The sequence below is a fragment of the Agrobacterium sp. T29 genome, assembly GCF_006970545.1.
Classification (GTDB): Bacteria; Pseudomonadota; Alphaproteobacteria; order Rhizobiales; family Rhizobiaceae; genus Agrobacterium; species Agrobacterium leguminum.
In genome coordinates this window covers 1,837,103-2,067,788 of record NZ_CP040641.1, presented here as the reverse complement: position 1 = coordinate 2,067,788, position 230,686 = coordinate 1,837,103, and the positions used below count along the sequence as shown (strand labels likewise).

General features: G+C 60.0%; 200 protein-coding genes (2 of these 200 cut by a window edge). 112 read left to right on the top strand and 88 right to left on the bottom strand.

Annotated features, from left to right (window positions below; translation table 11 throughout):
- The 5 genes from FGF54_RS24500 to FGF54_RS24480 form a co-directional block, all read right to left on the bottom strand.
- A protein-coding gene (locus tag FGF54_RS24500; protein WP_142781471.1) for an ABC transporter ATP-binding protein crosses the window boundary here: on the bottom strand, positions 1-141 show its 5' portion. It extends 1,530 nt beyond the left edge of the window; only the first 141 of its 1,671 coding nucleotides appear in the window; its start codon is at positions 139-141; its stop codon lies beyond the left edge, outside the window.
- A gap of 12 nt (positions 142-153) precedes the next feature.
- On the bottom strand, positions 154-1,290 hold the full coding sequence (locus tag FGF54_RS24495; RefSeq protein ID WP_125146205.1) for an ABC transporter permease: 1,137 nt from the start codon (positions 1,288-1,290) through the stop codon (positions 154-156).
- 1 nt (position 1,291) lies between these two features.
- On the bottom strand, positions 1,292-2,299 hold the full coding sequence (locus FGF54_RS24490) for an ABC transporter permease (protein ID WP_142781470.1): 1,008 nt from the start codon (positions 2,297-2,299) through the stop codon (positions 1,292-1,294).
- 229 nt (positions 2,300-2,528) lie between these two features.
- On the bottom strand, positions 2,529-4,616 hold the full coding sequence (locus FGF54_RS24485; RefSeq protein WP_142781469.1) for an ABC transporter substrate-binding protein: 2,088 nt from the start codon (positions 4,614-4,616) through the stop codon (positions 2,529-2,531).
- Between the two features lie 108 nt (positions 4,617-4,724).
- Positions 4,725-6,191, bottom strand: coding sequence for an alpha-glucosidase/alpha-galactosidase (locus FGF54_RS24480; protein WP_142781468.1), 1,467 nt, complete (start codon positions 6,189-6,191; stop codon positions 4,725-4,727).
- Between the two features lie 198 nt (positions 6,192-6,389).
- Between FGF54_RS24480 and FGF54_RS24475 the strand changes: the two genes are divergently transcribed.
- Positions 6,390-7,277, top strand: a complete 888-nt coding sequence (locus FGF54_RS24475; protein ID WP_142781467.1) for an AraC family transcriptional regulator — start codon at positions 6,390-6,392, stop codon at positions 7,275-7,277.
- 77 nt (positions 7,278-7,354) lie between these two features.
- Positions 7,355-7,813, top strand: a complete 459-nt coding sequence (locus FGF54_RS24470; RefSeq protein ID WP_142781466.1) for a hypothetical protein — start codon at positions 7,355-7,357, stop codon at positions 7,811-7,813.
- Positions 7,814-7,831: 18 nt separating this feature from the next.
- Here the strand turns inward: FGF54_RS24470 and FGF54_RS24465 are convergent, their stop codons facing one another.
- From FGF54_RS24465 to FGF54_RS24455, 3 genes are read right to left on the bottom strand one after another with little or no spacing between them, the layout of a single operon-like run.
- On the bottom strand, positions 7,832-8,743 hold the full coding sequence (locus tag FGF54_RS24465) for a DMT family transporter (RefSeq protein ID WP_142781465.1): 912 nt from the start codon (positions 8,741-8,743) through the stop codon (positions 7,832-7,834).
- Positions 8,740-11,142, bottom strand: coding sequence for a PIG-L family deacetylase (locus FGF54_RS24460; RefSeq protein ID WP_142781464.1), 2,403 nt, complete (start codon positions 11,140-11,142; stop codon positions 8,740-8,742). The genes FGF54_RS24465 and FGF54_RS24460 overlap by 4 nt, the downstream gene beginning before the upstream one ends.
- A gap of 19 nt (positions 11,143-11,161) precedes the next feature.
- The gene (locus FGF54_RS24455; protein WP_142781463.1) at positions 11,162-12,388 is read right to left on the bottom strand and encodes an ROK family transcriptional regulator; all 1,227 of its coding nucleotides are present in this window, start codon (positions 12,386-12,388) and stop codon (positions 11,162-11,164) included.
- 242 nt (positions 12,389-12,630) lie between these two features.
- Between FGF54_RS24455 and FGF54_RS24450 the strand changes: the two genes are divergently transcribed.
- The 6 genes from FGF54_RS24450 to FGF54_RS24425 are packed head-to-tail and all read left to right on the top strand — an operon-like array spanning position 12,631 to position 19,139.
- Positions 12,631-13,896 carry an extracellular solute-binding protein gene (locus tag FGF54_RS24450; protein ID WP_142781462.1) on the top strand — a complete coding sequence of 422 codons (1,266 nt, stop codon included), beginning with the start codon at positions 12,631-12,633 and terminating at the stop codon, positions 13,894-13,896.
- 16 nt (positions 13,897-13,912) lie between these two features.
- Entirely contained in the window at positions 13,913-14,854 is a 942-nt protein-coding gene (locus tag FGF54_RS24445) for a carbohydrate ABC transporter permease (RefSeq protein WP_142781461.1), read from the top strand.
- Positions 14,851-15,693: a carbohydrate ABC transporter permease gene (locus FGF54_RS24440; protein ID WP_142781460.1), complete on the top strand. Its 843-nt coding sequence runs from the start codon at positions 14,851-14,853 to the stop codon at positions 15,691-15,693. Before FGF54_RS24445 ends, FGF54_RS24440 begins: the two co-directional genes overlap by 4 nt.
- A gap of 4 nt (positions 15,694-15,697) precedes the next feature.
- Positions 15,698-17,212 carry an argininosuccinate lyase gene (gene argH / locus FGF54_RS24435; protein WP_142781459.1) on the top strand — a complete coding sequence of 505 codons (1,515 nt, stop codon included), beginning with the start codon at positions 15,698-15,700 and terminating at the stop codon, positions 17,210-17,212.
- On the top strand, positions 17,212-18,252 hold the full coding sequence (locus FGF54_RS24430) for an ABC transporter ATP-binding protein (RefSeq protein ID WP_142781458.1): 1,041 nt from the start codon (positions 17,212-17,214) through the stop codon (positions 18,250-18,252). The genes argH and FGF54_RS24430 overlap by 1 nt, the downstream gene beginning before the upstream one ends.
- The gene (locus FGF54_RS24425) at positions 18,249-19,139 is read left to right on the top strand and encodes a carbohydrate kinase family protein (protein ID WP_142781457.1); all 891 of its coding nucleotides are present in this window, start codon (positions 18,249-18,251) and stop codon (positions 19,137-19,139) included. Before FGF54_RS24430 ends, FGF54_RS24425 begins: the two co-directional genes overlap by 4 nt.
- A 15-nt stretch (positions 19,140-19,154) precedes the next feature.
- Here FGF54_RS24425 and betC read toward each other — a convergent pair whose 3' ends face one another.
- Together betC and FGF54_RS24415 are read right to left on the bottom strand one after the other, a co-directional pair.
- A complete protein-coding gene (betC, locus tag FGF54_RS24420; RefSeq protein WP_142781456.1) occupies positions 19,155-20,669 on the bottom strand; it encodes a choline-sulfatase in 1,515 nt (504 codons plus the stop codon).
- A gap of 15 nt (positions 20,670-20,684) precedes the next feature.
- Positions 20,685-21,638 (bottom strand): choline ABC transporter substrate-binding protein, encoded by a 954-nt coding sequence (locus FGF54_RS24415; protein WP_142781455.1) that lies wholly within the window; start codon positions 21,636-21,638, stop codon positions 20,685-20,687.
- A gap of 94 nt (positions 21,639-21,732) precedes the next feature.
- Here FGF54_RS24415 and FGF54_RS24410 point away from each other — a divergent pair, with 94 nt between their 5' ends.
- Complete coding sequence (locus FGF54_RS24410) at positions 21,733-22,629, top strand: LysR family transcriptional regulator (RefSeq protein ID WP_142781454.1); 897 nt, start codon at positions 21,733-21,735, stop codon at positions 22,627-22,629.
- Positions 22,630-22,652: 23 nt separating this feature from the next.
- On the opposite strand, the gene FGF54_RS24405 is transcribed toward FGF54_RS24410, so the two are convergent.
- From FGF54_RS24405 to FGF54_RS24380, 6 genes are all read right to left on the bottom strand, one after another.
- The gene (locus FGF54_RS24405; protein WP_142781453.1) at positions 22,653-24,104 is read right to left on the bottom strand and encodes an aldehyde dehydrogenase; all 1,452 of its coding nucleotides are present in this window, start codon (positions 24,102-24,104) and stop codon (positions 22,653-22,655) included.
- Between the two features lie 16 nt (positions 24,105-24,120).
- Positions 24,121-24,843 (bottom strand): ABC transporter ATP-binding protein, encoded by a 723-nt coding sequence (locus tag FGF54_RS24400; protein WP_080840057.1) that lies wholly within the window; start codon positions 24,841-24,843, stop codon positions 24,121-24,123.
- Complete coding sequence (locus tag FGF54_RS24395; RefSeq protein ID WP_142781452.1) at positions 24,836-25,564, bottom strand: ABC transporter ATP-binding protein; 729 nt, start codon at positions 25,562-25,564, stop codon at positions 24,836-24,838. The genes FGF54_RS24400 and FGF54_RS24395 overlap by 8 nt, the downstream gene beginning before the upstream one ends.
- Complete coding sequence (locus tag FGF54_RS24390; RefSeq protein ID WP_142781451.1) at positions 25,561-26,469, bottom strand: branched-chain amino acid ABC transporter permease; 909 nt, start codon at positions 26,467-26,469, stop codon at positions 25,561-25,563. Before FGF54_RS24390 ends, FGF54_RS24395 begins: the two co-directional genes overlap by 4 nt.
- Positions 26,466-27,338 carry a branched-chain amino acid ABC transporter permease gene (locus tag FGF54_RS24385; protein ID WP_142781450.1) on the bottom strand — a complete coding sequence of 291 codons (873 nt, stop codon included), beginning with the start codon at positions 27,336-27,338 and terminating at the stop codon, positions 26,466-26,468. Before FGF54_RS24385 ends, FGF54_RS24390 begins: the two co-directional genes overlap by 4 nt.
- 70 nt (positions 27,339-27,408) lie before the next feature.
- Positions 27,409-28,623: an amino acid ABC transporter substrate-binding protein gene (locus tag FGF54_RS24380; protein ID WP_142781449.1), complete on the bottom strand. Its 1,215-nt coding sequence runs from the start codon at positions 28,621-28,623 to the stop codon at positions 27,409-27,411.
- Positions 28,624-28,757: 134 nt separating this feature from the next.
- Between FGF54_RS24380 and FGF54_RS24375 the strand changes: the two genes are divergently transcribed.
- A complete protein-coding gene (locus FGF54_RS24375; protein ID WP_142781448.1) occupies positions 28,758-29,630 on the top strand; it encodes a helix-turn-helix transcriptional regulator in 873 nt (290 codons plus the stop codon).
- Positions 29,631-29,779: 149 nt separating this feature from the next.
- The gene (locus tag FGF54_RS24365) at positions 29,780-30,070 is read left to right on the top strand and encodes an addiction module antidote protein (protein ID WP_003521755.1); all 291 of its coding nucleotides are present in this window, start codon (positions 29,780-29,782) and stop codon (positions 30,068-30,070) included.
- Here the strand turns inward: FGF54_RS24365 and FGF54_RS24360 are convergent, their stop codons facing one another.
- The 4 genes from FGF54_RS24360 to FGF54_RS24345 are packed head-to-tail and all read right to left on the bottom strand — an operon-like array spanning position 30,071 to position 33,970.
- A complete protein-coding gene (locus tag FGF54_RS24360; RefSeq protein WP_142781447.1) occupies positions 30,071-30,886 on the bottom strand; it encodes an ABC transporter ATP-binding protein in 816 nt (271 codons plus the stop codon). It abuts the gene before it with no gap.
- On the bottom strand, positions 30,883-31,923 hold the full coding sequence (locus FGF54_RS24355) for an iron chelate uptake ABC transporter family permease subunit (RefSeq protein WP_142781446.1): 1,041 nt from the start codon (positions 31,921-31,923) through the stop codon (positions 30,883-30,885). Before FGF54_RS24355 ends, FGF54_RS24360 begins: the two co-directional genes overlap by 4 nt.
- Positions 31,920-32,957, bottom strand: coding sequence for a FecCD family ABC transporter permease (locus FGF54_RS24350; RefSeq protein WP_371734023.1), 1,038 nt, complete (start codon positions 32,955-32,957; stop codon positions 31,920-31,922). The genes FGF54_RS24355 and FGF54_RS24350 overlap by 4 nt, the downstream gene beginning before the upstream one ends.
- 2 nt (positions 32,958-32,959) lie before the next feature.
- On the bottom strand, positions 32,960-33,970 hold the full coding sequence (locus FGF54_RS24345) for an iron-siderophore ABC transporter substrate-binding protein (protein ID WP_142781444.1): 1,011 nt from the start codon (positions 33,968-33,970) through the stop codon (positions 32,960-32,962).
- A gap of 221 nt (positions 33,971-34,191) precedes the next feature.
- Here FGF54_RS24345 and FGF54_RS24340 point away from each other — a divergent pair, with 221 nt between their 5' ends.
- Positions 34,192-36,312: a TonB-dependent siderophore receptor gene (locus FGF54_RS24340; RefSeq protein WP_142781443.1), complete on the top strand. Its 2,121-nt coding sequence runs from the start codon at positions 34,192-34,194 to the stop codon at positions 36,310-36,312.
- A 195-nt stretch (positions 36,313-36,507) separates the two neighbouring features.
- Here the strand turns inward: FGF54_RS24340 and FGF54_RS24335 are convergent, their stop codons facing one another.
- Positions 36,508-37,401, bottom strand: a complete 894-nt coding sequence (locus tag FGF54_RS24335) for an AraC family transcriptional regulator (protein ID WP_210247448.1) — start codon at positions 37,399-37,401, stop codon at positions 36,508-36,510.
- A gap of 217 nt (positions 37,402-37,618) precedes the next feature.
- On the opposite strand from FGF54_RS24335, the gene FGF54_RS27380 reads away from it, so the two are divergent.
- A complete protein-coding gene (locus tag FGF54_RS27380; protein ID WP_003521762.1) occupies positions 37,619-37,795 on the top strand; it encodes a hypothetical protein in 177 nt (58 codons plus the stop codon).
- 106 nt (positions 37,796-37,901) lie between these two features.
- Here the strand turns inward: FGF54_RS27380 and katG are convergent, their stop codons facing one another.
- Positions 37,902-40,073 (bottom strand): catalase/peroxidase HPI, encoded by a 2,172-nt coding sequence (gene katG, locus FGF54_RS24330; RefSeq protein WP_142781441.1) that lies wholly within the window; start codon positions 40,071-40,073, stop codon positions 37,902-37,904.
- Positions 40,074-40,284: 211 nt separating this feature from the next.
- On the opposite strand from katG, the gene FGF54_RS24325 reads away from it, so the two are divergent.
- Positions 40,285-41,193, top strand: a complete 909-nt coding sequence (locus FGF54_RS24325; protein WP_142781440.1) for a hydrogen peroxide-inducible genes activator — start codon at positions 40,285-40,287, stop codon at positions 41,191-41,193.
- 62 nt (positions 41,194-41,255) lie between these two features.
- On the opposite strand, the gene FGF54_RS24320 is transcribed toward FGF54_RS24325, so the two are convergent.
- From FGF54_RS24320 to FGF54_RS24310, 3 genes are all read right to left on the bottom strand, one after another.
- Positions 41,256-42,134 carry a DUF3313 domain-containing protein gene (locus FGF54_RS24320; RefSeq protein WP_142781439.1) on the bottom strand — a complete coding sequence of 293 codons (879 nt, stop codon included), beginning with the start codon at positions 42,132-42,134 and terminating at the stop codon, positions 41,256-41,258.
- A 108-nt stretch (positions 42,135-42,242) separates the two neighbouring features.
- Complete coding sequence (locus FGF54_RS24315; RefSeq protein ID WP_142781438.1) at positions 42,243-43,577, bottom strand: HAMP domain-containing sensor histidine kinase; 1,335 nt, start codon at positions 43,575-43,577, stop codon at positions 42,243-42,245.
- Complete coding sequence (locus tag FGF54_RS24310) at positions 43,574-44,248, bottom strand: response regulator transcription factor (RefSeq protein WP_059756216.1); 675 nt, start codon at positions 44,246-44,248, stop codon at positions 43,574-43,576. Before FGF54_RS24310 ends, FGF54_RS24315 begins: the two co-directional genes overlap by 4 nt.
- Before the next feature lie 277 nt (positions 44,249-44,525).
- On the opposite strand from FGF54_RS24310, the gene FGF54_RS24305 reads away from it, so the two are divergent.
- Positions 44,526-45,686, top strand: coding sequence for an efflux RND transporter periplasmic adaptor subunit (locus FGF54_RS24305; RefSeq protein WP_142781437.1), 1,161 nt, complete (start codon positions 44,526-44,528; stop codon positions 45,684-45,686).
- Between the two features lies 1 nt (position 45,687).
- Positions 45,688-48,834 carry an efflux RND transporter permease subunit gene (locus FGF54_RS24300; protein ID WP_142781436.1) on the top strand — a complete coding sequence of 1,049 codons (3,147 nt, stop codon included), beginning with the start codon at positions 45,688-45,690 and terminating at the stop codon, positions 48,832-48,834.
- A gap of 283 nt (positions 48,835-49,117) precedes the next feature.
- On the opposite strand, the gene FGF54_RS24295 is transcribed toward FGF54_RS24300, so the two are convergent.
- On the bottom strand, positions 49,118-49,660 hold the full coding sequence (locus FGF54_RS24295; protein ID WP_059758602.1) for an NUDIX hydrolase: 543 nt from the start codon (positions 49,658-49,660) through the stop codon (positions 49,118-49,120).
- Positions 49,661-49,773: 113 nt separating this feature from the next.
- Between FGF54_RS24295 and FGF54_RS24290 the strand changes: the two genes are divergently transcribed.
- Positions 49,774-50,418 (top strand): DUF47 domain-containing protein, encoded by a 645-nt coding sequence (locus FGF54_RS24290; protein WP_044458958.1) that lies wholly within the window; start codon positions 49,774-49,776, stop codon positions 50,416-50,418.
- Positions 50,418-51,422 carry an inorganic phosphate transporter gene (locus FGF54_RS24285; RefSeq protein ID WP_003521775.1) on the top strand — a complete coding sequence of 335 codons (1,005 nt, stop codon included), beginning with the start codon at positions 50,418-50,420 and terminating at the stop codon, positions 51,420-51,422. The genes FGF54_RS24290 and FGF54_RS24285 overlap by 1 nt, the downstream gene beginning before the upstream one ends.
- 159 nt (positions 51,423-51,581) lie before the next feature.
- Here the strand turns inward: FGF54_RS24285 and FGF54_RS24280 are convergent, their stop codons facing one another.
- The 5 genes from FGF54_RS24280 to FGF54_RS24260 form a co-directional block, all read right to left on the bottom strand.
- The gene (locus FGF54_RS24280) at positions 51,582-53,921 is read right to left on the bottom strand and encodes an EAL domain-containing protein (RefSeq protein WP_142781435.1); all 2,340 of its coding nucleotides are present in this window, start codon (positions 53,919-53,921) and stop codon (positions 51,582-51,584) included.
- Positions 53,922-54,110: 189 nt separating this feature from the next.
- Complete coding sequence (locus FGF54_RS24275; protein WP_142781631.1) at positions 54,111-55,214, bottom strand: hypothetical protein; 1,104 nt, start codon at positions 55,212-55,214, stop codon at positions 54,111-54,113.
- Positions 55,215-55,493: 279 nt separating this feature from the next.
- On the bottom strand, positions 55,494-57,032 hold the full coding sequence (locus tag FGF54_RS24270) for an ABC transporter substrate-binding protein (RefSeq protein WP_236781237.1): 1,539 nt from the start codon (positions 57,030-57,032) through the stop codon (positions 55,494-55,496).
- A 126-nt stretch (positions 57,033-57,158) separates the two neighbouring features.
- The gene (locus FGF54_RS24265) at positions 57,159-58,139 is read right to left on the bottom strand and encodes a mannonate dehydratase (protein WP_003521785.1); all 981 of its coding nucleotides are present in this window, start codon (positions 58,137-58,139) and stop codon (positions 57,159-57,161) included.
- A 67-nt stretch (positions 58,140-58,206) separates the two neighbouring features.
- Entirely contained in the window at positions 58,207-58,920 is a 714-nt protein-coding gene (locus FGF54_RS24260; RefSeq protein WP_137454045.1) for a FadR/GntR family transcriptional regulator, read from the bottom strand.
- 206 nt (positions 58,921-59,126) lie between these two features.
- On the opposite strand from FGF54_RS24260, the gene FGF54_RS24255 reads away from it, so the two are divergent.
- From FGF54_RS24255 to FGF54_RS24235, 5 genes are all read left to right on the top strand, one after another.
- A complete protein-coding gene (locus tag FGF54_RS24255; RefSeq protein WP_142781433.1) occupies positions 59,127-60,155 on the top strand; it encodes an ABC transporter permease in 1,029 nt (342 codons plus the stop codon).
- Complete coding sequence (locus tag FGF54_RS24250) at positions 60,152-61,051, top strand: ABC transporter permease (RefSeq protein WP_080818987.1); 900 nt, start codon at positions 60,152-60,154, stop codon at positions 61,049-61,051. Before FGF54_RS24255 ends, FGF54_RS24250 begins: the two co-directional genes overlap by 4 nt.
- The gene (locus FGF54_RS24245) at positions 61,038-61,883 is read left to right on the top strand and encodes an ABC transporter ATP-binding protein (RefSeq protein WP_142781432.1); all 846 of its coding nucleotides are present in this window, start codon (positions 61,038-61,040) and stop codon (positions 61,881-61,883) included. Before FGF54_RS24250 ends, FGF54_RS24245 begins: the two co-directional genes overlap by 14 nt.
- Positions 61,880-62,617, top strand: coding sequence for an ABC transporter ATP-binding protein (locus tag FGF54_RS24240; protein ID WP_142781431.1), 738 nt, complete (start codon positions 61,880-61,882; stop codon positions 62,615-62,617). Before FGF54_RS24245 ends, FGF54_RS24240 begins: the two co-directional genes overlap by 4 nt.
- A gap of 322 nt (positions 62,618-62,939) precedes the next feature.
- Positions 62,940-65,006, top strand: a complete 2,067-nt coding sequence (locus tag FGF54_RS24235; RefSeq protein WP_142781430.1) for an ATP-dependent helicase — start codon at positions 62,940-62,942, stop codon at positions 65,004-65,006.
- A 59-nt stretch (positions 65,007-65,065) separates the two neighbouring features.
- Here FGF54_RS24235 and FGF54_RS24230 read toward each other — a convergent pair whose 3' ends face one another.
- The gene (locus tag FGF54_RS24230; RefSeq protein ID WP_142781429.1) at positions 65,066-67,237 is read right to left on the bottom strand and encodes a TonB-dependent siderophore receptor; all 2,172 of its coding nucleotides are present in this window, start codon (positions 67,235-67,237) and stop codon (positions 65,066-65,068) included.
- A 282-nt stretch (positions 67,238-67,519) separates the two neighbouring features.
- Here FGF54_RS24230 and FGF54_RS24225 point away from each other — a divergent pair, with 282 nt between their 5' ends.
- From FGF54_RS24225 to FGF54_RS24175, 11 genes are all read left to right on the top strand, one after another.
- Positions 67,520-68,332 (top strand): ABC transporter ATP-binding protein, encoded by an 813-nt coding sequence (locus FGF54_RS24225; protein WP_142781428.1) that lies wholly within the window; start codon positions 67,520-67,522, stop codon positions 68,330-68,332.
- Entirely contained in the window at positions 68,329-69,375 is a 1,047-nt protein-coding gene (locus tag FGF54_RS24220; protein WP_142781427.1) for an iron ABC transporter permease, read from the top strand. The genes FGF54_RS24225 and FGF54_RS24220 overlap by 4 nt, the downstream gene beginning before the upstream one ends.
- The gene (locus FGF54_RS24215; RefSeq protein ID WP_142781426.1) at positions 69,372-70,412 is read left to right on the top strand and encodes an iron ABC transporter permease; all 1,041 of its coding nucleotides are present in this window, start codon (positions 69,372-69,374) and stop codon (positions 70,410-70,412) included. Before FGF54_RS24220 ends, FGF54_RS24215 begins: the two co-directional genes overlap by 4 nt.
- Before the next feature lie 7 nt (positions 70,413-70,419).
- Complete coding sequence (locus tag FGF54_RS24210) at positions 70,420-71,382, top strand: ABC transporter substrate-binding protein (RefSeq protein ID WP_142781425.1); 963 nt, start codon at positions 70,420-70,422, stop codon at positions 71,380-71,382.
- A gap of 97 nt (positions 71,383-71,479) precedes the next feature.
- Positions 71,480-72,376, top strand: coding sequence for a MurR/RpiR family transcriptional regulator (locus tag FGF54_RS24205; RefSeq protein WP_080857999.1), 897 nt, complete (start codon positions 71,480-71,482; stop codon positions 72,374-72,376).
- Between the two features lie 183 nt (positions 72,377-72,559).
- A complete protein-coding gene (gene rfbC, locus FGF54_RS24200) occupies positions 72,560-73,129 on the top strand; it encodes a dTDP-4-dehydrorhamnose 3,5-epimerase (protein WP_142781424.1) in 570 nt (189 codons plus the stop codon).
- A 2-nt stretch (positions 73,130-73,131) separates the two neighbouring features.
- A complete protein-coding gene (gene rfbB, locus FGF54_RS24195; protein ID WP_142781630.1) occupies positions 73,132-74,187 on the top strand; it encodes a dTDP-glucose 4,6-dehydratase in 1,056 nt (351 codons plus the stop codon).
- Between the two features lie 4 nt (positions 74,188-74,191).
- Positions 74,192-75,085, top strand: coding sequence for a dTDP-4-dehydrorhamnose reductase (rfbD, locus tag FGF54_RS24190; protein WP_142781423.1), 894 nt, complete (start codon positions 74,192-74,194; stop codon positions 75,083-75,085).
- Positions 75,082-75,948 (top strand): glucose-1-phosphate thymidylyltransferase RfbA, encoded by an 867-nt coding sequence (rfbA, locus tag FGF54_RS24185; protein ID WP_142781422.1) that lies wholly within the window; start codon positions 75,082-75,084, stop codon positions 75,946-75,948. Before rfbD ends, rfbA begins: the two co-directional genes overlap by 4 nt.
- 71 nt (positions 75,949-76,019) lie before the next feature.
- Complete coding sequence (locus FGF54_RS24180; protein WP_142781421.1) at positions 76,020-77,285, top strand: rhamnan synthesis F family protein; 1,266 nt, start codon at positions 76,020-76,022, stop codon at positions 77,283-77,285.
- Entirely contained in the window at positions 77,285-78,157 is an 873-nt protein-coding gene (locus FGF54_RS24175; RefSeq protein WP_142781420.1) for a glycosyltransferase family 2 protein, read from the top strand. The genes FGF54_RS24180 and FGF54_RS24175 overlap by 1 nt, the downstream gene beginning before the upstream one ends.
- Before the next feature lie 42 nt (positions 78,158-78,199).
- Here the strand turns inward: FGF54_RS24175 and FGF54_RS24170 are convergent, their stop codons facing one another.
- The 7 genes from FGF54_RS24170 to FGF54_RS24140 form a co-directional block, all read right to left on the bottom strand.
- Positions 78,200-80,008: a rhamnan synthesis F family protein gene (locus FGF54_RS24170; protein WP_246667039.1), complete on the bottom strand. Its 1,809-nt coding sequence runs from the start codon at positions 80,006-80,008 to the stop codon at positions 78,200-78,202.
- A gap of 138 nt (positions 80,009-80,146) precedes the next feature.
- Entirely contained in the window at positions 80,147-82,678 is a 2,532-nt protein-coding gene (locus FGF54_RS24165; protein ID WP_142781418.1) for a glycosyltransferase, read from the bottom strand.
- A 146-nt stretch (positions 82,679-82,824) separates the two neighbouring features.
- A complete protein-coding gene (locus FGF54_RS24160; RefSeq protein ID WP_168208232.1) occupies positions 82,825-83,940 on the bottom strand; it encodes a class I SAM-dependent methyltransferase in 1,116 nt (371 codons plus the stop codon).
- Between the two features lie 73 nt (positions 83,941-84,013).
- Entirely contained in the window at positions 84,014-84,934 is a 921-nt protein-coding gene (locus FGF54_RS24155) for a GHMP kinase (protein WP_210247447.1), read from the bottom strand.
- Positions 84,935-84,984: 50 nt separating this feature from the next.
- Positions 84,985-86,286 (bottom strand): HAD-IIIA family hydrolase, encoded by a 1,302-nt coding sequence (locus FGF54_RS24150; RefSeq protein ID WP_142781415.1) that lies wholly within the window; start codon positions 86,284-86,286, stop codon positions 84,985-84,987.
- Positions 86,283-87,224: an NAD-dependent epimerase/dehydratase family protein gene (locus FGF54_RS24145; RefSeq protein ID WP_142781414.1), complete on the bottom strand. Its 942-nt coding sequence runs from the start codon at positions 87,222-87,224 to the stop codon at positions 86,283-86,285. The genes FGF54_RS24150 and FGF54_RS24145 overlap by 4 nt, the downstream gene beginning before the upstream one ends.
- A gap of 50 nt (positions 87,225-87,274) precedes the next feature.
- On the bottom strand, positions 87,275-87,898 hold the full coding sequence (locus FGF54_RS24140) for an SIS domain-containing protein (RefSeq protein ID WP_142781413.1): 624 nt from the start codon (positions 87,896-87,898) through the stop codon (positions 87,275-87,277).
- 389 nt (positions 87,899-88,287) lie between these two features.
- Between FGF54_RS24140 and FGF54_RS24135 the strand changes: the two genes are divergently transcribed.
- The 5 genes from FGF54_RS24135 to FGF54_RS24115 all read left to right on the top strand — a co-directional run bounded on the left by FGF54_RS24135 (position 88,288) and on the right by FGF54_RS24115 (position 97,091).
- Complete coding sequence (locus FGF54_RS24135; protein ID WP_142781412.1) at positions 88,288-91,269, top strand: FkbM family methyltransferase; 2,982 nt, start codon at positions 88,288-88,290, stop codon at positions 91,267-91,269.
- Positions 91,270-91,279: 10 nt separating this feature from the next.
- Positions 91,280-92,509, top strand: coding sequence for a glycosyltransferase family 4 protein (locus FGF54_RS24130; RefSeq protein ID WP_142781411.1), 1,230 nt, complete (start codon positions 91,280-91,282; stop codon positions 92,507-92,509).
- Positions 92,510-92,569: 60 nt separating this feature from the next.
- Positions 92,570-93,709, top strand: coding sequence for a UDP-galactopyranose mutase (locus FGF54_RS24125; RefSeq protein WP_142781410.1), 1,140 nt, complete (start codon positions 92,570-92,572; stop codon positions 93,707-93,709).
- A gap of 535 nt (positions 93,710-94,244) precedes the next feature.
- The gene (locus FGF54_RS24120; RefSeq protein WP_142781409.1) at positions 94,245-96,008 is read left to right on the top strand and encodes an ABC transporter ATP-binding protein; all 1,764 of its coding nucleotides are present in this window, start codon (positions 94,245-94,247) and stop codon (positions 96,006-96,008) included.
- Positions 96,009-96,305: 297 nt separating this feature from the next.
- Positions 96,306-97,091 carry a 2-keto-4-pentenoate hydratase gene (locus tag FGF54_RS24115; protein ID WP_168208231.1) on the top strand — a complete coding sequence of 262 codons (786 nt, stop codon included), beginning with the start codon at positions 96,306-96,308 and terminating at the stop codon, positions 97,089-97,091.
- An 81-nt stretch (positions 97,092-97,172) separates the two neighbouring features.
- Here the strand turns inward: FGF54_RS24115 and FGF54_RS24110 are convergent, their stop codons facing one another.
- The gene (locus FGF54_RS24110; protein ID WP_142781407.1) at positions 97,173-98,078 is read right to left on the bottom strand and encodes a LysR family transcriptional regulator; all 906 of its coding nucleotides are present in this window, start codon (positions 98,076-98,078) and stop codon (positions 97,173-97,175) included.
- Between the two features lie 185 nt (positions 98,079-98,263).
- On the opposite strand from FGF54_RS24110, the gene FGF54_RS24105 reads away from it, so the two are divergent.
- On the top strand, positions 98,264-99,319 hold the full coding sequence (locus tag FGF54_RS24105; RefSeq protein ID WP_142781406.1) for an aldo/keto reductase: 1,056 nt from the start codon (positions 98,264-98,266) through the stop codon (positions 99,317-99,319).
- A 49-nt stretch (positions 99,320-99,368) separates the two neighbouring features.
- Here the strand turns inward: FGF54_RS24105 and FGF54_RS24100 are convergent, their stop codons facing one another.
- Positions 99,369-100,319, bottom strand: coding sequence for a bile acid:sodium symporter family protein (locus FGF54_RS24100; protein WP_142781405.1), 951 nt, complete (start codon positions 100,317-100,319; stop codon positions 99,369-99,371).
- 332 nt (positions 100,320-100,651) lie between these two features.
- Here FGF54_RS24100 and FGF54_RS24095 point away from each other — a divergent pair, with 332 nt between their 5' ends.
- The 3 genes from FGF54_RS24095 (at position 100,652) to FGF54_RS24085 (ending at position 102,272) form a co-directional block, all read left to right on the top strand.
- Positions 100,652-101,251, top strand: coding sequence for a superoxide dismutase (locus tag FGF54_RS24095; protein ID WP_142781404.1), 600 nt, complete (start codon positions 100,652-100,654; stop codon positions 101,249-101,251).
- Positions 101,252-101,355: 104 nt separating this feature from the next.
- Positions 101,356-101,691 carry a ferredoxin FdxA gene (fdxA, locus tag FGF54_RS24090; protein ID WP_142781403.1) on the top strand — a complete coding sequence of 112 codons (336 nt, stop codon included), beginning with the start codon at positions 101,356-101,358 and terminating at the stop codon, positions 101,689-101,691.
- Positions 101,692-101,702: 11 nt separating this feature from the next.
- Entirely contained in the window at positions 101,703-102,272 is a 570-nt protein-coding gene (locus FGF54_RS24085) for a flavin reductase family protein (protein WP_168208230.1), read from the top strand.
- A 60-nt stretch (positions 102,273-102,332) separates the two neighbouring features.
- Here FGF54_RS24085 and FGF54_RS24080 read toward each other — a convergent pair whose 3' ends face one another.
- The gene (locus FGF54_RS24080) at positions 102,333-103,241 is read right to left on the bottom strand and encodes an AraC family transcriptional regulator (protein WP_142781402.1); all 909 of its coding nucleotides are present in this window, start codon (positions 103,239-103,241) and stop codon (positions 102,333-102,335) included.
- A 95-nt stretch (positions 103,242-103,336) separates the two neighbouring features.
- Here FGF54_RS24080 and FGF54_RS24075 point away from each other — a divergent pair, with 95 nt between their 5' ends.
- The gene (locus tag FGF54_RS24075; RefSeq protein ID WP_142781628.1) at positions 103,337-104,086 is read left to right on the top strand and encodes an SDR family oxidoreductase; all 750 of its coding nucleotides are present in this window, start codon (positions 103,337-103,339) and stop codon (positions 104,084-104,086) included.
- Positions 104,087-104,219: 133 nt separating this feature from the next.
- On the opposite strand, the gene FGF54_RS24070 is transcribed toward FGF54_RS24075, so the two are convergent.
- Positions 104,220-105,116 (bottom strand): glycerophosphodiester phosphodiesterase family protein, encoded by an 897-nt coding sequence (locus FGF54_RS24070; protein ID WP_142781401.1) that lies wholly within the window; start codon positions 105,114-105,116, stop codon positions 104,220-104,222.
- 212 nt (positions 105,117-105,328) lie between these two features.
- Here FGF54_RS24070 and FGF54_RS24065 point away from each other — a divergent pair, with 212 nt between their 5' ends.
- The 5 genes from FGF54_RS24065 (at position 105,329) to FGF54_RS24045 (ending at position 111,996) form a co-directional block, all read left to right on the top strand.
- Positions 105,329-106,477 carry an ROK family protein gene (locus FGF54_RS24065; protein ID WP_142781627.1) on the top strand — a complete coding sequence of 383 codons (1,149 nt, stop codon included), beginning with the start codon at positions 105,329-105,331 and terminating at the stop codon, positions 106,475-106,477.
- 197 nt (positions 106,478-106,674) lie between these two features.
- On the top strand, positions 106,675-107,181 hold the full coding sequence (locus FGF54_RS24060; protein ID WP_020808834.1) for a sigma-70 family RNA polymerase sigma factor: 507 nt from the start codon (positions 106,675-106,677) through the stop codon (positions 107,179-107,181).
- Between the two features lie 84 nt (positions 107,182-107,265).
- Positions 107,266-108,234: a FecR family protein gene (locus tag FGF54_RS24055; RefSeq protein ID WP_142781400.1), complete on the top strand. Its 969-nt coding sequence runs from the start codon at positions 107,266-107,268 to the stop codon at positions 108,232-108,234.
- A 109-nt stretch (positions 108,235-108,343) separates the two neighbouring features.
- On the top strand, positions 108,344-110,773 hold the full coding sequence (locus tag FGF54_RS24050; RefSeq protein ID WP_142781399.1) for a TonB-dependent siderophore receptor: 2,430 nt from the start codon (positions 108,344-108,346) through the stop codon (positions 110,771-110,773).
- Complete coding sequence (locus FGF54_RS24045) at positions 110,773-111,996, top strand: MFS transporter (protein ID WP_142781398.1); 1,224 nt, start codon at positions 110,773-110,775, stop codon at positions 111,994-111,996. The genes FGF54_RS24050 and FGF54_RS24045 overlap by 1 nt, the downstream gene beginning before the upstream one ends.
- 57 nt (positions 111,997-112,053) lie before the next feature.
- On the opposite strand, the gene FGF54_RS27780 is transcribed toward FGF54_RS24045, so the two are convergent.
- Entirely contained in the window at positions 112,054-114,036 is a 1,983-nt protein-coding gene (locus FGF54_RS27780) for a phosphatase PAP2 family protein (protein ID WP_142781397.1), read from the bottom strand.
- 252 nt (positions 114,037-114,288) lie between these two features.
- Positions 114,289-115,569 carry an ABC transporter substrate-binding protein gene (locus tag FGF54_RS24035; RefSeq protein WP_031233411.1) on the bottom strand — a complete coding sequence of 427 codons (1,281 nt, stop codon included), beginning with the start codon at positions 115,567-115,569 and terminating at the stop codon, positions 114,289-114,291.
- A gap of 194 nt (positions 115,570-115,763) precedes the next feature.
- Here FGF54_RS24035 and FGF54_RS24030 point away from each other — a divergent pair, with 194 nt between their 5' ends.
- From FGF54_RS24030 to FGF54_RS24005, 6 genes are read left to right on the top strand one after another with little or no spacing between them, the layout of a single operon-like run.
- Entirely contained in the window at positions 115,764-118,286 is a 2,523-nt protein-coding gene (locus tag FGF54_RS24030) for a hypothetical protein (RefSeq protein WP_142781396.1), read from the top strand.
- Between the two features lie 13 nt (positions 118,287-118,299).
- Positions 118,300-119,394 (top strand): glycoside hydrolase family 88 protein, encoded by a 1,095-nt coding sequence (locus tag FGF54_RS24025; protein ID WP_142781395.1) that lies wholly within the window; start codon positions 118,300-118,302, stop codon positions 119,392-119,394.
- Between the two features lie 5 nt (positions 119,395-119,399).
- Positions 119,400-120,752 (top strand): glycoside hydrolase family 28 protein, encoded by a 1,353-nt coding sequence (locus FGF54_RS24020; RefSeq protein WP_168208229.1) that lies wholly within the window; start codon positions 119,400-119,402, stop codon positions 120,750-120,752.
- Positions 120,752-121,858, top strand: coding sequence for an ABC transporter ATP-binding protein (locus FGF54_RS24015; protein ID WP_142781393.1), 1,107 nt, complete (start codon positions 120,752-120,754; stop codon positions 121,856-121,858). The genes FGF54_RS24020 and FGF54_RS24015 overlap by 1 nt, the downstream gene beginning before the upstream one ends.
- A gap of 1 nt (position 121,859) precedes the next feature.
- The gene (locus tag FGF54_RS24010) at positions 121,860-122,855 is read left to right on the top strand and encodes a carbohydrate ABC transporter permease (protein ID WP_034498130.1); all 996 of its coding nucleotides are present in this window, start codon (positions 121,860-121,862) and stop codon (positions 122,853-122,855) included.
- Positions 122,856-122,857: 2 nt separating this feature from the next.
- Positions 122,858-123,907, top strand: a complete 1,050-nt coding sequence (locus tag FGF54_RS24005) for a carbohydrate ABC transporter permease (protein ID WP_142781392.1) — start codon at positions 122,858-122,860, stop codon at positions 123,905-123,907.
- Positions 123,908-124,142: 235 nt separating this feature from the next.
- Here FGF54_RS24005 and FGF54_RS24000 read toward each other — a convergent pair whose 3' ends face one another.
- The 10 genes from FGF54_RS24000 to FGF54_RS23955 all read right to left on the bottom strand — a co-directional run bounded on the left by FGF54_RS24000 (position 124,143) and on the right by FGF54_RS23955 (position 134,494).
- Entirely contained in the window at positions 124,143-125,189 is a 1,047-nt protein-coding gene (locus FGF54_RS24000) for a LacI family DNA-binding transcriptional regulator (RefSeq protein ID WP_210247446.1), read from the bottom strand.
- Between the two features lie 206 nt (positions 125,190-125,395).
- Positions 125,396-126,181, bottom strand: coding sequence for a TIM barrel protein (locus tag FGF54_RS23995; protein ID WP_142781390.1), 786 nt, complete (start codon positions 126,179-126,181; stop codon positions 125,396-125,398).
- An 8-nt stretch (positions 126,182-126,189) separates the two neighbouring features.
- On the bottom strand, positions 126,190-127,200 hold the full coding sequence (locus FGF54_RS23990) for a Gfo/Idh/MocA family protein (RefSeq protein ID WP_142781389.1): 1,011 nt from the start codon (positions 127,198-127,200) through the stop codon (positions 126,190-126,192).
- 10 nt (positions 127,201-127,210) lie between these two features.
- The gene (locus FGF54_RS23985; RefSeq protein ID WP_003519788.1) at positions 127,211-128,107 is read right to left on the bottom strand and encodes a sugar phosphate isomerase/epimerase family protein; all 897 of its coding nucleotides are present in this window, start codon (positions 128,105-128,107) and stop codon (positions 127,211-127,213) included.
- A gap of 47 nt (positions 128,108-128,154) precedes the next feature.
- On the bottom strand, positions 128,155-129,063 hold the full coding sequence (locus tag FGF54_RS23980; RefSeq protein ID WP_168208251.1) for a sugar ABC transporter substrate-binding protein: 909 nt from the start codon (positions 129,061-129,063) through the stop codon (positions 128,155-128,157).
- Between the two features lie 137 nt (positions 129,064-129,200).
- Complete coding sequence (locus FGF54_RS23975) at positions 129,201-130,142, bottom strand: sugar ABC transporter substrate-binding protein (protein ID WP_142781387.1); 942 nt, start codon at positions 130,140-130,142, stop codon at positions 129,201-129,203.
- A gap of 277 nt (positions 130,143-130,419) precedes the next feature.
- Entirely contained in the window at positions 130,420-131,448 is a 1,029-nt protein-coding gene (locus FGF54_RS23970) for a LacI family DNA-binding transcriptional regulator (RefSeq protein ID WP_137453990.1), read from the bottom strand.
- Positions 131,449-131,878: 430 nt separating this feature from the next.
- The gene (pcaF, locus tag FGF54_RS23965) at positions 131,879-133,084 is read right to left on the bottom strand and encodes a 3-oxoadipyl-CoA thiolase (RefSeq protein ID WP_142781386.1); all 1,206 of its coding nucleotides are present in this window, start codon (positions 133,082-133,084) and stop codon (positions 131,879-131,881) included.
- 10 nt (positions 133,085-133,094) lie between these two features.
- Entirely contained in the window at positions 133,095-133,790 is a 696-nt protein-coding gene (locus FGF54_RS23960; protein ID WP_059758412.1) for a CoA transferase subunit B, read from the bottom strand.
- On the bottom strand, positions 133,787-134,494 hold the full coding sequence (locus FGF54_RS23955) for a 3-oxoacid CoA-transferase subunit A (protein ID WP_142781385.1): 708 nt from the start codon (positions 134,492-134,494) through the stop codon (positions 133,787-133,789). Before FGF54_RS23955 ends, FGF54_RS23960 begins: the two co-directional genes overlap by 4 nt.
- 136 nt (positions 134,495-134,630) lie before the next feature.
- Between FGF54_RS23955 and FGF54_RS23950 the strand changes: the two genes are divergently transcribed.
- On the top strand, positions 134,631-135,392 hold the full coding sequence (locus FGF54_RS23950) for an IclR family transcriptional regulator (RefSeq protein WP_142781384.1): 762 nt from the start codon (positions 134,631-134,633) through the stop codon (positions 135,390-135,392).
- On the opposite strand, the gene FGF54_RS23945 is transcribed toward FGF54_RS23950, so the two are convergent.
- On the bottom strand, positions 135,362-136,285 hold the full coding sequence (locus tag FGF54_RS23945) for a helix-turn-helix domain-containing protein (protein ID WP_142781383.1): 924 nt from the start codon (positions 136,283-136,285) through the stop codon (positions 135,362-135,364). The genes FGF54_RS23950 and FGF54_RS23945 overlap by 31 nt on opposite strands.
- A gap of 117 nt (positions 136,286-136,402) precedes the next feature.
- Between FGF54_RS23945 and pobA the strand changes: the two genes are divergently transcribed.
- The gene (gene pobA / locus FGF54_RS23940) at positions 136,403-137,575 is read left to right on the top strand and encodes a 4-hydroxybenzoate 3-monooxygenase (RefSeq protein ID WP_142781382.1); all 1,173 of its coding nucleotides are present in this window, start codon (positions 136,403-136,405) and stop codon (positions 137,573-137,575) included.
- Between the two features lie 198 nt (positions 137,576-137,773).
- Here pobA and pcaQ read toward each other — a convergent pair whose 3' ends face one another.
- Complete coding sequence (gene pcaQ / locus FGF54_RS23935) at positions 137,774-138,715, bottom strand: pca operon transcription factor PcaQ (RefSeq protein WP_078053171.1); 942 nt, start codon at positions 138,713-138,715, stop codon at positions 137,774-137,776.
- Positions 138,716-138,809: 94 nt separating this feature from the next.
- Between pcaQ and pcaD the strand changes: the two genes are divergently transcribed.
- From pcaD to aroQ, 12 genes are all read left to right on the top strand, one after another.
- Positions 138,810-139,607: a 3-oxoadipate enol-lactonase gene (gene pcaD / locus FGF54_RS23930; RefSeq protein ID WP_142781381.1), complete on the top strand. Its 798-nt coding sequence runs from the start codon at positions 138,810-138,812 to the stop codon at positions 139,605-139,607.
- Between the two features lie 3 nt (positions 139,608-139,610).
- Positions 139,611-140,060 carry a 4-carboxymuconolactone decarboxylase gene (gene pcaC / locus FGF54_RS23925; protein ID WP_080853534.1) on the top strand — a complete coding sequence of 150 codons (450 nt, stop codon included), beginning with the start codon at positions 139,611-139,613 and terminating at the stop codon, positions 140,058-140,060.
- Positions 140,057-140,797 (top strand): protocatechuate 3,4-dioxygenase subunit beta, encoded by a 741-nt coding sequence (pcaH, locus tag FGF54_RS23920; RefSeq protein WP_135397453.1) that lies wholly within the window; start codon positions 140,057-140,059, stop codon positions 140,795-140,797. Before pcaC ends, pcaH begins: the two co-directional genes overlap by 4 nt.
- A 2-nt stretch (positions 140,798-140,799) precedes the next feature.
- The gene (gene pcaG, locus FGF54_RS23915) at positions 140,800-141,420 is read left to right on the top strand and encodes a protocatechuate 3,4-dioxygenase subunit alpha (RefSeq protein ID WP_065655341.1); all 621 of its coding nucleotides are present in this window, start codon (positions 140,800-140,802) and stop codon (positions 141,418-141,420) included.
- 32 nt (positions 141,421-141,452) lie between these two features.
- Entirely contained in the window at positions 141,453-142,514 is a 1,062-nt protein-coding gene (locus tag FGF54_RS23910; protein WP_142781380.1) for a 3-carboxy-cis,cis-muconate cycloisomerase, read from the top strand.
- A gap of 370 nt (positions 142,515-142,884) precedes the next feature.
- A complete protein-coding gene (locus FGF54_RS23905; protein ID WP_059758436.1) occupies positions 142,885-143,553 on the top strand; it encodes an amino acid ABC transporter permease in 669 nt (222 codons plus the stop codon).
- A gap of 10 nt (positions 143,554-143,563) precedes the next feature.
- Positions 143,564-144,214: an amino acid ABC transporter permease gene (locus tag FGF54_RS23900; protein WP_080853538.1), complete on the top strand. Its 651-nt coding sequence runs from the start codon at positions 143,564-143,566 to the stop codon at positions 144,212-144,214.
- A gap of 41 nt (positions 144,215-144,255) precedes the next feature.
- Positions 144,256-145,095, top strand: coding sequence for a transporter substrate-binding domain-containing protein (locus FGF54_RS23895; protein ID WP_142781379.1), 840 nt, complete (start codon positions 144,256-144,258; stop codon positions 145,093-145,095).
- A 35-nt stretch (positions 145,096-145,130) separates the two neighbouring features.
- Positions 145,131-145,970, top strand: a complete 840-nt coding sequence (locus FGF54_RS23890) for a transporter substrate-binding domain-containing protein (protein ID WP_142781378.1) — start codon at positions 145,131-145,133, stop codon at positions 145,968-145,970.
- 30 nt (positions 145,971-146,000) lie between these two features.
- Positions 146,001-146,759, top strand: a complete 759-nt coding sequence (locus FGF54_RS23885; RefSeq protein WP_003505500.1) for an amino acid ABC transporter ATP-binding protein — start codon at positions 146,001-146,003, stop codon at positions 146,757-146,759.
- 71 nt (positions 146,760-146,830) lie between these two features.
- On the top strand, positions 146,831-147,700 hold the full coding sequence (locus FGF54_RS23880) for a shikimate dehydrogenase (RefSeq protein ID WP_142781377.1): 870 nt from the start codon (positions 146,831-146,833) through the stop codon (positions 147,698-147,700).
- Entirely contained in the window at positions 147,697-148,140 is a 444-nt protein-coding gene (aroQ, locus tag FGF54_RS23875) for a type II 3-dehydroquinate dehydratase (protein WP_142781376.1), read from the top strand. Before FGF54_RS23880 ends, aroQ begins: the two co-directional genes overlap by 4 nt.
- On the opposite strand, the gene FGF54_RS23870 is transcribed toward aroQ, so the two are convergent.
- Entirely contained in the window at positions 148,115-148,807 is a 693-nt protein-coding gene (locus FGF54_RS23870; RefSeq protein WP_020810447.1) for a TetR/AcrR family transcriptional regulator, read from the bottom strand. The genes aroQ and FGF54_RS23870 overlap by 26 nt on opposite strands.
- A gap of 119 nt (positions 148,808-148,926) precedes the next feature.
- Between FGF54_RS23870 and FGF54_RS23865 the strand changes: the two genes are divergently transcribed.
- On the top strand, positions 148,927-150,828 hold the full coding sequence (locus FGF54_RS23865) for a bifunctional sugar phosphate isomerase/epimerase/4-hydroxyphenylpyruvate dioxygenase family protein (protein WP_142781626.1): 1,902 nt from the start codon (positions 148,927-148,929) through the stop codon (positions 150,826-150,828).
- Positions 150,829-150,905: 77 nt separating this feature from the next.
- On the opposite strand, the gene FGF54_RS23860 is transcribed toward FGF54_RS23865, so the two are convergent.
- Positions 150,906-151,208: a putative quinol monooxygenase gene (locus tag FGF54_RS23860; protein ID WP_142781375.1), complete on the bottom strand. Its 303-nt coding sequence runs from the start codon at positions 151,206-151,208 to the stop codon at positions 150,906-150,908.
- A 319-nt stretch (positions 151,209-151,527) separates the two neighbouring features.
- Between FGF54_RS23860 and FGF54_RS27375 the strand changes: the two genes are divergently transcribed.
- The 6 genes from FGF54_RS27375 to FGF54_RS23835 all read left to right on the top strand — a co-directional run bounded on the left by FGF54_RS27375 (position 151,528) and on the right by FGF54_RS23835 (position 158,700).
- A complete protein-coding gene (locus tag FGF54_RS27375; protein WP_168208227.1) occupies positions 151,528-151,698 on the top strand; it encodes a hypothetical protein in 171 nt (56 codons plus the stop codon).
- The gene (locus FGF54_RS23855) at positions 151,695-153,515 is read left to right on the top strand and encodes an ABC transporter ATP-binding protein (protein ID WP_059758447.1); all 1,821 of its coding nucleotides are present in this window, start codon (positions 151,695-151,697) and stop codon (positions 153,513-153,515) included. The genes FGF54_RS27375 and FGF54_RS23855 overlap by 4 nt, the downstream gene beginning before the upstream one ends.
- Positions 153,516-153,556: 41 nt before the next feature.
- Entirely contained in the window at positions 153,557-155,092 is a 1,536-nt protein-coding gene (locus FGF54_RS23850; protein WP_142781374.1) for an ABC transporter substrate-binding protein, read from the top strand.
- A 90-nt stretch (positions 155,093-155,182) separates the two neighbouring features.
- Entirely contained in the window at positions 155,183-156,106 is a 924-nt protein-coding gene (locus FGF54_RS23845) for an ABC transporter permease (RefSeq protein WP_003519820.1), read from the top strand.
- 6 nt (positions 156,107-156,112) lie between these two features.
- Entirely contained in the window at positions 156,113-156,961 is an 849-nt protein-coding gene (locus FGF54_RS23840; RefSeq protein ID WP_059758452.1) for an ABC transporter permease, read from the top strand.
- A gap of 5 nt (positions 156,962-156,966) precedes the next feature.
- A complete protein-coding gene (locus FGF54_RS23835) occupies positions 156,967-158,700 on the top strand; it encodes a M14 family metallopeptidase (RefSeq protein WP_142781373.1) in 1,734 nt (577 codons plus the stop codon).
- Positions 158,701-158,727: 27 nt separating this feature from the next.
- Here the strand turns inward: FGF54_RS23835 and FGF54_RS23830 are convergent, their stop codons facing one another.
- Positions 158,728-159,099 (bottom strand): hypothetical protein, encoded by a 372-nt coding sequence (locus FGF54_RS23830; RefSeq protein ID WP_059758458.1) that lies wholly within the window; start codon positions 159,097-159,099, stop codon positions 158,728-158,730.
- Positions 159,100-159,475: 376 nt separating this feature from the next.
- Here FGF54_RS23830 and FGF54_RS23825 point away from each other — a divergent pair, with 376 nt between their 5' ends.
- The 11 genes from FGF54_RS23825 (at position 159,476) to FGF54_RS23770 (ending at position 172,380) form a co-directional block, all read left to right on the top strand.
- Positions 159,476-160,648: an ABC transporter substrate-binding protein gene (locus FGF54_RS23825; protein ID WP_065655351.1), complete on the top strand. Its 1,173-nt coding sequence runs from the start codon at positions 159,476-159,478 to the stop codon at positions 160,646-160,648.
- Between the two features lie 87 nt (positions 160,649-160,735).
- Positions 160,736-161,599 (top strand): branched-chain amino acid ABC transporter permease, encoded by an 864-nt coding sequence (locus FGF54_RS23820; RefSeq protein WP_065655352.1) that lies wholly within the window; start codon positions 160,736-160,738, stop codon positions 161,597-161,599.
- Position 161,600: 1 nt separating this feature from the next.
- Complete coding sequence (locus tag FGF54_RS23815) at positions 161,601-162,608, top strand: branched-chain amino acid ABC transporter permease (protein WP_059758460.1); 1,008 nt, start codon at positions 161,601-161,603, stop codon at positions 162,606-162,608.
- On the top strand, positions 162,605-163,369 hold the full coding sequence (locus FGF54_RS23810) for an ABC transporter ATP-binding protein (RefSeq protein WP_142781372.1): 765 nt from the start codon (positions 162,605-162,607) through the stop codon (positions 163,367-163,369). The genes FGF54_RS23815 and FGF54_RS23810 overlap by 4 nt, the downstream gene beginning before the upstream one ends.
- The gene (locus tag FGF54_RS23805; protein ID WP_142781371.1) at positions 163,350-164,066 is read left to right on the top strand and encodes an ABC transporter ATP-binding protein; all 717 of its coding nucleotides are present in this window, start codon (positions 163,350-163,352) and stop codon (positions 164,064-164,066) included. The genes FGF54_RS23810 and FGF54_RS23805 overlap by 20 nt, the downstream gene beginning before the upstream one ends.
- 274 nt (positions 164,067-164,340) lie before the next feature.
- Complete coding sequence (locus FGF54_RS23800; protein ID WP_003519830.1) at positions 164,341-165,156, top strand: MurR/RpiR family transcriptional regulator; 816 nt, start codon at positions 164,341-164,343, stop codon at positions 165,154-165,156.
- A gap of 207 nt (positions 165,157-165,363) precedes the next feature.
- A complete protein-coding gene (iolC, locus tag FGF54_RS23795; protein ID WP_142781370.1) occupies positions 165,364-167,280 on the top strand; it encodes a 5-dehydro-2-deoxygluconokinase in 1,917 nt (638 codons plus the stop codon).
- Positions 167,277-169,103, top strand: a complete 1,827-nt coding sequence (gene iolD, locus FGF54_RS23790) for a 3D-(3,5/4)-trihydroxycyclohexane-1,2-dione acylhydrolase (decyclizing) (protein WP_142781369.1) — start codon at positions 167,277-167,279, stop codon at positions 169,101-169,103. Before iolC ends, iolD begins: the two co-directional genes overlap by 4 nt.
- Before the next feature lies 1 nt (position 169,104).
- Entirely contained in the window at positions 169,105-170,013 is a 909-nt protein-coding gene (gene iolE / locus FGF54_RS23785; protein ID WP_142781368.1) for a myo-inosose-2 dehydratase, read from the top strand.
- Positions 170,014-170,203: 190 nt separating this feature from the next.
- Complete coding sequence (gene iolB, locus FGF54_RS23780) at positions 170,204-171,016, top strand: 5-deoxy-glucuronate isomerase (protein ID WP_142781367.1); 813 nt, start codon at positions 170,204-170,206, stop codon at positions 171,014-171,016.
- A 236-nt stretch (positions 171,017-171,252) separates the two neighbouring features.
- Complete coding sequence (locus tag FGF54_RS23770; RefSeq protein WP_142781366.1) at positions 171,253-172,380, top strand: Gfo/Idh/MocA family protein; 1,128 nt, start codon at positions 171,253-171,255, stop codon at positions 172,378-172,380.
- A 162-nt stretch (positions 172,381-172,542) separates the two neighbouring features.
- Here the strand turns inward: FGF54_RS23770 and FGF54_RS23765 are convergent, their stop codons facing one another.
- The 3 genes from FGF54_RS23765 to FGF54_RS23755 form a co-directional block, all read right to left on the bottom strand.
- Complete coding sequence (locus FGF54_RS23765; protein WP_142781365.1) at positions 172,543-173,505, bottom strand: 2-hydroxyacid dehydrogenase; 963 nt, start codon at positions 173,503-173,505, stop codon at positions 172,543-172,545.
- A gap of 339 nt (positions 173,506-173,844) precedes the next feature.
- A complete protein-coding gene (locus FGF54_RS23760; RefSeq protein WP_142781364.1) occupies positions 173,845-174,867 on the bottom strand; it encodes a LacI family DNA-binding transcriptional regulator in 1,023 nt (340 codons plus the stop codon).
- Between the two features lie 134 nt (positions 174,868-175,001).
- Positions 175,002-175,511 carry a MarR family winged helix-turn-helix transcriptional regulator gene (locus FGF54_RS23755; protein WP_035263256.1) on the bottom strand — a complete coding sequence of 170 codons (510 nt, stop codon included), beginning with the start codon at positions 175,509-175,511 and terminating at the stop codon, positions 175,002-175,004.
- A 79-nt stretch (positions 175,512-175,590) separates the two neighbouring features.
- Between FGF54_RS23755 and FGF54_RS23750 the strand changes: the two genes are divergently transcribed.
- The 3 genes from FGF54_RS23750 to FGF54_RS23735 all read left to right on the top strand — a co-directional run bounded on the left by FGF54_RS23750 (position 175,591) and on the right by FGF54_RS23735 (position 179,094).
- Positions 175,591-176,391: a creatininase family protein gene (locus FGF54_RS23750; protein ID WP_142781363.1), complete on the top strand. Its 801-nt coding sequence runs from the start codon at positions 175,591-175,593 to the stop codon at positions 176,389-176,391.
- Positions 176,392-176,504: 113 nt separating this feature from the next.
- The gene (locus FGF54_RS23745; protein ID WP_142781362.1) at positions 176,505-177,617 is read left to right on the top strand and encodes a GTP-binding protein; all 1,113 of its coding nucleotides are present in this window, start codon (positions 176,505-176,507) and stop codon (positions 177,615-177,617) included.
- 484 nt (positions 177,618-178,101) lie between these two features.
- On the top strand, positions 178,102-179,094 hold the full coding sequence (locus tag FGF54_RS23735) for a WD40 repeat domain-containing protein (protein WP_004433450.1): 993 nt from the start codon (positions 178,102-178,104) through the stop codon (positions 179,092-179,094).
- A gap of 28 nt (positions 179,095-179,122) precedes the next feature.
- Here the strand turns inward: FGF54_RS23735 and FGF54_RS23730 are convergent, their stop codons facing one another.
- The 3 genes from FGF54_RS23730 to FGF54_RS23720 form a co-directional block, all read right to left on the bottom strand.
- Entirely contained in the window at positions 179,123-180,304 is a 1,182-nt protein-coding gene (locus FGF54_RS23730; protein ID WP_142781360.1) for an MFS transporter, read from the bottom strand.
- Between the two features lie 327 nt (positions 180,305-180,631).
- The gene (locus FGF54_RS23725) at positions 180,632-181,222 is read right to left on the bottom strand and encodes an outer membrane protein (protein WP_246667037.1); all 591 of its coding nucleotides are present in this window, start codon (positions 181,220-181,222) and stop codon (positions 180,632-180,634) included.
- 583 nt (positions 181,223-181,805) lie between these two features.
- Positions 181,806-182,093: a hypothetical protein gene (locus FGF54_RS23720; protein WP_004433441.1), complete on the bottom strand. Its 288-nt coding sequence runs from the start codon at positions 182,091-182,093 to the stop codon at positions 181,806-181,808.
- A gap of 270 nt (positions 182,094-182,363) precedes the next feature.
- Here FGF54_RS23720 and FGF54_RS23715 point away from each other — a divergent pair, with 270 nt between their 5' ends.
- The 3 genes from FGF54_RS23715 to FGF54_RS23705 all read left to right on the top strand — a co-directional run bounded on the left by FGF54_RS23715 (position 182,364) and on the right by FGF54_RS23705 (position 185,334).
- Positions 182,364-183,542: a hypothetical protein gene (locus tag FGF54_RS23715; RefSeq protein WP_142781359.1), complete on the top strand. Its 1,179-nt coding sequence runs from the start codon at positions 182,364-182,366 to the stop codon at positions 183,540-183,542.
- A gap of 107 nt (positions 183,543-183,649) precedes the next feature.
- Complete coding sequence (locus FGF54_RS23710; RefSeq protein ID WP_161987894.1) at positions 183,650-184,291, top strand: DUF1007 family protein; 642 nt, start codon at positions 183,650-183,652, stop codon at positions 184,289-184,291.
- Positions 184,285-185,334, top strand: a complete 1,050-nt coding sequence (locus tag FGF54_RS23705) for a nickel/cobalt transporter (RefSeq protein WP_142781358.1) — start codon at positions 184,285-184,287, stop codon at positions 185,332-185,334. Before FGF54_RS23710 ends, FGF54_RS23705 begins: the two co-directional genes overlap by 7 nt.
- On the opposite strand, the gene FGF54_RS23700 is transcribed toward FGF54_RS23705, so the two are convergent.
- From FGF54_RS23700 to FGF54_RS23685, 4 genes are all read right to left on the bottom strand, one after another.
- Entirely contained in the window at positions 185,331-185,591 is a 261-nt protein-coding gene (locus tag FGF54_RS23700) for an intracellular growth attenuator family protein (RefSeq protein ID WP_142781357.1), read from the bottom strand. The two genes, FGF54_RS23705 and FGF54_RS23700, sit on opposite strands and share 4 nt — an antisense overlap.
- A complete protein-coding gene (locus tag FGF54_RS23695) occupies positions 185,578-186,270 on the bottom strand; it encodes a GNAT family N-acetyltransferase (protein ID WP_142781356.1) in 693 nt (230 codons plus the stop codon). Before FGF54_RS23695 ends, FGF54_RS23700 begins: the two co-directional genes overlap by 14 nt.
- Before the next feature lie 265 nt (positions 186,271-186,535).
- On the bottom strand, positions 186,536-187,231 hold the full coding sequence (locus tag FGF54_RS23690; protein WP_142781355.1) for a tellurite resistance TerB family protein: 696 nt from the start codon (positions 187,229-187,231) through the stop codon (positions 186,536-186,538).
- A 108-nt stretch (positions 187,232-187,339) separates the two neighbouring features.
- Positions 187,340-187,978 carry a 2-dehydro-3-deoxy-phosphogluconate aldolase gene (locus FGF54_RS23685; RefSeq protein WP_142781354.1) on the bottom strand — a complete coding sequence of 213 codons (639 nt, stop codon included), beginning with the start codon at positions 187,976-187,978 and terminating at the stop codon, positions 187,340-187,342.
- 171 nt (positions 187,979-188,149) lie between these two features.
- Between FGF54_RS23685 and FGF54_RS23680 the strand changes: the two genes are divergently transcribed.
- The 3 genes from FGF54_RS23680 to FGF54_RS23670 all read left to right on the top strand — a co-directional run bounded on the left by FGF54_RS23680 (position 188,150) and on the right by FGF54_RS23670 (position 190,767).
- The gene (locus FGF54_RS23680) at positions 188,150-188,638 is read left to right on the top strand and encodes a CYTH domain-containing protein (protein WP_065655372.1); all 489 of its coding nucleotides are present in this window, start codon (positions 188,150-188,152) and stop codon (positions 188,636-188,638) included.
- Positions 188,622-189,530, top strand: coding sequence for a CHAD domain-containing protein (locus FGF54_RS23675; protein ID WP_142781353.1), 909 nt, complete (start codon positions 188,622-188,624; stop codon positions 189,528-189,530). Before FGF54_RS23680 ends, FGF54_RS23675 begins: the two co-directional genes overlap by 17 nt.
- 292 nt (positions 189,531-189,822) lie before the next feature.
- Positions 189,823-190,767, top strand: a complete 945-nt coding sequence (locus FGF54_RS23670) for a rhodanese-related sulfurtransferase (protein ID WP_142781352.1) — start codon at positions 189,823-189,825, stop codon at positions 190,765-190,767.
- A gap of 131 nt (positions 190,768-190,898) precedes the next feature.
- Here FGF54_RS23670 and FGF54_RS23665 read toward each other — a convergent pair whose 3' ends face one another.
- The 11 genes from FGF54_RS23665 to FGF54_RS23610 form a co-directional block, all read right to left on the bottom strand.
- Entirely contained in the window at positions 190,899-193,142 is a 2,244-nt protein-coding gene (locus tag FGF54_RS23665) for an EAL domain-containing protein (RefSeq protein ID WP_168208226.1), read from the bottom strand.
- Positions 193,143-193,394: 252 nt separating this feature from the next.
- A complete protein-coding gene (locus FGF54_RS23660; RefSeq protein WP_004433407.1) occupies positions 193,395-194,174 on the bottom strand; it encodes a MetQ/NlpA family ABC transporter substrate-binding protein in 780 nt (259 codons plus the stop codon).
- Between the two features lie 33 nt (positions 194,175-194,207).
- A complete protein-coding gene (locus FGF54_RS23655) occupies positions 194,208-194,876 on the bottom strand; it encodes a methionine ABC transporter permease (protein WP_004433403.1) in 669 nt (222 codons plus the stop codon).
- Positions 194,866-195,906 carry a methionine ABC transporter ATP-binding protein gene (locus FGF54_RS23650; RefSeq protein ID WP_080857906.1) on the bottom strand — a complete coding sequence of 347 codons (1,041 nt, stop codon included), beginning with the start codon at positions 195,904-195,906 and terminating at the stop codon, positions 194,866-194,868. The genes FGF54_RS23655 and FGF54_RS23650 overlap by 11 nt, the downstream gene beginning before the upstream one ends.
- A 368-nt stretch (positions 195,907-196,274) precedes the next feature.
- Positions 196,275-196,904: an NAD(P)H-dependent oxidoreductase gene (locus tag FGF54_RS23645; protein ID WP_142781350.1), complete on the bottom strand. Its 630-nt coding sequence runs from the start codon at positions 196,902-196,904 to the stop codon at positions 196,275-196,277.
- 368 nt (positions 196,905-197,272) lie between these two features.
- Positions 197,273-198,652 carry a GH1 family beta-glucosidase gene (locus FGF54_RS23640; protein WP_142781349.1) on the bottom strand — a complete coding sequence of 460 codons (1,380 nt, stop codon included), beginning with the start codon at positions 198,650-198,652 and terminating at the stop codon, positions 197,273-197,275.
- Between the two features lie 741 nt (positions 198,653-199,393).
- Positions 199,394-200,704, bottom strand: a complete 1,311-nt coding sequence (gene xylA, locus FGF54_RS23635; protein WP_065656360.1) for a xylose isomerase — start codon at positions 200,702-200,704, stop codon at positions 199,394-199,396.
- A 232-nt stretch (positions 200,705-200,936) separates the two neighbouring features.
- On the bottom strand, positions 200,937-202,391 hold the full coding sequence (gene xylB / locus FGF54_RS23625) for a xylulokinase (RefSeq protein ID WP_142781625.1): 1,455 nt from the start codon (positions 202,389-202,391) through the stop codon (positions 200,937-200,939).
- A gap of 110 nt (positions 202,392-202,501) precedes the next feature.
- Entirely contained in the window at positions 202,502-203,524 is a 1,023-nt protein-coding gene (locus FGF54_RS23620; protein ID WP_142781348.1) for a LacI family DNA-binding transcriptional regulator, read from the bottom strand.
- 340 nt (positions 203,525-203,864) lie between these two features.
- On the bottom strand, positions 203,865-205,448 hold the full coding sequence (locus FGF54_RS23615) for a DHA2 family efflux MFS transporter permease subunit (protein WP_065656357.1): 1,584 nt from the start codon (positions 205,446-205,448) through the stop codon (positions 203,865-203,867).
- A gap of 34 nt (positions 205,449-205,482) precedes the next feature.
- A complete protein-coding gene (locus FGF54_RS23610; RefSeq protein ID WP_142781347.1) occupies positions 205,483-206,697 on the bottom strand; it encodes an HlyD family secretion protein in 1,215 nt (404 codons plus the stop codon).
- Between the two features lie 160 nt (positions 206,698-206,857).
- On the opposite strand from FGF54_RS23610, the gene FGF54_RS23605 reads away from it, so the two are divergent.
- From FGF54_RS23605 to FGF54_RS23570, 7 genes are all read left to right on the top strand, one after another.
- On the top strand, positions 206,858-207,544 hold the full coding sequence (locus FGF54_RS23605; protein ID WP_059758536.1) for a TetR/AcrR family transcriptional regulator: 687 nt from the start codon (positions 206,858-206,860) through the stop codon (positions 207,542-207,544).
- Positions 207,545-207,809: 265 nt separating this feature from the next.
- On the top strand, positions 207,810-208,571 hold the full coding sequence (locus FGF54_RS23600; RefSeq protein WP_142781346.1) for a TerC family protein: 762 nt from the start codon (positions 207,810-207,812) through the stop codon (positions 208,569-208,571).
- Positions 208,572-208,738: 167 nt separating this feature from the next.
- On the top strand, positions 208,739-209,026 hold the full coding sequence (locus FGF54_RS23595; protein WP_142781345.1) for a GIY-YIG nuclease family protein: 288 nt from the start codon (positions 208,739-208,741) through the stop codon (positions 209,024-209,026).
- A gap of 241 nt (positions 209,027-209,267) precedes the next feature.
- Positions 209,268-211,040, top strand: coding sequence for an SLC13 family permease (locus FGF54_RS23590; protein WP_142781344.1), 1,773 nt, complete (start codon positions 209,268-209,270; stop codon positions 211,038-211,040).
- 212 nt (positions 211,041-211,252) lie between these two features.
- Positions 211,253-212,710 (top strand): glutamate--tRNA ligase, encoded by a 1,458-nt coding sequence (gltX, locus tag FGF54_RS23585; RefSeq protein ID WP_080840437.1) that lies wholly within the window; start codon positions 211,253-211,255, stop codon positions 212,708-212,710.
- A 250-nt stretch (positions 212,711-212,960) separates the two neighbouring features.
- Positions 212,961-214,460 (top strand): lysine--tRNA ligase, encoded by a 1,500-nt coding sequence (gene lysS, locus FGF54_RS23575; protein WP_059759522.1) that lies wholly within the window; start codon positions 212,961-212,963, stop codon positions 214,458-214,460.
- A 306-nt stretch (positions 214,461-214,766) separates the two neighbouring features.
- Complete coding sequence (locus FGF54_RS23570) at positions 214,767-216,506, top strand: patatin-like phospholipase family protein (RefSeq protein WP_142781343.1); 1,740 nt, start codon at positions 214,767-214,769, stop codon at positions 216,504-216,506.
- Between the two features lie 54 nt (positions 216,507-216,560).
- Here FGF54_RS23570 and FGF54_RS23565 read toward each other — a convergent pair whose 3' ends face one another.
- On the bottom strand, positions 216,561-217,463 hold the full coding sequence (locus FGF54_RS23565; RefSeq protein ID WP_168208250.1) for a hypothetical protein: 903 nt from the start codon (positions 217,461-217,463) through the stop codon (positions 216,561-216,563).
- Positions 217,464-217,777: 314 nt separating this feature from the next.
- Between FGF54_RS23565 and FGF54_RS23560 the strand changes: the two genes are divergently transcribed.
- The 5 genes from FGF54_RS23560 (at position 217,778) to FGF54_RS23540 (ending at position 221,650) form a co-directional block, all read left to right on the top strand.
- Positions 217,778-218,668 carry a metal ABC transporter substrate-binding protein gene (locus FGF54_RS23560; RefSeq protein WP_168208225.1) on the top strand — a complete coding sequence of 297 codons (891 nt, stop codon included), beginning with the start codon at positions 217,778-217,780 and terminating at the stop codon, positions 218,666-218,668.
- Positions 218,665-219,573: a manganese/iron ABC transporter ATP-binding protein gene (locus FGF54_RS23555; protein WP_003523118.1), complete on the top strand. Its 909-nt coding sequence runs from the start codon at positions 218,665-218,667 to the stop codon at positions 219,571-219,573. Before FGF54_RS23560 ends, FGF54_RS23555 begins: the two co-directional genes overlap by 4 nt.
- On the top strand, positions 219,554-220,414 hold the full coding sequence (locus FGF54_RS23550; protein ID WP_142781340.1) for a metal ABC transporter permease: 861 nt from the start codon (positions 219,554-219,556) through the stop codon (positions 220,412-220,414). Before FGF54_RS23555 ends, FGF54_RS23550 begins: the two co-directional genes overlap by 20 nt.
- Positions 220,411-221,265, top strand: a complete 855-nt coding sequence (locus FGF54_RS23545) for a metal ABC transporter permease (RefSeq protein ID WP_142781339.1) — start codon at positions 220,411-220,413, stop codon at positions 221,263-221,265. The genes FGF54_RS23550 and FGF54_RS23545 overlap by 4 nt, the downstream gene beginning before the upstream one ends.
- A 211-nt stretch (positions 221,266-221,476) precedes the next feature.
- Positions 221,477-221,650 (top strand): DUF1328 domain-containing protein, encoded by a 174-nt coding sequence (locus FGF54_RS23540; RefSeq protein ID WP_003499086.1) that lies wholly within the window; start codon positions 221,477-221,479, stop codon positions 221,648-221,650.
- A 57-nt stretch (positions 221,651-221,707) separates the two neighbouring features.
- On the opposite strand, the gene FGF54_RS23535 is transcribed toward FGF54_RS23540, so the two are convergent.
- The gene (locus tag FGF54_RS23535; protein ID WP_059762511.1) at positions 221,708-222,439 is read right to left on the bottom strand and encodes an SDR family oxidoreductase; all 732 of its coding nucleotides are present in this window, start codon (positions 222,437-222,439) and stop codon (positions 221,708-221,710) included.
- A 199-nt stretch (positions 222,440-222,638) separates the two neighbouring features.
- On the opposite strand from FGF54_RS23535, the gene FGF54_RS23530 reads away from it, so the two are divergent.
- Positions 222,639-223,412 (top strand): IclR family transcriptional regulator, encoded by a 774-nt coding sequence (locus tag FGF54_RS23530; protein WP_142781338.1) that lies wholly within the window; start codon positions 222,639-222,641, stop codon positions 223,410-223,412.
- Between the two features lie 106 nt (positions 223,413-223,518).
- On the opposite strand, the gene tal is transcribed toward FGF54_RS23530, so the two are convergent.
- Entirely contained in the window at positions 223,519-224,484 is a 966-nt protein-coding gene (gene tal / locus FGF54_RS23525; protein WP_003523123.1) for a transaldolase, read from the bottom strand.
- A 206-nt stretch (positions 224,485-224,690) separates the two neighbouring features.
- Here tal and FGF54_RS23520 point away from each other — a divergent pair, with 206 nt between their 5' ends.
- Positions 224,691-225,665 carry a sugar-binding transcriptional regulator gene (locus FGF54_RS23520; RefSeq protein WP_168208224.1) on the top strand — a complete coding sequence of 325 codons (975 nt, stop codon included), beginning with the start codon at positions 224,691-224,693 and terminating at the stop codon, positions 225,663-225,665.
- A 152-nt stretch (positions 225,666-225,817) separates the two neighbouring features.
- Here FGF54_RS23520 and FGF54_RS23515 read toward each other — a convergent pair whose 3' ends face one another.
- Together FGF54_RS23515 and FGF54_RS23510 are read right to left on the bottom strand one after the other, a co-directional pair.
- Positions 225,818-226,690, bottom strand: coding sequence for a bifunctional helix-turn-helix domain-containing protein/methylated-DNA--[protein]-cysteine S-methyltransferase (locus tag FGF54_RS23515; protein WP_127758091.1), 873 nt, complete (start codon positions 226,688-226,690; stop codon positions 225,818-225,820).
- Between the two features lie 217 nt (positions 226,691-226,907).
- Positions 226,908-227,390 carry a DUF2244 domain-containing protein gene (locus tag FGF54_RS23510; protein ID WP_003523126.1) on the bottom strand — a complete coding sequence of 161 codons (483 nt, stop codon included), beginning with the start codon at positions 227,388-227,390 and terminating at the stop codon, positions 226,908-226,910.
- Positions 227,391-227,427: 37 nt separating this feature from the next.
- Here FGF54_RS23510 and nth point away from each other — a divergent pair, with 37 nt between their 5' ends.
- A complete protein-coding gene (gene nth / locus FGF54_RS23505) occupies positions 227,428-228,210 on the top strand; it encodes an endonuclease III (RefSeq protein WP_142781336.1) in 783 nt (260 codons plus the stop codon).
- Here nth and FGF54_RS23500 read toward each other — a convergent pair.
- The gene (locus FGF54_RS23500; protein ID WP_142781335.1) at positions 228,172-228,909 is read right to left on the bottom strand and encodes a sulfate transporter family protein; all 738 of its coding nucleotides are present in this window, start codon (positions 228,907-228,909) and stop codon (positions 228,172-228,174) included. The two genes, nth and FGF54_RS23500, sit on opposite strands and share 39 nt — an antisense overlap.
- Positions 228,910-229,207: 298 nt before the next feature.
- Here FGF54_RS23500 and FGF54_RS23495 point away from each other — a divergent pair, with 298 nt between their 5' ends.
- Complete coding sequence (locus tag FGF54_RS23495) at positions 229,208-230,041, top strand: MurR/RpiR family transcriptional regulator (RefSeq protein ID WP_137005567.1); 834 nt, start codon at positions 229,208-229,210, stop codon at positions 230,039-230,041.
- A 217-nt stretch (positions 230,042-230,258) separates the two neighbouring features.
- On the opposite strand, the gene FGF54_RS23490 is transcribed toward FGF54_RS23495, so the two are convergent.
- Positions 230,259-230,686: the final stretch of an FGGY-family carbohydrate kinase gene (locus FGF54_RS23490; RefSeq protein WP_168208249.1), read on the bottom strand. The gene runs 1,147 nt beyond the window's last position; the window shows 428 of its 1,575 coding nt (coding positions 1,148-1,575); the start codon falls outside the window, past its right edge; the stop codon is at positions 230,259-230,261.

Below are 230,686 nucleotides of genomic sequence, written 5' to 3'. Positions count from 1 at the left end.
CTTCACCGCCTCCACCGTGCCGTGCTCCACCTTGAAGGTCACGGCGATGTTGCGCGCATCGATGATGGCGTCGTCGTTTCGGTCATCGGCATCGAAGCGGATGGCGGGCGCGTAAGTGTTGTTCTGTGCAGCAGCAACCATGTTACGCTCCTCTCAATAGGGATCGACGGCATCGCGCAGGCCATCGCCGAGCGCGTTGAAGGCGAAGACTGTGACCAGCACGAAACCGACCGGCGCGAGAATCCAGGGATAGGAACCGATGACGGAATAGGTCGCCGTATCCTGCAGCATCAGCCCCCAGGAGATGAGCGGCGGCTTGACCGCAAAGCCGAGGAAACCGAGAAAGGATTCGAGCAGCACGACGCTCGGAATATGCAGTGTCACGGCGACGATCACATGGCTCATCACATTCGGCAGGATATGCTGGAAAATGATGCGCCGGTCGGTCGCCCCGACGGCAATCGCCGCCCGCACATAATCGATGCGCGCCAGCGCCAGCGTCTTGCCGCGCACCTCGCGCGACATCTGCGCCCAGCCGAGCGCCGACATGACGCCGACGACGAAGACGAGGAATACGGTGGTCGGTGCGGTGACGGGAATGAGCGAGGTCAGCGCGAGGTAAAGCGGCAATTGCGGGAAAGCCAGAACCACTTCCACGAAACGCTGCACCCAGGCATCCAGCGGCCCACCGAAATATCCTGATATCAGACCGACACTGGTGCCGATGACGGTGACGATGGCGACGACGCTCAAGGCGATGGCAAGCGAGATGCGCGAGCCATAGATGGCGCGCGAGAGCACGTCGCGTCCAAACTTGTCGGTGCCGAGAAAATGCACCGGCTGGCCGTCGGTCGAGCCGAAGAAGTGACGGCTCATCGGGATAAGGCCCAGCAGCCTGTACTCCGCACCTTTGACGAAGAAGCCGAGATAGACGGGATTGTCGTAATCCGGCCCGACGATGGGTTGGAAGGTGACAGGATCAAGCTCTTCCGTTTCAGCGATGGCATAGACGCGCGGTGCAAGGCTGAAATTGCCGTCCTTGTCGGTGAAGCGCAACACCTGCGGCGGCGAGAAGCTGCCATGGGTTTCGAGCGGGTTCATCGGCGCGAAGAAATCCGCAAAGATGGCGATCAGGATCAACAGCGCCACCAGCACCAGCCCGACCATGCCGGTGAAGGAGCGTCTGAGACGCCGCCAGACCAGTGCGAGATAGGTCTCGTTACCATGGGCGGAACGGTCGGGTTTTGCGGGGGTGGCGGTTTCGGTCTTCATCTCGTCAAACGCCATCATCTCAGGCCCTCCCGAATTCACGGACGCGTGGGTCGAGCATGGCGAGCAGCATGTCGGCGATGATGTTGCCGACGATCAGCGTGGCGGCCAGCACCATCATGAAGGTCGCGGTGACATAGACATCGCCCACCGCCATGGAGCCGACAATGGCCGGGCCGACGGTCGGCAGCGCGAAGATGATCGCGGTTTCGATCTCGCCGCTCAGCATGTAGGGCAGCACCACGCCCTGATACATGACGAGCGGGTGCACGGCATTCGGCACGGCATGGCGCATGATGACGGCGCCTTCCGAAAGCCCCTTGGCGCGGGCCGTCTCGACATATTGCGCGTTCAGCGTATCGAGCAGATTGCCGCGCATCACCCGCATATTATAGGCGAGCCCACCGAAGACGGCGATGGCGACCACCGGCCAGACATGGCTGACGAGATCGACGAATTTGCCCCATGACCACGGCGCACCGCCATATTGCGGCGAGAAGAAGCTGCCGATCTCGGACACGTCGAAATGAAACACCATGAGATAGACGAGGATCAGCGCCATCAGGAAGCGCGGGATCGTCATGCCAAGGAAGGCGACGGTGGAGAGCAGGTTGTCGACCCAGGAATATTGCCGTGTGGCCGCCCAGATGCCGAAGGCAATGCCGAGGATGGATGCGAAGATGTGGCAGACCAGCGCCAGCGCAATGGTGCGCGGCAGGCGTTCGCCAACCACATCGGCAACCGGCTTGTTGTAATAGAAGCTGTAACCGAAATCGCCGCGGGTGACGATGCCGCCGATCCAGTTGAAATATTGAATGACGAGCGGCTTATCGAGGCCGTGTTCGACACGATAGGCCTGCGCCTGCGCTTCCGCCTGTTCGAAGGACGCGCCGCCCTGGTTCATCAGCTGCGAGCGGATGTAATCGGCATAATCGCCGGGCGGCGCCTGAATGATGGCGAATGTCACCACGCTCAGGATCAACAGCACCGGAATGGCGGAGCCTATGCGTATCGTCAAGAATCTCAGCATCGAACGGTTTTCCTCCGTTTGGGCGGGCCGTGATGGATAACGGTCCGCCGGGTGCCTCCGGCCGCGCTTCACGCGCGACCGGTACCGGGTGTTCTCCGGGAGGAGTTCTTCAAGTCTGGCGCATTTCCGGACGGAAAACCGGGGTCCAGTTTTCCCGGAAATGCGCTAGCTATTTGTTTCTACGCATTTTCCGGACGTAAAACCGCTACGCACTTTTACTGGAAATGCTTTAGTTAATCGGCCCGCCCTCACCCGGCTTGCCGGGAAGCTGCTGCGGGAAGAGTTCGTATTTGCCCTGCTTATCCGCTGCGACCCAAAGGCGTTCGCGAATGATGGAATCTTCGGCCCAGTTGAACATGAAGATCGGCGTGCCCTGCGGTACGTTGGAGAACCGTTTGTTGACGATCAGCGCGCCCGGATATTCCGTGAGGCCAATCGTATAGAGGTTCTGCGTATAGACCTTCTGATATTGCTTCATCAGCTCGGCCCGCTCGGCATTGTCCTGCGAGGAGATGAACTTGCGAACGATGTCGGCCATCTCCTTCTCGAACGGCATCAGATCGAGTTCCTTGCCTTCGGGCGAGCGGTGGTTCCAGCTGGTGCGCGGGCCGACAGGGGCAAGCTGCTCGGTGTTCTGCACCACGGACGAAAGCTCGGTGGAATTGCGCCGCACCAGCCAGTCGAACTGCCCGCCATAATGGGCGGCATCGCGCTGGTTGGAATCGAGGCTGTTGATGACGACGCGCAGGCCAAGTTTCGCCATCTGGCCGACAAGACCTTCCGCGAGGCTCTTGTCCGTCGCGTAGCCGTTATTGACGAGAAGGGTAATTTCGACATTGCGACCGCCAAGTGTTTCCTTCGGGAAATTCAGGAAACCATCGCCATCCGTATCTTTCAGGCCGATCGAGGCGAGTGCGGCCTTGGCGGCCTCGAGGTTGAAAGGGTAATAGACCGTGGAGGCGCGGTCATAGAAGCTGGTGCCAGACGAAATGCCGCCCGGATAGATTGCCGTGAACGGCCCCTTCACCAGGGAGTCGCCGACTGCCTTGCGGTCGATGGCCGATGTGACGGCCTGGCGGAACACCTCGTTGCGGTTCAGCTCGCGAATGGCCTGCCCGCGCTCATCCGGATTGCCCCAGCCATTGGCGGAAAAATTCATCTGCAGATTATAGCCGATGAGCCGCGGCCCGAAGGCGAGACGGGCCGGCGCATTGGGGTCGGCGGCGCGTTTCAGCGAGGCGACGAAATTCTCCGGCTGTTCGAGATTTGAGAAATCGCCCGATCCCGCCACGGCCTGCACATCGCGGTCGGCCCAGGTGGAAAGCTTGTAATGGACCTCGTTGAGATAAGGCAGCTGCTGGCCCTTCTCATCGACCTTCCAGTAATAGGGGTTGCGCCGGAGCACGATGATGTCATCGGGCCGATAAGCGACTGGCACCCATGCCCCCATGACCGGCATGTTCATATATTCCGGCGGGAAAGCGTTCTTGAACTGGTTATAGGTATTCTTGGAATATTTCGGATGCTGCGGCTTCAGGATATGCGACGGCCCTGGGCAGAAGCTCGGATAGGCCATGGTGTAGAGATATTGCTTGGGAAAGGCGCTCTTGAAGGTCCACTCCACCGTATAATCATCAACCTTCGTGAGCGTCGTTCCCTCACCGAAAGCCTCGGGCGATGCGCCGCCGCCAAGCGGTGAAACATTGGGATCGACGACCGCATCTTCCCAGTAGAACATCACATCATCGGCGTTGAAGGGCTCGCCATCCGACCATTTGGCGCCCTTGACGAGATGCATCGTCAGCTTGTGGCCATCCTCGGACCATTCCCAGCTTTTGGCGAGATTGGGCAGCGGTTCAGTATCCTTGGCATCCACCTGGAAGAGCGGTGCGGTGCGCGTCAGGCATTCGGAAAGGGCGATATCGATGCCGCCCCAGCCCTGGCTCTGGCCGGCAATATAGTTCCAGCCCTCGGGCCGGCCGCCCACGACATGGCGCATCGTATCGCCGTAAACGCCCATACCGTCGGGCATATTGCCGGTCTTGTAGACCAGCGGTTCTTCCGGCAGGCGCTCTTTCAGGGGCGGCAGCTTGCCGGTCTTTTCGAATTTCTCGCTGACCCAGTCAGGCTCGCTGTAATCAGGCAGCGCCTTGAATTCGAGGATCGAGTCGCGCGCCACATAATTGATCTTGCCTTCGGCCGGAAATTGCGGCGGCTCCGGCGGCGTGGCGGTCTCGAAGGCATTCGCATTGAGTGCGATCATCGAAACACCGAGACCCAGTGCCGAGATGATACCGATCCTGCGTTGAAGTAACATCGTCATTCCTCCCAAATGGCAGCTCTTCGACCGCCCACCCTCTGTGATCGTTCTGGCCGTGGCGGCGAACTCCCTTCCGCCGCCCGGCCTGTTCCCATGCCTTTTCCTTCAAACAGCCTTTTTCAGCGCCGATTTTTCGGCGCGCAGTTCTTCGATGGAGCGCACATTGCGGCGGGCGGCACCGGCCCAGTCGCGGGTCTTGACGCTGGATTTCGCAAGCCGCTCCTTCGCCGCCGGTACGGCATCGGCATATTGCGGCAGCCAGCGGGCCTGCGCGACGACCATCTCATCCACCATCTGCCAGACCTCCTCGGGTGTGGCGACGGCGCCGACCAGCGGATCATGCAGCACGGCCAGCTTCAGAAGATCGATATCGCCGCTGACCGCCGCATGGACAGACATGCGCTGCACATTGATGGAGGCCATGCAGGTGGCTGCGCAGGCTTCCGGCAGCGTTATGCCCGAGACCATATTGATGCCGAAACGGTCGACAAAACCGGGGGATTCGATGATGGCATCGGCTGGCAGATTGCTGATGACGCCGTTGTTCTTGACGTTGAAATGACCGCGATAGACACGCCCTGTCTCCAGCGCCTCGAGAATATGGCTTGCATGTTCGTTGGAGCGCCTGGCCGGATCGATGGGCTTGGCGGCGGATGCCAGGAACTGCGGAAACTCGGTTTCGAACCAGTTGCGCGTTTCGGTGGAATGGCGGAGATAACCGCCGGTTTCGCCGTGAATCCAGTCGGACATATCGATCCAGCGGGCGATTTCCTCCGGCCGCTTGCGATACCACGGCAGATATTCGGACAGATGGCCGTTGCTCTCGGTTGAATAAACGCCGAACCGCTTCAGCACGTCGATGCGCAGCTTCTCCTGCTGCGAGAAGACCGGATGCGCCTCGAAGGCGGCGACCAGCTCGTCCTTGCCGATCTTGCGACCGTTGAGCCTCAGATCGACGAACCATGTCTGGTGGTTGATGCCGGAGCAGATGTAATCCAGCTCGGACACGCTTTTCGCACCGAGAATTTCGGCGATCTGCTCCGCGCCGTGCTGAACGCCGTGGCAGAGACCGACGGTATCCACCTTGCCATATTCGATGGCCGCCCAGGTGTTCATAGCCATCGGGTTAGCGTAGTTCAGGAATTTCGCACCCGGCGCGGCGACTTCACGGATATCCTTGCAGAAATCCAGAATGACGGGAATGTTGCGTTGACCATAAAGAATGCCGCCGGCGCAGATCGTATCGCCCACGCACTGGTCGATGCCGTATTTCAGCGGAATGCGGATATCGTCCGCATAGGCTTCCAGACCGCCGACCCGCACGCAGCTGATGATGTATTTCGCGCCCTCCAGCGCCCGCCTGCGGTCGGTATCGGCCGTCACCTTGACGGGGAAACCATTGGCCTCGACGATCTTTTCGAGGATCGCCCTGATCATATCCAGATTGTGCTGGCTGATATCCGTCAGCGCGACTTCAATATCGCGAAACTCCGGCACACACAGAAGATCGGTGAACAGTTTTTTCGTGAAACCGACGCTGCCTGCGCCAATAATAGCGATTTTGAAACTCATAACGCCACCTCTGTTGCAAATCGAACGGGTGAAACGGGCCGAAGGATCATGAAATGGCGCTGCAGAAAAATACCCGTGAGAATCCCGGAAAACCGGCCTTCCTCTCCAATTTTTCAGCAACAATATCCTGCTGGCTGTCTCCTCGGATCGGGATTATGCGTATAATATCGGTGAGGACCAGAGAAGGATTATGCTTTCATGGGTAATTTTGTGCTGCGAGATTTGATCGATCAGGGACCCGGCATGCGAACGGTCTCGCTGCCGCGCGGCCGCCAGACGCTGCACACCATGCCGACCAGCAGCGGTTATGAAATCCGCCGTGGCGGCAATTACGACTGGGACGGGCGCAAACGCGGCCAGACGCCGTTCACCGTGCTGCAATATTGCATCGCCGGACAGGGCAACCTGCGTTACGAGAACCGCCATTATGTGGTGAGGCCGGGCGAAACCCTGCTGCTGCTCATACCGCACAATCACCGCTACTGGCTGGAAGAAGGCAGAGAATGGGAGTTCTTCTGGATTTCCATGAATGGCGAGGAAGCCCTGCGCATTCACCGCAATATCCTCTCCGTCACCGGCCCGATCCTCAAACTCCAGCCCGAGACGGTGGATCATCTCGCGGAATGCTGCTCACGCCTCGTCAATGGCGCGGAAACGCCAGGCGCCGCCTCAGCCGTCGCTTATGAGGCGGCGATGACGCTTTATGACGATGTCTTCGGTTCCCATCCTTCTTTCGGCGGCGAATATCGCACCATGCAGCAGGTGCTGAGCTACATAGACAGCCATCTCGGCGAACGGCTTTCGGTCAGCGACCTTGCGGCGGTGGCAGGCCTCAGCCGCGCGCATTTTTCCCGCATCTTCGCAGCAAGCGAAGGCCTTTCGCCAGCGGAATTCGTGCTGCAGCGACGCCTGCGGCGGGCGGCGAAGCTTCTGACCTCGGCGGCCAACCTTCCCATCAAGGAAGTGTCGGTGCTGTGCGGTTTCGAGGATCCGAACTATTTCTCCAAGGTCTTTCGCAGACTCTACGGCACCAATCCGAGCGAATTCCGCACCACCGGCATGTATGCGAGCGTGCGGCAAGGCTGAACGACAAAACGACTTCGTTTTGACATGTTTCAGGCGATTAAGGATGGGCGTTGCGCCCTTTTTGGAGACCCGCCGAGGTGAAGAGCATAATCCGGACGATCCTCGTCTTTCCGCTTCGGGCGATCATCGTTTTCGCCCTGATCCTCGACGGCATTTTCCGCCCGCTCTACCGGCCCGTCATCAGGGCCATATCCGGGCTGACATTCATCAAGCGACTGGAAAGCCGGATCGCGCGATTGCCGCGTCTTGCCATTCTCCTTTGCCTTGCGGTGCCCTTCGCCATCGCGGAACCCATGAAGATCATCGGTCTCGTCCTCATTGCCCATGGCGCCGTCAAGGTGGGGCTGGTTCTGACGGTCTTTGCCCATCTCGCGACATTCCTGATCGTCGAGCGCATTTATCACGCTGGACGGGAAAAGCTCCTCACCTATCCCTGGCTCGCATGGATCATGCGCTATGTGCGTTTCGCGCGGTCGTTTTACGATCGCTTCAAACTTGCGGCACTGAACTGGGTCAGGCTCCGGCTTCTTGCGTAATAGAGGCAGAGCGCTCCGTCACCGTTTGCGGCGCAGCCTTTTCAGGAGATATTCCGCAAGGGCAGTTAACTGCAAGGCAACGAGAATAATGACGATACCGACCACCACACGGGCCTCCGGCACCTCGTCAAACAGGAAATATCCAACAGCGGTCACGAACAGGATCGATAAATAGCCAACGGGTGCAAGGACACTGGCATCGGCAATGCGATAGGCCCGCAGGAAGCAATATTGCCCCAGTTGCGCCAGCAGGCCGATGGCGAGCAACGGCCCCCAGTCGAGCGGCGCGACCGGCTTCCATGTCCAGATCGCCGGAACGGCGGTGATGAGGGCAAGGCCGACCGTATAGAACACCATCATCACCGTGGTGTTTTCCTGCCGCAGCGCCCGGGTCTGGATCACCGCAAGAGCACCAAACACCACCGAGACGAGGACAACCAGCACCCCCGCATTGAATGCCGCGCCGCCCGGCCCGATGACGATCAGAACGCCGACAAAGGCCAGACACGCCCCCGCCCAGCGATATCGGCTCACTTTTTCTCCCAAAATGGCAACGGCCATCGCCATCGTCACCAACGGCCGCGAAAAACCGACAGCGTTGACGGTGGCAAGCGGCAGAAGGGTGATGGCGATAAAATTGCTGGTGAGCGCAATGGCGTTACAGCAGATCCGGAAAATATTGCGCCAGGGATATCGGACACGCACCATTTCCATTCGGTGCCGCCAGATGAGGGGCAGAATGAAGAGCAGACCGATCATCGCCCTTATGAAGACGAGCTGGAAAGCTGGATAGGTAACGCCCTGCGCCTTGACGAGCGCGGTCATTCCACCCGAAACGAGGGCCATATCCATAAGCAGCCAGCCAATGCCCGCGCGGGCATTGGCGTCGCGCGGATTTTCCAGACTTTCGCTCTTTCCGTCGCCATTCACGCCGGCTGCACAAGGTTGGCTATGAGGCGGAAGGCCCCCGGCACAAGCTTGTCCATCTGGTGATGCAGCACGAGGCTTGTATGGGTGTGACGGCCCTTGCCTATGATACCGGAGACCAGCGCGCCCTTGAGCGGCTGCTCATCGACATCATGCATCGCAAGTAACGGCTCGTAGACATCATCCCAGCGTGAGGCGAAATAGAGTCCGCGTTCCTTGTCCCACCCTGCCCAGTCGGCGGCATCGATCCTGTTGGGGCCGACAAGCAACGGATGTTCGGGCGTCAGCACCGTCACCTCCGCCCGCGGGTCGGTCACCCGCCAGCGCAAGGAAGGCTTGCCGACCTCAAGCCGCCTCACAGGCGTCGTCTCCGGGTTCCATCCATCGGTCGGCCGATGATAGAGCGTGACGAGATGGCCGCCATCTTCAACGAAACGATGAAGCTTTTCTGTTGCCGCAGCCAGATCCCTGCGGATGCCGAAAGCAAAGATGCCGATAACGATCGTCGTGAAGGACGACAGGTCGCCGCCAAACGCCTGAGCATCGAGTTCGGTGACATCGAGGCCCATGCGCGAAAGCCAGAGACCCACCCTGTCGGCGCCGCCACCGACATAACCGACGCGCGCGCCCTCGGGCAGTTTGAGGTCCAGTGACAGGATTTTCAAAACGGAAGGCGCCAGAAACCTTGCCCTGCCGATATGCGGATAAGCGATGGGCGTGATCTGGAAAGCCGGTTGCGAACCGACAAGCGCTTCGATCTGGGCAAGGCCCGCCTTCGCATCGCCAGTACGTTCGGCAATCCAGTCGCCACCGCGCTTGCGCAGGTTCCAGCCGCCCGTATTCCTGAACGACAGCGGCGCATCGGCACCCTTTATATGCGCCTGAAAGACATGGGCGTCCTGCCCCTGTCCAAGCGGCACCAGAAGGGCATCGGGCGCTATCGTCAGCGACTGCGCGGGCGTCACGAAAAACGGCTCCTCCAGATCGAAGGCGGCCGAGACCTTTCTGCCTCCAACCGTTGCGGAAAGTAACACAGAGGCATGGCCATTGCCGCCTAAGGCTTTCCAGTCGGGCTGGTAAAGCCCCGAAACAGCAGCATCCTGATCGGCGGCGAGCGAAAAAACCAGCGTCTCACCACGCGACTGAACGGACGACGAGACACCCGATGGAAGGACCGGCGTGACCTCGACATCAAATTCAGCCACCTTGTCTGAAAGCTCCACGGAAAGAAACGATGTCCCGCCCGGAACGATCTCCGCCGGCTCGGCATAGGCCCGCTCGAAAACATCGAGCGCCGTCAGGATAGCGGCGTCGACCTGCGCCCGCTTGCGCGCGATCCGATGCCCGTGCAGCTCCCTGAAATCCGCAGCTGCGGCCTCGTCAACCATCTGCAAAAGAGCCGCCGCCGCAAGAAGTGACGCCGTGATCCGCTGCCTGTCGGGAAATACCGCGATTGCTTCGGTTATTGCCTGTTCGGCCTTGACCAGCGCCTTTGCCAGTCCGGCATCCAGCCCCGGAAAAGTCGCAAGGTCGGTGAGTGAAGACGGCAACCTGTCGAGGATCGAGCTTTCCTCTCCACTGACGGCATCCGAGAGTTCGAGATGCAGCGGCCAGACCTCCTGCGCCCGCTGCGGCCAATGCCCCATTCCCTGCGAGGCGTGATAATAACGCGACCATTCGCCGATGCGGTCATATTGCGCACCGGTGGCCTGCTCCCTGCCCGGAACATTGATCGTCAGCGTCGTTTCCGGCGGCGGCACTTCGTCATCATAGGTATCGCCACCGCCCGACCAGGCGGGAAGATAGAACTTCGCTACTTTCCAAGGTCTCAACCCCTCGGCGAAATGCTCGGGATAGGCGGCGGGATCGGCCGCGAGCGCGATGGCGCTCTTTGCCGCCCGCGTCATGGCGCGGTGGTGCCCGTGCTGTCCCGGCACGTCGAGAAAGGTCGGAATGACGATATCCGGACGTTCCTTGCGGTAGGCGCGCACCAGCCGCTCGACGATGCGTTGCTGCCCCCAGCGGTTAAAGGTCTGGTCGCCATCCTTGGAAAAACCGAAGTCGTGGATGACATCCGCCGGGCCATGGCCGAGCCAGCTGATATCAGCATCGATGACGCGAGCGGCCTCCTCCAGCTCGCGCGACCGGATGACGCCAAGCGCGCCGAGCCGCTCAGGCCCCAGCGCATTCTGCCCGCCCTCGCCACGCGTCGAGCAGGCGATGATGATCCGCATGCCGAGTTCCATGCGGAAATAGGCCAGAAGTCCGTTCTGCTCGTCGTCCGGGTGTGCGCCAGTATGCATAACGGTGACGGTTGATTTCAGCGCGCTCAGCTTGCGGTGCAGGCGGACGAGCCACGGATCGGCCATCTGCCGTTCGATGCGCTCCCGGGGGTTAAGCATGGGCGGTCTCCTCCAATATTCAGCCGGGTGCCTGCGCTGCGGCTCCCATGGATGTCTCGAGTTTTGGCGTGACGATGTCGAACAGCGGCAAGGCGGCGGCACCGAGTGCGGCGGTCAATTGGCCGGACTTGCCGTGGATGACACGCGGCAGTTCCCGCTGCCGTCGGCTCGCGACCGAGGTTGGCAAAGGCCCCATCCGCGCAATGATTTCGCTGATGACGATTTCAGGCAGCGCACCGCCGAGAATGACCGTCTGGGGATCGAGAATATTCTCGAGCATGGCAACCATGGGCGCCAGATGGGCGGCGGCATCCTCGATCCATTCCATCACCACTGGATTGCCCGCTTTGAACAGGGCTTCCAGATCGTCAAGCTCCGTATCCACGACACCGGCGCAGACAAGTTTTTCCTTCAGCACGTAAACCGAGGCATAGGCTTCGAGGCAACCTCTCTGCCCGCAGGAGGGGCAAGGCCTTCCCTTCGGCGAGACGGTCACATGCCCGATTTCGCCGGCATTTCCAAACGCGCCGCGATAGGGCGATCCGTCCTGAATGATGCCGAGGCCGATACCGACGCCGAAATAGATCATGCAGAAATTCGGGATGGCCAGCCCCGCACCGAACAGCCGTTCCCCGACCGCTGCGGCCGTCGCATCGTTCTCCACCACGACCTGCTGACCGCAGGCTTCCCCCAGCATCTGCCGGGCATCGATGCCACCCCAGCCGGAAAGCGTCGTCGGTCCGACGGAAGTCATGCCGTCGATCTCGAAGGGACCGGGCATGACAACCCCGGTGCCGAGCAGCCTGCAGCCGAGATTTTTCGCAACAGCGGCATGTTCGGCGGCAAAGGTCTTGAATATGGCGTCCGGCGTCGTGTCCTTGAGGGGAGTAACACGATGGGTACGCAACACGCCGGCAAGATCGAGACCGACGGTGACCATATGGTCGGCGGCGATTTCCACACCGATAGTCGCCCCGCCATCCGGGTTAACGGCGAACTGGATCGGCGGCTGGCCCCTGCCGGTGCGGCGGCGGCCGAGTTCCTTCAGCAATTCCTCGCCCATCAACTCGTCGACGATATTGGCGACCGCCTGCGGTGTCAGATGTGTGATCTTGGCGATCTGGGCGCGACCGAGCGACCCGTGCCGCCGGACGATGTCGAGCACGACTCGCCTGTTGTGTTCGCGGCTCCGCTCAGGATTTTTTCCGATTGCTACGGGATAAGCGTCCACCGTGTGCACCGTCATCTCTTCAACTTCCCGTCTCTTGGAAAATTCATAGCGTCGAATTGACGATAAGCGCAATATAATAATTCAAGTAAATTATCTTATTGACAAATGCGTGCCTTCAGAGAACCGTAGAGAGCGACCGGGGGTCAGGCTTGCATGGGGCGGAAGAGGAAACTCCGCTGCCGGCAAATCGATGAGCGCGCGCGAAAGCGCGGATAAAGGGAACGATCGCTCCGCATCCGGAAGACCGGACGGAGGAAATGGAGGCTTACATGCGCAGGGCAACTCTGTTCGCCGGCTTGGTCGCCGGTTTCAGCACATTCGCATTCAACGCCGCGCAGGCGGTTGAAATCGAATATTGGCAATATGTCTTCGATACACGCGTGAAGGCCATGGACGAGCTGATCGCGGAATTCCAGAAGGCCAATCCTGATATCACCGTCAAGCAGGTGACCTTCCCCTACGCCGATTACCAGACGCGCGTCATCGCCGCCAATCTTTCCGGCAAAGGCCCGGACGTGATGCAGCTCTTCTACGGCTGGCTGGATAAATTCGCAGCCGGCGGCATCTTGCAACCGTTGCCGACCGATGCTTTCCCGCATGACAAGATTGAAAGTGAATTTTTCCCCATCGTCAGCGCCATGAAGCGCGGCGACGATTATTACGGCCTGCCGACGGCGGTTCGCTCGCTGGCGCTCTTCTACAACAAGAAGCTCTTCACCGAAGCCGGCCTCGATCCCGCCAATCCGCCGAAAACGCTGGATGAGTTTGTTGCCGCTGCGGAAAAGATCGCCAAGCACGATGCCGCCGGAAACCTCACCGTTGCCGGCTCCACGCTCGACATGGGCGGACAGGACCATCAATGGTGGCGTGAGGTTCTCGTCCGCCAGTTCGGCGGCGAGCCCTACACCGACAACGACCAGAAGGTCGCCTATAACAGCGAAGCAGGCGTTCAGGCCCTGAAGTTCTATACGAGCCTGCAGCTTGAGAAGAAGATAGGTCAGGTGGGCTTCATGGATGAAGGCCAGGCCGCCTTCCGCGCCGGCAAGGCGGGCATGACCATCGACGGCACGTTCCGTCTGGGATCCTTCAGGACCATCAAGGATTTCGAGTGGGGCGTGACCGAGCTTCCCACCAATGACAAGAATATCCGCTCCAACTATGCCAGCTATTTCGCAAACGGCATCAGCGCCAAGACGAGCGGCGAGGAACTGGAAGCCTCCAAGAAATTCCTTGCTTACATCTCCTCGCCGGAAGCCATGGCGATCTGGCTGAAGACTGTCGGCGAGCTGCCGGCGCGGCGCGCAGCGGCACTGACCGAAGAGAACCTGAAGGACCCGGTCTACGCGCCCTTCCTGAAGGGCCTCGAATACGCCCATACCACCCTGTTCAAGGACGAAGCCGCCCAGCGGCAGAATGCCATCGACATGACGAACCGGATCTTGCTCGAGGGCCAGTCCGTCGAGGATTCCGTGAAGCAGGCCGCCGAGGCCGAGCAGGAAATCATCGACGCGGCGAAACCTTAAAACCCGCAGGTCCGACATGACAGCGATCGATCAACAGCGGGCGGCATCCGGCCGCCCCGGCGGCTCCTTCGGAGATCGCCTTTCCATGCGCACGAAACGGCTCTTGTGGATCTGGAGCTTTCTGGCGATCCCGATCCTGTTTTACAGCGTCATTCGTTTTTACCCGACGCTGCAGGCCTTCTGGCTGTCCTTCACCAACTGGGATTTGCTGCGACCGGCCAAGTTCATCGGCATCGCCAATTATGTGAAGCTGTTCAAGGACCCGCAATTCTGGAAGGTCTTCAGGAACACCTTCACCTATCTCATCATCGGCACGCCGATCAGCCTCGTTCTGGCTTTCGTCATCGCCTTTTATCTCGACCGGGTACGCATCCTGCACGGCTTCATCCGCGCGCTCTATTTCCTGCCCTATCTGACGACGGCCGCCGCGATGGCCTGGGTCTGGCGCTGGTTTTATCAGCCGCCGCCCATCGGCATCATCAACGACGTGCTCGGGCTTCTCGGCATTCCGCAGCAACCTTTCATCCGCTCCACCGATCAGGCGCTTTATTCGATCATGATAACCGCCATCTGGGCGGGCCTCGGTTTCCAGATCATCATCTTCATGGCCGGCCTGCGCTCCATTCCGACAACGTTTTATGAAGCAGCGCGCATCGACGGCCTCGGCGAATGGGCGATCCTGCGCAAGATCACGCTGCCGCTTTTGAAACCCACCACCGTTTTCCTTGTCGTGTTTTCCTCCATCGGCTTCCTGCGCATTTTCGACCAGGTCTACAACATGACCACCAATGATCCGGGCGGACCGCTCGGCTCTACCAAGCCGCTGGTGCTGATGATCTACCAGACCGCGTTCAATTCCTATGCGATGGGTTATGCCGCCGCGCAGACGGTCGTTCTTTTCACCATTCTTCTCGTCGTATCGCTGATCCAGCTCTGGGTCCTGAGGGAAAAGAAATGAGCGAAGCGCCGCCACTCTCCCACGCCCGCATCCGCCCCGGCCGCGTCGTCGCCTGGACAATATTGTTTATCGGCGGTCTCATCATGGTCTCACCGCTGCTCTTCATGTTCTCGACGTCGTTCAAGACGGCTGACCAGGTCTATGATCTCAGGCTCATTCCGGCTGCACCGACGCTCGCAAACTACATCACCGTCATGGCAGACGGCCGTTTTCTGCGCTGGTTCTTCAACTCGATGCTGGTAGCGGTCATCGTCACCGTGTCCAACTGCTTCTTCGACAGTCTGGTCGGTTATACGCTGGCGAAATTCGAGTTCCGTGGTCGATACTTCATCTTCCTCGCAATCCTCTCGACGCTGATGATCCCGACCGAAATGCTGGTAATTCCGTGGTATCTGATGTCCAGCCAGCTCGGCTGGCTCGACAGCTACTGGGGCATCATGTTCCCCGGCATGATGACGGCTTTCGGCACCTTCCTGATGAAGCAGTTCTTCGAGACGGTTCCGAACGACTTCATCGAGGCCGCACGCGTCGACGGTCTGAACGAGTTCCAGATCTGGTGGAAAGTCGCCCTGCCGCTGGTGACGCCGGCGCTTTCCGCATTGGCGATCTTCACCTTCCTCGGCAACTGGACGGCATTTTTCTGGCCGCTGATCGTCACGACAAGCAAGGAGCTTTACACGCTGCCGGTCGGGCTTTCGAGCTTTGCGGTGGAGCAGCAGATCCAGTGGGAAATGATCATGACGGGCGCTGCCATTGCGACCATTCCCACCCTTATCGTCTTCATCGTCCTGCAACGCTACATCGTTCGCGGTGTGATGCTGGCGGGTCTGAAAGGATAATATCATGGCCGATATGAACCCGCGCCAGTCGGATACCAGCAAGTTTCCCGACCCCGTCTACAAGGAAACCGTGCTGCGCCCGCTGTTCGACGGCGCCAAGAACCACCATGTGGACGGTTTCCGCCGCATCGACCGCGCTCATCTCGTCATGCTTCGGGAAACCGGCATTCTCGATGCGGACACGGCGGCGAAGATCGCCGGCGCGCTCGAAGACATCGACAGGACCATCGAGCCATCGGAGCTGGTCTATACCGGCGAGGTCGAGGATTTTTTCTTCCTGATCGAAAAGGAACTGAAAGCCCGCATCGGCGTCGATGTCGCCGGCCGCCTGCACACGGCCCGTTCGCGCAACGACATCGACCACACGCTGTTCAAGATCGGCCTCAAGGACAAGATCGATACGCTCACTGCCAAGGCGCGCGTGCTGCTGAAAGCCCTGATCGATGCCGCCGAGCGTAATCAATCCACCCTGATCGTGGCCTATACGCATGGGCAGCCCGCCCAACCCACCACCTTCGGCCATTACCTCTCGGCCGCCATCGAGGTGTTGATCAGGGATATTGACCGCTTCGCGGAGGCCCGCCGTATCGTCGATCTTTCGCCGATGGGGGCTGCTGCCATCACCACCTCGGGTTTCCCCATTGATCGCGCGCGTGTCGCCGAATTGCTGGGCTTTGCCGCACCCTTACGCAATTCCTATTCCTGCATCGCCGCCGTCGACTATACGACGGCAACCTATAGCGCGATCGAACTGATGTTCCTGCATCTCGGCCGGCTCATTCAGGACTTCCAGTTCTGGACAAGCTTCGAAGTCGGGCAGATCTACGTGCCGAATTCGCTGGTGCAGATTTCCTCCATCATGCCGCAGAAGCGCAACCCGGTGCCGATCGAACATCTGCGCCACCTCGCCAGCCAGACATTCGGCCGGGCGCGGACCGTACTTGACGTGATGCACAACACGCCCTTCACCGACATGAATGACAGCGAGGGCGAGACCCAGGGCATGGGTTACGAAGCTTTCACTTCTGCCGGCCGGGTGCTCGATCTCCTCGCCAGCCTCGTCGGCAAGATCAGCATCGACCCGGAAAGGGTCGAGCAGAATATTCGCCGTTCCTGCATCACCATCACGGAACTGGCGGATTCGCTCGTCCGTATTGAGGACCTGTCTTTCCGACAGGCCCATGAAATTGCCGCAACCGTCGCCAGAAGCGTCGTCGTGCTGAAGGGCGATCTGCCGAATGACGGTTACCAGCCGTTCCGCAAGGCCTTCCATGAGCTGACAGGGCGCGACACCGGCATTGACGAGGAGAAGTTCAGGCAGATCGTTTCGCCGGAGCACTTCGTCGCCGTTCGCAGCCGCTTTGGCGGCCCTGCCCCCGAACCGATGCGGGAGGCGATTGCGGCCTATCGCGGCAAGCTCGGTGCGTTTGAGGCCGAAGCACAACGATCCGCCGACTACGAAGCGGCGAAAGCCGCCGAGCTGGCAGAGAAATTTACCGCCCTGACGGGAGCGCGATAATGGCGACAATCGAACTCAATCAACTGGTAAAGCGCTACGGCAAGGTGGAGGCGGTCAAGGGCATCGACCTTGCCATTGAAGACGGCGAGTTCGTGGTTTTCGTCGGACCCTCCGGCTGCGGCAAATCCACCACGCTGCGCATGATCGCCGGGTTGGAGGAGATTTCCGACGGCACGCTGAAAATCGCCGGAAATGTCGTCAACGAGAAAGAGCCGAAACAACGCAACATCGCCATGGTCTTCCAGAACTATGCGATCTACCCGCATATGACGGTTCGCCAGAATATCGGCTTCGGGCTCTACACATCGAAGCTCGACAAGGCGGAAAAGAACCGCCGCATCGAAGAGGCCGGGCGGGTGCTGGGGCTGGAGGCACTGCTGGACCGTCGGCCCGCGGCTTTATCCGGTGGTCAGCGGCAGCGTGTCGCCATCGGCCGCGCCATGGTGCGCGATCCCGCAGCCTTTCTTTTCGATGAGCCTCTCTCCAATCTCGACGCGCAACTGAGATCGCAGATGCGCATTGAAATCAAGCGCTTGCACCAGCGTCTTAAGACAACTACCGTATACGTGACCCACGATCAGGTGGAAGCCATGACCATGGCGGACCGTATCGTGGTTATGAAGGACGGTCATATCCTGCAGGTTGGCACGCCTTCGGAACTTTACGAGACGCCTGTGGATGTCTTCACCGCGCGTTTCATCGGCAGCCCCTCGATGAACCTGTTGCGCGGCACCAGAACGACGAACAGCGTCGCGCCGTCGACCACGGGCGAGCTGCTGATCGGCATTCGCCCCCATGATCTGCTTGTTGGAGAAGCCGATGCCACCCGGAACGCCTTCTCGCTTGAGGGAACGGTAACGGCGGTGGAGCCGCTCGGCCCGGAAACGCTGGTCCATCTGGATACGGCAACCACCTCCGTAATCGCAACAGCAAGGGGCAAATCCATTCCCGCCGTCGGCAGCCAGCTGCAATGCCGGGCGGAAACGGGCGCGCTTTACCTTTTCGACGCCAAAACGGAAAAGCTTCTGGGCCGCGCATGATGACAACGGAAAAATCAGCCGTCATCAGCATCGGCCGGATCTATTGCGACCTCATTTTCACCGGGCTTGACGAATTGCCGGTGCTCGGCCGGGAACTGTTTGCCAGCGACATGGAAATCGCCGCCGGCGGCGGAGCTTTCATCGCCGCCGCCCATTTCGCCCATATCGGCCGCCCGGCCGCGCTGCTGGCAAGGCTCGGCACCGACACCTTCTCACGCGCCATCGGCGAAAAAATGCGGCAGAGCGGTGTGGACCTGCAATTTCTGGAACATTCGGCGGATGCGGGGCCGCAGGTCACCGTTGCGACGGTGGTTGGTCATGACCGCGCATTCCTGACGCGCCGCGCCGGCGCCGCCCGGCCATCCACCCTCGATGCCGCTTTTAGCTGGCAAAAGGCCCGCCATCTGCATATCGCCGAATTCGCCACGCTGCACGAAATCCCCGATCTCATCTCCCGCGCCAAGGATAGTGGACTGTCCGTCTCACTCGATCCGAGCTGGGATGCTTCGCTGATCTATGACAAGGGTCTGCTCAGGGCCTGTGCCGGCGTCGACGTGTTTTTGCCCAACCTCGAAGAAGCCGAAGCGATCACGGGCCATGCGAACCCTGAAGCCGCTCTCACCGCTTTGTCCGGGGCGTTTCCGGTCGTGGCCCTGAAGGGCGGCGCGCAGGGCGCCTGGGTCTCCTCGCGAGCGGGTTTCCATCACGCGGCGGCGAAAAAAGTCCCGGTGGTCGATACGACCGGTGCGGGCGATGCCTTCAATGCCGGCTTCATCGATGCATGGCTGCGGCGAGAGGAAGAGACGCTCTGCCTTGAGGCCGGTGTTGCAGCCGGAAGCCTTGCCGTGCAGGCGGCAGGCGGCGCTCCCAAGGTGCGCACGCCCTGATCCGCCCTGCCCCCTTCATTCCCCGCGCGGATAACGCTGGTTTTCCTCCAGCACGTTGAGGTCCATGTGGTTGCGCATATAGCGCTCGGAGGCTTTCTGCAAAGGCTGGTAATCCCACGGATAATAGGCGCCATTACGCAGCGCCTTGTAGACCACCCAGCGCCGCGCCTGACTTTCGCGAACGGCAGCGTCGAACAGCGGCAATTGCCAACGCCGGCCAATCTCGGCGGAAAGCGATGAGAGAACGTCGCTGAAAGCGGGATCGCCAGCAAGGTTCGTGCGTTCCTCGGGGTCCGCCTCGATATCATAGAGCAACGGCGGATCGGCCTCGCAGACCGACAGCTTGTAGCGGCCGTCGCGAAGGGCGACGAGCGGTGCTATCGAGCCTTCGGCGGCATATTCCATCGGCACCGGGCCGCGCTCGCCAGTTCCCGCCGCCAGCGCCGCCAGATCTTCACCATCCGTCCAGCGTTTGAGCGAGGTGATATCGAGCCCCGCCAGACCGCAGAGCGTCGGCGTCACATCGAGCGTTGAGACCGGCGTGTCGATCAGGGCCGGCTGCCAGCCAGGCGCGGCGATCATCAAGGGCACGCGGGCGGAACCCTCGAAGAAGCACATCTTGAACCACAGCCCGCGCTCGCCCAGCATGTCGCCATGGTCGGACAGGAAGAGGATGATCGTATCCTCCTCCATCCGCGTCGCCTTCAGAACCTCGAGGATTTCGCCGATCTTTTCGTCAATATAGGAGATATTGGCGAAGTAACCGCGCCGTGCGCGGCGTATCTGCTCGCTTGTTATCTCGAACGCCTCATGATCGCAGGCTTCCAGCAACCGTTTCGAATGCGGATCCTGTTCATCGAAGGCAATCGCCGGTGTCTGCGGATCAAGCGCCGGGCAGTCCTCGTAAAGATCCCAGAATTTCCGCCGCGCCACATAGGGGTCGTGCGGGTGGGTGAAGCTGACCGTCAGGCACCACGGCCGGTCATCGAGGCGGCGCGACAGATCGTAGAGCTTGCGGGTGGCGTGATAGGCGACCTCGTCGTCATATTCCATCTGGTTGGTGATTTCGGCGACGCCCGCACCGGTGACCGAACCGAGATTGTGATACCACCAGTCGATGCGCTCACCCGGCTTGGTATAATCAGGCGTCCAGCCGAAATCCGCGGGATAGATATCCGTCGTCAGGCGCTCCTCGAAGCCATGCAGCTGGTCGGGCCCGACGAAATGCATCTTGCCTGAAAGGCCGGTGTAATAACCCGCCGCTCGCAGATGATGGGCATAGGTCGGGATATCGGAAGCGAATTCGGCGGCGTTGTCGTAAACCCGCGTGCGGCTCGGCAATTGCCCGGACATGAAGGAGGCGCGGGCGGGCGCGCAGAGCGGGCTTGCCGTATAGGTGTTGGCGAAGCGGACGGACCGCTTCGCCAGTGTTTTAAGATGGGGTGCGTGGAGAAAATCGGCCGGGCCGTCGGGAAAAAACGTCCCGTTGAACTGGTCGGCCATCAGGATCAGAATATTGGGACGCGGCATTTCCACTTTCCGATTTTAGAGGCCAAGCTTGCCTTTGACGGCGTCCGCACCCGGCTTGCCGTCCAGCGTGGTGACACCATGCAGCCAGCCATCCAGCGCTTTCGGATTGGCCTTCAGCCATGCCGTCGCCGCCACTTTTGAATCCTCGCCACCGAGAATGGAGCCCATCAAGGTATTTTCCATGCCGATATCGAATTTCAGGTTTTTGAACAGCGTCGCCGCATTCGGGCATTGCTGCGGCCAGCCGGTGCGGGCGAGCGTATAGACTTCCGCGCCGCCGAAATTCGGGCCGAAATAGGCGTCACCGCCGGAGAGATAAGCAATATCGATCTTCTCATTCATCGGATGCGGCGCCCAGGCGAGGAAGACCACGGCCTTCTTGTCCCTGCCCGCCCGTTCCACCTGCGCCAGCATGGCCTGCTCACCGGATTCGACGAGCTGCCAGCCTTTCAGGCCGAAATCATTGGCGTCGATGATCTTCTGGATATTCTGGTTGGCCGGTGCACCCGGCTCGATGCCATAAATCTTGCTTTCGAACTCATCGGCATGTTTGGCCAGATCGGCGAAATCCTTGACACCCTTTTCCGCCATATAGGCCGGTACTGCCAATGTGAACTTGGCGCCCTCGAGGTTCTTCGTCATCACCTCGGCCGCCTTGGCAGCATTCAGATCGTCCACGAAGGATTTCTGCGCCGGCATCCAGTTGCCAAGGAAAACGTCGATTTCGCCGTTTTTCATGGCCTGATAGCCGATCGGTACCGACAGTGTCTTGACGTCGGCTTCATAACCCAAGGCATCGAGCAAAACGGAAGCGACGCCATTGGTGGCGGTGATATCGGTCCAGCCGGGATCGCTGAGGCGGATCGTCTTGCAGGCCGCGTCATCGGCCGCCTGAAGCGGGGTGGAGAAGGCCACCACGGACAGAAAGAGACCGGCGGCGATGCGATGCAGATGAGAAATGGTTTTCATTGCGGCTCCCCTTTTATCAATCCAATTTATTGAACACCACGTTGCTTTTGCCTGTGAAGCGGGTATTTTTCGATAGTTGATATAAGGAATTTTAATGTCAGACAGGCCGCTCGATCTGGGATGGATGCGTATTTTCACCGAGGTTGCCCGCCGCGGCAGCCTGACGGCGGCGGCTGCATCCCTGCGGCTGACGCAGCCGGCCGTCAGCTATCAGATTCGCCGGCTGGAGGAGGAACTGGGTGTGGCGCTCGTTCAGCGCAGACATCGCGGCATCGAACTGACGACGGAGGGTCAGAGGCTGTTCGAGATCGTCTCGCGCAATGTCGACGCCATTGACCTTCTCGCGCAGCAGCTTCGCCGGACGGAGGAACGGCAGACCATCCGTCTGCACACGGACTATGCCTTCTCGTCCCTGTGGCTCATCCCGCGCATGCACGGCTTTCGCGCGCTCAATCCGGATATCAATATCCAGATCGTCGCCACGCAGGACCCGCTCGGCCAGGGCAAACACGACAGCGACGTGATGATTATTTTCGGCACGCGGCAGGAAGCGGGCGACGGGGCCGTGCTGCTCCTCTCGGAAAAGGTCACACCGGTCTGCTCGCCGGCGCTGCTGGCCGAGACACCGGCGCCCGCAACCGTTGCGGATTTTTCGCGACGGAAGCTCATCCACCTCGAAAACACCTCGCAGGCGCACTGGTTCGACTGGCCTGCCTATTTCAAGCATTTCGGCGTGCAGAGAATGGCCGACCACGATGGCGGCGACATCAGCTTCAACAATTACACTATGGTGGTGCAGGCAACCATTGGCGAGCAGGGTTTCGCGCTCGGCTGGGCCGGGCTGGTCGATCCGTTGCTGGAGGCCGGCGTGCTGGTGACGGCCGGCCCAAGCCTCGACGCACCGGGGCGCGGCTACTGGCTGATGCGACCGAAAAGCAGCGATAGCGCGGTGAGAAAACTCACCGGCTGGCTGATCGACGAGCGGCGATGACGCCGCCCGCCAGCGCTATTGGTTCAGATCGGATAATGCAGCGGCCCGTCCTGCAGCGTGACCCAGCGTAGCTCGGTGAATTCCGCAATGCCCGCCGTGCCGCCAAAACGGCCGTAACCGGAGGCCTTGACGCCGCCGAAAGGCATCTGCGCCTCATCGTGAACGGTCGGGCCGTTGATGTGGCAAATGCCGCTTTCAATGCGCGCCGCAATCGAAAGCGCCCGTGCCTGATCCCTGCCGAAAATCGCGGCGGAGAGGCCGAACTCGGTTTCGTTGGCGATGCTCACCGCCTCATCGATGCTGCCGGCCCGGATGATGGAGACGACGGGACCGAAGCTTTCCTCGGCGTAAAGCCGCATGGCGGGCGTGACGCCATCGACGGCGATCGCATCCACCATCGTGCCATTGCCGCCGCCGCCCGCGACCAGCCGCGCGCCCTTTGAAACGGCGTCATCCACCAGCGCCCGAATGCGCGATGTCGCTTCGGCGCTAACCAGCGAGCCGAGCGGTGTTTTGCCCTCACGCGGATCGCCGGCCGTGAGGCTCGAAGCTTTTCTGGCGAAGGCCTCCACAAATGCATCGGCGACACTGTCGAGCACGATGATGCGCTCCGTCGACATGCAGATCTGGCCCTGGTTCATATAGGCGCCGAAGGCAGCAGCCGCGACAGCCGCATCGATATCGGCATCGTCGAGCACGATGAACGGCGCCTTGCCGCCAAGCTCCAGCAAAGCGGGTTTCAGATAACGGCCGGCCGTTTCGGCAATCACGCGGCCGACGCGGGTCGAGCCGGTGAAATTCACGCGTCTGACGGCGGGATGCGCGATCAGCGTATCGACGATCTTTGCGGCATCTTCCGGCGCGTTGGAGACGGCGTTGAGCACGCCCTTCGGCAGACCCGCCGAAGCGACCGCCTCGATGATCAGTGCATGGGTGCGCGGGCAAAGTTCCGAGGTCTTCATGACAACCGTGTTACCGCAGGCAAGCGGCGTGGCGATGGAGCGCACGCCGAGAATGACCGGCGCATTCCACGGCGCGATGGACAGCACAACGCCCGCCGGCTGACGCAGCGCCATCGCCATGGTTCCGGGACGGTTGGAGGGAATGATCTCGCCCTTGATCTGGGTCGTCAGGCTTGCCGCCTCCACCAGCATGTCGCTCGCCAGTTTGACGTTGAACCCGGCCCAGGCATCGGTCGCGCCGATTTCTTCCTTCATCGCCTGGGTGATATCAGGCCCGGCGGCGAGAAGCGCCTGCGCGGCAGCCAGGAGCAGGCGGCGGCGTTCACCGGGCGGGGTTGCCGACCAGACGGGAAAGGCCGCGGCCGCGGCATCGGCCGCACGGGTAGCGTCCTCCACCGTTGCAGCCGCCGCGCTGGTCGCCACATCGCCGGTGATGGGGTTGCTGCGTTCGAAGCGCTTGCCGCTTGCGGCCGGGCAATGATCGCCGCCGATGAAAAGATTGACTGTCTGCATGGTCTTCCTCCTGAATTCAGACAATGGCGGCGGTGGTACCGCCAAGAAACGCCCGTTGCACGGCGGGATCAGCGGACAGGGCCTCAGCCGTGCCTGCCCCGACAATCCGCCCTGCTTCCAGCAAATATCCGCGATCGGCAAGCGCGAGGCTTTCGCGCACATTCTGCTCCACGAGCAGAATGGAAAGGCCACTCTTCTTGATCTCCGCCAGGGCGGCAAAAAGCTCCTGCGTGACGATGGGCGCAAGGCCAAGGCTCGGCTCGTCCAGCAGCAGATAATCGGGTGCCGACATCAGCGCCCTGCCGATGGCGACCATCTGCTGCTCGCCGCCGGACATGGTGCCGGCAAGCTGCTGCCGCCGCTCCGCAAGGCGCGGAAACAGCGAGAAAATATGCTCTCGTGTCGCTTTTTCCGCTGAACGGGCATGGCGGGGATTGGCCCCGAGACGGAGATTGTCCTCCACCGTCAACGCCGCGAAAATCCCGCGTCCCTCCGGCACCAGCGCCACGCCCCGTTCCACGATCTGATGGGCGGGGACAGCGGCAAGCGACGCGCCGTTGACGCGCACGTCTCCAGAGGCGGGAGCCACCATGCCGCCGACCGCTTTCAGCAGTGATGACTTGCCAGCGCCATTGGCGCCGAGCAGCACCACCGTTTCGCCCTTGGCAACATTGAGCGATATGCCGTCAACCGCGAGATGTTTGCCGTAACGGATTGTCAGTGCATCTATTTCAAGCATGTGCCGCTCCCAGATAGGCGGAAATGACCTGCGGATCGTCAAGCACCGATGCCGTCGGCCCATCGGCGATCTTGCAACCGGCCGCCATGACAACGGAGCGCGGGCAGAGTGCGCGCACGGCAGCCATGATATGTTCCACCAGCAGGATCGTCGTACCCTCCGATGCCAGCCGCCGGATCAGCGCTATTCCTTCCTGCAGTTCCGTGGGGTTGAGGCCAGCGAGCCACTCGTCAAGAAGCAGAAGCTTCGGTTCGCCCGCCAGCGCACGCGCCAGTTCAAGCCGTTTCTGATCGATATAGGTGAGATCGCCAGCCGGCAGGGTCTCCCGCCCGGCAAGACCTATTCTTTCGAGGCAGGCCCGCGCGACCTTCTCCGCCTCGAGGCGGGACAGGCGTTGCGGCCCGAACATGGCCGATACGGCAACGTTTTCAAGCAAGGAAAGCGACGGCAAAAGCCGCACGAGCTGGAAGGTGCGCGCCACGCCGGCGCGCGCAATCACATCCGGCCGTCTGCCGGCAATCTCCTGCCCTTTGAGCCGGATCGACCCTTCAGTGGGCTTCAGTGCTCCGGAGATCAGGTTCATCAGCGTCGTCTTGCCGGAACCGTTCGGGCCGAGCAGCCCGACGACCTCGCCGGCTTCGATGGTGAGGCCAAGACCATCCACCGCCTTCAGCCCGCCGAAGGTCTTGCGGATATCGGTGATTTCGAGAACGGCGCTCATGCGGCTTTCTCCTTTTTGCGCAGCTTCTCCAGCGCCGGCAGCACGCCATCCGGCAGAACAAAGACGATGAGGATGAAGAGAGCGCCGAGAATGATGGAAAAATGGTTGGGGAAATTGGCGCCCAGCCACTCGAACAGCAGGAACAGCGGCACCGCACCGAGAATGGGTCCCCAGCGGCGTGTGGCTCCGCCAAGCAACGCCATGATGACGGTGAGGAACGATACCTGCGGATTAAAGACGATGGCCGGCTCGATATAGACCCAGCGCGGGGCCTGAATGGCGCCGACAAGCGTGATGATCGTGGCGGAAAGTACGAAGAGCGTCAGCTTGGTGCGGGCGAGATTGATGCCCGCATGAGCGGCAACGACCTCGTCGTCACCGATTGCCTTCAACGCCAGTCCGAGCTTGCTGCGGTCGATCAGGATCGCCAGCAGAAGGGTGATGACAGCCAGCGCCAACAATTGCCAGAGCACATGCTGCGGCTCCAGCGGCAGGAAGATATAGCGCCCGAGCGTGCCGGTCACATTCACCTCATACCAGGTGATGAGCTGGCGGATGAGTTCAGCAAGACCGAAGGAAAAGATCACGAAATAAATGCCCGCGACGCGCAGTGTGGAAAGCCCGACGACAAGCGCCAGCGCCGCGCCGACAAGGGCCGCGCACAGGAGCACGAGCGGCCATGGCAAAACCTCGCTCAGCACCGCGACCGTATAGGCCCCGACACCGAAGAAGGCGACGGTGGCGAGCGAAATATAACGGGTCGGACCGGAAAACATCGCCCAGGCGGAGGCGAGCGTCGCATAGCCCAGCAGGCCGATGATGACGCCGACACCATAGGCATCGAAAAAGAAGGGGGAAAGCGCCAGCAGCACGGCTGCGGCAAGGCCGATGAGAAGCGGGATCATTTGCCCCTCCTTGCGAAAATGCCTTCCGGACGCCAGAGCAGCACCACGAGGAAAAGCAGATAGGTGGCGGCAAGCGTGAGGCCGGGATCGACATAAACAAGCACGAAGGTTTCCACGAGGCCGAGCAGCAGCCCAGCCACCAGCGCGCCAAGCAGATTGCCGACACCGCCCATGATGACGACAACAAGCGCCTTCATGGTGAAGACCACGCCATAGGAGGCGGAAAAGGTCTGATACATCGAGATCATCACTCCACCCGCCACGGCGAGTGCGCCGCCAAGGGCAAAGCCGATTGAGGCCACGCGGTTCACATCGATGCCGACCAGCGGCGCAGATTTGGGCGCAAGCGCCACCGCCCGCAGGTTGAGCCCCCAGCGGCTGTGGGTGAGCGCGAGATAAAGCCCGCCGCCGATTGCGACCGACAGGATGAACGACAAAAGCCGGTTCAGCGCCACGGTCGTGCCGAAGATGTCGACGCCATCCGAGAGATAGGAATAGGAATGGTAGTTGCCGCCGAACGCCACGAGCATGATGCCCTGGATAACGAAGAGCAGCCCGAAGGTCGCCAGAATGGAATCGACTTCCAGACGGCCGGAGCCACCCGAACGGCGCACCAGCGGCCGCATCATGACCCGGTAGATCACGAAAGAGAGGGCGTAACCGAGCGGCACGATGATGAACAGCGACCAGAGCGGCGACAGGCCATAGGCGGAAAACAGCACGAAGGTGATGAAGGCAGCCGCAATCAGCACTTCGCCATAGGCAAGGTTCATGATGCGGGCGATGCCATATTGCAGCGAAAGTCCAAGCGCGATCAGCGCATAGGTCCCTCCCAGCATCAAACCGAAGATGAGGGTGGATAAAAACAAGGGAGTATCTCCAGTATGGAACATGGCCGAAGGCCTCCGGCCGGGGTTCATGGCCCCGGCCGGCAAAGGCTCACCATTGCGGCTTCGGAACGACCGGCTTTGCCGCGCCTGAACGGTCTGCCGGTGCAATCGCCACAAAGCGGTCACCCTGCCATTGCCCCGCCCACCAGAGCTGCCGAAGCTGATTGTCCTCAAGCTTGACCGGGCCGATGACGGTGTCGAAGCTTCCCGTCGAAAGTTCATTTGCCACCGCCGCCTTGTCGAGGCCAACGCGTTGAACGGACTGGGCCAGCATTTCAAGGCTCGCATAGGTGATGGCGCTTGCCCAGCTGTCCGGCTTGGTGCCGATGAAGGCTTCGTGGCGTTTGAAATAATCCTCGATCTTGTCGCTGCTGCCATCGACGCCGCCGATGCTGATCACGCCCTCCTGCTTGCCATCGGAGACCTTCGGGAAGATGGGGAAAGCACCGCCGACGCCGACATAAAGGACCTTCGGGTTGAACTTCGCCGTCTGCGCCTGTTTCGTCACCGCAAAACTATCGGGCGGATACGAAAAGGCGATGAAGCTGTCCGCGCCGCTCGCCGCCGCCTCGTTCACCAGTGCGGCGAAATCGGAAGTGCCGACCGGATAGGTCTTGTCATAGGCAAGCGTAAAACCAGCTTCCTTCAGCGCCGGCCGCGCGGCCTTGATGAGATCGATGCCAAAACCGTCAGCCACGGAAATCACCGCGACCTTGTCGTTGATCTGGCCGGCATCGCGCGCAGCTTTCAGGACGTCGGCAAGCGCATTGGCATAATCATGGCCGCCGCCGAGCATCCAGAAGCTCTTTTTCCAGCGCGCCGCGAAATCCGGCGCCTTGTCGGTCACGCCGGTAACCGCAAGCTGCGGATAACCGAAACGGTCGTAAAGCGGCGCAACGGCCAGATTGAAACCCGTGCCCCAGGGCGGCAGAATGAAATCGACCTTGTCCTGGCTGGCCAGACGCTCGGTGAACCGCACCGCATCCTCGGCCAAAGAGCGGTCGTCATATTCCACCACTTCCACCGGCAGGCGCTTGCCATCCGGCAAAGTGAGGCCGCCGGCATCGTTGACCTCCTTCACCCATAATTTGTAGTTCGGAATGGTGGTGATGCCAGCCCCCGTGGCGTTGGCGCCGCTTTTGGAAACGGCATAACCGATCTTCACCGAGGTGCGGTCCTGCGCATTGGCGTGACCGAAAGATACCGCCGACAGGGCAGCACCGGAGAGCAGGCAGAACAGCGTTCTGCGCTTCAGATTATTCATGATGTTCCTCCCAAAGCGCCTTATCGGGGTTGCCGTTCTCCTCAAGGCTTTCCCCTGCGCTGATCAAAGTTTAGCAATGACAGCCGCATATAAAATGCACTAATGTAGCGCATTATTGTACTTTTGGAGGCCGAATGCCGCTGCACAGCCAGATTGCCGGCAATCGCGTGGAGATCACGGCGCGCACCCTCGCCTCGACGCTGCGCATATCCGAATTCCGGCTGGAATCGGATAGCGCCCATCTGCTTCTCCTTTCCGCCGGGGAAGCGGAGATCATACTGGGTGAAAAGACGCTGCCTGTCCCGGCACCGGGGCTTGTCTGGCTGCCCATCGGCCCCGCCGGCCGCCTGCGGCTGGCTGCCGGAAGCCGTGGATCGCTGCTGGGGACGACGGAAATCGGGCTCGCCCATGCGATGCCGACCGGCACGAGCGCAAGCGCCGTGCGCAATATATTGCAGCGTGTTCTGACGCAGGCGCCGGCAGAGAAGGACCGGCAGGAACTGGCGGGTTATCTCGAGACCATCGCCAGCGAAAATGTCCGCGCGACAACCGGTTCGGACACGATTATCGCCAGCCTGCTCTCCGTCACGCTCATTCGCATCTGCCAGCACGCCATCGCCGATATTGCCGCAGCCGTCTCCACGCCCGGCAGCCTTACCGAACGCTTCGTCCTGCTGGTGAGCCAGCACAAGCGCGACCAATGGGGCGTGGACGATTATGCTAGATATATGAGTGTCAGCCGCGAACGGCTGGGATTTGCGGTGCGCAAGGCCACTGGGCTTTCGCCGCAGGCCTATATTCACCGGGAACTGCTCTCCGAAGCGCGTGACCTTCTTCTGAACTCATCGCTGCAAGTCGCTGAAATCGCGTTCCGATTGGGATTTCAGGACCCCGGCTACTTCAATCGCTTCTTCACCCGCAACGAGGGCACGTCTCCCGGCCGTTTCAGGAGAACGGCAACGCGAATGCAGAACGTGCCACCACCATCCTATGCGGCCTGGCCGTGACGTCTTGGCATAAGGATGTAATGTCCATGGCCTATCGCAATCATTGCGGTCCGGCCACCTTCTGTGCGGTCTGACCGGCGGGGACAAGAGTACGCAGGAGAAGGACATCAAAGCCGCGAAGCAGATTGCGGCGCAATGGAGTGATGATGATGATTGAGAAGTTTACGAACTTTGATCCCGCCGAACACCTCAAGAGCGATGAAGCCATTGAGGTGTTTCTGGAGGATGCGTTCGCAACCAATGATGCGGCATACATAGCAAATGCGCTTGGTGTTATCGCGCGCGCAAAGGGTATGACGCAGGTAGCGCGTGAAACCGGACTTGCCAGAGAGCATCTTTACAAATCGCTCAGCGAGGCTGGGAATCCCACGTTAGAAACAACGATAGCCGTCCTCAACTCCCTGGGCTTTCAGCTCACCAGCAAACACAAGGCGGCATGATCAGCGCCTGACGTCATCAGCCACCGTCCGGTGCCGCCCGATCGGCAGCATCATCGGCTTGCCAGAGGTCGGATCCTTGATGACCCGGCTTTCGATGCCGAAGACGTGGCGGACATTCTCCTCCGTCAATACTTCCTCCGGTGTGCCGAAGACTTGCAGCTTCCCGTCCCTCATGGCGACGAGATGATCGGCATAACGGGCTGCGAGATTGAGGTCGTGCAACACCATGACGATGGTGGTCTCCCAGGCGTGGTTGAGATCGGTCAGAAGATCCAGCACCTCGACCTGGTGGCTGATATCGAGGAAGGTGGTCGGTTCATCCAGCAGCAATATGTCTGTCTGCTGGGCGAGCGCCATGGCGATCCAGACGCGTTGCCGCTGGCCGCCGGAAAGCTCGTCCACCGGTCGCTCGGCCAGTTCCACCGTATCGGTGGCGACAAGGGCTGCGGCAACGGCCTCGTCGTCCTGTCTCGACCAGCGGGCGAACAGGCCGTGATGCGGGTGCCGGCCACGGCTGACGAGATCGGCAACCACGATGCCCTCCGGCGCTATCGGCGATTGCGGCAAAAGGCCCATGCGCCGTGCGAGGTCCCGCGAGGGAAGACGATGGATCGATTTTCCATCGAGCAGAACCTGACCGGCGCGCGGCGCAATGAGCCGCGACATGCTGCGCAGCAGGGTGGACTTGCCGCAGGCATTGGCGCCGACGATGACGGTGATCTTCCCGCGCGGAACGGTGAGATCCAGCCCCTCGATGATGAGGTTTTCGCCATAGCCGGCCGACAGGCCGTTCACGGAAAGGGAGTGACCGGTCATAACGAGCCTCCGCTGCGGTTGACCCGCACGATAAGGTAAATCAGATAGGGCGCACCGAGCGCACCCGTAACGACGCCGACCGGGTAACGGCCCGGCAACAGGAACTGACCGCAATAATCGCCAACCAGCACCAGCGCCGCCCCAACCAGCGCCGCAGGAAGGAGCAGCGAGCCGTTGCTGCCGACGATGCGCGCCGCAATCGGCCCGGAGAGGAAAGCGACAAAAGCGATCGGACCCGAGACCGCCGTTGCAAAGGCGATCATGCCCACGGCGGCGATGATGACGATGATGCGCGTTCGCCCCACCCTCACACCAAGCGCTGCTGCGGTGTCGTCACCCAATCTCAACGCTTCCAGATCGCGCGCACGGCTGAGGAGCAGGCCGCCGAAAAGGATGAGAGCGATGAGGAGCGGCAGCAACTGGGCGATTTTCGCGCCGTTGACGCTGCCGGTCAGCCAGCGCATCGCCTCCTGCAACGTCCATGCCGGCGCAACGGAGAGAATATAGGCGATGAAGCTTTCCAGCATGGCTGAAACGCCGATGCCGACGAGGATCAGCCGCGTTCCGGCCACGCCGTTGCGGAAGGACAGGAGATAGACGAGAAGTGCAACGCCAAGACCGGCCACGACGGCGAAGACCGAGACCAGCGGCCCGTTCATCTGCAGGACGACGATGGCGAAAACGGCTGCCGCACTCGCCCCGGAACTGATGCCGATAATATCGGGGCTGGCGAGCGGGTTGCGCAGCATGATCTGGAAGGCGACGCCGCCAAGCCCGAAGCTCAGGCCTGCCAGAATTGAAAGCAGCGCGCGCGGCAGGCGCAACTGCCCGACGGTGAAGGTGACGCCGGCGATGTCCTCCCCCAGCAGAACGCGAATGACATCGCCAAGCGGCGTGAAGGATTGCCCGAGCATCAGCGTTGTTGCGAAAGCGGCAATCAGAAGCGCCGACAGGGCAGCGATGACAAGGCGACGCCGGCGCTGGCGGGCATGGCGATTGAAGACGAGATTTTCGATGACGGGAGCGTATATGGTCACAATTCGCGCACCCTCTGGCGTCTGACAATCCAGATGAAGAAAGGCGCGCCGACAAGGGCGGTGACGATGCCGACATCGAGTTCCGACGGCCGCGCCACGATGCGCCCGACAATATCGGCGGCAAGCAGCAGGCACGCCCCGCCAAGCGCCGAGAACGGCAGAAGCCAGCGATTGTCCACCCCGACGAGCAGACGGCAGAGATGCGGCACCACAAGCCCGACAAAACCGATTGGCCCGCAAATGGCGGTGGCTGCGCCGCAGAGCAGAATGGCGCCGAAGGAGGCTACGGCTCGGGCGACGGCAACATTCTCGCCAAGCCCGGCCGCGAGTTCGTCTCCGAGCGCCAGAGAATTCAGCTTGCGCGCCGAAAGCAGGCTGACGATGAAGCCGGCGGCCAGAAAGGGCAGCACGGTCTCGATGCGCTCGAAAGTCGCCCCGCCGACGCCGCCGATCTGCCAGGAGCGGATTCCGCCGGCAATATCGCTGCGCGGCAGAACGACGGCGATGACGAGCGAGGAAAAGGCGACGGAGGTGGCAGCGCCCGCAAGTGCGAGTTTGAGCGGGGTCGCCCCGCCTCGGCCTAGCGAGCCGACAACATAAACGAAAACCGCTGATACCCCCGCCCCGGCAATTGCGACCATGATGAAGGCCTGAGCCGAGGCGATGCCGAACCAGACAATGCCGATGACGACGGCGAGCGACGCCCCCATGTTCACACCGAGAATGCCGGGATCGGCAAGCGGATTGCGCGTGACACCCTGCATGATGGCCCCGGCCAGCCCGAGTGCGGCCCCGGAAAGCAGGGCAAGCAGCGTGCGCGGCAGGCGTACGGCGACGGCCGCCTCTGCAACCGTCTCGACGCGGCCGCTGAGCCCACCAACAATATCCGCAAAAGAGACGTCACGCGTGCCGATCGCGATGGACAGCGCACAAAGCAGTGCGAGAAGCGCCAGCACCGCGCCGAGCCAAGCCGTTCGCACGCGGTTGGAGCGGCCGGCGAGCAGCACGGCCGTTGCTTTGCCGGGTCCAGACATCGTCACTGCGATTTCCCGGAGGATTTATCCGCAGCCTTTGCCAGAAGATCGGCATAGTCCTTCAACACCCACGAAATCGACAGCGGCGTGGGATTGGAGGCGGTGCCGAGCGGGTCGCGGCCCAGCATGACGATGGCATCGTTCGCAACGGCCGGCATGCGGGCGAGAAGCGGATCGGCGCTCATGGCGTTCAGCAGCGGTTCACTGCCATAGGTCACGACGATATCGACATCGTCGAAGGCATCGACACGTTCAGCGCTGACGCCGGCGGCGAATTGCCCCGGCTTCGTGGCTTCCACGACGCTTTTCGGCGAGGCAAGCCCAAGATCGGCGAAGAACTTCACCCTGGTGTCATTGGCCGTATAGAAATTGACGACACTGAGATTGGTGGCATCGAGATGGGTGACGAACATGGCCGACTTGCCCTTCAGCTGCGGATGGCCGGCAACGACCTGCGCGATCTCGCCCTCGATGCGTGTGATGAGCGCCTCACCTTCCGCAATCATGCCAAGGCCGGCGCTGTTCAATCGGATCATCTCGCGCCAGTCCGTCGCCCAGGGAGAAACGGGATAGGCGACGACAGGGGCGATCTGGCTCAGCGTATCGTAGTCGGACTGGCTGAGGCCTGAATAGGCGGCAAGGATGACATCCGGCTGCGTCGCCGCCACGGCCTCGAAATCGATGCCGTCGCCCTCGTCGAACAGCACCGGCTTTGCCGCATTGAGTTCGGTGAGCCGCTTTGCCACCCATGGCAGCAGGCCATCGCCGTCATCATCGCCGAAATTGGCCGCCGCAAAACCGACAGGCACGATGCCGAGCGCCAGCGGCACCTCATGGTTCGCCCAGGCGACAGTCGCGACCCGCTGCGGTTTCTTCGCAATCGTGGTCGTGCCGAAAGCATGTTTGATGACGACGGGATAGCTGGTCGTCTCCTCCGCCGAGGCCATATTCGGCGCGATCAGCGACAGGAAAAGCACAAATATCGGCATGAGGCAGCGGAACGGGCGAAGCATTGGCGAGCTCTCAAAAGTTCAAAAGTGGACTTGAACTCTCAGCTTCAATTGCCTCCGTCAAGCCCAGGCAAGAAATGCCGTCGCAACAGCGGTGAAATTTCCGGGGTTTTGTACAAAACCGCAAAAAGTTACAATACCGGACAAACTTTCTCAAGTTATTGGGCGCTTCGAGAGTGGGCCGTGGAAGCGGCGATCGGGGCATCAACTTCTGGAACATACCAATGAATATCGAAACCGAAGGCAGACACCGCAAAACCGCGCGACGTCGTTATCAGGATGCGGCGCTGCTTGCCTGCACGGCGCTTGTCGCCACCCTGCCCGGCGCCTTGCTGGCCCAGGAGGCTGCCACCACGAACAGCAGCACGGTTCTGGAACGGATCACCATCGAAAGCGGTGACAATGACCAGAAGTCCATCGTCGCCAACCGCACGACGAGCGGCAGCAAGATGGCGACCGATATTCTCGACACACCGGCCTCGGTCTCCGTCATCACCGCCAAGGAAATGCAGCAGCGCGGCGTGCAGAGCGTGGAAGAAGCGCTGCAATATACCGCCGGTGTGACCACGGATTTTTACGGCTCTGACGACCGGTTCGATTATTTCAAGATTCGCGGTTTCGACGCCTATACCTATCGCGACGGGTTGACGCTTGGCCGTCCCTTCGGCGCACTGCGCGAGGAAACCTATGCCTATGAGCGCGTGGAAGTGCTGAAGGGCGGCAATTCCACCACCTTTGGCGTTTCGGATCCCGGCGGCTCGGTGAATTATTCCACAAAGGTGCCGAAACGCACCCGTTTCGGTGAAGCCTATGTCACCGGCGGCTCCTATGGCCGCGCCGAAACCGGCTTCGATTTCGGGGACAATATCACCAGCGACGATACGCTGTCTTATCGCCTGACCGGCAAGCTCAGAAATGCCGATGCGGAATATGACTATTCCCGCGACGACGAGAAATTCTTCATGGGCGGCCTGACATGGCGTCCCACGGACGTTACCAGCCTTACCGTGGTTTACGATCATCTCAACAAGGATGGCGTTCCGGGCGGCGGCGGCCATCCCGTCGGGTCGCATTTCGACCGGAGCCGTTTCTTCGGCGAACCGGACTACAATTATCGCGGCACAAACCGCAATTCGCTGAGCGTGATGTTCGACCACGATTTCGGCTCCGGCCTGACGCTGAGTTCCAACGCCCGCTACAGCAAGGCGAATACGGACTTCGGTTACGCCTATATCTCGTCCACGCCGACTAACGGTTCGACAATCGCCAACCGGTCCTATTTCGGCAACGACACCGAGACCGAAAACTTCCTGATCGACACGCGCCTGCAATACGATACGCGGTTTGAAAATGTCGAAAGCCGCAGCCTCGTCGGCGTCTTCTACAATGACTACACCTCCGGCAGCAAAAGCTACTTCGGCGCCGCACCGAGCATCAACTGGATGAACCCGGTCTATACCGGCGCACCCGCCTCGGTGCCGCTCTATGCCGACTCCCTGACGGACCAGAAGACCAAGGCGATCTATCTCCAGCAGGACCTCACCTTCTTCGACAGGCTGATCATCAGCGCCGGCCTGCGCAACGACTGGATCGACACCGAGCAGACCAACCGCCTTCGCGGCACTTCGGCCAGCGGCGACATCAGCGAACTGACCAAGCGTATCGGCGTGTCCTACAAGATCACCAACGAGATCGCGCCCTATATCAGCTACGCCGAATCGGTGGTGCCCGCATCAGGGCTCACCGTTGAACCGGAGCGCGGCGAACAGATCGAACTCGGCGTGAAATATCGTCCGGATGCTTTCCCGGCCCTGTTCACCGCGTCGATCTACGATCTGAAGAAGAACAACATCACCGTTACCAGCCCGATCACCAGCCTGCCCACGACCATCGGCGAGGTGCGCGTGCGCGGTCTCGATCTCGAAGCCAAGGCGGAAGTGACCGACAATCTCAGCCTGACGGCCGCCTATTCCTATCTCAACGCGGAAATCACTGAAAACGGCACCGGCGGCAATGTCGGCAACCGGCCGCAATTCGTGCCCGAGCATCAGGCCTCGCTGTGGGTCAACTACACGCTTGCGGGCAACGACCATTTCGGCGACATGACCTTCGGTCTCGGCGGCCGCTATACCGGCGCTTATTATTTCGACAATGCCAACAAGGTCGAAACCGGAAGCAGCGTGACCGTGGATGCGGCGTTCAGCTACAAGATTCAGGAAACCGCCTCGCTGGACGTCAATGTTTCCAACATCTTCAACGAAAAACACGTCTCTTATGGCGGGTTCGGCGCTGACTTTTACAATCCCGGCCGGGCGTTTTCCGTGACTTTGCGAAAGACATGGTGAAAATCGATATTAGCAATATTTTTCAATATATTGCATAATTTCCCTAATGCACAACGTCATCCTCTGGCTCATCCCGAGGATCTAACCACGTCTCATCAAGTCTGAAGGTCGCAGATCCTCGGGACAAGCCCGAGGATGACGAAAGGTGAGGTTTGCGCGCCTCACCAAAACACTGCGCATCGACCTCACCCAGCTTCAAAGCAGCCTGTGCAGCCGTCGCCAGGCGGCGGGTGTGTTTCCCACGGACTGGCGGAAAGCCTTGGTCAGATGGGCCTGATCGGAAAAGCCGAGCTGGGCGGCGATATCGGCCACCGTCAGATCGCCTTCCAGCAGAAGTTTCTGGGCGGCATTGATGCGCCGCTCCAATTGCCATTGCAGCGGCGTCTTGCCGGTGGTCTGGCGAAATACGGTGGCGAACCAGCTTTCCGAAAGCCCGACAATATCGGCCATTTCGGCAACCGTCATACGGTCGTCGCCACGCTTTTCGACCTGAGCAAGAAGCTTGTTCAACTGCGCCTGCGTCAGCCTGCCATTGGCCTGCTCCGGCGAAGGGCCGGGAATATCCAGCAGGCCGGCAACGATGCTGCCGACGAGGCTTTCCGCATAGACCGCATGTTTCGAGGGTTCAGCCAGCTCATCGACCAGCAGGCCGGCAAGGGTTTCCACAGAGCCGATATCCTGTATCTCGACCGGACGGCGCAGCGCCGTCATCGCCGCCGAACTGCCGACCGAGGGCGAGAGAAAACGCAGCAGGCGATCCTTGTGAATATGCAGGTTGAGATGAGAGAACCGATGCGTGGCGCTGCTGCTCGTCCACATCGGTACGCCGGCCGGAACATAAACCGCCCGTGTCATCGGCCGCGAATGGTTGGTGAATTCGCCATTGCGGTTGGACATGCTGATGCGCGAGGAGACATCGTTGAAAAAGATCATGATGCGCGGATCGGCGGCCAGATAATAACCCTTCGCTCCCATCTGGCTTTCCGCTTCCCAGAAAGCACTGACCAGCCCGTCGAACTGCCGCCATTTCACCGGCGCAGTGACGCTGATCCCTTCCGTTTGCCAGGTCATGGAATGCCAGAAACTCAATGCGGGTACCGTCCGGTTGTCGGGTCTGGGGTGAGCGTATGGAAAGACGCGCGCACCGCGCCAGTCATCGCGCTCTGCCCCAATAACATGACTTATCAATTCATGTTAATAGCAAAGATCGTTATAAAGAGAAACATTCGCTGACGCGACGGCTCTGGAACCTCTGAGCGAAACGCCCGTTGAACTCCTGACAGCAACGCAACACGGGAGATTATCAATGGACAGCAAAAAGGAACCGGGCAACTTCGCGGACAAGAAACGCGAAGAGAAGGGCCGCGGCGTCATCGTGGCCGGGCCGGATGCGCACGAAAACGAAAAGAGCGGCAAAGCTCCCTCGGCAAAGGCGGAAAAATCTTCATCGGGCAAACCGGTTGCGGCTTCTGACCGGCGATAGCACGCGGATCGAGCGGTCGCTGATGCGCCCTCGCCAAGCTACAGATAGAAAAACACCTCCCCGATCGCTCAGGGAGGTGCATTATCATTAAACAGTCGGCCTTTGCTTACAGAAGGTCGAAACGGTCGGCGTTCATCACCTTCGTCCAGGCGGCGACGAAATCACGCACGAATTTCTCCCTGCTGTCGTCCTGCGCATAAACTTCCGCATAGGCGCGCAGGATGGAGTTCGAACCGATGACGAGGTCCACGCGGGTCGCCGTGTACTTGGCGGCTCCAGTCTTGCGGTCACAAATCTCATAGAGATTGTTGCCGGTCGGAACCCAGGAATAGGCCATGTCCGTCAGCGTCGTGAAGAAGTCCGTCGTCAGCGCGCCGGGCTTGTCGGTAAACACGCCATGGGCCGTACCGGCATAATTGGCGCCGATGACGCGCAGGCCGCCGATGAGCACTGTCAGTTCCGGCGCGGTCAGGCCGAGGAGCTGGGCGCGATCAAGCAGCAGTTCCTCAGGGCTGACGACATAGTCCTTCTTGACCCAGTTGCGGAAACCATCCGCCAGCGGCTCAAGCGGGGCAAAGCTGTCGGCATCCGTCTGCTCGGCGGAAGCATCGCCACGGCCGGCCGCGAAAGGCACGGCAATGTCGAAGCCGGCCGCTTTCGCCGCCTGTTCCACACCGTAATTGCCGGCCAGAACGATCACATCCGCGATGCTCGCGCCGGTTTCACGGGCAATCGGTTCCATAACCGAGAGCACGCGGGAAAGGCGGGCGGGCTCGTTGCCTTCCCAGTCCTTCTGCGGTGCGAGGCGGATGCGTGCACCATTGGCGCCGCCGCGCTTGTCCGAACCGCGGAAGGTGCGGGCGCTGTCCCAGGCGGTCGAAACCAGATCGGCAACGGAAAGGCCAGAAGCCGCGATCTTAGCCTTGACGGCGGCGACGTCGTAGCTGGTGGAGCCTGCGGGGATGGGATCCTGCCAGATCAGGTCTTCCGCCGGAACGTCCGGGCCGATGTAACGGGACTTCGGACCCATGTCGCGGTGCGTCAGCTTGAACCATGCACGGGCGAAGACCTCGGAGAAATGGTCCTGATCGTCCTTGAATTTCAGCGAAATCTCGCGGTAGATCGGGTCGACCTTCAGGGCCATGTCGGCATCGGTCATCATCGGGATGGTGCGGATCGAGGCATCCTCGACGTCGACAGGCTTGTCTTCCTCGGCGATGGTGATCGGCGCCCATTGCGATGCACCGGCGGGGCTGTGGGTCAAAGTCCACTCATGCTTGAACAGCATTTTGAAGAAGCCGTTGTCCCACTTGGTCGGCTCGCTCGTCCACGCGCCTTCGATGCCGGATACCACGGTGTCGCGACCGATACCGCGGCCCTTGGTGTTGATCCAGCCAAGACCCTGATATTCCGGGCCTGCGGCTTCCGGATCGGGGCTGAGGTTTGCGGCGCTGCCATTGCCGTGCGACTTGCCGATAGTGTGGCCGCCGGCGGTCAGCGCCACGGTTTCTTCGTCATCCATGCCCATGCGGGCAAAGGTTTCGCGCATCTGCGCCGCTGTCGCCAGCGGATCGGACTTGCCGTTCACGCCTTCCGGGTTGACGTAGATGAGGCCCATCTGCACGGCAGCGAGCGGGTTTTCCAGCGTCGCGGGCTTGGTCACGTCGCCATAACGGCCGTCGCTCGGCGCCAGCCATTCCTTTTCGTCACCCCAATAGGTGTCCTTTTCCGGAGCCCAGATGTCTTCGCGGCCAAAGGCGAAGCCGAAAGTCTTCAGACCGGCGACGTCATAGGCAATGGTGCCGGCGAGCGCGATCAGGTCTGCCCAGGAAATCTTGTTGCCGTATTTCTTTTTGATCGGCCACAGGAGACGGCGGCCCTTGTCGGTGTTCACGTTGTCCGGCCAGGAATTGAGCGGCGCAAAACGCTGATTGCCGGTGTTTGCGCCACCGCGACCGTCAGTCACACGGTAGGAACCCGCGGCATGCCAGGTAACGCGGGCCATCATGCCCACATAGCTGCCCCAGTCCGCCGGCCACCATTCCTGGCTGTCGGTCATCAGCGCACGCAGATCGGCCTTCAACGCTTCGACGTCGAGCGTCTTCAGTGCTTCGCGATAGTTGAAGGAGGTGCCGAGCGGATTGGTCTTGGTGTCGTGCTGGTGCAGGATGTCGAGGTTCAGCGCATTCGGCCACCATTCGGTCACCGATTTACCCGAGGCCGTGTTGCCTCCATGCATGACAGGACACTTGCCAGCCGGTTTTGAAGTTGCGTCCATTTCGCCCTCCGATGGGTTTAGCAATTAAACGAAATAATCAATTCGACATGTGCAGCGTTGAGAGCCAGAGCCAGCGGCAGGTCATGGGAAAACCGTGCAGCGACGCTGGTAACCTCTCACAGCTACAGCTTCTTTCTGTCATGAAGATGACTAACAGCCGGGTTCCATAATTTCCAATTGTATATTCTAAAGGCTGCGATATGCTGAGCTTATGATTGCGCTCTCCATGAAACATCTCCGTTATTTCGACGCTCTGGCCAAGATCGGCCATTTCGGCCGGGCGGCGGAGGCATGCGCCATTTCCCAGCCGGCGCTGTCGCTGCAGATCCGCGAGCTGGAGGAACTGATCGGCGCGCCGCTCGTCGAACGGAGCAGCCGCCAGATCCGGCTGACCGCGCTTGGCGAGGAATTCGCCGAACGCACCCGCTCGATATTGCGTTCGGTGGATGAGTTGCAGGATCTGGCGCGGGCGCGGCATGGGCCGCTCAGCGGCCGCCTGCGCATCGGCGTCATTCCCACCGTCGCACCCTATCTTTTACCACAGATTATAAAGACACTCACGCGGCATTATCCCGGACTGGAGGCCCGCCCGCGCGAGGCGGTGACGCAGAAACTCATCGAGGACCTTCTGGAAGCCCGGCTGGACATGGCGATCGTCGCCCTGCCCGTCTCGGAGCCGGCGCTGGAGGAGGTTCCGCTGTTTTCGGAGGAATTCATTCTGGTGCGGCCGATGGAGGATGCGGGCATGCCGGTGCCGAGCGCCGACAAGCTGGGCGAAATGCGCCTGCTGCTGCTGGAAGAAGGCCATTGCTTCCGCAACCAGGCGCTTTCTTTCTGCAGCACGACCAATGCGCCGCCGCGCGTGCTGATGGAAGGCTCCTCGCTCTCCACCCTCGTGCAGATGGTCGGCGCCGGCATCGGCGTCACGCTTATTCCGCAGATGGCCGTCGATATGGAGACACGGCAATCCACCGTCTCTGTGTTCCGGCTGGCGGAACCGCGCCCGTCGCGCACCATCGGCATCGTGTGGCGTAAGAGCAATCCGCTCTCGGCGCAGTTCAGCCATATCGCCGAAATCGTCCGCGAATGCGGCCTTCAGAAACTCGGTCATGCGGCATAGGTCCTCGGCTCGGACTGTCGCGCGCGCCATAACGCGCGCGATCTGCAAGGATAGCGGCTGCCCTATCGCGACGCGGCCTTTGCGGATCTGTCGGTCCATTCGGGTGGCGCACCGAACCTGTCGGCCACCATGCCCTGCAGGCCGCGCGACCGGCCATAGGCATCGCATTCGACATATTTCGGTTTTCCACCCAGGGCGGACCGGATTCGATGGCCGGAGGGGATAGAGAGGTTCAGCCCGTCCGAAACCTTGCCTGTCACCAGAATGCGCGAGAAGTAATTGGAGAAATCGGCGGCAAGCTCGTAGGCATCTCCGATTTCCGAGACGCGGGCGTTGCCCGTGATGGAATTCGCGCCCTTGGACCAGACGGCTGCGGCGCGCTGGACGCCGGTGCTGTCCACCGCCTCCGCCTCGACGGCGAGGCCGCCAAGCCCGAATGGAAGACGCGGCACGCTGACCGGCAGGACGAAGCCGCTGCCGAGCGTCACGGCTGTCGATACCCCGGCCATGGTCTTGTCGGTCGGCACCAGATCGGTGATGACCGTGCGCACCGTCATGTCCGCCGGCTGGCCCAGCGCGGCAATCCGGTATTTATCGCTGAGCGCCACGCAGATGGCACGATCCAGCGCATTCGAAACAAGGACACGGTCCTTTTCCGATGTGACCCGTGACGAGGCCGCGAAGGAGAAGGTGGTCGGCACGATGGCCACGGTCTTGACCCCGGCCAGTCCGTTAGCGTCCACGAAGGTGCGCGATTTGGTGAACTTGCCCTTGACCGGGCTGAGTTGCGCATAGGAGGTCAGCGTACCGCCTTCCTTGAGCGGCACGGACGTGCAGCCGGACATGATGATGGCAAAGGGCAAGGTGGCGAAGGCGACGCCGCGACTGCGGGAAGCCCTGTCGCCGGAAGCCCGGGCAAACAGACTGCACTGTTGTTTCACTGCACGTACTCCAGTTGGCATGGTTGATCCTGTGCCCCACACGGTACGACAGCGAAAATTGCGGCAACATTACAATTGCCCGCCCCTGAAAGCGCGCGCAACGCAGGATCAGAAACGTAACCGGAAGGTGCTCCCGAAGGCGCTGCTGTCCAGAAAGATTCGCCCGTTATGGTTGGCGACGATCTGCTTGACGAGGCTGAGGCCAAGGCCGGCCCCGGTGCTGCGCGGTGTAACGCGATAAAAGGGCTCGAAAATCCGCTCCCGCTGGTCTTCGGCTATCCCCTGTCCCTCATCGGAAACCGTGATCTCGCCACTGGCGAGAATCGAGACGTGGATCATCCCCCTGTTCCCGCCATGGTCGATGGCGTTGCGCACGATGTTGCTGATGGCGCGCGGCAGGGTGAACGGGTTGCCCAGTATTTCATATCGCGCGACCTGCGTTTCGAAGGAGATATCGTAGCCCGCCGCAAGCGCGAGCGGCGCGAGATCGGCAACGACGGTGCGCGCCGTCTCGACGAGGTCCAGCGTTTCGCGCCGGTCGTTCACCTGATCGTTTCTTTCGAAGGCGAGAAGCTGTTCGGTGGTCTCCCCAAGCCGCGCGACATCTTCCATCAGGCGTTGCTGCTCCGGCCCCGGCAAGCCCTCTATCCGGGTCTGCATGATCGCAATCGGCGTTCTGAGCTCATGCGCCGCATCGATGAGAAAACGCTGCCGCGCCCGAAACTGCTCTTCGAGCCGTTCGAGGATGCCGTTGAAGGCAAGGATCAGGGGCACCACCTCCCGCGGCACATCCTCGACGGGAAGCTTCGAGCCCGGCTGGCGCGGGTCGATCTCGGGAGCCTTTTTGACGACGGAACTGAGGCCGGCAAGCGCCTCGCGCACAATGCGGGGAACCGAGAAGAACACGGCGGGCAAGATGACAGCCAAGAGGGGAACGTAAATCTTGTAGGTTCCGGCAAGGAGCGTCAAAAACTGCCCCCTCATATGCGTGGTTCCGCCGAACATGACCCTTACGGAACCCCACTTCGTCTCCATGCTTTCAACCAGGGCGACCTCGGAGACGCCCTTTCCTCCGCGAATATCGGCATCCGTTAGCAAATGCAGATACGGCGACAGTTCCTCGTAAACGGCGGGCACGGCGCCATAACTCGCCACCCGCCCGTCCAGCGTGGAAGCCACGAACCAGAGCGTTGAGTTCTCCGCCTTCAGGGCCTGCAATGCCGGGCCATCGGTAACGACCAATCCTTTTTGCGGATCGAGCGAAAGCGACTCATCAAGTGTTGCCGCCAGATCGTCCCAGAGCGCAATATTGGGCGAAAGCATCGTCATGCCGTAAAAGCAGAGGCCGATGATGACCACGGCAATCATGGCGGAGACGACGACGCTGAGCTGCCAGCTCAGTTTCCACCACAAGGACGAGTTGGAGGTGCCCTGCGCTTTCATGCCTCTTCCTTCAACAGATAACCGATGCCGCGAATATTGTGGACGCCAACGCCTGCGGAGGCATCGAGCAGGCGTTTTCGCAGCCGCGATATATGCGCGTCGAGCGCATTGGACTGGATCTCTTCCTCATAATTGTAAACGGCCGCCTCAAGCGTGGAACGCAGCACGGATTTGCCCTTGCGTTTCGCCAGCGCAACGAGAACCGCAAGCTCGCGCCTTGGCAGATCGAAGGGAACGGAATTGATCGTGACGCTGAGATGGAGCGGATCGATGACGATGCGGCCGGCTGTGATCTCGGCAGGCGCAAGGTTCGCCGGCCTTCTCAGAACCGCACGCACCCGCGCCAGCAGCTCACCGACGAGAAACGGCTTGCCGAGATAGTCGTCAGCGCCGCCATCCAGTCCGGCGATGCGGTCTTCCGGTTCGTTCAATGCCGTCAACAGTATGATCGGCGTGTCGATGCCGGCATGGCGCAGCTGCGGAATGAAGGCAAGTCCCTCCCCGTCCGGCAGACGGCGATCAAGCAGGATGGCGTCATAGACGTGCTGGCGCGTCAGCTCCATGGCATCGCCGAGCCACATCGTATGGTCGATGACGATGCCCTGCCTGCCGAGCGTCGCCGTCAGCGCATCCGCCATTGCCTTTTCGTCTTCGATCAACAGAAGTCTCATGCGTCACCGTCCCTTCGCATTCCCTTGTCTGCCAGAAAGGTTGCGGCAGTATTGCGGCAAAGAAGACACCGGAGCATTTCCAACCCGCCGCATAACGGTTTTCCCTCCGAAAAAGGCGTAAAAACAGGGTGATGAAACATCAGACCCTGCTGTTTAAGCAGCTGCGTTCGCAAGGGTAATGCTGCTGCAATTATGGACGCCTATCCAGATGCCATACGCCTCAAGAGAGGCAATGCGACCGCCTGAGCTGCGGTCCCGGTATGGAAAGGATTTCAGCATGTGGGTGAAGAGAACCATCAAAGCGGGGATCGCGCTTGCAGGTTGCGTTCTCGTTGTCATCGCTCTCGATCCGGCGCGCGGCAGCGTCGATGCGAATGAGCGTGTAAAAGGCATCGTGAACGGGCTCGTCGAGACTGCTGCGATGAGCCCGGCAGGCACTCCCTTCGAGCTGACGGCCACCGAAACGGCAAAGATCGGCACGCGCCCGATGGTGGAGCGGCTTGGTATCAGCGGCGAGCTTCAGCCGATCACCCGCGTGGTGATCCGCGCCCGTGAAGCCGGCAAGATCGTCGAGATGAATGTCCGCGACGGAGACACGGTGCAGGCGGGCAAGCTGCTTGTGCGTTTCGAAACCGATGAGCTGCAATCGACGCTTTTGCTGCGGCAGAGCGACCGGGATGCGGCCGAGGCCGAGCTGATGCTGGCAATGCAGGCCCTGACGAGAACCGAACAGCTTGCCCTGAAAAACATCGCTTCGGCAGAACAGCTCGACAAGGCGAAAAGCGATGTCGCGGTGAAGACGGCTAGGCTCCAGAGCCTTTCGGCGCAGACGGATATCGCCCGCCTCGCCCTTCGCAATGCCGAAATCCGCGCGCCGTTCGGCGGCACCGTCACCCGGCGGCTGGCCGAAGCGGGATCGCGTGTCGGCGCGGATGGCGAGCTTCTCACGCTGGTCGATACCAGCGTGCTGGAGGCGAAGGTTCTTGTCGCCACGCGCGATGTTCCGCGCGTCGCCCTCGGCCAGACGGCGGAACTGGAGATTGACGGCCTTGGCGGCCAGATCGTCAAAGGCACGGTCGACCGCATCAGCCCGGTTGCCGAAGACGGCACCCGCTTCGTCGCCGTCTATCTGCGGCTTGCCAATCGTGACGGCCGCCTGTGGGGCGGAATGTTCGCCAGCGGATCGATCCTGCTGCGCGAGAAAAACGATGCGCTCGTCGTTCCCGCCATCGCGCTGCGCAAGGATGAGACCGGTTACCATGTGCTCAAGGTGCAGGACGGCCATCTTCGCCGCCAGACGGTCACGGTGGGAGCGCGCTGGAACGGCGGCAACCTGATCGAGATTGCCGCCGGGTTGAAGGATGGAGAGACCATCCTGACCGCGCCGCTTCCCGAATTGCGGCCCGATATGGCCGTCACCGTCGATAAGGCAGGCTGAAATGTTCTTGACCCGCATATCCGTCACCCACCCCGTTTTCGCCACCATGATGATGGTTGCGCTTCTCGTCATGGGCGCCTTCTCCCTGCAACGGCTTGGGCTGGACCAATATCCCAATGTCGACGTTCCCGTGGTGGTGGTCATCACCTCTTATCCCGGCGCGACGCCGGAGACGGTGGAAACCGAGGTGACACGCCCGGTCGAGGATGCGCTGAACGCCATTGGCGGTCTCGATGAGGTCACCTCCACCTCCTATGAGGGGCGCTCTGTCGTCGTCGCGAAATTCAAGCTCGAGGTGCGCAGTTCGGCCGCCGCGCAGGAGGTGCGCGACAAGATCGCCGCCATCGAGGCGAATTTTCCCGAAGATGCCAAAAAGCCCGTCATATCGAGGTTCGACCCCGCCGCCGAGCCGATCCTGTCGGTGGCGATCAGTTCGACGTCGCTCGATGTGCCCGCCCTCACCAGCCTTGCCGACCAGAAGGTGGTGCGGCAGTTGACGACCGTTGCCGGCGTCGGGCAGGCAACGCTGGTCGGCGCCCGCAAACGGCAGATCGATGTGACAATCGACGAGACGCGCATGCGCGCCCTCGGGATCGGCATCAACGAGGTGGAGAATGCGCTGCGCACCGGCAATAGCAACAGCCCGGCCGGAAGCGTTGTCGATCCCGTCTCCGAACGCACGATTCAGGTGCAGGGGCGTATCGAGAAACCGCAGGCGCTGCTGGATATGGTCGTGGCAAGGCGCGGCGGCGCGGCCATTGCGCTTCGCGATGTCGCCACACTTTCCGAAGGGGCAGCCGATGCCGAAAACCGCGCCCTTTATAATGGCCAGACGGCGCTGGCGATCGACATCGTCAAGGTTCAGGACGCCAATACGGTTCAGGTCGCGACGGATGTGAGGAAGCGCCTCGATGCGCTCAACGCCGAGCTTGCCCCACAGAACGTACAGCTGCGCATCGTCACGGATTCATCGATACCGATCCGCGAATCCGTCAACCAGGTACAGACGACGCTGATCGAAGGTGCGGCGCTCGCCGTCGCCATCGTCTTCCTGTTTCTAAATTCCTGGCGCAGCACGGTTATTACCGGGCTGACATTGCCGATAGCAATCATCGGCACGCTCGCGGTGATCCATTTCCTCGGCTTCACGCTCAATACGCTCAGCCTGCTGGCACTGACGCTTTCCATCGGCATTCTGGTGGATGACGCCATCGTGGTGCGCGAAAACATCACCCGCCATCTCCACATGGGCAAATCCCACCTGCGCGCAGCACTCGACGGCACCAATGAAATCGGGCTTGCGGTAATCGCAACAACGGCGACAATCGTGGCAGTCTTCCTGCCGGTCGCCTTCATGGACGGCATTGTCGGCCGTTTTTTCTACGAATTCGGCGTCACCGTTTCCGCCGCCGTCCTGATCTCGCTCTTCGTCGCCTTCACGCTCGACCCGATGCTATCGAGCGTCTGGTACGATCCGGACGCCCAGCCCGATGCGAAGCGCGGGCCGATGGGCCGCCTGATCGGCCGTTTCGACCTCGGCTTCGAATGGATGGCGGGGCAATATCGCCGGGCCATCGGCTGGACCCTGCGCCACCGGCTCGTCACCCTGCTTGCCACAGTCGGCATCTTTATCGGCAGCCTGTTCATGGTGCCGCTGGTCGGCACGGAATTCGTTCCGAATGCCGATGAGGGCCGCTTTCAGGTCAATATTACCGCGCCGGTCGGCTCCTCGCTGGACTATACGACAACGAAGGTGCGGCAGGTCGAAAAGGCACTGAAGGAATTTCCGGAAGTCGAGACGCTTTATTCCACCGTCAATACCGGCGGCGCCGCCGGCAAGCATCGCGCCGCCACATTGGTGGGGCTGGTGCCGCTCGATATGCGGAGCCGAACTCCGCTCTCCCTTGCCGAACCGGTTCGCAAACGCCTGTCAGCCATACCCGGCATAGAGGCCACGATCCTGCAGAATGGTCTTGGCGGCGGCGAAAGCCCGGTGCAGCTCAGCATCCTCGGCGACGACCGGGCGGTCCTCGAAAAAATCGCCACCGGTCTGGTCGAAGACATGAAGAAAATCCCCGGCCTCGTGGATGTGACCTCCAGCGCCAAGGATGTGACCTCCATTCTTTCGGTCCGCCTGAAGCCTGCGGCGGCGAGCGATCTCGGCATTGCCCGCTCCGATCTTGCCGCAGCGCTTTCCCCCCTCATCGGCGGCGAGGATGTGTCGAAATGGACGGATGCGGACGGCAACAGCTACGATATCGTCATTCGCCTGCCCGTCGAGCGGCGGTCTGACGCGTCAGGTCTCGGTGAATTGATGATCGCAACCGGCCGCACGGCCACGAACGGCGCGCCGCTGATGGTGCGTCTCGATCAGGTTGCCGATATCGGCATCATGCCGGCTCCCGCCGAAATCCGCCGTATCGACAATCGCCGCGAGATACTGGTTTCGGCCAATATCGCCGGCCGCACGCTTGGCGAGGTCACGGAGACGTTGCAGGGCCTGACCGCCGGCCGTGACCTGCCGAACGGCTATCGCATCCGCTTCGGCGGTGACGCCGAAACCATGCAGGAGACCATCGGCCACATGGTCACGGCGCTTACCATGGCCGTCATCTTCATCTACATCGTGCTCGCCGCGCAATTCGGCAGTTTCATGCAACCGCTCGCCATCATGGCGTCCCTGCCGCTTTCGCTTGTCGGCGTCCTCATCGGGCTGATGGTGGCCGGCAGTACGATCAACATGTTCTCGCTGATCGGCTTCATCATGCTTATGGGCCTCGTGACCAAAAACGGCATCCTGCTGGTCGATTTCGCCAATCGCGAACGGCGGCGTGGGCTATCGCTGAACGAGGCGCTGGAAAATGCCGGTGTCATCCGCTTCCGCCCGATCATCATGACGACGCTTGCGATGATCTTCGGCATGATCCCGCTCGGTCTCGCCGTCGGCGGTGGCGGCGCGCAGCGTGCGCCGATGGCCCATGCGGTGGTTGGCGGCCTCATCAGTTCCACGCTGCTGACCCTGATCGTGGTGCCGACCATCCTGTCCTATATAGACAGCATCGTCAGGCGTTTTGCCCGCCTGTTACCGAAGGCGCCGGACGAGGCGGCGGAAACGGCCATGCAGGACCGACCGGCGGCCTCGGCCTAGAGCATTTCCCGTGACGAAGGGTTCACAGTACACGACGCAACGGTTTCCTGTGCCGTTGCACGCCCACCTCCGTCATTCGGGCCTTGAGCCGGAATGACGGAGATGGGAAACATCGCGCGCCACCGCAAACACCGCGATTGCCGTATCAGATTACCTTTCTGTCGTGTACTGTGGCAAAGGTTTACGGGAAATGCTCTAACCCTTTGTTTTCACGCATTGTCCAGGTGTAAAAGCGATTCCGCTTTTACGGGAAATGCTCTAGGTCCATCCGTCGGCCTCGCATTCAGGGTCTCTCGCTGCCCTGACGCTTCTTTTTGCCCTTCGGGCGAAAATCGACAAGAAGCGACTTCAGTTCGATATCGCGAACCCGCCTTGCCGCCTCATCCGGGCGCACCCATTCCAGCAGGCGTTCCCCGCGTTCCTTGAAACTGGTTTCCGCCTCCGTCACCTCTATCTGGAACACATCGACCATGCAGGGAACGACATCGCCATTGTCGAGCATCTTGAGATAGGTATAGCGGCCAACCGCATTCTTTTTCACCCGGCCGCGCACGCCCGCCTCCTCCCACGCCTCGATTGCCGCCGCCTCGTGCGGCTTCTTGCGTTTCATCGGCCAGCCGCGCGGAATGATCCAGCGTCCGCTGGTACGGGACGTGACGAGGAGGATTTCGACATCCTCGCCATTGCCGGCATAACGGAAGCAGAGCGCGGCATATTGCTGCCGGAAAGCGCCGGTGAAGAGCTTTTCCGGAACCGCAGCAAGCTGCTGGAGCAATGTCAGTGCACGAGCCGGGCGGGTTTTCCGGCTTTTCTTGGTGGGTTTCATATCCGTTGATAGTGCTGATTTTCCGGGTTGCATCAATGCCCCGCGTGCATTTATGACAGTTTTATGACAATCACCCCCCACAACTAATAAAGCGCCATTGAGGGCCAATTCGCATGATGAGTATTTTTCGCAAGCTGATGCCGCGCGAGGACCGTTTCTTCGACATGTTCAGCAAACATTCCGAAACCGTCATCAAAGCGGCCGAGGCCCTTGACCAACTTTTGAGCGGCGTCGACGTCGAGAAGAACTGCGACCTCATCGTCGCCCTCGAACATCAGGCGGACGACATCACCCGCGAGGTGCTGCTCGCGGTCAGGCGCAGCTTCATCACCCCCTTCGACCGCGGCGACATCAAGGATCTCATCCAGTCGATGGATGACGCCATCGACATGATGCACAAGACCGTCAAGACCATCCGCCTTTTCGAGCAAACGGAATTCGATCCGCTGATGAAGGAAATGGGTCATGAGATCGTGCGCGCAGCCGGCCTCATCGCGGAAGCCATTCCGCTTCTCAACAAGGTGGGCACGAATGCGCATCGCCTGTCATCCATCGCCGAAGAGGTGACCCGCGTTGAAGGCCGCTCCGACGAACTTCACGATCTGGGTCTCAAGGACCTCTTCCGCCGCCACGGCGCAAGCGGCAATGCCATGGCCTATATGATCGGCAGCGAGATCTACGGCGAACTCGAAAAGGTCGTCGACCGTTTCGAGGATGTGGCCAACGAGATCAGCGGCATCGTTATCGAGAACGTCTGATGGATGTCGCACTTGCCCTGCCGCTGCTAATCGGCCTTATCGCCATCGCGCTGTTCTTCGATTTTCTGAACGGTCTGCACGATGCCGCCAATTCCATCGCCACCATCGTCTCCACCCGTGTGCTGCGCCCGCAATATGCGGTCGCCTGGGCGGCCTTCTTCAACTTCATCGCCTTCCTGTTCTTCGGCCTGCATGTGGCCGAAACGCTCGGCACCGGCATCATCGATCCGGCCATCGTATCGCCGCAGGTGATCTTCGCGGCGCTGATCGGCGCCATCGTCTGGAACATCGTCACCTGGATCTTCGGCATTCCCTCCAGCTCGTCGCACGCGCTGATCGGCGGGCTCGTCGGTGCGGGATTTGCGAAGGTGGGTTTCAATTCCATCGTCTGGTCGGGTCTGCTGAAGACCGTGGGCGCCATCTTCATGTCGCCGGCCATCGGCTTCTTCCTCGCCCTGCTTCTGGTGCTCACCGTCTCCTGGCTGTTCGTGCGGCAGACGCCCTTTGCCGTGGACCGCACCTTCCGCGTCATGCAGTTCATCTCCGCCTCGCTTTATTCGCTGGGACACGGCGGCAACGACGCGCAGAAGACCATGGGCATCATTGCCGTGCTGCTCTTCAGTCAGGGACATCTCGGCGAGAGCTTCTACGTGCCCTTCTGGGTGGTGATTTCCTGCCAGTCGGCCATGGCGCTCGGCACGCTGTTCGGCGGCTGGCGCATCGTCCATACGATGGGGTCGAAGATCACCCGCCTGAACCCGATGCAGGGTTTCTGCGCCGAAACCGGCGGTGCGCTGACGTTGTTCGGTGCGACGTGGCTCGGCATTCCGGTCTCCACCACCCACACGATCACCGGCGCCATCGTCGGCGTCGGCGCGGCCCGCCGCGTCTCGGCGGTGCGCTGGGGCCTTGCCGGCAATATCGTCATCGCCTGGATCGTGACCATGCCGGCGGCTGCACTGATCTCCGCCGCGGTTTACGGGCTGACGTCGCTGTTCGGCTGATAGGTTCAGCCCGCCCGATTGCCATTCCCCGGAACAAAAAGCCACCCCGTGGCTGTTGCTCCGGGGAGCCGATGCGGATCGCAGCCATGGCACGGCGGGTTTTCTGGAAGGGTTACCGGAAAGGAAGGCGACGACACCATTGTGCCGTCGCATCTTTTATCAAACGGAATGTTTCTTCCGTGTGGTGGCGCTGACGACCTGGGCGGGCGCGACATCCGGTTTGCCGAAGAGATAACCCTGCGCCTGCGCGCAGCCCTCGTCGACCACCATGCGGTATTGCGCATCCGTTTCAATTCCCTCCGCCGTCACCGGCAGATCGAGGCTGCGGCCGAGGCCGATCACTGCGCGCACGATGGCGCGGGCATTGTCATCGTCGCTCATGGCGGCGATGAAGCTGCGGTCGATCTTGATCTTGTCGAAGGGGAAGCTTTGCAGGTTGCTGAGCGAGGAATAACCGGTGCCGAAATCGTCCATGACGATGGCGACGCCGAGCGCCTTCAACTGGTTGAGGATGATCAATGTCGCCCTTCGGTCTTTCAGAAGCGCGGCTTCGGTGATTTCCAGTTCCAGCCGGTTGGGCGAAAGCCCGGTCTGCATCAGCACGGTGCAGACGACATGGCCGAGATTGGCCAGCGAAAACTGCAATGGCGAAACGTTCACCGCGATCTTCAGGTGCGGTGCCCAGCCGGCCGCCTGACGGCAGGCCTCGCGCAGCACCCATTCGCCGAGCGAGATGATGATACCGCTCTCTTCGGCAATCGGAATGAAGACATCCGGCGGCACCACGCCCCGTGTCGGGTGCTGCCAGCGCACCAGCGCCTCGTAACCCACGACCTGGCCGCATTCGACTGACAGCACCGGCTGATAATTCAACAGCAACTCGTTGCGATTGATGGCAAGCCGCAGATCCGTTTCGAGCTGGCGGCGTTCGCGCGCCTCCTGGTCCATCACCGGGTCGTAGAAGGCCAATATGCCTCGCCCGCCCATCTTGGCGCGGTAGAGCGCCAGATCGGCGGCGTGCATGATGCTTTCATCGTCCTTCCCGTCCCGCGGGAAGACGGCGATGCCGATGCTGACGCCAACGGAGGTCGGATCGTTGGCAACATTCATCTTCAGTGCAAACATGCCAAGGATCGTCTCGGCGAGCAGGCGCGCCTCTTCCGCCCTGGTGTGCCGGGTAGTCAGGATGACGAATTCATCGCCGCCGAGACGGGCGACAACATCCCCTGCCCTTGCGCATTCATCGAGAATGGCGGCGACCTTTTTCAGGACGCGATCCCCCTCGGCATGGCCGAATATGTCGTTGACCGCCTTGAACCGGTCGAGGTCGAGCGCCAGCAGCGCGAATTCGTCCTCCTCGTCGCAATGCTCGATCTGCTGGTGAAGACGGGTCTGGAACATGGTGCGGTTGGAAAGGCCCGTCAGGACGTCGTGGCGGGCGAGATATTCGATTTCCCGCTGCGCTTCGCGCTTTTCCGTCAGGTCGCGAATGGCCATCACCTCGCAGGGGCGGCCGCGATATTCGATCGTTCGTACGCCGAGTTCGAATATCTGCGCCTGCCCGGCGCGCTCGTGCACCGCCTCCACCGGTGCATGGCGCGGCAGATAGGCGGGTTGTCCGTCGATGGCCTTGAAGAGATCGTCGGGGTTTTGTCCGACCAGCGACGCTTCCTCCCGGCCCAGAAGGCCGGCAAAACGGGTGTTAAGCTCCACGATCCGCCCATCGCGAACGACGGCGAGACCATCGAGCGTCGCATCCACAAGACCCTTGAGATCGACAAGGTAGCGATCCACAAGAGCAGCCGCAGCAGTGGTGGACAGGATCAGGAACGTGACGCCGGAGATGACGCAGATCATGATCAGCCGGGCGACATTGTCGGGATCAGGCCCGGATACGGACGGATCCGGCGAAAGCACCGTGGCCGACATGGCCGTGAAATGCAGCGCGCAGATCGCGAAAATCGCCGATCCAGCCGGCGCGGCGATGCGCTGCCAGGAGCCGAGGCGGCGAAAAAGGAAAAAGGCGAGGAGAAAAAACGCCCAGGCAACCGCAAAACCACCCAGCACCGGCCCCCACCGATAGCTGATCGTGGCGGCGACATCCATTCCCGCCATGCCGACGAAATGCATGACGGCAACCGAGAGCGTGACCAGCGTGCCGACGATCACCGGGCTGTAAGCGGCCTGCGAACGGGTGGTGAGCGCCAGCCAGAAACCGAAGACAGCAAGAACCGCCGAAAAAGCCGTAAAGGCGAAATCATAACCGATCGGCACCGCGCCCTTATAGGCGAGCATGGCGACGAAATGCGTGGCCCAGACGCTGAGCCCTCCGGCAAAGGCGGAAACCAGCACCCAATAGGGCTTGCGGCCAGCCGGACTTTCCTCCGCACGCAATAAAAGATGAAAAAAAGCAAACATGCCAAGCAGGCAGATAACAGCCGCAAGAAGCACGACCGCCCGGTCGTGTTGTACGACAACGCATTCCAGTACCGTGAACATGACGCACTCTCCCAGCCTCTGAAGAACCGCTCACGGTGGCACTATGGGAGTGGTTTATTTATAAATCTCTAATGCAACTACTGATAAATGGAACGATCTGTCCTGCAACGTACAGAAAGGAACGGGCCGCACGCGGCAGCCCGTAAGCTTTTTCGCAAGCGGCCCGGCCGGGACTAGAGGAAAGGCCGTTTATTTCCAGCTTCGATAATCGGCTGCGGTGCATCCGAAAGGCGCCGGGCCATCGGCGAAACGCTCCTGCAGACGGGCGCATCCCCACTCGTTAATTGCGGCGGGCATCATGTTGTTGAGGTCCATGCCGGGCGAGTTGAACTGCGACGGGGCGCTGGTGACATACCACAGCCAGTAACCGATAACCGCGACGACGATGACGGCCACGATGGCAACGAAAGTCCCCAGTCTGCGCAGGAGGCTCGGTCCTTTCGCGCTCGTCGCACCCGGAGCCGAGGCGCCCTCCGGCGTCTGGTTCGCAAGCATCGGGGCAAGCGATGCGAGAGCCTCCGCCCTTTCCTGCTCCGATAGCTCGATCCGCTCCAGCCGGTCGTCGAGCAGAACCGGCAGCGCGGTGTTGCCGTGCCAGACTGCCAGCGCAACATCGTGTTTTCCGTTATGGCCAACGACGACCGGGATTCGCCCCCTCTCCAGATGGGTGAAGGACTGCCGCTTGGTCTTGTCTTCTCTGACCGTATCGGCATAGGTGACAAAGAGACGGCTGCGTTTTTCGGCAACCGCCGTCAGCGCCACCGGAATGACGGTCAACGGTGCGGGCTTGCGCAGCTGCAGGCGAACCCGCAGGACACGGATAAGCGTGAACAGCATCGCCAAACTGCCGAAACCGAGCAGGGCAACGAACACGCCGAGCGTGATGATGCGGTTCCAGAGCATGTCGAGGCCCAGCGAAATCGTAGCGAGTTCCGGGTTCTTCGCGGAGATGACCAGTCCGGTTTCATAATCGCCGGAATGGAAATCGACGAACATGACCTCGACATCCTTCTTGTAGCTCACGCCCGCATGGTCATAGGAAAGATCCGCCTCACAGGTCGTGAAGATCGCCTTGCGCGTCTTGCAGCTACCGCTGATATCGCCGTTTTCAATCTCCAGCGGATCTTTGCTGATCTGATAGTCGCGCAATATGCCCGGACCTTCGGCGACGAGCATGACGGCCGTGATGACCAGAAGCACCGGAATGGAAAAATAATAGGCTACCGGCACTGAAATGACGCCACGTTTGAGGCTCAGCGGCCGAGACGGAAGTTTTATCTGTGCAAGGTTCATGGTCATCAACGCATTCTTCGGGAGGTGGGTGAGCGGAGTTCACGACTCTCGCCCGATGGAAGGAATAGTCAACGGTCGGTCTAAACCGATGAAGTCCTTGAGAAAACCCCCTGAAATTACTGGATGGCGTGCGACAACCACCTGCTGCGACTAGTTTCGTTTCCGCGAAGAGCCGGAGGAGCGTCATGGAGGACGCTTTCAGGGGTACGGACCTAACCGCCAATAAAAAAACGGGCGGTAAAACCGCCCGTCGCAGGTTCCAAAGACTATAGTTTGCCCTTAATCCTTCGTAACCTTTTCCAGCCGGGTCGTCTGGCTGGGGTGGCCCACATAATCCTTCACGCGCGCATTCAGCACGATCGGCTCGAACCTCTCGAACATCGGCAGCACCGCCGGCTTCTGGGCGACGAACATTTCCTGCATCTGGGTGTAGATTTCTCCGCGCTTCTTGGCGTCCGGCTCCAGCGAAGCCTTTGCTGTGAGCGCCGTCAGTTCCGGAATGTCCCAGGCCGAGCGCCAGACGAAATTGCCGGCGTTGTTGGCGGCCACCGAATTGTCGGGGTTGCTGGAGAATTGCTCCATCGAGCCCAGCACATTCGGCATATAGGCGCCCGTCTGCGGAATGAGCAGATCGAAATCCCGCGCGCGGTGGGCGGCAATCACGTCCGAACCGTTACCCTGCTGGATATTGACCTTGATGCCGATCTGGCTTAGCGACGCCTGGATCGCGGTGGCGAGGTCGATGCGCGGCGTCTGCGCGATCGTCTTCAGATTAAGTGTGAAGCCGTTTTCATAACCGGCCTCCTTGAGGAGCGCCTTCGCCTTCTCGACATCGAGCTTCCAGTCCGGGCTCGGAATGGCGTATTCGAAGTTTTCCGGCACCGGCACCGTGCGCGCCCGGCCATAGGGACCCATGATGGTCTTTTCCATTCCCTTGTAGTCGATGCCATAGGCAATCGCTTCGCGGACCTTGGGGTTGGACAAAGGTTCCTTGCCGGCATTCATGGACAGGACGTAGAAGCCGCCCGTCGGCACGCGCTGAATCTGGAAGCCTTCCTTGTTGTTGAAGGTTGCAAGGTCGGCAGCCGTCAGCGCACTGGCGATGTCGATATCGCCACGCTCCAGCATCAGGCGCTCCACCTGGCTTTCCGGCACATGCCGCACGATGACGCGGCGCATTTTCGGGCTGCCGGCCACATAATTCTTGTTGGCCTCGAGAATAATGATCTCATTCGGTGACCAGCGATTGAGCGTAAAGGGACCGGAACCGGCGGAATTGGTTCTCAGCCAGCCATTGCCCCAGTCGCCACTGCTTTCATGCGACTTGAGTTCCTTGCTGTCGACGACGCTGGCGATGACCATGGCCAGACGGTAAAGAAGCAACTCGGACGTCGTTTCGCCGGAAAGATCGATGCGTACCGTTTTTTCATCCGGCGCGCTCACCAGCTTGTCGACATTATCGGCATTATAACCAACGCGCTTGAGGTTGGCTGCGGCCGCCTGGTTCATCTTCAACAGCCGGCTGAGCGAATAGACGACATCTGCCGAGGTTACCGGATTGCCCGACGCGAAATTGGCTTCGCGAAGATGGAAGGTGATGCCCTTGTCATCTATCTCCCAGCGCTCGGCAAGCTGCGGTGAAACCTTGCCCGAACCATCGACCGAAATAAGACGGTCATAGAGGTTGGACATGATTTCGTTGGCTTTTCCTTCGGTGGCCTGATGCGGATCAAGCGACAGCACCTGAGCCAGCGAGGTTCCGATGACAAGCTGGTCATTCGGTGTTTTGGCCACGGCCGGCGCTGCCTGCACCAGCATGGCGCCCAGGGCCGTGGTGAATGCGAGACGGATCAATGATTTTCTCATACCTGCTCCTCCTACAGATCGGTAATTCATGTTTGTGAAAAAGCCCGCGACGCAGCGCGGCGTCGCGGGTCAGAACGGTCAAAGATGTTTGTTATCAAGCGCTTCTATCAGCGCGGCGATGTAGCCGTAGCAGAAGGCGAAAGCGACACCGACGGCATCGCGCCCGGCAATCGTCGGCACATGGTCTGGCATGATCATGTAGCGATAACCGAGTTCGTGATAGAGTTTCAGCGAACGCACCATGTCCATGTCGCCTTCATCGGGGAACGTCTCCATGAAGGAGAGTTTGCCGCCGCTGATATTGCGGAAATGGACGTTGAAGATCTTGTCGCGGCTGCCGAACCACCTGATGATGTCGTCGATTTCCTCGCGCGGATTGTCGAGCATCTCGCCGATCGACCCCTGGCAGAAATTCAGGCCGTGATAGGGGCTCTCGCGCATCTGCACGAATTTCTTCAGCCCCTCGACCGTGCCGAGAACGCGGGTGACGCCCCGGTAACCCGGCGGCGTATAGGGATCATGCGGATGGCATGCCAGGCGCACGCGGTTGCTTTCGGCCACCGGCACCACACGCTCGAGGAAGTAATCGATGCGTTCCCAGTTCTCGTCTTCGGAAAGAACGCCAGCGAGACCCGGCGCTGCATCATGGTCCGCCTTGTCCCAGCGCCAGGCCTCGTTGAGCGAGCCGCCGCGGCCGCGCTCCATTTCGGTGCGCGGAATGCCGATGAGGTTGAGATTGTATTTCGCCGCAGGGATTCCGGCCCTGGCGATATTCTCTATCATCGTGCAGACGGCATCGATCTGCCGGTCACGATCAGGGCCGGCAAGCAGGATATCGGGATACGAAGCCTGTTCGATCGGCCGCGACGGCAGCGGCAACTGCACCATGTCGAGAACGAGGCCAAAGCTTTCGACCTTGTCACGGTGGCGCTCAAAGTCCTCGAAAGTCCAGCTCGCGGGCTTTCCGGGCGGGTCCGCGTTGATATTTTTGACGCCGAGCTGCGCCCAAACCTTAAAATCCTCGTCATCGCGCGCAGCAACCTGGGTGCCGACATACATCGATTCTCTCCTCTCTTCATGCAAGTCATCATATGACATCGCATGAAATAAGATGAGTGTCGAGATGCTATTGCGCTTCTGATAGCAACCTGTATCGGCGCTGGCTCGCAAGCATATGTTCGCGCATGGCTTTTCGCGCCGCTTCCGGATCCTGTTCGACGATGGCGCGCAGGATTGCCTCGTGCTCGGCCTGCACTTTGCGAAGATAATTCGCATCGCCGGTTTCCGGCAGCGTCGGGAACTGCCCGCGCGGTATGGAGCGCGAGCCGAACTGACGCAGAGCCTCCAGATAGAAGCGGTTATTGGTGGCGATCGCGATGGCCGTGTGAAACTCGTAATCGGCATCGACGGTGGTTTCACGCGCATCGATGGCGCGGGCCATTTTCCGGTGCGCCGCAGAGATTGCGGCCTCCTGCTGGGCTGTACGGCGATAGGCGGCGATTGCCGCCGCCTCCCCTTCCGTCGCAAGCCGGAACTCCAGCATTTCCAGCGTTTCCGCAATGGTTCCGACTTCGGTTTGCGTCAGTTTCACGCCGGCCCATTCACTGGCATTGCTGACGAAAACCCCCTTGCCCTGGATGGGAACGACATAGCCGGCGGAACGCAAATCCGCGATCGCCTCGCGAACCACGGTGCGGCTCACGCCGTAGCTGCGTTCAAGCTCCGGTTCGGTGGGAAGTTGATCGCCGTTTTTCAGTTTTCCACTGCGAATTTCTGCGCTGAGATTATCGATGATCTGTTGTGCCCGCCTCTCCCGCGGCCTCGCTTTGTCGCCCATCATGCCACTCTTCCCTCTTGCAGAATACGAATCCCTTCGCTACTCATATTATGACATAGTTGCACATCATATGTTTTCATGTTAGCTCAGGGAGGAGTTGGGATGAAGTACCATCAAGAGTTTTTGCAAAGGAGAATTGCGCGTCTGCGGCGAGCAGCGTGCAAAGGCTCCACTGCCGACAGCGTTCTCACAGGGAAGTGCGGCCAGCAATGACGGAAATCTCACTGCGCGGGCTTGGACATCGTTTTCTGCAACTGATCGTCAGCCTCTTCATCCTGCTCTGCATCACCTTCATCATCGGCCGGGTCATGCCGAGTGATCCGGTCGGGGCAATCGTCGGCGAACTTGCCGATCCCAAGGCCTATGAGGCCATGCGAGCGCGGCTGGGGCTCGACCTGCCGCTTTACCAGCAATTCTTCATCTATCTGCGCGGCTTGCTGCATGGCGATTTCGGCATTGCGATCCTGACCGGCAACCCCGTTACCCGCGATCTGGCGCAGGCTTTCCCCGCCACTTTCGAACTCGCCACGCTGGCGATCATCATCTCGACGGTCGTCGGCGTCCCACTCGGTCTCGCCGCCGCCCTCTTCCGCGACACCTTCATCGACAAGTTCGCGCGCGTGTTTGCGCTGGTAGGACATTCGATACCGGTCTTCTGGTTCGGCATCGTCGGGCTGGTGATTTTCTACGCGAACCTCAACCTTGTCGCGGGGCCTGGCCGGGTCGATGTCTTTTACGAAGGTCTCGTTGAGCCGAAGACGGGATTGATGCTCGTCGACACCCTCCTTGCGGGCGAGACGGAAATCTTCTGGAATGCGCTTGGACACATCATCCTGCCGGCGATCATCCTCGCCTATATGGCCATGGCCTATATTACCCGCATGACGAGGGCCTTCACCCTCGAACAGCTCAGCCAGGATTATGTCATCGCCGCAAGGGCCAAGGGCGTCAGCCCAGCACGCACCATAACCGGCCATGTGCTGCCCAACATCGCCGTGCAGCTCATCACCGTGCTGGCGATCTCCTATGGCAACCTGCTGGAAGGCGCCGTGGTCACGGAGATCGTCTTCTCCTGGCCCGGCATCGGTCAATACATGACGAATGCGCTGCTCATCGGCGACATGAATGCGATTCTGGCCGCCACAATCGTCATCGGCTTCATTTTCATGTTGCTCAACTTCCTCGCCGATCTGGCCTACACCACGCTCGATCCCCGTACACGGGAGGCCGCACGATGACCGATATCGCGCACAACAATACCGTTGATCGTCCCAGCGCCCTGTCGCGCATCTCAACCACTACCGCGCGGACACTTCGAAAGCTCGCGGATGAACCGCTTGGAATGTTCGGCTTCGCCATTCTGGCCATTCTGGTTCTGGTCGCAATCTTTGCTCCGCTCATCGCGCCTTACGATCCTGCCCGTCAGGCTCTGGAAAACGCGCTTCAACCACCCAGCTGGGCGCATCTGGCCGGAACCGACGAATTCGGCCGCGACATTTTCAGCCGGCTTGTTTACGGCACCCGCATCACCATCCAGACGGTACTGTCGGTCTCGGTCATCGTCGGTCCTATCGGCCTTGCCATTGGCGTGATGGCCGGTTTCTTCGGCGGACGAACCGACGCAATCCTGATGCGCGCGACCGATATCGTCCTGTCCTTCCCCTCGCTCGTGCTGGCGCTTGCCTTTGCGGCCGCCATGGGCGCCGGTCTCGGCACGGCGATCATTGCGATCTCGCTGACGGCATGGCCGCCGATTGCGCGTCTTGCCCGCGCGGAAGCGCTTGTCGTGCGCAATACAGACTACGTCGCCGCCGCCCGTCTCTATGGCGCCTCGCCGCTGCGCATCCTGTTTCTGTACATTGCGCCGATGTGCATTCCCTCGGTCATCGTTCGCCTGACGCTGAACATGGCGGGCATCATCCTGACGGCCGCTTCACTCGGCTTCCTCGGTCTGGGAGCCCAGCCGCCGCTACCGGAATGGGGGGCGATGATCTCCAGCGGCCGTAAGTTCATGCTCGATTACTGGTGGGTCGCCGTCATGCCCGGCATTGCCATCCTGCTGACGAGCCTTGCCTTCAACATCGCCGGCGATACGCTGCGCGACCTTCTGGATCCGCGTCATGCCCGCTCCTGATAGCTCCCCCATCCTTTCGGTCCGCGACCTCAATGTCCGTTTCGGCCGCAACACCATTCCCGCCGTGTCCAATGTCAATTTCGATGTCGGGCGCGAAAGGGTCGGCATCGTCGGTGAATCCGGCTCCGGAAAATCCACCACCGGCCGGGCTGCCATGCGGCTCCTGCCGAAAAGCGCCACGGTGACGGCGGAGCGGATGGATTTCCTGTCCGAGCCGCTGCTCGAAAAATCCGAGCGGCAGATGGGCGCAATCCGCGGCAGCGAGATGGCGCTTATCATGCAGGACCCGCGTTATTCGCTGAACCCGGTGCTGCCCATCGGAAAGCAGGTGGCGGAGGCCGCCGAACTGCATCTGGCGCTGACCGGAAAGGCAGCGAGAGGTGCAGCACGGGACATGTTGCTGCGCGTGCGCATCAACGATCCCGACCGCGTGATGGCGCTTTATCCGCACCAGATATCGGGCGGCATGGGACAGCGCGTGATGATCGCCATGATGCTGCTCGCAAAGCCCAAGCTGGTCATTGCCGACGAACCGACCTCGGCCCTCGATGTCAGCGTGCGCAAGGATGTGCTTTTGCTTCTGGACGAGATGGTGCGGGAGAATAAATCCGGCCTGATCCTCATCAGCCATGACATCCGCATGGTCGCGGCCTTCTGTGAGCGCGTGCTGGTCATGTATGGCGGACGCGTCGTGGAAACGCTGACGAAGCTGGAGGATGCGCAACATCCCTATACGCGGGGCCTGATCGCGGCGATGCCCGATCCCCGCAATCCGGTGCGGCGTCTCAAGGTGCTGGACCGTCAGGCCATCGATACGGAGGTCATGCGATGATCACGGTAGACAAGCTCGACGTCGTCTACGGCGCAAAGGAAAACCGCAATCACGTCGTGCGCGGCGTCAGCCTCACGGTCAACAGAGGTGAAACGCTTGGCATCGTCGGTGAGAGCGGCTGCGGCAAGTCGACATTGCTGCGGTCGCTGGCGGGGCTGGAAGCCGGCTGGACCGGCTCGATCAGCTTCGACGGCAAGCCGGTCGGCAAGCTCCGCAGCCGCGAGGAACTGAAGCTGGCGCAGATGGTGTTTCAGGACCCCTATGGTTCCCTGCACCCACGCCACCGCATCGGCCGGGCGCTCGCCGAACCGATCCGCGCCATGGGACTTGGCGATGGCTGGTCGAAAGTGCCTGCCGCCCTGCAACAGGTGGGCTTGCCCCCACATTTCGCCGAGCGCTTCCCGCATGAACTTTCCGGCGGCCAGCGGCAGCGCGTGGCAATCGCCCGCGCGCTGATCCTCGAACCGCCGATCCTGCTGCTCGACGAGCCGACATCCGCGCTCGACGTCTCCATCCAGGCGGAAATCCTGAACCTGCTTGCCGACCAGCGCGAAGAACGCGACCTCACCTTCGTTCTCGTCAGCCACGACCTCGCGGTGATCGCCCATATGTGCGACCGTGTGCTGGTCATGCAGAACGGCGATTTTGTCGATGAGCTGACCAAGGCCGATCTTGAAGCGGGCGTTACCCATTCGGCCTATTCAGGCGAGCTGTTCGAAAGCAGTTTCCTGTAACGATCACCCCCACAACACTCACACCGGGCGACCCATCCACGGCCGCCCGCCTTCTCCCGTGGCGCGATTTCGGGGATTTCGCCTGCCCGGCAGCGGCCAATCGCCGGTAGAGGACGGGCGACCTTTTGGGCCAATAAATCTCACCACCGACTGCGTTTAAACCACCGGAACAATGCGTTCAGCATTTGTTCTGGATTGCTGTTTGAGTCTTTGCTAATCATTGCCACGACAGGGCAGACAATGGCCGGACATTCCGACGACTGCCATCTCTGAACAAGGTTCTCACCCGTGGGGACAGGCAGGTTATCTAAGGATTGCTGGCATGGCGGTTGCCTATCTGGAAAAGCTCAACGAACAGCAACGCAAGGCGGTGGAACATGGCGTTGGGCTGGCAGACGGGCACACGGCCGGGCCGCTGCTGATCATCGCCGGGGCCGGTTCGGGCAAGACCAATACGCTCGCCCACCGTGTTGCGCATCTGATCGTGAATGGCGCCGATCCCCGCCGCATTCTGCTGATGACGTTTTCCAGACGTGCCGCCACGGAAATGTCGCGGCGGGTCGAGCGTATCTGCAAACACGTTATCGGGGCGAATTCGGCAATCATGACAGACGCGCTGGCCTGGTCCGGCACGTTTCACGGCATCGGCGCGCGCCTGTTGCGCATCTATGCCGAGCAGATCGGGCTCAACATCGATTTCACCATCCACGACCGCGAGGATAGCGCCGACCTGATGAACCTCGCCCGGCACGAACTCGGCTTTTCCAAGACCGAAAGCCGCTTTCCGACGAAGGGGACGTGTCTTGCGATCTATTCGCGCGTGGTGAATTCCCAGACGCCGCTCAAAGAGATATTGCGCCAGCATTATCCCTGGGTCGCCAACTGGGAGAGCGAACTCAAGGAACTGTTTGCAGCCTATGTGGAGGCCAAGCAGGTCCAGAACGTTCTCGATTACGACGATCTCCTGCTCTACTGGGCCCAGATGGTCAGCGATCCCGTCCTTGCGGACGATATCGGCAACCGCTTCGACCATGTGATGGTCGACGAATATCAGGATACCAACCGGCTTCAGGCTTCGGTGCTGATGGCACTGAAGCCCGGTGGCCGCGGGTTGACCGTGGTGGGCGACGATGCGCAGTCGATCTATTCCTTCCGGGCAGCGACGGTGCGAAACATCCTCGATTTTCCGGCTTCCTTCAGCCCTGCTGCCGACATCATCACGCTTGACCGCAACTATCGCTCGACGCAGCCGATCCTTGCGGCCGCCAACGGCGTCATCGATCTGGCGCGCGAGCGATTCACCAAGAACCTGTGGACCGAGCGGCAGTCGCTGGAGCGCCCGAAACTCGTGACGGTGAAGGACGAGACCGAACAGGCGAATTTCATCATCGACCAGATTCTCGCCAACCGCGAAACCGGCATGACGCTGAAACAGCAGGCCGTGCTGTTCCGCACCTCCAGCCATAGCGGCCCGCTCGAGGTGGAACTGACCCGCCGCAACATCCCCTTCGTCAAATTCGGCGGCCTGAAATTCCTCGACAGCGCCCATGTGAAGGACATGCTGGCCGTGCTGCGCTTCGCGCAGAACCCGCGCGACCGCGTCGCCGGTTTCCGGCTGCTGCAGATGCTGCCCGGCATCGGACCGAAGAAGGCCGGCAATATTCTCGATGCGATTGCAACAGACCCCGAGCCGCTGCTTGCCCTTGCCGAAATACCGCCGCCGCCGAAGACCGGCGGCGACTGGACAGCCTTCACGCAAATGCTGGTGGGCCTGCGACAGGCGCCGAATGACTGGCCGGGTCAGATCGGGCAGGCGCGACTGTGGTACGAACCGCATCTGGAACGCATCCATGAGGATGCGGACACCCGCAAGGCCGATTTGCTGCAGCTCGAGCAGATCGCCGGCGGCTACCCCTCACGCGAGCGCTTTTTGACCGAGCTGACGCTCGATCCGCCGGACGCCACCAGCGATCAGGCCGGCGTGCCGCTACTTGACGAGGACTATCTCAGCCTCTCCACCATCCATTCGGCAAAAGGCCAGGAATGGCGCTCCGTCTTCATCCTGAATGTGGTCGATGGCTGCATTCCCTCCGATCTCGGGGTCGGCACCACCCAGGAACTGGAGGAAGAACGCCGGCTGCTCTATGTCGCCATGACGCGCGCCAAGGACAGCCTCGCGCTGATCACGCCGCAACGTTTCTTCACCGGCGGGCAGAACCAGCAGGGCGACCGGCATGTTTACGCCGCAAGAACCCGCTTCATCCCGGCGACATTGCTGCAATTCTTCGAAACGGCAACCTGGCCACTGGTGTCGGCTGCCGCTTCCGAACGCAGCGCGCAGCAGATCCGCATCGATGTGGGTGCGCGGATGCGCGCCATGTGGAAATAAAGAGAGGGGCATTCACCCCGCTCTCATGACTGGCGATTGTTTTCCGGTCGACGCCGTTGTCAGAACTTCACGCTGGCCGTCAGGCTGACATTGAAGGGCTCGCCCACGGCATTGGCATAGCTGGTGGAGCCGATGGACGAGGTATAATAGGTCTTGTCGAAGATGTTCTTCAGATTGAGCTGCAGCGTCACCGGCTTTTCGAACTGAAGCGTATAGGTGGCGAAAGCGTCGAAGACCGCATAGCCCGGCAGATTATAGGAATTGTCGTTGATGCCGGCGCGCTCACCCACCGCCCGGACGCCGCCGCCGATGCGGAGCGTATTGCCGTTCGGACCGACCTCGCCGACATCATAGGCAAGGAAGAGCGAGCCGGTGAGGCGCGCCACATTCGGCAAGCGCTTGCCGGCATAGGTGGGATCTTCGAGCACCAGCGCATCCGTATAGGCATAACTCGCGATGAGATCGAGATCGTTGGTCAGGCTGCCGGCAATATCGACCTCCACACCGCGCGAACGGACGAGGCCGGCGGCCTTCACCGTAGAGACGCCGCCGACATCTTCCGAATAGGCGACATTGCGCTTGCGGGCATTGAACAGGGCGATATTGGCGTTCAGCCCGGCGAAAAGATCGAACTTCGCACCCACTTCGTAGGAGATGCCCTCTTCCGGATCGAGCCCGCCATAATAGGCGCCGATGGAGGATTGCGGACGGAAGGTTTTGGCCACATTGGCGTAAAGCGAGGCATTCGGAGTGAGCTTGTAGACCAGACCGGCATTGGGAATGAGCTCGCCGCCATCCTTCTCGGTATTGACGACGAAGGGACGGCCCTTGCCGGCATAGATGTCGTAATACTGGTAACGCAAACCGCCGACCGCGATCCATTGATCGTTAAGGTGCAGGGCATCCTGCATATAGATCGAGGCGGTGGAAAGCTCTTCCGTCTGGTCGCTGTCGACCGCCCTCACCGTTGTGCAGACCGGCAGGCGGCCATAGACGGGATTGTTGACGTTGAAATTCGTGGAATTCGCGCATCGCAGCATGTCGGTGCGCAGGGTATCGCTGTAGTCATAGGACGCGCCGAACAGCAGGTCGTTGCGCAGCCCGCCGATTTCGGCCTCGCCCGTCAGATCCGCCCGCAGCGCGTGATTGTAGATCGTGGAATATTGCGTCGCATCAGCCCGTCGCGTCACCTGTCCCGTGCGGGAATTATAACCCATCACGCGCGCCTGATTGTCCGAATATTCGTTGCGGCTATAGGCGTAATTCAGCGACAGCTTCCAGTCATCGGAGAGTTGGCGGTCTATGGCGATGCTCGCGAGATCGGATTTACCGTCGGTGATGTTATAGGCTTCATCGAGGCGCAGGCGGCGGCTGACATTGATCGCCCTGCCGGTCGCCGGATCGAAGATCGTGCCGCGATCGAACGGCACGCTGTAGTCCTCATGCATGTAGGAAACCGTAATATCGGTGTCCTCGCCGCTCCATTTCAGCGAAGGCGCGATCAGCCAGTTCTTCTTTTCACCGAAATTGCGCCAATAATCGCTGTTTTCCCCCTCGCCGATCAGGCGATAGGAAAAATCCGTGCCCGCAATCGGGCCGGTCACATCGAAACCGCCCGATGTGCCATACTTGCCCGCCCCATAGGCGGAAAAGCGCGAATAGGCCTCCGCCGTGAATGTGTCCTCCGGCTTCTTCGTCACGACATTCACCATGCCGCCGGGATCGAGAATGCCGTAAAGCGTGGAGGCCGGGCCTTTCAGCACTTCCACCCGCTCGACCGTATCGTTGAAGGAATGCGGCAGGGCCGTCTTCAGCCCGTTGACGAGAATGGAGCCGTCGCGATTATCGCCGAAACCACGGCGGATGACGGCATCCTGCGTACCGCCGAGCGTATTTGCCTGGGTGACGCCGCTGACATTGGCCAGCGCTTCATCCAGCGAGCGCGCCTGCTGGTCGTGCAGCACCTCGGCCGTCACCACATTGACCGATTGCGGAATGTCGAGGAGCGGCGTTTCGGTGCGTGTCGCCGTGCCCGTCGTCACCGGCTGATAACCGCGCGCACCTTTTTTGACATCGGCATTGACGGTTATGGTTTCGAGCACGGTCGTCCCGTCGGCATTTTTCTTCGGTGCCGCACTCTCCTGCGCATAAGCAGGCAGGGCGACCCCGGCCAGAAGAAACGCCAGCAGCGCCCGCGAGCGCACCCCAATGATCATCGAACCGTCATGCATCCTGTCTTGTCCCCGGCTGTCCCAAATCGTCATCGCGACGATGCACCGCTCTTTCAATTGATGAATGTAGTAGTCAACTTTATTTCCGCTTCAGCGCGGCAAAACGTCGGCACCGAAGAGTGCATTCGCGCTTCCTGGCGTGTCATTTCAGCCCATGACAGCCGCTTTTTGTTCAAATCGACCGGCAAAAACCGCTTTTTCGAACGCCATATACTTGACTACTACAGTCATCAATAATTCTGGTGGCAACGCATTCAGACGGGGACGAATTTGAACGACGGCATGAGACCCATAAGCACGGATACAGGCCTTGCGGCGCAGGCAATCGAGCTTGCCTATGGCGACACGCCGGTGCTTGCGGATATGTCCATCGATGTCGCACCGAACCGCTTCACCGTTCTGCTTGGCCCGAACGGTTCCGGAAAATCCACGCTTCTCTCCGCGCTTGCCCGCCTGCACCGGCCCGCACGGGGCCATATTCTTCTCAACGGCAGCGATATCTTCCGCCACCCGACCAAGGAGGTGGCGAAAAAGCTCGGCATGCTGGCGCAGCAGAACCATACGCCGGAGGGGCTTTCGGTTTTCGACCTCGTCTCCCGGGGCCGTTACCCGCATCAGGGATTTCTGAAGCAATGGAGCGAGGAAGACGCCCGCGCGGTGGAAGAGGCGCTTTCCGTGACCGGCATGTCCGAACTGGCGGAAAGAGCGGTCGACAGCCTTTCAGGTGGCCAGCGCCAGCGCGCCTGGATCGCCATGGCGCTGGCCCAGCAGACGGATATAATTCTTCTCGACGAGCCGACCACCTTTCTCGATCTGCACCACCAGATAGAGGTGCTGGACATGCTGGCGGGCCTCGTCAGCCGCCACAACCGCACGATCGTGGCGGTGCTGCACGACATCAATCTTGCCCTGCAATATGCCGATCACCTGATTTTCCTGAAGGACGGGCGGCTGCGGCACCGGCTGGAAACGGCGGCGGCCTGCGATGCCGGCATCATTGCCGATGTCTTCGACATGGCAGTTGCCCAGCTCACGCATCCGGTGACGGCGCGGCCGGTATTTCTTCCCCTGCCCGGACGGGCCGGCGCGGCATGAACCTTACCGGCACCAGCAGCGCAAACACCCTTGCCCTTAGAGAGCGAGCCTATGGCCGCACACTTGCGGCAGCACTTCTCCTGCTGCTTGCCCTGTTGCTTCTGGTGCTGGCGCATATGGCCACCGGCCCGCGCCCCATCGCGCCGCACGTTCTGCAAGACCTGATATTTGCTTATGACGCCCGCAATTTCGACCAGCAGGTTTTGATGCGCCTGCGCCTGCCGCGTCTGCTGGCTGCGTTGCAGGCCGGGGCCTGCCTTGGAACAGCGGGTCTTCTGTTGCAGACCCTGCTTCGAAATCCGCTCGGCGAGCCGCATATTCTGGGCTTGAATGCCGGGGCAAGCCTTGCCGTCGTTCTGGCGACGGTACTGCCGCTCGGGCTGATCGCAACGCCGCTCTTCCGCCCATTGCTGGCGGCGACGGGCGCGGGCATCAGCTTTTCGCTCGTGCTTCTCCTTGCTTCCGCCGGTCGGCAGGGGCTGACGCCGGCAAAACTCGTCTTTTGCGGCATTGCGCTTTCCACGCTTGCCGCAACCATCACCTCCGCCATCCTCATCCTCAATGAGGAAACATTGCAGCAGATGCGTTTCTGGCTGGTGGGCGACACCGCCGGCGTTTCCATGGCAACCATCGCCGCCGCCCTACCCGCGGCCGCGATCGCGCTTATCCTCGCTTTCGCCGTCGCCCCCCGGCTCGATCTTCTGGGGCTGGGCGACAGCGCAGCCGCAGCGCTCGGCGTGCCGATCCGTTCGACGCGGATTCTGGCGCTTGTCTCCATATCGCTGTTCTGCGGCGCGGCCATCGCCGTCGTCGGTCCCATCGGCTTCGTCGGTCTTGTGGTGCCGCCACTCGTCGCGCGCCTGAAAACGGGACGGCTTCTGCTTGCCATACCCATCGCTGCACTCGGCGGCGCGGTTCTCTTGATCGCAGCCGATCTTGCCGCCCGCCTCATTCTCCTGCCGAAAGAACTGCCCACCGGTGCGATGACCGGCCTTGTCGGCGCGCCGGTGTTTCTCTGGCTGGTGCGCAGGGTGCTGAAATGAACCGTTACCGGGTTCTCCGACTGGGGCGCTTTTCCGTCCGCGTCATGCCGTCGCGGCTCATCATTCTGCTGTCGCTTTTCCTCTGCCTCATGCTTGTCGCCCTGTGGTCGCTCACCGCCGGCAGCCAGCATATTCCCGCCTCCGCCCTGTGGTCGCTTGTCACCGCAACCAACACCGATGCCGCCATGACCGACGCGGTCGTGGTTCTCGACTTCCGGCTCTCGCGTCTGGCGCTTGCGATGGTGGCCGGCGCCATGCTCGGCATTGCCGGCGCCATCATGCAGGCCACAACCCGCAACGGCCTTGCCGATCCCGGCCTGCTCGGCGTGCGCGAAGGCGCATCCCTTGCCGTGCTGGGCTGCCTGTTCCTGCTGCCTTCCCTGCCGGTCATGTTGCGCCCCGTTGTGGGCATTGCCGGCGGCATGGCAAGTGCCATAATCGTTCTCACGCTCTCCGGCGCAACCTCGCGCCTGCGCTTCGTGCTGACCGGCATCGGCTTTTCATGGTTTTTATCAGCTTTGCTGCTTATCCTCATGGCATCGCTCGATATTCGCAATTTGCAGACAGCGATGATCTGGATGGCTGGCAACCTGCAGGGCGCAAGCTGGACCGCCGTTTCAATCCTCTCCGTCATCCTCGTCATCGCCCTTGGCCTGCTGTTGTTGACGGCGCGCGCCGCAGACTTGCAGGCACTCGGCGATCATGCGGCGACGGCGCTTGGCGTCCATAACCGCCTCCTTTCAGTGCTTCATGTCACGCTTGCCGTCAGCCTCACCGCATCCTGCGTTTCCTTCACCGGCAGCATCGGTTTTGTCGGCCTGATCGGTCCGCATATCGCCCGGCTTCTATTGCCCGGTGGCTCCTATCCGGGGCTTGTCTTGGGTGCCGGCCTTACAGGCGCAACTCTGGTCGCAGCCTCCGACACCATCGCCCGAACCGCCTTTTCACCGCTGGAGCTGCCGACCGGCCTCGTCCTTTCCGCCGTCGGCGCACCCACGCTCCTTGCCCTTCTCTGGTTTCACCGGCATCGCCTATAGGTCCCCCATGCGCAAAACACTTCTCGCCCTTCTCCCGGCCGCCGCTTTTCTCCTCGTTACAGCCACGGCCCAGGCCGAAGAGACCAGCCGAAGCTTTACCGACGACCTCGGCCGCAGCGTTTCCATTCCGGCAAAGCCGAAGCGCATCGTGACGCTGCACGATATCGACCTCACCATTCCGCTGATCGAGCTAGGCGTGACGCCGGTGGGCAGCCATGGCCGCATGGGCGCGGACGGCAAACCCTATCTGCGCTCCAGCGCCATTCTGACCGGTGTTGATTTCGACAATAGCGACATCGCCTATATCGGCTCCATCAATGCCGATCTGGAGGCGATTATCGCCCTCAAGCCCGATCTCATCCTGACCGAGCCTGACCGCCCCACCCCCGTTGAAAAACTGGCGCAGATCGCCCCCACCGTCGCCATCGACAATAACAAAGACGGCGCACCGCATATTTACAAGGTGCTGGCCGAACTCACCGGCACGCAGGAGCGGCTGGCCGTGCTGGACCGTCGTTACCGCGCACAGATCGAGGCGCTGAAGGCATCGGTCGATACCGGCGCCATCACCGTTTCGGTGTTCCAGCCGCTCAACGGCAAGATCAGTGTCTACCACACCTATCGGGCGCTCGGCCGCGTGCTGCGCGATGCGGGTTTCCGTTTCCCCACCATCATCGACGCCATTCCGGATGGCGACCGTATCGAGATCAGCGCCGAACGCCTGCCGGAACTCGATGCCGATATTATCTTCGATCCCTATCGTTCCGATACCGGCGCTTCGCCGCAGGCGGAAATCGACATGATGGAAGCCGTGATGCCGGGCTTCTGCAATTTTCTTCAGGCCTGCCGCAACGGTCGGTACATCCTCCTGCCGCGCGAGGAAGCGATTTCCAATTCCTACGCCGCGCTCAGCCTCATGGTCTCCGCCGTCCAGTCGCATTTGACGGTGCGGCCGGCGCACGAAAAGTGACGGCGACGACCACTACGGACAAAAGCGCTTGCCTCCCGGCTTGGCGCGCTGCTAATTCGTGAAGAAGAGTAGAAAACTCAGCTTCACGGAAGAATTCATGCCGGCTGGCGAGACGCATACATCAAGGCTTCGGCGCACTGACCGTTTCGGCGAGCAGCTGCGCAAGCGCCGCGACCGCCTGTCGCCGGGCCTGCTTGCCGTTGCCGAATATATTGACGGCCACCGCCATGCCGTTCTCGCCAAATCGGCGCTGGAAATCGGCTTCGAGACCAACACATCCGATGCGACCGTCATCCGCGCCATACAGGCGCTCGGCTTCCAGGGGCTGGTCGATCTCAAGGAAACGCTGGAGGCCTATCTGGGCGTGACGGATTCGCCCGTCGAAAAAATGGCGGCGACGACAAAATCCATATCCGGCAACTGCGATGCGGCGATAGATTTCGTGCTCGACAATCAGAAAAACACGCTGGAGATGCTTTCAAGCGCAGAAAACCGCGAAGCCATGGCGGCGGCCGTGCGGCTTCTCTCGCAAGCGCGCGGCATCGGCGTGCTCGGCATCGGCGCCTCCGGCATCATCGCCACCTATGCGGCAAGGCTGTTCCAACGCTCGGGCGTCCATTCCTATGCGCTCAACGCCACCGGCATCGCGCTTGCCGAACAATTACTCGAGCTTGAAAACGGCCACGTCCTCATCATGCTCCTGCACGGCCGCGCCCACCGCGAAGCCCAGACCGCCATAGCCGAGGCCGGCCGCCTCGACATCCCGATCATCATGCTGCTTGGCCAGGAAGACAGCGTGCTCAAAAAACACGCCAACGCCAGCCTCTTCCTGCCCCGCGCCAAAAACGAAGGCGTGGCGCTCCACGCCCCCACCTTCATCGCCATGGAAACCATGGCCCTTGCCCTCTCCGCCGCCTGCCCCGAGCGAAGCCTTGAGACACTGGAGCGGCTGGTGGAACTGAGGACGTCGATCAGGCCGCATAAGCGGGTTTAGCTTTTTGGAACTCTTCCCCATCCCTCTCCAGGCGAAAAAGTAGCGCTGATAAAACAAGCTTTCTGGATACTGTTCGATGGAGTTTCCGTCGCTCTTGTGTGGGCGATCAATAAAGCGTTATTGACTGTCCCTACCGATAAAGCCATATCACCCTGAGTAGGCAGACCAGACAGGATCCGCATAGTGCAACTAGAAGCATTCTCGATATCAGGCTTGAAAAAGATAACTCCGGCGCGTTTCGGCGACAGCAGGGGGTACTTCAGCGAGGTTTTCAAGAGGGATTGGTTTCGCGAAAATGTAGCGGATGTGGAGTTCGTGCAGGACAATGAATCCCTCTCCGCACAGGCCGGAACCGTAAGAGGGCTTCATTTCCAGACAGAGCCTTTTGCACAGGGCAAGCTCGTTCGCTGCATTCGGGGACGGCTGCTGGATGTCGCTGTCGATATCAGAACAGGATCGCCCACCTTCGGACAATGGGCCGCTGTCGAGCTATCACCGGAAAATGGCGAGCAACTGTGGGTTCCGGCGGGATTTGCCCATGGCTTCATGACGCTCGTTGACAACACGGTCATCTCATACAAGGTGACGGCCCCTTACAGTGCAGCCAATGACCGCGGCGTCAAATGGGATGACCCCGCCATCGGTATAAACTGGCCGAAGCTGGAAGGCTGCATCCTTTCCGACAAGGATGCAAGGCAGCCGCTTCTGTCAGAATTGCCTGAATATTTCACCTACCAAAACACTGGGAACTGATGATGCGCGTTCTAGTTACCGGCGGCGCCGGATTTATCGGCTCAGCCCTCGTACGTTATCTCGTTAGCGAGGTTGGCGCGGATGTTCTCACTGTCGACAAGCTGACTTACGCAGGAAATCTGGCGTCCCTCAAGCCGATCGAAAATGCGCCTAACCACCGCTTTCTTCAGGCCGACATATGTGACCGGGCTGCGATGAATGAGGCATTCGCGACATTCCAGCCGGACTACGTGATGCATCTGGCCGCCGAAAGCCACGTCGACCGCTCAATAACCGGCGCTGCGGATTTTATTCAAACCAATATCCACGGCACTTTCACAATGCTGGAAGCGGCGCGGCAATATTGGAGCGGCCTTGCGGAAGACGCCAAGGCGAATTTCCGCATGCTCCACGTGTCAACCGACGAGGTTTACGGCTCACTCGGGGACAACGGCCTGTTTGAAGAAACAACCCCCTACGACCCTTCATCGCCATACTCCGCCTCGAAAGCCGCAAGCGATCATCTTGCCACGGCCTGGCAGCGTACTTATGGCCTTCCGGTCGTCATTTCCAATTGCTCTAACAATTATGGACCATTCCATTTCCCGGAAAAACTCATTCCGCTGATCATTCTCAACGCACTGGAAGGCAAGCCTCTGCCAGTCTATGGAAACGGTGCGAACATCCGCGACTGGCTTTATGTGGAGGATCATGCCCGCGCCCTGTGGCTCATCGTCCAGAAAGGCCTTGCCGGCGAGAAGTACAATGTCGGCGGCAGAAACGAGCAGAAGAACATCGATGTGGTCAACTGCATCTGCTCCATTCTCGATGAGCTACGCCCGCAACCTAAGCCCTATGCCGAGCTTATCAAATATGTGACGGATCGCCCCGGCCACGATGCCCGCTATGCCATCGATGCGACCAAGCTCGAAACCGAACTCGGCTGGAAAGCGCAAGAAAATTTTGCCACTGGCATCCGCAAGACTGTGGAATGGTATCTCGACAATGCGTGGTGGTGGCAGCCGCTACGCGAGGGTGTGTACTCCGGAGAGCGCCTCGGCGTTCTGACGAAAGGCTGACTGGATGCGGCTGGCAGTTACGGGCAAAAATGGTCAGGTCGTCAGCGCCCTCCAGGCATTGGCGAATGACGAGCTGGAGATCGTGGCTCTTGGTCGGCCGGAACTCGACCTTGCGCAGCCTGAAACTGTTTTGAAGGCGCTACGCGAGGTAAAACCCGATGTCGTGGTATCGGCAGCAGCCTATACCGCCGTCGACAAGGCAGAAAGCGAGCAGGACATCGCTTTTGCCGTTAATCGAGATGGAGCAAGGGCTGTCGCACAAGCGGCAAGTGACATCGGCATTCCCGTCGTTCATCTTTCTACGGACTATGTTTTCGACGGCACCAAGGACACCGCTTATGTCGAAAGTGATCCGACAGGCCCCACTTCCGTCTACGGCCGCTCGAAGCTCGAAGGCGAACGAGCCGTTTCAGAGGCCACCGACAATTATGTGGTTCTGCGGACCGCATGGGTCTATTCGGAGTATGGCAACAACTTCGTGAAGACCATGCTCCGGCTGAGCGAGAACCGCGACGAAATCAATGTCGTTGCGGACCAGTTTGGATGCCCTACTTCGGCCAACGATATCGCTGCCGCGGTCGTAACAATCGCAAGAAGGCTCGTGGAAGATCCCTCGGCCCCTCTTCGTGGGGTGTTTCACCTGTCTGGCACCGGTGAAACGAACTGGGCGAATTTCGCGAAACAGATATTCGCCCTTTCCGCGGAAAACGGCGGGAAGTCCATTGTCGTCAACGACATCACGACTGCGCAATACCCTACCCCGGCCCGGCGCCCGGCAAACTCGCGGCTTGATTGCAGCAAGCTGGAAGAGGTTTACGGCATAAAGCTGCCGAGCTGGCAAACATCAACGCGCGCGGTGGTCACCGCTCTTGCGCAGAGCAAAAAGGAAATGCCATGAAGGGTATCATTCTGGCCGGAGGCAGCGGCACGCGCCTGCATCCGATGACATTGGCGGTCTCGAAACAGATCCTGCCAGTCTACGACAAGCCGATGATCTATTATCCGCTGACCACGCTGATGCTGGCCGGCATCCGCGAGATTCTGATTATCTCGACACCCCATGACATGCCGCTTTTCCAGTCCCTCCTCGGTGATGGTTCAAAATGGGGTCTTTCCATTGAATATGCGGTCCAGCCGAGCCCGGATGGGCTGGCGCAGGCATATATGATCGGCGCGGACTTCGTGGCGCGTTCGCCGTCCTGCCTTATCCTGGGTGACAACATATATTACGGCCATGGGTTACCGGAACTTCTGCAGGCTGGTACGAGCGTTAACGACGGTGCTACGGTCTTCGCCTATCATGTGAACGATCCCGAACGTTATGGCGTGGTCGATTTCGATGGTGAAATGCGCGCCCTCTCCATCGAGGAAAAACCGGCAAAGCCCAAATCCAACTGGGCGGTCACCGGTCTATATTTTTACGATGCTGATGTGGTCGATATCGCCGCCAATCTCAAACCGTCCGCGCGCGGCGAATACGAGATTACGGACGTAAATCGAACCTATCTCGAACGCGGCAAGCTGAAAGTATCCATCATGGGACGCGGTTACGCGTGGCTTGATACTGGCACGCCGGAGAGTCTTCTGGAAGCCGGTGAATTCGTGCGAACGCTGGAGAAGCGACAGGGTTTCAAGATTGCATGTCCGGAAGAGATCGCCTTGAGCAAGGGCTTCATTTCCAAGGCGCAATTTGTCGAAATCGCCGAAAAAGCGGGCAAGGGCGATTATGGCGTTTACTTGCGTAAACTTGCGAATGTATGATCCCGCTGATGGAAGTCGATCGATAGGCGGCATCAGGCTGTGCTTAAATCGGGTTTAGGTATCGACAATCGATGTATCAGTTAAAAACGCTGGGTCTTGAACCGGGCTACTATGATATAAGCGTCAACAGCAAATCTGGTTTAGACGCGATTGAAATTGCCGATCTCGATGATGTGGAGCGTTGCTGTCGTTTGGACTTCAGCTCGCGGAATATCCAATACAAAGTACATTTAAAAAAGCCGCTCCACAAAATAGTATTCAGTATAGAGAGCAACAAAGAATCCTCTAAAGGGTTTCCTATTTCATTTTCCAAAATAACGAAGACGTCCTTCGAGTTGTGGAAAATCTTCCTCGCAACACAGAAGCATGCACTCCAAAGCTTCGGGCCTGGAGAAAAGCTACTATGTCTTGGAAGAAATGCTGAGGATCGAGAAAAGGCAGCATTTGCGAACGTCGAATATCGATACCTGCACCTGTATGGCCTCGATGATGCTTCCAGAGATAAAAATGGCTGGTACTGGCTCGACGACGGCTGGCCTCTCGACAAAGCAAATAAACAACCGATTTATATAAGAAAAATTCGGAGCTGTGTTTATGTACATCTACACTATGTCGAGACATGGTCTGAGATAAAAACGATTATACTTGAAGATTGCTCCGGAAGCGACGTTATCGTAGGTCTTACGGCAACCAATATCGAGTTTCAGACAGAAATTTTGAAGACATTTCCAAATGCGACTGTGGTTGTTACGGAAAATCGCGGCAGAGATGTGGGACCGTTCATGGAGCTTCTAAGACAGGGCCGCTTCGATAAATATGATGCTGTATGCAAAATACATGGAAAACTGTCGCTGAAAGATGGAAAGCAGACAAAGTCAGGTGAGAGAATTCGCCGTTATATATTTTCCAGCCTGATAAGAGATGGCGCGCGGGATCGCATACTCGACTTATTTGAAGCCATGCCCGATCTTGGCGTTATTGGGCCAAAAAACCTGAGTTTGCCGAAAGCCGACCGTTCAGTGGCCCCATACCTGAAAGGCGAACTGAAGCAAATAAGAAAAATTTCAAAACGCACCGGGCTGTTGTTGGAACCTGATGAAATACAGTTCTTCGTTGGAACGATGTTCTGGTTTCGCCCAACAGCTTTCCACAAAATTCGTGTGGCCGATATTGGTCTTCAAGACTTCGATATCGAGAATGGTGCGAAACGCGGAACGTTACAGCACAGTCTCGAGCGGATGTTTTCTGCGTTTGTCCGTCAGTCCGGCTATAAGATCGGCACGGCTCAACCAGCGGCAGAATCCGACGGTACACATCACACAGTAGAATTTATCTGATGCACAAAGAGCTTTCAGTTTCCGACATCACCGTGGTCTCCGTCTGTTACAAGAGTGACGCGGTTATCGGACAAATGGTCGCTTCAATCCCTAGAGAAACGCCAATTATTCTGGTCGACAACGGGAAAACAAACCAGTTTCCATCCTTTCCCGCGGAACGCGCCATACATATAGAAACCCTCGAACAGAACGAGGGGTTCGGTGCGGGCTGCAATGCCGGCGCCGCAGTGGCAAAAACTCCTTGGCTGCTTTTTCTCAATCCGGATGCGACAATTCATCCTGGGAGCCTAGATCAACTTTTGTCGGCTGCGCGTCGGTATAAAGACGCATCCGCCTTTAATCCCCGTATAGAGAATAGTGATGGCTCAGAATATTTTAAGAGACGATCTTGGCTATTACCGCGTAATCGATACATGCCAAAAGGTTGGCCGCCTACGGACTGTGCTATTCCCGTTCTGAGTGGAGCCGCAATTTTTGTTTCAAGAGAGCTGTTTCTAAAAGCAAACGGCTTCGACCCCAACATATTCTTATATCACGAGGATGACGATCTCTCTCTCCGACTCGCGGAATTTGGACCGCTCATGTTTATTCGAGATGCAGTCGTTACGCACGCCAATGGCAATTCGACAGCCCGATCGCCCGCAGTCGCTAAGTTTAAAGCATTTCATATGGCGCGATCACGAATTTACACAGGTCGAAAACACAAAAGACCATGGCCTTTTTTATCAACGCTTATTCAAGCGCTTCTTTTGCTTCTCTCCCCACAAGCGCTCGTTTCGGCAAGACGCCGCGGCAAGGCAATCGGATTTCTAATGGGCTGCATTCTATATAAGGATATCGAAGAGCCATTTGAGCAGATGAGAACGAAATAGGACTACGAGGCTACGAGCTTGCCCATTTTTGCGCCCTGGATTTTACTCTACTCGAAGTGAAACGGCGTGCGGCGCTTCCTTTGACAGCTGCGTCACAATTTCATCCAAAGCAAAGCCGTTCTGGGCCAATAATTCTCTCCAACCTGAAATGTTTTCATTTGTGGGATTGTCTCTAAGCAACTGGATCTTCACAAAAGGATAACCTTGCTGCAAAATTTCCCGCCACAGATTGATCGATGTATTGATACGCCTCCCCCCAAGGGTTCGACCGGGATCAAATAAAGCACCGCAACGAAGACCTGCACTTTCATATTTTGCCGTCATGGCGACTTCATAGGCCGAAATAATTCTGAACTTATCCTTCCAGGAGACAACCTGGTCCCAAAATTTTCTTACGGCCGGATTCTCGAGGGCAATTCGATTCAGCCTGATAAAGAAACTTTGCAGATGGAAATTTTCCATTTCACAGCCCGTCAAGCCGGCAACATCAAACGCTGATCTGTTGAGTTCATCGATAATACGGGGCAAGCGGTCTTCCGCTACGAAAACACTGTCATTTGCCATCAGAAGCGAATTCGCATCCCATAAATTAGGGCATCTCCTGAGGGCCGTGGCCCACAAAGCGAAATCGTAGCCGCTATTTTCTCTGGCCGCGAAGGCGTCACATATATCGTTACCCGGATCTATAGCGCTGGCAACATCGCCCGTCGCTACTCCCAACGCAAAAATACGCAAACCCGCAGAACGAAGAGCCTGCATATAACGGAGAGCATGTGGGGAAAATGTTCCAGACTTGTTCAACAAACCGACAAAAAGACAAATGTCCTTGCCGGCAGGTGAATCAAGTGGTCGATGAATGATAAATCTGGCGTCGTCCAAATCCTCATATTGCAGAATATAGGATTTTTCTGTCGGCATTTCCGCAATGAGAGCACCCGTTCTCTTCACCAACGGCAATAGAACGAGTTCCAATAGCCTCTCATTCACGAGGCCATTTGTCAGATCTTCTCCTGAAAAATTGAGCGCCTTCAGAGCAACGAGCGATGATTTTCTTATCAGCATACATCTTGGCGATCGCCCGGCTGATGCTATTTCAACTTCGTCAATGCCAAGCGCATCGAGCATCTTTTCCAGCCTTCTGCCGTTGCTCCATGGCGTAACAATAGTACGGCTATCCGCGATACCGAATACTGCACCAATAGACGGATTGGATCGCAGGAGATCCCATGCTGGACCGCATTCCTGTGCAGGATCACCGATCACTTCCTTCGACCAAATAGAAAGTGCGACTTGGCTTTTCGGTGACAGGCCTTCACCATTCAGTAGGAAGATGAAACCACTATCCGGACAATTATCGAATTTGCGTGCAAACTGTTTTGCCAGACTCGCCAGCATCTCCCCTTGCAAAGCTTTCAAATCTTGCTTCGATAAAGTGGCGGCCGCCTTATCGCGAATTCGCAATGCTGGGACCACGTCATTATCCGGGGCCTTCGGGTCCTGAAAAAACGAAAAACTGGAAATTTCCTGGATTGAAACACCCGGAGATCGCAGGTCAATTTTTCTCAGCTTGCGACGGGGCAAAAAACTGCCGAGGATTTGCTTCTTCCTCATGCCAAATGACCGGACACCACGGCGACGAACGAGCTTACCGGTAAAGGGTGAGTCAGCCGATATGGTCAATTTGAGATTTTTCGCGTTGCAGCGCAGAAAATACAGATTTTTCTCACTGCGTGGCATTACGTAATAACTATTCGTCTCACCGTCAGATTCGATAGTAAAGATCAAAATATTGACATTCCGGCAATTCAAAGAAAGGAAACACTTTCCCGGCTCGGAAATAGCGAACGTCATATCGTTCAAATTACTTTCCGATGAGACATTCATCTTCGACGCCAATTCAAAATCTTTATCCCAAAACTCCGTCGCGCAGGCCTACAACCATCATGAAAAAACATGATGGTTGTACTCGTTACGCTTCCGCCAGAACCATCAAGCGACCTTACGGACACCTTGACGAAGCCTGTTCAATACCAGTTCTTCCACACGTTTGGCCATACCAAGTTCGTCAGGCATTCGAGACGTAAGTTCCAATCCTCTTTGGGCCCGGCTAGATAATTCATCCCTGTTTTTCAATAGTGACGCCATCTGCCTCGCCATGAGCTTCGGCTCAGGATCCGCCAAGAGGGCAATATCGTTTCTACCATCATAGTTAACCTCGTTGCCTGCCCGATCAAGATCGACCACCGGCGTCCCACAGGCCATCATTTCATAGGGAACCAGGCTCGGATTTGTCGTTGAGAACACAACGCCCAAATCAGCATCCGAGTAAGCCTGCGCAAGATCATGAATGGTTGGCATCAGACCTTTCAGTGTAATCGGAAAATCAAGCTGCCTTTCATCTATATTTCGCGCACCATAGAAAATGATCTCAACATCCGGCATCAGGCGGTGAAACTCTGACAGCATCGCCACCCCTAGCTCGTAGCAACGGCGCGGCATATCGGGCTTAGCGAAGAATATGATATTCTTTTCGCTTTTTTGGCGCTTCCGCGGGAAATAAACGCTCCTATCGATCGGAAACTCGAAAAAATCAACCTCAGCATTAAAGTCTTTTCTGAGGACATGCGCGCACCAGGGTCCTGACGATATACCGTAAAGTCCTTTTCGATAGGTATTCTCCGCAAGAATGTATTCCGTTCCCATCGGAGCAAACATCGGCTCGAAATCCTGGATGAAATACATTATTTCCCCGGTCATGCCTCGCGCTTCGAGCGCGGTATATACCGTAGACCAATGCGTCGCGAACAGGACATCCGAGTAACGGAAAATCCCGTCATAGACTTTTATCTGCCCCTGGAAGGGATAGAAATGCTCATGCAGAAGCGCCCGGATTTCCGACGCGCTTTCTTCGACACCGGTGAAGATAAGCCCGACGTCATGACCGAATTGCTCGAGGAAATAAGCCGCGCGAAGGATGTTGCGATGACCTCCACCGCCCAAAATCAGTCCTGGAATGATCCAGTCGATTTTTTTTCTGTCCGTGTTCACCGGGAGGGCCCGCGAAGATGGGGAAACATCCTTCAGCGGCAAAACGTCGAGTAGTTTTGCACAAAGAGCTTCCTGGCCCCAGCTGGATAACGCCGCCTGCCGTGCACCCTCACCGATCCGTTGCCTGAGCGAAGCGTCCTCAATCAGCATCTTCAGCTTTTCATACCATTCGGCCTCGCTGGCAGCGAGCATACCTGTCGTTCCGTCAGCGACCGCAATTTCGTAAGGTTCGGTTTTTGACACAACGCAAGGAACAGCGAGAAGCGCAGCCTCGAACCATTTAAGTTCGCTCTTTGCCTCGTTGAAAGGATTCCCGATGACAAGAGGGGCGATGTTTATGTCGCAATCCGCCAATTCTTCCTGCATTTTTTGATAGGGCATGAAGTCGAGCCGCTCGACGCGTCCAGAGAATGAATCAAAACCCGATGGCAAATCCAATTCGCCAACGACAAGAAGGCGCAGGGACGGAAACTCTTCAAGAAGTCTGAGAATAGCTGGAGCTGCTACCGCGAAATCCTGATTGTGCGTGCGTGAACCTGAAAAATATCCGATCTTCAGAAAATCTCGTGCCGCTTTCTTCTTCTGCAGCAATACCTCTGCTTTTTCCGACTGAATTCGATTATAGGTATTCGGCACAAGATATGCCGGCTTACCGAGGGCGGCAAGCGCAGCGACCAGCGGTTTGGTTGAGCCGATAACGGCATCGGTCTCAAGCAAAAATGCTCTATATCGGCGGACACCCTCAATGTAGGTAGCGCGTTCAGACTCAGGCAGAAGCTGAAAGCCGTCGATTTGATCGACCAGATCAGGTTCAAATACCAAATCGTCAATGTCAAAAAACGTTTTGATCGAATGGCGCTTTGCATAACCGATGCAAGACGCCGTCAGATGGCTTTCCGGCGTTCGGAAAAACACGATAGCAGCAGGACGCCATCCACGCGCTTCAATACGGCCCATATGCTCTTCCCGCAGCACTTCGACCCGATACCCCCGGCTCGTCAAAGCTTCCACGGCGTTGAAGACACGATACCGTTTAGACTCCCCCGGCCAACAGCCAATAACATAAACTATGTCCGGCCCTGGCCCAGTCTCAATCTGGCTCTTGGCTGAAGCCGAAAGCTTGGCATCGGACGAAAGCGACCCAGACAAGGGGGTCTGCAACGCCTTTCGTGCCCGCCTTTCTTTTCGGTATCTGGCAGAAAATGTGCGCAGGAAAAACCTGTTCGCCTCTCGAAACGGCGAGGTGACCTTCCAGCTCAAGGAAGAACGCATGTCCTGAACACGTTCGGAAAGACAGACGATCTCCCGCATCAGAGCGGCCTCAGCTGGCACGGACGAGAACTTCGCCACTATTTCTGCGACAGACTTCTCTCTTTCAGCAACCACAGAACGTAGCTCTGCCACTAATTGCTCTTGCTTGGTAATCTGAGCCCTCATCTCAGCAATCGAACGCTCATCTTGCTCAATTGCCATCAGCCTACTCTCCACCAGCAATTAAATCTATCTTTTCGCTCGTCAAGCACACATTCTCCGCAAATAAAATCCATATTTTGATCTACGTCCCACGCCCCCCCCCTATTCACAAGCCGCCCCGCCAAGTGAAAAGTCAATTACCAAATCTATTCCAAAAATTCGGCATCTATACTGACTACCGTGCCTTCGAAGTCCGCAGATGCCAAAAGACCGATTAACGCATTTTCGCTTCCAGCAACAATTTCTGCCTCGTGCGTACCATCAGACGAGAAGAAAGCGCTCAATTCGCTACCACCTGCACCAGGATGGACCCCGCCTGCAGTGACGTTTCTCAGCTCAACCGTAATTCGGTATTTTTCGCCCTCTTTCACCGGCGAGAAACAGGATATACTAGAGGACGCGCCGGTTTTTTTTGAAGCCGAATTTGGTTCAAAGTTCCACCCCTCGCCCAGTATCCACTGGTCGGCAAACGACAATGATATATCCTTAATGAGCCTCTTACTGTCACGACTCGGCGATTTCGAGAAATCTGCCGGTTCATCGATTTGCAAAATTGCCAAACCACATCGGTCTTTGAAGACTGGCGCTTCGAATGACCCAGATTGCAGTACAATCTTGTCTACAGACGGATATTCGTCACACCATTCATCGAGAGCTCTGCTAACGCCCCCCAAACCGTTATGATCCTGATACTTGGCGAAGGGAGCCGCATCGTGCATACATATTAAACCGCCTGGCGCTATTTCCGCGGCCCAAAGGTTGAGCTCATCGAGGGTATGCCGATACTGGTGTGAACTGTCTATAAAGACTAGCTCGGGTAGTCCACCCAAGAAATCACAGGCCTCTTTCGCAGAGAAACTGTCTGAAGAATCGAGTATCAAAGTACGACAACTTTGAGATAAGCCACATTTTTCAACCCACTTATCAGTAAACCCTGTCACGGATTGATCAATGTCGATTGACGCAATTTTTAGGTCTCTCGCGTAGTTTTTTGCAAGCATACCCAATACAATTAGGGAATATCCAGCATAGTGTCCACATTGAACAACACGAGTAATGTTATTTCCTAATATCAGACCAATCAACGCGCTCATAACTGATACAGAAGTCTCGCCGATGAGATTTCTATCCGCTGTCTCAGTAAACCAATCCAGATAAAGCTGCTTTTGCTCTGAATCCAAAATCTGAAAAAGGAAAGGTGAATTCCCGTTCTCAAACCCCTGTTGCTTCAAACGGTTCTCGGCTGAAAGCTGCTGTACCATCAAACTCACCTCATCCCATCCTATGGTGACATTTTTGCCGGGATTTTCGATTCTACCTAAAACCCTGCGTCCGCTAATCACTATACGCGATCGAAGCTCCGGCATAGTCGATTGACACATTATGGAGTTCGAATTCGCTAAGGCTCTGTATAACCGCTTCACGCGCGAACCCCGGCGCATATACGAGAAGAAAGCCAGAGCCTCCCGCCCCAAGAAGCTTTGCACCCGTGGCGCCCGCTTCGAGAGCTCGCTCGTAGGCGTTGTCAATCAATGGGTTCGATATGCCCTGAGCGAGTTCACGTTTGCGGCGCCACCCCTCTTTAAGATATTCGCCAATCACGTCCACGTCACGGCAGATGTCGCCGCGCAGCTGTCTAGCCTGATCAGCCATGAATTTCAGGTTTTCGATGACATCCGCCTTCGATGCCGAATTCTTGCTCTGCCGCGCGAGGATTTCGCTCGCCGAACGACTCCCTCCGAGATAAAACAGCAGCAGGTTATTTTCGAGTTGCTCGCGCTGTTGTCCAGACAAAGGCACAGCTTCGTGCAGAACCGTTCCGTCACGCGTAAACTCGATAAAATTAATTCCGCCGAGAGCGCAACCATACTGATCTTGTTTGCCGATCGGTTCGCCAAGCTTCTCGATTTCAACGGCACAAGCCTGTTCCGCCAGTGCCGCGCGGGACACATGCCTTCCCTGATAGGCATGACACACATTCAGTAGTCCTACCGTGAAGGCACTCGACGACCCCATACCTGTTCCAGTGGGAACATCCGCACTCGAGCTCAGATCCACTCGATCAACTTGCAGATCCGAAAATACCTGTCGGATGATCCGATGCTGAATCTGGTCGACCGTTTCGGGCGTCTCTACATGAGAGTACTTCAAAATATAGCCTTTCGGCTCGAAATACTCATGCATCGCCAAATATATATATTTCCGAATCGAGAAGCTTAAAACCGCTCCGCCGTGCTGTTCATAGAAGCTTGGCAAATCGCTTCCCCCCCCAACAAGGCTTATTCTAAGGGGGGTTCTGGAGATTATCATGAAAATTCCCATTTTAAGTTGGGCAGGGCCGATGCCAAATCATCTTCGATGCGACTAGGCTCGATATCCGGAAAACGATGACGGTCATTACCGTTGTGGCCGCTGCGGACCAAAATAGAAGACGTCCCCACAGCATTGGCTGCAGCAATATCGCAATACCGATCACCGACCAACCACGATCGACCAAGGTCGATACCGTGGCGTGATGCGGCCTGCTGCAGTAACCCGGGTAAAGGTTTACGGCAGTCACATGCGATCTTTAACTCCACAACTTCACCTTCCCATCCCGCTTCCGGATGATGAGGACAGATGAAATAGTCGTCTATAAAAGCACCCGCGCCTTCCGCCAATTGAGCATCAAGTTCCGCGTGGACAGCATCCAGCTCTTGCCAGCTCAGCAACCCCTTGGCAACTCCTGGCTGATTTGTGACGCAGATAACCGGGATCCCGGCGTCATTTGCCGCACGGATGGCTTGTGCGGCGCCATCGATAAGCGTCATATCACGCGCAGAATAAATTCCATCACGTTCGACATTGATAACGCCATCGCGGTCCAGGAAGAGTGCTGGTTTCGGCGTTAGCCGGTTGAGACGTTTCACGCGCCCATCCGCCAGATGCCGCTCAGCCTTCTTTATTCGTTCGGGCGTACCGACATCCTTCGCGTATTCACAACTCCGATAGGCATAAAGGGCTTCGGCCTCCGCCAGTACCGAAAAAATATCACGTCCCCAATCGGAAGCGCCAGACGATGGGATGTAGTTCAACGCAGTTGGCGAGAGAACATACAACGCGGCACTGACAAGATTCGGCAGCCTGCCTTCATCATCGTGCGGTTTCGGATGAAACTGTACGATACGACCAAACCGATCCACCGTCAGCAGGTCACTATCATGCGGGTGGTCATTGGGATGGACGAACAACGTCCCTGCACCACCGCGTTCCAGCGCGAATTCGACGAACGCGGCAAAGTCGATGTCAAACAAGATATCGCCATAGACGACGATAAAGGGTTCCGTCAAATCCGCCGCAATCTGCCGAAACGAACCGGCTGTCCCAAGCGGCGCGGTTTCAGTCACATGGCTGATGTTGACACCAAAGCGTGTACCGTCACCGAAATGATCCTCGATCACCGAGGCAAGATGACCGTTCAGAAAGATGAAATCACGAAAACCAGATGCGGCAATATTTTCAACTATGATCTCGAGCAGCGGCTTTCCGCGAACAGGCACCATCGGCTTTGGTATACCATCCAGCCCCAGTCTTGTTCCCTTTCCTCCGCATAGCACAACGACCTTCATCGTTGCTCCTTCCAGATCGCCCGCGCTGCGGCGCGAATTGCGTCGTCAGACGTCATAGTCGGCTGCCAGCCCAGCGAGTTCAGCGCTGACGTATCATATTCAAACTTCGGAACATCACCGATCCAACCCCGGTCACCACCGCTATAGGATATTTCAGCTCTGTCGCCGGACTCTTCGATTACGATTCGGGCGATGTCCGCAACGGTTGAACGAGTGTCGGCCCCAACGTTATATATATTGATTTTTTGATCGGTTTTTTCCCAGACAAGCAGAATGGCGCGGACCAGATCCTCGACATACAGATATGGTTTAACCTGTGTTCCGTCGCCAAGAACCGTAAGCAGCCCCGGCGTAGCAATCAATTTACGAACGAAATCATAAACTGCGCCATGCGTCGCCCTTGGACCAACAACATTGGGAAACCGGGTAATCCAGGCCCTTATTCCATAATTCTCACAATACGAACTGATAAAAGCCTCAGAAGCCAATTTACCGGCGCCATAGTGTGAAATCGGGACAAGGGGACCGTAAGTCTCGGCGACCTTGCCCTTTGTCTCACCGTAAATTGCCGACGTCGAGGCGAACACCACCTGCTTGATATCAAATTTACGAGCCGCCTCAAGCACCTGAAATGTGGTAAGAAACGTCTTTTTGAGATCTATCGACGGCGATGCATGTGAACGCGCAATATCGGAATTCGCGGCCATATGAAAAATGCACTCGAAGTTTCCGCCTTTAACGACATCTTCAAAGCGACTTTCATCGAGAATATCGCCCTCGATAAATTCCAACGCACCAGCGTTTAACTGATGCTCGATATTTCGGCGGCGTCCCAGCGACAAGTCATCATAGGCAGTGACCTGATGCCCTTTCGCTATGAGATAGTCGCAAAGGAAGCTGCCAATAAAGCCGGCTCCGCCAGTCACTAGAATTTTCATACATTCTCCCAGAAGAGGCTATCGTCATTTGTGCGCCCGACGGACTGGGGCTAGACAGGTTTCGTTTCGTCTCGTCGGTTTGCAATGAACTGAGCAATTATATGCATCATAGCCTGATGGCAGTCTTCGACAACACCGTAATTGTCCGCAGCGGCATACAATGAAATATCGCACGCGGCCTTAAGTTTTCCTCCGCTAAAGCCCGACAGGCCAATCACGGACATACCCTTGCCCTGAGCTTGCCTCACAGCCGCAAGAATATTTTCGCTATTTCCGGAAGAAGAGATGGCAATCAAGACATCACCAGCATCGCCGAAAAAATCGACCTGCGTTGAGAACACGTTTTCGAAGCCGTAGTCATTTGCGATCGCAGAATAAAGCGCAACGTTTGAAGTCAGTGAATGCGTTTTGATCGTCGAGTGACCTGAGCAGGATGTCCCCTTCGTCCAATCACAGCAAAGATGGTCCGCGATTGCCGCCGATCCACCGTTGCCAACGACATATATCCTCTTGCCATCGCGTCCAGCGGAAAAAACAACCTCGGCAGCCCGCTCAAGCGCGGCGAAATCCAGTGATTCCATCGCCTGACTGAACGCTCCAACATAGTCCCTAGCGAAGCTCGCCATGTCAGAGCCATCGAATTTTCTATTTCTGTGACGTGGATCTTCGATCATTTAAATCCCCAAAAAATGACGCTGGATTACTCGCATTTAAGTAGAAAGGCAATGACCCGCCGCCCGAAATCTCACCCGAATAAATTGTTCCTTTATCCTTTCCGTTGAATCAAGGCAGATATTTTCCGCTTAACAAAAGATACCATAAAAAATTTATCGCCACACCTCCGTGAAGCGTAAGTAAACCACAAAGCAACAAATGAAAAATCTAAAATATTATAATATAATAGTTTTATATAAAACATGATTGTAAATTTAGAACATACAAAAATTGCAGAAACATTGCACAAATATATTGAAATCTAAAATAAATTGCCGTATCCACTAAAATCAGAATATTATTTTCGTACCTATAATTATATATAATAAAAACTACTTTCGGATTATTTATGAAAAAAGCCGTTTCTGTAATTGTACCCGTGCACAATATGGAATTATATCTAGATCAATGCATTTCTTCTGTAGAATTGCAAAGTTATGAAAATCTAGAGATTATTTGCGTAAATTCATGCTCAACCGACAATAGTGCGACAATAATAAAGCGCGCGATGTTGCGCGATAGCCGTATCCGTCACATTCACCAAGAAACAGATGCCGGCCTCGGCGGAAGCCGAAATGAAGGTTTGAGACACGCGACGGGCGAATATGTCCTCTTTGTAGACAGCGACGACTGGATTGCACATGACATGATTGAGTCTCTCGTTTCTGCGATAGAAGCGCAGGACGCTGACTATGCTTTCGGAGCTGTTGAAGGGTATGACACGGAAGCGTCGCGATACCTTGGTATGGAACATCCCTTTCATTCTCTCGCAGCTCGAAAACTCGCCACTGATGGCGTGATTGATCTCGCAAAGCACCCTACAATTTTGACCGACATGTACCCATCAGCTTGGCTGGGTCTGCGTCGGCGCGCAAAAATCGCAGAACTTGGCGTTGATTTCCCCGAAAACCGTCTCGCCGAAGATCACCGCTTTCACTACCGTTACGGATTTAATTCCAGTCGCGCGATATATTTGCCAATTCCGTTTTACAAACATCGCCGCAACCGACGTGGCCAACTTTCCTCAGAGCAGTCCACCCGCACATTGGGAGTGCTCGACACGATCGAGGAAAATTTTCTAATTTTTGACCAATTTCTCCCCGAGAGGGACGCGCGCGCCGCGAAGGCAAAGACCGCACTACGACTTGTTTATGAAAAACTCGGCCAAATATCAGAAAAAACACCCGCCGGAGAGGCATTTTTCTCTCGCGCCCGCAAAATACTTTCACAGTTTGACGTCGAAGAAATATATCTCCATGGCGATATTTTCGTCGAGCATCGTCATACACAGGAAATTTTGGGAGCGACAACGGACGCGCTGATTGCGAAAGCATTGCGGACCGAAACCTTCGAAGGGCGTGAACTACACGGCGGTGAACATTGGGCCGATGTAGAATTAAAATTCGATCCACCCGTAAATCTCGATTTGGCAAATTTGGCGCTGTCGGTCGATTTGGATACGCCAGCGCCTATCTCATTACGGCTTGCCCTGATTTGTGATCCTATCCAGACGCAGGGAGAGCAGGCGGAGAAGGGCCCGCATGTCTTCGAGTTCCGTCGGACCTTCCAGCCGCTACAGAATGTAGTTACGCTTGAGTGTGGGCAAATGATTGCGACAGAGGGCCGGCCTGATGCGGCAAGTGTTCGCAAGATATGTTTCGGAGGTCTACTCCCTGTTGGAAAGCTGACGCAGAAACTCTTTGCACTAACGTCGGACCATGCAATCGTCGATCTCGTCGCGGCTGCAGATAAATCTGCGGAAGCTCATCCACCTGACGCCGCCATACCCCCGCCTTCCCCGCCTAGGGCAAAACGTCGGGGTATTTCTGCAGTCGTAGCTGACATTAGAGCCCTTCGTAAGCTGCCCGCCGCTACCGCCAACCTATACGCCGATCTGAAAGCTCTAGATCAATCCCTGGCGCAGCGGCACCTGCAGATTCTTGAGCTGAGCGAGCGAGCTGAGCGTCTTTTAGAATCCAACTCCATCACTCTTATAAAGTCCCTCTCCGAAAAAATTCGGGGGGCGGGTGAACAGGCCAAACAATCTCTTGAATCCATTTCGAACAATCTGGCCGAGTCACTCTCCGGTCAAATCCTCAAAACGGGCGAGCACGCCAAGCAGGTCTTTGAAGCCAGTTCAGGCAATCTGACCAGATCCCTTTCCGAGCAAATCCTAAAAACAGGTGAGCATGCGAAGCACATCCTCGAATCCAACTCGAACGATCTGACCACGTCCCTTTCCAACTTGGCAACCATCGAAAAGTGGCTGCTGAATAGCGCCAACCGGTTGGAAGAACATATCGAATCCAACCGTCAACTGATGCCGCGAAACGATGGAATGCACGCTTGGCACCCGACCTGGATACCATCAGACATACCCCTCTTCTTCCACGGCAACAGTTGGATATGGGCGGACAAATTCAAAGAATATTACTTCAACAACAAAGACGTCGTGCCCCAGAAGATGGAAAAACTGACCGCGGGTCTGGATACCGAGAGCGTGGCCGTGCTTCGCTGGCTGTGGGAAGCCTCCGTGTTTAAAATCCCTTTCGCGCGCACATCTGCGGATGCCGGCGCACTGTTGCGGCGAGATTACGTATACAGCCCTGCCGATCTCGTAGAGCAAAAGAAAATTCTACGCCACTTCGCTGACAATACCTCGGATTTCGCGATGCCCAGCGGCCAGACGATGGAAATCCCGGTCTTCTATTACCATCACGGACTGCGCACTCTCGAGCGCAAATACCTCGACTACATGGTGGGATACGACGCACTCGATTGTGGTGCGTTCATCGGCGACACCGCAGTGGTTCTGGCGCGTAAATATGCGTTCAGAAAGATCCTTTCGATCGACCCAAACCCCGACAATATTCGAAACATGATGAATGTCCTATCGCTGAACGGCGTCACCAACGTGACGCCGATCCTTGCCGGTGTGGATGAAAGTGAGGGGGAATTGATCTTTCGCGGCAAGAGCGCCGTCACTACCGCTGTCGAATTCGATCCGCAAACGTTCAGCATGATGCCTCCGGATCAGACCACAGTGCGTGTAAGAAGTATTGACGATATAGTCGAGTCCGAACAGGTTTCTCCACGTTTCATCAAGTTCGATATAGAAGGTTTTGAACAACGCGCCATCCGTGGCGCAATGCGCACGATCGAAAAGCACCGACCGATATTATCGATTTCGGTTTATCATCGCCCCGAGGACATGTTCGAGATCAAACCATTCCTGGAGGAGTGCGACCTCGGATACCGCTTTGTTGCGCAACATCAAAACCCTTTCGATCCAATCTACGAAACCGTCCTTCTGGCGCTTCCAGAACTCTAAGGTAAGTACGATGCGACTGCTTCATTCAATTTTTTGGGATTATTTCATCGACAGGCGGTTTGGTGGACCTCCCGGATATCTCGCGCATCTTCGGGTCGGCTTGGACCAACTGCCGCCTAATCCCGAATTCGATATCTGGATTGACTGCTATCCAGAGTCTCACTTCCCACCACAGGGTCCGCGCCGCGAACCCTCGCAACAGGAGTTGGTCAGCCACATTCGATACTTCGAAGAAATTGGGAACTTCGAATTGTCAGAGGCTGAGTTCGACCGTCTAATGCGCCACCGCCCTGCTAGCGTCCACCTGCACACAAGCCCGCTCGCCTATAAGGTTATCCGCACGTTCAAGCGGCATGGCATTACGGGGATTCCCGTGATCCTGACAAGCCACACGCCGGAATCCAACGGAAAAGAGATGGCTGATCAATATCGGGTTCCGGGTATCGACCCAGGTCTGTGTGATCGGTTCGAGCGCGCAGTACGCTTTATCGAGGCACTGGCATTCCAAGCTGCCGACATCTGGATGTTTCCTAGCCGCGAAGCGATGGAGCCTTACTTTGCGACAATCCCAAAATTCGACACTTGGATGTATGGGAAGGACATTCGCTATGTCGAAACTGGTGCTTGCTTGCCACGTCAATCGGTATCCACCGATCAGGCAAAGGCGAAGTTCGGTTTGTCAGGTCGAAAAGTGGTTTCCTTCATGGGACGCCACAATGAAGTCAAAGGTTATGACGTGTTTCGCGCGGCGGCGACAAAATTGCTCGCCGAGAGAGAGGACGTCACAATCCTGGTAGCGGGCGCTCCGAACCCTTTAATCGAAGCGCCGCAAGATCCGCGCTGGATTGAACTTGGTTGGTACAGCTATCCAGGAGACGTCCTGGCGGCTTCCGACGTCTTCGTTCTGCCAAATCGAATGACCTACTTCGATCTCGTGCTGATTGAGGCGATTGGCATGAAGACGCTGGTGGTAGCGTCGGCGACCGGTGGTAACAAGTCAGTGGCAAAAATGTCGAAAAATGCCATCGCGCTCTTCGACGGTTCGATTGACGATCTCAAACGTCAGATTTCTAACGTATTAGACGACACCCTTGAGACAACCAAGCGGTTGGTCGATACACTTGATCATGCTTATGAGCAATACTTCACGCCCTTGAGGTTCGCTTCACGCTATCAAGAAATGATCCATGACATTTATCGAGATTACGGTATCCGCAGCGATCAAATAAGGTCCGGATAATAACTGTCACAAACGAATAGATTGCGCCATCGGGCTTATTAATGTGGTAAAGGTTAGGAAATGCAAAATTATCTCGTCGTCGGCGCGGGATTCGCAGGAGCTGTGTATGCAAGAATCCTTGCGGAAGGTGGCCATCAGGTTCAGGTTATCGATCGGCGCGACCATATTGCTGGGAATGCTTACGACTTTGTTGATGATAACGGCGTTCGTGTGCACCGCTACGGACCACATCTATTTCATACCAAAAACGACGATGTCGTTAAGTGGATGTCTACTTTTACAGATTGGGAGCCGTATCAGCATCGCGTAAAGGCGATCCTGCCATCTGGTGTCCGCACGCCGCTACCAGTGAATAGACGTACGATCAACGACGTTTTCGGCACCCAACTATCGACGAGTTCCGAAGTCGAGGCATTCCTGAAATTGCAGAGTGAAACTATTGCCGAACCACGCAATGCAGCGGAATACCTTTACAAAAACATTGGCCGGACCCTGACAAATCTCTTTTTTCGGCCATATACAAAAAAAATGTGGGACCTCGACTTGGAGGATATGTCAGATTCCGTGGTTCGCCGAATTCCTATTCGGACCGATGATGAGGATCGCTATTTTCCGGACGCAACTTTTCAGCTGATGCCCAAAGATGGGTATACGCGTATTTTTGAGCGGATATTCAGCCACCCGAACATCAAGGTTTCGCTCAGCATCTCTTTCACCAAGGAAATGGAGGTTTTTTATGATCATGTATTCAACAGCATGGCAATCGATGAGTATTTCGATTGCCGGTTCGGTGCGCTGCCATACCGATCGATAAAATTTCACTCTGTAGCATTGCCAAATGCAAAGGCTCAAACCGACGTCAGCGTCCTGAATTTCACTGATGACAGCCGCTATACCCGTGAGACCTATTGGCACCTTCTACCAAAACACCTGGTCGAACACACTGGAATAGTGACGAAGACGATCGAAGAACCATGCGATTATCTTGAAAACGACATGGAGAGATACTACCCAGTCAAAACGGCAGACGGAAGATTCCAAAGTCTTTACCTAAAATACAAAGACTTATCAAACAAATTTCCCAACATTACTTTTATAGGTCGCTGCGGTACATATCAATACCTCGACATGGATCAAGTCATCAATCAATCGCTAATCGGCGCCAGGAAATTCAGGGCAGATGTTGACGGATTAAAGTAGAATCCCTGCGCTGTTCCCCCGGGGAAAGACGACATTGACCGCTCGTTGCAGAAACAACGCGACGAACGACAGCGCTTGACTTTAAGTTTTGGAGATCGCGTCTGAATGTGCTGTTTCAGAGGCTTGCGGGGTTTCGCGACAAGCTGGAGACTTTAATTGCATCAAGGGATTCCCGTCACCTGGCAATCGAACATCATACCTTGGGTTATCATGAACAATCCAGATGTCCCAAGGCAACAGTTCACATCAACCCGGTAGCTGAATATCTAAGCCAGGTGCATGGGATCCAAGGGGTTCTTGGAAACTGGCTGGAAACGCGAATGACGACGGGGGCAGGACATTGACACTATCTGATCTTCGATCTATTTGGCGTGGATGCCGGATCGGTGGCGTCGCAATTATGCGAAGGCAACATGAAAAAAGCGAAATCCATCACTAAATTTAAACGTGATCATTTCGTTTTGCGCGAGCGATAATTGACTGGACAGCAATTCAGCACCGTCAGACACCCAGGAAACAAATCAAGGATGTTTCAGTGATAGGATCTTTTTTGTCGCCAGACGACAAGAAGTTGCTTGCGCGACTTTTTAAAGAAAATTTCAAAAAGCACGTTGGTTGGTATTCCGTAGCTATCGCTGCCATGTTTGTCGTTGCTGGCACGACATCTCTCAGCGCGTGGATCATGCGCGATATCGTCAATAGCGTTTATCTCAAGCGCGGTTTCGACGTCGTCCTTGAAATCGCCTTTGCGGTCGCCGCCATCTTTATCGTCAAGGGCTTCGCGACATTCGTCCAAAGCTATTATCTCAGCAAAGCGGGCAATAGTATTGTTGCCGAGCAGCAACGAAAAATCTATGACAGACTCCTCAAGCAAGGCGTATCTTTTTTTCAGAACATGCCTTCTTCGGAGTTGCTCGTCCGTGTAACCTATAACGCCCAGTCAGCACGTAACGTCATCGACACCATCGTGACGTCATTCGTTCGAGATCTATTTTCCCTGCTCGGTCTGATTTTCGTAATGTTCGCTCAAAATTTTCTATTGAGCGCCATCTCTATGATCATCGGTCCAATAGCAATATTCAGCGTTCGATTGGTGCTCAAACGCGTGCGTAAAATCATGGAAGCAGAGCTTGCTTCCATAGGCGAGATTGTCAACGTCGTACAGGAAACGAGCATAGGCGTTCGTGTGATAAAGGCGTTTTCACTCGAGAAACTTATGCGCCAACGCATGGACAAGGCAGTTTCCGATGTCGAGCTGCGCTCAAACGGCATCGCAAAACTTGAGGCCGCAACAAGCCCGATCATGGAAACACTCTCGGGCCTTGCCATCGCCGTGGTCATTGCAGTTTCGGGTTACACCGTGCTTGAGAAAGGCGGCTCGCCAGGCGATCTGATGGCCTTCATTACCGCCCTGCTCTTAGCCTACGAACCTGCCAAACGCCTCGCTCGTATGCGCGTGCAAATTGAAGGTGGCATGATTGGCGTTCGCATGATGTTCCAGGTGCTGGATGCGCCTTTGACGCTTACCGAAAAGAACGATGCCCTGCCACTGCCCAAGGCGAGTGGTGATGTGGAGCTGAAAAACGTCAGCTTCGAATATGTTGCCGAACAGCCGGTCTTGAAGGACGTCAGCATTCTTTTCGAAGGTGGCAAAATGACCGCCTTGGTTGGCCCATCGGGCAGCGGTAAATCCACCATCATCAATCTGATGATGCGCCTTTACGATCCACAAAACGGCTCTGTCGAAATCAACGGCATGGATTTGCGCGACGTTTCCTTCGCCAGCCTGCGTGAACATGTATCCTATGTCGGTCAGGAAACGTTCCTGTTCTCGGGAACCGTTAAACACAACATTTCTGTCGGCCGGGACAATGCAACCGACGAAGAGATTATCGCCGCCGCCAAGGCTGCAAATGCGCATGACTTCATCATGAGAATGCCGGACGGCTACGACACGAAGCTTGGCGAAAACGGTTCGGGCCTGTCGGGCGGCCAGAGACAACGTGTCGCGATTGCGCGCGCAATGCTGCGCGACGCAGACATATTGATCCTCGATGAAGCGACGAGCGCACTGGATTCGGAATCCGAGGCTCTTGTCCGCGATGCCCTGGAACGTCTGACATTGAACAAAACATCGATCGTCATCGCGCACAGGCTTTCCACGATCAACCGTGCAGACAAGATTGTGGTGATGGATAATGGCGAGGTCGTAGAGCAGGGAAGCCGTCGCGAACTGCTCGCAACGGATGGCCTTTACAAGCGGCTTCACAGCATACAGTTCGAAGCCGACGTCGCCTAATCTAGACAGGATCAGGCAGCATTCTCGCCGCCCGATCATGTCCCGTGGAGGGCGCTACGATGGCGTTGGTCCAGCCGGCCTTGCCCACGATTTTTCGTTTTGGTTGTAGGTGTACTTGGCACGATTAAATCGCCGTTCGTTCGGGCGGGCCGAAGAATCGTAACGACTGCGCATAACTCGGCGCCGCACCCCCTTAAAGTCGGCGATGTGGTCAAACCCGGCATTGATGGCCTTGGCAGTGAGCGCCAAATCGTGACAACATTTTGGCGTTCGAGAACAACGGAGACCATGGACGCAATGGCGGCAATCGAAAAACTGGCGGAAAGCTTCACTACAGCGAGCCGCGAGGGGGCGAAGATTTCTCTGGCGGCGGTGCAGGCGGAGGGTCTCATTCCTGCTACGCTTGGAGAGGCTATGGCGGTCCAGCGGGCTTTTGCTGAGAGCCGGGCAGAACCGGTTGCCGGCTGGAAACTAGCGATTCGCGCGGATGGCGAGGCCATTGGGGCGCCCATGTTCGATTGTGTGCGGGTCAATGAAGCCAATGCCGCTTCTTTTCCCCATGGCGGCACCGAAGGCATCGAGGTCGAGATCTGCTTTACGCTTTCGGCGGATATTCCCGCTGCGGCGGCGGGGCCGCTGACAAGAGCCGACCTGATAGGATTTATCGACAAGGTCCATCTTGGTGCTGAACTTCTCCGCTACAGGCTGGTGGAAAAAAATCAGGTGCCGTTTCCGCTTTTTCTCGCGGATCGTCTCGCCAACCACGGCTTCGTCATCGGCCCGGAAGTCGATAAGGACATCGTGGACATCTTTGCCGGAAATGGCGAGAACCTGCCGCAGCTCACCGTTACCGAGGGGTCGGTATCGCTGTTCGATGCTACGGTAAAACATCCAAATGGCGATCCGCTCGCGCCGCTGGTTGCCTTTGCCAATGCGGCATTCAACACCGGCGAAATGCTCAAGGCGGGCAATGTCGTAACGACGGGCAGCCTTTGCGGCGCGATACCGAGCACACTCGCCGGCGAGACGCACATAGCGCTGAAATCGGTTGGCGCCTTCACGCTGTCCGGTCCGAGACCATAGGCGTCCGGTCAGCCGGACGCTCTTTTTTTTCAGCCTCCTGCCGTCTTCATCCCCGCCGCGACTTCCGATGCCATCGGAAGGTCATTTCACTCGCCCATATTCGCCGAGAAAATCGAGCAGGGCCCGGATTCGGGCGGGAAGCGGCCCGCGCTGGCCGACATAAACGGCATGAAACATTTCCGTCTCACCCGTATCGAGGTGATCGAGCACGGAGACAAGCCGGCCCGCTGCGATATCCTCCCGCACGGTGAAGGCGGCAAGGCGGACCAGCCCGACACCGGCAAGGGCAAGACGGCGAAGGCCCTCGCCATCGCTAACCTGCACGCGCCCCGTCGCCGGGATAACGACGGTCTTTCCAGCGTCCCGCAACGGCCACCCGTCGACTGACCGGGCATAACCAAATCCGAGCCGATTGTGATCTTCCAGATCGGCAATGGTTTGCGGCACGCCGCAACCCTCCAGATAAGCCGGGGCGGCGGCGATGATCATCCCTGTCTCACCGAGTTTCCGGGCAACGAGAGTTGAGCTTTTGAGCGGCCCGGCGCGCACCGCGACATCCATGCGTTCCGCAAGAAGGTCAACCACCATATCCGTCTGGACGATATCGAGCGTGATGCCCGGATGAAGCGCCAGAAACCGTGGCAGGATGGGCGCAAGAATATGCGTTGCATAGGACGCGCTGGTGTTGATCCGCACGCGGCCGACAGGCTGTTCGCCCTCACCGGCGGCGCGTTCGGCCTCTTCGAGATCGGCGAGGATGCGGGTGGCCCTTTCATAGAAGGCGCAACCCTCCGGCGTTATCTGAAGCTGCCGGGTGGAACGGTTGAGCAGGCGCGCGCCTAGGCGGCTTTCCAGCCGTGCGATCAGCTTGCTCACCGCCGAAGGCGTCATGTTTGCCGCCGCCGCCGCGCGGGAAAAACCGCCGAGTTCGACGACCCGCACGAAGATTTCCATCTCCCCTGCCCGGTTGATCTCCAGTCGCGCCATGATGACTTCATCTCACAGGTGATAGTATTTTCGGCATTCTATTTCATTGAAGAGCGAGCGTCTATCTTCAGGCGGCGATTGGAACGCATCGCAATCTTCATCTGCCAGATCATGACGGGATGGACAGAGTGCGGCGCGGCCAGAGCCCCGCCCGCGACCATTTCGAAGCAACAAAGGAACGCCCCATGGAATATCGTCATCTCGGCCAATCCGGCCTGAAAGTGCCGGTCTTGAGTTTCGGCACCGGAACCTTCGGCGGCTCCGGCCCGCTCTTCAGCAACTGGGGCAATTCAGACGCCACGGAAGCCCGGCGCCTGATCGATATTTGCCTGGAAGCCGGCGTCAACCTGTTCGATACCGCCGATGTCTATTCCAATGGCGCATCGGAGGACGTGCTCGGCGAAGCCGTCAAGGGACGGCGCGACAGCGTTCTGATCTCAACCAAGACCAGCCTGCCGATGGGTGACGGTCCGAACGAGGCGGGCTCGTCCCGCTTCCGGCTGCTGCGCGCGGTGGATGACGCCCTGCGCCGCCTAAAGACCGACTACATCGATATCCTTCAGCTCCATGCCTTCGATGCCTTCACGCCGGTTGAAGAAGTGCTGTCGACGCTCGATACGCTCGTCCGCTCCGGCAAGGTGCGATACACCGGAGTCTCGAATTTTTCAGGCTGGCATATCATGAAATCGCTTGCCGTCGCGGATCGATATGGCTGGCCGCGTTATGTGGTCAATCAGGTCTATTATTCCCTGATAGGCCGGGATTACGAGTGGGATCTGATGCCGCTCGGCGTGGATCAGGGTCTTGGCGCAATGGTCTGGAGCCCGCTTGGCTGGGGGCGGTTGACGGGGAAAATCCGCCGCGGCACGCCGCTGCCCGAAGGTAGCCGCCTGCATGAGACCGCCAGCTTCGGCCCGCCGGTTAATGATGAACAGCTCTACCGCGTCATCGATGCGCTCGACGCTGTCGCGGAAGAAACCGGCAGGACGGTGCCGCAGGTCGCCCTCAACTGGCTGCTCAGACGCCCCACTGTTTCCACGGTCATCATCGGCGCGCGCAATGAGGAACAGCTTCGCCAGAACCTCGATGCCGTGGGATGGGAACTGACGTCCGCACAGGTAGCGAAGCTGGACGAGGCCAGCGAGACGACTGCTCCCTATCCGCATTTCCCGTATCAGCGCCAGGAAGGCTTTGCCCGGCTTAATCCACCGGCCGTAACACGTCAGACTATGCCGTTCTAAGGCAGGGTCAGGCCGCCTGAACGACGGGCGGCCTGACAGATGCGGAGCTTCAGGCGGCTTTGTTGGCGGAGCCTGCGTCCACCCGGCCCGAAAACCAGTTTGCCAGGATTGCGCCGGAAATATTGTGCCAGACGCTGAAAATGGCGCTCGGAACCGCAGCGAGAGGCGAGAAATAGGCCGTGGCAAGTGCAGCGCCAAGGCCCGAATTCTGCATGCCGACCTCAATCGCAATGGCCTTGCGCTTGGCAAGCGACAGGCCCGTTGCCTTTGCCGCGAGGTAACCGAGGAGATAACCAAGCCCGTTATGCAGCACGACGACGGCAAAAATCATCAGCCCGGACTGGGCGATGGACGCCTTGGATCCTCCCACCACCGCCGAAACGATGAGGACGATGCCGATGACGCTCACCAGCGGCAAAGCCGGAACGGCGGTCTTGACGAGACCGGGCAGCAGCTTCTGCAGGGCGGCGCCGAGAGCGAGCGGAACCAGAACGACCTTGACGATGCTGAGGAACATGGCCCAGCCGTCAACCGGCAGGAACTGGCTCGCAAACAGCCAGACGAGGAACGGCGTCACCAGCGGCGCGGCAAGCGTGGTGACCGAGGTGCAGGCAACGGACAAGGCGACATCGCCCTTGGAGAGATAGGTCATGACATTGGAAGATGTGCCGCCAGGGCAGCAGCCGACCAGAATGACGCCGGCAGCGACTTCCGGCGGCATGGGAATGATGCGGGTGAGCAGCACCGCCAGAAGCGGCATGATGAGAAACTGGCCGAGCACGCCGATCGTCACATCGAATGGCCTTTTGACGACCTCCCTGAAATCATCGACCGAAAGTGTCAGGCCCATGCCAAACATAATGATCGACAGGAGCGTGACGATCCACGGCGCAATCTGCTTGAACGTATCCGGAAAAAAGAAGCCGAGCACGGCGAACAGGATGACCCAGGCGGCAAAGGTCTTGCCTAAAAAAGCCGAAACGGCTGCCAGTGTTTTCATGTCTATACTCCAAAATGAACACCTGATCCGTCTAGACCGCGATGTCACTGTGTCAAGGTCACAACGAACGGCGAGCGGCCGCTCGATGAACCATTTGGAAAAAGATTGAACGCAGGTGGCACGGCGACCGGGCTTTCGGCGATGTCAGATCGCAATCCATGGCTGCCGCTTTCCGGCGGATCGCGGGACAAATCCGGTATCCGATCCCGGTCTCTTCACTCTTAAAAAAACCTCTTGACCTGAACCATGGTTGAGGTCCTAGAAGTACTGTCACCTTGTTTTCGCAAGGCTCTTTCCATGCTCTTGAGCGAACAGTTGACAAAGGATACCCCATGGCTTTCCAGCTTCCCGACCTCCCCTATGCCCATGATGCGCTCGCCCCCTCGGGCATGTCCGAGGAGACGCTGAAGTTCCATCACGATCTTCACCACAAAGCCTATGTCGATAATCTCAACAAGGCGATCGTCGGCACCGAATGGGAAAACAGGAGCCTCGAAGAGATCGTCCGGGGCACCTATGAGACGGGTGCAGTGGCGCAATCCGGCATCTTCAACAATGCCTCCCAGCACTGGAACCACAATCTCTTCTGGGAAATCATGGGGCCGGAAAATCATGCGATCCCCAAGGTGCTGGAAGATGCGCTGACGCAGTCCTTCGGCTCGGTCGCGCTGTTCAAGCAGAATTTCGCCCTCTCCGGCGCCTCCCAGTTCGGTTCCGGCTGGGCGTGGCTGGTGGTGGATGCCGACGGTTCGCTGAAGATCACCCGCACCGAAAACGGGGTCAATCCGCTGTGCTTCGGGCAGAAGGCGCTTCTTGGCTGCGATGTGTGGGAACACAGCTATTACATCGATTTCCGCAACAAGCGCCCCGCTTACCTCGAAAACTTCCTCGACAATCTGGTGAACTGGCAGGCGGTCGCCGCCCGCCTTTGATTTGAGCCCCACCGATCCGGCCGGTCCCGCTGCCCTGGGCGGCCGGCCGGATCAGGCGCAGCCGGACAGCCGCCGTCCGGCTGCAACTCTCTTCGAGCGTCTCAATGCCCTATGTCGTCACCGAAAACTGCATCGCCTGCAAATATATGGACTGCGTGGAAGTCTGTCCGGTCGAATGTTTTTATGAAGGCGAGAACATGCTCGTCATTCACCCCGATCAATGTATCGACTGCGGGATATGCGAGGGCGAATGTCCCGCCGCCGCGATCCGGCCGGATACCGAAGCGGGACTGCATGTCTGGCTCGACCTCAATCGCCACTATTCCGGCATCTGGCCGCGCGTGCACGAGAAAAAGTCACCGCCTGACGATGCCGACATCATGAATGGCGCTGCGGCGAAGATGTCCATTTTTTCGAAAAATCCGGGAGCGGGCGGTTAGCCCGGCACATCATGTCTCATAATCTCAGGCTGATCGATGGCGGTGTGGTCAATCATGCGCATGTTCCGCTGAAAGCTTGCGCCTCTCCGATGATCTCCCCGCGTGAATTCAAGGATTCAATGGCCGGCCTAACCTTCACCGTGGCGGTGGCCACGGCCTGCCACGCCGGAGAGCGGGTTGGGCGCACAATCACCTCCTTCATGCCGCTCAGCGCAGAACCGCCGCTTCTGATGATTTCCATCGACGCCAGCAGCCTCATGGTCGATCTCATCGCAGCGAGCCGACGCTTCTCCGTTGCGGCACTGGCCAGAGGACAGGAGGAGATTGCCGATGTCTTTGCGGGCAAGGGAAATCACCCGGACCGGTTCAGCTTCGGAGACTGGGATGCCTGGCCGTCAGGAAGCCCCAGACTTGCCGATGCGCTTCTGTCCATGGACTGCGAGCTTGTCGGTTCCATCGATGCCGCAGACCATATTCTGTTCGTGGGCGCCATAGCCGAAGCGATATCGGATCGGCTGCGCAAAGCCCTGCTCTGGAGCGAACGCGCCTATACCGGCACGGATCAACGTCATTCCCTCTAGATGGTCCGAAAAGGCTCCTGCCGTCGCCGTGACCTGCACGGCTGGAGAAAATCCGCGCAGTCAGTGCCTGTCATTATTCGCACGGGCAAAGCTGCCCGGAGCGACACCCGTTCTCCTGCGGAAAGCGGTGCTGAATGCGCTGGCGGATTCATAACCGATCTCATCCGCTATATCGTCGAGCGACTTCACCCCGCGCATCAGCGCGTCCCTGGCAAGCGCCATCCGCCAGCGGGCCAGATATTCAATCGGCGCGCAGCCGAGCATTTCATGAAAACGCGCTGCGAAGGCCGAGCGCGACATGCCGGCGATGCCGGCCAGTTCGACCACGGTCCAGTTCGCGCGGATATGGGCGTGCATGGCGGACAATGCGCGGGCAAGCCCCGGCAAACGCATTCCCTTCACCAGTCCCGCCGGAATAGCCTCGTTGCCCGCGTTCGGCCGACGCAGCACTTCAACCAGCAAAACCTCCAGCATGCGTCGGATGATCAGTTCCTTGCCCGCATCCTCGCGCACGCATTCTTCCGCCAGCAATTCGATCAGACGCGCCAGCCGGGATGCTCCGCCCTCACCCGCCGGCACATGGATCAACTCGGGCATCAACGAAAGCAGCAGCGCCGCATTGACCCGCTCGAACGTGAAACTTCCTCCGAGCGCGACGAAATCCGGCTCCCCTTCCCGTTCCCCATGCCGCACCGCCTGATCTTGCGGCTCGACCGGAATGCAGTCGACGTCGATATCGCTGCAAAGCGAGAAGGCGGGCGTGGAGGGCAAAAGCAGAAAATCGCCACGCGCCAGCCGCAGCGGTTCCCGGCCATCGATCATGACCCAAGCCGCGCCGGCCAGCACGACGGCAAAACCTGGCGCATCATAGGCGCGATAACGCACGCCCCATCGGCCTCGTCCGGAAATCGGCTTCGAAACGGCGGCGCTCGGCCGCAAAAGATCGATGATATCGCTAAGAGGATCCATTGTCTGGACGATCAATAATAAATTATGGAGTTAAGAGCATATATCATCCAAAACAGGTCGTCTATCTCCGTCCATATCGAACAATGGAGATTATGATGACCAGAACGATCCTCATCACCGGCACCTCATCGGGCTATGGCAAGGCAACCGCCGAATTCTTCCTTTCGCGCGGCTGGAATGTCGTTGCGACCATGCGGCATCCGGATCCCAACCACTTCGTTGGCGACACTGAGCGGTTGCGCGTCCTGCCGCTGGATGTGACGGACGAACAAAGCATCGCGGCGCTGATCGATACGGCAGGTCCGGTCGATGTGCTGGTCAACAATGCCGGCATCGGCATGGTCGGCGCTTTTGAAGCGACGCCCATGTCGGCAATCCGCACAATCTTCGACACCAACAGCTTCGGTGCGATGGCAATGACGCAGGCGATAATCCCGCAGATGCGAAAGCGCCGATCCGGCACGATCATCAACGTCACTTCCAGCGCCACGCTCGCCTCCTTCCCGCTCGCCGCCGCCTACACCGCCAGCAAGCAGGCAATCCAGGGTTTCTCCGGATCGCTTGCGCATGAACTCGGTCATTTCAACATCCGGGTGAAGCTGGTGGAACCGGGCTATGCCCCGACCACCCGCTTCACGACAAACGCCATCCTGCCGCTGGAGCAGCTCCTGCCGGAAGACTACATGGACTTTGCAGGACCAATTCTTGAAGGATTCGCCAAACCGGCCATGACGACCAGCGAAGACGATGTCGCCGAAGCGATCTGGAGCGCCGTCCATGACCTATCCGGCCAGCTTCGTTTTCCCGCAGGTCCTGATGCAATTGCGCTGTCTCGGGCGAACTGACGACCGATAGCGGCCTGACCGGACATTGCTCGGTTGCGGCGCTTCAGCCGGCTGATATGCAGATGGCAGATGTTTCAGCACATCTGCCATCGACTTTACCAGGATGATGGCGACGGCGCTTCGAGACGCTTGCTCATCTTGCCCATGCTCTACCCGTCGCGCCGGGGGCCGTCTTCAGCCAGCCGGTGAAAGCATCGGCCTCATCCGTCTGGATCGCTCCGACGCCGGCCTCGGCGAGAGCGCCCCACACGGCTTCAGGGTCCGCCAGCGCGCGCGTATCGTTGAAATCCAGGCAATGGGCGACGTCGAGCGTGTTGATCCAGAGACGGATGTTCTGGCGCTCCATCTCCGCACGACCTTCAGCCAGATCGGCTATATCGGTGAATTTCACCTCTATCATCGGCGCACGCAACGCCTCGATACGGCGCAAATCCTCCGCAAACTTGCCCTTCCGCACCGGGAACATCGGCATATGCGGGATCTTGCCGAACCAGTGCGCATCCAGCACCTCGAAACTGGGGGCTTCCGGGTCGATATCGGTCTTAACCAGCACCTGATCCTGAATATCGAGCCGCAACACGGTTTCCATGACCAGCGGCAGATCGCGGGCGAATTTGGTGTCGATATTGACGGTGATCCTGCCACGCGCCTCTTCCAGCAATTCTTCCAGCGTCGGCACGCATTCATCGGTCACGTCAGCCGCATCGCCACCCGCACCGGCCTTCAGTCTTGCAGCGCGGACCACCTCGAAGGGCAGCGCATTCACGAGGCCCTTCCCCGTCGTCGTGCGGTCGAGTGTCCCGTCGTGAATGACGACCAGCCGGCCATCGGCCGTCGCCTGCGTGTCGATCTCGATCATCTCTACCCCCGCCGCAACCGCGGCACGGACGGAAGCCAGCGAATTTTCGGCGGTGGCGGTCCAGAAACCGCGATGGGCAACGGTCAGGATGGCCGGATTGTCGCGCGAGCAGAGCGTAAGAACATTGCAGGGGCTGGAGGTATTTCGGGAGGCGGCAAGGGTTTGATGCATGATTTTCGCTTTCAGACGTTGTGTTTACCGGCGCTGGTTGCCGGGGTCAGACTTTCCCCATGCCCACGGTCGAGGCGGCTCCTGCGAACCGGTTGTTGACCGTCTGGATTTAATACACTCATAGTGTAATATTTATAACAGGATCCATGAAAAGTTATGTCAGCCACGGTGGTCCGCATTGCCGCCGCCCCGCACAGCCATTATCCAGAGCGATGACCATGGATCAGACCCAGCGCCAGAGTTTCGACCGCCAGCCGCTTGCCAGCGAGAATGAGCGCCTCGTTCTCGATATCGTCCGCCGCCACGGCCCCATCGCCCGCGCATCGATCACCGGCCACACCAACCTGACGCAGCAATCCGTGCACCGGCTGATCGAAGGCCTGCTGGAGCGCCGGCTTCTGCGAACCGGGGCGCCGCTCAAGGGCACGCGCGGCCAGCCGAGCCCCACCATCGAACTGGTGCCGGAAGCGGCCTATTCGCTTGGCATTTCCATCAACACCGACTCCGTGGTGATCTGCATCGCCGATCTCCGCTGCGACGTGATCGTCGAGGAAAAACTGAAGATGCTTCCGAAAGACCGGGAGGAGACACTTGCGACCTTGTCGCAGGCCCTCGAACGGCGGCTCTCGGAACACGGCATCCCACGCGAGCGCCTGCTGGGCCTCGGTTTTTCCATGTCCGGCTTCTTCGTGTCGGAAGACCGCGCCTTCAACGCGCCGGAGCCCCTGCGCGACTGGTCGCTGATGGACCTGAAGCCGATCCTCGAAGAGAGGTTCCGGCTGCCGGTCTGGCTGGAGAACAATGCCACCACCGGTGCGATCGGTGAAAGCCTTCGCGGTGTCGGCTCCTGGTGCCAGACCTTCGCCTATCTGTCCTTCAATTACGGTTTCGGCGGCGGCTTGATCCTCGGTGGCCAGCCGTTTCACGGCTTTCATGGCAATGCCGGCGAATTCAGCGGCATATACAGCCCGGATGAATCGCCCAAACGCCCGGCCCTGCAATATCTGATCGCCACGCTCCAGAAAAACGGCGTCGACATCCATTCCATCGAAGCGCTCTATCAGCAATTCGACCCCGCATGGCCGGGCGTCGAGGAGTGGCTCGCCGAGACGATGCCGCAGGTGGACAGGCTGGTGGCGAGCCTGATCGCGGTTCTCGATCCGCAGGCCATCGTCTTTGGCGGGCAATTGCCGCGTGCGCTGGGCCAGATGATGATCGAACGCGCGCACATGCCCTCCCGGCGCGAACATCGTTATGGTGTCGGGCCAAAGGAGGCGAAGCTGGTTCTCGGCGAGGCTAAGGGCGATCCCTCGGCTCTCGGCGCGGCGCTGTTGCCGCTCAGGGTGCGTTATTTCCTGTAACTCAGCCCAGGCGGCCTGATGTAATCCCGCAACAATCATCACGGAAACGTGAGCCTGATTTCGCCACCGGTTTTTTACTGGTTGGCAGCTTGCATCCGAAGGCGATAAATATGATTGCAACTATCATGTTTATCGCGACATGACGCAGCATATCCGGCTGCTTCATGCGCCAAGCCAATACGCCACCGGGTCGATTGATGAGCAAAGCCCTGTTACAGGTTCTCGATGCCGAGGAGGAAAGCCGCCTGATGCGGTTTTTCCGCCGGCGCCTGCAGAACCGGGAAGACGCCGCCGACGCCATGCAGGAAACCCTGCTGCGGGCGCTGGAGGTTTCTCATGCGACGCTGATCGACAATCCACAGGCCTATCTCTTCCAGATCGCCCGGTCCGTCGCCCGCCTGACCGCCATTCGCCAGTCGCGCGAGCGGCCGCTATTTGCACCTTACGAAGCGGGTTTTGCCGTTGCCTGCGAAGAACCGGGGCAGGAGCGGATCGTCGCCGGGCGGCAGCACCTTATTTTAATGGCGCGGGCCATCGAGGCCCTGCCCAAGCGTTGCCAGCAGGTCTTCGTGCTCAGCCGCCTGCATGGCCATTCCAATGGCGAAATCGCCGCCCGTCTCGGCATTTCCCGCAACATGGTGGAAAAACACATCATCAAGGCGCTGCTGCACTGCCGTCAGGTCCGCGCGCAAATAAAAATGTAGACCGGCATCAGGTGTTCGCATCCTTTTTCACTCTATAAGGGAAAAGGACCACATCCCAGCACGCAACAAACGGCAGATCAGGACATGAACAAGCGCCCGGACGGTCTGGAGGATAACGGCTTGACCGATGACGCTCTGGCCGAAGAGGCCGCGCTGTGGGTGGCGCGCATGCAATCGGCAGACGCGACGGAAGCGGAGCGCGAGGCGTTTCATGTCTGGCTGCGGGCCGATGCCGCCCATGCCAGCGCCTATGAGGACATGCAGAGCCTCTGGGGCGAGCTTGGCGATATCGAGCTTGCGCCGGTTGAACAGCGAAAACGGCGCGGACCTCGCCGGGCAATGCTTGCGGGTATTGCCGGTCTCTGCCTCATCGGGCTTGCAGCGCTGTTTGCGGAGAAAAGCGGATTGAAGGATCGCTGGCAGGCGGATTATTACACCGAAATCGGCGAAACACGCCTGCTTTCGCTGGAAGACGGCAGCCGCATCAGCCTGAACACCGATACCGCGATTGCGGTTCATTATTCGCAAAAGGAACGGCGTATCACCCTTCTTCGCGGCGAAGCCTATTTCGATGTCGCCAAAAACCCGGAGCGGCCTTTCATTGTCGAGGATGGAGCGCTGACGGCAAAGGCGCTCGGCACCCATTATTCGGTGCGCACCGGCAATGGCGCGCTGCCGCAGGAGGTGCAGGTGGAGGAAGGCCGGGTGGAAGTGACCACAGGCGGCGAGATCGCCGTGCTCACGCCCGGAGAGACCGTGACCCTTGGCGGCGACGGCAGGCTGGTGCGCGCCCGCAAGGATGTCGCCAACAGCATGGCCTGGCGCGAAGGCAAGCTCGTCTTTTCCGGCCAGCCGCTGCGCGAGGTTCTCGATATTCTCTCGCAATATCGCCGGGGCCGCATCGTCATCCTCGATGAGGCGGCGGCGAGGCAGCACGTCTCCGGCATCTTCGATCTCAAAGACACGGATCAGGCGCTCACCATTCTCGAAGAGAGCCTTCCCGTTTCGGTATCGCGGCTTTCCGGAATGCTGGTTTTCGTCCGCTCGCGATAAAATAACTTTTTTCGCAGATCCGACGTCAGGAGTCGGCCCGCCTTTTCACTCTAGGCAATCAGGACCCGTTTAAGCGGGGGGCATGAGATCACGAGTGAGAGGGAATGACATGAATTTGGGCAAGCAGGCACGCGGCTGGTTCTGGCTGACGACGACGGCGATCATCGGGGGTATCGTCGCCGCAGGTCCGGGCGCCACGGCCGCTAGCGCGCAGACACCGCCCGCCGCAAGCGGCGCACCTGCCACCGTCACCGTCTCCATTCCCGCAGGGCCGCTGGAAAACGCCATTCTCAGCTTCGGCCGTCAAGCCAATCTGCGCATGGTCTACCCCTCCGCGATCACCAGGGGTCGCAGCACGGCCGGCGTCAAGGGCACGCTCAGCGTATCGGCGGCCGTCAGCGGGCTTCTGGCCGGATCGGGACTGAACTACGCATTGGCCGGCGGCAATACCGTCCGCATTTTCGATCCCGCCAGCCAGACAGGCGAAAGCGGCGGTTCGGCTGCCGCCGGCAGCACCCTGCTTGCGCCGATCACCGTGCAGGGCACCGGCCTTGAAGGCGCCAGGGGCATCATCCAGAGCAATGGCTACGTCGGCAAATCCGGCCGCACCGCCACCAAGACCGATACGCCGGTCGCCGAAACCGCCCAGTCGATCACCACCGTCAGCCGCAAGCAGCTCGACGACCTGAAGCCGCAGAACCTCTCGGAAGCACTGAACTACACGCCCGGCGCGCGCATCGGCCAATATGGCGCGGAGCCGCGTTTCGACGCCTTCAAGGTGCGCGGCACCGATCTCAGCACCACCGGCATCTTCCGCGACGGCCTGCGGCAGGTCAGCAGCCAGAACGGCAGCGCCCGGCTTGAGCCCTATGGCGTGGAAGCGGTTTCCATCCTGCGCGGCCCCGCCGCCTCCATCTATGGCGCCAGCAGCTCCGGCGGCATTGTCGATATCATTTCGAAACGCCCGACCGAAGAGACGCTGCGCGAGGTGGAGCTGCAATATGGCTCCTTCGGCCGCGTTCAGGGCGCTTTCGATCTTTCCGGCGCCGTCGATGACGAGAAGACCATGCTTTACCGCCTGACCGGGGTGGCCCGCGACGGCCGCAACGAAATCAGCGCCATCAAGGACGACCGGCTGTTCATCGCGCCGGCCTTCACCTTCCAGCCGGATGCCGGCACCAGGCTGACGCTGCTCGGCGAATATATGGACAGCACCACCGGCGGCACCTGGGGATACATCAACAATTACGGCAGCGACGGCAAGTCGATCGGCGCAACGCCGGTTTATGGCGGCGATTCCCGTTTTAATGATTTCGAGCAGAAACAATGGCGTATCGGCTATGAGTTCGAGCATGAAATCAACGACAACGTCACCTTCTACAGCAAGGCGCGTTATTCGGGGCTTTCGGCCGACCAGCAATGGGTCTTCGCCAACTATCCCGGCATCACCATCGAAGACAATGAAGGCGTCTCCGCCGACAATTACCTGAAGACAGTATTCGACACAGGCCCGGCGAAACATACGCTGCTGACCGGTATCGACTTCAGCCACATGTCCTACACCTCGAAACAGGGCAGCGGGCCGGACCTGTTCACCGACACCTATACATATACGCCGGATGTATCGCTGATATTGACCCAGCGGATGAACACGCTCGGTATCTATGCGCAGGATCAGGTCGAAATCGACCGCTGGCGCCTGACGGCCGGCATTCGTCACGACTGGCTGGATACCGAATATCAGGCCCAGACCGTCGGAGGCGCAACGGCTCCCACCTATGACGGCGATGAAACCAAGACGACCGGCCGCGCCAGCCTCGGTTATGTCTTTGACAGCGGTGTGATGCCCTATGTCAGCTACGGCACCTCCTTCGTCGCCAATCCGGGCGTCATCATCACCACGGGCACGGTAACGGGACAGGCGCAGCCGACTGTCGGCAAGCAATATGAACTCGGCGTGAAATATGCCCTGTCGCAATATAACGCCCTGCTAAGCGCCGCCTTCTTCAATCTCGATCAGGACAATGCGACGGTCTACGAGACCTCGTCCGGCATCAACCTGCTGCGCCAGCTCGACCTGCGCTCGCGCGGCGTGGAACTCGAAGCCACGGCCTCGCTGGACAATGGCTGGAGCCTCATCGGCTCCTATTCCTATAATGACGTTGAAATCACCAAACTGACGTCGGAAACGGTGGGCAAGCAGCTCAATTCCTCGCCCTATCACACCTTCTCGCTGTGGGCCGATTACGAGTTCCAGAGCGGCGCGCTCGAAGGCCTCGGCATCGGCGCGGGGCTGCGTTATGTCGGGTCGAGCTTCGGCGACAACCAGCACACGCCCATTCTCGACAACGAGGCCCGCACCTTCGTCGACGCATCGCTCCGCTACGATCTCGGCAAGGCCCTGCCCTCGCTGGAAGGTGTGAAACTGCAGATCAACGCCACCAACCTTCTCGACGAGGTGAAACAGGTCTGCACCACGGGCTTCTGCTATTATGACGAAGGCCGCAAGGTCGTCGGCAGCATCCGGTATCGCTTCTGATGCTGCAGCAGAACCCTGCCACAACCAAGCCGTCGCCGGCCGCCGTCTTCGTGGCGGTTGGCGGGCTTTATGTCGGCCAGAGCGTGATTGGCGGGCTGACCTTTCTCGGCCTGCCGGCGGTGCTCAGAACCGCCGGGCTGCCGCTGGACCAGATCGGCCTGCTTTATCTCGTCGTTCTGCCCTGGGCGCTGAAATTCCTCTGGTCGCCGCATGTGGAGCGTTACCGGCTGCCGCCCGTCGGCAGGAACCGGTCGCGGGTGATCGTCGGCACGGGCATCGCCGCCTGCGCCTGCGGCCTCGCTGTTCTTGCATTCACCGGCCCGTCGCCGATTTCCGTCGCAATCGCCATCCTGTCGGTAATCGCGCTGGTGACGGCGACAGTCGACATCGCCTGCGACGGCTATGCGGTCGAAACGCTGGCGGAAGAGCATCATGGCTGGGGTAACGCCGCACAGGTGGGCGGCTCCTATCTCGGCTCCGCCATCGGCGCCGGCCTGTTTCTGGTACTGGTGGAGCGCGCCGGCTGGACGAGCGCCACGCTGGTCATGGCCGGGCTGGTCATCCTGCTCGCGCTCCCCTTCCTGCTCGGCCCGGCGGCAAGAACGGTCACGCAAACACGGGACCACCTGCCATCGATCAAAAACGCGCTCAAGCGACGGGAAGTCCGCACCGGGCTTCTGGTCGCGGCTGTTTATGTCGCGGCGCAAAAATGGGGTCTGGCAATGCTCGGCCCTTTTCTGGTCGATTACGGTTTCGATCTCGCCACCATCGGCGCGCTGAATGGCGTGGGAAGCATGATCGTCGGTTTCGCCGGCGCGCTGCTCGGCGGCACGCTGGTACGCCTCTACGGGGCGTCACGAATCCTGCTCATCGCCATCTTCGTGCAGACGGCGCTGTTGTGCCTTTTCGCCTATTTCAGCGTTCATCGCGATATTTCGCAATGGGTCGTCATGGCGGTTGCGGTGGCAAGCTCGTCGGGCATCATGTCCATCGGCTTCGTCGCGCTTTACGCCTGCTTCATGGGCTGGTCCGACCCCCGGCAGGCCGGGGTCGATTTCACCCTGTTCCAGTGCATGGATGGCGTTGTCGGCATGATCGGCGGGTTGGGCGCAGGCGCGATCGCCGAAAAATTCGGCTATCAGGCCTCCTTCATCATTGCCGCCATCGTTTCGGTGCTCGCCGCACCGGTCATCTTCCTGCTGATGCGACGGCGGAATTCTTGAACCTAAGCCCCCGGGCGCGGCGGCTTAAACCGCGCCCGGGGGGCCTCTTGTATCGGCTTATTCGACCACCACCGACAGTGCCGAGCCGGTATAGACCGGCCGCAGCTTCACATTGCCCGCATCTATCGTGGCGAATGTCCCGGTCAGGCCGTTGGCGGAGATCACGTCGAACCGCGTGCCGGCGGCCGGCGCGCCGCCATCGAAAGCGAGCTTCAGCGTCGCGCCGTCCAGCACCGCATTGCCCTTGATCCGAAGCACAGCCTTCTGCGGGTCGACCGCCAGCGTGCCGCCCGACTGCGCATAGTCGCCGCCGATGACAATATCCGTCTCTCCGCCGAGCGAAAGCGTGCCGCCGCTGACCAGCACGCCGCCGGTTCCAAGCGCATCGGCGGACGACGCCACCAGCGTTCCCTCCCTGAGAATGGTGCCGCCGCCATAACTGTTATGGCCGCCAAGCGTCAGCGCTCCGCTGCCGGATTTGACGAGACGCCCTGCCCCGGCAATATCGTTCGTCCATCTGTCCGCCGCATTGAACCCGCCGGCGGCAGCGTCCATCGTCACCTCGACATCGCCGTCAAACGCGCCGTAACCGCCGGCGGCAGCGACCAGATTGATGCGGCCCCAGCCATTGCTGTCATCCAGCAGCGGATAACCGGCCTCGATGCCGGTGGAAAACAGCACGGCGCGGCGCTGGGCGGCATCGAGATAGGGCAAACGTGTCTCCAGCAGGACCTCCGCCCCCTTCGGCACCACCATCGGCGCATCGCCTGCGGCCCTGTCGCGGCTGAAGGAATAGGTCATGCGCCTGCGATAATCCGCCCCGTTCTTCGTCGCATCGGCAAATTGGTCGACATCCGGCTTTGCGCCATGGGCGAAATCGATGAGCGACTGGCCCTGCGGCAGGCGCTTAGTGAAATAGGTCTGCAAGGCCCCATGCGCGGCCTTCTTCACCTCGGCATTTTTCGGGTCCTGCAACATGGCGGCAGCCATGGCGGTTGCGGTGATGCGGCCGCCGATCACGTCGAGCGGCGAATGCATGCCGGCGACGATGCGGCTCTCGCCGAGTTCGGAGGCAGCCGTCAGCAATTCGGAAAAGCGCTCCGGCACCGCATAGGCATAGGCAATGGCAGCAAGATAGGCGGCATTGGTGTGCCCGCTCGGGAAACCGCCATCCTTGCCGCGCCCGCGATTTTCCCGCGCATATTTCAGCGCCGGCACGATGACGCCCGGATCGCTGTCATGGCTTTCGAAGCTGCGGTCGCCAATCGTCTCCTTGCCGGTCTCGATCACTTCGCCTTTGTCGTTCATGCGCCAGGGCCGAGGTGAGGAATAGAAATACTTCGCCGGCGACGTCGTGCCCTCCGGGCCGCGGATCACCTTCATGAAGGCGACGAAATCCTTCAGTTCGCTATCGGCTGCACCCGCCTCGGTGCCCTTGTCGTCTTCCTTGCGGGTGATAACCTCGTTCGGGTCGAAATCCGTAAGCGTATGATTGATCGTCGTCGTCGCGCCCGCCCCTTCGCGATACCAGGCGGCAAGCGGCCCCATGCCGTCGATGACGCTGTAACCCTGCGAACGGCGATCATTCATATAGGCTTTGAAAGCGGCAGCGCGCGTGCGGTTCTCGCCGGTGACGGACAGCACGTAACGCATGTTCTCCTGCCAGACGGCGGGATCGACGATCTTCACATGGCTGAAATCCGCCGGGCCATCGCCATTGGCGCCGCCATCCGCCCATTTTTCATCGCCAAGCGTCCAGATGCGGTTGAAACCGGAGAGGATTTCGATGATCGGGTTGTCCCGGTCATCATAGGCGCGAACCGCCTCGCCCTTCTCGTTCTTGCCGGTCTGGTTGCGATAATTGTCGGCAAGCGGCAGCGGATATGTTGCCGCCGGTTCCGGCACCGTAATCGCATAACCCTCACCTGCCGGCCCGGTGCGATCGAACGCCTGCGCGCCCGGAACCAGAACCAGCAATGCGACGGAGGCGAGCAGGCTCGAGCGAGCGGAAAAGAAAGACGACATCTTCAGTCTGGCCATGACGAATCCTATGATTTTCAGCGAGTGACGCGTGACGAAAACAGGCGGCGCGGCGTTCCGCGCGCCTCATCGTCAGGTTTAAACGGAGCGTATTTCAGTTTTTCGATGGGCCGCGGGAACGGCTCCCTGCGGCAGTTCCTCCAGCGAAAATGCGCCGTCTTCGGAAAGAAACGGCGCGATATGCCCGGAGCGCCACTCCGGGCATATCGTTCGAGAGGTTCATCATTCCGCCGGAGGCGGATGGTCGGGCCGTTATTTCTTGACCGCGACAGCCTCGTTGATCTTGGCGACGTCATCTTCCAGGACCTTGTAGGTCTGGTCGAGCGTCAACTCGCCGACGATGAGCTGGCTCATGCGCTGCACAATCTGCTGATACATGGCGCTGCCGCCCTTGGCGCGTTCGAACTCACGGGCGGCCTGCGGCACGTTCTTCTTGTTGTCGAGGAACACCTTCATCGCCGCCTTGGCGTCTTCGCTCTTCAGCTTGTATTGCGGATCGACGATCTCCGCGCCGGTCAGGATGACGTAGTTCTCGGCGATTTCCCGCTGCACCTTTTCAGAGCCGAGGAATTCGATGAAGTGAGCCACATCTTCCGGATATTTGGTGCGCTTGAAGCCGACAATGGCGGTGCCGCCTGGCATGGCGTAGCATCCGGCCTCGCCGCAGGGTGCATTGATCGCCGTCCATTCGAAACTGTCGCCGATCTTGTTCTGGAACGGATTCACCATCCAGTTGCCGGCCAGATAGGTCACGACATTGCCGTTGACGAACTCGTCACCCATGTTCTTGTACTGCGAACCGCCGGCCGCACCCCACATTTCCTTGGGGAAGCTGCCGTTCTGCGTCCATGAATAGATATCGGCGATATATTTCTTCGCCGCGTCGTCCGGGAAGCTGAACTTGCCGTCCTTCACATAGGTCGCGCCATAAGCAAAGGCGCCGCCGGAGAAGCGGTGGCCGGAACGGTCCATGGTGAAGGGAATCTGCACGCCGGTCGCCTTGGCGACACGGGCGGAAGCCTCGACGATCTCACTGAATTTCGCGGTCGGGCCAGGCAAGGGTTCGCCCGCCTGCTCGAACAGCGTCTTGTTGACGAAGGGCAGATTGAGCGTCTGCGACGCCATGTAACCGTTGATCGACTGCGGATCGTTGACATTCGGCAGGCGAAGCTGGTTGAGGCTGGAACCGTGCAGCTTCGCGAAGGCTTCCGCATCCTTCATATAGGGGCGCATGTCGAGATAATAGGGCGCAAGCTGCCAGTCGGTGATCTTGGCGATGTCAGGACCTTCGCCCACCGCAAGCTGCACCGGCAGCTGCTTGGAAACCGCGTCATAACCCGAAGACACGAAATTGATCTTCACACCCGGATTGGCCGTCTCGAACTCCTTGCTGAGTTCCGACATGCGCTGCACATAACCCTGGTCGTCATCCGTAAAAAGGAAAGTAATCGTGCGGGTCTCGGCCTGGGCCGTCGCAAGACCGGCGACAGAGGCCACCACAAGGGCGCTGACGCCCGAAAACAATTTCATCATGCTCATCCTCCCAATGAAAATATTTTCATAAATCGAACGGAAGCTCCTCTGCTTAATTCGATTTATAATGTTTTGCGGCTTGACAGAATAAACGTCAAGCTGTTTGTTTTGCATAAATCGCACAAATCGACGTGGAAAAGCGAAAATCGGTTTGTGAAAATAATTTCATAAAGATCGACGGGAGGCGATCCATTATGACGGATGGACCATTTGCGGCGAACGCGTCGCAGCCGACATATACCGTCGCAAACGGCGAAACGGTGACCGCCTGGATCGTCTCCGATCTGGTGGAGACGTCGTTTCCCGGCACCGCAGCCCCCGCCGAAGACCGCGTGAACTATCGCTTCATCAACGGTTTCGTGGATGTGGGCGACCTGCCCTGCCGCAAGGCCTTCCAGCAGACCATGATCGGCCGCGATATCGCGCCCGAGACTGGCTTTACGGTTTCGCACCTCAACCTGCCGGGCTCCAATCGCCGCGTCGAATTCACCGGTTTCTGGCATGTTCCCACCCATGTGCAGCGCTGGCTGAAGGGCTCCTTCCGCAGCGAGGCCGCCAGACAGGCGCATTTTCGGCTGCGCACCTGCGGCGGCGTCCGCATCTGGGTGGGCGGCGTTGAACAGGTTCGTTTCGAACCTTTCATCCGCAATGTCGAAAGCAGCCGTGACATCACGCTCGATCTCGCGGCCGGCGATAACGAGGTGCTGCTGCTCTGCGAGGATCTGGCGGAACGCGACATCATCTGGTTCTTCGAGCTTGAGGTCGTCGACGCCGTGCCGCTGACCGTCGTGCTGCCCGTGCCGCTCGACCGGGAGGAAACGAAGCGTCTCGCCGCGCTGGTGCGCGATGTTCGCCCGGCGCGGGACGTGTTTTCCGGCACCGCCCTCGAACTGGTCTTCGGGGCCGCACCTGCGAACGACCTGCCCGTGCACATCGCCGTCAAAAGCCATGGGCATGAGCGCGCTGCGCTGGCGGAAGTGGACACCGTGCTGAAGGCCGGGCAATCCTCGCTGACGATACCCGGAACGACAGGCATTTCGGATGGGTATCACGGTGTCAAAATCACCATGGGTTCGGGAGCGGGAACGGTAACCCGCGTCATCGACGCCGCTTTCATGCATGACATCGCGCCGGAAGCATCCAGCGGCGATATCAACGAGCGAAAAAAGGCCGCCCTCTCCTTCAGCGCCCGCTTCGGCGCCTGGCGCATCGGCCGCGCGCTGGCGATGGTCGCTACCGGCAGCGATGACATCGAGACGATCGGCGGCATCGTCGATGCGACGCTGCATTCCATTGATCGGCGGGAAGACTGCTCCGATTTCGTCATGATCCCGCTTCTGTGGCTGGTGCGCGCCTATGGTGACCGCCTGCCGTCCGAGATGCGGGCGCGGATCGATGCCTCGATCCTCGGCTATCGCTACTGGGTGGACGAACCGGGCAATGACGTCATGTGGTTCTGGAGCGAGAACCATGTTCTCTGCTTCCACACCAGCCAGCTGCTGGCCGGTGAGTATCTGCCGGATGCCGTCTTCACCGCCTCCGGCCGCACCGGCAGAGAACAGGCGGCGCTGGCCGCTGACCGGCTGGAGCGCTGGTTCGACAGCGTCGAGGCGCATGGCCTCGCCGAGTGGAACTCCGCTGCCTATTATCCGGTGGATTTCATCGGCCTTCTCGCCATCGAACATTGGGCGGGGCAGGAACTTGCCGCCCGCGCGCGCTATCAGATCGATCTCATCTTCGAAATGATCGCGCTGCACACGCTCGGCGGCGTTCCCTCCGGCTCCCAGGGCAGAGCCTATGACAAGGAGCTGCGCGCCGGGCCGCTAACGGAACTGGCGCCCTTTGCGCAGGTCGCCTTCGGTCAGGGCTGGCTGAACAATGGCGTCGCCTCGCTGCCGATGTTCTGCTGCGGCGATTACCTGCCGCCGGCGCATATCGCCGCCCTTTCACAGCTGACAAGCGGCCGTATGGTCGAGGCGCGGTATGCGCAGGGGCTGGAGCCCGGAAAGCTCGTGCTGTTCAAGAACGAGGCCGCCCAGCTTTCCACCGTTGTCGATCACAAGACCGGCCGCAGGGGCCACCAGCAGCACGTCATGGACATCAAGCTTGCCGGCCACCCGATGGCGCGGCTCTGGGTCAACCACCCGGGCGAAGACGATCCGTGGGGCACCCAGCGCCCCTCCTATTGGGCGGGAAGCGGCATCCTGCCGCGCGTGGCGCAACATCGCGATCTGGCGATGCTGATCTTCGATACGCAGGATCACCGCAACGACTGGACCCATGCCTATCTCGGCCGCGACGGGCTGGACGAGGTGCTTGTGGAGGGCAACTGGCTCATCACCCGCTCGGGCCGCGGCTTTGCCGCGCTTTATGCGACGAACGGGCTTCAGCCCATCGCCACCGGCGCCACCGCCAGTCGCGAGATCAGATCGCCCGGCCGCCGCGCCGGCTGGGTCGGCATCATCGGCTGCGGGGATGTCGCGGAGTTTGCCCGTTTTCGGGAAAAAATCCTCGCCACGCAGATCACCTTCGATGCCGAAAGCCGGCTGCTCTCGGTCACGCCGCCGGGCGGAGCTGAGCTTACCCTGACCTGGGACGGCGCATTCACCATTGGCGGGCAGGCCATGGCCTTCGACCACGACCAGCCCCAGCCCGAAATCACCTTCGACAGTGCCGACCCCGCATCGGGCGGCGCGGCGCAACCATTCTACTCCTAAGCGGAATTGACAGATGAACCAGCCAAGCATGGAAAAAGACACTCTCAGGACGACGATCGACAATGTCGCCGCCGCCTTCAGCCGCCTCAAGGGCATTCAGGAAGGTCTGGTCAGCGGCAGTTCCGATGGCAAGATCCAGTTCGATGAGTGGGACTGGGAAGTGGGCGTCGGCCTTTACGGCTTCCTGCGCCGGGCGCTCGCCGCCAACGACCGGAAGGCGCTTGACGACCTCGTGACATGGTATGGCTGGCAGATCGACCGTGGCCTGCCGCCGCGCCAGATCAACAGTTCCGCCCCGATGCTGCCACTTGTCATCCTCACCGAACATGTCGACCGGCCGGATTTCCGGGCGCTGGTGGAAGACTGGGCCGACTGGCTGGTGCATCAATTGCCGAAAACCGAAGATGGCGGCTTCCAGCATGTCGTCAAGGAGCGACTGAATGAGGGTGAACTCTGGGATGACACGCTATTCATGGCATGTCTGTTCCTCGCCCGCGCCGGCGTCGTCTGCAAACGTCAGGACTGGATCGACGAGGCGGTCTACCAGTTCATGATCCATACGCGTTATCTCTCGGACCCCGTCACCGGGCTCTGGTATCACGGCTGGACCTTCAACGGACGTCATAATTTCGCGGACGCCTTCTGGGCGCGCGGCAATTCGTGGATCACCGTTGCCATTCCCGAGCTTTTCGAACTGGTGCCGACGCTTGGCGAAAAGGACAGGCGTTTCCTCGCCAATGTGCTGGCAAGCCAGGTACGGTCGCTGCGCCAATATCAGCGCGAGGACGGCATGTTCCACACGCTTCTCGATGACCCGACATCGCCGGTCGAGACATCGGCAACGGCCGGTATCGCCTATGGCATTCTGCGCGGCATCGAGGCCGGCATTCTCGGCGAAGAAAATCGCCCGCATGCGGAACGCGCACTGAAGGCGGTGCTTGGCAATATCGACGATGAAGGCGTCGTCCACGGTGTTTCCGACGGCACGCCGATGGGCCACGATCTCGATTTCTACCGCCGCATTCCCAACCTGCCCACACCTTATGGGCAGGCACTGACCATGCTGCTCCTGATCGACGTTTTTCTGAAAAGGCCAAAGGCATCGTGAGCATCATGAACATCAGTCAGGACATCACAGTCGCGGCGGGTGGCCTTGATGCCACGGCGGCCATCCAGCAGGCTATCGACACCGTGTCAGCCGCAGGCGGCGGGCGCGTGTCTCTCTCGGCCGGGCGTCATGTCAGCGCCGGCTTCCATCTCAAAAGCGGCGTGGAACTGCATCTTGCCGAAGATGCGGTGCTTGCCCCCGTTTCCGATTACGACGCCTATGGCCTGACCCGGGTTTCGGTGATTGCCGAAGATTCCGATCGCGGCATGATCATTGCCAGGGGCGCGCATGACATCGCCGTCACCGGCCCCGGCCGTATCGAGGCCGGCGGTGAAAACTTCATCGTTGGCGACGACAAGGCCATGGGCACCTATGTCCCGGCGAAAAAGCGCCCACGCGTGATGGTGCTGGAAAGCTGCCGCAACGTGCGCCTCGAAAACCTCTCCGTCAGCGGTTCGCCGATGTGGACGCTGCATATGGTCGATTGCGAAGACATTCATTTCCGCAATCTGCGCATCGAAAACGACCGCCGCCTGCCGAATACCGATGGCATTGTGCTCGATGCCTGCCGGCGCGCCCTGATCGAGGATTGCTTCATCTCGACCGCCGATGACGGCATCTGCCTGAAGACCAGCGCCGGGCCGGATGGCAAGGCGGTGGGAGCCTGCGCCGATATCACCGTTCGCCGCTGCACCGTTTCCAGCATGAGCTGCGCGCTGAAGCTTGGCACGGAATCCTTCGGCGATTTCACCAATGTGGTTTTCGAGGATTGCAAGATCGTCGAGTCCAATCGCGGCATCGGCCTGTTTTCCCGCGATGGCGGCGCCATGCGCAACATCCGCTTCTCACGGATCGAGGCCGAATGCCACGAAACGCCGGGCGGCTTCTGGGGTTCGGGTGAAGCGGTCACCGTCACCGTCGTCGACCGCCGCCCCGAGCGTCAGGCCGGCAGCGTCGACAATCTGGTCGTGGAATATCTGAGCGGCTCCATGGAAGGCGCGATCAACCTCGTCGCCACATCGAAGGCCGGCATTCACAATGTCCGGCTGGAGCGCATCACGCTGTCGCAGCAGCCCGGCAAGCTCGGCACCGGCCTGCAATACGATCTGCGCCCCACAAATGCGGATATTGCGCCAAGCCCCCATGCCGCCGGCCGCGCCAATGCCTGGACGCAGGATGCTGAGGGCCGGATCGTCGGAATGGAGGATTATCCCGGCGGAATGCCGGCGGTTTATCTTGCCGACGTGGAAGGATTTTCGGCCCGCGATGTCGCCATTAAAAGAACGACGCCCTTGCCCGAGGGCTGGAACAGCCAAGAGATCGTCGCGACGACGAACTTGTCCGAAGGGAGCAGGTGATGGGAAGTCTGAAACTCGAAAACCTCAATAAAGCGTTCGGCGCCGTTCATGTGCTGCATGACATCGATCTTCAGATCGAGAACGGCGAATTCGTCGTCTTCGTCGGCCCCTCGGGCTGCGGAAAATCGACGCTGCTGCGCATCATCGCCGGTCTCGAGGATGTCACCTCCGGCACCATCGGCATTGGCGGGCGCGATGTCAGCGCGCTGTCGCCGGCCGAGCGCAAGATCGCCATGGTCTTTCAGTCCTACGCACTTTATCCGCATATGAGCGTGCGCAAGAACCTTGCCTTCGGTCTCGAAAACCTGCGCTTCAAGCGGGCGGAAATCGAAAGCCGCATCAACGAGGCGGCGCGCATGCTCGCCATCGAGCCCTATCTCGACCGCAAGCCGAAACAGCTTTCCGGCGGCCAGCGCCAGCGCGTCGCCATCGGTCGCGCCATCGTGCGCGAACCGGATATTTTCCTGTTCGATGAGCCGCTATCGAACCTCGACGCGGCGCTGCGCGTGCAGACACGCGCCGAAATCACCCGCCTGCACCGCGATATCAAGACGACGATGATCTATGTCACCCACGATCAGGTGGAAGCCATGACCATGGCCGACAAGATCGTGGTGCTGCGAGCCGGGCGCATCGAGCAGGTGGGCAGCCCGCTCGAGCTTTTCGACAATCCGCGCAACCTTTTCGTTGCCGGCTTCCTCGGCTCGCCGCGCATGAACATGCTGAAGGGCACCATCGCCAAGGGCAGCGACGGTAGCATCGCCATCGACGCCGGCTACGGTGTGTCCCTGCCCTGCCTTGTCGATCCGGCAGCCGTCAGCTCCGGGCAGGCGGTTCTCGCGGGCATCCGCCCCTCGCATTTCACCATCTCCGACAGTGCCGGCCTGCCATTCGAGGTGCAGTATCACGAAAGCCTTGGCACCGAGACCTATCTCTACGGCAATCTCCAGGGCGAGAAAGAGCAGATCATCGTGCATCAGGCGGGCCATTTTGCCCCCGCTTCCGGCTCGGTGCTGAAGATCATGCCGGCGCGGGAAAAGGTGCATGTCTTCGATCCCGCCACCGAACTGGCGTTGCCGCGCCTGAACAGCGAAGGGAGAGGTTAGCATGGCCAATCCGACGCTTGCGAGACTGTCCGACCGTGCGCTCGATGCCGTGATGGCGATTGCCGAAGTGCCGCTCAACTTCATCGAGCGGCTGATCGGCAAAAGGCGCATGCCTTATATTTTCCTGATGCCGAACCTCGTTCTCTTCGGCATCTTCACCTTCCTGCCGATTGCGATTGCCGTCGGTTACGCCTTCACCGGCGGCACCGAACTTCTCATCACCGACCGCCCCTTCGTCGGGCTGGAAAATTTCGGCAAGCTGCTGGATTGCCAGAGCTACATGGACCCCGGAAGCTGCCGGGAATCGCTGTTCTGGACGGCGATCTGGAACACGCTGTGGTTCGTGGGCTTCAACGTCATCGCCACGCTGCTGGTCGCGCTCATCACCGCCCTCATCCTCAATCGGGCGATTGCCGCGCGCGGTTTCTTCCGCGCCATGTTCTTTTACCCGGTCCTGCTGTCGCCCGTCGTCATCGGCCTCATCTGGAAATGGTTCCTCGACCGCAACGGCCTGCTGAACGCCTTTTTCCAGATGCTCGGCGTGCCGCCGGAAATCTTCCTGCTGGATGTCGGCTGGTCGCGTTTCTTCGTCGTCGTGGTCTCCGTCTGGTTCCACATGGGCTTTTATACGCTGATCCTGCTCGCCGGCCTTCAGGCCATCCCGAAGGACCTCTATGAAGCCGCCGCCATCGATGCCGCCTCGCCCCGGCGCACCCTGCTGCGCATCACCCTGCCGCTGCTTGGGCCCAACCTGCTCGTCGTGCTCATCCTGCTTATGATCCGCTCGGTGCAAATCTTTGACGAAGCATGGGTTCTGACCAATGGCGGTGGGCCGGGCACGGCCAATACATTCGTGGTGCAATATATCTACCAGATGGCCTTCGGCAGCGATCTGAGGCTATTCGGCCTTGCGTCAGCCGCCTCAGTTCTCATGGGCCTTGTGCTTCTCGCGCTGACGCTCGTGCAACTGCGCCTTGGCAAAAAGATGGAGTCCTGACCATGTCCAACGCCGTCTCCTTCCTCACGCGCACCCGCCGCCCCGGCCGGATCGGCCTTACCGATATCCTGTCCTGGGTCTGGCTCATCGGCGGCACGCTCGCCGTCCTCATCCCGGTCGTCTGGGCCGCCATGTCATCGCTGAAACCGGAAGCCGAAATCACCCGGTTTCCGCCGAGCCTTCTGCCGCGCGCCGCCGTGCAGGTGGAAGTGCATGGTTACGACAAGCCGCTCAGCCTATGGAAAGCCCCCATCGACGGCATGGAGCGGGAAATGGCCATGGTCCGCCGCATCGGCCTGAAAGCCCAGATGGTCGATCCCGCCAATCCCGGTCCGCCCGTCAGCGTCGACACACGCGAAATCACGCCCGTCCAGAAACTGACCGTCGCGACGGAGAACTTCACCGATCCGCTCACCCGGTTCAGCTTTTTGACCTTCCTCAAGAACTCGGTCTTCGTCACCTTCGTCGCGACCGTCCTGACGCTGATCGTCAACGCCATGGCCGCCTTTGCCCTCTCCAAATACCGCTTCCGCGGCGAGAAGGCGATCTTCGTGCTGATCATCTCCACCCTGATGATCCCGCTCACCGTCGTCATGGTGCCCGCCTATCTCGTCATCGTCGGCGTCGGCCTCGTCGACAATCTCTGGGGCGTCATCATCCCGACGGTCGCGACGCCGACTGGCGTGTTCCTGCTCCGGCAATATATGCTGACCATCCCCGACGAGCTGATCGAGGCGGCCCGCGTCGATGCGGCAAGCGAATTCCGCATCTTCTGGCGCATCATCCTGCCGCTGACGGCCCCGGCGCTTGCGGTTCTCGCCATCTTCTCGGTGCTCTGGCGCTGGAACGACTTCCTCTGGCCGCTGATCGTTCTCAGCAGCCGTGAAAACTTCACGCTGCAGGTGGGGCTGAACGCCTTCCAGGGCGAGTTCTCGGTGCAATGGCACTATATCCTCGCCATGACCTTCCTCAGCCTGGCGCCAGTCACCGTCGTGTTCCTGTTCCTGCAGCGTTACATCACGACAGGCATTGCCGGCACGGGGATGAAGTAAGGAAAGTACGAGCTTGCGGTGAGACAGCAGGCCGTCACGATTGGAATGTTAAAGCCCCTCCACCCGTCATCCCGGCCTTGAGCCGGGATCCAGCCGTCGCGCGTCTGCGCGGCGAAAGGACTCTTTTCAGCCCAAGGACTTGGGCTGGCTGGATTCCGGCTCAAGGCCGGAATGACGGGAGAATTAATCGTCTGGAGTTTGTTCAGCGGTCAACACAAGACGACACTCCAACACCCTACTTCGGCGGCGGCGCGATGCTGCCCCTTAACACCAGCCGACAGCCGAGTTCCAGCCGGTGCGCCGGGCGGGTCGGATCGGCCGCCACAAGCCGCTGCTCCAGCAGCGCAAGCGCCGCGCCGCCCAGCCTGTCGGCGGGCAACTGGATGGTGCTGAGCGGCGGCGCACTGAAGGCCGCCGGCATGATATCGTCAAACCCCAAAACCGAAACATCCTCCGGTACCCGGATTCCAGCTTCCGTCAGGGCCTTCAGGCAACCAAGCGCCAGATTATCGGCAGCGCAGAAGATCGCCGTGGCGTTTCTAAGCGGCCGCTGTTCAGCCAGCAGGCGGCGGATGGCGGCCTCGCCCCATTCGGGCTCGTAGCTCTCCACCTCGATGACCATATCGGCGGGAACAGCGAGACCCGCCGCGAGATACGCGTCGCTATAACCATCGTAACGGCGGCGGATCGTCGTGCGCCCTTTCCAGGTGATGTGCAGAATATTGCGATGCCCGAGAGACAGCAGATGTTCGATACCGAGCCGTGCGCCAAAACGGTTCTCGGCGGTCACCGTATCGACGATCATGGCCGGGTCCTCGCCATTGATCAGTACCACGGGCCGCGCAAGCGCAGACAGCGCTTCGACCAGTTGCGGCCTGTCATCGTTCAAGATTACGATACCGTCGACATTGTCGGCATCCGCCGCCGCCGCCACCGCAACCGGGTCAAGCCGGCTCGTTGTGCTGACATAGGGAACGATGCGAATGCCGCGCCGCTCGCATTCGCGCCGGAAGCCGTTCAGCATGGTCCAGCTGACCATGTTGAGATCGCTCTGCGGAGCTGCGTCATTGGTCATGGCCAGAAGCACGACACGCAAAGTCGCGATCGTCGCCTTCTGTCGCCGGTTTTCGAGGTAGCCTAGCGTGCGTGCCGCCTCCAGCACCCGCTCGCGAACCTGCGTGGTCAAAGGTGCCGTGCCGTTGATGGCGTGCGAAGCCGTGCTCAGCGAAACATTCGCCTCCCGCGCCACGTCCTTAAGCGTCGTTTTCCTGTCTATTTTCATAAAGGGGAAATTCAACCACTCTACTTCGGACGGTGCGGGCAGAAAGCCTGCCTCACGCAGTCGATCTGAAGAATACCCGTGCCTGTTTGCTGCTCTCTCGTCGCTCGAAGACTACAGCATCATCCGTAAATGCGGAATTGATTTCTCTGGGTTTTTAATCCCCCGCAAGAAACGCCGCCCGCAGCGAACCGCGGGCGGCGAGGCGGTCAGAGCGCCTGGGAGATATGGTCGATGCTGCTCTTTACGGCAGCGGCCGGATCCTTCATTTCGTGCACTTCCGTCGCGAAGGGTTCGAAGCTGTAAGGTCCCTTGTAACCGGCCGCCTCGAGCGTCCTGATCTGGGCGATATTGTCCAGCCGGTCGCCGCCATCCACCAGAACGCGGTGGGCGTCGAGCATGTCGGCTACGGAGACGGCAGGATCGATCACGCCGGAAATGTGGACCAGCCCCGTTCGCTCCGGGAAGAACTCCGTCTCGCCTGCGAGATGGTGGTGGAAGGTGTCGTGCACCAGCCTGTAGACATCGCCGCCACCGGCCGCATCGATGGCCCTGATCGCTTCGGCCTTGGTGCGCAGCGAAGAGACCGGGAAACCGAGCGGCTCAACGAAACCGATCAGGCCGCGTTCCTTAAGGATCGGCTTCATGGCCTTCAGCGCCGTGACGAGATCGTCAAAAGACACCGGCGTACCGTCGTTGAGCGGGCACATCACCAGCGCTTTGGCCCCGCTTGCCGCCGCATAATCGGCCATGGCGACGGCCCGCGCAGGCAGATCGCCCGACCAGACGTTGAAGGGATAAAGCGCATTGATCGAGATGATCGTCACGCCCGCCTTTTCGGCCGCCGCCTTCACAGCCGCCGGATCCACCGTGCCGACGATATCAGGCAGGTCGTTGCGGATTTCGACTTCGGTAAGGCCGAGTTCGCGGGCCGTCGCAAAGAACGCCTCAAGGGAAAGCTTCGGCGCGGTAATGTGGTTGATGGCAAAACGCATGAAAGACCTCACTGATAAAGGGCGGGACGGGTGGGAAGCTTGATTTCAACTGCTGCCCCGTCCGTTTCCTGCGCGGCCACGCAGGCGTCGGAGGTGATGGCAGCCACGTAGCCGTCCCAGGAGTTGGGTCCCGATGCCGTGCCCTTCGCCGCCGCATGGATGAAGTCCTGCAATTCCACATCGTAGCTGGCGATGAAGCGGTCTTTCCAGTCGGTCAGGATATCGTTCTGCAGCTTGGCGCCGAGGCGGGTCTGCACCGACATCGGCTCCGGCAGGCCGGCAATGCCGTCCTCGCCCACCACCTGGCACTGGATATCGTAGCCATAATGGCAATTCACGAAGATTTCGACGTCGATGATCGTGCCCTTCGCCGTCTCCAGAATGACGATCTGCGGGTCCTTCAGCCGCGCATGGCTTCTGGCCGCCGAACGGGGAAAGAGAACCCGCGCCGAAACATAGTCATCGTCGAGCAGCCAGCGCAACACGTCGATCTCATGGATCATCGTGTCATGGATCGCCATCGGCGTGACATATTGCTCAGGAACCGCCGGGTTGCGGTGGGCGGCGTGCACCATGATCGGCGCGCCGATCCTGCTATCGACGGCCTGTTTCAGCGCCACGTAACCGGCGTCATATCGGCGCATGAAGCCCACCTGAACCAGCCGCTTGCCATGCGCCACCTCGGCGTCGACGATGCGTCTTGCGCCTTCCGCCGTTGTTGCGAGCGGCTTTTCGCAGAAACACGGCTTGCCGGCGGCGATTGCCGCCAGCACATATTGCTCATGGGTTGCGCCCCATGAGGTGACGAGCACGGCATCCACATCCGGCGATGCGATCAGCTCTTCGCCGGTGGCGAAAACGACGGCATCCGGGGCGATGTCGTTTTTGACCGCCTCGGCGGAGGCGCGGTTGACGTCGCTGAGCGCAACGATCTTCGCGCCGCCCAGAACCTTGTTGATACGGCGGGCGTGATCACGCCCGATTGCGCCGGTGCCGACGACACCAATTCTGACAGTCATTTGAAAAACCTCATTTCCAGTACTTGGCGACGTATCGCCGGGTTTCGCTGAGCATGAACCGCGCGCTTTCATCGACACGATCTTCCCAGGCAAACACGCAGTTCGACAGCACGCCGTCGAATTTCATGTCGGCGAGCGTCGCAAAGAAGGTCTCCCAGTCGATCTCGCCCTGGCCGAAATCGGTGTGCTGGTGCACCCTGACCTTCGAGCCGGGGGGATTGACGATGTAACGCAGCTGCGACGACTTGTTGTGGTCATAGGTATCGGCAAGGCGCACATGCACCAGATGGCCCTCGGTCGCACGCAGGTTAGCCACCATGTCCGGCCCGTAAAAGAACGTGTGCGGCGCGATGAAGGAGGCCTTTACCGCCTTGGAATTGATGGTCTTGATAATGTCGATGGCAGGCGCGATTTCCTCGATCCAGTCTTCGGGATGAGCCTCCAGCGACAGCACCAGACCTTCCCGTTCGAGGATCGGCACCAGAATATCCATGGCGCGGAAGAACTGCGCTTCGCAGGTTTCCGGGCGATGCAGGCCGGAGCGGTCGTTGAGGCTGCGATCCGGCGAACCGCCACGGCCGAATTCCGAAACGAACATCGGGCATTCCATCTCGACGGCTATCTCGATGGCGCGTTTCCAGTTGTCGATCGCCACTTCCCATTCGTCCGGATAGGGGCTTGCCCAGCGATACATGGGCTGCAGCGTCGCAAGGCCGACACCATGGTCCTTCAGCGCCTTTTTGAATTCGGCGACGCGTTCGGGATAGACCTTCGGCCGGGTCCACCAGGAAAGGAAATCCGGACGGGGTGAAAGTTCGACGTAATCATAGCCGAGTTCGGCAACCTTGCGGCAGGTCTCGGCCAGCGAAAGGTGCCGGAACATGTGGGGGTCGAGCGTATGTTTCATGGCTGTTTCCAGTGGAGTGATAAACGGACCGGGGCCGAAGCCCCCGCTTATTTGGCGTAGGCGGGCATGTTTTCCGGTGTGACGAGTTCGAAGGGCACCCAAAGCGTCTTCTCAGTGCTTTGCCCGGCGGCGGCCTTCACCGCCGTCTGAACCGAGACCTCGCCCTGCTTCGTCGCATTCTGGTAGACGGTAATATCGAGGTCGCCGGCCTGCATGGCGGCAAGGCCGTCCGGCGTGGCGTCGATGCCGGCGATGACCACATCCTTCATGGAAACGCCCGCCGCCTTCAGCGCCTGCGCGGCGCCGATCGCCATTTCATCATTATTGGCGATGACAGCATCGAACTGGATGCCCGCCGTCAGCCAGGATGAAACGAGGTCCTGCGCCTGCGTGCGGCTCCAGTTCGCCGTCTGCTTTTCGAGGATTTCGATCTTGCAGTCCGGCCGGGCAAACACCGTTTCCACATCCTTGGTGCGCACCAGCGCCGCATGGTTTTCCAAAGGTCCCATCAGGATCACGGCCTTACCCTTGCCGCCCATCAGCTTGCAGGCGGCTTCCGCCTCCATGGTGCCGGAATCGAGCTCGTTGGAACCGACGAAGGCCGTGCCATCAGGCAGGCCGGTTTCCAGTTCTGCCGGCGGGTGATTGACATAAACGAGCGGGATTTTTGCGGCGGATGCGGCTTTGGTGATCGCCGAGGTGGCATCGCCATCGACCGCGTTGACGATGATCGCATCGACACCGTTGGCGATGAAATTCTGCACCTGATTGAGCTGTTTCGAAGGATCGAGCTGAGCGTCCTCCACCAGAAGCTCGATGTTCTTGTCACGCCCGGCCTCAGCCCTGATGCCGTTCAGCAAAATCGTCAGGAACGGATTGTCGAACGATGTCATGGAGACCGCAACACGGGTCTCGGCAAGGGCAGGCGTTGCAAAAATGCAGAGCGCAGTCGCCATCAACAGGTTTTTCAAAGTCTTTCCTCCCGCGGAAAACCTCCGCTGGTTCAATCGCAGTGATATCGCTGAAGCCGGAATATCCTCCCCCCGCCTTCAGCGTCTTCGGTCTGTCACGTCGTTGTCTGGCCCGAACGGTCTCAGTTCTTGGCCTGATAGTCCTTGAGGTTTGCGGGTGTGACCAGTTCGAAGGGTACGAAAACCTTCTTGTCCACCGCATCCCCCTTTGCCAGTTTCAGCGCCGTATCAACCGCGCCCTTGCCCTGACCGGCGGCATTCTGGAAAACGCTCACATCCAGCTCACCCGCCGCCATGGCGGCAAGCGCGTCCTGCGTGGCGTCGATGCCGGCGATGATGACGTCATCCATCGACCGGCCGGCCGCCTTCAGAGACTGTATCGCGCCGATGGCCATTTCGTCGTTGTTGGAAATCACCGCATCGAACTGCACCCCGGCCGAAAGCCAGTTGGTCATCAGGTCCGAGCCTTGAGTGCGCGACCAGTTGGCGGATTGCTCCTCGACAAGCTTGATGAAGCTGCAATCGGGCGTCGCCACCACGTCCTTGATATCCTGCGTGCGCATGCGGGCCGCCTGGTTGGAAAGCTCGCCCATCATCACCACCGCCTTCGCTTCCGCCTTGCCGGCCACCTTCAGCAGTCGGCAGACTTCCTGCGTCTGCAGGGTGCCGGACTGTTTTTCATCGGAGGCAACGAAGGCCTGTTTTTCCGGCAGGCTGTCGAGGTTGACCGGCTGGCGGTTGACATAAACGAGCGGAATGCCGGCGGCAGCGGCAGCCTGCGAAAGCGCCACGGTCGCATCCGTATCCACCGGGTTGACGATGATGGCGTCGACGCCGGCGGCGACGAAGTTCTGCACCTGGCTCAACTGCTTGCCGACATCGTTCTGCGCATCCTCGATCTGCAGCGAGACGCCGCTCATGCCCTTGGAATAATCGATCATGCCGTTGCGCAGCACGGTCAGGAAATTATCATCGAACAGGGCCATCGAAACGCCGATGGTTTCCGCCGAGGCGGTCGTCGCCAGCATGGTGGCGAGCGCTGCAATCGCGAAATGTCTTCTCATGTCGTTCTCCTCCAAAACCCTTGAAAAGAACCGGCTGCACGGTTCAGCGCCCATCGCGCCGCCACATTTGCCGGCAAAAAATACCCGTCGCCGCGAAGACAAGTCCGCAGCCTGAAGCAATCCGAAACATCGTTATTATCGTGGATCAGCCTCCTGCCCGCTCCACACGCAGGCAAGATTTCCCAGTCCCGGCCCGGCGTCAACGGGTCAGCGGCAGCCGAAGCCATCAAGGCTGATAGAAAGAGACGCCGAATTTATGATAGAATCTATCAAACCATCAAAGGCTTTCAGGAACCCACAGATGGGCGGGTACAAACCGCTGTCCCGGCGTTTCCGCCATGCCATGTTCGATGCTGTGAACCATGGTGGCGATGAGGTCCGTGCATAATTCACGGAGCGGCGTCTGGAATATGCCGCTGATACGCTTTTCCAGCAGCGCCTGACGGGATTCGGGCGTCAGTTCATTCACAAGACAGACGATGGCCTCCTGCCGGTTTTCCTGCTGCAGGGCCTCGATGACACCTTCCATGCCGCCGCCGATGCAATAGATGCCGACCAGATCTTTGTGCTTGGCGATGGTGTCCATCACCAGCTCATAGGTCAGCCGCCGGGTTTCCAGCGTGATCAGCGCGTCCATCACCTCGAATTCCGGCGCATATTCCCGCATATAGCTGCGAAAGCCGGTTTCGCGCAGCGAATGGCCGTGAAAACGGTGGCCGCCGAGCAGCAAAAGCACCTTGCCCCTGCTGCGCGCCAGCCGCGAGATCATCCAAGCCGCCGTGCGCCCGACTTTCATGTTGTTGGCGCCGAGATAAGCTTCCCGCACCCCCTGCGCGAAATCCGAAAGCAGCGAAAATGTCGGAATGCCCTTCGCCTTCAGGGCCTCGACGGCGGCGGTGACATCGTGATGGTCCGGCCCCGTGGCCGCCACGGCCTGCACGCGGCCCTTCATGCCCGTCAGAAGGGCCGCAAGCTCGCTCGGCTCGCCCGACTGGGCAAATTCGATGCGCAGATTAAGATGGCGATCCCTGACGTTGCGCGCCGCAAGCTCCAGCTCGTCGGCAAAGGTCTGGTAGAAGGCGTGCCGTTCCTTGCGCAGGATGATGCCGAGACTATAAGACGGCAGGTCGGCCAGCATGCGCTGGCGAATGATGTTGGTGGCGTGAAAACCGATCTTCTCCGCCGCCTCGAACACCCGCCGCGCGGTTTCCTCCCGCACCGGCAGCCGGCCGTTCAGCACCCGGTCGACGGTGGCGACGCTGACGCCGGCGGCTGTCGCAACATCTGTGATGGTCGGACGTTTCATGCTGGCACCCCGTAGACGGAAAGATTCCTGTCATATCTCGCAAAACATGTCACGGATCATGATGGAATCCAACGCATGCCGGAGGATTTCGTCAGGGAGGGCCATGGAGGTGAATGTCAGGCAGGCGCCGAATTTGCGAGATCGGCATTTTAAAATGCCGTTGCCTCCCTCATCTCTGTGCTTGTCACAGAGATCCAGCCAGCCCAAGTCCTTGGGCTGAGAAGAGTCCTTTCGCCGCGCAGACGCGCGTCGGCTGGATTCCTGTGACAAGCACAGGAATGAGGGGGCTGGGATGTGTCAGAGCGAAAAAATCGCCTGCCGAGTAACCTGAATGGCAACTGTCACACGTAAGGAAGCTGCGGCAGCGGGCATTCGTACCGTTTTACGGCGGCTTCAGCACCGTTATCACGATGCTGAAGCCGCTATCCCGTCAGACCCTTTCCAGCGCCACAGCGATACCCTGCCCGACGCCGATGCACATCGTGGCGAGCGCAAGATGCTTGCCGGTCAGCGAAAGTTCGAGCGCCGCCGTGCCGGCAATGCGTGCACCGGACATGCCGAGCGGATGGCCGAGCGCGATGGCGCCACCATTGGCATTCACCCGCGCATCGTCATCCGCAATGCCGAGCTGCCTCAGCGTCGCAAGGCCCTGGCTGGCGAAAGCCTCATTCAGCTCGATCACGTCGAGCTGCTCCTGCTTCAGCCCGAGCCGGGCCAGCAGCTTTGCGGAGGCCGGGGCCGGGCCGATGCCCATGACGCGCGGCGGCACGCCGGCGGCGGCACCGCCGAGAATGCGGGCAATCGGCGTCAGCCCGTATTTCTTCGCGGCTTCCGCCGATGCGACGATGAGTGCGGCCGCGCCGTCATTGACGCCGGAAGCATTGCCCGCCGTCACCGTCGCGCCCTCGCGCCTGTTGACCGGCTTCAGCTTCGCCAGCGCTTCAAGGCTGGTCGCGCGCGGATGCTCATCCTTCGAGACCACCAGCGGATCGCCCTTGCGCTGCGGGATGGTCACGGACACGATTTCCCTGTCGAGGCGACCATTGGCCTGCGCGTCAGCCGCCTTCTGCTGGCTGCGAACGGCGAAGGCGTCCTGATCCTCACGGGAAACCTGATAGTCAATGGCGACGTTATCGCCGGTTTCCGGCATGGAATCGACGCCATATTGCGCCTTCATCAGCGGGTTGACGAAACGCCAGCCAATGGTGGTGTCGTAGATTTCGGCATTGCGCGAAAAGGCGCTCTCCGCCTTCGGCAAAACGAAAGGCGCGCGGCTCATGCTTTCGACGCCGCCGGCGATCATCAATTCCGCCTCGCCCGATTTCACGGCGCGGGCGGCTGCGATGAGGGCATCCATGCCCGAACCGCACAGCCGGTTGATCGTCGTTCCGGTCACCGAAACCGGCAGGCCGGCGAGCAGCAGCGACATGCGTGCGACGTTGCGGTTATCCTCACCCGCCTGGTTGGCGCAACCGAAGATCACATCTTCGACCGCTTCCCAGTCGACGGACGGGTTGCGCTCGACAAGCGCCTTCAGCGGCACTGCCCCGAGATCGTCGGCCCGCACCGAAGAAAGCGCGCCGCCGAAGCGGCCGATGGGCGTGCGGATATAGTCGCAGATGAATGCGTCGGTCATCGGTTTTTCCTCAAAGTTCCGGGGCGACGAGATCTGCGACCTCGCCATCGACCGCCAAAGGCGCGCCGGTCATGGCCTGCAATTCATCGAAAGTCATCGCCGGCAGTTTTTCACGCAGCACAAAACGGCCATCCACCACGTCAATGACAGCATGGCTGGTATAAATGCGGGTGATGCAACCAACGCCGGTCAACGGAAAGGCGCATTTTTCAACGAGCTTCGGTTCGCCATTCTTGGTCACATGTTCGGTGATGACGAAGACCTGTTTGGCGCCATGCACCAGATCCATGGCGCCGCCGACGGCCGGCACGCCCTTGGAGCCGACACGCCAATTGGCGAGATCGCCATTCTGCGCCACCTGATAGGCCCCGAGGATCGCCACATCCAGATGCCCGCCGCGCACCATGGCGAAGCTGTCGGCATGGTGGAAGAAGGCCGCACCCGGCTTCAGCGTCACGGCCTTCTTGCCGGCATTGATGAGGTTCCAGTCCTCTTCGCCTTCCGGCGGCGCTTCGCCGAAATTCAGGATGCCGTTTTCGGTATGGAAGATCGCCTGACGGCCGGGCGGCTGGTAGCGCGCCACCATTTCCGGAAAGCCGATGCCGAGGTTGACGTAAGCGCCGTCTTCGATGTCCTGCGCCGCGCGCCATGCGATCTGGGCGTTGGAAAGCTTGATGTCTTCGCGGGTGTCGATGGTCTGGGTCATGCGTAGGCCACTCCGGCGCGAATGAGGACTTCTTCCTGTTGCGGATCGGGGATTTCCACGACGCCGTTCACGAAAATACCGGGCGTGACGACATGCTCCGGATCGATCTCCCCGGCTTCGACGATCTTCGAGACCTGCGCGATGGTGGTCTTCGCGGCCATGCACATCAGCGGGTTAAAATTGCGGCCCGCCTTGTTGTAGGTGAGGTTGCCATAGGTGTCGCCAAGCTCGGCTTTCACGATCGCAAAATCGGCCTTCAGCCAGCGTTCCTGCACATAAGAGCGGCCGTCGAATTCCGCGATGACCTTGCCTTCGGCCAGTTCCGTGCCGAAGCCGGTAGGGGTGTAGAAGGCCGGAATGCCCGCGCCCCCGGCGCGGATGCGCTCGGCAAGCGTGCCCTGCGGCACCAGTTCCAGCTCGATTTCGCCGGCCAGATATCTGTCTGTAAAGGCACGCGGATCGGAAGAGCGCGGGAAGGAGCAGATCATCTTTTTGACCATGCCGGCGTCGATCATCGCGGCGATGCCGATGCGGCCGTTGCCGGCATTGTTGTTGATGACCGTCAGGTTTTTCGGGCCCTTGTCGATCAGCGCATGGATCAGCTCGATGGGCGCGCCGGAGCCGCCGAAACCGCCGATCATGATCGTCGCACCGTCACCGATGCCGGAAAGCGCATCTCCAGCGCTCTTGATTGTCTTGTCCATTAAAACCTCCATCCAGCCGGACGGATGGAACCCGCAAGGCTGCCTGAGCGTGAGGTAAATCCGAAACCGCCTCGACGGCAAGGATTTTGTGCGCTATATGATTTTTGTTCGTATATCGCACAAATGGAGCTTCGACATGGCTGTCAGCGAAAGAGACATGATGGGCGGCCTCGCCAAGGGATTGCGGGTCATTGAGGCCTTCAGCGCCGAACGGCCGCGCCTGTCGATTTCCGATGCCGCCGAGATTGCCGGGCTGGACCGCGCCACGACGCGGCGCTGCCTGCTGACGCTTTCGGAACTCGGTTATGCGGCTTACGACGGCAAGTTCTTTACCGTGACCCCGAAGGTGCTGCGGCTTGGCACCGGCTGTCTTGCCACCATGCCGCTGCCGCGCATCGTGCAGCCATTGCTCGACCGCCTTTCCGAAGAGATCGGCCAGAGTACCTCCGTTTCCATTCTGGATGAGACCGAGATCGTTTATGTCGCCCGCGCCGCGCAGCAGCGGGTCATGTCGATTGCGCTGATGCCGGGTTCGCGCCTGCCCGCCTATTGCACCTCCATGGGCCGCGTTCTTCTTTCGGCGCAGACGGCCGAGCGGCAGCGCGACATTCTCGAAGCCTCCCGGCTGGTGGCGCGCACGGAAAAGACGATCACCAGGATGGACGCCCTGCTCACCGAAATCGAGGCCACCGGCAATCGCGGTTATGCGCTGATCGATCAGGAGGTAGAGATCGGCCTTCGCTCCATCGCGGTGCCGCTGAAAACCATGCGCGGCCAGACGGTGGCCGCCCTCAATGTCGGGCTCGCCGCCTCGGTCGCCTCGATGGAGGACCTCGTGGAGCGATACCTGCCCGCGCTTCTTGCCGTTCAGCGGGAACTGGCAAGAATGCTGGTCTGAAGCGGCACCTGCCGCGCCCCGGAATCCCCCATTTTCCGCTGCTCCGCCAGCCGCCAGGCGCGCGGGGTCATGCCGGTCTCGCGCTTGAAGAAGCGGTTGAAATAGGCCGGATCGGCAAAACCCAGCCCCTCCGCAATCATCTGCACGCTGGAAACGGTAAAGATCAGCTCCTGCTGGGCGATCTCGATCTGACGTTTAGCGATCAGCCGCTGCAGGCTGAGGCCGGAAACGGAGCGGACCAGACGGTTGAGATGGGTCTCGGAAAGACCGAGCTTCTTCGCGTAAAACTCCGCCTTTTGCGGCTCGCGAATATGGCGTGCAATCAGTGACAGCAAAAATTCGAAACGCTGTTCCGCCAGACCTTCGCCGGTTCCTTCCAGGAGCGGGCGCGCCGCCCGCGCCAGAAGCGCCGTCACGATGGCCAACTGACCTTCGATGATGGCATCCCGGCCCGTCTCGCGTGTTTCATATTCAGCCGAAATCTGTTCGAACCCGATGCGCAGACGTTCGCCATCGGCAAAATCCCGCAGCGGCAACAGGACAGGCCGCTGGAAATTCCGCAGCAGCAGCGCCTGCACTGAAGCCGGCAGGGCGCCCGGCAACACGGTGACGATTACCCCGCCAATATCGCGTGAAAACCGGAAGCCGTGCTCGAACCCCGGCGGCACGACAATGGCGACCGGCGGGCGGATCGCCTCGATGCGGCCATCCAGCAGCGCATCGCCCTCACCGCCCCAAATGTACAAGATTTGCTGAAACGCAGCGTGACGGTGCAGGCTGATTTCAAAGCGGTGAAGGCTGCTTCTGGAAAAAAGCGTCTCGCAATGAAAGCGGAAATCAGTGCCTTGCACCGCTTCTTCGCCATACAAACCCTCACTCGCAGCAAGCCGCATGTTCCTTCGCTCCTCAGCACAATGGTCGGATTGTGCAATTTGCTGATCAGAAAGTCCATTGAGCTTGCCGCATCGCTTGGTCAATTTCTTGATAGGAGACAAGTTCGGGAGGAAACAATGCGCACCCAGGTCGTCATCATCGGCTCCGGCCCCTCGGGGCTTCTGCTTGGCCAGCTTCTGGCCAGAGAAGGCGTCGAGACTGTCATTCTCGACCGGGTCAGCAAGGATTACATTCTCGGCCGTGTCCGCGCTGGCGTGCTGGAAGAAGGCACGGTGCAGCTCATGGAAAAGGTCGGCGCGGACAGGCGCCTGCACCGGGAAGGCCTGCCGCATGACGGTTTTTCGCTGACCTTCGACGGCCGCGACCACCGCATCGATCTCTTCGACCTGACCGGCGGCAGCCATGTGATGGTTTATGGCCAGACCGAGGTGACCCATGACCTGATGGATGTGCGCGAAGCGGCAAACCTTGTGACCATCTACGATGCCGGCAATGTCGAACCGCATGATTTCGATGGCGCCAGCCCCTATGTCACCTATCAGAAAGACGGCGTAACCCACCGTATCGATTGCGATTTCATCGCCGGCTGCGACGGCTTCCACGGGGTGAGCCGCAAATCGGTGCCTCAGGGCGCGATCAAGGAATTCGAGAAGGTCTACCCTTTCGGCTGGCTCGGCATTCTGGCCGATGTGCCGCCCGTCAACCATGAACTCATCTATGCCAACCACCCGCGCGGTTTTGCGCTCTGTTCCATGCGCTCGCACACGCGCAGCCGTTATTACATTCAATGTTCGCTGGAGGACCGGCCGGAAGACTGGAGCGACGAGCGCTTCTGGGACGAAATCCGCCGTCGCCTGCCGGAAAACCATGCGGATGTGATGGTAACCGGCCCGTCCTTTGAAAAATCCATCGCGCCGCTCCGGTCCTTCGTCTGTGAACCGATGCGGTTCGGAAGGCTGTTTCTGGCCGGAGACGCCGCCCATATCGTGCCGCCAACGGGCGCCAAGGGCCTCAACCTTGCCGCCAGCGATGTGCATTATCTGAGCGAGGCGCTGATCGAATTTTATCGCGAGAAGTCCGAGGCCGGCATCGACGGCTATTCGCAGAAGGCGCTTTCCCGCGTCTGGAAGGCCGTGCGCTTCTCCTGGTGGATGACGACGATGATGCACCGCTTTCCCGATACGGGAGATTTCGGCCAGCGCATTCAGGAGGCGGAGCTGGACTACCTCGTGCAATCGCGCGCCGCTTCCACCGCGCTTGCGGAGAATTATGTGGGGCTTCCGTATTAGGGGCTGCCCCAAACACGCGGCTTTTATCTCTACCGTTTCCACACCCGTCACCCCGGACCTGATCCGGGGTCCAGCGCGATCAAGTCATTGATCGCAAAAGACTCTTTTCACGGCGCAGACGCGCCGTGGCTGGATTCCGGCTCAAGGCCGGAATGACGGAGGAGAGGTTCTCAGACTTTTCCGACCCTCACCCTCATCTCAAGAACCGGCCTCCGGCCTACCATCCAGCAACTCGCCTGCCGCCTCGCGAATAGCCTGCATCAGCAGCGACAGCGGCAGCGAGGGCTGCGTATCGGCCCTCACCGTCAGCCCCACCGGGCCGCTGGTATCGCCAGTCTCGACGGGCAGGATTGCCAGAATACCATCCGCCACATCCGCCGCCACCACGCCTTCCGAGATGATCCAGATCGCATCGCTGGTGCGCAGGAAGGCGCGGCCGAAGGCGTCGGACACGGTTTCGATGCGGATCGGCAGGGCCGGCACGCCGTTGGCGATCAAAAACTGCTCGACGACAGGGCCGATGACCGATTGTCGTGTCGGCATCAGCACGGGATATTCATGCAGGTGATCGAACACCGAAAGGCCGGGTGACAACAGCGGGTGCCCGGCGCGCACCACGAAGCGCACCTTTTCCGAATAGAGATGCTCGAAGGAAAAACCCGCCATTTTCTGCGGCGCGGCCAGACGGCCGACAACAAGATCGAGATCGCCGACGCGCAACTGCTCCAGCAGCACGGCGTTTTCGCCCGTCACGATCTTCACCGGGCTGCCGGTTTTCTCGGCCAGAAAACCGGCCATCGCCTTCGGCATGATGCGAACAGACACCGTGGGCAGCGCGCCGACCCGCACCGGCGGACCGGCGCGCGCCGCCTCCTGCGATACCGAATCGACCGCCTGCCTGAGCGCCGTCATCGTCGCGCCCGCATGGCGCAGGAACACCTCGCCATAACGGCTGATGCGGATGCCGCGCCCCTCCCGGTCGAACAGCGAGACGCCGAGAATATCTTCCAGTTCACGGATCGTCTTCGTCACCGCCGGCTGGCTGACATGCAGGATTTCCGCAGCGCGGATGACGCTTTTTTGCCGCGCCACCTCCACGAAAGTCTGCAGGTGGCGGAACTTGATACGCTGATCGACCATCGCTCATATAATCCACAGGTTATGATTTTCATCGATAATGTCATTTTACTTAACCGGAACCCGCTTGCAATATCCCCGGCAGGAGGAGCACATCATGCATTTTCTGCGCTGCGGCGAGACCGTGATCCATTACCGCGTCAAGGGATTGGACACAGGCAAGCCGGTCATCGCCTTCATCAATTCGCTCGGCACCGATTTCCGCATCTGGGATGCGGTGATCGAAGCGCTCGGCGATGATTATGCCTATGTGCTGCACGACAAGCGCGGCCACGGGCTCTCGGATGTCGGGCACGCTCCCTATTCCATCGACGATCATGCCGGCGATCTGACCGCACTCCTCGACCATCTTGGCGTGAAGAGCGCGATCATCTGGGGCCTGTCGGTCGGCGGCCTGATTGCGCAGGGGCTTTATGCCCGCCGTCCCGATCTGGTGCGCGCGCTGGTGCTCAGCAACACCGCCCACAGGATCGGCACGGCCGAGATGTGGAACGCCCGTATCGACAAGATCGCCGCGGACGGCCTCGTCTCGCTGGTCGATCCCGTCATGGAGCGCTGGTTCACACCCGCCTTCCGTAAGCCTGACAATGCCGCCTATGCCGGCGCGCGCAACATGCTCTCGCAACAGCCGGAAGCCGGCTATAGCGGCACCTGCGCCGCCATCCGCGATGCGGATTTTACCGAAGAGGCCGGGCGCATCGCCGTGCCGACGCTTTGCGTGGCGGGCGATCAGGATGGCTCCACCCCACCGGAACTGGTGCGGTCGCTGGCGGATATCATTCCCGCAAGCCGTCTCGTCACCATCGCCGGCTGCGGCCATATTCCCTGCCTTGAACAGCCGCTCGCCTACGCGCAGGCGGCGTGCATTTTTCTCAAGACCTTGCCGGAGCACTGACCGATGGCGGACCATATCGACAAGAACGAACGTTTCGAACAGGGCATGAAAACCCGCCGCTCCGTGCTCGGCGACGCCCATGTCGACCGCGCACAGACCATGACGTCCGGTTTCGACCAGCCTTTCCAGCAGCTCATCACCGAAGCCGCCTGGGGCACGGTGTGGTCCGGCAACCACTGGACGAAGCGCGAGCGCTCGATGGTGACCATCGCCCTGCTCGCCGCACTCGGGCAGGACGAAGAGCTGGCCATGCATGTGCGCGCCACCGCCAATACCGGCGCCACCGAGGCGGATATTCGCGAAGCGCTGCTGCATGTGGCGATCTATGCCGGCGTGCCCGCCGCCAACCACGCTTTCAAAATCGCCAAGCTTGCCCTGGCCAGCATGAAAGCCGATAGTTCCCCTGATAATTCTGGCACTTATAATTCTGGCGATGAGGAGGAGACGAAATGAGCAACCGGCCGCCGGAAACCGGACCGTTCTTCGCACGCAACCGCGACATCCATCCGCTCGCCTATGCGCCCGGCTACAAGACCTCGATCCTGCGCTCGCCGCAGCGCGCGCTGATTTCGCTGGAAGGCACCAAGAGCGAGATCACCGGCCCGGTCTTCGGCCATGGCATGCTGAACCCGCTGGATAACGACCTCATCCTCAACTATGCCCGCCCCGGCGAAATGCCGGTCGGGCCGCGCATTCTGGTGCACGGCCGGGTGCTGGACGAGCGCGGCCGCGGTGTGGATGGCGCGCTGGTGGAATTCTGGCAGGCCAATGCCGGCGGCCGTTACCGCCACAAGAAGGAAAGCTACCTCGCCGCCATCGATCCGAATTTCGGCGGCGTTGGCCGCACCATCACGGATGAGAACGGCTATTACTGGTTCAAGACCATCCAGCCCGGCGCTTATCCCTGGCCGAACGGCGTCAATGACTGGCGGCCGGCCCATATTCACTTCTCCGTCTTCGGCCACGGTTTCGCCCAACGGCTCATCACCCAGATGTATTTCGAAGGCGATCCGCTGATCTGGAAATGTCCGATCGTCAAGACCATTCCGGACGAGGATGCGATCAGAAGACTGATCGCGCCGCTGGACATGAATGCGACGCTGCCGATGGACATGCTGGCCTACAAGTTCGACATCGTCCTGCGCGGCCGCCGCTCGACCCTTTTCGAAAACCGCATGGAGGGCAACTGACCATGGTTCAGCCGCTCAACTATCTCAAGGAAACCGCCTCGCAGACGGCGGGCCCTTACGTGCATATCGGCTGCACGCCGAATTTCGTCGGCATCGAGGGCGTGTTTGAGAAGGATCTCGGCTCCGGTCCGCTTTATAACGACAAGGCCCGCGGCGAACGCATCAGCGTGCGCGGCACGGTCTATGACGGTGCGGGCATGGCGCTGAAGGACGCGCTGATCGAAATCTGGCAGGCCGATACCGACGGTTATTACAACAGCCCCAGCGAAACGCGGGGCAAGGCCGATCCGAATTTCATCGGCTGGGGCCGCTCGCCCGGCGACATGGATACGGGTGAGTTCGTCTTCGAAACCATCAAGCCGGGCAAGGTGCCGTTCCGCGACGGCCGGCCGATGGCGCCGCATATCACCTTCTGGATCGTCGCACGCGGCATCAATATCGGCCTGCAAACCCGCATGTATTTCCCGGAAGAACAGGAGGCCAATGCCGCCGACCCGGTTCTTGCCCGCATCGAGCAGAAAAGCCGCATCGCCACGCTTGTCGCCAAAAAAGAGGAAGGCAACGTCTACCGTTTCGATATCCGCCTTCAGGGCGAAGGCGAAACCGTGTTTTTCGATATCTGACGCATATCGCGCAAAAGAAAGCGAGACGGAAGATGAGCCTTTCCCCCTTCGAGCATCCGTTTTTGTCAGGCCTCTTCGGCGACAGCGAGATCGTCGAGCTGTTTTCGGCAAGAGCGGATATCGACGCCATGATCCGTTTCGAGACGGGGCTGGCGCAGGCGGAAGCGCAGGCCGGCATCATTCCCGAGGAGGCGGCGGAAGCGATCGTTTCGCGGCTTTTGGACTTTGCCGCCGATATGACCGCGCTTCGCCATGGCGTCGCGAAGGACGGCGTCGTGGTTCCGGAACTCATCCGGCAGATGCGCGCGGCGGTCGCCGGTCAGGCGGCGGACAGGGTGCATTTCGGCGCCACCAGCCAGGATGTCATCGATACCAGCCTGATGCTGCGGCTGAAGGCTGCGGCGGAAATCATCTCGGCCCGGCTGGGCCGCCTGATCGATACGCTGGGAGACCTTGCCTCCCGCGACGGCCACAACCCGCTGACGGGCTATACCCGCATGCAGGCCGCCATCGGCATCACCGTCGCCGACCGGGCGGCCAGCTGGACTGCGCCGCTGGAACGCCACCTGCTGCGGCTAGAAAGTTTTACGCAGAGCGGCTTCGCCCTGCAATTCGGCGGGGCGGCCGGCACGCTGGAAAAGCTTGGCGACAATGCCGCGGCGGTGCGTGCCGATCTCGCAAAACGGCTCGGCCTTGCCGACAGGCCGCAATGGCACAGCCAGCGCGACGGCATCGCCGAATTCGCCAATCTGCTCTCGCTGATCACCGGCGCGCTCGGCAAGTTCGGGCAGGATATCGCGCTGATGGCCGAGCTCGGTGCGGAAATCCGCCTCTCCGGCGGCGGCGGCTCCTCGGCCATGCCGCACAAACAGAACCCGGTCAATGCCGAAGCGCTGGTGACGCTCGCACGCTTCAATGCCGTGCAGATATCCGCCCTGCACCAGTCGCTCGTGCACGAACAGGAAAGGTCCGGCGCGGGCTGGATGCTGGAATGGCTGTCGCTGCCGCAAATGGTGACGGCAACGGGCGCCTCGCTGCTGATCGCCGAGCGATTGGCCGAGCAGATAGACAGGCTGGGCACAGGCGAAAACTAGCCGCAAGGTCGGTCGATTTCGTGGCCAGACAGGGATTCTTGGCACTGCCGAACGGCAGGCCGGAGGCAACATGGCGACGCGTGGAAAGCGCTTGCGCTTTTCCGCATTAGTCATTGATAAAAAAGACTTTATTCAGAAATCCAGAAAATGAAAAAACAGCACGAAAGCTGCTTTTTAACCGGACATGCCGCTTGACACAAAAATGAACTAACTGGTACAAACATTAAGATTAACAGCCTGCCGCCGACAGGGGTTTTGAAGCCTGCAGCGGCAGTGAACGACAAATGGAGGGCTTTGGCGCCGCAAGGTTTCCAAAGCGATGCGGACAAGGCGAAATGCCTGTCCGGACCCGAACGGGTTGGGAGGAAGAATGTCTTACAGTCTCGATTTTTCGGCGGTCATAGACCGCCTTCCCGAGCTGCTTTTAGCCTGTCTGGCGACGATCGGCCTTGCGATTGCCGGCATGTCGCTCGCCACCGTCATCGGCGTTCTGGGCGTCGTCGCCCGCCGCTCGCGGTTCAAGCTGCTGCGCGGCCTCGTCATCGGTTTTGTGGAAACAATCCGCAACACGCCGTTTCTGGTGCAGATATTCTTCATCTTCTTCGCCCTGCCGCAGATCGGCATCAAGCTCAACCCGACGGTAACGGCCATCATTGCGCTGGCTCTGAACGGCGGCGCCTATGCGATTGAAATCATTCGCGGCGGGGTCGATTCCATTCCCAAGGGTCAGGTCGAGGCGGGGCTTGCGCTCGGCCTTCACCGCGCGCAGATCTTCCGGCACATCATCCTGAAGCCGGCGCTGCGGGCGGTCTATCCCTCGCTCACCAGCCAGTTCATCATGCTGACGCTGACCACTTCGGTCTGCACCTCGATCGCCGCTTACGAGCTGACCTCGGTGGCGCAGAAGATCGAGGCGGATACCTTCCGGTCCTTCGAGGTCTATTTCTCGATCACGCTGCTTTATCTGGTCATTTCCTCGCTGATGATGGGCATTTTCTCGCTCATCTCCCGCGCATCCTTCAGCTATCCGGTCAAGTGAGGAAAAGACAATGGCATCCATCGGTCCCAACGAACTCTTCTTCCTGCTGCAAGGCCTGAAATGGACGCTTGCGCTGACCATCATCGGCTTTATCGGCGGCGGCGTCTTCGGCCTTTGCGTGGCGCTTGCCCGCGTCGCGGACAGCCCGGCAATCCAGCGCGCCAGCACCGGCTACATCGCCGTCTTTCAGGGCACGCCGCTCCTGATGCAGCTTTTCGTGGTCTATTATGGCGTGGCGCTTGCGGGCCTCAATGTCGATGCCTGGATTGCGGTCGCCATCGCTTTTACGCTGCATGCCAGCGCCTTCCTCGGCGAAATCTGGCGCGGCGGCATCCAGGCGGTGCCGAAAGGCCAGACGGAAGCCGCCAATGCGCTCGGCCTGCATTACGTATCGCGCATGAAGGACGTGGTTCTGCCGCAGGCCTTCAAGATTTCGCTGCCGGCCACCATCGGTTTCCTCGTGCAGCTCATCAAGGGCACCTCGCTTGCGGCCATTGTCGGCTTCGTTGAGCTGTCGCGCGCCGGCCAGATCGTCTCCAACCAGACGTTCCGCCCACTCACCGTCTTCGCCCTCGTCGGCGTCATCTATTTCCTGATCTGCTGGCCGCTTTCCCTGTGGGGCGCCAGCGTTGAAAAGCGGCTGCAGACCGCAACCCGCTAAGTCCATGAAGATCTCATCAGCTTTGTAAGGAGGAGCAAAAGATGAAAACCACCAGCATGAAATTCTCTCGTCGCGCCCTGCTCGCGCTTGCCGCGGCAACGGTTGCCCTGCCCTTCGTCGCACCGGTCGATGCTTTCGCCGGCACGGTGGAAGAGGCCAAGGCCAAGGGCAAGGTCGTCATCGGCATTCAGGGCGACAACTCGCCGTGGGGCTTCGTCAATTCCAGCGGTGTGCAGGATGGCCTCGATGCCGATATTGGCAAGGCCTTTGCCGATTATCTCGGCGTCAAGGTTGAGTTCGTACCGCTCGCCGTGGCCAACCGCATTCCCGCTTTGCTGACCGGCAAGGTCGACCTGTTGTTCGCGACCATGGCCATGACGCCCGAACGGGCCAAGAGCATCCAGTATTCGAAGCCCTATGTCGGCAACGTCTTTTCCGTTTACGCCGCCAAGGACAAGAAAATCACTGGTTTTGACGACCTGACCGGCGTCTCCGTCGGCGTTCCCAAGTCCAGCGCCATGGATACAGCCATCACTGCCGGTGCGGGTACGAAAGCAAACATCCTGCGCTTTGATGACGACGCCGCCAATATCCAGGCGATCATATCCGGGCAGGTGGACGCCGTGGGCGGCAACATGTTCTACGGTGACCGCCTGAACAAAGCGGCAGAAGGCAAATTCGAATCGAAATTCGATTTGACGACCATGTACAACGGCGCCGGCACCCGCCCCGGTGAAAAGGACTGGAACGAGACCGTCAATGCCTTCCTCGACAAGATCAAGTCCGACGGCCAGCTCGCCAAGATCTACGACAAGTGGATGAAGCGCGAAGTCCCGGCCTTCCCGGACAGCCTGCCCGACATCCCGTTCACCGTGAAGTAACGGCGGGTTCCGCCTGGATTTGGGAGGAGGAAACAATGAGAATCTTGAAAACCCTGACGGGTTGGCGAGCAATCCTTGCAGCGGGACTGGCGGCAGCTTTGCTGCCGGTTCTGACGCCGGTGGCGGCAGATGCGAGAACGCTTGATGAGGCAAAAGCCAGCGGCAAGGTCGTGATCGGTATCCAGGGCGATAATGCGCCCTGGGGTTTCATTAATTCCACCGGCGTTCAGGAGGGTTACGACGCCGATCTCGCAAGGGGATTTGCGGACTATCTGGGGCTGAAGGTGGAATTCGTGCCGCTTGCCGTCGCCAACCGCATCCCTTCGCTTCGCACCGGCAAGGTTGATGCGCTGTTCGCATCGATGGGAATGACGCCGGAGCGGGCGAAGAACGTGCAATATGCGCAGCCTTACGCGCATAATGTCATGTCGGTCTATGCCACCAAGGACAAGAAGATCGCCGGTTTCGACGATCTGACCGGAATGACCGTCGGCGCACCGAAATCCAGCCCGATGGATACGGCCTTGACCGCAGGGGCTGGCACCAAGGCGAATATCCTTCGCTTCGATGACGATGCCGCCACCATTCAGGCGATCCTGTCGGGCCAGATCGAGGCGATCGGTGGCAACCAGTTCTATGGCGACCGTCTCGCGGCTGCCGGCGGCAAGGATTACGAGGTGAAGTTCGACCTCGTGACCCTTTACAACAGCGCTGCCACACGCCCCGGCGAAAAGGACTGGAACGAAGCGCTGAACGCCTATCTGGACAAGATCAAGGCCAATGGCGACCTCGAAAAAGTCTACGCCAAATGGATGAAGCGCCCGGTACCGCAGTTCCCGGCTTCGCTTCCCGACATTCCCTACACCGTCAACTAACACTGCTGCCAAAGCATGAAGGAAAGTTCCATGCCGCAATCCGCCGCTCAGGCTCCGCTGATCGCCCTTGAAGGGGTGGGAAAGTGGTATGGAGCCTTCCACGCGCTTAAAAACGTCAACATGACGGTTCGCAAGGGCGAAAAAATCGTTCTTTGCGGGCCGTCCGGTTCGGGCAAATCCACGCTCATCCGCTGTATCAATCATCTGGAGGAAATCCAGGAGGGCAAGATCACGGTCGAGGGAACGACGCTGTCGGATTCCAGCCGCGCCATCGATGCGGTTCGCCGCGAAGTGGGCATGGTGTTCCAGAGCTTCAATCTCTTCCCGCACAAGACCATCATGGAAAACTGCACGCTCGCGCCCATGCGGGTGAAGGGCCTGTCGAAAGCCGATGCGGAGGCGACGGCGCGCAAATATCTGGAGCGCGTGCGCATTCTCAACCAGGCAGACAAGTACCCGGCCCAGCTTTCCGGCGGCCAGCAGCAGCGTGCGGCCATCGCCCGGGCGCTGTGCATGGAGCCGAAGGCCATGCTGTTCGATGAGCCGACCTCGGCTCTCGACCCGGAAATGGTGAAGGAAGTGCTCGACACCATGATCGGCCTTGCCCGCGACGGCATGACGATGATCTGCGTGACCCATGAAATGGGCTTTGCACGGCAGGTGGCCGACCGGGTGATCTTCATGTCGGAAGGCGAGATCATCGAGGAAGGCCCGCCGGAGGAATTCTTCCGCGATCCCAAGCACCAGCGCACGCGCACGTTCCTCGGCGAAATTCTCGCCCACCACTGAGGTTCGCGCGCTCTAAGACAGGCGGGGATAATCCCGCCTCTCCCACACCGTCCGATGAGCGACACGTGATCATGACAGAGAAAACATCCTTCAAGGTCGGCCTGATAGGCGCCGATATACAGCTTTCCAAATCGCCCGCGCTGCACATGCGCGAAGGGGCGGCCCACGGTCTCGACTATTCCTACGAGCTGGTGGATATCACCGCCCGCAAGCTGCCGCCGAGCGCCCTTCCCGACCTGCTGGACGAACTGGAAGCGCGCGGTTTTTCCGGCACCAACATCACCCATCCCTTCAAGCAGGCCGTTATTCCGCATCTGCACGAACTGTCGGACGATGCCCGCATGCTGGGCGCGGTCAACACGGTCGTCTTCCGGGACGGACGCCGCATCGGCCACAACACCGACTGGTACGGCTTTTACGAAAGCTTCGTGCGCGGCCTGCCGGATGCCCGGCGTGACCGGGCGCTTCTGGTCGGCGCGGGTGGCGCTGGCGTTGCGGTGGCCCATGCCGCATTGAAGCTCGATATCGCCCGTCTCGACATTTTCGACCGGGATTTCCCAAGGGCCGAGCAATTGGCCCGGGAACTCAATGCCCGCTTCGGCGAGGGCCGCGCGCTTGCCGTCAAAGACCCCGCCGCCTCCCTGCCCTTTGCCGATGGCCTGATCCACGCCACGCCGATGGGCATGCCAGCCCATCCCGGCATGCCGGTTCCGGCCGATCTCATCGAACGGCGGCACTGGGTGGCCGATATCGTCTATATGCCGCTTGTCACCGAGCTATTGGCGACGGCGGCGAAAAAGGGCTGTCGCACCCTGCCCGGCGGCGGCATGACCGTGTTTCAGGCCGTCGGCGCATTCCGCCTCTTCTGCGGCCGCGAGCCGGATGCCGGGCGCATGACGGCGCATTTCACCGAGCTTTGTATGGCGGAGGGCGTCGCATGAGCCTTTTCACTGTTCTGAACGGTCCCAACCTCAACCTGCTCGGCCAGCGCCAGCCGGAAATCTATGGTTATGAAACGCTCGCCGATATCGAGGTCAATTGCCGTGGGATCACTGATGCCGCCGGCCACGATCTGTTTTTTGCCCAGAGCAACCGGGAATATGAGCTGATCGACTGGGTACACGAAGCCCGCGGCAAGTCCGCGGGCATTGTCATCAATCCCGGCGCCTTTACCCACACCTCGGTCGCGATCCTCGATGCGCTCAATGCCTTCGAGGGGCCGGTGATCGAGGTGCATATTTCCAACATCCACAAACGCGAGGTCTTCCGGCACCACTCCTATATCTCGACCCGCGCCGAAGGCGTGATCGCCGGCCTCGGCGTCGATGGTTATGAGGTGGCGCTGCGCCACCTCATCAATCGCCTTTCCCGATCCGCGTAATATGCTCGGGCATCAATACATAGCGCAGCAACATCTCCGCCACATGCGCAGACAGCGCTTCCTGGCCGGCCTCGCTAAAAAGCGTGTCGCCAAAATTGAACGAAAACGTCTCCGTGTTCGAGACGTTATAAAAAGACAAAGCACTGATCTGCCAATGCAGTTCAAGAGCGTCCAGTCCGGGCCGAAACACGCCGGCATCCTGCCCGCGCTTCAATATTCGGCGCATGATTTCAATGGCCGGTCGGTTGACGTTGCGGATCGCTTCGGAAACCCTGATATGCCTGCCGTGGTGAATGTTTTCCGTCATCACCATCCGGACGAAAGCGGGGTTGCGGCGGTGGTGCTCGAAGGTAAACCGACAGAGCTTCTCAAGTGCGGCGACCGGCTCGAGATCATCCAGCTCAAGACTGCCTTCGCCGCCGCGCACCTGCGCATAGGCTTCCTCCAGCACGCGTTTGTAAAGGCCTTCCTTGTCGCCGAAATAATAATAGATCATGCGCTTGGACGTGCGCGTGCGCGCCGCAATCTCATCGATGCGGGCGCCCGACAGGCCATTCTGCGAAAATTCCTCCATCGCGACGGAAAGAATATCCCGGCGCACCCCTTCCGGATCGCGCTTCGCCTGCCGGGTATCGCGGGTGCCTTTGGAGGTCGTGCTTTTGCTCATGCTTCATTCCCTGGACGGGGCTGGCTTCTGGCTGCGTCCCCTTTATTAACCAATCAGTACATAAGGCTGAAAAGGAAGGCAATATGGCGAGCTATGACACAATAAGACACGGCATGCCAATGCGCACATCCATTGCAACCGTATCGATCAGCGGCGAATTCCCCGAAAAGCTGGCGGCCATCGCCAAAGCGGGCTTTTCCGGCGTTGAGATTTTCGAAAACGATTTCCTGACCTACGACGCCTCGCCGCGCGAGGTGAAGGCCTTGGCCGCCGATCACGGGCTGGATATCACCCTTTTCCAGCCGTTCCGCGATTTCGAGGGCATGCCGGAGCCGCACCGGAGCCGCGCTTTTGAAAGGGCCGGGCGCAAATTCGACATCATGGGCGAACTCGGCACCGACCTGATGCTGATCTGCTCGAATGTCTCACCGGTCTCGCTCGGCGGCATCGACCGCGCCGCCGCCGATTTCCATCAGCTCGGCGAGCTTGCGGCAAAACATGGCGTGCGCGTCGGTTACGAGGCGCTGGCCTGGGGTCGCCATATCAGCGATCACCGCGACGCCTGGGAGGTGGTGCGCCGCGCCGACCATGCCAATGTCGGCATCATCCTCGATAGTTTCCACACGCTGTCGCGCAAGATCGATCCCAATTCGATCCGCTCCATTCCCGGCGACAAGATTTTCATCGTGCAGCTTGCCGATGCGCCGCTGATCGACATGGACCTGCTCTACTGGAGCCGCCACTTCCGCAACATGCCGGGCGAAGGCGATTTGCCGGTCGTGGATTTCATGCGCGCCGTGGCGGCAACCGGCTATAGCGGCCCGCTATCGCTCGAAATCTTCAACGACCAGTTCCGCGGCGGCTCGGCACGGCTGCTGGCCGAGGATGGCCACCGCTCGCTCATCAACCTGATGGACCAGGTGCGCCGTCTCGAACCAGATATCCGCATCGATGTGCCGGCCATGCCGGAACGGGTGCAGACGGAAGGCGTGGAATTCGTCGAATTCACCACAGCACCGGAAGAAAAACCCAATCTGGAAGCCCTTCTCGCCACGCTCGGCTTTGAAAACACCGCCCGGCACCGCAATCGCGATGTCGATCTTTATACGCAGGGCGATATTCGCATCGTCATCAATACCAGCGATGGCGGCGACAGTTTCGCGGGAGCCTCCTATTCCATCCACGGCACCAATGCCTATGCCTTCGGGCTGAAGGTTGATGATGCCGCAGCAGCGCTGGTACGGGCCGAAGCGCTGGGTGCGCCCACCTTCGCCGAGCCGCGCAAGTCAGGCGAAGTCGCCGTTCCCGCCATTCAGGGCGTGGGCAACGGCGTCATCTATTTCCTCGACGGTTCACCGGAGCTTTCCTCCATCTGGGACAATGAATTCGTGCCCACGGAAGGCCGAACGCCGGAAGGCGACGCCGGTCTCAGGCGGATCGATCATCTTGCGCAAACAACGCATTACGATGAAATGCTGACCTGGCTTTTATTCTACACCTCGCTGTTTGCGACGCGGCGCACACCGATGGTCGATGTGGTCGATCCGGGTGGGCTGGTGCGCAGCCAGGCGATTGAAAGCGTGCCCTCGCCGCATTTCCGCCTGACCATGAACGGTGCGGACAATCGCAAGACTTTCGCCGGCAAATTTCTGGCCGAGGGCTTCGGCACCAGCATCCAGCACATCGCGTTTGCCACCGACGATATCTTCGCCACCGCAAAAGCCTTGCAGGCGCGCGGTTTCCACGCCCTGCCGATCTCGCGCAATTATTACGACGATCTGGAAGCCCGTTTCGGGCTGGAGCCGGAGTTTTCGGACGCGCTGCGGGCCGCGAGCATTCTTTATGACCGCGACGACAATGGCGAATATTTCCAGATCTACAGCCGCACCTTCGGCGAGGGTTTCTTCTTCGAAATCATCGAAAGACGCGGAGCCTATGGCGGTTATGGCGCGATGAACGCCCCCTTCCGCATCGCCGCACAAAGACGGCTTGCGCCGCCGGTCGGCATGCCGAAGGAATAACTCCCGGCACCGAAATACAATCGGAGAAATCCAATCGGGCAGCAGCCGGCAGGAATGCCGCTGCGGCCTGTTCTCATTCACGCCAATGTCGTTATCTCGTAATCGCGTGGAATGGCGGAGGTCGCCGTGAACCACTCGGACGCCCGCGTCCGCTGCTGATGGAAATCGAAGGCGGCACGGTCGGCGAACAGCTCCTCCACCTGCCAGATCAGGGGATCGTCTGTCTCGGACACCTCGAAGGAAAGACAGCCGGGTTCCGCTCTGGTCAGACGCAGATGTTCGGGAAGGTGGCGCCGCACCAGCTCGACATCATCCTTGGACAAGCACCGTAAAAAGCCCCTCAGCCTGACTGCGCCTGCCTTGTTGTTCATGCCCGGCATTCCCATTCCTCATCGCTCTTCTCAAAGGTTTTTAGCGACAATAATCGTGGAATACACGCATCATCGCGAAGCATCCTTCAGGAATGCGCGCTCAAAATCGGTGCAGCTGCGCATTTGTAGAGCAGTACACAAAAATTGTTCAACACTCTGGACATGATTGTTCGGTTTTGTTAGCTTTTTCGCAAAACAAGGGTGGGGAATTAGAGTTACATGCGCATCGTCGAATCTGCGGCCGACGCAAATCATCCGGCCGGTACCGATGAGGTTGCCTGCGGCGCTTCGGTGACATCGAATGTGCCGTGTCCGCGGGCGACGGCCAATGCGCATTTTGCCGACAAAGCGGCCTGAAGACATGCAGTTCTTCGTGACATTCCCGTCCCTGCCCATGGCATCGCCCAGCACGCGCCTGCCCGAGACATTTTCCCCTTCCTCATTTTCACATGGCCGCGCCAGCTTTGCCGCGCAGGCCACGCCGGAGACGCTGACATGACTGCCGCACCCGCAAACGCCCTCCTCTCGGTCGAAGGCCTGAGCGTCGAGTTCGGCAATAGCCGCGTCGTGGACGATATCTCCTTCAGCGTCGAGCCCGGCCGCACGGTCGCGGTCGTCGGCGAATCCGGATCGGGAAAATCGGTCACCTCGCTTTCGACCATGCGCCTTGCCGACATGATGGGCGCCACCTACCCCACCGGCAAAATCCTGTTTGAAGGCAAGGACTTGCTGAAGGCGTCTCAGAAAGAGATGCGCGCGATCCGCGGCAAGGAGATCGCCATGATCTTCCAGGAGCCGATGACCTCGCTCAACCCCGTCTTCACCATCGGCGACCAGATCTGCGAAGTGCTTGTGCTGCATGAAAAGATGGGCAAGCAGGCGGCGCTGGCGGAAGCACAGAAGCTGCTCGAAATGGTGCGCCTGCCCGATGCGGCCGAGCTTCTGAAGCGTTATCCGCACCAACTTTCCGGCGGCATGCGCCAGCGCGTCATGATCGCCATGGCGCTCGCCTGCCGGCCGAAGCTTTTGATCGCCGACGAGCCGACGACGGCGCTGGATGTGACCATTCAGGCGCAGATCCTCAACATCATGCGCGACCTGCAGAAGAAGCTCGGCATGGGCATGGTCTTCATCACCCATGATATGGGCGTGGTGGCGGAAATGGCCGATGACGTCGTCGTCATGTGGAAGGGCAAGAAGGTGGAGGAAGGTCCGGTCAAGGATATCTTCGCCAATCCGCAGCACCCTTACACACGCGCCCTGCTTTCCGCCGTTCCGCGCCTCGGCAGCATGGAAGGCGAAGAGTTTCCCAAGCGCCTGCCGCTCACCGTGTTGCAGGACGGCCAGCCGGTTGTGGTTGGCGAGGAGCGCGTGCAAAACACGGCGAAATATGACGCGAAGCCGCTTTTGTCGGTCAAGGACCTGTTCGTGCGCTTCGATATCCGCAAGAACCTGTTCGGCAAGGCGACGCACCGTTGCAGCGCCGTGCAGAAGGTGAGTTTCGATATTCATGCCGGCGAAACGCTGGCGCTGGTGGGCGAATCCGGTTCCGGCAAATCCACCATCGGCCGCACCATCCAGCAACTGCAGACGGCCATCTCGGGCGAAATTGCCTTCAATGGTCGCAGCTATTCTCAGATGTCGGCGGCGGAGCGCTTCCGCATGCGTCAGGAAGTGCAATATATCTTCCAGGACCCCTTTGCCTCGCTCGATCCGCGCAAGACGGTCGGTTTTTCGATTGCCGAGCCGATCAACACCCATGGTTTGATCAACGATCAGAAGGCCGTAAAGCGGCGCGTGGATGAATTGCTGGAGCGTGTGGGCCTCAGCTCCGAACATGCCGCGCGTTATCCGCACGAGTTCTCCGGCGGCCAGCGCCAGCGCGTCTGCATTGCCCGTGCGCTGGCTTCCGATCCGAAGCTCATCATCGCCGATGAGGCGCTGTCGGCGCTCGATGTCTCCATTCAGGCGCAGATCATCAATCTGTTCATGGATTTGCAGGCCGAACGCGGGCTCGCCTATCTCTTCATCAGCCATGACATGGCGGTGGTGGAAAAGATGAGCCACCGCGTCGCCGTGCTTTATCTTGGCCAGATCATGGAAATGGGCAGCCGCCGCCAGGTCTTCGAAACCCCGACGCATGATTACACCCGCCGCCTGCTTTCGGCCGTGCCGGTGGCCGATCCGACCATCGAGCGCCGCATCGCGATGATCGAAGGAGAAATACCCAATCCCGTGCGCCGTGTCGGCGACGAGCCGGCCATTCTCGCCCATGAGGAAATCAATCCGGGCCACTTCATCGCGAAGAGCGCCTGAATAACAACCAGAACCACAACCATCTGAAGAGGAACAGGTAGATGACAATAATCAAGAAGGGGATGACGACAACGTTCGTCGCGCTTGCCATGGCCGCAACGGCCTTTACCGCCGCGCCGGCTCTTGCCGCCGGCAAGATGACCATTTCCAGCCCGCAGGATCCGGGCAGCTGGGATCCAATCGACACCTTCCTCGTGCAATGGGCGGCCGTCGCCACCAACATCTTCGATGGCCTCACCTATCGCGGCCCGGACCTGAAGGTTGTGCCCGGCCTTGCCGAATCCTGGGAAGAGCTGGATGAGGGCAAGCGCATCCGTTTCAAGCTGCGCCAGAACGTCAAGTTCCACAGTGGCGAGCCCTTCAACGCCGCCGCCGTCAAGTTCACCTTCGAGCGCCTTCTCGGCGAACAGGGTGCCAAGGGCCCGCAGCGCTCCAACTATGTCGCCATCGAAAGCGTCGATGTCATCGACGATTACACCGTCGACATGAAGCTGAAGGCGCCCGATCCGGTGCTGCTGACCAAGCTTGCCGGTTATGGCGGCATGATCGTTCCGCCGAAATATATTCAAGAAAAGGGCGAGGACAATTTCAACCTCAACCCCGTCGGCACCGGCGCGTTCAAATTCGTTTCCTACGCGCCGAAGACCAACATCAAGCTCGAAGCCAACCCGGATTACTGGGGCGGCGCGCCAAAACTTTCCGAGCTTGAATATCGCTTCATCGCCGAGCCGGCGACCGCCGTTGCCGAATTGCAGGCCGGCCGCGTCGATCTCGTCATTCCGCCGACCATCCCGATCGGCATGATTCCGGTTATCCAAGGCGATTCCAAGCTTGAGATCGTCAGCGTGCCCGGCCCGACGGTCGATGCGCTGCGTTTCAACACCCGTGACGGCATCACCGCCGATCCGAAGGTGCGCAAGGCGATCATCATGGCCGTCGACCGCGGCACCATCGTCAAGTCGATCCTTGCCGGCCAGGCATCGGAAATCGCAAGCTTCCAGAGCGCGCTGTCCTTCGGTTACGATCCGGAGCTGAAGCCGCTGCCTTACGATCCGGAAGGTGCAAAGAAGCTTCTCGCGGAAGCCGGCGTCAAGGCAGGCGCGGCGCTGCAGATCGATATCCGCGGCAATGACGCGACGATGAACGAGGTGGCGCAGGTCATTTCCAGCTACCTCTCCATGGTCGGCATCACCGCCACCATCAAGCCCTATGAAACCAACGTGCTCTTGAACGACATCATCCCGCAGGGCAAGACCGGCGCGATGTTCCAGCAGAAATGGGGCGGCTGGACCTTCGATTACGACAACACGGCCTATTCCATGTATCACTCGGGTGAAAAGTGGAACCCTTACGATAAGGACGAAAAGCTGGACAAGCTGCTGGAATCCCAGCGTCCGCTGACCGACCGTGCCGAGCGCGAAAAAATCCTCAAGGAAATCGGCAGCTATACCGCCGACCGCGCGCTGGAAATTCCGCTTTACAACACCAATGCCATTTACGGCATCAACAAGCGGGTCAAGGGTTTCGTCGCGCCGCCGGATAACCGCCTGAAGCTGACCGACGTGACCGTCGAATAAGCGGGTTGATCCTCTAAACACGCCGCCTTGTCCGCCTCTCGCGGGCAAGGCGGGATTTCTCTTCCCCCGTTTCCTCGCAAGGTAAAAAACGTGGCCGGTTTCCTCATCAAGCGATTGCTGCAGGCGATTTTTGTCGTCATCGCCATCACCCTTCTCGTTTCTTTCGCCATCCGCCTCACTGGCGATCCGGCTGTCACCATGTTCCAGGGCGGCGGCAGCATGACGGAAGACGATCTGGCGCGCATCCGCGCAGCACTGGGCACCGACCGGCCGTTCTTCGTGCAATATTTCAGCTTCCTGAAGGGCCTCGTGACGCTCGATTTCGGCCGCAGCTTCACCGGCAGCACGCCGGTCTCGCGCCTCATCGCCGATGCCCTGCCCGCCACGCTGCTGCTCGCCTTCATCTCCATGGCGGTGTCGATTGCACTCTCCATCCCGCTCGGCATCAAGGCGGCGACCTCGCGCGGCAAGACGGCCGATCAGGTAATCCGCATTTTCTCGCTCGTCGGCCTGTCCTTCCCGAATTTCTGGCTGGCCACCATGCTGGTGCTCTTATTTTCCATCACGCTCGGCTGGCTGCCGCCAAGCGGCATGGGTGGTTTTGCCAGCTACATCATGCCCGCCGTCACCATGGGCGTCATCCTCACCGCCACCAATGTCCGCCTTGTCCGAACGGCCATGCTCGATACGCTGCGCTCGCAATATGTCATGGTGGCGCGCGCCAAGGGCCTTAGCGAAAACAAGGTTCTCTACAAACACGCGCTGCGCAACTGCGCCATTCCGCTCATCACCTATTTCGGCCTGCAATTCGGCGGGCTGCTCGGCGGCATCGTCGTCATCGAGCGTGTCTTCAACTGGCCGGGCCTCGGCACGCTGGCCTTCGATGCGGTCGGCGCGCGCGACTATCCCGTGCTTCAGGCCGTCATCACCGTGCTGTCGCTGATGATCGTCGGCATCAACCTTCTGGTCGATATCGCCTATGGGCTTGTCGATCCGCGCATCCGCACGGAGTAAGTGACGATGGCTGCCAAAACCTCGCGTCTCGCGCGCTTCACCAATCTCGAATTCGTCCTCGGCGCGTTCCTCACCGTGGTCATCTGCCTTGCCGTCGTCTTTTCCGACGTGCTGTTTCCGGGCGGCGCGGACAAGATCGACCTGATGGCGCGCCTTGCCAAACCCTTTGCCAATGCCGCCCATCCGCTCGGCACCGATCCGCTGGGGCGTGACGTGCTCGCCCGTGTCGTCGCCGGCGGCAAGATTTCGCTGCTGGTCGGTTTCACCTCGGTCATCGGCGCCGTCATCTTCGGCGTCGCTGTCGGCCTGGTGGCCGGTTATTATCGTGGCTTCTGGGATATGCTGGTCATGCGCTTTGCCGATATCCAGCTCGCCATGCCCTTCATTCTGCTCGCCATCACCTTCATCGCCATTGTCGGCGGCAGCCTCACCAACACCATCATCCTGCTGATCGTCTCGCAATGGGTGCAATATGCCCGCCTCGTGCGCGGCTCGGTGCTGACGCTGCGCGAACGGGAATTCATCCTTTCCGCCCGCGCCATCGGCGTGAAGGACTGGCGCATCATTCTCCAGCATCTGCTGCCGAATCTCATCGGCCCGGTCATCGTGCTGATGACGCTCAATGTCGCCAACAACATCCTGCTTGAAAGCAGCCTCACCTTCCTCGGCCTCGGCGTCGATCCGACCATTCCGAGCTGGGGCGGCATGCTGGCGGATGGACGGACCTATCTGCAGACGGCATGGTGGGTCAGCGTCTTCCCGGGTCTTGCTATCCTTCTGACGGTGCTTGGCCTCAACCTTCTCGGCGACTGGCTGCGTGACAGCCTCGACCCCACCGGCAGAACCTCGAGGTAAATGCGATGAGCCAGATTTTCGACGAGACTTTCGAACGCACGCTGGATACGCTTCTCGCCAATGCCGAGCCCGGCCAGTCCTTCGAGGCATGGAGCTTCGATGACGCCAAAAGCCGCCGCGAAGCCGAAAACCGACTGAAGAAAAAAGGCGTCAGCGCCCGCATCCGCAGCGCCTACAAGCCGCTTCTCTTCACCTTTCTGGAAGAGATCAATCTGGATGGCGTCGACACCATAGAGGTGCGTTACCCGGTGCATGCCAACGCACCCGCCAATCGTTTCCGGCTGGAGGCCTATCCGCTGGCCGCGCTGGTGGGCGATGCGAAGATCGACTTCGTCGCCCGAAAAGACGACGCCTTCCATTATGATGTTACCCTGAGCCGCAACGGCAAGAAGGAAACCCTGAAGATTCTGGCGCCAAACCGGGTGCACACCGATATCGTCGGCGAAACCAATGTTTCGCCCACCGGCTGGTTCCGACTTGCCGGCGACGCTTCAGGCGAGCGGCTGGAGACGGATTACGAACGGCTTTTCGAAGCGGCGATCCATGCCGTCGCCAACCATGGCTGGGGCGATGAAGAGCCCTATTTCGAGGAACTGAACATCCGCGTCGCGCATCCGGCCGAAGATCTGCCGCTCTCCCTCGGCGATGAGGTCGTCAGCCTGCGCGAAGCCCTGCATGAGGATTTCTATTTCTCGCTTTTGGAGTTCTTCCAGAAGAAATCCGGCCGGCCGCTGGGTGACCGGGGCCTGAAACCCGGCCAGATCGTACCGGAAATCGTGAAAAGCGAAGGTGAAGTCTCTGTCCGCATCGAGGCCCGCACGCTCACCACCGCCTTTCTCGATGGCCGTGAACAGCAGATCGATACGGCCAGCGAACCGGTTGCGGCAGGCCAGCTCGCGAAGCTGCTTGAAGAAATCGGCGGCGAGGCCTTCGAGGCCCGCTCCCGTTCCGGCCGCATTCTTGCCGCCCGTTATGTCACCGGCAGCGATGCCGCGGTGATGATCAGCGGCGGCCAGCATCCCAACGAGACCACAGGCATCGTCGGCGCCATCCGCGCCGCCCGCAAACTCGCAGAGCGCAAAGGCGCACATTTCACCATTTCGCCGCTGGAAAATCCGGATGGTTACGCCCTGCATCAGCGGTTGAGAGCCGACAATCCGCGCCACATGCATCACGCGGCGCGTTACACGGCGCTTGGCGACGATCTCGAATATCGCACGCGGGAAAATTCGGGCGTCCATCTCAACGAGAAGGCAATCCGTTTCAGGGCGCAGGAGATGAGCGGCGCCAGCCTGCATGTAAACCTGCACGGTTATCCATCCCACGAATGGACCCGGCCGCTTTCCGGTTATGTCCCGCGCAATTTCGCCATGTGGACGCTGCCGAAAGGGTTCTTCCTCATCATCCGCCACCATGCGGACTGGGAAAGGCAGGCCGAAGCCCTGCTCGACCGGGTAACCCGCCATCTCGGCGCCATTCCCGGCCTGCTCGATTACAACAACCGACAGATCGCTCTTTATGAAATCCACGCTGGCGAAACCGGTTTCCGCATCATCAACGGCTTCCCGTGCCTGTCCTCCGTCGACGACCGCCACACCGTGCCGATGACGCTGATCACCGAATACCCCGACGAGACGATCTACGGCAACGACTTCATCACCGGCCACACCGCGCAGATGGAAACGGTTCTCTCCGCCTATGATGCCTGGCAGGAGATTCTTGTCGGGGAAGTGGCCTGATATTGCAGGCCGCCCTCGATGGGCGGCCTATTTTCCCGCCGTGCCGGCGAGTTTTTGGTCCCGCTGCTTCTGCAACAGCCTCTTGCCCTTGCTCAGAATATGCAGATTAGCGGCATCAAGCTTGTTGTACCCGGCCTGAATAATATCAAGATCGGCAACGTGACCGATTGCCGCCAGTTCATGCATCACGTCGCCAATAGCGACATCGACACTTGGCTTTTGCAGGTTGATCACATCCTCCACCGCAGCGTGCATGCCTTGCGCGTCTCCGCCCATGACGTGATACAGCGCCAGCGCCTTGCGAAGAAATGCTTCGCGGCGCTCGATCTTATTGTTGAGTATACTTTCGCCAACGCGATCTCGCATCAACTCAACAACTCTATTTTGATATTCGCCCATCAGACACCAAATAAAGTTCACAATATGCTTCGCGAGGCTACAAACAATCCCCTTAGAACTGGTTAAGGCACGAGGCTTGCGCGGGTATGACTGTCATTTTCGAAACATGCACAAAAGCTGGTTTTTATGAGGAAGCATTTCGATACCACGTGCCGCGAAAACACCGGTCGTGATGGCTGCGGCGGCGCTATACATTGAGAATCACGGGATGATCACTATTGTGCGATCTTACGTGAGACAAACCCGGCGAGACGGGTATTGATAACCGTCAGGTTATTTATCACCCCCCTTATTTCATTTTACTTTGGCCACCGCACTCATCAATCTGGCAGTCTGGATCGGTGGATGGGAGCCACGGATCAATTGGGAGGAAATCATGAAATTACGGATCACCGCCGCCATCGCGGCCATCTGCTTCAGTACTGCCGCTTATGCCGATACAATCAAGGTGGGCGTGGTCGGTCCGTTCTCCGGCCCCTTCGCGCTGCAGGGCAAGAACTTCAAGGCCGGCATCGATGCCTGGTTCGCGCTGCACGGCAACAAGGTCGGCGACGATACGGTGGAGGTCGTCTATCGCGATGTGCCGCAGGCCGATCCGGCGCAGTCCAAGGCGCTGGCGCAGGAGCTGGTGGTCAAGGAAGGCGTACAATATCTCGCCGGCTTCTATTTCACCCCCGACGCCATGGCCGTCACGCCTTTGCTGAAGCAGGGCAACGTGCCGATGGTCATCATGAATGCCGCCACTTCGGCCATCGTGACGAAAAGCCCCTATGTGGTGCGCACCTCGTTCACCACCTGGCAGACCTCCACCCCCATCGCCAAGGTGGCCTTTGATGGCGGCGTGAAGAAGGTCATCTCACTGGTCAGCGATTATGGCCCGGGCGTCGATGCCGAGAACGCCTTCAAGGCGGCCTTCACCGCCGCCGGCGGCGAGGTTGTCGAAAGCATCCGCATGCCGCTTTCCACCAATGATTTCAGCCCGATCATGCAGCGCGTGAAGGATTCCGGCGCGCAAGGCGTCTTCGCCTTCCTGCCGTCGGGCCCGACCACGCTCGGCTTCGTCAAGGCCTTCAACGATAACGGCCTGAAATCCGCAGGCGTCAAGCTCTTCGCACCGGGCGATCTGACGCAGGAATCCGACCTGCCGGCGCTTGGCGAAGCCGCGCTCGGCATGCAGACGACCTTCCATTACGCCGTCTCGCATGATTCCCCTGAGAACAAGACCTTCGTGGAGGCCGCCGCCAAGGCGATCGGCAATCCGAAGGAACTCTCCTTCCCTTCCGTCGGCGCCTTTGACGGCATGTATGTCATCAGCAAGATGATCGAGGCTACTGGCGGCAAGCAGGATGCGGAAAAGGCGGTGGACGCGGTGAAGGGTCTTTCCTGGACAAGCCCGCGCGGCCCTGTCAGCATCGATCCGGAAAGCCGCCACATCACGCAGAACATCTATCTGCGCGAAGTGGCCAAGGGCGATGACGGCAATTATTACAACAAGGAAGTCCAGACCTTTGAAAAACAGGGCGATCCGGGCCTCGCCGCCGCGAAATAACGGCGGTTTGTAGAGATGTTCCGGGCCGCCCGTCGCGGCCCGTCTCCGGCCCGGATGGGCATTGCAGCACCGGGAGGAATTTTCAGCATGCAGACGGTCTTCAGCATCCTTGTTGATGCGCTCGCCTATGGCATGGTCCTGTTCATCATCTCCATCGGCCTTTCGGTGACGATGGGGCTGATGCGGGTGGTCAATCTGGCGCATGGCGCCTTCGCCATGATCGGCGGTTATCTCGCCTCCTATGCCGCCCATGGCCTCGGCCTCGGTTATGCCCTGGCGATCCTCGTCGCCATCGTCGGCACCATCGTCATTGCCATTCCGCTTGAGCGTTTTCTCTATCGCCGCATCTATGGCGCGCCGGAACTGACGCAGGTGCTGATGACCATCGGCATCACGTTTTGCATCATCGGCATCGCCAACTTCGTCTTCGGCCCGACGCTGAAGACCATTCCGCTGCCGCAGCAGCTGGCCGGCCCCACCGATCTCGGCTTCCGCACCATCGCCACCCACCGCATCTTCGCCATTGCCTGCGGTCTGGCTGTTGCCGGCGCATTGTGGTTCACCTTCGAAAAGACCGCCTTCGGCATCAAGCTGCGCGCTGCTGTCGATAATGCCGCCATGGCGGCCGCGCTCGGCGTTCGCACCGAGGTTATCTATGCCGTCAGCTTCGCCATCGCCGTCGGCCTTGCCGCCATGGGCGGCGTCATCGGCGCGGAATTGCTGCCGGTCGAACCCTATTATGCGCTACGTTATATGGTGACCTTCCTCGTGGTGGTCTCGGTCGGCGGCGCGGGCTCCATTCCCGGCGCGCTGATCGCCTGCCTGCTGCTCGGCGCCATCGATACGACCGGGCGCTACCTCGCCCCCGAATATGGCGAATTCTTCTTTTACCTGGCGGTCATCGTGATCATCACGCTGTTCCCGCGCGGCCTTCTCGGAAGGGCGAAATGAGATGGCGGTGCTCATGAACGACGTGACTGAAACGGCAGAGATCCCGAAGACGCGCTCGCCGCTGCGCACGCTTGCGGGACCGCTCCTCATCATTATCGCCGCGATTGCCGGTTATTACCTGTTTCCGGATAATCTGGCGCTTCTGACCCGCATCATCGCCATTGCGCTGCTCGTGCTGTCGATCGATCTCGTCACCGGCTATTGCGGCGTCGCCACCCTCGGCCATGCCGCACTCTTCGGCGCGGGCGCCTATGCCGCCGGCATCGCCGCCGCCCATTTCGAAATCACCGATCCGCTGCTGATGACCGTGATCGGCGCAGGCGCGGGCGGCGTCGCCGGGCTGGTCTCCGGTACGGTTCTCTTGCGCGCCCACGGCTTGCCGCAGCTCGTTCTTTCCATCGCCGTCATCCACCTGTTCCATGAGGCTGCCAACAAGGCATCGGGCTGGACGGGCGGCAGCGACGGTCTTGCCGGCGTTTCCCCGGACGCGCTGTTCGGCACCTTCGAATTCGACCTTTTCGGCCGCACCGCCTATATTTACGGCGTCTGTCTGCTGCTCGTCGTCTTCCTCGCCCTCAGGGTCGTGGTCAATTCGCCCTTCGGCATGTTGTGCCGCGGCGTCAAGCAGGACAGCATCCGCATTCAGGCCATGGGCGGCGCCGTCAACGGCACGATTTTGAAGATGTTCGTCATATCCGGCATCGTCGCCGGCATTGGCGGTGCGCTTAACGCCATTTCCACCCAGGTCGTCGGCCTCGATAGCCTCAGCTTCACGCTTTCGGCCGAAGCGCTGGTCATGCTGGTGCTCGGCGGCGCGGGTTCGCTTTACGGCGCGCTGATCGGCACCGTCACCTTCATGTGGTTCGAAGATGTCGTTTCCGCCGCCAATCCGTTCCACTGGCTCACCATTGTCGGCCTGCTGCTGATTGCCGTCGTGCTTTTTGCGCCGCGCGGGCTTTATGGCGCGGGTGAACAGATCATTGCGCGCATCCGTGGAGGTCGCAAATGAGCGCCATTTTCGAAGTCTCCGGCCTCAAGAAAAATTTCGGCGGCCTCGTCGTCACCAACAATGTCTCGCTGTCGCTTTCGCCGGGAGACCGCACGGTGCTGATCGGCCCCAATGGCGCCGGCAAGACCACCTTCGTCAATCTCGTCACCGGCAATATCAAGCCCTCGGCCGGCACGGTGCGCATCGCAGGCGAGGATGTGACCGGCCTCAGCGCCAGCCAGCGGGTGAAGCGCGGCCTCGTCCGCTCCTTCCAGGTCACGCGGCTGTTTCAGGACATGACGCCGGAAGAACACGTGGCGCTTGCCATTCTCCAGCGCGAAGGTAAGACGGGCCGGATTTTCGGCCGTTACCGCGCCATGCCTGCGGTGATGAGCGAAGCCCGCGACATTCTCGGGACGCTCGGTCTTCTGGCCCTTGCGGAAACCCGCGTGCGCGAGATCGCCTATGGCCAGCAGCGGCTGATCGAGATCGCGCTTGCCATGGCGCTTCGCCCGAAAATCTTGTTGCTGGACGAACCGGCCGCCGGCGTGCCTTCCACGGAAACCGCGCGCATCGAACAGGCGCTCGACCGGCTGCCGGCCGACCTCGCGATCCTGATGATCGAGCACGACATGGATCTGGTCTTCCGTTTTGCCAAACGTGTGGTGGTGCTCGCCGCAGGCGCGGTCATCTTCGACGGTTCGCCGGAAGACGTCACCAGCAATGCGGAAGTCCGCCAAGCCTATCTGGGAAGTTACGCCGATGCCCGCAACGCCGCTTGAAATCGTCAACCTCACCGCAGGTTATGGCCCCACCCGCGTCATCGAGGGCCTGTCGCTTTCCGTGCCGTCGGGCTCGCGTTTCGCGGTGCTCGGCCGCAACGGCGTCGGCAAGACCAGCCTCTTCGCCACGCTGGCCGGCCAGACGAAACGCTTCGCCGGCGATATCCGCATCGGCGGCCAGGACATCGCCGCTTTGCCGAGTGCCGCCCGCGCCAAAGCCGGCCTCGGTTACGTGCCGCAGACGCGGGATGTGTTTCCCACCCTCACCGTCGAGGAGAACCTGTTCGTCGGCCTCAAGACCCGGCCGAAATCGGCCATCGAGGAAGCCTACACGCTGTTTCCGCGCCTGAAGGAGCGCCGCCGCAATCTCGGCTCGCAACTTTCCGGCGGCGAACAGCAGATGCTCTCCACCGCCCGCACGATTCTTGGCCAACCGCGGGTGCTGCTTCTCGACGAACCGCTCGAAGGCCTTGCCCCCGTCATCTGCGAGGAGCTGATGGACGCCTTCTCCAAACTGGCGCAATCGGGTGAAATGACCATTCTCCTCGTCGAACAGCGCATCCAGATGGCCATCGACTTCGCCGACCACGCCATCATCATGGAACGCGGCCGCATCGTCTGGGAAGGGCCGTCGAGCGACCTTGCGGAGAACCCGGATATTATCGATACGCATCTTGGCGTTGGCGGGCTGCATTGAGCCAACGCATCGCCGTTGCGCGTTCATATATACAATCTCCGTCATACCGGCCTTGAGCCGGTATCCAGCCACCCCAAGTCCTTGGGGTGAAAAGACTCTTCGCGCCGCGCAGACGCGCGCAGGCTGGATTCCGGCTCAAGGCCGGAATGACGGAGGGTGACCGATCACACAAAGCCTCCGCCGTCTCATTTGCCCTTCCTCAAAAAACCCAATGGAATAAAAATTCCACTACAGTTAAAGTGCACACGATTTCAGTCTGCACAAAGGAACGACAATGACGGCAATCGAGGCGCCAGAATCCGTAAAGGCTTTTGAGGAGCGGCTGCTCCAGGTCGCGGAGGGTTTGCCGAAACGATTGCGGCAATGCGCCGATTATGTCGCCTCCAATCAGGATCGCATCGCCGTTTCCACCGTCGCTGAAATGGCGGAAGGGGCTGGCGTGCAGCCCTCGGCCTTCATGCGTTTTTGCCAGATCATGGGCTTTTCCGGCTTTTCGGAAATGCAGCGGCTGTTCCGCGATTCCTATGTCGGCGGCTGGCCGGATTATGCCACACGACTCGACCATCTGCGGGAGAAGGGCGATGAAAGCGCATCCGGCCTGCTTGCCGAATTCGTGGAGGCCGGCCGTTCTTCGCTGGAAATGCTGCTGAAATCGGTCGATACCCGCCAGCTTGACGAGGCGGTTTCGGCGCTGGCGAAGGCGCGCACCGTGCATATCATCGGTCTGCGGCGCTCTTTCCCCATTGCCAGCTATCTCGCTTACGCCTTCGAGAAGATGAAGGTGCCGGCGGTTCTGCACAGTGCGGTCGGCGGGCTCGGCAATATCAGCGCCATTTCCCGTGACGATGCGCTGATCGCGATCACCTTTTCTCCCTATTCGGCAGAAACGCTGGAGCTGGCGGAAAACGCCCGCGCCAACGGTATTCCGGTCGTGGCGCTTTCCGATTCCGCCGTCAATCCGCTGCGGAAATCCGGTGCGACGCTGCTGACCGTCACCGAGATCGATTTCGGCGCATTCCGCTCGCTTTCCGCCACGCTCTGTCTGGCCATTACGCTGGCCGTGGCTGTGGGAACGCGCAAAACAGCCTGAATATTTTTATTGAAAACGGAAAAAATAGAATTTATGATCCAAATCCATGAAACGGGCATTCCATAATCGTCCGTCTCGTGACGAACGAAATGAGCGGAGGAGGCTCATCGGAGCGGGATGGCGAAAGATGCGGGCGATCGTCGCCTGAATGCCGCTCCAGACATGTGAGGCAGACCGTACCGAGGTGCGGTGCTAAGGAGGAACCTTTTGAAAAAACTTGATCTCATCACGATCGGGCGCTCGTCTGTCGATCTGTACGGTTCGCAGGTCGGCGGCCGTCTGGAGGACATGGCCTCCTTTGCCAAATATATCGGCGGCTCTCCCACCAATATCGCAGCCGGCGCTGCCCGCCTCGGGCTCAACAGCGCCGTCATCACCCGCGTCGGCGATGAGCATATGGGCCGCTTCATTCGCGAACAGCTGGTGCGCGAAGGCGTCGACGTGCGCGGTGTGAAGACCGATCCGGAGCGGCTGACCGCGCTGGTGCTGCTCGGCATTCGCGACCAGAACCAGTTCCCGCTGATCTTCTATCGCGAAAACTGCGCCGACATGGCGCTCAGCGAAGACGACATCGATCCCGCCTTCATTGCCGAGGCAGGCTGCATCTGCGCCACCGGCACGCATCTGTCGCACCCGAAGACGGAAGCGGCCGTGCTGAAGGCGCTGAAACTCGCCCGCGAAAATGGTGCGAAAACCGCGCTCGATATCGATTACCGCCCCAACCTCTGGGGTGTGGCCGGCCACGGCGATGGCGAGAGCCGTTTCGTCGAATCGCAGAAGGTCACCGCCAAGCTGCAATCCACCCTGCATCTCTTCGATCTGATCGTCGGCACGGAAGAGGAATTCCACATTGCCGGCGGCTCCACCGATACGCTGACGGCGCTGAACGCCGTACGCAAGGTCTCGAATGCGACGCTGGTGTGCAAGCGGGGCCCGATGGGTGCTTCGGTTTTCGCCGGTGAAATTCCTTCCAGTCTCGATGATGGCGAAACTGGCGAGGGTTTCCCGATCGAGGTCTTCAATGTTCTCGGTGCGGGCGATGGCTTCATGGCCGGGCTGTTCCGTGGCTGGCTGCGCGGCGAAGACTGGCCGACAACGCTGAAGTACGCCAATGCCTGCGGCGCTTTCGCCGTCTCCCGCCATGGCTGCACGCCGGCCTATCCGAGCTGGGAAGAACTGCAATATTTCTTCAAGGCCGGCATTCGCAACAAGGCGCTGCGCAAGGACGAGGCGCTGGAGCAGGTGCACTGGTCGACCAACCGCAAGGGCGACTGGGACACGATGCGCGTCTTCGCCTTCGACCACCGCATGCAGCTGGAGGCCATCGCCGACGAGCTTGGCGTCAAGCACGAGCAGATCGGCGCTTTCAAGAAACTCTGCCTTCAGGCCGCGCAGCAGGTTGCCGGCGACAGGCCGGGTTACGGCATTCTCTGCGATGGCCGTCTCGGACGTGACGCCCTGTTTGCCGCCAGCGGCTCGGGCCTCTGGATCGGTCGCCCGGTGGAATGGCCGGGTTCGCGCCCGCTGACGCTGGAACCCGATCTCGGCAAGGATTTCGGCGGTCTTTCCGAATGGCCGCTTGAAAATGTCGTCAAGGTTCTGTGTTTCTATCATCCCGACGATACGGATGAGATGCGCGCCACGCAGGAAGAGACGGTCATGCGTCTGTTCCAGGCGACACGCCGCAACCGGCTGGAAATGCTGCTGGAGGTCATTCCCTCCAAGGTCGGCCCGACCGACGATTTGACCGCCGCCCGCATCATCGAGCGCTTTTACGAGATCGGGGTCTATCCCGACTGGTGGAAGCTGGAGCCGATGAAGACCCGTGCTGCGTGGAAAAACGCCTGCGACGCCGTGCACCGCAACGATCCTTACGTGCGGGGCATCGTCGTTCTCGGTCTCGACGCGCCGCAAAGCGAACTAGAGGAGAGCTTCCGCCTTGCCGCCGGTTTCGATCTGGTCAAAGGTTTCGCCGTTGGCCGCACGATTTTCGCGGATGCCGCCCGCAGCTGGCTCGGTGGCAAGATGACCGATGAGGAAGCGGTCAGGGATATGGCGCAGCGCTATACCAGCCTGTGCCGCATTTGGGATGAGGCGCGCGCCAAAAAGGGAGAGGCAGCGTGAAGACAATCAGATTGACGGCTGCGCAGGCCATGGTTCGTTACCTGGCAGCGCAGATGAATGAACATGGCGAAACCTATATCGCCGGCATGTGGGCCATTTTCGGCCATGGCAATGTCGCCGGCATCGGCGAGGCGCTTTATGGTATCCGCGACGAACTGCCGACCTATCGCGGCCAGAACGAGCAATCCATGGCCCATGCGGCCATCGCCTATTCGAAGCAGCTGCGCCGCCGCCGCGCCATGGCGGTCACCTCCTCCATCGGCCCGGGTGCGGCAAACATGGTGACGGCCGCCGCCCTTGCCCATGTCAACCGCCTTCCCGTGCTGTTGATCCCCGGCGACGTCTTCGCCAATCGTGGGCCCGATCCGGTCTTGCAGCAGCTCGAAGATTTCGGCGATGGCACGATGACGGTGAATGACTGCTTCCGCCCCGTCAGCCGTTATTTCGACCGCATCATGCGGCCGGAACAATTGCTGACAGCCCTTCCCCGCGCCATGCGCACCATGACGGACCCTGCCGATTGCGGCCCCGTCACGCTCGCCTTCTGCCAGGATGTGCAGGCGGAGGCCTATGATTACCCTGTCAGCTTCTTCGAAAAGCGAGTCTGGCGCCAGCGCCGCCCCGAGCCGGATGTCGTGGAATTCGAAGAAGCCGTCGCTGCGCTCAAGGCGGCGAAGAACCCGATCATCGTTGCCGGTGGCGGCGTGCATTTTGCCGGCGCAACCGAAACCCTGAAGCGCTTTGCCGAAACCCACTCCATTCCAGTCGTCGAAACGCAGGCCGGTAAATCGGCATTGGCGTGGGATCACGATCTGAATTTCGGTCCTGTCGGCGTTACCGGTGCGGAAAGCGCCAATATCATCAGCGAAAAGGCCGATCTGGTTTTCGGCGTCGGAACGCGTTTCCAGGATTTCACCACCGGCTCCTGGGCGCTGTTCAAGAACCCGAACCGCAAAATCCTGGCGCTTAACGTTCAGCCCTATGACAGCGCCAAGCACGATGCGATCAGCCTGACGGCGGATGCGAAGATCGGGCTTGAGAAACTCTCCGCAGCACTCGGCAGCCAACGTTTTGCCGCGCCGGATGCCGGTCTCAAGGCTGCATGGTTTAAAAAGGCCGATGCCGATACGGCAGCGCCGGGTGAGGACCAGGTCAACAGCCTGCCCACCGACATGCAGGTCATCGGCGCGGTGCAGCGCCAGTCGCGTGACAATACCGTCGTCATGTGCGCGGCCGGCACCATGCCGGGCGAGCTTCACCAGCTGTGGAAATCCAAGCTGCCGCTCTCCTATCACATGGAATACGGCTTCTCCTGCATGGGTTATGAAGTGGCCGGCGGCCTCGGCATCAAGATGGCGGAACCGGACCGCGACGTGATCGTCATGGTCGGCGACGGCTCCTACATGATGATGAATTCCGAGCTTGCGACCTCGGTTGCCATGGGCGTGAAGATCACGCTCGTCATCACTGACAATCGCGGTTACGGCTGCATCAACCGGCTGCAGATGGAAACCGGCGGCGCGGAGTTCAACAACCTCTACGCCCACACCAACGTCAACCCGATCGCTATCGATTTCGTGGCCCATGCCGGCTCGATGGGAGCGGATGCGCGCAAGGTTTCCACCATAAGCGAGCTGGAAGAGGCGCTTGCCGCGGCCCGCGCCTCCAGCCGCACCACCGTCATCGTCATCGATACCGATCCTTACCCGACGCCGCAGGCCGGCGGTCACTGGTGGGATGTCGCGGTGCCTGAAGTTTCCGACCGCGCCGAAATCGGCCCGGCCCGCGCCCGTTATGAAAACCATCTCAAGGAAAGACAGTAAGATGATCCGTTACGGAACCAACCCGATTGCCTGGTCCAACGACGACGACCGCACGCTGGGCGCGCATATCAGCCTCGAACAATGCCTCGACGAAACCGCCAAGATCGGTTTCGACGGCATCGAGAAGGGCCACAAGTTCCCGACGGAGCCGGAAGGCCTGAAGGGCGTGCTTTCGCCGCGCGGCCTCTCCTTCGTCTCCGGCTGGCATTCGCTGAACCTTCTGACCGACGACATCGAATCCGAAAAGAAGGCGATGCAGCCGGCGCTCGATCTCCTGAAGGCGATGGGCTCGAAGGTCATCATCGTCTGCGAGACCTCCAATGCCATCCATGGCGACGACGACAAGGCGCTGGTCGACCGTCCGCGCCTTGCGGCCGGGGACTGGGCGAAATTCGGCGCGGGCGTCGAGGCGCTGGCCGCCTTTGCCGCAGAACAGGGTATCACCCTCGTTTATCACCACCACATGGGAACGGTGGTGGAGAGCGAAGAGGAAATCGATCTCCTGATGAAGCATACCGGCCCGAAGACGCATCTGCTCCTCGATACCGGCCATTGCCTGTTCGGCGGCGGCGATCCGGTGCGCGTTGCGCAAAAATACATGGGTCGTGTCGGCCATATCCATGCCAAGAACGTGCGCCCTGCCATTGCCGATCAGGTTCGCGGTGAGCGGCTCTCCTTCCTCGAAGGCGTGCGCCGCGGCGTGTTCACCGTTCCCGGCGACAGCGAAGGCGGCGTGAACTTTCCGCCGGTGCTGAAGGTGGCGGCCGAGCATGGTTACAGCGGCTGGCTGGTGATCGAGGCCGAACAGGACCCGGATGTGCGCAACCCGTTCGAATATCAGAGCCTCGGGCTGAAATCGCTGAAGGCTTTTGCGCGCGAAGCAGGGCTGGACAAGGCTCAGGCTGCTTGAGCTGAGCCGATAACGGGCGGCATACCCCGCCCGTCATACCGGCCTTGAGCCGGTATCCAGCCAGCCCAAGTCCTTGGGCTGAAAAGAGTTGTCCCCGCCGCGCGGACGCGCGTTGGCTGGATCCCGGCTCAAGGCCGGGGTGACGAGACGGCAAGAACCGACGAACGACTGACCAAAAAGGAACACCACCATGACCTCACTTCTGCGCAAGCCGGTCGCGACCAGCGGCAAGGTGCACGATATCACGCCCCAAAGCGCGGATTGGGGTTATGTCGGTTTCGGCCTTTACCGCCTGAAGCCGGGCGAGACGGCGGCGGAAAACACCGGCGATACCGAAGTCATCCTTGTGCTGGTCGAAGGCAAGGCGACGATTTCCGCAGGCGGTAAGGACTTCGGTGAACTCGGCGACCGCATGAATGTGTTCGAGCGCAAGCCGCCGCATTGCGTTTATGTTCCGGCCGGCTCCGAATGGTCGCTGACCGCCACGACCGACTGCACCGTCGGCGTCTGCACCGCACCCGGCGAAAAAGGCAACCGCGAGGCGCAGCAGATCGGCCCCAATGGCGTGCAGCTCACCGAGCGTGGCAAGGGCGCCAATACGCGTTACATCTTTCCCATCGCCATGGAAGAGCGCGATGTGGCCGACAGCCTCCTGGTAACGGAAGTCTTCACGCCGTCGGGCAACTGGTCCTCCTATCCGCCGCACCGGCATGATGAGGATAATTACCCCAACATGACCTATCTGGAGGAGACCTACTATCACCGGCTCAACCCGGCGCAGGGTTTCGGCTTCCAGCGCGTCTTCACCGAAGATGGTTCGCTGGATGAGACCATGGCGGTGTCGGACGGCGACGTCGTGCTGGTGCCCAAGGGCCACCACCCCTGCGGCGCGCCCTATGGTTATGAGATGTATTATCTGAATGTGATGGCGGGGCCGATGCGCAAATGGCGCTTCAAGAACCACCCGGATCACGACTGGATTTTCAAGCGGGATAATCCGTAAGGCATTTCAGGCAAACACCGCCGCCTCCTCATCCCTGTGCCTGTCACAGGGATCCAGCCAGCCCAAGTCCTTGGGCTGAAAGGAGTCTTTCCGTCGCGCAGACGCGCGTCGGCTGGATTCCTGTGACAAGCACAGGAATGAGGGGTCTGCGGAGGTATATCTCGACTCTACGTTGGAGCTGAACCAACGCATCCAAACAATTGAATTAATTCAAATAATTTCGGGAGGAGAATAGCATGGCCGCTCTTGGCGTGGGCCTTATCGGCACCGGTTACATGGGCAAATGCCACGCGCTGGCGTGGAACAATGTCACCAGCGTCTTCGGCGATGTGGAGCGCCCTCGCCTCGTGACGCTCGCGGAAGTCAATCCCGAGCTTGCCGCGAAGAAAGCCGCCGAATTCGGTTTTGCCCGCTCGACAGGCAACTGGCGCGACCTGCTTTCCGACCCCGAGATCGACGTCATCTCGGTCACCACGCCCAACGCCTTCCACCCGGAAATGGCGATTGCCGCCCTTGAAGCCGGCAAACATGTCTGGTGTGAAAAGCCGATGGCTCCCGCTTTTGCCGACGCGGTGAAGATGCGCGATGCGGCCCGCCGGTCCGGCAAGGCAGCGGCGATGGGCTACAACTACATCCAGAACCCCGTCATCCGCCATATCCGCCGCCTGATCGACGAAGGCGCCATCGGCAAGGTCTATCATGTTCGCGCCGAAATGGACGAGGACTTCATGGCCGACGCCACCCAGCCCTTCTACTGGAAGAGCGAAGCTTCCTCCGGTTATGGCGCGCTGGACGATTTTGCCGTGCACCCGCTGTCACTGCTCTTCGCTCTCTTCGGCCATGCCGAAAGCGCCATCACCGACATGGTGAAGCCTTATGAAACCCGGCCGCTTGCCGGCGGTGGCGAACGCGCCGTCGAAACACATGACCTCGCCAGCGTGCTGCTGAAGCTCGAAGGCGGCATTTCCGCCGTGCTCATCGCCAACCGTTCCGCCTGGGGCCGCAAGGGCCGCATCGCCATCCAGATTTATGGCTCCACCGGCTCGATCCTGTTCGATCAGGAGCGGATGAACGAGTTCCAGCTCTACACCACGGATGGACGCCCGGAGGAGCAGGGTTTCAGAACAATTCTCACCGCACCGCACCACAAGCCCTATGACCGCTTCATCCCCGCCCCCGGCCACGGCCTCGGCTTCAACGATCTGAAGGTGATCGAATGCCGGGAACTGATCACGGCCATCGAGGGGAAAAAGGCCCATATCATCGATTTCGAGGAAGGGCTGAAGATCGAGCGCAGCATCCACGCCATGGCCCGGTCGTTTGCCGAAGGGCGCTGGGTGGGAAGCTCGGAGATTGCGGAATAGGACGCCCACAAAGGGCGAAAACGTCTCCTCCGTCATGCCGGCCTTGAGCCGGTATCCAGCCACGGCGCGTCTGCGCCGTGAGAGGAGTATTTCGCGATCAAGGACTTGATCGCGCTGGACCCCGGATCTAGTCCGGGGTGACGGGCGTGTGGCGGTAAAGCCTCACCCCTTGACCGGCGTTTCCGGCACCGGCGTCAGCACCTTGCCGTCCTTGAACCAGCCAAGAATATTGTCGGCCACCAGATCGGCCATGGCGTTGCGCGTCGGAACCGAGGCGGAGGCGACATGCGGCAGCAGGGAGACGTTCGGCAGCGACAGGAAGGCTTCCGGGACTTTCGGCTCGGCATAGAACACATCGAGACCGGCAGCGCCCACAGCACCGCTCTTAAGCGCCTGCAAAAGCGCATCCTCATCGACGCTGGAACCGCGCCCGACATTGATGAACACGCCCTCAGGCCCCAGCGTCGTCAGGATTTCGGCGTTGATCGCCTTATGCGTTTCCGGCGTACCCGGCACGATGCAGATGAGGATATCGACGGCTTCCGCCATCTCCTTCAGCGAGTCGTAATAGGTGTAGGAAAGGCCATCCCGTTTGCTGCGGGTGTGGTATCCGATTTCCACCTTGAAAGGCTCCAGCCGCTTGGCGATTTCCTGCCCGATGCGGCCCATGCCAAAGAGACCTACCTTGCGGCCGCGCAGCGAAAACGGCGACAGCGCGAACGGGCCTTCACCAACCCATTTGCCGTCGCGCAACCAGGTCTCGGCCTGATAAAGACGGCGCACGGTGTTGATCAAAAGCGCAATCGTTGTATCCGCCACCTCGTCGTTCAGCACATCAGGCGTATTCGTCACCACGATGTTGCGTGTGGCGGCATGTTTGGCATCGACGCCATCATAACCCACGCCGAAATTGGCGATGATCTCGAGCTTCGGCAGCGCATCGATCCATTTGGCGTTGACGACGCCGGAAACGGCAATGGCGTTAACACGCTCGGCCGCCCCATCAGGCAGAACCGGCTCGGCACCGGCAGGCACAGTCACGATCTCGACCTTGCCTTCGAGGCGTTCGAGAACGCGCGGGTTTATCTTGCCGGGAACGAGAACGACGGCCTTTTTGTCAGACATGAGCGGATATTCCTCCTGATAACATTCCGATAGTCGGAGCGGGTTGCAGGCGAACCTTCCGCCATCCCACTCCTCTGGGCGGCGATCTTTTCAAACAAAGACGGCCGTGAAAAGGGCAATAAGGGGATGCTATGGGGGCAGACGGAAGTTTCATGCCGATTTTTTTAAGCACCCTCCCCGTCATGCCGGACTGGATCCGGCATCCAGCCAGCCCAAGTCTTTGGGCTGAGAAGGTCTTTTTCACCGCTTGGACACGCGGTGGCTGGATTCCGGCTCAAGGCCGGAATGACGGAAAGGTGCAATGCACAGAATGCACACCATTTCCCATCGTTTGAAGCCTTACACCCTCGGCCGTACCGGCCCTGTCGATTGCCGGATGCGCATTTCCGGCTTGATGAGGTGAATGCCGTCAGGCTCGTGGCTGCCCGCCAGCCTGTCCAGCAGCGCGCGGGCCGCTAAGCGCCCCACCTCGGCCTGACCGTTGGAAACGGTGGTCAGCGCCGGCGTGGCGATGGCCGCCTCTTCCAGATCGTCGTAGCCGGTGACGGAAATATCGACGCCCGGCACCAGACCGGCGCGGGAAATGCCGTTCATGAGACCGATCGCAACGAGATCGTTCCAGCAGACGGCGGCGGTCGGCTTCTGCGGCAGCGAGAGGAAATGCACGGCAGCCTCGAAACCGCCCTGCTTGGAGCGCGGGCCGGGAATGCGCAGGTTCGGATCGACCTCGATGCCCGCCTTGCGCAGCGCATTGACATAACCCTGATAACGGTCGCGGCCGGTCGAGGTCTGGTCGGTGCCGCCAACCATGGCGATGGTGCGGTGGCCGAGGCTGATCAAATGATTGGTCGCCAGCGAAATGCCGTAGCTGTCGTCGCCGCGATAGGTCGGCATGTCGACGCCATCCAGCGAACGGGCCACCAGAATGGCGGGCATGCCGTTTTCCTCGGCCAGCGTCATATCCTCGATCGGCGTGCCGATGGCCGGCGACATGATAATGCCGTCGGAACCGAGCTGCAGCAGCGTTTCGATGAAGGTGCGCTGCTTTTCCACCGAATCGTAGTGGTTGGAAAGAATGAAGGTCTGGCGGCTGCGGTCCAGCTCGCTTTCGATGGCTTTCAGAATTTCCCCGTAAAACGGGTTCATCACATCGTGGAATACCACGCCGACAATGCCGGAACGCGAGGTGCGCAGGCTGGCGGCGCGGCGGTTATAGATATAACCCAGCGCCCGCGCCTGTTCCTTGATCTTGTCCCGCGTATCGGCGGCGACCAGCGGGCTGTCGCGCAATGCAAGAGAAATGGTGGCGGTCGAAAGACCGAGGCTTTCGGCAATCGTGGACAGTTTGACCTTTTGGGCCACGGCATTCCTCCCCAAACGCGTGTCAATGACGGATGGCTCCGTTTAAATTGCAATTAAACAATTTAAACAAAATCCGCAACCCGTTTAAGGAATACCCACAAAACAGATGGTTCTTTTAAAAATTTCAGCAAAAATTATTGAAGATTGGCGTCTATCGCCTTCAAGAGTTTAACGATGTTGCGCACATCCTTGGCCGAAAGCCCCTCAACGGCTCTTGCACCGCAATTGGCGATGGAAACATTGATGTGTTCGACGCTTTTCAAACCCGCTTCCGTCAGCTTCACCAGCGTCACGCGGCCATCCTCATCGTCGCCGCTGCGTTCCACGAAGCCCTGGGCTTCCATGCGGCCGATGGTGCGCGTCATGGTCGGCGCTTTGACGCCGAGTTTCTGGGCGATCTGCCCCGGCGTGAGACTGCCTTCCTGCGCCAGCGCCAGGATAACGCCGTCTTGGCCCGCATAAAGCCCGCTTTCGGCAAGGCTGTGGCTGAGCGCCGTGCGCATGGAACGGGCCGCCTGGGTGATGGATTGCGCCAGTTCCTCGGGGTTGAAATTCTCATCCCGTTTTTTGGCGTCCTTTACCTTCTTGCCGCCCTTTTCCTTCTTGGCGCTTTTGTCCTTATGCCCGGTTTTGTCCTTGCTCATATGCGAGTGCCTTTTACCCTGTGGCGGAACCGATATATGTTGCTGGAAATCCTTAACGAATGCACGCGCGGACTGCCATATGCCAAACTCATACACGCATTATCACGACGAAAACGTAACAGACCCGCATCTTCGCGCAACAGCTGCAATTTCCGTGCTGCCGCTCGGCGCGCATGAACAGCATGGGCCGCACCTGCCGTTCGAGACCGATACGCTGATTGCCGAAGGCATCGCCGCCCGTCTCGCCGCCGCCCTGCCCGCCCACCTGCCCGTCTCTTTCCTGCCGGCGGAACCGGTCGGCTATTCCATCGAACACATGAATGTGCCGGGCACGAAAACCCTGCGTTACGATGAGGCCATCGAGCGCTGGCTCGGCATCGCCGAGGCGGAATATAAAAAGGGCGTGCGCAAATTCTTGATGCTGAACGCCCATGGCGGCAATTCACCGCTGATGACCGTCGTCGCCACCGAGGCCCGCGCCCGTTTCGGCATGCTGGCGGTGGCAACGAGCTGGACCCGTTTCGGCGTGCCGGTCGATATCGTGAAGCCGGAGGACAAGGCGGTCGACATCCATGGCGGCGATATCGAAACATCGGTCATGCTGGCGCTTCACCCCGAGCGGGTGGCGATGCAGAAGGCCGAAGACTTTCCCTCCCGCCAGAGCGATTTCGCCAGCCGCTTCAAACACCTGCGCGCCTATGGCCCGCATGCATTCGGCTGGCTGATGAGCGATCTCAACCCCGACGGCGTTGCCGGAAACGCCGCCGCCGCCACTGCGGAAAAGGGCGAAAGGCTGATTTCCCATGCCGTAAAAGGCCTTGTCGAACTGCTTGAAGATATCCACGCTTTTGACATAACGTTATTTCATAACAAAATTTGAGCGACATGGCCGAATTCGGCCAAAATCTCTTTGAACTGCCCGGACGTCGCGCCTATATGGACGACGACACATCTTCCTGAGGCCTGACGGCCTCTCTCCACGCGGGGTTTTCCATGACCGAAACAGCTATAGCCAAGCCCATTCCAGTCACCGTCCTGACGGGATATCTCGGCGCCGGCAAAACGACGCTTCTCAACCGCATTCTCTCCGAGAACCACGGCAAGAAATACGCTGTCATCGTCAATGAATTCGGCGAGATCGGCATCGATAACGATCTGATCGTCGAGTCCGATGAAGAAATCTACGAAATGAACAATGGCTGCGTGTGCTGCACGGTGCGCGGCGACCTGATCCGCGTCGTGGAAGGCCTGATGCGCCGCCCCGGCCGTTTTGACGGCATCATCGTCGAGACGACAGGTCTTGCCGATCCCGTTCCCGTCGCCCAGACCTTCTTCATGGATGACGACGTGCGCGCCAAGACCGAGCTTGACGCCGTCGTTGCCCTCGTTGACGCCAAGCACCTGCCGCTGCGCCTGAAGGACAGCCGCGAGGCCGAAGACCAGATCGCCTTTGCCGATGTCGTCGTCGTCAACAAGACCGATCTCGTTTCGCCGGAGGAAGTGGCCCGCATCGAGGATATCGTGCGCGCCATCAATCCTTCCGCCCGCATCTACAAGACGACGCGTTCAGGCGTCGATCTCGCCCGGGTTCTCGATCAGGGCGCCTTCAATCTGGAGCGCGCGCTGGAAAACGATCCGCATTTCCTCGAGCATGGCCATGACGACCACGTCTGCGGCCCCGATTGCGACCATCACCACCACGATCATGATCACCATCATCACGACCACGATCACGGGCATCATCACCACGATCATGACCATGGCCACGATCATCACCACCATGGCGCGGTTTCGCCGATCCATGACGTGACGGTGCAGTCGGTCTCGCTGCGCGGCGGCGAGATGAACCCCGAGCGGTTCTTCCCGTGGATCCAGAAGGTCACCCAGACGGACGGCCCGAACATTCTGCGCCTCAAGGGCATCATCGCCTTCAAGGGCGATGCGGAACGTTACGTGGTGCAGGGCGTGCACATGATCATCGAGGGCGACCACCAGCGCCCGTGGAAGGAAGACGAAAAACGCGAAAGCCGCCTCGTCTTCATCGGCCGCGAACTGGATCGTGAGAAGCTGGAAAAGAGCTTCAACGCCTGCCTCGCGACGGCCTGATCCTTATCCCTCCGTCACCCCGGCCCTGAGCCGGGGTACGGCTGCGTCCGTCATCCGCCCGACGCGCGTTCTTCGACACCGTACACGGCAGTTGAAAATCATTGACACTCCGGCGCTCCGGGCTCACCCCCCTCTGTCCTGCCGGACATCTCCCCCTCAAGGGGGGAGATCGGCAAGAGGCTTTCTCGCCGCTTCATTCTCGACCGTCGAGAGGTGCGAAACCTCGCCACGGAACGATCTCCCCCCTTGAGGGGGAGATGTCCGGCAGGACAGAGGGGGGTGAGCCCGGAGCGCCGGAGTGTCAATGATTTTCAACTGCCGTGTAGGGTGGTCCCTCGACGACAAAGCGCTCTATCTCCTTGATTTCACGAATCGTCCGAACGTAAAAGCGGTTCCGCTTTTGCCGGAAATGCTCTAGAACCATGCCAGCCAGCGGGAGCAACGCCCCCGCCAATCCGACACAGATACGAAAGACCGATGCCCCATGCCGACTGTTGCCCCGCTTGATATCGAAGGCCACGTGGTCTCGACCCATTTTCTCGGCGACATTCCCCTGTTTGCCACCGCCGCCGGCACCATTCACCGGCTGGATGGCGGCGAGAAGGTGACTGAGGCGCATGACGGACTTCTGACCTGCGTGCGCGATCCCTATAGCGCCACGCTGCTTTCCGGTGGCGAGGACGGGCGTGTGCTGCGCATCGGCCATGACGGCAGCATCGGCGAAATCGCCAATGTGCCGCGCAAATGGGTGGGCGTCGTTGCCGGCGGGCCGCAGAAGGCTGTCGCTTATGGCGTCGGCAAATCCAGTTTCGTCCGGCTGTCGGACGGCACGGTCAAGGAATTCAAGGAAGAGCGCACGGTGGAGGCCATCGCGTTTGCGCCCAAGGGCCTGCGCATTGCCGTTGCCCGTTATAACGGTGTGACATTGCACTGGGTGGCGACCGCCGGCGACCCCGTCGATCTGGAATGGAAGGGTGCACATACCGGCGTCACCTTCTCGCCCGATGGCAAGTTCCTCGTCACCACCATGCAGGAAAACGCCCTGCACGGCTGGAAGATGGAAGCCACCAAGGGCGGCATGGAAGCGCGCCACATGCGCATGACGGGTTATCCCGCCAAGGTCAAATCCGTATCCTGGTCGGCAAAGGGCAAATGGCTCGCCTCTTCCGGCGCGCCGGCCGCCATCGTCTGGCCGTTTGCCGGCAAGGACGGCCCGATGGGCAAAGCCCCGGAAGAACTCGGCAGCCGCGCCAACATCATGGTCACCAATGTCGCCTTCCACCCTGTGGAAGACGTGCTCGCCATCGGCTTCATCGACGGCATGATCCTCGGCGTGCGCCTTGCCGATGGCAAGGAAGCCCTGCTGCGCCGCCCCGGCAAGGGCGCCATCACCGGCATGGACTGGAGCGCCACCGGCAAGCTGCTCGCCTTTGCTTCGGAAGCGGGGGATTGCGGGATCATCGATATTTCGGCTTGAGGGATGGACGCGGGGGTAACAGGCCGCCCTACTCCCCCACCTGCCGCCGCGTCAAAAACAACAGCAGCAAGGCCGCGCCCGCGCCAACCGAAGCGAGCCGGATCGAGACGCCGAAACTCGCATATTGCGATACGAACCCCATCAGCGGCACCGCAAAAAGCGCGGCGAGGAAGATGGAGTTCATGTAGAGCGCCGTCGCCCGGGCCGTGCGGCCGCGTGCAAAGCCCTGCACGAAGGTAAGGCAAGTGCCGGCGCAGAGCCCGTAATAGGCACCTTCCAGCGCCGCACCCGCGATCATGGCGGGCAATGTGGTGACCGAGGCGATGACGTTGAAGGCGACGATGGCCATTACCGCCGAAACGCCCAGAAGCAGGCGGGCGCTGAAGCGGCGCATCATTCGCGGCGCGAGCAGGATGAACAGAACCTCCATGGCGCATTTGACGCTGAGCGACAGGCCCGGCACGTAATCCGGCAGGCCGACCTCCCGCACCAGAAACACCGGCAGGGCCGAGGCGCAGAGAGCATGGGCAAAAGACATGCAGAAGCTGGCCGCCGCCGCCATAAGCAGCGGCAGGTTGCGCGCTGTATCGTCGTCACCCGCCTGTCGCCGCTCCATCGGGCTGGTCTGGTCGCGCGGCACGACCGCAAGGGCAAGCCCGCCCCAGATGACCGCCATCAGCATGGCATTCACGAACACGGCCTTCGCGCCGGCAAGATCGAAGATCAGATAGGCGGCGGCAGGCAGCAGCATCCACGCCAGCGACACCATCGTTCGCAGGAAGGCATTATAGGCGGCCGTATCCAGCGCCTTCACCCGGCCATGATACCGGCCGTAACTGAAAATGAGCGTGCTGGCGGCATTGGAAAGCCCCATGCCGGTCGCCGTTATCGCCACCAGCAGCGCCAGATGCCCGAAGCTTGCCGCCGCGGCCGCGACAAAAGCGCCGCACACGGAAAGCATCAACAGCGGCCTCACCCGCACCCCGGCATCGACACGCTCGCCATAAACACGGCTGGCAACAATCGAAGCCAGCGCCGCCGTCACGCTGTAAAAACCGACGGTCGCCGGCGGATGGCCGAGCACCTGGATGATGTAAAAACCGATAAACGGCACAACAGCCGCATTGGTGCTGCCGGCAATAAAAACCAGCAGGGCGATCAAATAGGCCTGACGATCGAAAGCGCCCGGCAAAGTGCTTTTCTGTAGCATGGGAATCGACTGAAGGCTGGGAGGCGGGGCGGGATGACGGCGACCACCATCACACCAAAACGGCCTGTGGTTCAAGCCCGCTTGGAAAGCCGGATGCGGTTTCATTGCCGGTTAAAGGTGAAACCGCTTCTTTTATGCCGGGCCTGGCTGCCGCCCTGGGGCTGGACGCAAGCTCTCAACCGTAAGCCCGTGTCACTTAATTAGAAGCACCTGCCCGGTGATGTTCTCGCCGCCGGGCAGGTTATGGATTGATATATGTCGGACTGTCGCCCCCGATACGGCCGCCGTAAAGATGGGCGACCCTCTCCGGAAACGAAAATCCGCAAATCAGAACTTTACGCCGAGACCGACGCTGACGACATGTTCGCTGAGTTTTCCATCGGCGGAAATGCCCCGGACAGTGTAGGTTTCCTTGCCGAAATCGTTGTAACGATATTCGAGACGGCCGAATACGTTGTCGGTGAAGGCGTAATCGATGCCGGCGCCAATCGTCCAGCCATTCAGCATCTTGCTGGTATTGCCGAAGGGCGTCTTGATCTCGCTGTCCGTCGCGGTGTAACCACCGGCGGTGTAGATCAGGGCGCGGTCGACGGCATAGCCGGCACGCAGGCGCGCGGAGCCGTTCAGGCCCGAGGAAACCTTGCTGAGGTTGATCGTCTTTTTGCCCCAGGCATAACCGAGATCACCCTCGACACCGAGAATGACGGACGGCGCGACTTCGGCATTGTAACCGGCAAAGCCCGCAAAGCGAGCTCCATCGAAACTATGCTTGTCGGTCTCACCTTCTTCAGTCGTTTTCAACCGGTTCCAGCCATAGCCGCCCGAAACACCGGCGTAAAAACCGTCCCAGGAGAAGGCAGGCGCGGCATCGTTGACGACAGGTGCTGCCGGAACGTCGCTGACGGCATCGGCAGCAATGGCTGCGCCGGAAAGAACGCCGAGCGCGGCGAGCGCGAGAAATGATTATTTCAACATGAAATAGCTCCTTCAAAACTTCCTTACCCGCCGAAATGCGAGCCGCGAACATACCCGCCACCGAAATCACAATCACAAATGGCGAGTCGTGGACACGTGTTAATTGAAACATCCAAAAGTTAAAAGCAAGTAACAACAGCAGCAAAATTGAAAGTATTTTAAAATATAGATCATATTTTTACTTTATAATTTCATTTATTACCAATACAGAAATTAGAATATAAAAATATAAATATGCATCGGCGCACACCCGTTTCCGAAGCCGTCACGGATCGGCGGACACAAGGTGCTGATGGAGCATCCAGAATAAAAAAAGAGGGCCGCGAGGCCCTCTTCCAGTCATGCGATGCGCCGTTTGTTCTTGCCGGAAACGCCATGCGTCAAACACACGCAACTCAAGGATCATTGCCGGCTTATGCGCTGCGCGCATCGTCTGCGTCGAAAATCCCTGATGATTTTCGAGCTGTTGCGTTGGAGCGGGATGGAGAAAAGCCCGATGGTTTCGCCATCCCGTTCCACGTCTCAGTTAGTGGCGGCGCTTTTTGCCGCCGTCATTCTTGTTGTCGATGACATCGACGGACGTCTTGTTGCCGTTCAGCACACCGTTCAGGATGCCGGTCTTGTTGCCGTTCAGAATCCCGTTATTGGACAGGATGCCGCTGACACCGAGATCGATGCTCGGCGAGACGACGACAAGGGCGCCACCCTTGTTGCTGTTGCCGGACAGGATGCCTCCCAGAAGACCGCCCGCATTGGCCTGACCAACGGAAGCGACAGTAAGAATAGCGGCTACACAAGCGAACTTTGCAATCATTTCTCTCTCCTCTTTTGTTTGATCACGCCATCTGGCGTAACTGAACTGTATATTTAGAGGATTCTAATTCAAGCAAAGGCTAATATTACAATAAACGATTAACACTAATACTTGCAATTTTAATCAAATTTTACATATCGCGACTTCGCGCTCCCGCCCCTTGCTCAAACAATGTCGGCCAGCACCTGCCCCGCAACAGTAAAGCGGCGCGGGAAACTTTATTAACCATCCAAATATAAGATATTGCTTAATTAGAGACCGGAGATGCGCATGGGACTGGGGGGATATATCGCGCTTGTTCTCGGGCTTGCCTGCGCCTGCGGTGCGCGGGCGGGGGAAAAGGCCGATGAGCACAATGTCACCTATAAATCCGGCATTGCTTATGACAGCAATTATTTCGCCGACACCAACCGGCTGAGCGCGATTTCGCTGCGCGCCGGCTTCGGGCTCAATGGCAAGATCGCGCTGGAGGGGGCGGAGCTGCGTTATTCGCTCGAGCAGGAAGAGGTTCGCCTGCCCCGCTATCGTTTCGCCAATGAACATAATACCATCGCGGCGCTGGGCTTGACCAAGCGATTTTCCGAAAAGCTGGAATGGGCCCTTGAGCTGCGCGGCACCCGCAGCGATGCCGGCGATATATTCCTGCACCTGCCGGAAGAAGACATTGGTTACCGGCAGCTGGATCACAAGCTGGAGGCGTCTTCCCAGCTCGGCATCCTCGCCCTTGGCGGCAAGAACACGCTGACGGCAAGTGTCGCCAGCCTGATGAAAGGCAAGGCGCGGTTCCGCCCGGCCTATTTCCTGCCCACCCGACTGGAAGCGAACGAGGCGCTTTTATCGCTGAAGGCCGAACATGCACGATCGCTCGGCGGCGGCGAGGCGGGGCTGACCCTTGCCTACGACCGTATCGCCGTGCCTGAGGGGCAGCAGGAAAAATATGAACGTTTCCCGGCCAACACGCTGCGAGGTTCTCTGGCCTATGGCTACAGGTTCTCCGACCGTTTCGCGGTTCTGGCCGAAGCGGGCTTCACATCCATTTCCGGCGATGAGATCAGCGACAAGGTAAAGCGCACCCGCCCCTATCTGCGGGCCGAGGCCGAGGTGAAGGCCACCGAGCGTATCGCCTTCGGCGCGGGCTTTTCGCAGGACTATGCGCTTTTCGACCCGGATGACCCGATTGCCGAATTCCATCGCCGCTTTCAATTCGTCATCAAAAGCAGGCTCACCGAAAGGGTGGGGCTCGATCTTGCGCTGCACCGGGTCCACAAGGACTGGATCTATTATAATTACGATACCAGCGAGCGCCGGCTGGTCGCGACGCTTTCCTTCGATACCGGCAAGAACAGCAAGCTGGAGGTGGAGTTCAACCGCCTGCTGCATGGCGAGCGCGATACCAATCTTGCCTATAGCGGCTCCAGCATCACCTCGCGTTTCAGCGGTACCTTCTGAAATTTAAGGTCAGCCCGCGCGAAGGATCAGCCGCATCAGGTCGAAATTCGGTCCCAATTTCTGCTAGAGTCGGGCCTTCCAGATTCGAAGGCAGGACAGACCGGATAATGAACAGACGCTTTTTGCTCCTCGCGGCCGGCCTTGCCTGCGTTCCCGTCGCCGCGGCGGCCCATCCGCATATCTTTGCCGAAGCCCGCATGGAAATCGTCGAGGGGCCGAACGGCACCGTTCAGGAAGTGCGCAATATCTGGCGTTTCGACGAGATGTTCTCGGCAAGCGTGGTGATGGATTACGACAAGAACAGCGATCTGAAGCTCGACAAGGACGAACTGGCCGAGATCGGCAATACCGTGCTGGAATCGCTCGCCGAATATTCCTACTACACCTTCATCACCGCCAATGGAAAACCGGTGGAATTTGGGAAGCCCGAGGCCATTCACGTGGACTATAAGGATCAGCAGATCCTGATGTTCTTCTCCGTGAAGCCGACCAAGCCTCTGGCCGTCAAGGGCAAGCTCAGCTTCGGCGCCTGGGATCCGACCATGTATACGGCAATCGATTTCGCCAAGGACGGCGATATCGCCACGCAGGGTAAGGACCTGAATGCCTGCAAGCATCATGTCGTCCGTCCCGATCCCGACGAGGTGATCTCGCAGAACCAGGGCACGCTCACCGACGCCTTCTTCAACGATCCGACCGGCACCGACATGACCAAGCTCTTCGCCACCCGGCTGGAGGTCTCATGCTGAGCCGCAGGGCCGGCCTCTTCGCAGTCGCCATTGGCCTCATTGCCGTGGCCGGTGCGGCCCATGCGCAATCGCCGCTCGGCATCGGCTCGGCCGAGCCTTCCTTTTCCGTCGGCGGCCCCTTCGCGCCGCTGATGCAATGGATCAACGTGCACCAGCAGATGTTTTATCGGGCACTGACCGGCGCGTTGAAGGCCATGCGTGAGGATGGCTGGGCGCTCAGCTCGCTGATCGGCCTCTCCTTTGCTTATGGCGTTTTCCATGCCGCCGGTCCCGGCCACGGCAAAGCGGTCATTTCGTCCTATATGATCGCCAATGAGACGCAGCTGAAACGCGGCATTCTCATTTCCTTCGTTTCGGCGCTCATTCAGGGTGCGGTCGCCATCGGCCTCGTCGGTGCGGCCTGGCTGGTGCTGCGCGGCACCTCCATCACCATGACGAAGGCGACGCAGGCGATGGAAATCGCCAGCTTCGCCATGGTGGCGCTGTTCGGCGCCTGGCTGCTGGTGCGAAAGCTCTGGTCGCTGCGTATCCGGCGCGAGCCTGTCGCGGTTTTCGCGCCGGCAGGTGAAACCGCGGTCGGCAGAACCACCGGCATGGGCACGGGGCTGCGGTTCCAGGGCAAGCCGGTTTTCGCCGATCACGACCATGACGGCACCGGCGATCTCTGCGCCGCCTGCGGTAAATCTCATGCACCGGATCCCATGCTGCTGAAGGGCAAGAACTTCAGCCTGCACGAGGCATGGTCCGCCATCATCGCCGTGGGGCTCAGGCCCTGCTCTGGCGCGATCATCGTCATGAGCTTCGCGCTTCTGAACGGGCTTTATCTCGGCGGCGTGCTTTCCGTCCTCGCCATGTCGCTCGGCACGGCCATAACGGTATCGCTGCTCGCCATCATGGCCGTCTCGGCAAAAGGCCTCGCCGTGCGTTTCGCCGGCCCCGGCAGCCGCAGGGCAGCCGGCATCAGCCATGCGATCGAGATCGCCGGTGCGCTGTTCGTGCTCATCATGGGGCTGTTGCTGCTCGGCGCGTCGCTTAGGCTCTAACCGTCACGGCGACGCTGGTAACGCGCGCGCAGCCAGAACAGCAGGAAGAAACATAACACCGCCACCGTGCCGAAGGCAGCGGCGAGCCAGGGCGAATAATCGCCGAGCCACAGCATGATCTTCGGCATGACGAAGAAGACCAGCCCGAAACCGACGATGATGAGGGCGGCGGCGAAGGCCGGAGACCAATCCTTCTTGCCGGGGCGCGGCTTTTCAAGCGCAGGCTTTTCAGGCGCCGAGTGTTCAGGCAATGGCATCGGCAAACTCCGCACGGATATCCTCAAGCTTGCGCTTCTGCGCGCCATCGGCCGCAAAATTCTCCGGCGAAAGCCAGGCTTCGAAGGCCTTGCCGATCAGCGGCCATTCGCCGTCGATCATGGAAAACCACGCCGTATCGCGGTTCTGGCCCTTCGAGATCATATGCTGGCGGAAAACGCCCTCGAAGGTGAAGCCATAACGCTTCGCCGTGATCTTGGAGGGCTCGTTTTCATTGTGGCATTTCCACTCGTAACGGCGATACCCCAGATCCTCGAAAACATGTTTCGCCATCAGGTAATGCGCCTCGGTGGAAAGAGGCGAGCGCTTCATCTTCGCGCCATGGGCGACAGAGCCGACCTCGACCACGCCATTGGCGGGATCGGGCCGCATGTAGCTCGCCATGCCGACGATATCGCCGGTGGCGTTTTCAACGAAGACCAGCGTGACCCAGTTGAGCTTCTGCCCTGCGCCGACGAGCCAGTCGCCGAAAGCGTCGGCATCGGGAAAGGCGCTTTGCGGGAAATATTTGAGCAGTTCATTCACGCCCTCGCCACCAAGTGCGGCCCAGAGCCTTGCGAGATGTTTTTCGCGATCAAACGGCTCCGCCGTCACGTAACGGCCCTTCAACACCACCGGCTGCGGCGGCGGACATCCCTTGAAATCACTCAGATCGCGCATTCTCTTCCCCATTTGCTGGGAGAAGGATTAGGGCAAGCGGGGCGGGATGACAACAGTGCATGTGTCGGGTCGGCGGGTGCGGTTTACCCCCCTCTGCCCTGCCGGGCATCTCCCCCTCAAGGGGGGAGATCGACAAGCGGCTATTTCTCGCCTCTCTCAACGTTTGCGAATGAAGTGGTGGTAGCGCCTCCTGCCGATCTCCCCCCTTGAGGGGGAGATGCCCGGCAGGGCAGAGGGGGGTGAACCGCGCCCGCCGAGGCTAACCTCAAACCTTCGCCGCCACCACCGTCGCCTCGATATGGTCCACCAGCGCATCCGGCAGCCCAAGCCGCCCGGCCAGAAGATCGAGATAGCCCCGCTCCGCCCGCGTATCGGCCTCGATGGCAAGCCGCGAGGCGGTGTAAAGCTCCACCTTCTGCTCTTCCGTGCGGGCAGCAGCCACCAGCGCGTCGATGTCGAGCGGATCGGCCAGTTCCTTTTCGAGGAACCGCTCGGCTTCGCTATCGAGACCGGAGACCTGCACCTTGTCCATGATGTTGGCGCGCTCCTTCTCATCGATATGGCCGTCCGCCCTGGCGGCGGCGATCATCGCCTGGATGAGCTTCAGCGCAAAATCATTGGAAAGGGCGGGCGATTGCGGATGGAAGGCGGAATCGGCGGGCGGGGCGAGAAGCTCCGGCTCGGGTTTCGGCGCGGCTTCAGGCGCCTGGCCGGACTTGTAATTCTTGTAGGCGAGGTAACCGAGACCGGCGATGGCGGCCACGCCGCCGATGGTGGCGACATTGCCGGCGAGCTTGCGGCCGGTCTTGGTGCCCAGAATGGCGGCGGCGAGCGCGCCGGCCTTCAGAGGATTGTTCTTGGCGATATCGGCGGCCTGCCCGGCTCTGTCACGGACGCTTCCCGAAAGGCCCGGCACCTGCGAGCCGAGGAATTGTTCAAGAAGCTTCTTGGCGTCGAACATCAAAATCTCCTGTAGAGGTCAAATCTACAGGGGAGATAGGAAGCCGTGGGCCGAATACAAATGTCAAACCCGCTCACGCCTTCGTGAACGGGTTTGACAGAATGCAAATCAGGCGCGCAGTGCGGCGGCTTCGGCGGCAAGCTTGGTAATGCCCGCCCAGTCACCCGTCGCCACCAGTTCGCGCGGGGCAACCCAGGAGCCGCCGACGCAGACGACGTTCGGCAGGGAGAGGTAATCATTGGCGTTCTTGAGCGACACGCTGCCGGTCGGGCAGAAGACCGTGCCGGCGAGCGGCGAGGACAGCGCCTTGAGGTAGGGTGCGCCGCCGGCCTGTTCGGCCGGGAAGAACTTCAGCACCTTGTAACCCTCGTCGCGCAGCGCCATGACTTCGCTGGCGGTGGCAGCCCCCGGAAGCAGCGGCACCTTCGAACCGCGTGCGGCTTCCAGCACGCTTTTATTGATGCCGGGGCTGACGATGAAGGTGGAGCCTGCTTCGGCGGCCGCTTCGAAATCCTTCGCATTGAGAATGGTGCCGGCGCCGACATTCGCGCCCTCCACTTCCGCCGCAACTGCGCGGATGGCATCGAGCGCCGCCGGTGTGCGCATGGTGATCTCGATTGCCTTCAGGCCGCCTGCGACCAAAGCGCGCGCAAGCGGCACGGCGGAAGCGGCATCATCCACGATCAGCACCGGCACGACCGGCTGGAGCTTGAGGATGGAGAGCAGTTTTTCGGAGTCCTGGGCCAAGATGAGCCTCCCTTGCGCAATTGAAACGATTGAAATTCCGTCTACCGATTAGCCTGCCTCGGCTTTCATGTCGAGGCGCGCCAGCCGCATTTTTATCCAGATACTTCAATCAATTCGCTTCATCGCACTATCATATTGCGATAATCTGGCGCCCCAGTTCGCGGAGACAGCATGGCCAAGGAAATTGAACGGAAGTTTCTTGTTGCAGGCGGTGAATGGCGCAATGAGGTCACGCATAGCATGGCTTTCCGGCAGGCATATGTCGCCTCGATGGAAAACCGCTCGGTCCGGGTCAGGATCGTCGACCAGCGCGATGCGACCCTGACCATCAAGATCGGCGCAAGCGCGCTTGTCCGCGACGAATATGAATATTCCATCCCCCTCAAGGACGCCGAAGAGCTGATGGCGAGCGCGCCGGGCGTGGTGATCGAAAAAACCCGCCACACCGTCGATCATGGCGGCTTCACCTGGGAAGTGGATGTTTTCGAAGGGAAATATCACGGGCTGGTGGTGGCGGAAGTGGAAATGAACGACGAGAATGCCGATCCCGATCTGCCGTCCTGGCTGGGCAGGGAAGTCACCGGAGACAAGCGCTTCTCCAACCAGTCGCTCGCCATGGACTGTCCGAACGGAGACTTGCCGGATGCCCTTCAGAATTGACCCGAAAAAGCCCTTCGACAATGAAATCCGTCGGGCGGGGCTGGAGCTGATCGACGATACGGTCACGATCCTTCGCGACCAGCCGTCCGGGTCGCACGAGGCCGTGCACGACGCCCGCAAGCGGTTCAAGCGGCTGCGCGCCCTCTATCGCCTCATCCGCAAGGCGGCGCCGGATTTCGGCCGCGAAGAAAACGCCCGTATTCGCGATATCGCCCGCTCCCTCGCCTTTGCGCGCGATGCGACGGCGCTGGTGGAAACAGCGGAATATCTCGAGGCCTTCGCGCGTTCCGATGCGCAGGGCGAAGCGCTGCGCTCGATCACCGCGATGCTGCGCGCGCGCCGCGACGACGCCATAGAACACGAGGCCGGTCTCGACGAGGCCATTGCCGCCGCCATTGCCGGCTGCGGGGAAGCGCGCCAGAAGCTCGAGGACCTGTCCCTGCCGGATGAGTTGAAAGACACCGCCCGGCTGCTGAAAAGCGCCTGGGCGAAACAGAGAAAAAGGGCGCGCAAGGCGCTCGCCGATTGCCATAAGCAGGCCGACGCCGAGCATTTCCATGAATTGCGCAAGTCCGGGCAGGCTTATTGGATGCATCTTGGCCTGATGCGCCGGCTCTGGCCCTCCGCCATGCGCGCCAAGCGGGCCGATACCAAGCGGCTGGTGGATATTCTCGGCCACGAGCACGATCTCTCGGTTCTTGCAGCCGTCGCCGACCGCGAACCGGAGCGTTTCGGCAATGGCGAGCGGCTGGCCCTGCTGCTCGACGCGATCATCGAGAGGCAGCAGGCGCTGCGCACGGAAGGCCTTGCGCTGGCAAACGAGGTATTTTCCGAATCCGCCCGCACCGAAAGCCGCATCGTCGGCCTGTTGTGGCGGCAGGCGGCGAAATAGCCCAAACGCCACTTTCGGCGCTCGCTCACCTCCGTCATTCCGGCCTTGAGCCGGAATCCAGCCAGCCCAAGTCCTTGGGCTGAAAAGACTTGTCCCGCCGCGCAGACGCGCGTCGGCTGGATTCCGGCTCAAGGCCGGAATGACGGAGGCGGCATTGCGACATCCCGTTGCCTGCACACGGCAGCAGAAGTGACAGGAAGCCCGCAAATCCTCCCGATTTGACGATTTTCAAAATACCCGAACCCGCCGATAAATATTGCTTTGCGGCCGCCGTCGCTGTATTTCAGCGCCCATGACCGACACGACCATTCTCCCCCGCCCGGAAGTCTCTGGTGATTTCCTTGTGGCCGCGCTTTATCATTTCGCCCGCCTGCCGCGGTTCGAGAGCCTGCGCGAGCCGTTGTTTGCGCTCTGCCAGGAAAACGGCGTCAAGGGCACGCTGCTGCTTGCTGCCGAAGGTATTAACGGCACCATTGCCGGGCCGGATGCGGGCATCCACGCCGTGCTCTCCTTCCTGCGCGCCCAGCCGGAATTCGCCGCGCTGGAGCACAAGGAAAGCCGCGCTTCGCACATGCCTTTCGTGCGGCTGAAGGTGAAGCTCAAGAAAGAGATCGTTACCATGGGCGTGCCGGATATCGATCCGAACCGCATCGTCGGCACCTATGTCGACCCGCGCGACTGGAACGAGCTGATCTCCGATCCGGATACGATCGTCATCGACACCCGCAACGATTATGAGACCGCCATCGGTATCTTCAAGGGTGCGGTCGATCCGCAGACGAAAACCTTCCGCGAATTTCCCGACTGGGTGAAGAACAATCCCGGCCTGCACAACAAGCCGAAGATCGCCATGTATTGCACCGGCGGCATTCGCTGCGAAAAGGCCACCGCCTTCATGAAGGAACAGGGTTTCGACGAGGTCTATCACCTCAAGGGCGGCATCCTGAAATATCTGGAAGAAGTGCCGGAAGAAGAAAGCCTGTGGGAAGGCGCCTGCTTCGTCTTCGACGAGCGCGTCTCGGTGGTGCACGGCCTTGCCGAAGGCGACCACCAGCTCTGCCACGCCTGCCGCAACCCGATTACGCCGGAAGTGCGCCTATCCCCCAAATTCGAGGAAGGCGTGTCCTGCCCGAGCTGCTACGATGACCGCAGCGAAGAGGATCGCCAGCGTTTCCGCGACCGGCAGCAGCAGATCGAACTGGCAAAGAAGCGCGGCGAGCGGCATCTGGGGCGGTAATCCCCGTCGGCTATCGGACTGCATAACGGTTGGGGTTTGTTTGAGCGGGCGCCGCGTGTTTCTTCTCGCCGTCGGGGAGAAGAAATGGGCCGCACCTTCAGGTGATCAAGAATGGGTGGAAGTAATCAGCCTCACGCCCCTGCCCGCAACGCAAAGAGCGGCGCGTCCTGCCCGTCCAGCATGGCGGTGATCTCTTCCGCCGCGACCGGTTTCGAGAACAGGTAACCCTGCAACTCATCGCAGCCGCACAGATGCAGGATGGCCGCCTGCTCTTCCGTTTCCACGCCTTCAGCCGTCACCGGAATATCGAGCGACTTTGCCAGCGCCACGGTGGCCTGCAGCATTTCCAGCGACCGGCCGCCCTTGTCGAGCGCCATGATCAGCGAACGGTCGATCTTCATGCGGTCGAAACCGAAGCGGCGCAGATAACCGACGCTGGCGAAGCCGGCGCCGAAATCGTCGAGCGCTATATGCAGGCCAAGCTGCTTCAGCTTGTCGATGGCCGCACTCGCCCGTTCCGGATGCTGGATGAAATAACCTTCCGTCATTTCCAGCCGCAGCCTTTCGGGCGGCGTCTGCGTCGCGTCGAGAATATCGGCCACATGGCCGGAGAAGGCCGGATTGCGGAACTGCACGGGAGAAATATTCACCGAGAGCTTGATGGACGGCCATTGCTGCGCCGTCTCGCAGGCCTTGTGCAGGACGAGAAGGCCGAGCCGGTCAATAAGGCCGCTGGTTTCGGCAGCGGCAATGAAGATATCCGGCGGCACGAAGCCATATCCCGGCCGCTGCCAGCGGGCCAGCGCCTCCACCCCGGTAATACAGCGCGTGGCGGCGCTGACGACCGGCTGATAGACCACCTGTATCTCGTCGTTCAGAATGGCGGAGCGAAGATCGGCTTCGAGCTGCAGCTTTTCCTCGCGCAGCGCATCCATCTTCAGCTCATAGGAAACGTAACGCCCGCGTCCGTTCTCCTTGGCCTGATACATGGCCATATCGGCACGCCGCAGCAACTCCTCGCCATTGATATCGCCGGCGCGGGAAACCGAGGTGCCGATGCTGCAGCCGATGCTCGCCACCCTTTCACCGATGCTGAAAGGCTCGGTAAAGAGCTCAAGAAGCGCCAGACACAGTTTGCGGCCTTCGGCCCAGACGTCGTTGCCCTGAATGGCGATGGCGAATTCGTCGCCGCCGAGCCGCGCCAGCACCGCGCCTTCCGGCACCAGCACTCTCAGCGCCGCCGCCACGCCCTTGATCAGCCGGTCGCCGGCGGCATGGCCGTAGGAATCGTTGATTTCCTTAAAACCGTCGAGATCGAGATAGAGCAGCTTGATATCCGTCTTGTCATGGCGGCCCCTGTCGACCATGCGGTTCAGCCTGGCGAAGAGCCCGGCGCGGTTGCTGAGCCCGCTCAGCCGGTCGCGCAGCGCCTCCTCCCGCGCCGCTGCCTCATCCGCCTTCAGGCGGTCGAGCGTGGCCGAACCGATGATGAGCAGCACCAGAAAAAACGTGCCGGCAATGCCAAGCGCGGTAAAGACGACCGGACGCGCCTCATGAAAGCTGACATCTCCCGGCAGGTGCGAGCGCCAGACGAGCCGCGCCAGCACCTCCCCCAGCGGATTGACGATATCCACATGGTTGGCGGCAGGCCCGTCGCCATATTGCAGTTCCAGACCGTCGATGACGTAATTGCGGGCAAGCTTGTCCACCGTCGCCTGCTTGAGATGACGGGCGAAAACCAGATAACGCCGCTCCGCACTGACCGGCGGCAGCGCCCCGGACTTCAGCCGCACAAGCGCAACCCCCGCGGCGGCGACGCCATCGCCGGTCTTGACGAAACCGGTCACCTGCGAGGTGATGCCCGGACGTATGGAGCGCACGCGCTCGATCATTTCCCTGAGACCGCCGGCAAAATAGGCGTCCGGCTTCCATGCCACCGGCTTGCCGTCCTGATAGGCCATGCGGACCTTGCCGTCCTCATCGATGACCACGGCCGTATCGAAGAGATCGTTATTGACCGTCATCTCGCCGTAATTGCTTGCCACCCAGTCGAAACGATCAGGGGCATAGACATATTCGGCGGCATCGTCCCAGGCGGCGTAGTCGTTCAGCGTCGCGCCGAGCTGTTCGCGAAAAGTGACGAGGGCGCCCGCCGTCGTTTCGCGCGAACGGGCATTGTCAAGCAGGTTGGCCTTTTCCCGAACCTGGCTCAAGGCGGATAAAACCAGCGCGGTGACGATGATAAGCACCAGTGCGAAGGTGGACAATACGACGCCCACGGCGGTTCTGCGCCCGACCGGCAAATAGTCCCCAATGTTGCGCGGCGCAATCCGCATAAAATCCCCTTCGAAAGCATCATCTTCCGAAGGAAACATTCAAAAGCGGTTAAGCCGCATTGTGGCCCCGCCCCAAAAAACTACGGGTATAAAACGACAGTCTGGCAGAGGCGCTGAAAAATCCTTCCCTAAAATGCCCCGGGTTTTTCATGGAAGGCGGATTTGCGTCCGTCCGGAAAAGAAAAAACCTCCCCCGCGAACGGGAGAGGTCGTGATTTTTTTAGACCGGGATGGCGAAAAGTGTAAGCGGTTTTCGCCTTAAATACCGGTCTGATCTAGTGCTGGAGCGGCTTACCAGGACGGGATGACCGTGCCGTTGTACTTTTCCAGAATGAAGGCCTTCACTTCCGGGCTCTGGTAGGATTCAACCAGCGTCTTCACCCACGGCTTGTCCTTGTCCTGCGCACGAACGGCGATGACGTTCGCGTAAGGGGACTTTTCGCTTTCGATGGCGATGGCGTCCTTCTTCGGGTTCAGGCCGGCAGCCGTCGCATAGTTGGTGTTGATGACCGAAGCGTCGGTATCGTCAAGCGAGCGCGGCAGCTGGGCGGCGTCGAGCTCGACGATCTGGATGTTCTTCGGGTTTTCGGTGATGTCGGCAGGCGTTACCTTGAGGCCGGCCTCTTCCTTGACCTTGAGCACGCCCTTGGAAGCGAGAACCAGCAGCGCGCGGCCGCCATTGGTCGGGTCGTTCGGAATGCCGACGGTTGCGCCGTCCTTCAGCTCGTCGAGGTTCTTCACCTTCTTCGAATAAACGCCCATCGGGGTGGTGATGGTGGTGCCGACGCTGACGAGATCGAACTTGCGGTCAGCGATCTGGTTGTCGAGGTAAGGCTGGTGCTGGAAGGAGTTGGCCTGCAGCTCGCCATCGGCCAGCGCCTGGTTCGGCACGACATAGTCGGAGAATTCGACGATATCGATATCGAGACCCTTGGCGGCAGCGATCTTCTTCACCTGCTCCATGATCTGCGCATGCTCGGCGGGGGTTACGCCGATCTTGATGGTCTCGGCCAGCGCCTGACCGGCGGTGAAGAGAGCGGCGAGCGAAGCCGCGAGAATGAGTTTCTTCATGGGTGTCTCCTTGGGTTGTTATTATAAACGCAGTTAATTCTTCCGGGTCCGCTTGTCGAAGCTGCGGGCCAGCCTGTCGCCGGCGCTCTGCACCAGCTGCACCAGCACGATCAGCACCAGAACCACGACCAGCATCACATCCGGCATGAAGCGCTGGTAACCGTAGCGGATGCCGAGATCGCCCAGCCCGCCGCCGCCGACCGCGCCGACCATGGCCGAATAACCGATGAGGCTGACCAGCGTGAGCGTCAGCGCCAGCGTGATGCCGGGCTTGGCTTCGGCCAGAAGCACCTTGGTGACGATCTGCAGCGGCGTGGCGCCCATGGCGCGGGCGGCCTCGATCAGGCCCTTGTCCACCTCGCGGATCGCCGCTTCCACCAGCCTTGCGATGAAGGGTACGGTTGCGACCGTCAGCGGCACGATGGCCGCGCTGGTGCCGATGGAAGTGCCGGCGACGAGGCGGGTGAAGGGAATGATCGCCACCACCAGAATGATGAAGGGCGTGGAGCGCGCGGCGTTCACGACGAGGCCGAGGATCCGGTTGGTCATCGGCGCCGGAAACAGCTCGCCCTTGCCGCTGGTGGCAAGGAAAACACCCATGGGCACGCCGATCAGCGAGCCGACGATGCCGGCAACGGCGACCATGTGCAGCGTCTGCAACAGGCCCTTGGAAAGAAGGCTGAACAGCATATCAGGCGACATAACCGAGCACCTCCGTGTGAAGACCGGTCTCAGCATAAAAGCGATTGGCGCGGGCGGTGACATCCGCCGAGGCCGGATAGGAGACGACCAGCGAGCCGAAGGGCTGGCCGGAAATTTCCTCGATGGTGCCGGCAAGGATGTTCACGTCCGGGCCGATTTCGGCGACAAGGCGCGCCGTCAGCGGCTGGAAGGCCGTCTCGCCGAAAAACACCAGGCGCACCAGAACACGGTCGCCTTCCGCCGCCTGCGGTTTCAGGCCCGAAGTGACCCAATGCGGCAGCTTCACGCCGACCGAGGACGACAGCAGGCTGCGGGTCGTCTCGTGTTTCGGCGCGGTGAAGATATCGAAGGTCGTGCCTTCTTCCACGATCAGGCCCCTGTCGATGACCGCCACCTGCGAGGCGATGGTCTTCACCACCTCCATCTCGTGGGTTATGAGCAGCACGGTGAGCCCCAGCTCGGCATTGATGCGCTTCAGCAGTTCAAGAATGGATTGCGTCGTTTCCGGATCGAGCGCGGATGTCGCCTCGTCGGAAAGGAGCAGCTTCGGCTGGGTGGCGAGCGCACGGGCGATGCCGACACGCTGCTTCTGGCCGCCGGAGAGTTCCGCCGGATAACGATTGGCCTTGTCGGAGAGCCCGACGAGATCGAGCAGCGGCGCAACGCGCGTTTCGATCTCCTTCTTGCCCATGCCGGCGATTTCGAGCGGCAGGGCCACATTATCGAAAGCGGTGCGCGAGGAGAGGAGATTGAAATGCTGGAAGATCATGCCGACGGAACGGCGCAGCGTGCGCAGGCTCTTTTCATCGAGCGCCGCGACATCGACGCCATCGACGACCACGCGGCCAGTCGAGGGCTTTTCAAGGCCGTTGGCGAGGCGGATGAGCGTGGATTTGCCCGCACCGGAGCGGCCGATAATGCCGGTGATGGAGCCTTTCGGCACGACGTAGTCGATACCGGCAAGGGCTGCGAAACCGGGCTTGCCGCCGGCGCCGCCAAAGGTCTTGGTCACGCCTTCAAACGTGACCATAGGCTCCTTTGCCGACCCTTCAGGGACCGCCTGTTCTTGGCGCGCGGGGGATGCCGCGCTGGATGGAAAACTCATTGTAAACTCTGGGAATGCGTGACGGATCGGGTCTCAAAAAATCCTGTTGCGGTGCTGAACCGCTCTCTTCATGCAGCCTTCGGGCACATTCGATGACAGCTGATTTTCCGGGTCATTTCGTCAGGCTTTCACTCAGAAATGCCGGGGATCGGCAATTCGATGGCGCATACTTGCCCGCACACGCCACCTTTTAACAGGGATGTTTTTTCAATTATCTGAAAAGAGAGGAAAAATCTACCGCAAAGCCGCCAAGGCGGCCCTGCGGCAGTCAAGATTTCGCGACGATATGAAAATCACACGCGGCTGGTGAATTCCTCGAGCGGGCGGCGGACCTTTTTCAGGTTCACCAGCCAGTCGCCATCCGGCTGACGATAACCGAGCGGCAGGATGGTGACGGAGCGCAGGCCCTTTTCGCGCAGGCCGAGGATTTCATCGAGCTTTGCCGGGTCGAAGCCTTCCATCGGGGTGGAATCCACGCCCTCGAAAGCGGCCTGCGCCACGGCCATGCCGAAGCCGATATAGGCCTGACGGGCGGCGTGTTCGAAATTCACATGCTGCTCGCGTTGCGGATAGGTGGAAAGCAGCATCTGGCGATAGGCTTCCCAGCCCTCATTCTTGATGCCGCGTTCTTCGTTGACCAGATCGAACATGTGGTTGATCCGCTCTTCGGTGTAATTGTCCCATGCTGCAAAGACCAGCAGATGCGAACCGTCGGTCACCTGCGCCTGGTTCCAGGCGATCTCGCGGATCTTGGCGCGGACTTCCGGATCGGTAACGACGATCACTTCGAAGGGCTGCAGGCCGCTGGAGGTAGGCGCAAGCCGCGCCGCCTCGACAATGCGCTCGACCTTGTCTTCCGACACGGCCTTGGAAGGATCCATTTTCTTGGTGGCGTAACGCCAGTTGAGTTTCTCGATAAGCATGTTCGTTTTCCCTGGGAGGACCATCCCGCCCTGCCCCTTGGACGCCAGAACGGGTGCTACGCCTTCGTAGCCCGTCTGACATAGGAGGCAGGATGGCGGGCGCAAGCAGGCACCGCCGGGTAACCGATAAAAAAGTTTGGAAAACTGATAATAAGGTGGGAGAACTTTATTGCGACGGGCGCTGACACGTCGCCTGCTACCGGATGCGGCGCGTAAAGTTCATGCACGGCCGTCCCCCAACCCTCATTCCTGTGCTTGTCACAGGAATCCAGCCGACACGCGTCTGCGTGGCGGAAAGACTCTTTTCAGCCCAAGGACTTGGGCTGGCTGGATCCCTGTGACGAGCACAGGGATGAGGGAGGTGACCGTTACGGCTTCGCCAGACCATGGTTCCCCTTCGGAAAGCCCGAAGCCAGCGCGCTGTACCATTTGCCGCTGTTCTTCAGCGTCCGCACCTGCGTGTCGTAATCCACATGCACGAGACCGAAGCGCATGCGGTAACCCTCGGCCCATTCGAAATTATCCATCAGGCTCCAGGCGAAATAACCGCGCATCGGATAACCGTCGCGGATGAGATCGGCGACGATATCGAGGTGTTCGGCGTAATAGTCGAGACGCGGCTGGTCATCCACCTCGCCGTTTTCGACGCCCATATTATAGCAGGCGCCGTTTTCGGTGATGTAGCAATCCGGCAGGTCGTAACGCTTGTAGAGCGTCTCCACCAGCGACTGGAGCGCCGGGGCATAGACCTCCCAGCCGATATCGGTCGTCACATCGCTGATGGCGGGGGCCGGATGGGTGGCAGGGAATTCCGCGCCCGGTGTCGCATCGTCGGCAACGCGCATCGGCGTGTAATAATTCAGACCCCACCAGTCTAGCTTCTGGCTGATGATGGAAAGGTCTTCAGCCTCCACCACCGGCATGCGGCTTCCCAGCGCCTCCATCATCTCGGCCGGATATTCGCCCTTGAAGACCGGATCAAAAAACGCACCGTTGTGGAACTGGAAGGCCCGTTCGGCGGCCTTGAGGTCAGCGTCGCTATCGGAAGCCGGGATGACGGAGTGGGCATTCAGCACCAGCCCCACCGGCACTTTCGGCGCGACATGGCGAGAGGCTTCCACGCCGAAACCATGGGCGAGATTGATGTGATGCATAGCGGCAAGGGCTGCCTCCATGTTGCGCTCGCCCGGCGCATGGATACCATAGAGATGGCTGAGCCACACCGCGCACCAGGGTTCGTTGAAGGTCGCCACCGCATCCAGCCGGTCACCCAGACGAGCCATCACGGTCTTGGCGTATCGCTGGAAGGCGTGCGCGGTGGAGCGCGAGGCCCAGCCGCCGTCGCCCATCAGCGTCAGCGGCAGGTCCCAATGGTAAAGCGTCGCATAGGTCTTGATGCCGCGCGCCTTGCAGCCATCGACGAGGCGGTCGTAAAAATCCAACCCCTTCTCGTTGATCGGCCCGAAACCATCCGGAATGATGCGCGGCCAGGCGATGGAGAAACGATAGGCCTCGACGCCCATGTCCTTGATGAGATCGAGATCCTGCTCCCAGCGATTATAATGATCGCAGGCAATATCGCCATTGTGACGCTCGAAGACGTGGCCCGGCATATTGCAGAAGGCATCCCAGATGGAGGGCTTGCGACCGTCCGCCTTGGTGGAACCTTCGATCTGGAACGAGGCAGTCGCGACGCCGAACAGGAAGTCGCCGGGGAAACGGGCTGCAAGCGTTTTGGGATCGGTCATCGAAGAGGCCCTTGTCGTCCATCGGGTGTGAAAAGATCAGCAGCGGTTTAGACCATGTCGCTTGCGAGGTACAGTCGGACTCGGCGGAATCTACAACGTTTCAGGCGCGCGGTTAACAAGTCCAAAGCGCTTTGCATGCGCAAACGTCGCCGCGGCGCTTGGCCGGCGGCGTGGAAGGCAGGCCCGGTGAATGCGGGTGGAATAGGTAGTGGTGGAAGTATTTGCATGCACCGGGCCGCATTATAGAGACCATAATCACGGCCTCTCACTTACAGCTTTTTAACGACATCTATCCGATCAGCCCTTCCCGCCTCTGGCCGTGCGGGACGCCTCTCTGAAACACGGTCTGCCAGAACCATGCTTGTCGATGCCGGCAGCCGGTTCGCAAAAGGCGCCGCGCGTATCGCCCTTCCGTTCCGGTTGCGGGAGGAATGATGTCGCCAAAGAGGGTGACGGGGATGGAAGAGGACGGATTTTTTCGGAAGTGACTGAAAAGGAAGGAGGGGTGGCGCGGAGTTGTCCTCGCCTTTGGGAAGAAATGGCGAGCGCGCCCCTCATCCGGCCCTTCGGGCCACCTTCCCCCCGGCCGGGGAGAAGAAATGTGCTGTGACCGCAGCATATTCTCAGGAGAGGTCGCTTTGGGCAAAGAGCACCCTGCTTGTTCTTCTCCCCGCCGGGGAGAAGTGCCGGAGCGAAGCGAGGCGATGAGGGGGCAACGTTGCCGTCACCCCCTCCAACCCGTCAAACGTAACGATTGACCACGTTTTCGAGATATTCCTGACGGCCGGACTTCGGCTCGGGATTGATATCCTCGCGCTCCACCAGGGCGGCAATCTCTTCCAGCTTCAGCTCGCCGCGCAGCATCTTCTGGGCTTCAGCCGAATCCCATTTGGCGTAACGCTCCGCAAGCGGCTTCGACAGCGCGCCGTCCTCGATCATCTTCGCCGCCGCCTTCAGGCCGCGGGCGCAGCAATCCATGCCGCCAATATGGCCGATCAGCAGGTCCTGCGGATCGAGCGACTGACGGCGCAGCTTGGAATCGAAGTTGGTGCCGCCGTTCTTGAAACCGCCACCGGCCAGAACATGGTAATAAGCGAGCGCCATTTCCGGCACGTTGTTGGGGAACTGGTCGGTATCCCAGCCCGACTGGTAGTCGTTACGATTCATGTCGATGGAGCCGAAAATGCCGAAGGCATTGGCCATGGCCAGTTCGTGTTCGAAGGAGTGGCCAGCGAGAATGGCGTGGCCCTGCTCGATATTGACCTTCACTTCCTTTTCCAGACCGTTCTTCTGCAGGAAGGCGTAAACGGTGGCGACGTCGTAGTCATACTGGTGCTTGGTCGGCTCCTGCGGCTTCGGCTCGATCAGGATCGTGCCTTCGAAGCCGATCTTGTATTTATATTCCACCACCAGATTGAGGAAGCGGCCGAGCTGGTCGAGTTCACGCGACAGATCGGTGTTGAGCAGGGTCTCGTAACCTTCACGGCCGCCCCACAGAACATAGTTCGCGCCGCCGAGCTTCTTGGTGGCGTCCATGCAGGTCTTCACGGTCGCGGCGGAGAAAGCGAAAACATCCGGGTCGGGATTGGTCGCCGCACCCGACATGAAGCGACGGTTGGAGAAGAGGTTCGCCGTGCCCCACAGAAGCTTCACGCCGGTATCGGCCTGCTTTTGGGCAAAATAATCAACGATCTCGTTGAGGTTCTTCGTATTCTCCGCAAAGTTCCGGCCTTCCGGGCGCACATCGGCGTCGTGGAAGCAGTAGAACGGCGAACCGAGCAGCGAGAAGAATTCGAAAGCCACATCCGCCTTCAGTTTCGCCGCCTGCATCGTATCTTCGAACCATGGGCGCAGGAAGGTCTGGCCGCCGAAGGGATCGCCGCCCGGCCATGTGAAGGTGTGCCAATAGGCCACCGCAAAACGCAGGTGATCTTCCATGCGCTTGCCGGCGACGATTTCGTCGGGGTTGTAATGACGGAAGGCCAGCGGGTTGGTGCTGTCGGGGCCTTCATATTTGATCTTGGCAATATCGCCGAAGAAACCTGTGCTCATGGTGATCCTCCTTGGTGGGTTTAGATGGTGTTCGGTATAGGTTGGAGGGCGTGGCTCACCCCCCTCTGTCCTGCCGGACATCTCCCCCTCCAGGGGGGAGATCAGCAGGACACTATCTATCGCTCCATACTCGACCTCGCATGAGGACGAGATGTAGCCGCTTGTCGATCTCCCCCCTTGAGGGGGAGATGCCCGGCAGGGCAGAGGGGGGTGAAGCCGCACACACCGTGTCTCAATGCGAAAGCGCCCGAATAGCCGGATAAAGCGCATGATAGCGCCGGTAAGCCTCCTCATAGGCGCCGGCCAGCGCCGCCACCGGCTCGATGGTCCGCGCCGTTTCCGGCTGCGCGCAGACCGCCACCGGATCGGCCCCGGTCGCGGCGATGAGGCCGAGGCGGGCCGCGCCGAAAGCGGCGCCGAAATCGCCCTCGGCCGGAATATCGACGGGCACGCCGAGCGAGGTAGCGATGGAGGCCAGCCAATAGGCCGAGCGCGAGCCGCCGCCGATGGCGGTGACGCGGGAGATGGACGTGCCGGCCGACTTCAGCGCTTCGAGATTGTCACGGATCGCGAAAGTCACGCCTTCCAGCACCGCCTGGGTCAGCGCCTTGCGGTCGCTTTCATGCGAAAGGCCGATGAAGGAGCCGCGGATGGCGGCGTCGTTGTGCGGGGTGCGCTCGCCAGAGAGATAGGGCGCGAAGGTGACGCCGGTCGGCGCAAGCAGCGTTTCGCCCAACTCGCCGGTCAGATCGGCGGCGGATTGGCCGGTGAGGCGCGAATACCAGTTCAACGCATCGGTGGCGGAGAGGATGACGCCCATCTGGTGCCAGGTATTGGGCAGCGCGTGGCAGAAGGCATGCACGGCGCTTTCCGGCTTCGGCAGGTAAGATGCATTGGCGGCAAAAAGCACGCCGGATGTGCCGAGCGATACGAAGGCGTGGCCTTCCTTCACCGTGCCCATGCCGCAGGCGGAAGCGGCATTGTCTCCCGCGCCGCCGGCAACGACGGTGCGGCCGGAAATGCCCCATTCGGAGCCAAGTTCGGCGCGCAGCACGCCCGCCTCATCCGTGCCTTCCACCAGCGAGGGCATGTGTTTTTCATCCAGCCCGGTGGCGGCAAGAAGCTCGGAAGACCATTTGCGCGCGCCGGTATCGAGCCAGGAGGTGCCGGCGGAATCGGACATTTCGGAGATATAGTCTCCCGTCAGCCACAGACGCAGATAATCCTTCGGCAGCAGCACCTTGGCCACTTTCGCGAAGATTTCAGGTTCATTCTTCGCCACCCAGGCAAGTTTCGGCGCGGTGAAGCCGGGGAAAACGATATTGCCGGTGATCCTGCGGAAACGCGGATCGGCATCCAGCGCGGCGGCCTCGGAATGGGAGCGCGTGTCGTTCCACAGGATGCAGGGGCGCAGCACCTTGCCGGCCGCGTCGATCAGCGTCGCGCCATGCATCTGGCCGGAAAGGCCGATGCCCTTGACGGCGGCAAGCTCCTTCGGAAACTTCTGCTTCAGGCCGGCAACGGCGGTTTTCGTCGCGGCAATCCAGTCGGCCGGGTCCTGTTCCGACCAGCCGTGATGCGGGCGCGAAACGTCCAGCGAGCCGTTGGCCGAGCCGATGATTTTCTGATCGCCGTCCATCAGCAGGGCTTTGACGCCGGATGTGCCAAGATCGAGACCGAGATACATGTATTTCTCCATTCCGGCGCGCCATGCGCCGCTTTCAGCTTTTTTTTAAAAAAAAGTAGACGCATTTCCGGACGGAAAACCGGCGGCCACTTTTCCTGGAAATGCTCTCATCAGGGAAGATTGTCCCTGAGGAATATGTCGATACGGATACGTTCCTGCGCGGCGATGACGGGCAGACCGTCGGCCCGCGCCTTCAACACGCGGATGGCGCTGCGTACTTCGTGGCCGGCATCCTGGTTGAGCACGGCGTCCAGCAGCCCTTCCCGCAGCGCATTGGCGGTGTTTTCCGTCAGTTCATGGGCGATGACCGAAAGCGCTCTTTCGCCCTCTGCCGCGCCAAGCGCCCGGATGAGGCCGCGATTGCCCGCGCCGAGGCTGTAGATGCCTGACAGCTCGGCATTGCCGAGCGCCTTGCGCACCAGCGTCTCGACGGTGAGCGGATCGTCCCTGCCCTCCAGCACCGGCAGCAGCCGCAATTGCGGAAACTCGGTCTCGATGACGGCGCGAAATCCTTCCAGACGTTCGCGATGGTCGCGCACCAGCATGGAGCCGGCGACAACCGCGACATCGCCGCCGCGCCCGGAGAGAAAACGTCCCATCAGGCTCGCCGCCGTGCGCCCGGCCGCGACGTTGTCCACACCGGCATAATGATCCCGCCGCGAACCGGAAAGATCGGACACCAGCGTCACCGTGGCGATGCCGTCTTCGGTGAGCCGGTCGGCGGCTTCCGCCACATCTTCGGAATCGGTGGCGACGAAGGCGACGCCCGAGGGATTTTCCCGCCGCGCGACTTCCAGAGCCTCCGTCAGCGCGGAAGCATTGAAGGGCGGCACCTCGATGACGCGGATCGCCGTGCGCTCCAGATGCGCCCGTGCCGCTGCGGCCCGCACTTCGGCGCGCAACGTCGCCATGAAGGAATTGTCATTGCCCGGCAGGATGAAGACCAGCGAATAATTGCGGCCCTTGGCCAGATTGGCGGCCGCGATATCGCGCACATAACCAAGCTCGGCAATGGCCGCCTCCACCCGTGCCCGCGTTGCCGCATGCACGCCGGGGCGCATGTTCAGCACCCGGTCGATGGTGGCGAGGCTGACGCCCGCCCGCTCGGCGATATCGTGAACTGTCGGCTTCATGGCACCTCCCTCCCCTTGCATATCCAGCTTTGCAGTCGAGGTAAACTGAAAAATGATGTACGTACCTCATATTTCGCGGAAAGCGGTGTCGGGTTGGTGGCTCTTCGCGAAACGGTGCCGCGCGTTTCTTCTCCCCGAGGGGGAGAAGGTGGCCCGAAGGGTCGGATGAGGGGGCAAGCTCTCCGAATATCTCTACCCTCGCCCCCTCATCCCGCTGCCGCGGACTTCTCCCCGGCGGGGAGAAGAAATATGCCGCCCTCGCTCGCTCCATATTCAAAACAAAAAAGGGGCCGTCATTTCCGACGGCCCCAGCTCTGCGGTGGATGGGAGGGGATTCTTGTTAGTGCGCCGCGTCTGGCGGCGGCGCTGCCTTGGGTTTCTGGATCAGCACGGTCATGAAGATCAGGCTCGAGAACAACAGTGTCAGCGCGAAGAACACATCCGCGAAGGCCAATATCCATGCCTGCTGCGAGACCATGCCAACCAGTTTCTTGACGGCGACGGACGCGCCGTCCAGCCCGTAGGAATCGTAGTTGGCGCCGACACTGTTCAGCCATTCCAGCGCCTGCGGGTTGGAATAGCTTACATGTTCGGCCAGCCGCACATAATGGTCGTCCGTGCGCTGCGACAGCATGGTGTTGATGATGGCAAGACCGACCGCGCCGCCGAGGTTACGGGTGAGGTTGAACAGGCCGGACGCATTGCGGATGCGGGCCGGCGGCAGGGTGCCGAGCGCGATGTTGTTGATCGGCACCATGCACATCATCAGGCCGAAACCGCGCAGGATCTGCGGGATCAGCAGCTCGTAGAAATCCCAGTCGGTCGTCACATGCGTCATAATCCATGTGCCGCAGCCGAAGCTGATGAAGCCGATGGCCATCATCGCCCGCGGATCGAGCTTGGTGGAGACCTTGCCGGCAATCGGCGCGGTGAAGAACATGGCGAGACCGGAGACGAACATGGTCTCGCCGATCATCAGCGCATCGTAACCACGCACCCGGCCGAGATAGAGCGGGTAAAGATAGGTCAGCCCGTATAGCCCGATGCCCATGACGAAGGAGAAAAGCGAGCCGATGGAGAAGTTGCGGTCGGCGAAGGCGCGGATATCGACGACAGGGAATTCCACCTTGAAGGCGCGCCAGAAGAACACGGCCGCGCCGATGACCATGGCGACCGTTCCCATGACGATATGCTCGTCGTTGAACCAGTCCTTGTTGTTGCCCTCTTCAAGCACATATTCCAGCGAGCCGAGGAAGACGGCCATGGAGATCAGCCCCCACCAGTCGAACTTCTTCCACAGCGACTTTTCCGGCTTGTCGAAATCGATCAGGCTCCAGGTGAGGATGGTGACGATGATGCCGGGGATGATGTTGACGAGGAACAGCCAGTGCCAGGAAAAAGCATTGGAGAGATAACCGCCGACCGTCGGGCCGATGGTGGGCGCAAGCGTGGCGACGAGACCGATGATTGGTGACACGACCGAACGCTTCGAGGGCGGGAAGATCGTGAAGGCGGCGGCGAAGACGGAGGGGATCATGCCGCCGCCGATAAAGCCCTGGATCGCGCGGTAGACGATCATCTGGTCGATATTGGTGGCTGTGGCGCAGAGCGCGCTCGATATGGTGAAGCCGGCCGCGCAGGTGGCGAAGAGCACGCGCGTGGAGAGAATGCGCGCCAGCGTGCCCGACAGCGGGATCATGATGACTTCGGCGATCAGATAGGAGGTCTGCACCCAGGCGATCTCATCGGAACCCGCGCCGAGACCCGCCTGGATTTCCGCCAGCGAGGCGGAGACGATCTGAATGTCGAGGATGGACATGAACATGCCGAAGACCATCGCGAAGAAGGCGATGAGCCTGCGCCTGTCCATCGGGGGATCGGCGGGGATGGACGCCCCGCCCGTACCGACAACCGTAGCCGCCATGATCTTGACCTCAACGGCGCATCAGCGATGCGCCTTACTTGGCTTCCGGGTTAACTTGCGCCGTTCTGGTGCCTTCCGTCGCCGTGCGGGTATCGACATCGACAACGACGCTGAGGCCGGCGCGCAGATTGTGCTTTGCAAGGTCTTCCTTTGAGAAGACGATACGAACCGGCACACGCTGGATGACCTTGGTGAAGTTGCCTGTCGCATTTTCCGGCGGCAGCATGGAGAAGACCGAGCCCGAGCCGGGCGAAATCGACTGCACCGTGCCCTCGATCGTCGCATCGTCAAAGGCGTCGACATGCACGCGCACCTTCGAACCGGGCACGACGCGGGCAAGCTGCGTTTCCTTGAAATTGGCGTCGATATAAAGCTCGTTCATCGGCACCAGCGAAGCCAGACGCTTGCCGACCGAAACCAGATCGCCGTTCTGAACCGCCAGATTGCCGATGACGCCGTCATAGGGCGCCTTCAGAACCGTGAAGGAAAGATCGCGGGCGGCCTTGTCGCGGGAAAGCTGCAGCGAACGGATCGTGCTTTCGGCTTCCTCGCGCTGGGCGCGCAGGAGTTCCACATTGGCCTTGGCCGACGAGATGGCGGCATCGCCGGCCACGACATTCGCCCTGGCCTGATCGAGCGCGACCTGCGCATTGTCGGAAGCGGCAACCGTGCCGACATCCTTCGCCTGCAGCTCGCTGGCGCGCTTCTGGGTGATTTCGGCACCGCGAAGGGCGGCATCCAGCGCACCCTTCTGGGCGACGGCCTGTTCCAGCGAAGCTTCGCCGCCGACGATCTGCGCATCGATGCGCTTCAGCGACAGTTCTTCGGTGCGGATCTGGGCTTCGGCCTGATCGAGCGCGATGCGATAATCGCCGTCGTCCAGCGTCACCAGCGGATCGCCCGCCTTGACTTCCTGGTTCTCGACCACGTTCACCTTGGCGACATAGCCCGAAACCTTCGGTGCGATGACGGCGATATCCCCTTCTATATAGGCGTCGTCCGTCGACACCATGAAGCGGCCGTCGACCCACCAGTTGTAACCGTACCAGCCGGCGCCGGCGAGAAGGGCAACCGCGATGACCGGCAGAAGCTTGGAACGCTTCTTCTGCTTCGGCGCCGCAATGGTCTGGGGCTGCTGCGGCGGCGCGGCCTCAGCCGGCTTTGCCGGAGAGGTCTCGGCCTTGGCGGAGATATCCGCCTCTTCCGCATCGTTGACGGCGCGAACCGCGCTATTCTTCTGGGCCGACATGGGAGCTTACCGTGATAAATTGAAGAAAGTTTTTCGAACTGAACCGTTCGGTTCGATTGACATAATCTCTTTCCTGACACATATCAAGTGTTATCGAACCGATTGGTTCGACGTTCGGTTAATTTTTTTTACGCCATTGCGATGCTAAGAGACGGTAGCGATGGCAGGTGAAGACAGGGATATGGAGACGGAAACGGAAACGGGCTGTCCGGGCAATGCCGCCGGGCGTTTTGCGGCGGGTGAAGACCCGGCCAAACGCGAGCAGATTCTGGCGGGCGCCTGGCGTGTGTTCAAGCGCAAGGGTTTCGATGCGGCCAGTATGAACGACATCACGCGCGAGGCGGGCGTTTCCAAGGGCACGATCTATGTCTATTTCTCCAACAAGGAGGATCTGTTCGCGGCGCTGGTCGATCACCACCGGCAGGAATTCGCCACCTCCATGCGCAATATTCTGGCCGGCACCGAAGAGGTGCGCGACGGGCTGAGACAATTCGGCAAGGCCTTCGCCAACAAGATGATCTGCTCGGAGATGATCCCGGCCATGCGCTCGGTCATCGGCGTCATTGACCGCATGCCGAAGCTGGCGCAGCGCTTCTTCATCGCCGCACCCAACAATGTCCGCACCGTGCTTCAGGATTTCATCGAGCACCATGTCGCGCTCGGCCATCTGAAGGTCGATGACGTGGAGCTGGCCGCCCGGCAATATATCGAGCTTTCCACCGGCACCTTCTTCAAGCTGCGCCTGTTCGGAGAGATAGAAGGCCCGGTTCCGGAAGAAGAACTGGACCGGGTGATCGCCAGCGCCATCAAGGTATTCATGGCCGCCTACGGAACCGACAAGGCCTGAAATCATTTAGAGTTTTTTCGCTTTTCTCCGAATCGCGAAAACACTCTAACTCTTTGTTCTGGCGCATTCCCGGACGGAAAACCGGGGGCCACTTTTCCTGGAAATGCACTCGCAACGGTGTGAACGCCAATACGCGGTCTGCGCGAAATTTCGATGAAATCTTGCGCCCCGGAGCCATCAACTCCTTGTTTCTCGCGTATTGCGCTATAAATTCCACCCACCGAATGTTTCGGCTGGCCTTGTTGCTGAAAGGAAAACCTACCTGATGGAGTCCATTCTCCCTCTTCTATCTGACCCCGCCGCCTGGGTGGCGCTCGTCACGCTGATCGTCATGGAGGTCGTGCTCGGCATCGACAACCTGATCTTCATCTCCATCCTCACCAACAAGCTGCCGCCCGAACAGCGTGAAAAAGCCCGCAAGATCGGTATAGGCCTTGCGCTCGTCATGCGCCTCGGCCTGCTCGGCACCGTCGCATGGATCGTGCAGCTCACCACGCCGGTTTTCGAAGCCTTCGGCCCCCCCTTCTCGTGGAAAGACATGATCCTCATAGCGGGTGGTCTCTTCCTGGTATGGAAGGCGACCAAGGAAATTCACCACAATGTCGACCCGGAAGATCACAAGGAAGACATGGTGGGTGGCCCGGCCGCGATGAATTTCGGCGCCGCCATCGGCCAGATCCTGCTGCTCGACCTTGTTTTCTCTGTAGACAGCATCATCACCGCCGTCGGCATGACACCGCATCTGCCGATCATGATCGTCGCCGTCGTCGTGGCCGTCACCGTCATGCTGCTGGCCGCAACGCCGCTCGCCAACTTCATCGAGCGCAACCCCACCATCGTCATGCTGGCGCTCGCCTTCCTGATGATGATTGGCACGACGCTGATCGCCGAAGGCATGGGCTTCCATGTTCCGAAGGGCTACGTTTATGCCGCCATGGCGTTCTCGGCGCTGGTGGAACTTCTCAACATGCTGGCCCGCAATGCGAGGCAGCGCAAAAAGGCGGAGGCGGCAGGCGATACGCACTAACGGCATCTCGCCACCGTCATTCCGGCCTTGAGCCGGAATCCAGCCAGCCCAAGTCTTTGGGCTGAAAGGACTCTTCTCGCCGCGCAGACGCGCGGCGGCTGGATGCCGGATCAAGTCCGGCATGACGGAAATAAACTGATTTCTTGCAAAAATCATGAGCGTTTCTCATGCGCCAAGGTTACGTTTATATTCTTGCATCCAAAAGAAACGGTACGCTCTATACTGGCGTAACAAGCGACCTTTCTCACCGTTTATATGAACATCAGAACAACCGGACGCCCGGATTCACAACCCGTTATGGCGTTAAGACGCTTGTGTGGTTCGAAACATACGATCTCGTCACGGACGCAATTGCGAGAGAAAAGACGATAAAAAACTGGCCGCGGGCATGGAAGATCAAGTTGATTGAAGATCTCAATCCAGCCTGGGACGACATTGCCCATTTTCTTCTCTGACGATGCCTCCGCTCCGTCATGCCGGACTTGATCCGGCATCCAGCCAGCCCAAGTCCTTGGGCTGAAAAGACTCTTCTCGCCGCGTGAGGCCGCGTCGGTTGGATGCGCGCTCACGGCCGGTATGACGAAGAGATAGGAATGACATCACCAACCCGGAACCGCTTCACCCCGGCTTGCGTTCTTCGATATCCTCATCGATAGAGTCATTCCCGCCGCCTCTCCTTCGAAAGCATAAGCCAGCATGACGACAGACCAGATCCTCGCCTTCACCGTCATCGCCGGAATGATGGTCGCGTTCATCTGGGACAGGCTGCGTTACGATGTCGTGGCCTGCAGTGCGCTGCTCGTGGCCGTGGCGCTCGGCGTCGTGCCTTTCGAAAAAGCTTTTTCCGGTTTTTCGGACGATATCGTCATCATCGTCGGCAGCGCGCTGGTGGTCAGCTCGGCGGTGGCGCGGTCGGGCATCGTCGATATGACGATCAAGAAATATTTCCCCGAAATGCACTCCAAGAGCCTGCAGCTCGCCTTCCTGATGATCGTCGTCGCCGTCATGTCGGCCTTCATCAAGAATATCGGCGCGCTCGCCATCATGATGCCGGTCGCCTTCCAGTTCGCCCGCAAATCCGGCAGCCCGGTCTCCTATTATCTGATGCCCATGGCCTTCGCCGCCCTGCTGGGCGGTCTGATGACGCAGATCGGCACCTCGCCCAACATCGTCGTCTCGCGGCTGCGCGAGGAAATGACCGGGCAGAGTTTTTCGATGTTCGACTTCACCCCCGTCGGCGCGGGGCTGACCGTCATCGGCATCGTCTTCCTGACTTTCGGTTACCGGCTGCTGCCGGTGCGCAACCGCCAGCAGGCATCGGTGGAGGATATTCTCGACCAGTCCGCCTATACCGCCGAAGCCACCCTGCCCGCCGACAGCACCCATGCGGAGAAGCCGCTGCGCGAATTGCTGAAACAGGCCGATGGCGATGTGATCGCCAGCACCATCCTGCGCGGGCCGCGGCGCATCTCCCCCTTCCCCGACGTGACGCTGAAGGCGGGTGACACGATTCTCCTCGAAGGCAGCCCGGAGGGGCTGGACCGCATCGTCTCGCAGGCGAAGCTTCTGCTTTCCGGCAAGCCGCTGATGGAAAACGGCCAAAAAACCGCAGATCTCATTTCCATGGAAGCGGTGATCAGCAATGAATCGGTTCTGAACGGCATTTCGGCGCGTGAACTCGCGCTGTCCTATACGCGTGGCGTCAATCTGATCGCGGTGAGCCGTCGCGGCCAACGCGTCAGCCAGCGGCTCTCCGAGCTGACATTGCAGGCGGGCGACGTCATTCTTTTGCAGGGCAGCCGCAAGAACCTGCCGCAGGTATTGCAGGAATTTTCGCTCTTGCCGCTGGCGCAGCGGGAAATCCTGCTGGGCGTGCAGCGCCGCGCGCTTCTGCCCGTCATCGTGCTCGCCGCCGCCATGATCGCCGCCGGCAGCGGGCTGGTGCCGGTCTCCGTCGCCTTTTTCGCCGCTGCCTTCATGATGATCGTGGTCGGCGCCATCCCGCTCACCGAGGTCTATAAATCCATCGACGGGCCGATCCTCGTCATGCTCGCCGCCCTCATTCCCGTCAGCGACTCGCTCCGCACCAGCGGGGCGAGCGAGTTGATCGCCGCATGGCTCGGTCACGCCGCGCAGGGATTGCCGCCCTTTGCGGCGCTTGGCATGATCCTGCTCACCGCCATGGCAGTGACGCCCTTTCTCAACAATGCCGCCACCGTGCTGGTCATGGCCCCCATCGCCGCCGGTTTCGCCACCACACTCGGTTTCCGGCCAGAGGCCTTCCTGATGGCGGTGGCTATCGGTGCCGGCTGCGATTTCCTCACCCCCATCGGCCACCAGTGCAATACGCTGGTCATGGGTCCCGGCGGTTATCGCTTCAGCGACTATCCGCGCCTTGGCCTGCCGCTGTCGATCATGATCGTCATCGCCAGCATTCCCATGCTGCTTTACATCTGGCCAGTGAACTAGGGCTCTCAGCTGGGACGCTGAACCAGCGCGGGCTTCGTATTTCCTTGACGCCTGCGGCAGAATATGGCCTAAGCCGAAGCCGAACGGGAATGTGCAAAAGGCGCTTTCATTGCGTCTTCCAACATGATTTCCTGCCGCATCCAAACGAAAACATCGTGACAGACGGGTGAAACCGCCCCGATGTCACTGCCACGTCACGACGAGTGAATTTCATGACCACTTCCGGCGTTCGCGTCCGCATCGCACCTTCCCCCACCGGCGAGCCGCATGTCGGCACCGCCTATATCGCGCTGTTCAACTATCTCTTCGCCAAGAAACATGGCGGTGAGTTCATCCTGCGCATCGAGGATACCGACGCCACCCGCTCGACCCTCGAATATGAGCAGAAGGTGCTGGAAGCGCTGCGCTGGACCGGGCTGACCTGGTCGGAAGGCCCGGATGTCGGCGGCCCTTACGGTCCCTACCGCCAGTCCGAGCGCAAGGCCATGTATTGGCCTTATGCCGAAGAGCTGCTGGAAAAAGGCCATGCCTTCCGCTGTTTCTGCACGCCCGAGCGGCTGGAAGAAATGCGCGAAGCCCAGCGCGCCGCCGGCAAGCCGCCGAAATATGATGGCCACTGCCTCAACCTGAAAGCCGAGGAAGTCACTGCCCGCGTCGCCGCCGGCGAGGCCAATGTCGTGCGCATGAAAATCCCGACCGAAGGCTCGTGCGATTTCCATGACGGCGTTTATGGCGATGTTTCGATCCCGTGGGATTCGGTCGATATGCAGGTGCTGATCAAGGCCGACGGCATGCCGACCTATCACATGGCCAACGTCATCGACGACCATCTGATGAAGATCACCCATGTGGCGCGCGGCGAAGAATGGCTGGCATCCGTGCCCAAGCACATTCTGCTTTACCGTTATTTCGGCTGGGACCAGCCCACGTTCATGCATCTTTCGCTGATGCGCAACGCCGACAAGTCCAAGCTTTCCAAGCGCAAGAACCCGACCTCGATCTCCTATTATTCCGCGCTGGGTTACCTGCCGGAAGCGCTGATGAACTTCCTTGGCCTGTTCTTCATCCAGATCGCCGAAGGCGAAGAACTTCTGACCATGGACGAGCTGGCGGCGAAGTTCGATCCGGAAGCGCTGTCCAAGGCCGGCGCGATCTTCGACATCCAGAAGCTGGACTGGCTGAACGGCCGCTGGCTGCGCGAGAAGCTTTCGCCGGAAGAATTCATTGCCCGCACGCTGGAATGGGCGATGGAAAATGCCCGCCTGACCGAAGGCCTGAAGCTTGCCCAGAGCCGCATTTCCAGACTCGGCGAATTGCCGAACCTCGCCGGCTTCCTGCTGGCGAGCGATGTCGGCCTGACGCCGGCTTCCTTCGCGGGTCTCAAGAGCAAACCCGAGGAAATCCACGAAATCCTCACCACGGTTGCCGCCGACCTCGAGAAGATGCCGGACTGGAATGTGGAAGCGATCGAGGCGGAGCTGCGCGATGTCGCCGAACGCACGGGCAAGAAGCTGCGCGTCGTGACGCCGCCGCTTTTCGTCGCCGTCTCCGGTTCCTCGCGCTCGCTGCCGTTGTTTGACTCGATGGCGCTGCTTGGCCGCTCCGTGGTGCGCCAGCGGCTGAAGATGGCGATTGCCGTTGTGGCCACGATGGTGGGCAGCGGAAGCTGATGATGACGTGCTGGCGGTGACGCCGGCAGACTGAAATATACCCCTCTGCTCGGGGTACCCCCCTCTGCCCTGCCGGGCATCTCCCCCTCAAGGGGGGAGATCGACAAGCGGCTGACACCTTGCCCACGGAACGGGCGGGCGCGGCATCTGATCTCCCCCCTTGAGGGGGAGATGTCCGGCAGGACAGAGGGGGGTAAGCCCGGAGCGCAAAGGGTAATTGCAACGAACAAGCCCTCTGAAGGCGAATACGATGAACGACAAGACGACCGAAACCACCGCCCTCTCCTCCGACGCCACCGAAGTGCGCCGCCAGAAACTTGCGCTGCTGCGCGAGCAGATCGGCGATGTCTATCCGGCGCATTTCCACCGCACGCTGACCAATGCGGAGCTCGCGGAAAAATATGCCGATATCGAAGCCGACGTCGAAACCGGCGATACGGTGACGGTGGCCGGCCGCGTTTATTCCTCGCGCAATTCCGGCATGTTCATGGATATCCATGACGCCTCGGGCAAGGTGCAGATCTTCTCCCACAAGGACACGACGCCGGAAGCGGCGCGCAACCTTTTGCCGATGATCGATATCGGCGACATCATCGGCGTGACCGGCAAGGTGCGCCGCACCAAGCGCGGCGAGCTGACGATCAACGCCGAAGAAATCACCATGCTGACGAAATCGCTGCTGCCGATGCCGGAGAAGTGGCACGGCGTCTCCGATATCGAGCTGCGTTACCGCAAGCGCCACCTCGACATTCTCTCCAACGAGGAATCCAAGCTGCGCTTCCTGCAGCGCTCGAAGATCCTCTCCGGTATTCGCCGCTTCATGGAGGCCGAAGGCTTCCTCGAGGTGGAAACGCCGATGCTGCAGACCATCTATGGCGGCGCGACGGCCGATCCGTTCAAGACCTTCCACAACACGCTGAAGATGGACATGTATCTGCGCATCGCGCCGGAACTGTTCCTGAAGCGCACGCTGGTTTCGGGCCTCACCGACAAGGTCTTCGAAATCAACCGCAACTTCCGCAACGAAGGCGTTTCCACAAGGCACAATCCTGAATTCACCATGATGGAGTGCTATTGGGCCTATGCCGACTACGAAGACATCATGGGTCTCGTGGAGCGGCTGTTCGAGACGCTGGCGATTGCCCTGCACGGCACGACCGAAGTTGAATTCCAGGGCCAGACGATTTCCTTCAAGGGCCCGTTCAAGCGTGTGCCGATGCCCGACGCGGTGAAGGAAGCGACCGGTATCGACTTCCTCGCTATCAAGACCGACGAGGAAGCCCGCGCCGCCGCCAAGGCTGCTGGCTTCGCTGTCGAAAAGGACTGGACCTGGGGCGAATGCCTTGCCTTCATCTTCGAGGAGAAGGTGGAAGGCACGCTGATCCAGCCGAGCCACGTCACGCATTTCCCGAAGGACATCTCGCCCTTCGCCAAGGAAGTGCCGGGCGAACCGCGCCTCGTCGAGCGTTTCGAAAGCTATTGCAACGCCTGGGAAGTGGGCAACGCCTTCTCCGAACTCAACGATCCGGAAGAACAGCGCCGCCGCATGGTGGAGCAGCTGGAGCAAGCGCACGCCCGCGGTGAAAAGGACAAGCAGCTGGACGACGAATTCCTCGACGCCATCGACCAGGGCATGCCGCCCGCCGGCGGCCTCGGCATCGGCGTCGACCGCCTGATCATGCTTCTGACCAACGCCCCGTCGATCCGCGACGTCATCCTCTTCCCGGCCCGCCGCAACAAGGCAGATTGATCGGACGAAACCCGGGGCGGCCTTGCGGCCGCCTTCCGCGCCCCAACTTTCTCGCTGGTGGCGAAGGGGCGTATTTTCTTGACGTCGGAGAGTGTGGCGAGGTTTCGCCCCGTTTGCCTGCCTGTTTTCCTCTCCATAGATAGACGCTCGCAAGTAATTATCCGGCTTTCAGCGAACGGATCGCGCAAGTTTATTTAACTTTCAGTAGAATATACTGGCGATATCGCCTCAACTTGTGATACCCATTCTCCATCATTCGCATTGTGTTTGACGGCTTTCGATCAGGAGCCGCCGGGGGAGATACGCATGCCCGAGAATGAGCTTCCCAAATACCAGCCCGATATGTTCGCCGCACCCGAAAAGGAATGCGACGTGGTGATGAAAGGCGGCATCACCTCCGGCGTCGTTTATCCCTATGCCGTTCTGGAACTGGCGCGCCGGTATCGCTTCCGCTCGATAGGCGGCACATCGGCCGGGGCGATTGCCGCCGCCTTTGCGGCGGCAGCGGAATATTCCCGCACGGTCAGAAACGATCCGGATGGTTTCACCCGCCTGCAGGCTCATTGCGACACGATACCCACTATTCTGGACAGGCTTTTCCAGCCGCAGCGCCGTTTTCGCCCGCTGATGCGTTACCTGCTGTGGGCGCAGGCCGGCGGCTGGCCGGGCAAGGTTTTGGGCTTGCTCCTGGCTTTTCCGCTGGCAGCCATAGTTGGCATTGTCATCGGCGCCGCCGCCTTGTGGGTTCTGGGCGGCGGTTGGGCCGGGTCGGTTCTAGGCGGATTGGTGGGAATGCTGGCCGGCATCCTCGGCCAGATCCTGTGGCTGGTTTTCTACCGGTTGCCAAGGGACGGCTTCGGTTTCTGCTCGGGACTAACGGTTTCCGATGCCGAGGTTCCGGGCCTCACGGAATGGCTTCACGCATCGATCCAGGACATCGCTTTCGGCAGCGACGCCGCAACCGCGCCACCGCTGACCTTCGGCGATCTCATCGGCGCGGAGCCGGAGAAGCCGGTCATCAACCTGAAGATGGTCACGACGAACCTGTCGATGCGGCGGCCGCACACGCTTCCGACCACCAATCTCACGGTGGCTTACGACCCGGCGGAATGGAGCCAGCTCTTTCCCGCGGCCGTGATGAACTGGCTGAAGCAGATCGCAACACCGGGCGGCCCCTTTCCCGAACTCAAGGCTTTTCCGGAGCCCGCCCAGTTGCCGGTCATCATCGCGACGCGCATGAGCCTGAGCTTCCCGGTGCTGTTCAAGGCCATTCCGGCCTATACCAACGATCGCGGCACGCTGGATATCGTGCAGCGTCTCGGCGGCAAAGCGCGGCCCGTCATGAAGGCGAAAATCTGGTTCTCCGATGGCGGCATCAGCAGCAACTTCCCCATTCATCTTTTCGATGCCCTGCTTCCGTCGCGTCCCACTTTCGCGCTTAGCCTCGATGAATTGCCGAAATCCATCGCCAGCAGCGGTAAGCGCGTCACGATCCCGCAGGCGGCCGGCGAAGGGATCGGCGTGCCCGTTCACAAGATGGAAAAAATGACCGGCTTTCTCGGCAGCATCCTCAGCTCGGCGAAGGACTGGCAGGATCAGTCGCTCGCCACCATGCCAGGCCAGAGAGAACGTATCGCCCGCGTTTTCCTCAACGAGGAGGAAGGCGGGCTGAACCTCACCATGCCGCCGGAACGCTCTGCGAAGCTGATGAGCTACGGCCTCGAGGTCGGATCGCTCTTCGCCAACGGCGCGCTGGATTTCGACGAGCATCGCTGGCGACGGACGCTCGTTGCCTATGATCGGCTGGAAGACACGGTGTTTGCGACTGAGCGACTGTGGAACGAAGGCAAATATCAAGACTGGCTGACGGGCTATATCGACGAGATCGAGAGCTACGAAGCGGTGACAAAGGGGGATCGGGAAAAGCTGATCGCCCGCATTGCCGCCTTTGCCGCCCTGTCGCAGAGTTTCTCTCCGGCAATCGTCAACAAACGGAAGAAATTTCCAAATCCGGCTGGCCGCCTGCGGATCGGGCCGGATATCTGACACGTCAGATGCGAGCCCCGGAAGGATTCGGGGAGAGAAACCGCCCTCGCCCGCTCAGTGGCCCGCGGCCTTTTTCTCCGCACCGGGTTCTTCCGCCGGAGCATTTTCGGCAGCCGGCTTTTCTTCCGCCGCCTGTGCGGTCGTCGAGCCTTTGCCGAAGATCAGCGATTTCAGATAGGACAGGCTGAAGATGCTGCCGCCATCGGCTTCCGGCGTCGAGGTCAGAAGTTCGTCGGCAGCCGGTTCGCCATGCGCTTCGGGAGATGGGGTTTCGCCATGGGCAGCCCCGCCGTCCCTGGTTTCCGCCGGCGCGCCGCCGTGGCCGCCCGCGCCGTCGTCTTTGGTCTCGCCGTGTCCCGTCGCAGTTTTCGCGGGTTTTCCTTCATGGCCTTCAGAACCGGCATCCAGAGCCGGGGTCGCACAATCGGCCGAATCGCTGAGGCCTGCCGCCAGCGCCTCGGCATCTTCCAGCGGCAGATCGATACGCAAGCCGTAAAACTGGCCGCTGGCATTGGCGGCGCCATCGTAATAAAAGGCCGAATAACGATGGGCATCCGCGCCTTCGGGAATTTTTGCCGGATCGGGAATGAAAACCACCTGTGCGGCAATGGCACGGCCACGCATTTCCGAGCGCAGCTGCGGACCGTTCTTGTCGAGCACGGAGACCTGAACCAGATCGGGTTTCTGCTTGTCGTAAACCGCCCTTGCGACACGAAGCGCAGTCTTCAGCCGCTCTGTGCCGTCACCGCCCTGGGTACGAATGAATTTGCGGACCCATAGGGAACCGTTCTTGCGGATATTGACCGTCTGGACCGCGTCGCAGGAAAGCCCGTTGGTGGAGGCGTAGGATGGGCCGAGCAGCCGCTCGCTGCCGATAAACACGGCAGCAGAGCCGGTCGCACCCGCCAAAAGCAGGATCCCGCCTCCAATCATAACGAGCTTGCGCGAAAACCGCATTCGTCCGAATACAGCTTTCACCCGCAACATCCTGACATCAAGTACCCCGTCTTACGCCCTCACCCCAAAACGTGGCTCGAAGGATGAGGAACACACGCGGGACAAGCTCCGGACCACGCTGTCCGAGCCTTGCGATAGTGCCGCTTTCTCATTGAAAAAAGTTTAATCCCGCCGGTGCAACACCGGCAAAAACGCACCATTTTCGGACATTTGCGAAATGCACTAATTTGCGAATGATTTGCAATAGCGTTGACAAGCGTGATTTTATAACAGATGGTATTGCGAATTAATCGCAACAAAATCTGGTGAGCCCCGTGAACGTCCATAAAATCCGCCACGCGATTTTCGCTTTTTCGCTTTTCCTCCCCGGCGTCGCCGTTGCTCAGGAAAAGCCGACTGTCGTGACGACCTTCACCATCATCGCCGACATGGCGCGCAATGTGGCGGGCGATGCGGCCGAGGTGGAAAGCATTACCAAGCCGGGCGCTGAAATTCACAACTACCAGCCAACGCCGCGCGATATTCTGAAAGCCCGCAAGGCCGATCTGGTGCTTCGCAATGGCCTCAATCTGGAATTGTGGTTTGAAAAGTTCCTGGCCAACCTTTCCGGCGTGCCGAGCGTGACGGTGAGCGACGGCGTGGAACCCATGGCGATCAGCGGCGGCGCCTATCAGGGAAAACCCAATCCGCACGCCTGGATGTCGCCCGATAACGCCTTGATCTACGTGGAAAATATCCGCAAGGGCCTGACCGAAACCGACCCTGCCCATGCCGATGTCTATGCCGCCAATGCCAAGGCCTATTCGGACAAGATCAGAGCCACCGTGCAGCCGATCCGCGACGCGCTTTCCGTTCTGCCGGAAAACAAGCGCTGGTTGGTAACGAGTGAAGGCGCGTTTTCTTATCTCGCCCGCGATTTCGGCCTGAAGGAACTGTTCCTGTGGCCGGTCAATGCCGACAGCCAGGGCACACCGCAGCAGGTGCGCGGCGTGATCGACGCCATGCGCGAGCACAATATCCACGTCATCTTCAGCGAAAGCACGGTTTCCGCCGATCCCGCAGAGCAGGTGGCCAAGGAAACCGGCGCGGCCTATGGCGGCATCCTCTATGTGGACTCGCTGAGCGAGGCGGACGGCCCGGTTCCGACCTATCTGGACCTTTTGCGCGTGACCAGCGAAACCATCGCCAAGGGGCTGTCTTCATGAGAATGGGCAGTAAAAAATCAGGCGGCGGCCTGACGGTTCAAAATGCGACAGTGACCTATCGAAACGGGCACACCGCATTAAGAAATGCCAGCTTTTCCATCCCCCGCGGAACGATCACTGCACTTGTCGGCGTCAATGGCGCCGGCAAGTCCACGATTTTCAAGGCCATCATGGGTTTCGTGCCGCTGGCCGCCGGTTCAGTCTCGATCTTCGACCTGCCGGTGAAGGAAGCGCTCCGGAAAAACCTCGTCGCTTATGTGCCGCAGGCCGAAGAGGTGGACTGGAGTTTTCCGGTGCTGGTGGAGGATGTGGTGATGATGGGCCGTTACGGCCACATGAATTTCCTGCGCATCCCCTCGAAACGCGACCATCACATGGTCGAAGAGGCGCTGAAACGCGTCAACATGCTCGACTATCGCAAGCGCCAGATCGGCGAACTCTCCGGCGGGCAGAAGAAGCGGGTGTTTCTGGCCCGCGCGCTGGCGCAGGAGGGTCAGGTCATCCTGCTGGACGAGCCTTTCACCGGTGTCGACGTAACAACGGAAGAGCAGATCGTCGCACTTTTGAAGGCGCTGCGCGACGAGGGCCGCGTCATGCTGGTCTCCACCCATAATCTCGGCAGCGTGCCGGAATTCTGTGACCGCGCCGTCTTCGTCAAGGGCACGGTGCTGGCATCGGGCAAGACGGCGGATACCTTCAACGAGGAGAACCTGCAAAAGGCCTTCGGCGGCAGCCTGCGCCACTTCGTGCTTGGCGGGGCAGACCTGCATAACGACGCCGATCCGCGCCGGGTGAAGGTCATTACCGATGACGAGCGGCCTTTCGTGATTTACGGCAAGAATGGCCAGAACGGGCGCGATCCTGAGGCTCCGAAAGAAAAAGTCGATGATAAACAGCCTTCTTGAGCCCTTCACTTACGGTTATATGCTGAACGCCATCTGGGTCAGCGCACTGGTGGGCGGCGTCTGCGGTTTTCTCTCGGCCTATCTGATGCTGAAGGGCTGGTCGCTGATCGGCGATGCGCTTTCCCATGCCATCGTTCCGGGCGTGGCGGGCGCCTATATGCTGGGCCTGCCGTTTTCGCTGGGCGCGTTCCTTTCCGGCGGGCTTGCGGCCGGTTCCATGCTGTTCCTGAACCAGAAGACGCGGTTGAAGGAAGACGCGATCATCGGGCTGATCTTCACCTCGTTTTTCGGGCTTGGCCTGTTCATGGTGTCGCTGTCGCCCACCTCGGTGAATATCCAGACCATCGTGCTCGGCAATATTCTGGCGATCACCGCCGAAGACACCATCCAGCTCGCGCTGATCGGCGGCATCAGCCTCATCGTGCTGGCACTGAAATGGCGTGACTTCATGGTGGTGTTCTTCGATGAGAACCACGCCCGCACCGTGGGGCTGAAGCCGGAAGTGTTGAAGGTGATCTTCTTCACCCTGCTGGCCGCTTCCACGGTTGCCGCCCTTCAGACCGTCGGGGCCTTCCTCGTCGTCGCCATGGTGGTGACGCCGGGCGCCACCGCCTATCTCCTGACCGACCGTTTCGAGCGGCTGATCCTGATGAGCCTCATCATCGGCGCGGCCACCAGCTTCGTCGGCGCTTATCTCAGCTATTTCCTCGATGGTGCGACCGGCGGCGTCATCGTTGTGCTGCAGACCGCGATCTTCCTTGCCGCCTTCGTCTTTGCGCCCAAGCACGGGCTTCTCGCCTCCAGGGCCAAGGCCCGCAGGGCGCTGGGGGAAACGCCATGAGCGAATATCTCGAACTCGCCATGCTGCCGTTTCAGCTGCCCTTCATGCAATATGCCTTCGTGATCACGCTGATGATCGCGGTGCCGATGGCGATGCTCTCCTGTCTTCTGGTGCTGAAGGGCTGGTCGCTGATGGGCGATGCGGTTTCGCACGCCGTGCTGCCCGGCGTGGTGCTGGCCTATATCGTCAACATCCCGCTTTCCATCGGCGCCTTCATCGCCGGCATGATCTGCGCGCTCGGCACCGGTTTCATCAAGGAAAACAGCCGCATCAAGGAAGACACGGTGCTCGGCATCGTCTTTTCCGGCATGTTCGGGCTGGGGCTGGTGCTTTATGTGAAGGTGCAGAGCGATGTGCATCTCGACCACATCCTCTTCGGCGACATGCTGGGCATTGCACCGTCGGACATGCTGGAGACGGGCCTGATCGCGCTTTTCGCCACGCTGTTTCTCGGCATTCTGCGCAAGGATCTGCTGGTCAACGCCTTCGATGCGCAGCATGCGAAAGCCATCGGCCTGCCGGTGCGTGTCCTGCATTATGGCCTGCTGATGGTTCTGTCGCTCACCGTCGTCGGAGCGCTGAAGGCGGTGGGTATCATCCTCTCGGTCGCCATGCTGGTCGCGCCGGGCGCAATCGCCTTCCTGCTGACCCGGCGTTTTTCCGCCATGCTGCTGGTGGCCATTGCGGTGGCGATAACCTCATCGCTGGCAGGCATATGGCTGAGCTTCCTCATCGACAGCGCGCCGGCTCCCACCATCGTCATGTTCATGAGCCTTGCTTTCGTCGCAACCTTCATCCGCACCACCTGGAACGCCCGCAGGATCGACGCGGCGCGTGAAACGGGCTTCTAGAGCATTTCCAGGAAAAGTGGAGCCCGGTTTTCCGTCCGGAAATGCGCCAAAACAAAGAGTTAGAGTGTTTTCGCCATTCGAAGCAAAGCGAAAACACTCTAAAACAACGATTTTTGCGGGCGTATGGAACATTTTCGCCTTTTGCGCGTCATTTTACCGAGCCTGTCGCGGGGCGGCGGGCTCGGGAAAATTATGCAAAAGGGGAAGCGCCATGCTGAAGTGGGCTCTTATTTTCTTTGTTATCTCTTTGATCGCGGGCGTATTCGGCTTTACCGGCATTTCGGCAGCCGCGGCGGGCGTGGCCCGAATCCTGTTCTTCATCGCCGTGGTGATCTTCCTGGTCTTCCTCGTGCTTGCACTGATGGCCGGAAGCGCCGTCGTCTGAACGAAAAAGGCGACCGGTTTTCACGCCGGTTGCCTCTCCTCTCTCCCTTAAAAAGATTCAGCCAGTCCAGCCGCCGTCAATGACGTGAATCTGGCCGGTGGTGAAGCCTGCCTCATCAGAAGCGAGATACGTCACGAGTGCCGCGATTTCTTCCGGCGTGGCGATACGGCCCATCGGCTGGCGGGCGATGAAATCGGCCAGCGCCTGTTCGTAATTGCCGGTGGCGCGCAGGCGGTCATGCAAGGACGGGCTATCGACCGTGCCGGGGCAGATGGCGTTGCAGCGAATGCCCCTGGTGACGAAATCGGCGGCAATCGCCTTGGTCAGACCCACCACGGCCGCCTTGGAGGCGGTATAAGCGAAACGGTTCGGCACGCCCTTAACACTGGAAGCGACGGAGGACATGTTGACGATTGCGCCCTTGCCCTTTTCCAGCATGCCGGGCAGGAAGGCGCGGCAGGTGCGATACATGGCCTTGGCGTTGAGATCGAAGGAAAAATCCCAGTCCTTCTCTTCGCATTCGAGGATGGTGCCGGAATGAACGAAACCGGCGCAGTTGAACAGCACATCCGCATGGCCGATATCGGCGGCGAAATCCTTGACGCCATCACCGTCGAGCACGTTCAGAACCCGGGTTTCCGCACCCTTCAGCGTCGAAAGCGCCTGCTCATTGATATCGGTGGCGATGACGCGGGCGCCGAGCGATATGAAGCGCTCTGCCGTCGCCCGGCCGATACCCTGACCGGCGGCGGTGATCACCACTGTCCGGCCGTTAAAATCCTGCACCATGAATAGCCTCCCGCTATAGCGCGCCCGCCCATCAGGGTTCAGGTCGCTGAATTTCGATGACCTCAAATATGGATCGACAATTCATATGTAAACGCGGTATTCATATGGCGTCAAGCAAACTTGCGTGGATGTCGGCTATCGGGCAACCATATTTTCAGGCTGCCCACCCGGCGACCGCGCAAAACACCATCGAGGCCAGATGACCGACGACGACAGCGAAAGATATCGCGCTCCCGCCCTCGACAAGGGTCTGGACATTCTCGAACTTCTGGCCCGCACCGATGGCGGGCTGACGCAGATCGAGATCGCCAAGTCTATCGGCAAAAGCCCGAACGAGCTTTATCGCATGCTGGACCGGCTGGTGCGCCGCGGTTATGTGCAGCGGCTTGACGGAGACCGCTTCTCATTAACGCTGAAGATGTTCGGGCTGGCGCATTTCCACGCGCCGATCCGCCGGCTGGTTTCTTTCGCCGCACCGGTCATGCGCGATTTTTCGGCAAGCGCCGAGCAGGCCTGTCATCTGGCGGTTTATGATCGCGGCAGCGTCGTTGTCATCGCCCAGCAGGAATCGTCCACCTATTGGGCCATGTCCATGCGGGTCGGCGCGCAGATGAGCCTGTTCCACACCGGTTCCGGCCATGTGCTTCTGGCCTTCCAGACCGAGGCGCAGCGCCAGATCATGATAACCGAACAGGTGCGCGGCGGCGGCGAAACCGTGCCGCCGGACCTTGCCGGGCGACTGGCGGAGGTGCGCAAAAACGGTTTAGAATCCATGGACAGCCTTCAGACCGCCGGCGTGCGCAATATTTCCGCCCCGGTGCTGACGCTGGACGGCACGGCGCTTGCCGTCATCACCTGCCCCTATATTACCCCGCTTGGCGGCAAGGCCCCGACACGCGAGGCCTGTGAAGCGCTGATCCGCGAGGCGGCAAAGCGGATTTCCGAAGTGGCGACGGGAAACGGAAATTCCTGAAACGCACAAAAAAACGCGACCGGCAGGGACCCGATCGCGTTTTGAGTGACTGGAGATTTATATCTCTTAAACGCAGGGGGAACGTGGATGGTTCCCCCTTTTTGTATCAGGCCGCAGCCAGCGTCAGTTCCTTGCGGACCATTTCGCGCAGCGTCACCAGATCCTTGGCGAACAGGCGGATGCCTTCCGAGAGCTTCTCGGTGGCCATCGCGTCTTCGTTGAGCGCCCAGCGGAATGCCTTCTCGTCAAGCGACTGCAGCGGCTCTGCCTTGATATTGTCGGGCGAAAGCTTGCGCTCCAGCTTGCCGCTGTCCTTGTCCAGCTCTTCCAGCAGTGCCGGGCTGATCGTCAGGCGGTCGCAACCGGCCAGCGCTTCGATTTCGCCGACATTGCGGAAGGACGCGCCCATGACGACGGTGCTGATGCCATTGGCCTTGTAGTAATTGTAGATGCTGCGCACAGAAACGACGCCCGGATCGGTCTCGGCGGTGTAGGTCTCACCGGTGGACTTCTTGTACCAGTCGAGGATACGGCCAACGAAGGGCGAGATGAGGAAGACCTTGGCTTCGGCGCAGGCAATCGCCTGTGCCTGCGAGAACAGCAGGGTCAGGTTGCAGTCGATGCCTTCGGACTGGAGAACCTCGGCAGCCTTGATGCCTTCCCAGGTGGAGGCGAGCTTGATGAGGATACGTTCACGCTCGATGCCGCGCTCCTTATAGGCGGCAATGATGTGGCGCGCCTTGGTGATGGAGGCTTGCGTATCGAAGGAAAGGTCGGCATCGACTTCGGTCGACACACGGCCCGGAACGAGGCCGGCAAGCGCCGCGCCCACGGAAATGGCGAGACGGTCGGCAACGGCGGCAACCACGGCGTCGGACTGGCCGCCCTGCTTTTTGCCCCATGCGACGGCTTCCTTCACCGCATCGGCAAAGGCCGGTGTGCCGAGCGCTTTGAGAACGATGGTGGGGTTGGTGGTGCAATCCACCGGCTTCAGGCGCGCAACCGCCTCGATATCGCCGGTATCGGCAACGACCGTGGTGATGGCGCGAAGTTGTTCGAGTTTGGATGTCATATCTGATGATCCTTCATGATCTCTTGAAAACTTGCTCAGCCGTCATTTCGTTCCCGCACCAGGGGTGCGCCCAAGGCCGAAATCGCGGTTTCGTCGGTTCCAACTATCGCAAGTCGAAGACGCGAAAGTCAAGACATTTGCGCATCGCAATTGACATAAGTTTCACGCCTGCGATACTCGGTCGCTCATAAAGAATGGCGGAAACCGTGGCGAAACTGAGAAGAGAAACCCATACGGCCTATTCGGAAGCGGCGTCTCTGCGGCTGCGCGCCGCATGGCTCTATTATAATCAGGGCATGACGCAGAAGGATGTCGCCGAGAAACTGGGCATCAGCCGCTCCACCGTCATCCGCCTTCTGGACGAGGCGATGAAGCGCTCCGAAGTGCAGATATGGATCAACGAAGGCATTGAGGATTTCGTCGAGCTGGCCGGCCGGCTGGAGGCGGCCTACGGGCTGGACGAGGCGGTGATCATCCCTTCCCCGGATAAGGCAAACGCCGAAGGCACGGCCAAGGCCGTCGGGCTGGCGCTCGGGCAATTCCTCTCAGAAGCGGTGCCGAATGAGGCCACCATCGGCGTCGGCTGGGGCCGCACCATGACCGCCTCGCTTTCCAGCTTCCGCCCGCCGCGCCGGGAAAACTGCAAGGTCGTCTCGCTGCTCGGCGGTATCGTCGCCGTGCACCAGACCAACCCGCTCGATTACACCTGGCGGCTGGCAAGCGCGCTCGGAGCGGAATGTTACATGTTCCTTGCGCCGCTTCTGGTAGATTCCGTCGACACAAAACGGGCGCTGATCGAAAAATGCGGGCTTGCGACGCTTTACGATCTCGCCGAAACGCTCGATCTCGCCATCGTCTCCTGCGGCGATATCGGCCCGCATTCGACCTCGCTGTCGGAAGGCTTCATTTCCAAGACGACGCTGCAGGAACTCATCGATGCCGGCTGCGTCTGCGACACCATGTTCAATTTCATCGATGCTGAAGGCCGCTCGGTCGATCACCCGATCAACCAGCGCGCCATGGCAATCGATCTCGACACGCTGCGCAAGGCAAAACATATCGTGCTGGCCTCCGGCGGCGCCCACCGCGCCATCGCCATCCGCGCCACGATCAAGCGGATCGGGTGCAATACGCTGATTACAGACGAGGCGGCGGCGCGGGCGTTGATGGAACTGGTTTAGGCCTCATCAGTCGATTTAGGCTCTCCCTCATTCCTGTGCTTGTCACAGGAATCCAGTCGGCGCGCGTCTGCGCGACGGGAAGAGTCTTTTCAACCCAAGGACTTGGGCTGGCTGGATCCCTGTGACAAGCACAGGGATGAGGGAGACCGGCGTCACACCTTCCCCGTTTCCCAGCCGAGCATCGCCCGCTTGCGGGTCAGGCCCCAGTGATACCCCGTCAGCGCCCCACTTTTCCCCACGGCGCGATGGCAGGGAACGACGAAGGAGACCGGGTTGGCGCCGACCGCCGCACCCACGGCACGCGACGCGGTGGGCTGGCCGATATCGCAGGCGATGTGCGAATAGGTGACGGCGCGGCCCATCGGGATTTTCAGGAGGCTTTCCCAGACCCGCACCTGAAAATCCGTGCCGAGCAGCACGACACGCAGCGGCCTGTCCGCCGACCACATGGACGGATCGAAGATGCGCGCGGCATAGGGCGCAGTCGCTTCGCGATCCTCGAGATATTCCGCATTCGGCCAGCGGCCGGCCATGTCCTCGAAACAGGCCCTTTCCTCACCCGGATCGGCAAAGGCGCAGCCGGCAAGGCCACGATCTGTCACCATGACCAGCGCAAGACCGAAGGGCGAGGTGTGGAAACCGTAACGGATCGTCAGCCCGCCGCCCTTAGCCTTCCATTCGCCGGGCGACATGGCCTCATGGGTGACGAACAGATCGTGCAGGCGTCCGGGGCCAGACATACCGACCTCGATCGAGGTTTCCAGCAGCGGCAAATCCTCTTCGCGCAACAGCCGCTTGGCATGATCGAGCGTTACGGCCTGCAGGAATGCCTTGGGCGAAAGGCCGGCCCAGCGGGTGAAGGTCTTCTGCAATTGCGTCGGCGACTGGCCAAGCTCTGCGGCAATGGCTTCGAGGGAGGGCTGCTCGCGATAATCCAGCGTCAAAAGCTCGATAACCCCGCGCACCGTGTCGTAATCCGATCCGATGGGGGTGATGTCTTCGTTCAGCGTAATATTGGCGTTCATCGCAAATCTCCTAACGGGTAAGAGAAAACCACTAAAGCGACTTCGTCTCCACCCGTTTCTTGCGCGGTGCTCCGTTTCTACCGTCATACCGGCCTCGAGCCGGTATCCAGCCAGCCCAAGTCCTTGGGCTGTAAGGAGTCCTTCCCGCCGCGCGGACGCGCGTCGGCTGGATTCCGGCTAAAGGCCGGAATGACGGGTAGTGAGCGGGATTATCCGTTCACATCCGCCGCCGCACAGTCGCCAGCGCACCGCCAAACGCCTTCGCGAAGCTTTCCCTGTCATCCGGATTGAGAAACGAACCGATATCGGTCGCCCGGCCTTCACCCGTCACATGCATGGAGACGATGCCGATCTCGTCGTGCCGCCTCACCCTGAAACGCGCCCAGAAGGGATTGAAGCGATGCTCCACCATCCGCCCGGCCGGAGAGAATTTGCGGATAGACAGGCTGGTGCGCGAGACGCTGACCTCTTCCCGCGCCTTCGCCGCCCGATAATTGGCGCGAAAGGCGGCATAAAGCAGCAGGAAATCCAGCCCGAAGAACAGGCCGACCGGCCATGCCCCGGTGGCGAGGAAAAAGCCGCCATAGACAAGGCAGGCCAGGCCGGAGAAAAGCAGGAGCAGCCGGAAACCCCTTCTGCCAAGCGAACGGTGCGGAACGAGTTCCGCCGCGAAAATCGGCTGGTCGTTGAGCGTATCCACGTTGCTTTCCTCAGGGCGGGCTGGCTATAGATAGTCCATGACAGTCGCCAAAAAACGATCCAGCACCCAAACATTGAAAAAGTCAAATCCGGCATCCGCGCGCAAGCCGGCGCGGGTGAAAACGGCCTATTCCAAGGACGAGCTCACCGAGATCTTCCGGCGCTTTTCCATTCAGCGGCCGGAGCCGAAAGGCGAGCTGGAACATACCAATCCCTTCACCCTGCTGGTGGCCGTGGCGCTTTCCGCGCAGGCGACCGATGTGGGCGTGAACCGGGCGACCCGGGCACTGTTCAAGGTGGCCGATACGCCGGAAAAGATGCTGGCGCTCGGCGAGGAAGAACTGATCGGTTATATCAAGACCATCGGGCTTTACCGCAACAAGGCGAAAAACGTCATCGCCCTGTCGCAGATGCTGATCGACAATTTCGGCGGCGAGGTGCCGAAAACCCGCGAGGAACTGGTGACGCTGCCGGGTGTAGGCCGCAAGACGGCCAATGTGGTGATGTCCATGGCCTTCGGCTTGCCCACGCTTGCGGTTGATACACATGTGTTCCGCATTGCCAACCGGCTCTGTCTTGCGCCGGGCAAAACCCCTGACGAGGTTGAAGACCGGCTGATCCGCATCATTCCCGAACAATATCTGTTCCACGCCCATCACTGGCTGATCCTGCACGGGCGTTACTGCTGCAAGGCGCGCAAGCCGGAATGCGAACGCTGCGTGATTGCCGATATCTGCAAATCACCGGAAAAGACCTTCGATATTCCAGCGCCGCTGGTGGAGTTACCCGCGCAGCTGTTCGGTGTGGCCGGCGCCGAATGAGGGATCACGCCGGCTGACGGCCTTGTGCAGATGCACCATCATCGAGGCGGCAAAAAGCGGCGTCAGCAGGTTGAGGAACGGCACCGCCAGGAAGGCCGCGATTACCAGCCCGGCCATGAAGACGGTGGTGCGGTGTTTTGAACGGAACAACCTCGCTTCGGCGGGCGAGCGGAAACGCATCGCCGCGAATTCGAAGAATTCCCGGCCGAGCAGATAGCCGTTCACCAGAAAAAACGCGATGAGATTGATACCCGGCACCAGAAGCAGCAACAGCGCGACAAGGTTGCCGGCAATGACGACACCGAAGAACTTGATGGACGACAGAACAGCCTCGCCGACCGGCATCGCCTTGCCCGGCGGATCGTTCGGATAGTTCTTTTTCTCGACCACTTCGGCGACATCGTCGAGAAACAGGCCGGCAATGACGGCGGTGACCGGCGAAATGAGCAGCGCGAGCGCCAGCGCCAGCCCGATGCCGGCGAAAATGGCGAAAACGAAGGTCAGCCAGCCCGCCCAGTCCGGCACGCCGGGGATCAGCGTATCCACCCACGGCAGGGCGAAATAAATGAAGATCGAGCGGATGGCGAACCACAGCGCCGCCAGCACGAGAAGCGTGAGCCCCAGAACCTTCCAGAACACCGACCGGGTTTCGGCGGCAAAGAGATTGTGGAAGGCAAGCCTCGCCGCATCAAAAATCATCCGGAACTCCTCGACGCCTTTCGCGTTGAAACACACTTACCAGACGAGAGATAAGCGCTGCCCGCCCGCTCTGCAAGACGGACGGAAAGATGCCAAACGGCTGGATTTAAACCGCAGATGGAATTTCCCTTGAATAAAAGGTATCTCTAAAATATAATAATATACCTATTATATTTCGCATTCCGGTCCGGTGGAGGACAAGGCCGGAAAAGCTATCCCCCACCGTCAAATTGCGGTTCGCACGCTCGTTTGCGCGCGCGCATGCATCATCGTTCAATAAAGATAAAAGAATGAGGCGTTGGTGGAAAAGCTGCTGTTGAACCTTACGCGCGCCATGAAGGCAGGCACCCCTTCAGAGCGCAAGATCGCCAAATATCTGATCGAACATCTGGACGAATTGCCGTTCGAGACGGCCCAGACGCTCGCCGCCAAGCTGAGCCTCAGTCCGATGACGGTCGGCCGTTTCCTGCGCTCGCTGGGATATCGGCAATTCAGCGACATCCGCGCCGATCTGCGCCATGCCGAAGAAACAGCGGGCGCGGACCAACCCGCCATGGCCGAAGGCGGCGAACGCCATTCCAACCCGTTTTCACAGCTTCTGTCCCAGCAGATTCAGGCCATCCAGACCGCTTTCGACATGACCACCCAATCGATCTGGCGGGTCGCCATGAACGAGATCGCCACGGCGGGCAATGTTTTTCTGGCAACCTCTCCGGAAGGTCTCGACGCCGGGCGGCATTTTTACGGGCGGCTTCTGGAGAGCCGGGGCCATATCCATTATCTCGGCAGCGACAGCGCGGCCTATGTCGCCCTGTGGGATTTCGACCCCGCGCAGGCGCTGCTCGTCATCATGGATTGCGGCGGCGCCCTGTCGCCGCTGCAACGCCTGTCGGCAATGGCGCGCAAGAGCGGCTACAGGACATTGCTGATCACCACACGCTTTTATGAATGGGGACCGGAAAGCGCAGATCTCTGCCTTGCCATGCCGCAGGCGCAGAATGGCGGCCAAGGCCTGCTGCAACTGGTCTCCCTGCTGGAATTCACCCTTTGTGCTCTTGGCGCCAGCGCCGATGACAACGGCAGGGCAAGGGCAAAGAACCTCACGGCCCTGAAACGCTCGCTGCGCAGTTGAACGACAACAGTGCGTGCTTATGGATCGAGCGGCCACAGCTTGTTTCTTCTCCCCGCCGGGGAGAAGGTCGCGGCAGCGGGATGAGGGGGCGACGGTGGAGATATTCGGAGAGCTTGCCCCCTCATCCGACCCTTCGGGCCACCTTCTCCCCCACGGGGAGAAGAAAGAAGCGGAACCGCCAGCAATGCGCTCTAACCTGCCATTTGCCTTTAGAAAATCAAAGGCTTTCCAGTTCCTGACGATGGCGGTACATGGCGAGAAAACGGCGGTAATCCCGCTCATACCGGGGGCCACGCGCCGGATTGCCTGATATTTCTGCATTGCCCGGATACATGGCGGCCCCTGCTGCGGCAAGGTTCGCATGCACCCCGCCGGCCGTCGCCGCCGTCATCGCCGTGCCGAGCAGCACCGCATCGGCGGTGGCGGGAACCACGATACGCTTGCCCGTCACATCGGCATAAAGCTCCATCAGCAGCGGGTTCTTCACGTGCCCGCCGGTAACGTGCAGGCTTTCCACCGCATAACCGAAACGCTCCATCGCATCGAGCACATGGCGCGCGCCAAGCGCAATGGCGACGGCCGTGCGCCAGTAAAGACGGCAGAGACTGTCGAAAGATGTATCCAAAGTCAGTCCGCTGATGACGC

Coding starts and splice junctions, on each gene's coding strand:
- xylA (WP_065656360.1), bottom strand. CDS start 200,704: ATGAGCACAGGTTTCTTCGGCGATATTGCCAAGATCAAATATGAAGGC.
- FGF54_RS24130 (WP_142781411.1), top strand. CDS start 91,280: ATGCGACTGCTTCATTCAATTTTTTGGGATTATTTCATCGACAGGCGG.
- FGF54_RS24110 (WP_142781407.1), bottom strand. CDS start 98,078: ATGGCGCGACTGGAGATCAACCGGGCAGGGGAGATGGAAATCTTCGTG.
- FGF54_RS24050 (WP_142781399.1), top strand. CDS start 108,344: ATGAATTTGGGCAAGCAGGCACGCGGCTGGTTCTGGCTGACGACGACG.
- rfbA (WP_142781422.1), top strand. CDS start 75,082: ATGAAGGGTATCATTCTGGCCGGAGGCAGCGGCACGCGCCTGCATCCG.
- FGF54_RS24425 (WP_142781457.1), top strand. CDS start 18,249: ATGATGACAACGGAAAAATCAGCCGTCATCAGCATCGGCCGGATCTAT.
- pcaH (WP_135397453.1), top strand. CDS start 140,057: ATGAGCAACCGGCCGCCGGAAACCGGACCGTTCTTCGCACGCAACCGC.
- FGF54_RS24070 (WP_142781401.1), bottom strand. CDS start 105,116: ATGCATCAAACCCTTGCCGCCTCCCGAAATACCTCCAGCCCCTGCAAT.
- FGF54_RS24390 (WP_142781451.1), bottom strand. CDS start 26,469: ATGATCCCGCTTCTCATCGGCCTTGCCGCAGCCGTGCTGCTGGCGCTT.
- FGF54_RS23765 (WP_142781365.1), bottom strand. CDS start 173,505: ATGTCTGACAAAAAGGCCGTCGTTCTCGTTCCCGGCAAGATAAACCCG.
- FGF54_RS23640 (WP_142781349.1), bottom strand. CDS start 198,652: ATGACCGATCCCAAAACGCTTGCAGCCCGTTTCCCCGGCGACTTCCTG.
- FGF54_RS23835 (WP_142781373.1), top strand. CDS start 156,967: ATGAGCCAGATTTTCGACGAGACTTTCGAACGCACGCTGGATACGCTT.
- iolE (WP_142781368.1), top strand. CDS start 169,105: ATGATCCGTTACGGAACCAACCCGATTGCCTGGTCCAACGACGACGAC.
- FGF54_RS24135 (WP_142781412.1), top strand. CDS start 88,288: ATGAAAAAAGCCGTTTCTGTAATTGTACCCGTGCACAATATGGAATTA.
- fdxA (WP_142781403.1), top strand. CDS start 101,356: ATGCCCTATGTCGTCACCGAAAACTGCATCGCCTGCAAATATATGGAC.
- FGF54_RS24350 (WP_371734023.1), bottom strand. CDS start 32,957: ATGTCTGGACCCGGCAAAGCAACGGCCGTGCTGCTCGCCGGCCGCTCC.
- FGF54_RS23615 (WP_065656357.1), bottom strand. CDS start 205,448: ATGGCGGCTACGGTTGTCGGTACGGGCGGGGCGTCCATCCCCGCCGAT.
- FGF54_RS23730 (WP_142781360.1), bottom strand. CDS start 180,304: ATGCTACAGAAAAGCACTTTGCCGGGCGCTTTCGATCGTCAGGCCTAT.
- FGF54_RS23620 (WP_142781348.1), bottom strand. CDS start 203,524: ATGAAGCCGACAGTTCACGATATCGCCGAGCGGGCGGGCGTCAGCCTC.
- FGF54_RS23555 (WP_003523118.1), top strand. CDS start 218,665: ATGAGAATGGGCAGTAAAAAATCAGGCGGCGGCCTGACGGTTCAAAAT.
- FGF54_RS23975 (WP_142781387.1), bottom strand. CDS start 130,142: ATGAGAAGACATTTCGCGATTGCAGCGCTCGCCACCATGCTGGCGACG.
- FGF54_RS24360 (WP_142781447.1), bottom strand. CDS start 30,886: ATGACCGGTCACTCCCTTTCCGTGAACGGCCTGTCGGCCGGCTATGGC.
- FGF54_RS23690 (WP_142781355.1), bottom strand. CDS start 187,231: ATGTTCGACGCCAAGAAGCTTCTTGAACAATTCCTCGGCTCGCAGGTG.
- FGF54_RS23805 (WP_142781371.1), top strand. CDS start 163,350: ATGCCCGCAACGCCGCTTGAAATCGTCAACCTCACCGCAGGTTATGGC.
- FGF54_RS23535 (WP_059762511.1), bottom strand. CDS start 222,439: ATGGTGCAGGATTTTAACGGCCGGACAGTGGTGATCACCGCCGCCGGT.
- FGF54_RS23990 (WP_142781389.1), bottom strand. CDS start 127,200: ATGACTGTCAGAATTGGTGTCGTCGGCACCGGCGCAATCGGGCGTGAT.
- FGF54_RS24250 (WP_080818987.1), top strand. CDS start 60,152: ATGACCGATATCGCGCACAACAATACCGTTGATCGTCCCAGCGCCCTG.
- FGF54_RS24430 (WP_142781458.1), top strand. CDS start 17,212: ATGGCGACAATCGAACTCAATCAACTGGTAAAGCGCTACGGCAAGGTG.
- FGF54_RS24380 (WP_142781449.1), bottom strand. CDS start 28,623: ATGAATAATCTGAAGCGCAGAACGCTGTTCTGCCTGCTCTCCGGTGCT.
- FGF54_RS23840 (WP_059758452.1), top strand. CDS start 156,113: ATGGCTGCCAAAACCTCGCGTCTCGCGCGCTTCACCAATCTCGAATTC.
- FGF54_RS24015 (WP_142781393.1), top strand. CDS start 120,752: ATGGGAAGTCTGAAACTCGAAAACCTCAATAAAGCGTTCGGCGCCGTT.
- FGF54_RS23675 (WP_142781353.1), top strand. CDS start 188,622: ATGCCCTTCAGAATTGACCCGAAAAAGCCCTTCGACAATGAAATCCGT.
- FGF54_RS24485 (WP_142781469.1), bottom strand. CDS start 4,616: ATGTTACTTCAACGCAGGATCGGTATCATCTCGGCACTGGGTCTCGGT.
- FGF54_RS24235 (WP_142781430.1), top strand. CDS start 62,940: ATGGCGGTTGCCTATCTGGAAAAGCTCAACGAACAGCAACGCAAGGCG.
- FGF54_RS23715 (WP_142781359.1), top strand. CDS start 182,364: ATGGGACTGGGGGGATATATCGCGCTTGTTCTCGGGCTTGCCTGCGCC.
- FGF54_RS24115 (WP_168208231.1), top strand. CDS start 96,306: ATGGCGGCAATCGAAAAACTGGCGGAAAGCTTCACTACAGCGAGCCGC.
- FGF54_RS24300 (WP_142781436.1), top strand. CDS start 45,688: ATGTTCTTGACCCGCATATCCGTCACCCACCCCGTTTTCGCCACCATG.
- FGF54_RS24480 (WP_142781468.1), bottom strand. CDS start 6,191: ATGAGTTTCAAAATCGCTATTATTGGCGCAGGCAGCGTCGGTTTCACG.
- FGF54_RS23600 (WP_142781346.1), top strand. CDS start 207,810: ATGGAGTCCATTCTCCCTCTTCTATCTGACCCCGCCGCCTGGGTGGCG.
- FGF54_RS23910 (WP_142781380.1), top strand. CDS start 141,453: ATGAGCCTTTCCCCCTTCGAGCATCCGTTTTTGTCAGGCCTCTTCGGC.
- FGF54_RS23700 (WP_142781357.1), bottom strand. CDS start 185,591: ATGCCATTGCCTGAACACTCGGCGCCTGAAAAGCCTGCGCTTGAAAAG.
- FGF54_RS23540 (WP_003499086.1), top strand. CDS start 221,477: ATGCTGAAGTGGGCTCTTATTTTCTTTGTTATCTCTTTGATCGCGGGC.
- FGF54_RS23570 (WP_142781343.1), top strand. CDS start 214,767: ATGCCCGAGAATGAGCTTCCCAAATACCAGCCCGATATGTTCGCCGCA.
- FGF54_RS24405 (WP_142781453.1), bottom strand. CDS start 24,104: ATGCAGACAGTCAATCTTTTCATCGGCGGCGATCATTGCCCGGCCGCA.
- tal (WP_003523123.1), bottom strand. CDS start 224,484: ATGACATCCAAACTCGAACAACTTCGCGCCATCACCACGGTCGTTGCC.
- FGF54_RS23770 (WP_142781366.1), top strand. CDS start 171,253: ATGGCCGCTCTTGGCGTGGGCCTTATCGGCACCGGTTACATGGGCAAA.
- FGF54_RS23815 (WP_059758460.1), top strand. CDS start 161,601: ATGGCGGTGCTCATGAACGACGTGACTGAAACGGCAGAGATCCCGAAG.
- FGF54_RS23610 (WP_142781347.1), bottom strand. CDS start 206,697: ATGTCGGCCCAGAAGAATAGCGCGGTTCGCGCCGTCAACGATGCGGAA.
- FGF54_RS24145 (WP_142781414.1), bottom strand. CDS start 87,224: ATGAAAATTCTAGTGACTGGCGGAGCCGGCTTTATTGGCAGCTTCCTT.
- FGF54_RS23945 (WP_142781383.1), bottom strand. CDS start 136,285: ATGCGGCTTGCTGCGAGTGAGGGTTTGTATGGCGAAGAAGCGGTGCAA.
- FGF54_RS24165 (WP_142781418.1), bottom strand. CDS start 82,678: ATGGCAATTGAGCAAGATGAGCGTTCGATTGCTGAGATGAGGGCTCAG.
- xylB (WP_142781625.1), bottom strand. CDS start 202,391: ATGTATCTCGGTCTCGATCTTGGCACATCCGGCGTCAAAGCCCTGCTG.
- FGF54_RS24150 (WP_142781415.1), bottom strand. CDS start 86,286: ATGAAGGTCGTTGTGCTATGCGGAGGAAAGGGAACAAGACTGGGGCTG.
- FGF54_RS23905 (WP_059758436.1), top strand. CDS start 142,885: ATGTCTTACAGTCTCGATTTTTCGGCGGTCATAGACCGCCTTCCCGAG.
- FGF54_RS23605 (WP_059758536.1), top strand. CDS start 206,858: ATGGCAGGTGAAGACAGGGATATGGAGACGGAAACGGAAACGGGCTGT.
- iolB (WP_142781367.1), top strand. CDS start 170,204: ATGACCTCACTTCTGCGCAAGCCGGTCGCGACCAGCGGCAAGGTGCAC.
- FGF54_RS23695 (WP_142781356.1), bottom strand. CDS start 186,270: ATGCGCGATCTGAGTGATTTCAAGGGATGTCCGCCGCCGCAGCCGGTG.
- FGF54_RS24020 (WP_168208229.1), top strand. CDS start 119,400: ATGAACATCAGTCAGGACATCACAGTCGCGGCGGGTGGCCTTGATGCC.
- FGF54_RS24305 (WP_142781437.1), top strand. CDS start 44,526: ATGTGGGTGAAGAGAACCATCAAAGCGGGGATCGCGCTTGCAGGTTGC.
- FGF54_RS24440 (WP_142781460.1), top strand. CDS start 14,851: ATGAGCGAAGCGCCGCCACTCTCCCACGCCCGCATCCGCCCCGGCCGC.
- FGF54_RS23890 (WP_142781378.1), top strand. CDS start 145,131: ATGAGAATCTTGAAAACCCTGACGGGTTGGCGAGCAATCCTTGCAGCG.
- FGF54_RS23870 (WP_020810447.1), bottom strand. CDS start 148,807: ATGAGCAAAAGCACGACCTCCAAAGGCACCCGCGATACCCGGCAGGCG.
- FGF54_RS24010 (WP_034498130.1), top strand. CDS start 121,860: ATGGCCAATCCGACGCTTGCGAGACTGTCCGACCGTGCGCTCGATGCC.
- FGF54_RS24230 (WP_142781429.1), bottom strand. CDS start 67,237: ATGCATGACGGTTCGATGATCATTGGGGTGCGCTCGCGGGCGCTGCTG.
- aroQ (WP_142781376.1), top strand. CDS start 147,697: ATGAGCCTTTTCACTGTTCTGAACGGTCCCAACCTCAACCTGCTCGGC.
- FGF54_RS23650 (WP_080857906.1), bottom strand. CDS start 195,906: ATGGTCACGTTTGAAGGCGTGACCAAGACCTTTGGCGGCGCCGGCGGC.
- FGF54_RS23670 (WP_142781352.1), top strand. CDS start 189,823: ATGACCGACACGACCATTCTCCCCCGCCCGGAAGTCTCTGGTGATTTC.
- FGF54_RS24415 (WP_142781455.1), bottom strand. CDS start 21,638: ATGAAAACCATTTCTCATCTGCATCGCATCGCCGCCGGTCTCTTTCTG.
- FGF54_RS23645 (WP_142781350.1), bottom strand. CDS start 196,904: ATGCTTATCGAGAAACTCAACTGGCGTTACGCCACCAAGAAAATGGAT.
- FGF54_RS23530 (WP_142781338.1), top strand. CDS start 222,639: ATGACCGACGACGACAGCGAAAGATATCGCGCTCCCGCCCTCGACAAG.
- FGF54_RS23830 (WP_059758458.1), bottom strand. CDS start 159,099: ATGGGCGAATATCAAAATAGAGTTGTTGAGTTGATGCGAGATCGCGTT.
- FGF54_RS24345 (WP_142781444.1), bottom strand. CDS start 33,970: ATGCTTCGCCCGTTCCGCTGCCTCATGCCGATATTTGTGCTTTTCCTG.
- FGF54_RS24280 (WP_142781435.1), bottom strand. CDS start 53,921: ATGTTCACGGTACTGGAATGCGTTGTCGTACAACACGACCGGGCGGTC.
- FGF54_RS23545 (WP_142781339.1), top strand. CDS start 220,411: ATGAGCGAATATCTCGAACTCGCCATGCTGCCGTTTCAGCTGCCCTTC.
- FGF54_RS23655 (WP_004433403.1), bottom strand. CDS start 194,876: ATGTCGCCTGATATGCTGTTCAGCCTTCTTTCCAAGGGCCTGTTGCAG.
- FGF54_RS23720 (WP_004433441.1), bottom strand. CDS start 182,093: ATGATTGCAAAGTTCGCTTGTGTAGCCGCTATTCTTACTGTCGCTTCC.
- FGF54_RS24365 (WP_003521755.1), top strand. CDS start 29,780: ATGATTGAGAAGTTTACGAACTTTGATCCCGCCGAACACCTCAAGAGC.
- FGF54_RS24295 (WP_059758602.1), bottom strand. CDS start 49,660: ATGAAACCCACCAAGAAAAGCCGGAAAACCCGCCCGGCTCGTGCACTG.
- FGF54_RS24375 (WP_142781448.1), top strand. CDS start 28,758: ATGCCGCTGCACAGCCAGATTGCCGGCAATCGCGTGGAGATCACGGCG.
- FGF54_RS23810 (WP_142781372.1), top strand. CDS start 162,605: ATGAGCGCCATTTTCGAAGTCTCCGGCCTCAAGAAAAATTTCGGCGGC.
- FGF54_RS23550 (WP_142781340.1), top strand. CDS start 219,554: ATGATAAACAGCCTTCTTGAGCCCTTCACTTACGGTTATATGCTGAAC.
- FGF54_RS24270 (WP_236781237.1), bottom strand. CDS start 57,032: ATGCTGGTGCAGGCAGCGCCGGCCGTGGCCAAAACACCGAATGACCAG.
- FGF54_RS24310 (WP_059756216.1), bottom strand. CDS start 44,248: ATGAGACTTCTGTTGATCGAAGACGAAAAGGCAATGGCGGATGCGCTG.
- FGF54_RS24460 (WP_142781464.1), bottom strand. CDS start 11,142: ATGCTTAACCCCCGGGAGCGCATCGAACGGCAGATGGCCGATCCGTGG.
- FGF54_RS24475 (WP_142781467.1), top strand. CDS start 6,390: ATGGGTAATTTTGTGCTGCGAGATTTGATCGATCAGGGACCCGGCATG.
- FGF54_RS24400 (WP_080840057.1), bottom strand. CDS start 24,843: ATGCTTGAAATAGATGCACTGACAATCCGTTACGGCAAACATCTCGCG.
- FGF54_RS23820 (WP_065655352.1), top strand. CDS start 160,736: ATGCAGACGGTCTTCAGCATCCTTGTTGATGCGCTCGCCTATGGCATG.
- FGF54_RS24160 (WP_168208232.1), bottom strand. CDS start 83,940: ATGGTACAGCAGCTTTCAGCCGAGAACCGTTTGAAGCAACAGGGGTTT.
- FGF54_RS23865 (WP_142781626.1), top strand. CDS start 148,927: ATGCGCACATCCATTGCAACCGTATCGATCAGCGGCGAATTCCCCGAA.
- FGF54_RS23880 (WP_142781377.1), top strand. CDS start 146,831: ATGACAGAGAAAACATCCTTCAAGGTCGGCCTGATAGGCGCCGATATA.
- FGF54_RS24495 (WP_125146205.1), bottom strand. CDS start 1,290: ATGATGGCGTTTGACGAGATGAAGACCGAAACCGCCACCCCCGCAAAA.
- FGF54_RS23980 (WP_168208251.1), bottom strand. CDS start 129,063: ATGGCGACTGCGCTCTGCATTTTTGCAACGCCTGCCCTTGCCGAGACC.
- FGF54_RS24240 (WP_142781431.1), top strand. CDS start 61,880: ATGATCACGGTAGACAAGCTCGACGTCGTCTACGGCGCAAAGGAAAAC.
- FGF54_RS23800 (WP_003519830.1), top strand. CDS start 164,341: ATGACGGCAATCGAGGCGCCAGAATCCGTAAAGGCTTTTGAGGAGCGG.
- argH (WP_142781459.1), top strand. CDS start 15,698: ATGGCCGATATGAACCCGCGCCAGTCGGATACCAGCAAGTTTCCCGAC.
- FGF54_RS24140 (WP_142781413.1), bottom strand. CDS start 87,898: ATGATCGAAGATCCACGTCACAGAAATAGAAAATTCGATGGCTCTGAC.
- FGF54_RS24410 (WP_142781454.1), top strand. CDS start 21,733: ATGTCAGACAGGCCGCTCGATCTGGGATGGATGCGTATTTTCACCGAG.
- FGF54_RS23885 (WP_003505500.1), top strand. CDS start 146,001: ATGCCGCAATCCGCCGCTCAGGCTCCGCTGATCGCCCTTGAAGGGGTG.
- FGF54_RS23710 (WP_161987894.1), top strand. CDS start 183,650: ATGAACAGACGCTTTTTGCTCCTCGCGGCCGGCCTTGCCTGCGTTCCC.
- lysS (WP_059759522.1), top strand. CDS start 212,961: ATGAACGACAAGACGACCGAAACCACCGCCCTCTCCTCCGACGCCACC.
- FGF54_RS24030 (WP_142781396.1), top strand. CDS start 115,764: ATGACGGATGGACCATTTGCGGCGAACGCGTCGCAGCCGACATATACC.
- gltX (WP_080840437.1), top strand. CDS start 211,253: ATGACCACTTCCGGCGTTCGCGTCCGCATCGCACCTTCCCCCACCGGC.
- FGF54_RS24180 (WP_142781421.1), top strand. CDS start 76,020: ATGTATCAGTTAAAAACGCTGGGTCTTGAACCGGGCTACTATGATATA.
- FGF54_RS24045 (WP_142781398.1), top strand. CDS start 110,773: ATGCTGCAGCAGAACCCTGCCACAACCAAGCCGTCGCCGGCCGCCGTC.
- FGF54_RS23825 (WP_065655351.1), top strand. CDS start 159,476: ATGAAATTACGGATCACCGCCGCCATCGCGGCCATCTGCTTCAGTACT.
- FGF54_RS23665 (WP_168208226.1), bottom strand. CDS start 193,142: ATGTTTCCTTCGGAAGATGATGCTTTCGAAGGGGATTTTATGCGGATT.
- FGF54_RS24095 (WP_142781404.1), top strand. CDS start 100,652: ATGGCTTTCCAGCTTCCCGACCTCCCCTATGCCCATGATGCGCTCGCC.
- FGF54_RS24170 (WP_246667039.1), bottom strand. CDS start 80,008: ATGACGTTCGCTATTTCCGAGCCGGGAAAGTGTTTCCTTTCTTTGAAT.
- FGF54_RS23960 (WP_059758412.1), bottom strand. CDS start 133,790: ATGACCCAGACCATCGACACCCGCGAAGACATCAAGCTTTCCAACGCC.
- rfbB (WP_142781630.1), top strand. CDS start 73,132: ATGCGCGTTCTAGTTACCGGCGGCGCCGGATTTATCGGCTCAGCCCTC.
- rfbD (WP_142781423.1), top strand. CDS start 74,192: ATGCGGCTGGCAGTTACGGGCAAAAATGGTCAGGTCGTCAGCGCCCTC.
- FGF54_RS23705 (WP_142781358.1), top strand. CDS start 184,285: ATGCTGAGCCGCAGGGCCGGCCTCTTCGCAGTCGCCATTGGCCTCATT.
- FGF54_RS24080 (WP_142781402.1), bottom strand. CDS start 103,241: ATGGATCCTCTTAGCGATATCATCGATCTTTTGCGGCCGAGCGCCGCC.
- FGF54_RS24285 (WP_003521775.1), top strand. CDS start 50,418: ATGGATGTCGCACTTGCCCTGCCGCTGCTAATCGGCCTTATCGCCATC.
- katG (WP_142781441.1), bottom strand. CDS start 40,073: ATGGACGCAACTTCAAAACCGGCTGGCAAGTGTCCTGTCATGCATGGA.
- FGF54_RS24100 (WP_142781405.1), bottom strand. CDS start 100,319: ATGAAAACACTGGCAGCCGTTTCGGCTTTTTTAGGCAAGACCTTTGCC.
- FGF54_RS24445 (WP_142781461.1), top strand. CDS start 13,913: ATGACAGCGATCGATCAACAGCGGGCGGCATCCGGCCGCCCCGGCGGC.
- FGF54_RS23850 (WP_142781374.1), top strand. CDS start 153,557: ATGACAATAATCAAGAAGGGGATGACGACAACGTTCGTCGCGCTTGCC.
- FGF54_RS24105 (WP_142781406.1), top strand. CDS start 98,264: ATGGAATATCGTCATCTCGGCCAATCCGGCCTGAAAGTGCCGGTCTTG.
- FGF54_RS23680 (WP_065655372.1), top strand. CDS start 188,150: ATGGCCAAGGAAATTGAACGGAAGTTTCTTGTTGCAGGCGGTGAATGG.
- betC (WP_142781456.1), bottom strand. CDS start 20,669: ATGCCGCGTCCCAATATTCTGATCCTGATGGCCGACCAGTTCAACGGG.
- FGF54_RS23515 (WP_127758091.1), bottom strand. CDS start 226,690: ATGAACGCCAATATTACGCTGAACGAAGACATCACCCCCATCGGATCG.
- FGF54_RS24220 (WP_142781427.1), top strand. CDS start 68,329: ATGAACCTTACCGGCACCAGCAGCGCAAACACCCTTGCCCTTAGAGAG.
- FGF54_RS23660 (WP_004433407.1), bottom strand. CDS start 194,174: ATGAAGAAACTCATTCTCGCGGCTTCGCTCGCCGCTCTCTTCACCGCC.
- FGF54_RS24025 (WP_142781395.1), top strand. CDS start 118,300: ATGAACCAGCCAAGCATGGAAAAAGACACTCTCAGGACGACGATCGAC.
- FGF54_RS24395 (WP_142781452.1), bottom strand. CDS start 25,564: ATGAGCGCCGTTCTCGAAATCACCGATATCCGCAAGACCTTCGGCGGG.
- FGF54_RS23500 (WP_142781335.1), bottom strand. CDS start 228,909: ATGATTTTTGATGCGGCGAGGCTTGCCTTCCACAATCTCTTTGCCGCC.
- FGF54_RS24225 (WP_142781428.1), top strand. CDS start 67,520: ATGAGACCCATAAGCACGGATACAGGCCTTGCGGCGCAGGCAATCGAG.
- pcaF (WP_142781386.1), bottom strand. CDS start 133,084: ATGACCGACGCATTCATCTGCGACTATATCCGCACGCCCATCGGCCGC.
- FGF54_RS24490 (WP_142781470.1), bottom strand. CDS start 2,299: ATGCTGAGATTCTTGACGATACGCATAGGCTCCGCCATTCCGGTGCTG.
- FGF54_RS24215 (WP_142781426.1), top strand. CDS start 69,372: ATGAACCGTTACCGGGTTCTCCGACTGGGGCGCTTTTCCGTCCGCGTC.
- FGF54_RS24085 (WP_168208230.1), top strand. CDS start 101,703: ATGTCTCATAATCTCAGGCTGATCGATGGCGGTGTGGTCAATCATGCG.
- pcaQ (WP_078053171.1), bottom strand. CDS start 138,715: ATGGTCGATCAGCGTATCAAGTTCCGCCACCTGCAGACTTTCGTGGAG.
- FGF54_RS24455 (WP_142781463.1), bottom strand. CDS start 12,388: ATGACGGTGCACACGGTGGACGCTTATCCCGTAGCAATCGGAAAAAAT.
- FGF54_RS24315 (WP_142781438.1), bottom strand. CDS start 43,577: ATGAAAGCGCAGGGCACCTCCAACTCGTCCTTGTGGTGGAAACTGAGC.
- FGF54_RS27380 (WP_003521762.1), top strand. CDS start 37,619: ATGGACAGCAAAAAGGAACCGGGCAACTTCGCGGACAAGAAACGCGAA.
- FGF54_RS23735 (WP_004433450.1), top strand. CDS start 178,102: ATGCCGACTGTTGCCCCGCTTGATATCGAAGGCCACGTGGTCTCGACC.
- FGF54_RS23995 (WP_142781390.1), bottom strand. CDS start 126,181: ATGCGTTTTGCCATCAACCACATTACCGCGCCGAAGCTTTCCCTTGAG.
- FGF54_RS24245 (WP_142781432.1), top strand. CDS start 61,038: ATGCCCGCTCCTGATAGCTCCCCCATCCTTTCGGTCCGCGACCTCAAT.
- FGF54_RS24450 (WP_142781462.1), top strand. CDS start 12,631: ATGGAGGCTTACATGCGCAGGGCAACTCTGTTCGCCGGCTTGGTCGCC.
- pcaD (WP_142781381.1), top strand. CDS start 138,810: ATGCATTTTCTGCGCTGCGGCGAGACCGTGATCCATTACCGCGTCAAG.
- FGF54_RS23565 (WP_168208250.1), bottom strand. CDS start 217,463: ATGCGGTTTTCGCGCAAGCTCGTTATGATTGGAGGCGGGATCCTGCTT.
- FGF54_RS23750 (WP_142781363.1), top strand. CDS start 175,591: ATGCCAAACTCATACACGCATTATCACGACGAAAACGTAACAGACCCG.
- FGF54_RS24340 (WP_142781443.1), top strand. CDS start 34,192: ATGAATATCGAAACCGAAGGCAGACACCGCAAAACCGCGCGACGTCGT.
- FGF54_RS24260 (WP_137454045.1), bottom strand. CDS start 58,920: ATGATGGGCGACAAAGCGAGGCCGCGGGAGAGGCGGGCACAACAGATC.
- FGF54_RS24290 (WP_044458958.1), top strand. CDS start 49,774: ATGATGAGTATTTTTCGCAAGCTGATGCCGCGCGAGGACCGTTTCTTC.
- FGF54_RS23950 (WP_142781384.1), top strand. CDS start 134,631: ATGGCTGTCAGCGAAAGAGACATGATGGGCGGCCTCGCCAAGGGATTG.
- pcaC (WP_080853534.1), top strand. CDS start 139,611: ATGGCGGACCATATCGACAAGAACGAACGTTTCGAACAGGGCATGAAA.
- FGF54_RS24205 (WP_080857999.1), top strand. CDS start 71,480: ATGCCGGCTGGCGAGACGCATACATCAAGGCTTCGGCGCACTGACCGT.
- FGF54_RS23855 (WP_059758447.1), top strand. CDS start 151,695: ATGACTGCCGCACCCGCAAACGCCCTCCTCTCGGTCGAAGGCCTGAGC.
- FGF54_RS23955 (WP_142781385.1), bottom strand. CDS start 134,494: ATGGACAAGACAATCAAGAGCGCTGGAGATGCGCTTTCCGGCATCGGT.
- FGF54_RS24210 (WP_142781425.1), top strand. CDS start 70,420: ATGCGCAAAACACTTCTCGCCCTTCTCCCGGCCGCCGCTTTTCTCCTC.
- FGF54_RS23985 (WP_003519788.1), bottom strand. CDS start 128,107: ATGAAACATACGCTCGACCCCCACATGTTCCGGCACCTTTCGCTGGCC.
- FGF54_RS24275 (WP_142781631.1), bottom strand. CDS start 55,214: ATGAACCTTGCACAGATAAAACTTCCGTCTCGGCCGCTGAGCCTCAAA.
- FGF54_RS23595 (WP_142781345.1), top strand. CDS start 208,739: ATGCGCCAAGGTTACGTTTATATTCTTGCATCCAAAAGAAACGGTACG.
- FGF54_RS24055 (WP_142781400.1), top strand. CDS start 107,266: ATGAACAAGCGCCCGGACGGTCTGGAGGATAACGGCTTGACCGATGAC.
- FGF54_RS24175 (WP_142781420.1), top strand. CDS start 77,285: ATGCACAAAGAGCTTTCAGTTTCCGACATCACCGTGGTCTCCGTCTGT.
- FGF54_RS24265 (WP_003521785.1), bottom strand. CDS start 58,139: ATGTATGTCGGCACCCAGGTTGCTGCGCGCGATGACGAGGATTTTAAG.
- FGF54_RS23900 (WP_080853538.1), top strand. CDS start 143,564: ATGGCATCCATCGGTCCCAACGAACTCTTCTTCCTGCTGCAAGGCCTG.
- FGF54_RS24325 (WP_142781440.1), top strand. CDS start 40,285: ATGATTGCGCTCTCCATGAAACATCTCCGTTATTTCGACGCTCTGGCC.
- FGF54_RS24125 (WP_142781410.1), top strand. CDS start 92,570: ATGCAAAATTATCTCGTCGTCGGCGCGGGATTCGCAGGAGCTGTGTAT.
- FGF54_RS24075 (WP_142781628.1), top strand. CDS start 103,337: ATGACCAGAACGATCCTCATCACCGGCACCTCATCGGGCTATGGCAAG.
- FGF54_RS24065 (WP_142781627.1), top strand. CDS start 105,329: ATGACCATGGATCAGACCCAGCGCCAGAGTTTCGACCGCCAGCCGCTT.
- pobA (WP_142781382.1), top strand. CDS start 136,403: ATGCGCACCCAGGTCGTCATCATCGGCTCCGGCCCCTCGGGGCTTCTG.
- FGF54_RS23860 (WP_142781375.1), bottom strand. CDS start 151,208: ATGCCGGGCATGAACAACAAGGCAGGCGCAGTCAGGCTGAGGGGCTTT.
- FGF54_RS27780 (WP_142781397.1), bottom strand. CDS start 114,036: ATGGCCAGACTGAAGATGTCGTCTTTCTTTTCCGCTCGCTCGAGCCTG.
- FGF54_RS23755 (WP_035263256.1), bottom strand. CDS start 175,511: ATGAGCAAGGACAAAACCGGGCATAAGGACAAAAGCGCCAAGAAGGAA.
- nth (WP_142781336.1), top strand. CDS start 227,428: ATGACAGTCGCCAAAAAACGATCCAGCACCCAAACATTGAAAAAGTCA.
- FGF54_RS24005 (WP_142781392.1), top strand. CDS start 122,858: ATGTCCAACGCCGTCTCCTTCCTCACGCGCACCCGCCGCCCCGGCCGG.
- pcaG (WP_065655341.1), top strand. CDS start 140,800: ATGGTTCAGCCGCTCAACTATCTCAAGGAAACCGCCTCGCAGACGGCG.
- FGF54_RS24000 (WP_210247446.1), bottom strand. CDS start 125,189: ATGAAAATAGACAGGAAAACGACGCTTAAGGACGTGGCGCGGGAGGCG.
- FGF54_RS24255 (WP_142781433.1), top strand. CDS start 59,127: ATGACGGAAATCTCACTGCGCGGGCTTGGACATCGTTTTCTGCAACTG.
- FGF54_RS27375 (WP_168208227.1), top strand. CDS start 151,528: ATGCGCATTTTGCCGACAAAGCGGCCTGAAGACATGCAGTTCTTCGTG.
- FGF54_RS23970 (WP_137453990.1), bottom strand. CDS start 131,448: ATGAAACGTCCGACCATCACAGATGTTGCGACAGCCGCCGGCGTCAGC.
- FGF54_RS23745 (WP_142781362.1), top strand. CDS start 176,505: ATGACCGAAACAGCTATAGCCAAGCCCATTCCAGTCACCGTCCTGACG.
- FGF54_RS24035 (WP_031233411.1), bottom strand. CDS start 115,569: ATGATGAAATTGTTTTCGGGCGTCAGCGCCCTTGTGGTGGCCTCTGTC.
- FGF54_RS24060 (WP_020808834.1), top strand. CDS start 106,675: ATGAGCAAAGCCCTGTTACAGGTTCTCGATGCCGAGGAGGAAAGCCGC.
- FGF54_RS23895 (WP_142781379.1), top strand. CDS start 144,256: ATGAAAACCACCAGCATGAAATTCTCTCGTCGCGCCCTGCTCGCGCTT.
- FGF54_RS23590 (WP_142781344.1), top strand. CDS start 209,268: ATGACGACAGACCAGATCCTCGCCTTCACCGTCATCGCCGGAATGATG.